The organism is Streptomyces sp. NPDC002640 (assembly GCF_053592575.1).
Window position 1 is genome coordinate 403,085 of sequence record NZ_JBSFVZ010000001.1, and the last position, 190,608, is coordinate 593,692.

Sequence of the window (190,608 nt, forward strand, 5' to 3'; positions counted from 1 at the left end):
CGGGCGAGAACGCGGCGGCGGACACGGGCGAGGACGCGGAAGCGAACCCTGGCGAGGGCACGGCGGCGCAGGCGGGTGAGGGCACGGAAGTGGACACGGCGGGTAACCCGGCGGCGGGCGCGGGCGAGGACGCCGGCTCGGAGGTGGACCCGGTGGACAGCGCGCCGACGGACACGGGCGAGGACCCGGCGGCGGACCCGGAGCAGAGCACCGCGGCGGACCCTGGCGCGGACGCGGACGCGGAAGCGGATTCCGGTGAGGCCGCGGGCGGGGACGCGGAGGCGCACTCCGGCGATGCCCCGATGGCGGACGCGGAAGCGAACTCCGGCGCCGACGCGGACGCGGACTCCGGTGAGGACACGGGGGCGGACGCGGAAGCGAACTCCGGCGCGGACGCGGAGGCGCACTCCGGTGCGGACACGGGCGCGGGCGCGGAGGCGCACTCCGGTGCGGACACGGGCGCCGACGCGGAGGCGGACCCCGGTGAGGACGCGGACGCGGACCCGGCGGCGGATGCCGGGGGTGGGGATGACGGGGCGCGGCGGTCGTCGGTGTTCGACGTGTCCATCCCGCCCCCGTCCCTCGACCCGGCCGCGGAGTTCGGCGAGGTCGACGGGGAGGACCCCCTGGACTTCCCCGGCGAGGACGCCCCGGTGGCCGACGCCGCGCAGGCCCGGCGGACGATGATCGGCCGCAGCGCCGAGGAGGTGGACCACGCCCCGCCGCGCGGACGGTACGCACCCGTGCCGGTGCCCCCCTCCGGTATGGCGGACCGCACCCTCCGCTGGGCCGGCCCCGCCGCGGCCGCGCTGGCCGTGGCCGCCGGGGCGATCGCCGTCACCCGCGCGCTGCGCCGCGGCCGGTGACCGCGCGCCGCTGCCGCCGCCCCCAGTAGGGTCGTGGGCCGTGAGCATCCATGACGACTTCACCCTGACCGCCGGCGACGCGGAAGCGACCGTGAGCCCCCGCAACGGCGGACGGATCACCGGCCTGAGGATCGGCGGCGTCGAACTGCTGCGGCAGGGGGAGCGGTACGGCTGCTTCCCCATGGCCCCTTGGTGCGGCCGGATCCGCGACGGCCGGTTCCGTGACGGCGGCACCCTGCACCAGATGCCGCTGAACGCCCCGCCGCACGCCATCCACGGCACCGCCCGCGACCACGCCTGGCGCACCGCCCGCCGGGAGCAGGACGAGGCGGTGATCACCCTGGACCTCACCGACCCCTGGCCCTACCCGTCCCGCCTCACGCAGGTGGTGGCGCTGACCGAGGAGTCGCTGACCCTCACCCTGGCGATCGAGACCTACGAGTCCTCGTTCCCGGCCCAGCTCGGCTGGCACCCGTGGTTCAACCGCACCCTGGAGGGCCCGCTCGGCGGCGGCGAGGGCGCACGGATCGAGTTCGAGCCGGCCTGGCAGGAGGAACGCGGCGAGGACCACCTCCCCACCGGCAACCGCCTGGAGAAGCCGCTGCCCGGCCCGTGGGACGACTGCTTCGGCATGCCGCGCGGCGTGGACGTGGCCGTGGTGTGGCCGGAGCGGCTGGAGCTGCGGGTGACCAGCCCGGAGAAGTGGGTGGTGGTCTACGACGAGCAGGACGCCGCCGTCTGCGTGGAACCGCAGACCGGCCCGCCGAACGGGCTCAACACCGCTCCCCGCCTGGTCACGCCGCTGGAGCCGCTGGAGGCCACGACCACCTGGCGCTGGCGCGCGCTCTGAGGCGAACTAATCTTGCCGCCATGAGCGACGTTCGCGGCGAGCTGCTGCAGCAGATCAAGGACAAGGCCGTGGTGCACGGCAAGGTGACCCTCTCCTCCGGGCTGGAGGCCGACTACTACATCGACCTCCGCCGCATCACCCTGGACGGGACGGCGGCCCCGCTGGTCGGCCAGGTGCTGCTGGACCTCACCGAGGACCTGGAGTTCGACGCGGTCGGCGGCCTGACCATGGGCGCCGACCCGGTGGCCGCCTCCATGCTGCACGCGGCCGCCGCGCGCGGGCGCTCCCTGGACGCGTTCGTGGTCCGCAAGGCGGCCAAGGCGCACGGCCTGCAGAAGCGTGTGGAGGGCCCGGACATCGCCGGCCGCCGCGTGCTGGTGGTGGAGGACACCTCCACCACCGGCGGTTCGCCGCTGACCGCCGTCGAGGCGGTGCGGGAGGCCGGCGCGGAGGTCGTCGCGGTGGTCACCATCGTCGACCGGGCCACCGGCGCCGCGGAGATCATCCAGGACAAGGCGGGCGTGCCCTACCGGTTCGCCTACTCCAAGGACGACCTCGGCCTGGACTGACGCCGGGGCCGCCGGGCCGCCACGGGACACGGGACCCTTGCCGCCGGCCCGGCCGCCGGGGCCGCCCCGTGACGCCGGGAACGGCCGGGAACCGCCGGGAACGCCCGGCTCGGGCGCCACTGTCCGGGACGCGCGTCCGGGCGGGCTCCCGCGTCTGGAAAGATGGTGCCGACGACGACGTCACCTAGGTCAGGGCTGGCAAGGACAACACCCGCAGAACCATCAAGGAGCGGACAGGATGCCCATCGCAACCCCCGAGGTCTACAACGAGATGCTCGACCGGGCGAAGGCAGGCAAGTTCGCCTACCCGGCCATCAACGTGACCTCTTCCCAGACCCTGCACGCGGCCCTCCGCGGCTTCGCCGAGGCGGAGAGCGACGGCATCATCCAGGTCTCCACCGGCGGCGCCGAGTTCGCCGGCGGTCAGTACAACAAGGACATGGTCACCGGCGCCGTCGCCCTGGCCGAGTTCGCGCACATCGTGGCGGAGAAGTACGACGTCACCGTCGCCCTGCACACCGACCACTGCCCCAAGGACAAGCTGGACGGCTACGTCCGTCCGCTGCTGGCGGTCTCCGAGGAGCGCGTGAAGGCGGGCCGCAACCCGCTCTTCCAGTCGCACATGTGGGACGGCTCGGCCGAGACCCTCTCCGACAACCTGGCCATCGCCGAGGAGCTCCTGGAGCGCGCCCGCGCCGCCAAGATCATCCTCGAGGTCGAGATCACCCCGACCGGTGGCGAGGAGGACGGCGTCACGCACGAGATCAACGACTCCCTCTACACCACGGTGGACGACGCGATCCGCACCGCCGAGGCCCTGGGCCTGGGCGAGAAGGGCCGCTACCTGCTCGCCGCCTCCTTCGGCAACGTGCACGGCGTCTACAAGCCGGGCAACGTGGTGCTCCGTCCCGAGCTGCTCAAGGAGCTCGCGGAGGGCGTCGCCGCCCGTTTCGGCAAGGAGAACCCGTTCGACTTCGTCTTCCACGGCGGCTCCGGCTCCACCGAGCAGGAGATCGCCACCGCGCTGGACAACGGCGTCGTCAAGATGAACATCGACACGGACACCCAGTACGCGTTCACCCGCCCCGTCGCGGACCACATGTTCCGCAACTACGACGGCGTGCTGAAGGTGGACGGCGAGGTCGGCAACAAGAAGACCTACGACCCGCGCACCTGGGGCAAGCTGGCCGAGACGTCCATGGCGGCCCGCGTCGCCGAGGCGTGCCGGCACCTGCGTTCGGCGGGCACCAAGCTGAAGTGACCCGCGTCTGACGCGTGACACCGTCGCCCCGCCGGCCACCGGCCGGCGGGGCGACGTGCTGTCCGGGCCCGGTGGGCCGCGCCGTGCGTGGAAAGGCCACGGCCACCGTGAGGGTGCGCCGTGGCCTCGTCGTTCACGTCCCGTCGGGCGTCAGCTGGACTTCAGCTCCTGGTAGGCCTCGTCGTCGCTGTCCCGGAGGAACTGGCGGCAGCGCTCGGCCTCCTCGGTCTCCTTGATGGCCTCGGCGGCGCGGGCGAGGGCGGCGAGGCAGCGGAGAAAGCCGCGGTTGGCGCGGTGGCTCCACGGGACGGGCCCGTGGCCCTTCCAGCCGGCGCGGCGCAGCGCGTCCAGGCCGCGGTGGTAGCCCGTGCGGGCGTAGGCGTAGGACTCCACGGTCCGGCCCGCCTCGAAGGCGTCGTCGGCGAGCATCGCCCAGGCGAGCGAGAACGTCGGGTGCGCCGCCGCGACCTCGGCGGGGGTCGCGGAGTCGGCGAGCATCCGGTACGCGTCCTCGTTCTCGGGGAGGTGCGTCGGCGCGGGGCCGCCGAGGAGGTTCTTGTGTTCCGTCATGCCCTCAGTCTGCCGGAAGCCGGACCACGGCGGTGCCGGCGGTCAGGTCGACGGTGGTGCGGTGCGGGGGAGCGCCGTCGTCCTCGTCGTCGCGGAGCACGAGGGACGACCGGCGCCCCTTCAGCTCGTGCGTCTTGCCGGGGGACAGCGCGGCGTGCAGCAGCTCGAACCCGGTGGCGGAGACCTGCCCCGCGCGGCCGGGGTTGCGCCAGGGCAGCAGGCCCGCGCGACCGGCGCGCAGCAGGGCCTGGTCGAGGAAGGCGACGGCGGTCAGCGCGATGACCAGGCCGGGGAGGGTCATGAAGACGGCGAAAGCCATGCCGTCAGTGTGCGCGCTGCGGGCTCGCGCGGGAAGGGAGGGGCCGCGTTCCGGAACCCCGGAACCCCGGATCAGCGGGGCAGCGGGTCAGCGGGTCAGGCCCGATTCCCAGGCCCAGGCCGCGATCTCCACCCGGTTCCGCAGCCCCAGCTTGGCCTGGATGTTGGTCAGGTGCGTCTTCACCGTGCCCGCGCTGATGTGCAGGGCGGCCGCGACCTCCGTGTTGGTGTGGCCGCGCGAGACGAGGACGGCGACCTCGGTCTCCCGCCCGGACAGCGGTGAGGGCCGCGCGGGGGCGGGGTCCGGCCCGGTGAACCGGCGTAGCAGCCGGACCGTGATGGACGGGCTGATCAGGGCCTCGCCGGAGGCCGCCGAACGGACCGCCTCGGCCAGCAGCCGCGGTCCCGCGTCCTTCAGCAGGAAGCCGCAGGCGCCGTCCCGCAGCGCCTGGTGGACGTACTCGTCGTCGTCGAAGGTGGTCACCATGACGACCTTCGGGGCGTGCGGCGCACCGGGCCGGCACAGGTGCCGCAGCGCCTCGATGCCGTTCAGGCGCGGCATGCGGATGTCCATGAGGACGACGTCCGGGCGGTGCGTTTCGGCCTGCTGGATCGCCTCGACGCCGTCGGCGGCCTGGGCGACGACCTCGATGCCGTCCTCGGCCGCCAGGATCATGGCCATGCCGGTGCGGACGATCGCCTGGTCGTCCGCCAGGAGGACGCGGATGGTCACCGGCGCACCTGCCTCAGGGGGAGGGGGAGCCGGAGGGAGACCTGCCATCCCCGCCCGGCGGCCGGCCCGTCGTCGGCCGGACCCGCGGCCAGTGTCCCACCGGCCGCCTCCGCCACCTCCCGCAGACCCCGCAGCCCGTAGCCACCGCGGGGGGCCGCGCCGCCGCCCTCGCCCCGGGGACCGGGGTCGTGGACGTCGCCGGTTCGGCCGCCGGCGGGGTTACGCGGGTCGTGGACGTCGCCGGTGGTGGCCCGTGGGTGCCGGCGTCCGTCGTCGGTGACGTGGGCGGTGACCCGGCGGCGCGAGACGTCCAGGGCGACCGTCACGGCGGTGCAGTCGCGGGCGTGCCTGCGGACGTTGGTGAGCGCCTCCATGACCACGCGCTCCACCAGGTGCGCGGCGTCCGGCGGCAGCCCGGCGGCCGGGCCGGACTCGGTGAACTCCACCCGCGCGCCGGGCAGCACGGCCTCGTCGACCAGGGCCCGTATCCCGTCCGTGCCGGGGGCCCGGGTGCCCGGTCCGGTGTCCTCCCGCAGGGCTCCGACCATCTCACGCATCGCGGTGAGCGCCTCGGCGCCGGTGCTCTCGATCAGTTCGAGGGCGTCCGCCACCGCCTGCGGCCTCTTCGCCGCGACGGCCCGGGCGCCCTGCGCCTGCACGACGATGCCCGAGATGTGGTGGGCGACGAAGTCGTGCAGGTCGCGGGCGAAGGCGAGCCGCTGCTCCAGCCGGATCTGTTCCTCGCGCTGCCGCCGGGAGACGACCACCAGCCGCCCGGTGAGCCCGCCGGCCAGGGCGCCGCTGGCCACCAGCGTGAGGATCAGCGCGACGACGCTGCTGCCCTCGTCCACGTCGATCACCAGCGGGCGCAGGACGACCGCCGTCATCAGCAGCGGCAGGGCGACGGCGGTGCCGACCCGGGAGCCGCGCCGCGCGGTCAGGGCCAGCAGCACGATCAGGGCGGTCGGCTCGAACAGGGCGTAGACGTCCGAGGCCTGGTCCAGCGCGGAGTCCTCGCCCGCCGCCGCGCCGAGCAGCGCGGAGCAGGCCAGCGACACCACGGCCGCGCCGCAGGCCGGCCAGGCCAGCGGCCCGCCGCGCAGCCGGAGGGCGACGGCCGGGAGGACGACGGCCCCCGCCGCCCCCGCCGACAGGTACAGCAGGAGTCCGGCGCCCTGGGAGGCGAGGGATCCGGCGCCGAGGTCGGCGAGGAGCGCCAGGCCGAGGACGCAGAGCGGCAGCGCGCCGCCGGCGAACCGGCCCACGGCCGCCGCCCGGGGTGTTCTGAGCATGTCGGTCACTCTAGGCGGGCGGGTCGGCGGTGCCCCTCTGCCGAAAGTCGTAGCCGTGCCCCGGCGAATGGGCCGTTCGGGAGATCCGCCGGACCAGGACCGGGAGCGAGGCTCGTCCTCGTCAGCGCCGCCCGTTCCGACCGAAGGACCCGCACCTCATGGACATCCGCTTCGAAGTGGCCTCGTCACTCGTTCTCGGCCCGCTGCTCCTGCTGTTCGCGCTCGTCACCGGCGTCCAGGTGTGGCGGGACGCGTGGAACGTCCGGCGGGCCCTGCTGCAGATGGCCGCGGCCGTCTACGCGGCCGCCGTCCTGTCCCTGACGATCTTCCCGCTGGCAGTGACCTGGGGGATGTACGCCAACCAGGCGCCCTGGTACGGGCAGATCAACTTCGTCCCGCTGATCGGCGCCGACGTCACCATGATCGCCAACGTCCTCCTGACGGTCCCGGCCGGTTTCCTCCTCCCGCTGCTGTCGCGGCGCGCGACCTCGGCGAAGGAGACCGCGGTGCTGACGGGGCTGGTCAGCCTCGGCATCGAGGCCGCGCAGCTGCTGTCGTACGTCGCCCTGAACAACGGCCGCTCGGTCGACGTCAACGACCTCCTCGCCAACACGCTCGGCGGGTTCCTGGGCTACCTGCTGCTGTCCGTCGTCCTGCGCTCCACGACGCTGCGCGGCCCGCTGCTCGCCGCCGCGCTGCCCCGGTCGGCGGCCCTCCAGGCGGACCGGCGGGCCGCCGCCGCTGCCGCCTCCGGCTCCGGCTCCGGCGACGGGCCGGTGCCGGTGCCGGACCTGGCGGACGGCCGTCAGCGGGGGGCGGCGGCCTGAGGCGGGGGTCCGGCCCGCCCGCGCGGGCAGGCACGACACGCACGAACGGCGGCCGGGCTCTGCGCCCGGCCGCCGTTCGTCCTCTGCGTTCCCGCGCCGGTACGCGCGGGTCCGGTCCGTGTCAGCTCTCGCGACGGTCGTCGGCGTCGTTGTCGCGGCGGTCGTCGGTGCCGTCGGTGTCGTCGCGCCGGTCGTCCTTGTCGTCCTTGTCGTCCCGGGCGTCGTCGCGGTCGTCGCGCTGGTCGTCGTCGGACCCGGCGGCGGCGGCCTTGCCGCTGCCCGCGTCCACGCGGACCTCGCGCTCCTCACCGTTCTCGCCGACGACCTCGACCTCCCAGGCCGGGGTGCCCGCGCGGTCGTCGTCCCCGTCGTGCTCGAAGTCCACCGAGACGACCGTGCCGGGGGCCTGCTTCAGGGCCGCCACGGCGGCCGCGGAGGCGTCGGTGCCGGCCTTGCGCAGGGCGGCGGCCTCGTCGCGGTCCTCGTTGTCGTCGTCGTCCTCGTCGCGGGAGCTGCCGAGCACCTTGCCGTCGGCCGGGTCGACCAGGACCTCGGTGCGGGAGCCGTCCTTGCCGACGACCTCGACCTCCCAGACGGGCCGGTCGTCGTCCTCGTCGAGCTCGGCAGACGTCACGGCGCCGCCCTTCGTCTTCGTCAGGGCCGCGGCTACGGCGGCGCGCACGTCGGTCTTCGCGGCCTTCGCGGCGGCGGCATCGTCGTCGCGCTCGTCGGCGTCCTCGGCGTCCTCGGCGTCGTCGGCACGCTCGTCGTCGCGGTCCGCGCCGTCCTCCCGGCCCGGGGCGGCGGTGGCGCTCCGGTCACGCCCGTCGTCGTCCCCGGAGGCCGCGACGGCCACGGCGGTGCCTCCGCCCACCAGGACGGCGACGAGCAGGGCGGCGAGGGCGGCGCGGCGGCGGGACGGGGTGCGGTCGTCGGAGCTCATGGGGTCCTCCCGTGGAGTCGGAGTCGGTGTCGGTGTCGGTGTCGGTGTCGGTGCGACGGTCTCGGCGGTGTTCTCGACAGGCATCACTGTGGACGGGCGACGCTGAAGCGGGGCTGAAGGAAGCTGAAGGGTCCTTCAGGAAGGCTCTGCGACCCTTGACCGCATGCGCCTGCTGATCGTGGAGGACGAGAGACGCCTGGCCACCGCCCTGGCGAGGGGACTGGCGGCCGAGGGGTTCGCGGTGGACGTCGTGCACGACGGGGCGGAGGGCCTGCACCAGGCGCGGGAGCACTCCTACGACCTGATCGTCCTCGACATCATGCTGCCCGGCATGAACGGCTACCGGGTCTGCTCCGCCCTGCGCGCGTCCGGCGACGAGACGCCGATCCTGATGCTCACCGCCAAGGACGGCGAGTACGACGAGGCCGAGGGGCTGGACACCGGCGCCGACGACTACCTGACCAAGCCGTTCTCCTACGTGGTCCTCCTCGCCCGGATCCGCGCCCTGCTGCGCCGCCGCACCCGCGGGGGCACGCCGGTCCTGCGGTTCGGCGACCTCGACGTCGACCCGGGGGCGCAGCGGGTGAGGCGCGGCGGACAGGAGATCGCGCTCACCACGCGGGAGTTCGCCGTCCTGGAGCAACTGGCCCTGCGGGCCGGGGAGGTGGTCTCCAAGACCGAGATCCTCGAGCACGTGTGGGACTTCGCCTACGACGGCGACCCCAACATCGTGGAGGTGTACGTCAGCGCGCTGCGCCGCAAGATCGACGCCCCCTTCGGGGTCCGCTCGATCACCACGGTGCGCGGGGCGGGCTACCGGCTGGAGCGGGACGGGGGTGCGCCGTGACCGGGGGGTGGTTCTCCTCGGTGCGCGCCCGCACCACGCTGGGCGCCACCGCCGTCGTCGCCGTCGCCCTGGTCGTGGCGGGGCTGGCGGTGATCGCGACCCTCCGCGGGGGGCTGACCGACAACACCCGTCTGGTGGCGGAGTCCCGGGCGCGGGAGGTCGCCGTCCAGGTCGCGGTGGAGCGGTCCCCGCAGGACGTGGCCGGCCTGGACACCGACGACCCGGTGCAGGTCGTCGACGCCGACGGCAGGGTCCTCGCCTCCAGCGACGCCCTCGCCGGCGCCCCGCCCATGAGCGGCGTCGACCGTCCCGCACCCACCCGGTCCGACGGCCGGGGCGGGCAGGCCTCCGACGCCGCCCGCGACGACGCCGGCAACGCCGACCGACCGGACGACGACGATGACGACGACCGCGACGACGACCGGAGCGGGGACGACGCCGCCGACGCCGCGGACGATGCCGCCGACGCCGCGGACGATGCCGCCGACACCGCCGCCGACGCTGCGGACGACGCCGCGGACGACGACCCCTCCGCCGCCGGCCGGGTGGCCGGGGAAGCCGCCTTCGACCGCGTCTCGCTGCCGGTGGACGACGAGGGCGAGGCGACCTCCGACCCGGGCGACGCCGAGGGGCGCGCCGACTTCACCGTCGCCGCCGTGCGCGCCGAGGCCGCCGACGGGACGGCCGTGACCGTCTACGCCGGGTCGTCGCTGGCGGTGCCGGAACTGGCGGTGACCGGCACCGTCCGGGCGATGCTGATCGGCCTGCCCGCGCTGCTGGTCGTGGTGGGGGCGGTGACCTGGCTGGTCACCCGCCGCGCGCTGCGCCCGGTGGAGGGCATACGGGCCGAACTGGCGGAGATCACCGGCAGCCGCGACCTGTCCCGCAGGGTGCCGGTGCCGTCCTCGCGCGACGAGGTGGCCCGCCTGGCGGCCACCACCAACGGCACCCTGCAGGCGCTGCAGGAGTCGGTCGAGCGGCAGCGCCGCTTCGTCGCCGACGCCTCGCACGAGCTGCGCAGCCCGATCGCCTCGCTGCGCACCCAGGTGGAGGTCGCCGTGGCGCATCCGGCGCTGCTGGAGGTCGGCGAGCTGCTGGAGGACGTGGTGCGGCTCCAGCACCTGGCCGCCGACCTGCTGCTGCTGGCCCGCCTCGACGCGGGGGAGGGGCCGCGCGCCGCGCGCGTGGACCTGGCGGCCCTGGTGCGGGAGGAGACGGCGCGCCGTCCGGAGCCCGTGCGGGCCGGAGAGCTGGAGGAGGCGGTCGTGCCGGGCAGCCGGGGCCGGCTGGAGCGGGTGCTCGGCAACCTGCTGGACAACGCGCAGCGGCATGCCCGGGAACGGGTCGTGGTGCGGGTGCGCACCGAGCCCGCGGACCGGGGCGACCGGGCGGGGGCGGGACCCGGCTGGGCGGTGCTGTCGGTGGCGGACGACGGGCCGGGCGTCCCGGAGGACGAGCGGGAGCGGGTCTTCGAACGGTTCGTCCGGCTGGACGACGCCCGGGCGCGGGACGACGGCGGCGCGGGCCTCGGGCTGGCGATCGTCCGGGAGATCGTGACCCTGCACGGCGGGACCATCTCGCTCGGCCAGGTACCCGGAGGCGGCGCCCTCTTCACGGTCCGCCTCCCCCTGGCCGGCCCCGCTACCCCCGAGGCGCCCCCGGCCCCCGACGGCGACGCCTCGCGGCCCCCCGCCACCCGCCACTGAACCGGCGGCCCGCCCCGTTCCCGGGCCCGGGAACGGCGACGCCCCGGTGGCCATGGTCTGGCCACCGGGGCGTTCCCGCGTGCGCGCTCCTACAGGAACGAGTTGATCTCGATGGTCTCGTCGCGGCCGGGGCCGACGCCGATCGCGGAGATCGGGGCGCCGGACATCTCCTCCAGCGCCTTCACGTACGCCTGCGCGTTCTTCGGCAGGTCGGAGAAGGACTTCGCCGAGGAGATGTCCTCGCTCCAGCCCGGCAGGTACTCGTAGATCGGCTTCGCGTGGTGGAAGTCGCTCTGGGAGTACGGGAGTTCCTCGACCCGCTTGCCGTCGATCTCGTAGGCGACGCAGACCGGGATCTGCTCCCAGCCGGTGAGGACGTCCAGCTTGGTGAGGAAGAAGTCCGTCAGGCCGTTCACCCGCGTGGCGTACCGCGCGATGACCGCGTCGAACCAGCCGCAGCGGCGGTCACGGCCGGTGGTGACACCGCGCTCGCCGCCGATGCGCCGCAGCGCCTCGCCGTCCTCGTCGAACAGCTCGGTCGGGAACGGACCCGAGCCGACGCGCGTGGTGTACGCCTTGAGGATGCCGATGACACGGCTTATCCGCGTCGGGCCCACGCCCGCGCCGGTGCAGGCGCCGCCGGCCGTCGGGTTGCTGGAGGTGACGAACGGGTAGGTGCCGTGGTCGATGTCCAGCAGCGTGCCCTGGCCGCCCTCGAAGAGGACGACCTTGTCGTCGTCCAGCGCCTGGTTGAGCACCAGCACCGTGTCGGCGACGTACGGCTTCAGCTGCTCCGCGTAGCCCAGCAGCTCCTCGACCACCTGGTCCGTGGCGATCGCGCGGCGGTTGTAGAGCTTGGTCAGCATCTGGTTCTTGACCTCGAGCGCGGCCTCCACCTTCTGCTGGAGGATCGACTCGTCGTACAGGTCCTGGACGCGGATGCCGGTGCGGTTGATCTTGTCGGCGTAGGTGGGGCCGATGCCGCGACCGGTGGTGCCGATCTTGCGCTTGCCCAGGAACCGCTCGCTCACCTTGTCCGACGTGACGTTGTACGAGGTGATGATGTGCGCGTTGCCGCTGATCAGCAGCTTGGACGTGTCGACGCCCCGCTCGTTGAGACCGCTCAGCTCGGAGAGCAGCACCGAGGGGTCGACCACGACGCCGTTGCCGATGACGGGGACGCAGTTGGGGGACAGGATGCCGGACGGCAGCAGGTGGAGCGCGTACTTCTGGTCGCCCACCACGACCGTGTGGCCGGCGTTGTTGCCGCCCTGGTAGCGCACCACGTAGTCGACGGAGCCGCCGAGCAGGTCGGTGGCCTTTCCCTTGCCCTCGTCACCCCACTGAGCACCGAGCAGCACAAGTGCGGGCACAGGCGTACACCCCTTCCGGGCGGGGCATGTCCTGGGTCGGGGCGTGCGGCACGACCATGCCGTGCCCCGTGCGCCCGGCGGCCCTCGTCGGCCGCGGTTCCCGTCGGACCGGTTGCCCCGGAATAGACGAAGCCCCTGGCACGAGGAACGCGGCGCAAGGGGCTCTTGCACAAAGATGCTACCCGAGGACCCGAGGAAGCGAGGCATGACCGAGGTGGCTTCGGACCAGCTTCTGGTGGTCGTCGACCCGTTCGCCCGCAGGACGGACGGCGAGTCCGTCCGGATCGCCAAGGACGTGCTGTGCGCCGCCGCACGGGTGAAGTGGTGCCTGCCGGACGGGCCGGAGGAGTTCGCGCGGGCGCTGGAGCGGCGGGGGTCGCGGCGGCCGGTGGTGGTCGGGGACGACCACGCGCTGCTGCGGGCGGTGGCCGTGCTGGAGCGGCACGGCGAGCTCGACGGGTGCGCGCTCGCGGTGGTGCCGGTGGGGACCCGGGCGGCGACGCTCGCCGTCGCGCGTTCGCTGGGCGTCCCGCCGGGCACGGTCGCGGCGGCCCGGGCGGTGCTGGAGGGCGCCCCCCGGCGGCTGGACCTGCTCGCGGACGACGCGGGCGGGCTGGTGCTGGGGGCGCTGCGCATCCCGGCGGCGGACCCGGCGGCGGGCCGGCGGTCCCCCGCGCGGCGGCGGTACCGGTCACTGGTGAGCGCGCTGGGCCGCCCGTCGCGGCCGCAGGCGGAGCCGCCGGGCGGCGGCCCGAACCCCTCGCGCCTCCGCGTCGAAACCGACGGCTCGACCCTGGTCGACCTCGACCAGCCGGTCCGCGCGGTCACCGTCACCCCCGGCTCCACCGGCCGCGCCGACGTCGAGGTCCGCCCCCTGTCGGTGGGCGCCGAGGCGGCGCCGCTCCAGGCCGCCGCCCACACCGTCACGGTCTCCGGCGCCGACTTCCGCTACCGCGCGGACGCCACCATCGCCGGTCCGGTCCGCACCCGCACCTGGACCGTCCGCCCGGGCGCGTGGAGCCTGACGCTTCCGGGGTGAACGACCCACCCCTCCGCCGTCCGCCCCGCCGCCCCGCTGTCACGCCCCGCCCGCGGCCCCCCGCTTCTCGCGCCACCGCCGCATCATGTCGGTCAGCTCCCCCTCGATGAATTCGAAGAACTCGAGGGTCTCCCGCAGCCGCTGTTCGGCCGGGGAGCCGGGGCTGACCGCGGTGACGCCCTCGCGGACGGCGGACTGCCAGTTGCGCAGCAGGCCCTCGCGGTTGGCGATGGCCTCGTACCACTGGTTGTTGTGGACCCGGTAGCGCTCGCGCCGGGAGCCGGGCTCGCGCTCGCGGGAGATCAGGTGGGTCTGGGAGAGGTAGCGCACCGCGCCCGAGACCGCGGCGGGGCTGACCCGCAACTGGTCGCCCAGTTCCGCCGAGGTGAGGACGCCGTCGTCGGAGGCGAGCAGCGCGGCGAAGACCCGTGCGGGCATCCGGGCCATCCCGGCGTCGGTCAACTGGCCCGCGAAGAGCTCCACGAAGCGCGACACCGCCTCCGGGTCCCGGTCGTTCGGGGACGCCCCGGCCTCCGTCATGCCTGCCCTCGCCTTCGCCGTGCACGGCCTGTGACCTACCTGAGGCCCCGAGTTTATACGTTTCCTTAACTTCACAACCTTCTGAAGGAAGCGTAGCTTCGGAAGCATGACGCAGGACTCCCTCGCGATCGAGGCAACCGGACTCCAGAAGTCGTTCGGCGCCACCCGCGCCCTCGACGGACTCGACCTGACCGTCCGCACCGGGGAGGTGCACGGCTTCCTCGGCCCCAACGGCGCCGGGAAGTCGACCACCCTCCGCGTGCTGCTCGGGCTGCTGCGCGCCGACGGCGGCGTCGCGCGGGTGCTCGGCCTCGATCCGTGGCACCGGGCGGTCGAGGCGCACCGCCGCCTCGCCTACGTGCCCGGGGACGTGGAACTGTGGCCCAACCTCAGCGGCGGCGAGGCCATCGACCTGCTGTCGCGGCTGCGCGGCGGCATCGACCGACGGCGCCGGGACGAGCTGGTCGACCGCTTCGACCTGGACCCGCGCAAGAAGGGGCGGGCCTACTCCAAGGGCAACCGGCAGAAGGTCGCCATCGTCGCCGCCCTCGCCTCCGACGCCGAGCTGCTGCTGCTCGACGAGCCCACCTCGGGCCTCGACCCGCTGATGGAGGTCGTCTTCCAGGACGTCGTGCGCGAGGCCAAGGAGGCCGGGCGGACGGTGCTGCTCTCCAGTCACATCCTGGCCCAGGTGGAGAAGCTGGCCGACCGGGTGTCGATCGTCCGCCGCGGCCGCACCGTGCAGTCCGGCACCCTCGCCGAGATGCGCCACCTCACCCGCACCACCGTCGAGGCCGAGACCGAGCGGCCGGTCACCGGGCTCCAGGCGCTGCCCGGCGTGCACGACGTGACCGTGGACGGTCCGAGGGTCCGGTTCGCCGTGGACGGCGGGCGGATCGACGCCGCCGTGCGCACCCTCGGCGAGTTCGGGATCCGCGGCCTGGTCAGCCACCCGCCCACCCTGGAGGAGCTGATGCTCCGCCACTACGGCGACGAACTCGCCGCGGGCGGCCGTCGCGGGGACGACGCGGTGGCCACCGAGGGCGGCGACCGGCGATGACCACCGTGACGACCCGCCCCGCCGGAGGCGCCACGACGGCCGGCCCCGCCCGGCGCGCCCCGTTCGCCTTCACCGGCCTCACCACCCTGCTGCGGTTCGCCCTGCGCCGCGACCGGGTCCGCCTGCCCGTCTGGCTCGCGGCCCTGCTGCTGACCACCGTCGCCACCGCCAACAGCTACACCGCGCTCTACGACAGCCCCGAGGACCGGGCCACCGCCGCGCGGACCATGGCGACCCCGGCCGCGCTGGCCATGACCGGCCCGAGGCGCTTTCTGGAGGACTACACCTACGGCGCCATGCTCGGCCACGAGATGATCGGCTTCATGGGCGTGCTGGCCGGCCTGATGAGCGTCCTGATCGTCACCCGGCACACCCGCGACGAGGAGGAGACCGGCCGCGCCGAGCTGGTCCGCTCCACCGCCGTCGGATGCCACGCCCAGCTCGGCGCCGCGCTCTGCCTCGCCGTCCTGGCGAACCTGGCGCTCGCCCTGCTGCTCGCGGGAGGCCTGGCCGCCCTCGGCATCGAGTCGGTCGACGCCGCCGGCGCCCTGGCCTACGGCTTCGCGCACGCCGGGGCGGGCCTGGTCTTCGCCGGCGTCGCCGCGGTCACCGCCCAGATCACCTCCTCCACCCGCGGCGCCTCCGGGCTCGCCCTCGCGGTGATCGGCGCCGCGTACGTCCTGCGGGCGGCCGGCGACAGCGGCGGCCACGACGCGCTCTCCTGGGCGTCGCCGATCGGCTGGGCGCAGCGCTCCTACCCCTTCGTGGACGACCGCTGGTGGCCGCTGCTGCTGTGCCTGGCCGCGGCCGCGGCCTGCGCGGCGGCCGGGTTCCTGCTCTCCGCCCGCCGCGACGTCGGCGCCGGACTGCGCCCCACCCGCCCGGGCCGCGCCACTGCCACCCGGGCCCTCACCACGCCGTTCGGCATGGCGCTGCGCCTGCAGCGCGGGCTGCTCGCCGGCTTCGGCGCGGGCCTCTTCGTGATGGGCGCCATGTACGGGTCGATCATCGGGGACATCGAGGACATGCTCGGCGGCGTGGAGCAGATCCAGCAGGCCCTCGCCGAGATCGGCGGCGCCACCCTGGCCGAGTCCTTCGCCTCGATGGTGATGGTGGTCATCGCGGTGGTCTCCATGATCTACGTGGTGATGGCCACCCTCCGCGCCCGCGCCGAGGAGAACGGCGGGCGGGCCGAGTCCCTGCTGACCACCGGGCTCTCCCGGAGCGCCTGGCTCGGCGGTCACCTGGCCGTCGCCCTGCTCGGCGCCGTCGTCACCCAGCTGCTGGCCGGGCTCGGCTTCGGGCTCGCGGCCGCCGCCGCCACCGGCGACACCGCGATGACCGGCGACCTGATCGCCGCCGCCCTGGTCCACGTCCCCGCCCTGTGGGTGGCCGCCGGCGTCGCCCTGGTCCTCTTCGGCTGGCTGCCCCGGGCGACCGCGCTGGCCTGGACGGTGCCGCTGTACGCCTTCGCCGTCGGCTACCTCGGGGAGATCCTCCGCTTCCCCGAGTGGACGAACGACGTGTCGCCGCTCGGACACGTGCCCGAGCTGCCGGCCGCGCCGATGGCGTGGACGCCGCCGCTGGTGCTCACCCTGCTCGCCGGCGTGCTCTGTCTCACCGGTTTCGCGGGTTTCCGGCGGAGGGATCTGGAGACGAAGTAGGGGCCCGGGCGGCCCCCGGGCCGCGCCGCGACGCATCCGTGACACCGGAAATCCCGAGGCTCCTTTAGCCTGGGGGTTTCCGGTGCCGTCGTCGGCGGCGCCCTGGGAACGGCGATCAGAACGAGGAACCGAACGGCCCATGCTGCGCAACCAAGCCGTGGGACCGGACCCTGACACGGAGTCCGCGCGGATCGCGGCGGTGCGCCGCTACGAGATCCTCGACACCCCACCGGACGCCTCCTTCGACCGCGTCGCCCGGCTCGCGGCCCGTCTCTTCCAGGTGCCGATCGCCGCGGTGACCTTCGTCGACAGCGACCGCATCTGGTTCAAGGCCCGGCACGGCCTGGACGACATGACCGAGATCAGCCGCGCCGACGGACTGTGCGGCCTGGCCCTCCTGGAGGACGGGCCCCTGGTCATCCCCGACACCCGGCTCCACCCCCTGTCCGCCTCCAACCCCATGGTCACCGGGGGCATCGGCATCCGCTTCTACGCCGCCGCGCCGATCGTCACCGCGGACGGGCACAAGCTGGGCACGGTCACGATCTTCGACACCCGCCCCCGGGAGCTCGGCCCCGAGGACGTCGCCGCCCTGAAGGACCTCGCGGCGATCGTCCTGGACGAGATGGAGCTCCGGCTGACCGCGCTGCGCGCCCTGCGCCGGGAGCAGGAGCGGCGCCAGGCGGTGGTCCGCCAGGTGGAGGACGAGCGGGCCGCGCGGCTGCGGGCCGAGAAGGACCGCCGGGTCCTCGAGTCGCTGACCAGCACCCTCCAGCGCACGCTGCTCCCGCCGGCCCTCCCCGCCGTGCCCGGCCTGGAGCTGGCCTGCCACTACCACGCGGCCTCGGTCCACGACCTGGGCGGCGACTTCTACGACGTCTTCCCGCTGGACGGCGAACGCTGGGCGTTCCTGCTCGGCGACGTGTGCGGCAAGGGCCCGGACGCGGCCACCGTCACCGCGCTCGCCCGGCACACCCTGCGCGCCGCCGCCCACCACGCGCCCGACCCGGTGGCCGTGCTGGACACCCTCAACCAGGCCCTCCTCGAGGACGCCCTGACCAGCAAGTTCTGCACCGCGGTCTTCGGCGTCCTCACCCCGCGCGAGGAGGGCGGCTTCACGGTCGAGCTGGGCACCGGCGGCCACCCCCCGGCGTACCACGTGGGCCGCGAGCCCGGCGGCGAGCCCCGGGTGCGCGCGGTCGGGCTGGAAGGAGGCATGCTGATAGGGGCGCTTCCCGAGGCCCGCTTCCGGTCGCGTACGGTCGTCCTGTCCCCCGGAGAGGTGCTGCTCCTGTACACCGACGGGCTCATCGAGGCCCGGGCCGGCGAGGACAGACGGATGATCGGTGACGAGGGCCTGGCCGCCTTCCTCGCCCGCCGCCGCGGTACGGGCGGTGCCACCGGTCTGGTGGAGGACATCGTGGATCTGCTGGACTCCCTGCCCGAAGGGGCGGAGGATGACGTTGCGCTCCTGGCGCTCTCGGTGCCCACCGCCGAGGACGCCGAGCGGCAGATGCCGGGCGTGACGTCCACCGCGCACACCACGACATTGCCCACGGACGTTACGGACGAGGAGCACTGAAGACGTGTCCGAGCAAGAGCTGCTCCTGACCGTGGAGGAGATCCACGGTCCGCTGGCCGTGGCCGCGGTCGGCGGCGAGATCGACTTCCACACCGCGCCGATACTCCGCTCACGGGCCCTCGACCTGATCGAGCAGGGCCGCACCCGTCTCGTCCTGGACCTGTCGGGGGTCGGATTCTGCGACTCGGCGGGACTCAACGCGTTGATCAACATCTGGCACGCGGCCCAGGCCGTCGGCGGCGCCATGGCGCTGGCCGCCGTCCCGGCGCGGCTGGACCGGATGCTCAAGCTGACCGGCCTGGACACCGTCCTGGCCATCCACCCCACGGCCGCCGACGCGATCGTGGCGGTGGGACCGCGACCGGGCGGCGAACAGACCGTCGGCTGACCGTCGGCTGACCGCCGCCGACCGCTGCCGACCGCCGCCGACCGCTGCCGGCCGGCACCGGGCGGCTTCGGACGCCCCGGCCCCCTTGGGCGGGCGGCCGAGGTCAGGCGATCTCCACCCGCAGTTCCCGCAGGCCCCGCATCACCAGGTTGGGCAGCCGCACCGGCTCGGCGGCGAGCCGCATCCCCGGTGCGCGCTCCAGCAGCGCGGTCATCGAGGCGGCCAGCTCCATCCGGGCCAGCGGCGCGCCGATGCAGTAGTGGATTCCCGCGCTGAACGAGATGTGCGGATTCCGCCGCCGGCCGAGGTCCAGCCGGTCCGGCTCCGCGAAGACCGCGGGGTCGCGGTTGGCGGACCCGAACAGCAGCGCCAGTTCGGCGCCCCGCGGGACCACCGTCCCGTCGATCTCCACGTCCTCCAGCACCCAGCGCTCGAACAGCTGCAGCGGGGTGTCGAAGCGCAGCAGCTCCTCCACCGCGGACGGCACCAGGGCGCGGTCCGCGCGCAGCGCCGCCAGCTGCCCGGGGTGCTCGAACAGCGTCGCCCAGGCGTTGCCGGTGCCGTTGACGGTGGCCTCGTGGCCCGCGTTGAGCAGCAGCACGCAGGTGGAGATCATCTCCTGCTCGGTGAGCCGGTCGCCCTCGTCGTGGGCGGCGATCAGGGCCGAGACCAGGTCGTCGCCGGGCCGCCGGCGGCGCTCGGCGATCAGCCCCCGCAGGTAGTCGGTGAACTCCAGCGACGCCCGGACCGCCCGCCGGGCCGTCTCCTCGGACGGGTTGAGCTCGTACATCCCGCAGATCGCCGCCGACCACGGCCGCAGCGGCGCCCGGTCCGCCTCCGGGACGCCCAGCATCTCGGCGATCACCGCCACCGGCAGCGGCTCGGCCACCTCCGCCAGCAGGTCGCCGCCGCCCGCCTCCACCAGCCGGCCGACCAGCTCCCCGGCCAGGGCGTGGACGTACGGCGCGAGCCGCTCCACGGTGCGCGGGGTGAACGCCTGGGAGACCAGCCGCCGGATCCTGGTGTGGTCCGGCGGCTCCAGGTCCAGCATCCCGTGGTCGTTGAGGGTGTGGAACGGCTCCTGCTCCGGCGGGGGAGGGGTCCGGCCGAACTCCTCGTGCGTATAGCGGTGCCGGTAGGTCCGCCCGAGCCGGCGGTCCCGCAGCAGCGCCGACACGTCGGCGTGGTGCGGGACCAGCCACTGGCCGGTCTCCTCGCACCACAGCACCCGGCCGCGGGCGCGCAGCTCGGCGTAGGCCGGGTAGGGATCGGCGACGAAGTGCGGGTCGGAGGGCGCGAACGGCAGGGCGTCCCCGGAGGTCACGGCGGAGGTCACGCGGTCACCATGCCAGCTCGGCGATCTCCTCGGCCACCACCGCACAGGCGCCGGCGGCCGGGTCGATCAGCGGGAAGTGGCCGACGCCCGGCAGCAGGGTCACGCCCACCACCTCGCCCGCCCGGGCCGCCGCCTCGGCGTACGCCTCCGAGACCGCCGGCGGCACGTCCACGTCCTCCCGGCCGTGGACCACGGTGGTGGCGACGCCGCTGGGTACCAGCAGCGCCGGGTCGGCGTGCGGGCGGCGCTCCTCGAAAAGGTCCGGGCCGCCGAGGAACTGCAGCGAGGCGTGCCCGCAGACCTCCAGCTTCTCGGCGACCTCGAGGTCGGCGATGGGCGCCAGCGCCACCACGCCGCGGAGCGGGACCGGGGCGGCGGTGCGCCAGGGACTGCCCTCGGGGAGCAGGTGGCGGGCGGCCGCCCACAGCACCAGGTGGCCGCCGGCCGAGTGACCGGTGAGCACCGTGCGGCGGACGTCGGCCCGCCCGCCCAGCGCCTCCGCGGCCAGCCGCGGCAGCGCGTCCAGCGCCGCGGCGACGTCGTCCGGCGTCTCGGGCCAGCGCCCCGCCTCGCCCTCCGCGGCCCCGCCGCGCCGGTACTCGGGCACCGCCACGGCGAACCCGCGCCGGGCCAGGAACCGGGCGAACGGGGTGACGTGCGCGCGGTCGTACGGGGCCCGCCAGGCACCGCCGTGCACCACCACGACCAGCGGGGCGGGCGCGCTCCCGGAGAGCGGGGCGTAGAAGTCGATCACCTGGTCCGGGTGGTCCCCGTAGGCGCGGGTGGCGTCCGGGGCGACCAGCCCGTGCGAGAAGAGGGACCTCTCCTCGGCGGCCGACCGCTCCTCGGCGGACGGCCTCTCACCGGCGGCCGACCGCTCCTCGGCGGAGGGCCGTTCCTCGGCGGACGGCCTCTCCTCGGCCCCGGCCGCCCTCTGCGCGTCCGTCATGCGTTCCAACCTCTCTCGGCCTCGTCGAAGGGTGTCCCGGAAGGGTCTCACCGGGCGGGTGTTGCCGGACCGGGGGATCATTGCGGAGGATTGCCGCGGGGACCGGGGCCCCCGTGCCGGTATCGGCAGGGGCGGACCGCTACCCGGAGTACAGCAGGAGACAGCGATGTCCCGACAGGCTCAGCAGACCTTCGAGCCGGAGACCCCGCATCTCGAGTTCGACGGCTCGACGCCCTACGAGGACTACGTCCGGGCGGATGTACTGACCCACCTCCAGCAGCTCCGCTCGGACGACCCGGGCGAGATGGTCTTCCTGGTGACCACCCAGGTCATGGAGCTGTGGTTCACGGTGATCGTCCACGAGTGGGAGACCGCCGCGCAAGCCCTCCGCCGAGACGACGTCCCGACCGCGACCGACGCGCTCAAGCGCTCGGTGCGCGAGCTGGAGGCCCTGAACGCCTCCTGGATCCCGCTGGGGCAGCTCACCCCCGCCCAGTTCAACTCCTACCGCGGCGCCCTCGGCGAGGGCTCCGGCTTCCAGTCCGCGATGTACCGCCGCCTGGAGTTCCTCCTCGGCGACAAGTCCCGCTCGATGCTGGTCCCGCACCGCGGCACGCCGCGCGCCCACGCGGAGCTGGAGAAGGCCCTCCACGAGCCGTCGCTCTACGACGAGGTGCTGCGCTTCCTGGCCCGCGCCGGCCATGCCGTGCCGGAGGCCGTGCTGCGGCGCGACGTCTCCGACAAGTACGAGCCGTCGCCCGAGGTCGAGCGGGTGTGGACCGACGTCTACACCCGGGACCAGAACGACCCGCTGGTCCGCCTCGGCGAGGCGCTGACGGACGTCGCCGAGCTGGTCTGGCGCTGGCGCAACGACCACCTGGTCGCCACCCGCCGCGCGATGGGCGCCAAGACCGGCACGGGCGGCTCCGCCGGCGTCGCCTGGCTGGAGAAGCGCGCCCGCAACACCGTGTTCCCCGAGCTGTGGACGGCGCGCTCCTATGTCTGAACTCCTGTCGAAGGCCACCGAACTCGACGCCCGCGACCCGCTCGCCGGCCTGCGGTCCCGCTTCGTCCTCGACGACGCCGTCTACCTGGACGGCAACTCCCTGGGCGCGCTGCCCGCGGGCGTCGCCGAGCGGATGCAGGACGTGGTGCGGCGGCAGTGGGGCGAGCTGCGGATCCGTTCCTGGGAGGAGAGCGGCTGGTGGACCGCGCCCGAACGGGTCGGCGACCGGATCGCCCCGCTGATCGGCGCGGCGCCCGGGCAGGTCGTGGTGGGCGACTCCACCTCGGTCAACGTCTTCAAGGCGCTGGTCGCCGCCGTCCGCCTCGCCCGTGAGGGCGACGGGCCGGTCGAACGGGACGAGATCCTGGTCGACGCCACCACCTTCCCCACGGACGGCTACGTCGCCGGGTCCGCGGCCCGGATGACCGGCTGCTCGCTGCGGCCGGTGCGGCCCGAGGAGGTGCCGGCCGCGCTCGGCCCGCGGACCGCGGCGGTGCTGCTCAACCACGTCGACTACCGCGCCGGCCGGCTGCACGACCTGCCCGGGCTCACCGCCGCGGTCCACGCGGCGGGCGCGGTGGCCGTCTGGGACCTCTGCCACAGCGCGGGCGCGCTGCCGGTGGGACTGGACGAGCACGGCGTCGGCCTGGCGGTCGGCTGCACGTACAAGTACCTCAACGGCGGGCCCGGCGCGCCGGCGTACCTGTACGTCCGGAGCGACCTCCAGGAACGGTTCGACACGCCGCTGCCGGGGTGGAACTCGCACGCCGAGCCGTTCGGGATGCGTCCCGACTACGCGCCGGCCGCGGGCGCGGCGCGGGGGCGGGTCGGCACGCCGGAGATCCTCTCCCTGCTCGCGCTCGACGCGGCGCTGGACGTCTGGGAGGGCGTGGACATCGCGGCGGTGCGGCGGAAGTCGTTGGCGCTCACGGACTTCTTCCTCGAGTGCGTCGAGGCGTACGTGCCCGACGGCGTCGTCGAGTGCGTGACGCCGCTCCCGCACGGGGAGCGGGGCAGCCAGGTCTCGCTGCGGACCGCGCGCGCCGAGGAGGTCATGTCCGCGCTGATCGCCCGCGGCGTCGTCGGCGACCACCGCCGTCCCGACGTCCTCCGCTTCGGCTTCACCCCGCTCTACGTCGGCTACACCGACACCGAACGGGCCGCCCGCACCCTCGCGGAACTCCTCCCCGCCTGACCCTCCCCGGCCCGCCCCCCTCGACCGGCTCCGGGGGCGGGCCGGGGCGTCAGCTGAAGACGATCATGGAGCCCTGGGCGAGGCTCCGGACCGCCGCCGCGTGCAGCCCGAGCCACACGTGCCGCTCCCGGGCGAACGGACTCGGGTCGTACGGCGCCGGATCCGCCGGCTGCTCCAGCTCCGTCGGCGCCGACGGCGGCGCGGGCGCGGCGGGCGGCGCGGCCGGGTCGATCCCCAGCGCCGGGGCGACGAACTGCAGGTCCCGCAGCAGCCCGTGCGAGGACCCCAACGGGCCGCCATTGTCGAGGAGTTCGTCGTTGACCAGGGGGTAGGGGAAGTCGACCGGCAGGTACGACCCCGCGTGGTCGTAGTGCCAGACCAGGTGCGACTGCTGCGCCGTGGACTCGAACATCTCCAGCAACTGCTCGTAGTCGCCGCCGAGTTCGTCCACCGGCGTCACCGGCAGCCCGCAGGCCTGGAGCAGGTAGGCCCGTCGCAGGAAGTGCAGTGCCTCGTAGTCGAAGCCGGCGACCGGGGCGACCTCGCCCGACGTGCCCGGCATGTACTGGTGGATCGGCACCGGCTGCGCGCCGGTCGCCATCAACGCCCGGTCGTAGAGCGCGAGTTCCTCGGCGAAGGGGTTGTCCGGGGTGTGGCACAACACGTCGACGAGCGGGACCAGCCACAGGTCACAGGCCAAAGGACGACTCCTCGGGTCGGAGGTGGAAGGGGAAGCGTAGTGGGTGGGGGCTGTGCGGCCCCCGCGGAACCCGTGCAGAAGTGGTCCCCCGGGAAGGGGAGGTCTACCCGTCCCCGGCGGTGAGCCGCTCGACGAGTTCCAGCGAGAACGTGTTGCTCTCGGCCACCAGCCGCTGCGACTCCCCGGTGTCGCCCCGCCCCAGCGCGTCCACCAGGGCGGTATGGCCGGCCCACATGTGGGCCCGCAGGTCGGCGAGCCGCCGCAGGTGCTGCACCGTGCACACCCACGCCTGCACGCGCAGCCGGTGCAGGAAGTCCGTCAGGTACGGGTTGCCGAAGAGGCCGCTCAACTCCCGCCAGTAGCGCAGGTCGTAGCCGATCAGCACGGACAGCTCGCCGGAGTGCGCGGCCCGCTGGCACTCCTCGCCGCGCCGCCGCACCGCCGCCAGCGCCGTGGTCTCCGTCGTGTCGGGGAAGGACGTGCCGGCGACCGCGGCCCGGTCCGCGAGCCGCAGGAACATGCCGTCGGAGATCAGTGCCCGGGCCTGCACGATGTGCCGGAAGTCCTCGACCGTGAAGGCGCGCACCCGGAACCCGCGGTGCTGCACCGCCTCCAGCAGCTCCTGCGCCGCGAGGTCGACCAGTGCCTCGCGGACGGGGGTGGCGGAGACGCCGTACTGATCGGCGATCTCCTTCACGGTGAACTCCTGCCCGGGGTGCAGCCGTCCGGCCAGCACCTCGTCCCGCAGGGCCTCGGCGATCTGTTGCCGCAGGGTGCTGCGGGTCACCGGGCCCGGGGCGCCGGTCGCTCCCATCGGCGTTCTTCCTTCCCGGTTCGTCACCGTCGCGCCTCGGCCAAGCCGTCCGTGTACGTGTGTGTACGCGGTCACCTTAACCAGCGGGCGGGAAGCCGGCCCGTGGCCCTCCTCCCCGGGGGGAGACCGCCGTTACGCTTCCGACCGGAGCTGTCGGGACCGCGGGGGGCGCGGTGTCCGGTGCGGGGGAGGGACGACGGCGATGGAGATGCTGGGCTCGGGGGATCCCGGGCGGATCGGGGCGTACCGCCTGCTGGCGCGGCTGGGCGCGGGCGGCATGGGCCGGGTGTACCTGGCCCGCTCGGACCGGGGCCGCACGGTCGCGGTGAAGCTGGTGCGGGCGGAACTCGCCGAGCAGGAGGAGTTCCGCGCCCGGTTCCGCCGGGAGGTGCAGGCGGCCCGCCGGGTCGGCGGCGACTGGACGGCGCCGGTGCTGGACGCGGACACCGAGGCGGCGGTGCCCTGGGTGGCCACCGGGTACGTGGCGGGCCCCTCGCTGGAGCGGGTCGTCGGCCGGGACCACGGGGCGCTGCCGGAGCGGACGGTGCGGATCCTGGCGGCGGGGCTGGCGCAGGCCCTGCGCGACATCCACGCGGCGGGGCTGGTGCACCGGGACCTCAAGCCGTCCAACGTGCTCCTCACCATCGACGGGCCGCGGGTGATCGACTTCGGTATCGCCCGGGCGCTGGAGGCCCCGGACGACAGCGGGCTCACGCGGGCCGGTGCGGTCGTCGGCTCGCCCGGCTTCATGGCGCCGGAGCAGGTGCGGGGCGAGCGGATCACCGCGGCGGTGGACGTGTTCAGCCTCGGCTCCGTGCTGGCCTACGCGGCCACCGGGCGGCTGCCGTTCGGCGACGCGGCGGGCGGGGCGCACAGCCTGATGTACCGCATCGCCCGGGACGAGCCGGACCTCACGGGCGTGCCCGAGGGGCTCTCCGGCCTGATCGGGCAGTGCCTGCGCAAGGACCCCGCGGCGCGCCCCTCGCTGGCGGACGTGCTGGCGCGGGTGGCCGCGGAGCACGCCACCCTCGCGGGCGGCCGGACCCGGGACCCGTGGCTCCCGGCGGCCCTGGTCGCCCAGCTCGGCCGGCACGCGGCGGAACTGCTGGACGCCGAGGACCCCGGACCGCGCCCGGACGAGACCCCCACGGTGGTCGCGGGCCCGGGCCCCGCCTCGGGACAGGCGGCGCCGCCCGCGCTGCCATCGGGGCAGGGGCAGGGGCAGGGGCAGGGCCCGGTTCAGGGTCAGGGCCCCGCCTCACCGCCGCCGCCACTGCCGGCGGGGCCTCCGGCGGCGTACGGGTACCCGCCGCAGCCGTTCCCGCCGGCCTCCCACCCCTACGGGAGCGCGCCGGGCGGCACGTACCCGTACGGCAGCCCGCCGGGCGGCACGACGCCGGTCCCGGTGCTGCCGTCGGGCCACGGCGGCGGCGGCGGTGGCGGGCGGACCGGGTGGATCGTCGCGGCGGCCACGCTGGCGGTGGCGCTGATCGCCGGCGGCACGGTGTACACCGTCATGCGCGACGGCGACGGCGACCGCGGCCGCCAGGAGCTCCGCGGCACCGAGTCCTCCGCCTCCCCCTCCCCGGCCGTGACGGAGGACGGCGGCGGCGACGACGGACCCACGTCCTCGCCCACGTCCGCCGCGCCGACCGGCGACCCCCAGGACGCCGGGACGGTGCCCGCGGAGTTCCTGGGGGAGTGGTCCGCCGTCATCGAGAACGCGGCGGGGTCCAACGAGCGCCACCTCACCGTCGTCCAGGGCGACGTGGGCGACCCGGTGCTGACGCTGGTGGCGTCCGGGCCGCTGGAGGGCACGGCCTCCTCCTACAGCTGCGTCTTCGAGGCCGACCTCGCCCGGGCGCCCGGCGGGGACGGCGCGCTCCGCGTGGGCCCCTCCCGGGTGGTGGACGGCGAACCCCTGTCCTCCTGTAGCCCCGGCGATGCCTCGGTCCTCACCGTCTCCCCGGACGGCACCCTCACCCGCCGCATGACCGACGGCGACGCCCTCACCTACACCGCCGGCTGACCGCCGGAGGCCCGTGCGTCACCGCGCCTCCGGCGGCCGCTGGCGCGGCATGTTGGGGCGGGGCGCGGCGAGCGAGATCCGGCCGTGCGCGCCGACGGGGACGGGCGGGTCGCTGCGGGAGGGGTCGAGGGACGCGCGGGCCACGGAGGGGAGTTCCCCCCGGCGGAACTCCCCCATCCAGTCCGCCGTCTCGGCCCGCACCAGCTCCGTGACGTCCTCGGAGAACCTCCGCAGCACCCCCAGGCACCGCTCCGCGGCCTCCCCGGCCGTGCCCTCCGTCGGCCCCAGGACCTCCCGCACGTTCTCCGACGCCCAGTCGAACTGCAGCGCCTGCAGCCGCCGCTGGACCGCCTGGGCGGTGGCCATGTCCCGCATCCACCCGGAGGTCACCCCGAAGAACCGGTCCGCGCCCGCGCAGCCGAGGGCCAGCAGCAGCGCCAGGTAGCCCCACGGGGCCGCTCCGTCGACGACCTCGGCGAGGTCCAGCAGCGGCAGGCCGGCCGCGAGGACCGCCCCCGCCGCCGCGCCGCCCCGCAGCGCCAGGGCGGTGCGGCGCTTGCGGACCCGGTCTGCGAGGTACCACGCGCAGGTCTCCAGCGCGCACCGCTCGACCCAGCGGTACAGCTCGTCCAGCCGCCGCGCCGGGACGTCCCAGTCGCCCTGGGGGAAGGGCCGCCCCGTCAGGTCCCCGGGGAGCCCCGGCCCGGAGCCCCCGGGCCGTCGCCCGGTGCCCGCGCGCCCCCCGGTCCCCGCCGCCCCGCCGGCCCGGCCACCGCTCACCGGCCGCGCGTCCGCGGCGGACGTCCCCTCGGACCGTCCGCCCTCACGCGGCGGCGACGGCGGCTCCTCGGACCCGCTCCCCGGCATCTCCGGCTGACTCACCCGGCTACTCCCCACAACCTGTTGACGATCCCTGCCGACCCGTCGGCCGGCACCCTCCCGCACCCGCCCCCCGCAACGCGACCTCAGCCCCGTCCGTCACTGTGCGTGGCGGCATGGTCACGTGGCGTGCTCCGGTGTCGGCGTCCTTCCTACCCCCCAACGAGTGGCACAGGCGGCGGTTTGAAACAGGGATCGGCGCGAAGTGCCCCGTGATCAGGCGCAGGACCGCCGACACGCTCACCCGAAAGTGTGACGGGGCGCGTGCCGGGTCGACCGCGTAGGCTCGTTCACGAGGGGTGAATCTTTCCGCCCTCACAGGACAGACGTGTGTAGTTCCGCGCGACCGCAGCGTCGTGCGACCGTACGAGCCCAGGAGCTGAATCGTGTTTCCCGGTGGTGGCCAGCCCAACATGCAGCAGCTGCTCCAGCAGGCCCAGAAGATGCAGCAGGACCTGGCCCGCGCCCAGGAGGAGCTGGCGAACACGGAGGTCGAGGGTCAGGCCGGCGGCGGCCTGGTCCGCGCCACCGTGACCGGCTCCGGCGAGCTGCGCGCCCTGGTGATCGACCCGAAGGCGGTGGACCCGGAGGACACCGAGACCCTCGCCGACCTGGTGGTCGCCGCGGTGAAGGCCGCCAACGACAACGCCCAGCAGCTCCAGTCGCAGAAGCTGGGCCCGCTGGCCGAGGGCCTCGGCGGCGGCAGCGGTATTCCCGGTCTGCCTTTCTGACCGGGGCGGCGGCCACTACCGTACGTAGGGAAAGGCTGCTCCGCCGGGAGCACCGAGGAAGGCAGGCAGGGCGTTGTACGAGGGCGTGGTCCAGGACCTGATCGACGAGCTGGGAAGACTTCCCGGCGTCGGTCCCAAGAGCGCGCAGCGCATCGCCTTCCACGTCCTGCAGGCCGAGCCGACGGACGTCCGCCGGCTCGCCCAGGCGCTGATGGAGGTCAAGGCCAAGGTCCGCTTCTGCGTCACCTGCGGCAACGTCGCCCAGGAGGAGCAGTGCGCGGTCTGCCGTGACCCCCGCCGCGATCCTTCCGTCATCTGCGTGGTGGAGGAGCCCAAGGACGTCGTGGCGATCGAGCGGACCCGCGAGTTCCGCGGCCGCTACCACGTGCTGGGCGGCGCCATCAGCCCCATCGAGGGCGTCGGTCCCGACGACCTGCGGATCCGCGAGCTGCTGGCGCGGCTGGCGGACGGCAGCGTCACGGAGCTGATCCTCGCCACCGACCCCAACCTGGAGGGCGAGGCCACGGCGACGTACCTCGCCCGCATGATCAAGCCCATGGGCCTCAGGGTCACCCGCCTGGCCAGCGGCCTCCCGGTGGGCGGCGACCTGGAATACGCGGACGAGGTCACCCTCGGCCGCGCCTTCGAGGGGAGACGACTCCTAGATGTCTGACGCGACGCTGCACTCCACGGCACAGGACCCCGGCGACTTCGCCGTCCAGATCGCCGACCAGGTCGAGAGCTTCCTGGTGGCGGTCACCGAGGTGGCCCGGGGGGACGAACCGGACTCCGCGGTCCCCTTCCTCCTGCTGGAGGTCTCCCAGCTGCTGCTGGCCGGCGGCCGCCTCGGCGCGCACGAGGACATCGTGCCGGACGAGCGGTACGAGCCGGACATGGGCCCGGAGCCCGACGTGGACGAGCTGCGGGAGCGACTCGCCGCGATGCTCGACCCGGTCGACGTCTACTCGGAGGTGTTCGACCCGTACCAGCCGCGCCGCGCGCCGGTCCCGGCCCGCATCTCCGACGACCTGGCCGGCGTCATCACCGACCTGCGGCACGGCATGGCGCACTACCGCGCGGGCCGGGTGACCGAGGCGCTGTGGTGGTGGCAGTTCTCCTACCTCTCCAACTGGGGCGCGATGGCCTCGGGCGCGCTGCGGGCGCTGCAGTCCGTGGTGTCGCACGTCCGGCTCAACCAGCCCCTGGAGGCGCTGGACGGCCTGGACACCGACGAGCACCTCGAGGAGGAGGCGCTGGCGGAGGCCGCGGGCGAGGTCATGTTCCAGGAGATCGCCGGTCCGCTCGGCCTGCGCCGCGTCAAGTAGCGCCTCCCGTCGCTCCTCGTTCCGGCTGCTCAGGGGTTTACCGCCACCCGTTCGGGGGAGGTGCGCCTCGGCCGGGGTGGTGCGGGAGCCGCCCCGGCCGCCTGTGGGCGGCACCGCACAGCGTCGTGCAGAAAACGGACATCTCATCATCCGGTTGACCGGATGGGATTTTCGGCCGCTCGTTAGACTGAATCGACCGCCGCACACTTGTGCGCGCGGAGAGAAACGAAGCGAGCGAGGAGCGCACGTGGGCCTTGTCGTGCAGAAGTACGGAGGCTCCTCCGTAGCCGATGCCGAGGGCATCAAGCGCGTCGCCAAGCGGATCGTGGAGACCAAGAAGAGCGGCAACCAGGTGGTTGTCGTGGTCTCCGCGATGGGCGACACGACGGACGAGCTGATCGATCTCGCCGAGCAGGTGTCACCGATCCCTGCCGGGCGCGAGCTCGACATGCTGCTGACCTCCGGAGAGCGGATCTCCATGGCGCTGCTGGCCATGGCGATCAAAAGCCTGGGCCAGGAGGCCCAGAGCTTCACCGGCAGCCAGGCCGGTGTCATCACCGACTCGGTCCACAACAAGGCGCGCATCATCGATGTCACGCCGGGGCGCATCCAGGCCTCCGTGGACGAGGGCAACGTCGCGATCGTCGCCGGGTTCCAGGGCGTCAGCCAGGACACCAAGGACATCACCACCCTCGGCCGCGGCGGCTCCGACACCACCGCCGTCGCCCTCGCCGCCGCGCTGGACGCGGACGTCTGCGAGATCTACACCGACGTGGACGGCGTGTTCACCGCCGACCCGCGCGTGGTGAAGAAGGCCCGGAAGATCGACCGGATCTCCTTCGGCGACATGCTGGAGCTGGCCTCCTCCGGGTCCAAGGTGCTGCTCCACCGGTGCGTGGAGTACGCCCGCCGTTACAACATCCCGATCCACGTGCGGTCGTCCTTCAGCGGGCTGCCGGGCACCTGGGTCAGCAACGAGCCGAAGCAAGGGGAGCAGCAGGTGGAGCAGGCGCTCATCTCCGGTGTCGCCCATGACACCTCCGAGGCCAAGGTCACGGTCGTCGGCGTGCCCGACAAGCCGGGCGAGGCCGCCGCGATCTTCCGTGCGATCTCCGACGCGGAGATCAACATCGACATGATCGTGCAGAACGTCTCCGCGGCCTCCACGGGCCTGACGGACATCTCGTTCACGCTGCCGAAGTCCGACGGTCCCAAGGCCATCGAGGCGCTGGAGAAGGCCCGCACCGCGATCGCCTTCGACTCGCTGCGCTACGACGACCAGATCGCCAAGATCTCCCTCGTCGGCGCCGGCATGAAGACCAACCCGGGCGTCACCGCGGACTTCTTCGACGCGCTCAGCCGGGCCGGCGTCAACATCGAGCTGATCTCCACCTCGGAGATCCGCATCTCGGTGGTCACCCGCGCCGATGTCGTCAACGACGCGGTCCGCGCCGTGCACACCGCCTTCGGGCTCGACTCGGACAGCGACGAGGCCGTCGTCTACGGCGGCACCGGACGCTGATCCACTCCGTTCGGCCACGGCCGGTCGACGCCCGTTCCGGGTGACCGACCGGCCGGTGGAACCGGGGCCCGCCTTTCCTCGTCTTCCCGCGAGGAGAGGGGGCCTCTTCCGCTTTCCGGCGGGCGGCAAATCCCCTGGCCAGTGCCTGAATCGTTTATATGATCGACATCCGGTGGCCCGGGCAGGCCGCCGCGAAGGCACTTGCCTCGGCACCGGTTCTCGTTCGAGGATTCTCCTTTCCTCTCCGCTCCGGCGGAACGGGAAGGCCGGTGCGGTCCGGGGGGACGCCGCACCTCCCGCCGTGAGGGTGGTCGGGGGGCGGTCGAGGACATGAGGGGAAGAGCGGGGCGATGAAGGAATTCGCGACGGATTCGACGAGGGCGTACAACCCTCAGGGGGGCCGGGCCGTCCAACGGGCGTGGCAGAGGTTCTCGACTTCCCCGTGGCGGCGCGCAACACCGGCCTGCGCCCCCGCCGGTCCCCCCGACCCGGCGGTCCGCCGGGCGGCATGCCGGTGATCGCGCCGATGCCGTCGGCGCGCCGTGCCCGTGTACCCGCTCCCCGGAAGGGCGACGGCGTCGCCGCGCCGTCCCAGGCCGTCGCGGGCGCCGGGACGACGGCCGAGGCCGGTACCACGGTCGACCAGCTGACCGCGACCTACCGGGAGCACTACCGCTCGCTGCTGCGCCTCGCCGCGCTGCTGCTGGACGACACCGCCTCCTGCGAGGACGTCGTCCAGGAGGCGTTCATCCGCGTCCACTCGGCGCGCCGCCGGGTCCGCGACCCGGAGAAGACCCTCGCCTACCTGCGGCAGACCGTCGTGAACCTCTCCCGCTCCGCGCTGCGCCGCCGCATCCTCGGCCTGAAGCTCCTGTCGAAGCCGATGCCCGACATGGCCAGCGCCGAGGAGGGCGCCTACGACCAGCTGGAGCGCGACTCCCTGATCAAGGCGATGAAGGGGCTGCAGCGCCGCCAGCGCGAGGTGCTGGTGCTGCGGTACTTCTCCGACATGACCGAGGCCCAGGTCGCCGAGACGCTGGGCATATCCGTGGGCTCGGTGAAGGCCTACGGCTCGCGCGGCATCGCCGCCCTGCGCGTCGCGATGGGAGCGACCGCATGACCGAGCCCGAGGGCAAGGGGCGGCAGGACGGTTCCGGCCGGTCCCGGCCGTCCCGCGCACGCCGCACCCGCCACTCCTGGCATCCTTTGCTCCCGTCGGACACCGCTCCGGCGCCTGAGCCGAGCCGTACCGGCCCGCACCTACGAGAACCGCATGGTGGGAACGAACCTGTGAACGAACGCCCCGACGAACAGAGCCTCGGGTCCGGGCTCGGTCCGGACGAGGCGGAGCTTCGACGGCTCCTGCACCAGGCCGTCGACGGCCTCGAGCCCCAGGACGACACCCTCGACTACCTCCGGCGGGCCGTGCCCGCCCGGCGGGCCCGCAAACGCCAGGCCCTCGTGGGCGTGGCCGCCGCGGCCCTGTTCGCCGGCACCGCGGTGCCGACGGCGCTGCACGTGTCCTCGGCGGGCTCCGCGGAGGACGTGCGGGCCGGCGGCGTGGCGGGCAGCCCGGAGGTGCAGGGCGGCCAGGGCGACGACCTGAACGCGGGCGCCGGCGGCGCCGGACACGAACTCCCCGGCCTGCCCGGCGTGACCGAGGACGTCGAGTCCCCGGGCGCCGACTCCAGGAGCCGCGAGGACGGCGGCACCGAGACCGCCCCCGCGGCGGTCCCCGCCTGCACGGCGGGCCAGCTGTCGGTCGCCGCCCCCGAACTGGGCGCGGTCGCCGCGGACGGCAGCGTGCCGGGCGTGTTCCGGGTCTACAACTCCTCCATCGCGGGCTGTGCGGTCACCGATCCCGGCACGGTCTCGGTCACCGCCCAGGGCGACGCCGACCCGATGCGGATCAGCGTCGCCCGGCAGGTCGGCGAGGGCGAGGTGGAGCGGCTGCTGCTCAGCCCCGGCCAGTCCTACCTGGTCCGCGTCTCCTGGGTGCCCTCCGCGTCCTGTCCCTCCACCGACCCGGTGGACCCGCCCCCGACCACCGGCTCGGACGGCGGCACCTCCGGCGGCACCGACGGCGGCACCACCGCGCCTCCCACGGTCGGCGGCAGCACCGACGGCCGGGTGGGCACGACGGGCAGCGACAGCACCGCGGACGGGGTGACCACGCAGCTCGGCACCACCCGGACGAACTCCGGCGGCGGCAGCGTCCTCGTCACCTACCAGCCGCAGGGCTCGGACGGCGCGGGCACGCCGGCCGCCCTCACGGTCCCGGGCGCCTGCGCGGGCACCGTCTACCGGACCGGCATCGTCGCGGGCGGCTGACGACGCGACACCGCGGGCGCGCGGCGCCCGCGGTAAGAAGCCTCAGCGAGCGGCGGGAGCGGACTCCCGCCGCTCGCGGCCGTCCGGGGCCGCGGTGCCGTCGGAGCCCTGAACGGCCTCCTGAGCGGCGTCGTGGCCGGCGACCTGAGCGGCGTCCTGCACGGCGTCCTCGGGGAGGATGCCCAGTTCGGCGTCGCGGGCGAACTCCACCTCGCGGCGCAGCAGGCGGAACCACATGAAGATCACGAAGCCCGCGAAGACGAACCACTCGCCGGTGTAGCCCAGGTTCTGGAAGGCCTTCAGGTCGAGGCCGCTGTCCGGCGCGGCGGCGGGCGGCACCGTCTTCATCCCCGCGTCGCCCTCGTTGAGGGTGACCCACGCGTCGTACACGTCGTACGGCACCAGGTTCACCAGCGAGGCGGCGCTGATCGCGCCGGTCTGCCCCTCGGGCAGGCCCCCGGCGGCGGGCACGCCGTCCTGGCCGGGCGTCTCGGACACCTGGAGCGCGCCGGTGACCGTGACCTCGCCCCGCGGCGGCGCGGGCGCGGCGGCCGGGTCGGGCTCGCCGGGCAGCCAGCCGCGGACCACCGGGAGCGCCGTGCCGCCGTCGGTGCGCAGCAGGGTCAGCACGTAGTAGCCGCGCCGCTCGTCCAGCGCGCGGTCCGGCACCAGGAGCTGCTCCCCGTACCGGCCGGTGGCGGTGGCCTGGTCGCCGACGGTCTGCTTGTCCACGGGCAGCAGTTCGTCCACCGGGCGGGCGGTGCGGGGGTCGGCCTCCCGGTCGGCGGCGGCCCGCGCCGTCGCGTCGCGGTGGCCCTCGACGCGGGACTCGAACCGGTCGAGCTGCCATGTCCCCATGAACACGCAGAACGGCACGGCGAGCAGCAGGAAGACGTTGATCGCCCACCAGCGGGGCGTCAGCAGGAACCGGTACACACGGCCAACGGTACCGGTGCCCTTCCCCCCGCCCCCCTCGGGGCGGGCCCGGCAGGCAGTATGGGGGCATGACTGACAGCAGCGGGCCGGCCGAGGCGCCGGAGACCATGCCGGACTGGGAGAAGCGGTTCAGGGCCCCCCGGGTGTCCCTCCCCGACTGGGCGGAGGACGCCCCCGACCGCTCCCTGTTCGTCTCCAACGCGACAGGGACCTACGAGCTCTACGCCTGGGACCGGGCCACCGGCGCGCAGCGCCAGGTCACCGACCGTCCCAACGGCACCACCGACGGCGTGCTCACCCCGGACGGCGCCTGGATCTGGTGGTTCGACGACACCGACGGCGACGAGTTCGGCGTCTGGCGCCGCCAGCCCTTCCACGGCGGACCCGACGAGGAGGCGGTGCCCGGCCTGGAGCCGTCGTACCCCGCGGGTCTCGCGCTCGGACGGGACGGCCGCACCGCCGTCGTCGGCCGCTCCGCCGACGAGGAGGGCACCTCCATCCACCTGGCCCGCGAGGGCGAGGACCCGGTGGAGATCTACCGCCACCCGGAGTCGGCCGGCGTCGGCGACCTCTCGCACGACGGCACGCTGATCGCCATCGAGCACACCGAGCACGGCGACGCCATGCACTCCGCGCTGCGCGTGCTGCGCCCCGACGGCGCCACCGTCGCCGAGCTGGACGACACCAAGGGCGGCACGGTCGAGCTGGGCCTGGAGGTCCTCGGCTTCGCCCCCGTCGAGGGCGACACCCGCCTCCTCGTCGGACACCAGCGCCGCGGCCGCTGGGAGCCCATGGTCTGGGACGTCGCCACCGGCGAGGAGACCGACCTGGCCCTGGAGCTTCCCGGCGACGTGAGCGCCGAGTGGTACCCGGACGGCTCGGCGCTGCTGATCGCGCACAGCTTCGAGGCCCGCAGCGAGCTGTTCCGCCACGACCTGGCGACCCGCTCCCTGGAGGAGATCACCACCCCGCCCGGCACGGTCTCCGGCGCGACCGCCCGGCCCGACGGCAGCGTCGAGTACCTGTGGTCCTCCGCCGCCGAGCCGTCGGTGGTGCGTTCCACCGCCGGCCGCGTGGTGCTGGACCCGCCCGGGGCGAAGGCGCCCGCCTCGGTGCCGGTGGAGGACGTCTGGGTCGAGGGCCCCGGCGGCCGCATCCACGCGCTGGTGCAGAAGCCGGCCGGGGCGAGCGGCCCGCTGCCCACCGTCTTCGACATCCACGGCGGCCCCACCTGGCACGACAGCGACTCCTTCGCCGCCGGCCCGGCCGCCTGGGTCGACCACGGCTACGCGGTGGTCCGGGTGAACTACCGCGGCTCCACCGGGTACGGCCGGGAGTGGACGGACGCCCTCAAGCACCGCGTCGGCCTGATCGAGCTGGAGGACATCGCCGCCGTCCGGGAGTGGGCGGTCTCCTCCGGTCTCGCCGACCCGCGCCGCCTGGTCCTCACCGGCGGCTCCTGGGGCGGCTACCTCACCCTCCTCGGCCTGGGCACCCTGCCCGACGCGTGGGCGGTCGGCATCGCCGCCGTCCCGGTCGCCGACTACGTGACGGCGTACCACGACGAGATGGAGGCGCTGAAGGCGATGGACCGCACCCTCCTGGGCGGCACCCCGGAGGAGGTCCCGGAGCGCTTCGAGGCGTCCTCCCCGCTCACCTACGTCGACCAGGTCACGGCCCCGGTCTACATCTCGGCGGGCGTGAACGACCCGCGCTGCCCGATCCGGCAGGTCGACAACTACGTCAAGCGCCTGGAGGCACGCGGCGCGGTCCACGAGGTCTACCGCTACGACGCCGGCCACGGGTCCCTGGTGGTCGACGAGCGGATCAAGCAGGTCCGCCTGGAGCTGGACTTCGCCGCGCGGCACCTCCCCGGCGCGGAGGACTGACACGAACTGTCCGTAGCCGCCGGGGGCGCGCGGTATACGCAACGTCACAATTCGTTCACCGTGCGATGCGTCAACGCCCTCCGCGCGGGATACGGATAGGCCGTGCTCACAGATACGACCGGTTCCGACGACAACCCCCGGCGGCGCGCGTCCGAGCGGCGCGCGCCGGCGGCCGGGGGACCCGGACACCCGGAACCCCTGGTGTTCGCCGCCCAGTTCAGGTCATCGCCGCGAGGCGCCCGGCAGGCCCGGCACTGCGCGGTGCGGCGGCTGGCCGAGTGGGGGCACCCCCCGGGCTCCGACCTGTCCTGCGCGGTCGCCCTGCTGGTGGGTGAGCTCGCCGCCAACGCGGTCCGCCACGGCCGCGTGCCGGGGCGGGACTTCGCCCTCCGCCTCACGGTCGACGAGCCGTCCGGCATCGCCCGCGTCGAGGTCGTCGACGCCTCGGAGACCCCGCCGCCCACGACGGCCGCCGCCCAGGCCCCGGGGGACGCGGAGTCCGGCCGTGGCCTGTTCCTGGTCGACACCCTCGCCACCCGCTGGGGCACCCACCCGCGCGAACCCATCGGCAAGATCGTCTGGGCGGAACTGAAGCTCAACTGACGGCACGGCCACGGGCAGTACGTCACGGTGCGCCGGGCGGCGCCCCTGGCCCGGCGGCCGCCTCACGCGGCGCCCGGCTCGGTGGCGGGCCCGGGCGGCGGTGACGGCGGTGCGTGGGGGCACCGCCCCGCGCCGGCCGTGTCACAGCTCGCCGTCCGCCACCCACCGCGCGAGTTCCTCCGCCGTGCGCGGCAACGGCGCCGCACGCCCCCCGCGCGCGTCCCGCAGCGCCGCGCCGACCGCCACCCCCCACGGCAGCCGCAGTCCCGCCTCGCGCAGCACCTCGGCCCGCGCCAGCAGTTCCCCGGCCGCCCCCGCCCGCGGCCCGGACGGCCTCAGCAGGGCCACGTCGTCCGCCCAGCGCAGCGCCAGGTCCACGTCGTGGGTGGCCATCAGCACCGTGGTCCCCGCGTCCCGCAGCCGCTCCAGCGTGCCCAGCAGCCGTTCCTGCCCCTCGGGGTCGAGCCCCGCCGTCGGCTCGTCGAGGACGAGGACCCGCGGCCGCATGGCGACCGCCCCGGCGATCGCCGCCCGCTTGCGCTGCCCGTAGGAGAGGAGATGGGTGGGCCGGTCGGCCAGCGCCGTGATGTCGAGCGCCGCCAGCGCCTCCTCGACCCGCCCCCGGACCTCCTCCTCCGGCAGCCCCAGGTTCAGCGGCCCGAACGACACGTCCTGCGCGACCGAGGCCGCGAACAACTGGTCGTCCGGGTCCTGCATCACCAACTGCACGGTGGTCCGCAGCCGCGTCAGTCCCGCCCGGTCGTACGACACGGGCCGGCCCTCCAGCTCCACCCGCCCGGACAGCGGCCGCAGCCCGCCGCCCAGCAGCCGCATCAGGGTGGTCTTGCCGCTGCCGTTGCGTCCGAGCAGCGCCAGCGCACGCCCCTCGCGGACCTCCAGATCGAGGCCGTCGAGGACCGGCGGCCCGTCCTCGTACCGGAAGGAGACACCCCGCAGGGCGACCGGCGGCGGCGAGGAGGGGGGTGGCGACGAGGGGGGTGGCGGCGGCGACGGCGGACGGCTCATCCGAGGGGTCCTTCCAGTACGGCGCTGAGGACGGCGATCCCCGCCAGCAGCGCGAGACTCGCGAGGGTGAACGCCGCGGAGACCCGGGTGGACGGCACCAGCACCCGCAGGGTCCCGTCGTAGCCCCGCCCCGCGAGCCCGTCCTGCAGCCGCCCCGCCCGGTCGAAGGCCCGGACGAACGCGGTGGCCCCGAGCCCGCCCAGCGACCGCCAGGTCGCCGCCCGGGTGGTGTGCCCGAGCCGCGCGGCCTGCGCCTGCCGTACCCGCCGCACCGACTCCAGCAGCAGGAACGTCATCCGGTAGGTGACCAGCGCGACGTCCACCACCGCCGGCGGGACCCCGGCCCGCACCAGGCGGGGGAGCAGGTCCGACATCGGCGTGGTGAAGGCGAAGAGCAGGACCCCCAGCGAGGCCGCCGAACTCCGCAGGAGCAGTTCCCCGGCGCGCACCGGCCCGTCGGGGGCGAGCCCCACCAGCGGGCCGTTCGGACCGCCGACCCTCACCAGCAGCGTCGCCGCGCCCGTGAGGCAGAACCCCAGCGGCACCCGGTACGCCCGCCACAGGCGCCCGGCCGGCACCCGCGCCGGCCCCAGCAGCAGCGCCAGCGCGGCCGCCAGGACCAGCGCCGCGCCCGGCCAGGGCGGCAGCGAGACGGCCAGCACGGTCAGCCCGAACCCGAGCACCGCCTTGTCCACGGGATGACGGCGGCGCCAGCGACTGCCGTGCGCCGCCGTGTCGATCGACAGCACCGGCGTCAGACCCGTCCGGAGCCCGGCGCGTCCCCGCGCCCCTCGCCCGCGGCCCCGTCCGCACCCTCGGCCCCCGACCCGGCGGCCGAACCGGCAGTCGAACCGGTCACCGACCCGGTGGCGGACCAGGCCCCCGACCCGGCAGCCGAACCGGCGGCGGACCAGGCCCCCGACCCCGCAGCCGACCCGGTCACCGAACCGGCAGCCGACCCGGCGGCCGAACCGGCGGACCCGGTCACCGACCCGGCGGCGGACCCGGTCACCGACCCGGTGGCGGATCCGGCGGCCGACCCGACAGCCGACCCGGCGGCCGTCCCCAGGGCCGCCACCGCCCTGGCCTCGCCCTGGCGCCGTCCCCGCCACAGCCCCAGGCAGTAGGCGACCACTCCCGCGCCCACCGCCGCCTGCAGGGCGAACAGACCCGACTCGATCTCGCCCGACGGCGGCTCGTAGACCGGGGAGAACCACGGCCGGTAGTCCGGGTCGATCTCCTGGATCGCCACCTCCGCCTCGGCGTCCGCGCCGGCGAACGGCTCCTCCTTGTGGTCCCCCAGTCCGAACGCCACCGGCAGCACGGCCAGCAGGACGACGCCCAGCACCAGCAGCAGGTTGATCCGCGCGTTCCGGCTCATCGGGCCACCGCCTCGGCGTCGGCCTTGCCGCGGGTGCCCGGACGCAGCCCCAGCCGCGCCAGTTGCCCGCCGTTGGACTGCGCCAGCAGCCGGACGACCAGCACCGTGAGCAGCCCCTCGCCGACCGCGAGCGGGATCTGCGTCACCGCGAAGATCGAGCCGAACTTGCCCAGCGCGCCCGCGAATCCGCTCGCCGGGTCCGGGAACGCCAGCGCCAACTGCACGCTGGTCACACAGTAGGTGCTCAGGTCGGCGACGAACGCGGCGCAGAACACCGCGACTTCGAGCCCCGCCCCGCACCGCCGGGCGAGCAGGTACGCCCCGTACCCGGCCCAGGGGCCGACCACGGCCATGGAGAAGACGTTGGCCCCGAGCGTGGTCAGCCCGCCGTGCGCGAGCAGCAGGGCCTGGAACAGCAGGGTGACGGTGCCCAGCACCGCCACCACCGGGGGCCGGAACAGCACCGCCCCCAGCCCGCTCCCGGTGGGGTGCGAGCAACTACCGGTCACAGAAGGCAACTTGAGCGCCGACAGAGCGAACATGAAGGCACCCGAGGCTCCCAGCAGGAGCGTGCTCTCGGGATGCTCCCTCACCTCACGGGTGAGTCGGCGTACTCCGTGGACGACGAACGGCGCGGACGCGGCGCCCCAGGCGACCGCGTGCACCGGAGGAAGGAACCCCTCGGCTATGTGCATGGCTCAGCAGACCCTCTCCAGCACCTCGTGGATGGACGACGCGCCTTGGCCGGTCTCCTGGCTGACGGGTACCACACGCCCGTGCTCCGCCTTCCCGGGTCCGTGAGGACCCAGTGGCTGCCCGCGAGGGCCGGAGCCGGACTTCCCGATCACAGTGGCGAGGGCCGCACCGGCATCACACCGGATTTCCCGTTCACCAAGGCGTTGTGACAGTAATGGGGCAGCCGCTTACTGACAAGCGAGCCTCCCGCCGCTCCGCCGGGTCAGGGACGGTCCAGACCCCAGGTCTGCAGGACGTACGGCCGCCCCTTCTCCTCCCCGGTGATCAGCGGCACGTCCAGCAGCCGGAACCCCGCCCTGGTGGCGACGGCGACGCTGGCCGCGTTCTCCGCCTCCAGTTCGAGGATCACCTGCCGCGCCCCCAGCTCCTCGAAGGCGTACGAGGCCATCACCCGCACCGCGCGGGCCGCGAGCCCCCGGCCCCGGTGCGCGGGCCCCACCGCGTACCCGATCTCCGTCCCCTCCGGCGCACGCCGCAGCATCACCTCGCCGAGCGGGGCCCCGCCGTCCTCCGTGACGGCGAGCAGCACGGCCTTCCCCTCGGCCCGCAACTGCCGGGTGCGCACCAGCCGTTGCTCGGCCGCCTTCTCGTCGAAAGGGGAGACGATGGGCGTCCAGTAGGCGATGTCGGGGTGGTCGAACAGGGCCGGCATCGCCGCCACGTCGTCCTCCGTCCAGTCACGGAGGACGAGGCCCTCCCCGCGCAGCTCCATCCGCTCCGGGAACGCGGGCTGGTCGAGCTGCTCGGGCGGTGCATCGGTCATGGCAGGGCCTCCGGGCGACGGGCGACGGGCACGAACGCGCATCCTGTCCCCCGCCACCCGCCCCTGTCAGCCGCTTTTCCGCCCCGCTGCCACGGCCGCCGCCCCGGCGGCACCGGCTCACCGCCCGCCCGCACGGGCGCCACACTCCTTCGCACCCTCCGACGCCAGACGCATCCGCCGCGCCCCCACCCCCGGAAGTGCGCCGTCCGCCCCGCCCGTGTCCCCCGGCGGTGGCCTCCGCCGGTTCCGCAGGGGCCCGTCAGGGTCTCCTCAGGGGCCCTCAAGCTCTCTCAGGGCTCGAAGCGGTAGCCCATGCCCGGCTCGGTGATCAGATGGCGGGGGTGCGAGGGGTCCGCCTCCAGCTTGCGGCGCAGCTGGGCCATGTAGACGCGCAGGTAGTTGGTCTTGTTGCTCTGGTAGGCGCCCCACACCTCGTGCAGCAGCTGCTTCTGGCTGACCAGCCGGCCGGGGTGGGTGAGCAGGATCTCCAGCAGGTGCCACTCGGTGGGCGTCAGGCGCACCTCCCGGCCCTCGCGGGTCGCTCTCTTCGCCACCAGGTCGACGGTGAACGAGCCGGTCTCCACCAGGCTGCTCTCCGGCTCCGACGACACCGCCCGGGTGCGCCGCACCGCGGCCCGCAGCCGCGCCAGCAGCTCGTTCATGCTGAACGGCTTGGTCACGTAGTCGTCCGCCCCGGCGTCCAGCGCGGCGACCTTCTCGTCGGAGCCCTGACGCGCGGACAGCACCAGGATCGGCACCCGGGTCCAGCCGCGCAGACCCTCGGTGACCTCGACGCCGTCCATGTCGGGCAGCCCCAGGTCGAGCAGCACGACGTCCGGCCGGCGCGCGGCGGCCAACCGCAGGGCGGTGAACCCGTCGGGCGCCGCGTCCACGCGGTACCCCCGCGCCCGCAGGTTCAGCACCAGCGCGCGGGCGATCTGCGGATCGTCCTCCACCACCAGCACCCGCGTCGCCGCGGGGTCCCTGTCCCCGCCACCGCGGTCGGCCGTCACCGGTGCGTCGACGGTCAGGGAAGACATGGCGGCTCCTGCACGAGGGTCGGAAGAACCTGACCTCACCAGGAAACGCGCAGTTCAGCGGGACATCGTACTTTTTGACGCCTTCCATACGACCCCACCGCCGAACTTTGACGCCCCCCTGACACCGCCGCAGATGCTCGGACTCAGCAGGCGGTGTCGGCGGTGTGCGCGGTGAACGCAGCCCAGGCGGTGGGGGACAGGAGCAGGGGCTGGATCCGGGTGTCCTTGGAGTCGCGCACGTGCACAGCCTGCTGGGTCAGGGCCACCTCGACGCAGTTGCCACCGCCGCCGCCGCTGTAGCTGCTCTTGAACCAGACGAGTTCGGTGGTGCTCATAGCGCTCCTCGCATTTGCTCCAGCAGGCTTGCGGTGGCCGTGCGGCTGAGAGCCTGCGAGCGCATCTTTCCATAGCGGCGGAGCATCGCACTGACGAGTCTCGGGTCGGTCACGAGAGCGCTGGTGTCGTGCGCTTCGACGTACCCCACCCACTTGTTGTCCTGGGTTTCCGCCAGGTACTGCGGCCCCTCGAACCCTGAGTGGTCCTCCTGGCACAGCGGCATGATCAGGATCTCCACGTTGCGGCGCTGTCCCTGTTCCAGCAGGTTGTCGACAAGCACGCGAGTGACCTCACCGCCTCCCAGCCGGCGTTGCAACAGGGCCTCTTCGATCACGAACGAGAACTCGGTGTTGGGGCGCTCAGCCAGCAGGCGCTGGCGTTCCAGGCGAGCGGCGACCTGACGCTCGAACTGTTCCTCGCAGAGGTGCGGCAACCTGCGCTCGAAGATGGCCCGGATGTACGGTTCCGGCTGCAGCAAACCCGGGATCGCGCACGCCTCGTATGCGTACAGAGACACCGCCTCCTCCTCGATCCCCGCCCACTGGCGGAACCAGGACGCCAGCCCCGCCCTCCGCGTGAGGCTCCGCGCCGCGGCGCCCAGCACCTTGGCCGCGGCGGCCCCGAGCGCCGGTTCCGCCCGTGCGGGCAGGTCGCTCGGCGGGAACCTCTTCCCCTGCTCGATCTTGGCGACGTAGGCCGTGGAGTACTGCACCCGGTGGGCGAACTCCTCCTGGGTGAGCCGGGCCTGCTCCCGCAGCGCCTTCAGAACCGCGCCGAAGGTCTTGAGGCTGTCGGACAGGTCGTGCTCCCCGTTCGAGCCACCACCCGCCCCGGTCCCGGCACCGCCTCCGCCGCCGTTGTCCGTAGCCATGCAGCCGCCCGCCTCCCTGTACCGTCGCACACCGAACCCCGCCCAGAGTTACGTAACGTGACCCACCCGGTCCACCGAGTGAACCAGTACAGGCGAATCTGTATCGGCGTCGGTCCTGTTGACGAGGCGCGGACGGCGGGACCGTGGGCCGCATGCCGATGCCACAGACGCAAGCCGACGTCACCGTGCGTACGTTCGAACAGCGGTTTCCCGCGACCCGCCGCGGTGCGCGCCTCGCCCGCGGACTCGCCGCGCACCAACTGGACGTGTGGGGCGTGCCCCACGGCATGCCGGCGTCGGACGCCACCGTGCTGATCGTCGCGGAGCTGAGTGCCAACGCCGTCCTGCACGGACGCGTACCTGGGCGTGATTTCGCGCTGCGGCTCGTCCACGGTCCGGCGGCCGGGCTCGTGCGCGTCGAGGTGTCCGACACGCATCCCGCCCAGCCGGTGGCCCTGGCCCCGGCCGCCGACGCGGACGGGGGCCGGGGCCTGCTCCTGGTCGCCGCCCTGGCCTCGCGCTGGGGCGTGGCGGAGCGCACCGGGCCGGGGAAGACCGTGTGGGCGGAGGTCGACCTGGCGGGAACGGGACCCTCCCCGATCCCCACGTGAGCGCGCGGCCGTCCGTCCTCCCCCGCCCGCGTCGTCGCCGCCGCGAGTGAAGCGGTGCGTGGCTTGCCGAACGACCACCACGTGCGGCCACCAGGTGGGTGCGCCGGAGTTCGGCGCCCCCTCGGCCCGTGAGGTCTGCCCGTGGCGCGGATCTATGCCGCGCACCGACCACGCTGCCGGCCGGCGTCCGCCGGCCGGCAGCGCCCGGACCACCGTCTCTCCCGGCCCCGTGACGTCACGGCCGAGCCGCATCACCTGGCAGATCAGTCGATGAGCGCGGTCGCTTCGACCTCGACGAGCACATCCGGTTCGAAGAGGTGCTCGACACCGATGAGGGAGGCGGGCGGCATCGGAAGCCGGAGCCCGATCTCGTCGGCGACCGCCTCCACACCGCTCATGAAGTCGCTGATCTTCTCCGGGCTCCACCGGGTCACGTAGAACGTCAGGCGCAGCACGTCCGCGAAGGATGCGCCCGCGCCCGCCAACCCGAGGGAGGTGTTGCGCAGCGCCTGGGCCACCTGCCCGGCCAGATCACCCGGCGCGACCGGAGTCCCGTCGGCCTGGCGCGCGATCTGCCCACTGACGTGGACGTGCTTCGCCCCGGTGCCCACGGCGACGTGGTGATACGGGGCCGGTTGCAGCATGCCTGCGGGCGTGAAGTGCTGAACGGTCATGCTCTTCCCTTCTCCTACTAAGTATCCTCAAGCTACTTAGTAGGAGAAGGACACTTCAACGAGACCAGGTTTCACCATGGATACCGAGGACGAACTCCGCATCGACGCCCCGCACCGCGAACTGCTCGACCAGATCCTCGACAAGTGGTCGCTCAGCGTCCTCAACGAACTCTGCGAACGCCCGTGCCGCTTCAACGAACTGCGCCGGGCCATCCCCCGGGTCACGCAGAAATCGCTCACCGCGACACTCCGGCGGCTCGAGCGCAACGGCGTGATCGAGCGCGAGCTCGTCTCCACCCGCCCCGTGGCGGTCATGTACCGGATCACGCCCCTCGGCAAGACCCTCCGGCACCCCGTGGACGTCCTGCTGGCGTGGGCCGCACAGAACATGCCCGCGATCGAACGCGCACGCGAAGACTTCGACACGAGGGAAGAAGAAGCCCACCTCTGAGCGGCGGCCCGGTTGAGCACCGCCGCCCCCTCATGCGCCGCCAGATCCCCCTCCCCGACCGCCGAGCGGCCCTGTGAAAATCGAGTCGAGGCCGCCCGCGCCTACAACCAGCAGGGCCGCCTGGCCGAGGGCTACCAGGCCCGAACTCCACCGCTTCAGCCGTCGACCGGGAGTCCCCGCGTGAGCGCAGAGCAGCCGTTCCTGTACGTCGTCGTCTGCGCCGCCGGCATCGCGGGCGACGCCCACAAGCTGATCAGCGCCGCGCAGAAGCGAGGGTGGCGCGTCGGCGTCATGGCCACGCCCCAGGGGCTCGGCTTCCTCGACGCCGAGGCGATCGAGGCCCGGACCGGCTACCCGATCCGCTCCGCCTGGCGCAGCCCCGGTGACCCGCGCCCCCTCCCGCCCGCCGACGCGATCGCCGTCGCGCCGGCCACGTTCAACACGGTCAACAAGTGGGCGGCCGGCATCGCCGACACCCTCGCCCTGGGCATCCTGTGCGAGGCGTACGGGCTGGGTACACCGACCGCTGTCCTGCCGTACGTGAACGCCGCCATGGCCGCCCACCCGGCGTACGGCCGGAGCCTGGACCAGCTGCGGGAGATGGGGGTGCTGGTCGGGACGTACGAGCCGCACCGTCCGAAGGCAGGCGGGGGAGCGGAACGCTTCCACTGGGAGGAGGCACTGGAGCTGCTGGCTCCCGCGCTGGCGGGAAGAGCGGCCGACTGAGGACTGGCGGCCGTGCGCGCGAGTACCGTGCCAGTGCCGGGTGGCCCTCCCAACGCACGTCAGGCCCGGTGCTGATCTCTCAGCACCGGGCCTGACCTGGTGTTACGGCTGTCGGGGTGGCGGGATTTGAACCCACGACCTCTTCGTCCCGAATGAGGTTCGGTTGGGGAGCCTGCCAGCCCTGATGGCGTTTCCCCAGGTCAGGCGGATGGGCTCGGTTGGTGTCGCGGGGCCTGGAAGGGGTTCGGGGAGCGGGTTGGCTCCCAGATGGCTCCCAGAGAGCCCCGCCACTCGGACGCGTGGTCACTCTGTGGCCCTATGCGTTGTCCGCGGCCCGGCTACGAAGGCTGTTGACGTAGTCCTTGTGGAGGATGGGCCGACATTGTGGACGCTTCCCTATGGACATGCTCCAGGAAGCTTGGCTGTTTAGCACAAATTCGCGCCCAAAATCGGGTGTTCCACGGAATCTGAGTGAGTGTCACCCCTGCTGCTAGCGTCTTTCAGGCAGTCACATCAGCGGACTCACGCTCCTCACCTTCGCCATGTTGGCGGTGGGCGGCAACGCCGGCAGACGAAGCCGGTACGTCTCGGAAGTGCGGTCGAGTGTGCTGATGCCGTCTCGGACACATCGGGTCTTGCCCGGGCGAGCCGAGGGGGAGAACGGGAAGCAGCGTGACCGATCTCCTTGGACGACCACGGCGTCCAGGTGCGTACCTGGATGGACACCGGGACGAAGATCGGAGAACACCTGATGGAGACATCACCTGGCGCGGGCGAGACCGTGCTGCCCCGCCCCGTCGAAGCGCTACCCCTTCCTGCGTTGGCGGCCGCAACACGGAAGCTCGCCGACAAGCTCATCGAGCACTTCACCATGGGCGAGCCTGCCGCTTTGGCCCTTGCGCAGGCCGTCGTCGACCCGTCTGCCGCCCGTCTGGCAGCAGGGTCCCCGGAGCGGCTGCGGGTACCCGGCGGGGTGATTCTGGCCATTCGGGCTGAGGTATGGGCGCGCCATGTCATCCCGGACCCGCGAAATCCCCGCATCAGTCCGTCGCGTCGGCACCCGGCCTCGAACCTGATCGGCACTGGCGAGAGCACGCGCTTCCGCCCGTTGGCTGAGCCGATCGCGGCATCAGGGGGTCGCCCGGAACTCGTGCAGAGGCTCGCGAACCAGGAACACCTCGCGTGGGCGGCGCAACTGTCTAAGGAGTATGTGCTCGACCACAACGACTGGCGCGAGTCCCTGCGCCACCAGGGAGTGATGACCGAGGTGTGGCTGGCCGCGACGGCCTTCCAGCACGAGGACAAGACACCCGGTGTAACGGTGCCGGTCACCGTCGAGGGGTCGAGCCGTGTGACGTGTGCCCATGACCTGCTCGGCCTCAGGTCCGCTGACGTTCCCTACATTCGGGATACGGCGAAACTGCGCTCCCACATCCGCAAGCTCAACGAAGCGATTGCGACTGCGGGTGACCCCGCGCAGGTTGACCCCGAAGTGGCAGTCACTGTGCGCTGTGAACGGCTTCCTGCGCTGCTGCTTGTCGGTTTCGAGCCGCACGACGGCACCACCGCTGACTTCGGCGTTGCCGTGAAGTCGTTGGTTGCGCTCCGGCATGTTGACCCGCCCAAGCCTTGGGGCGAGGCTGCGGAGAACGAGGCCCTCGCCGATGCCGTGGTGGATGAGATCGAGCGGCGGACACTGATCACTCCCAGCAAGGCCGACTGGCTACGTGGTGCCCTTACCCCTGATCAGGCGAAGGCCGCTGGATTCAACGATGACCCGTCCGTCCGGGCGGCCGCCATCGTCCGGCTCTTCACCGAACGCGATCAGTCGATTCATGCCGCTGTGCGGGTTGCCATTACCGGACAGAGTACCCGCAAAAACATCACCACGAAGCTGCTGCTCGACGTGGCTTCCTCGCTGGTCATGCGTTCGGTTTCGGAAGAGGACTCCCGTCGGCGCGAACGGATGCGGAAGTACCTGAAGTCGGCGTTCCCGGGCGAATTGGCCAAGGACTGGGAGGCCACGTTCCGCGGTACGGAGGAGCTTGCTCAAGCCGCACTTGCAGAGGTGACAAAGGGCGAACCAGGCGTGGCGACCCGGGAGCTTGCGGCCCGCAGTGCCTATCCCCTGGTGATCAACGGCCAGCTAACGGGTGATCGTGGCACGCAGAACAACGATCAACCCGACCGGCGGCATCCAGGCGAGGTCATCGACCGCATGCGCAGTAGCGCGCACGGCGTGCACCAGCTGAAGCAGACACTTCTCGACTCTGTGGCGGGCCGCAGGACCCGCAAGGTCGACGAGACGGGCCAGGTAACGCAGAACGAAGACGGTCGCGACATCCTCGTCACCGACGCTGATCTCCGTCGCACCTTCCCAGCTGCCGGCGAAGGCCCATCGCCGACACCGGCTCCCAAAAACGCGGCTGAGATTCTCGGGAACGCCCTGCACGACCTGGCCACTTCGATTCAGGCTGTTGAGGGTGCGGTCAAGGCTGTGGAGGCGGTCCGGGCCGATGACGGAACCCGTGCAATCGATTCGCTGGGTGCCGACCGGGCCGACTGTGAGGCGTGGCGGAACATCCTGCAGGACGTGCTGTTCAAGTTGCCCGTCTGGCAACAGCGAAGCGTCCAGCGGCACGGGATCATCGCCGAGGACCCGTACGACCTCGACGCAGACCGTGACGATGAGGAAGGAGAGGAACCGGACAACGAGTTCGAGGACGAACCGACTGACGAAGACGCCCCGTCTCAGGACGAGGTTGCTTGAATCTCTCGTCGCTCCCGGGTTCTTAGACAGGTATAGAACCCAGAAGCGCGCAAGGAAATGCGACGCGGACAGACGGTGAGGCCCACCCGCCCGGCCAGGGCGAGGGCGGTAACGCCGGCTTCCCGAGGTTGGTCCTCGGGAAGCCGGTACGCCTCGGGGCCGAACTGGGATCCGCTGCCGCTTGCCGTCACACCGGGAGCGACCCGGAAGACATCAAGTGGGTGCGCCGGACAATTCCCAGCTCACCCTGGCTATTCACTGTGGACCGGACATGGCCACGGGCTGGGAGCCCTCGATGGACAGCCTGCATTTTCTCGTCGGCCGCGAACAGGAGCTTGACGATCTGATCCGATCACCTCAGCACTGGGACCCAGTCCCTGTGGCATGCAGGGACGTGGACGTGAATCTCTACCATCCGGAGGACGGGGAGCGGCCCGCTGAGGACCTCTTGGCCGCATGCGTCGCCTGTGCGGACCGCTTGCAATGCCTTGCCCTCGCGTTGCGCGCAGAGGACTCGGAAACCCGTCATGGGTGGTACGGCGGGGTCGGCCCGGCAGACCGCGACCGTATCGCGGCTATGCTTCGGCTTTCCGTTGAGACCACATCCTTGCCGGACCGGGCTCTCACAGCGATTCGTCTGGTCCGAGACGGATGGCGAGTCAACGACATCGCGCACGTGCTTGGCTGCTCCAGGCGAACCGTGCAGCGTTACCTCCGTTCAGTGCGCTGACGCCAAGCTCGCAACCGAGGTTCCCTGGGTTCGCTACGTCCGACGTCCAGGAGCTTGTCTGTTCCTCGGCGCATGGCCTGCCGGACTTGGGTCCTTCGGTGCACAACTGCCCCATGACGAGATGTCTCCTAGTTGAGAGCAAGACGGAAGTCCAAGTAGGACCTGGATGGGATGCAGTCGGCGGTCAGGGTGTCGAACGCTTCGGGGCTATTGGCGTCGTCGTGGGCCCCATCTCCAGGGCGACATCGCGGCAGCAACCTTCCCTAGGTGCTCCACGCGGGGTTGTGCCCGCACGGCTTGAGGCCGGGCGGCGGGTCTGCTACTGCGGGCCCCTGCGCTATGAGTTCGGCGCGATTGGTGCGCGCCAGCTCACTTCCGCGCTGTACGGCGAGGACGCACGACTTGCGCGGTCGCAGAGGCTGGAGTGGCAACTTGCCGCCATGAGGGCGAGGGGAAGTAGCAGATGTGCAAGGACACGTAGATCAACTAAAGCTCATGCGGTAGCATCCTCGGAGCAACGCAAGCTGTCGTGAATCGGAGTGATGCGTGGACGCGAACGTGGACGGGCCGATGCCGGCCTGGGCTAGTGCTCGCTTTGGGGAGGATGTCGCCGGACTTCGCCTGGCGATCCAGATGGGGCTTCTCGACACTGAGTCGGCGATGCTCGAGTCACACGTGGCCGGTCGGTCCAAGCACAAGTTCGCCGCGGGAGCGGCTCGCATGACCAATCAGTACGACCGGATCGCCGAGCATGTGCTTGACCTCGGCATCCCGGGCACTGAGCTGATCAAGCCGGGCACCTTCTACGAACTTGTGCTGGTGCACAACACCCTCCTCTGTCCCTACCGCGTGGAGTCGGTCGACGGCTTCGAGCCGGGTGACAAGTGGCCGAAGAAGCTGTCGCGGGTGATGCGGGAGCTGTTCGCAGTCACTGACGCGCCGACGCCACGCTGGGTCGCCGATCCGTTGCTGCAGGTGGAAGGTGAGGAGCTGGTTCTACGACGATCCCTTGCTGATCTGGCTGAGCGGGACCCGCGCCCCGGTCTGGTACTCATCCCGTACGAGATGAACATGAGTGGCCTGCAACGAGCCTGGTGGGGACAGGCTAACCTCCTGGACGAGGCCGGAAACCTTCAGTGGGTGACCGAGAAGTCTCTCCTCACGACCGGAGCCGAGAGCCGCCTCTACGCCGTGCCGGATCAGCGTGCAGGGGATAACTTCGCTTCTGGTGATCTTCCCGAGGTGCCGCTTTCCACGCGCAGTGAGGCGGCCCGTGCCACGGGGACTCCGCCGCAGAGTGAGATCGAGTACGAGGCGTTCGTAAACGCTGCTGAGGGCAATGAAGATTGAGCAACCACTACTCCCGGGAACGAGCCTGGGCGGTACGTCACCGAGAGCGGTGTGGGACGGCTTCCACGCGCCCCGGCTGACACAGGCGCGACGTCTCGCCGGGCTCACGAAGCGTGAGGTCGCGGACGGCATTGGTGTGTCGGCAGCAGCTGTAGGTCAGTACGAGGCGGGCACCAGCCGCCCTCGTCCCGAACTGATCCCTCGCCTCGCTGAAGTGTTGGATGTGCCGATTCAGTTCTTCGTCGCAGGCCGGCCGATGGGCAAGGTCGATACCTCAATGGCGCACTTCCGGGCCTTGCGTTCCACCTCTGGAGCCCAGCGCGAGCGGGCCCTCGGCTTCATCGAACAGGTATGGGAACTGACTCATGCCCTCGAGAAGCGGGTACAGCTGCCACCCGTGGACCTTCCGGGCTTCACGGGTGGCGAGGTGTATCCCGGGACGGACCTACCTGGCGATCCCGTGGGCGCTGCGCGAGCGCTCCGGCGCCACTGGGGACTGGGCGACGGGCCGGTTCGCCACCTAGCACGCCGAATGGAGTCACACGGTCTTATCGTGGTGGCGCCTACGGAGGCCGACGAGGCAGCAGCCAAGGTTGACGCTTTCTCCAGCTCAGGACTGCTGCGTCCTGTCGTCGTACTCACACCCAATCGCGCTGATGATGTCTACCGATATCGCTTCAGCGCGGCCCACGAGCTTGGGCACCTGGTCCTCCACGCGGGCGCCACCGGCGACAGTCGTTTGGAGCGAGAGGCGGATGCTTTCGCCGCCGAGTTCCTCACTCCCCAGAAGTCGATCCTTCCTCTGCTGCCGCGCCGGGTCGACCTGGCACAGTTGGCTGGCCTGTCCCAGACCTGGGGCGTGTCGGTAAGTTCGCTCATCTACCGGTACAGGGAACTCGGACTTGTCTCGGACGCGACGATCAGCCGCGCCTACCAGCGACTTCGGGGCCTCAACGGCCAGCCGGGCTTTGCCCCGGAATCGGTTCGTGGATACCCCGGGGAACAGCCAGTGATGCTTCGCAAGGCGTTCGAGCTGGCGGAACAGGACACTGGACTAACGATCCCCGCGCTTGCCGCAGAGCTTGCTTGGAAGCCGGCGAGGGTGCGTGAGCTGCTTGGAATGCCGGACAGCCGTCCTGTGCTGAGACTGGTCTGACGCGTCGCTGGCGAATGGACCTGTGTCTCCCCAGCGGCTTCCGGCTGGTCTGCCAGTTCCAACGTTGCCGGGCGAGGGCCAGGTCTGTGGGCTGGCATCCTGTTGCAGGACTTGGGCTCATACGACCTGGGGAGTCGAAGGCCGGGACGCCGTGCATCGTCCCGGCCTTCAGCGCAGCCCATACGCGCATTTGTAAGGGGCTTCTGCGTCGGTGGCCCGGAGGAAGTGAGGCTCCTTCCGGAGCCTTCCGCCCCTCGTACGGCACGCGACCCCAACCGGGGCGCCGCAGTCGCGGCACTCCCAGTCAAGGGCCTCCGCCACCCCTTGCGCCTTGATCTCGTCGAGTACCGCCCTGCGCTGGTTCCACCAGGCTTCCCTCTCGGGTCCTGACGTCGGTGCCCTCGACTCTTGCAGCTGACGGAAGGCTCGCTGGCGCTCGGGATCGGCGAGTGGGCCGGACAGGGGCTTGGTGACGACGGCCGCCGCGGCTGCCTCCTCGCCTGCCTCCAGTTCCGCTTCCATGGCGTCCACTCGCTGACGCAAGTGGCGCTCGAAGTCGGCCAGTGTCGCCCCAGGATGTGTTCCGGAGAAGTTCAAGGTCTCCAGGTAGATGGCGTGCAGAACGCCGAGCCTCTGCTGTGCCTTGTAGTTGGTGAACTCGCGCATCGTGGTACCGGTGCGTCCTCTCGCGTGTTGATCGGGTGGGCTCAGAGGTAGCGGCTGAAGGCCGTCTCCAGGCGCTTGACGGCATCGTCGTGAGCACTCATATGGGGCTGCATCACCCACAGGTCCTCGCGGAAGGGTTCGAACCCCAAGGACCGCCAGGTGTGTTGGACGACTGCTTTCTCCCGAGCCATCGTCGCCCTGTCGTCCCGTTCGCTGACAGGGATGTCGATTGGGTGGGGATGTGTCGCCACGAGCGCCGCCTGGCTGGCCACCCACCGGAGCATGCGGCCTATCAATAGCCGGCCGACGCCGCCCAGGCCACGCCACGCTGGCGCGATCAGTACTCGGTCGATGATGACGACGTGCGTGCCGCTTACCAGGCCCTCCTCCAGGTCGCTGTGGAGGCCGAGATCGCCGGACGCGTCGAAGAGCGGGGAGAAGTGCTCGTAGTCGCTGCTGCGTGAGTCCAGGGACGCGTAGATGTGGCCGATGCGCCACAGGTCCAGCGTGAGGCCGGACATGGAGAGGATCGTCAACTCTTGGCGCTGGCCCTGGGACGTCTGGGCCAGCGAGACGCCCGGACCGAGGAGGCGGGCGTTGTCGGCCACGGCCTCCTCGTCGTCCGGCTCCCACAGGGGCAGGACAGCACGGCAGCCCCACTCCAGTGTCGCCGGATCGTCGTGGGCGTCCGATGCGACAAGAGACGCGGCGGAGTCGAAACGTAACTCCAGACGGTTCAGAGACGTCAGAAGCTCCACCCGCGCGGGTGCGGCAGCAGTCATAAGGTCAAACGCTAGCCACTTGTCCCGCTTCCTACCGGGCGTTTCCTGATACCGGGCGCTGCTTTGCGCAATGGCAGGAGCGTTGTCCTTTCCTGCGGTAAGGAGCACCTCGGGAAGTGGGCGAGTGCTCTGGATCAGTCCATACGTCCCGCCACCGCCCTGAGGGCCGAGTGAGGTGGTGCGCCGCGCGGTCTCTGACGGATCTTGGTGAAGGTGATCGGGCCCGCCCGATGGGATACGGACTCGGTGCCTGTTTGGCCGTAAGCGGGTGCCGGCGTGGTTGTGTGCAGGTTAGGCAAAGGCCGCGGCTCGAAAGGTGTTCCGGACGCCGGTCAAGGGCTCCCGGTCGCGGGTGAAGTAGAGCTTGTTGGTCAGGAGGATCGCCCAGCGCCGTTGCGTGGGGCTGATCCACATGCCCGTGCCGGTGAAGCCGTAGTGGACCCAGACGTCCTCGTGCAGTTCGGTGCCGGGTGCTGGGTGCCAGAAGAGGCCGCGGGCGGGGGTGAGTTCCCCGGTGCGGACACGGAGGGAGTCGGCGATCCACGATGGGCCGAAGGCGGTCTGTGCCGGGGCGAGAATGTGGCGGAGGAAGCGGCCAAGGTCGGTGAGGGTGGAGAACGCGCCGGCGATGCCGCAGGTGCCGCCGAGGAGGCGGGCGGAGAAGTCGTGCACGGTGCCCTTGAGATGGGTGCCGGCTTCCTCGTCGAGTTCGGTGGGGGCGCAGCGGGCGACCGCGTCCGTAGGGAGAGGGCCGAAGCCGGTCTCGGTCATGCCGATGGGTTCCCAGATGCGGCTTGCGGCCAGGGTGTCGAGGGGCTTCCCACCGAGGTACTCGGCCAGGTAGCCGAGGATTAGGGCGGCCCGATCCGTGTACTCGACGGCTTCGCTGGGCGCGCGGTGGAGGGCTTCGTGGAGGACGCCGTCGCGGATGTCCTGTGGGTCGGTGCCGTAGAGGTTCTTGAGGTTGGCGCGGAGAGGCAGACCGGCCGTGTGGGTCAGGAGCTCGTGGGTGGTCACCTGGGCGAGGGGGTGGCCGGTGACCTCGGGCCAGAAAGCGCCGAGCGGGGTATGGAGCTGGAGCTTGCCCTCTTCGACGAAGGTGCCGATGACGGCCCATACGGCGACGATCTTGGTGAGACTGGCGATGTCGAAGACGGTGTCGAGCCGCATCGGTTCGTCGGGGGCGGTCGGGTCGAGGAGACCGACCGCCCCGCTCGCCGTCGTACCGGAGGCGTCGCCGACGGCCCAGACGGCTCCCGGATAGACCCGGTCGCGGACGCCGTCCTCGAGGAGCTGCTCAATGTGCGGAATGTCGAGCGTCATGGTGTTCCGATCGTAGTGAGACTGCTGGCCCTGGCGGAGGTGCGCCACGGGTGGTCAGACGAGGCGTCTGCCGAGCTCGGCGAGGGCTGCGGCGGTGGCGCTCAGGGGGAAGCGGGCCGCGTTGGTGACGCCGGCCGCGCGGAGCGCCGACAGGAGGCCGGGGCTGGCGCGGAGGCGGTCGATTGCGCGCGCGACGGCGTGCGGGTCGGCGAAGTCGGTGGCGAGGCCGGTGGTGCCCAGCGCCTCGGTGAGGCCGGGAACTGGCTGGTAGAGGACGGGAAGGCCGCATGCCTGGGCTTCCAGCGCGACGAGGCCCATGGCCTCGAGCGTCGTGGAGGGCATCACCAGGACGTCGTGGTCGGCGAAGGTCCTCCAGAGTTGTGGCCGGCGGAGCCAGCCGAGGTAGTGGACGTGTACTCCGTGCCGGTGGAGACGGGGACGAAGGGCGTGGAACTCGGCTCTGGGGGCGGCGACGGACAGCTCGGCCGACTGGGTGAGGGGGAGGGCTGAGAGAAGGGTGTCGAAGCCCTTCTCGGGGGTGAGGCGGCCGGCGTACAGGATCCGCAGGTGGCTGGAGGACTGGTGCCGGCGTCGTGGGGGAGGGCTGGCGATGAGGCCGTTCGGGATGCCCCAGGGGACCTTCTCCACTTTGCGGCGGCGGGTGTCGGGGGCGAGCAGAAGCAGGCGGTCGGCCATCGCGCCGGTCGGCACCACGATCACGTCTGCCGCCCAGGCCGCCTCGCGCAGGGTGGCGAGCTGTTCCGGGTGCGCTTCCGCGAACAGCAGATCGGTGCCGTGGACGAGGGCGATCCGAGGGCGTTTCGGGAAGGCGCGGAGCAGGGCCGGTGTGGCGCCGAAGGCGAGGTGCTGCAGATGGAGTACCCCGACCTCGCCTGGGTCGACCGCCTCCACGAGGGCCCGCTGCAGTGTGGTGACGTAACGGCGGAACGCGTATCCGGTCAGGCACTTCCCTGGTGCCTGCACGAGGTCCAGACCCGCTGGCGCGGCCGGCCGCAGGCCCCTGTGCTCCGGGGCGAGCATGAAGGCCCGTGCGGGCAGGAGGGGACTGCGGCCGGTGTACAGATCGAGGAAGAGCTCGACGCTTCCGCCGGGGCTCGGGAACGGCAGGTCGAGGGCCGTGACGACGCTGGGGTTCATGCGGAGCCTCCAGGGTTTTCCTCGTAGAGGCGGGAGGTCTCGATGCCTTGGCTGGACCGGTACTTCAGGCCGTGGTGCTGGTAGCTGGCCGCAGCGCCGAGGGCCTGGAGGAAGATCAGCTTGCCGAACGTCATGCGCGGGTAGACGCGGACCGGTCGGCTGGCGCGGATCTCCAGCGTCCAGCGGATGGCGTGACCCTGGTGTCCGAGGGGAGCGGAGACGTGGACCCAGACGCCGAGCGCGCCGATGGTCCGGTCGCCGTTGAGGAACTGCGCGTACGTCTCCGAGCCGGTCCGCTCGTAGGTGGTCCCCAGGTAGAGGACGCCCGGCCGCAGTACGTAGCCCGCGTCGGGGATCGGCGCCTCCCGGAACTCGGTCGGCTTTGCCGCGTCGAGGGAGCCGTCGTGGAAGCGCAGAGTGTCGCCCAGACGCCAGTCGTAGGCGTTGGGGGAGATCCGCTTCGGCTCGTACGGCTCGATGGTGATCTCGCCGGCGGCCCTGGCGGCGGTGATGGCGGGGCCGGTGAGGATCACGAGGCCACCGCCCCGAGGGCGGCGAGGTCGCGCCAGTACGCGGAGGGCTGGGGGCCGGTGGAGGACTGGTACTTGCCCGTGTAGAGCGCCACAGGGCCGACGGACACGAAGAACATGATCTGCCCGATCCGCATGCCCGGGTAGACGCGCAGCGGACGGATCGGGGAGAGCATGAGCGTCCACTGGCCGTGGAAGCCGATGTCGCCGATGGGCGCGGTGATCTCGACGAACAGGCCGAGGCGGCCGACCGAGGAGCGTCCGAAGAGCAGCGGCACGAACGTGTCGGAGCCGACCTCCTCGATGGTGTGGCCGAGGTAGAGCTGGCCCGGCTGGAGTTCGAAACCGTCCGGCTCGATCTCGATCGGCACGGTGGCGTTCGGGAGGTGGGCGTCCAACGTGTCGGCGACGTATGTGAGCAGGGTGCCGCCGAGCCGGACGTTGTAGCTGTTCGGGTTGACCTGCGTCGGCTCGAACGGGGAGATACGGATGCGGCCGTCGGCCGCGGCCTGGGTGATCTCGGGACCGGTGAGGATCATCGGGAGTCTCCATCGATGAGCGTGTGCTGCACGGCCTGACTGAGACGGACCCCGGCTTGCCGGGTACGGCAGCCGAGGTAGGTGTCGGCGAGATAGCCGGTGGTCAGCACGGTCGGCAGATGATCGGGCAAGGGCTCGGGAGCCGACACGATCGGACCGGCTTGCTCGACGAGGTGGGTGAGGAGGGCCGTCGGGTCTGAGGAGAATTGCTCGGGTACGTGGGCGTGCACGAGCTGGTTGTCGAAGGGCTCGATGGCGAGGAGATCGCCCCGCGTGAGTTCGGTCCCCAAGCGGGGAGACCGAAGAGCGGTCTCGTTCAGCAGCACGGCTTCGGCCCCCAGACCGTTGTGGAGGCGGTCAGCGACGTCGGAGAGCAGGGCGCGACGGTTGAGAGGACCGTTCCCGTATGGATCCCGGAGCGGGCCGAGCGGAGTGCGTAGCTCCTCGTGAATGGTGTCGATGGCCTTCCCCACGAGGGCGAGTTCACGGGGGAGGACGACCCCAGACGGGAAGGAGCCCACCTGGGTGGCCCAGCCGGCATCCATGGGCTCGGCCAGCGCGTACCCGGCCGCCAGTTCACGTCCCTTCAGGACGAGCGTGTCCCCGACCGGCACCGGGTCCGGGCGTTCACTGTGGCAGTGCCCGGCGAAGACGATGTCCAGGAACGGGCAGGCTGTGGCCAGCTTGAGGTCCTCGTCGAACCCGGAGTGGCTCAGGACCACCCAGGAGTCGGCCTGGTGGTGATGGGCCAGCATCAGCTCGCGCAAGGCCCGGACCGGTTCGACGACACGGTGGCCGGCACGCTGGTCCGCCGGGATGGCGTGGAACGCCTGCGGGCCGATGACGCCCGTGACGGCGACACAGCGGGTGCCGACGCGCACCAGACGGCCCGGGCGGAAGAGCAGCTCGTCGGTCTCGTCGTCGACCGCGTTCGCGCACACCGTGATGTCGTACAGGCCGGGCTCGAAGTGATGGCCCCAGCCATGGTTGCCGGGGACGACGGCGTCGTAGAGACGGGTGAGGACGTCCTGCTCGATCCGGCCCTGACCGAGCCGGTAGTAGCCCGTGCCCTCGAAGAAGTCCCCGCAGTCGACAACGAAGCTGTCGCGCCTCATCGCGTGCAGGTGCGCGAGCATCGGCACGGCGTCGTCGAAGGACGAGTGGACGTCGGTGGTGGCGATGATCCGTTTAAAGCGTCTGACGGCGGTCATGGGGTGACCTCGCAGATGTCGGCTCCTAGGGCGAGGAGCTTTCCGGGTAGGTCGGAGTGGCCGCGGCGGATCTGGTCGACTCCGCCGAGGGTCGTGACGCCGCGGGCGGTGAGGCCGGCGACCAGCAGCGCTGAACCCGTGCGGATGTCTGTCGCCTCCACTCCGGCACCCGTCAGTCGCTGCGGGCCGGTGAACCGGCACTCGGTGGTGGACAGTTCGGTGATGTCGCCGCCCATGCGGACGAGCTGCGGGATGAGGTTGCTGTGGCGGCCGGGGTTGATCGGGTCCGAGAACAGATGCGTGCCGGGGAAGCCCAGGGCCAGGCCGAGGAGCGGCGGCTCGAAGTCGGCGTCGAGGCCGCCTGGCGCCAGCGTGGCCATGGCCCGCAGCGGGCGGCCGGTCGGCTGGGTCTCCCGTCCGTGGACGACCAGGGCCTTCGATTCGCCGGCCGTGGGAATGCCCATCCTGTGAAGGGCTGCGACGAGCGGCGCGACATCAGGGCCGTGAACACCCTCGATCCGCGCGTTGCCGCCGCTCGCGGCCACGGCGCAGGCCAGAGTCCCCGCCTCGATCTTGTCTCCCGGCACCTTCCAGACAGGTACGTCCTCTTCCGAGACGGAAGACGGCGGCGCGAGAGTGAGGACGCGCTCGCCGGCACGGCACTCGTACCCCACTGCCCTAAGGGCGTTCAGGACACCGAGAACCTCAGGGGAGAGGTTCGGCTGTCCGAGCCGAAGCGGAGTACCCGCGACCATGGCGCGCAGGACCGCGACGATCGTCGCTCCGCGCGAGCGGAAGGGCAGGACCAGCGACACCGTGCCACGGACGGCCTTGCCGGCTTCGACGACGTACCCGTGGTCGTCCACGCGGACGCGGTCGCCGAAGGCTTCGTACACCTTGAAGTGCTGCTCCATGCCGCGGTCCCCGATCCGGCATCCGCCCGGCCAGGGAAGCCGGGCCCGGCCGTACAGGGCGATCAGAGCGGGGACGAGGTAGTACGAGGCGCGGATGCCGGACGCGGCCTCGCCCAGGCCGTCGGGCGTCGGGGCCACCTCGCGGGGAAGGACGAGGACGGTCTGGTCGTCGCCGACCGGGTGGGCGGTGTTCCAGCCGGCCTGGCGCAGCAGGTCCAGCAGGGTCTGCACGTCGGAGCTGGCGGGGACGTTGTCCAGACGGACCGGGCGAAGGAGGGCTGCCGCAGCGGCTACGAGCGGGAGCGCGGCGTTCTTCGAACCGTCGACCGTCACGGTGCCGGAGAGGGGCCGGCCGGGCCGGATAGCGATGACCTGGGACGTGGCTGCGGGGGCGCGGGTACTCACGTACAACTCCTCTGCGTAGGAAGGGACAAGTCGGCAGCACCGGCCGGAGGCGAGGCAGCCGTGTCGATCTCGGCCCAGCAGCACTTGCCGGAGGCCGTCGCCGCCGCCCCAAAGCGGTCTGCGAGGACGCCGACGATGAAGAGACCGCGTCCGCCCTCGCTGTCCTCGCCTGGCAGCGCCGGTTTCGGCAGAGTGGGGCTCGCGTCGCTGACCTCCACTCGCAGGACCGCTGCGCAGAACTGGATGACGACGCTGATCGGCTGGTGATCGGCGTATCGGACCGCGTTCGTGACGAGCTCGCTGACGACCAGCTCAGCCGTCCGCACGGCTTCCGGCGCTGCTGTCACAGCCAGCCAGGCGGCTATGGCCTCCCGCGCTTGGCGTCGTGCCGTGGGAACGGCGACCGGCGTCGGCGGGAGAGTGAAGGTGAGCTGGTGCGCTTCCACGAGCGGCCTCCAGAAGTCGGATCGACCACTCCAAGGAACCGCCCCGGACGCCTCGGTCGCGACACCCTGTGCCCGCACCGCATCGTCCATGCAGAAGCTGCATGACGCTCCCGTACTGCTCGCCTACGCTCGACCGCAGGGGCATGCTCGACGTGGACGGAAGGGCATGGATGGCAGACGTGAAGACCGAAGCCGGGAGGATCGGCGAGGTGATCAAGCACGCCCGCCGGAGCACCGGGCGCTCGCAGGCGGACGTCGCCGCCGCGCTGGGCTACCACCAGTCGAAGCTCAGCCGCCTGGAGAGCGGACGAGGCACGGAAGACACCCGGGTCTTACGTGCCGTCGCCGCTGAACTCGGCATTCCTCTCCACATCCTCGGCCTGAGAGACCCGGGCCCGTCAGCAGCACCGACCGACGATCATGAGACGGAAGACATGCGCCGCCGCACCTTCCTCGCCGCGAGCATTGCCTCCCTCACGGCCCCCACCACCCCTGCCACGGCAGCTCACGACAACCTTGTCCGCGCCCTCCTCCCCAGTCCGCGGACAGTCTCCGGTCAGACAGGAGCCTCAGACACTGGTTCCGCAGACACCGGCTCCCTGGAAACCCGCCTTGCTGCCGCCCGGCGCCTGTTCTGCACCTGCGACTACGCGGAGCTGGAGGCCATCCTGCCCGGCCTTCTCGCCGACTTGCGGGAAGCCGCGGGTGACCACCGCAACGAGGCCGAGATGGCCGGACTACTGGCCACCGCGTACCAGACCTCGACCAGCCTGCTGCTCAAACAGGGGGACCACGGCAACGCCTGGCTCGCGGTGGGCCGCGCCCTGGCCGAGGCCGAGCGCTCCGGCGACCCCGTCGTCCTCGCCTCCAGCGTCCGCGTGCATGCCCACGTCCTGGCCCGCGAGAAGCACACCACCCAGGCCGTCACCCTCGTCCGTCACACGGCGGGACAACTCGCCGGTTCCTACGACCGACGCTCCCCTCGCTACCTCGCCGCAGTGGGCCTGCTTCTCCTGCGGGGCGTCACGGCCGCCAGCACCGCCGGAGACCGTGCCGCCACCCGCGAATTCCTCGACGAGGCCCAAGACGTCGCCCGCTACGTCGCACTCGACCGGCCCGACGCCTGGGCGAACTTCAGCCCCACCAACGTCGCCCTCCACGCGGTGAGCGCGGCGGTTGCGTTCGGCGACGCCGGTATCGCCCTGAACACCGCCGCCCCCCTCATGCGCCGCGACATCCCCGTCCCCGAACGCCGAGCGGCCCTTTGGATCGAGGCCGCCCGCGCCTACAACCAGCAGGGCCGCCTGGCCGAGGGCTACCAGGCACTGCGGATCGCCGAGACCTGCGCCGCCCAGGACGTACGCCGGCCCGCTGTACGAGACCTGGTCGCCGACATGGCCGCCCGCGACCGGCGCCGTACCCTGCCCGAACTCCACCGCTTCAGCCGCCGACTGGGAGTCCCCGCGTGAGCGCAGAGCAGCCGTTCCTGTACGTCGTCGTCTGCGCCGCCGGCATCGCGGGCGACGCCCACAAGCTGATCAGCGCCGCGCAGAAGCGAGGGTGGGGCGTCGGCGTCATAGCCACGCCCCAAGGGCTCGGCTTCCTCGACGCCGAGGCGATCGAGGCCCAGACCGGCTACCCGATCCGCTTTGCCTGGCGCAGCCCCGGTGACCCGCGCCCCCTTCCGCCCGCCGACGCGATTGCCGTCGCGCCGGCCACGTTCAACACGGTCAACAAGTGGGCGGCCGGCATCGCCGACACCCTCGCCCTGGGCGTCCTCTGCGAGGCGTACGGGCTGGGTACACCGACCGCTGTCCTGCCGTACGTGAACGCTGCCATGGCCGCCCACCCGGCGTACGGTCGGAGCCTGGTTCAGCTACGGGAGATGGGGGTGCTGGTCGGGACGTACGAGCCGCACCGTCCGAAGGCAGGCGGGGGAGCGGAACGCTTCCAGTGGGAGGAGGCGCTGGAACTGCTGGCTCCGGCGCTGGTGGGAAGAGCGGCTGGCTGAGGACTGGCGGGTCGTGCCGACCGCCTGACCTCGCGAGCATGCCGTCAGGGTCAACGTCCGCGGCGCTGCTGGGTGGTCGGATGGACCACCCGCGTTGTGGCCTGCAGGGTCCCCGGGGCGTTGGTGGTGTGCTGGGTCAGGTCGGCGAGACGGTGGAGGCGCCAGGTGAGGGTTTGGCTGAGGCTGGTTGCGGTGTCGAGTTCTCGCTGGGCGGTGGCTTCGGCGAGGAGGGTGCCGGGGTCGTGTCCCGCTGACCGGGCCTTGGCGAGAGTGGCTGCCAGGGCGGGCCACCCGGGCTCCGCGAGGATTTTGTCCGCCAGCTCCGGGAGCGCTTGGCGCAGGATGGTTTTCTGGCGGCGGCGAAGCGACGTGGCCAGCCGGGTTCCACGCTGCTGGAGCACGGCCAGTGGCTCCGCGGCTGCGGCCTGGTAGGCGCGGCGCAAGTGCTCGGCCGCCTGGCGGGCTGCTTCGGCCTGCTGGTCGTGAGCGCGAGTGCGGTGCCAGTGCTGGGTGGCGACGACCGCCAAGAGGAGGGCGTCAAGAAGGATCGCGAGGAGGGCTCCGTCCTTGGGAGGGGGGACTCGGAGGATTGCCTTCACTGCCCGCCGGGTGGCCTGGGCCTGCTGGTGGCGGGCGCGGACGCGGGAACGGCTGGCCCGTTCAAACGAGGCAGCCGCCTGCAGGAGCTCAGGCCGTCGGTCGGTCGGCGCGATTAGGGGCAGGGCGTCGAGGGTTTCGACCAGGACGGCGATGTGCGCCTGTCCGGCCCCATCGTCGCTGTGGGCGAGGTGGTCGGGCATCCGGCCGACAGCCTGCGTGAGTCGACGCCAGGCGTCGAACTCGGTCGGGGCCGCCGGGCCGGGGTCGCTGGCGGTGAGGCGGTCAGCGATCTTGGGGTATGAGAGGTCGGGGGCGAGGGTGGAGCTGGAGAACCAGACGGGCTCGCCGTCCTTGTTGGTGTCGCCTTCGAGAGCGACCTTGTACCCGCGGATGTCACCGGAGGGGAAGTACTGGATATCCACCAGCACACCGGTGCCGGTGAGGACCTCGAAGAACTGGCCCATGCTGGTGGCTGCGGTCAGGGCGGTGCGGACGGTGCTCCGCAGGCGCTCGCGAGCCGTGATGGAACGTCCGGTGCGGCGGGCCTTCTCCTGCTCGGCGCGGGTGGGCCGCTTGGCGGCGGTCCGATCACCGCGCGGAACCTGGCGCAGGCCGTACTCCTTCTCGACGGCGACGAGTTCGTTGTCCGCCCGCAGGAAGTCGTTCCAGTTCCGGGGTGGACGGAGGTCGCCCCGGACCTTGGTGGCGACGATGTGGATGTGGTCGTCGGCGTGGCGGACGGCGACCCAGCGGCAGGCGTCGGGGTCGCCGGCGGGGGCGATGCCGGTGGCGTTGAGGACGCGCCGGGCGATGGTGGCCCACTGATCGTCCGACAGGATCGGGTCTTCGGGAGCAGCGCGGATCGAGCAGTGCCAGACGTGGTTCTTCGGCGCCTTGTGGCCGGCCTGCTTGACTCGTAGGTCGAGGACGGTGGCGAGATGGGCGAGGGTGGCCTCGGGGTCGCGGCCGGGGTCGGGCGCGAAGCCGTCCCAGGAGGCGACGAGGTGGGGGTCGGTGTGCTCGTTGGCGCGGCCGGGCCCGTACAGGTAGTTGAGGACGCCCCTGGTTTTGTGGCCGGGCTTGACGATGTTCGCGATCAATCAGACCGCCCTGCGCTGTGTGGCTGCCACATCGGCGGTGGCGTCGGCGGCGGCGTCGATCGCGTTGGCCGCCTGCGTGACCGAGGCCAGGACGCGCCCGGCCTCGGCGAGCACGGCGGCGTCAATGGGGTGGGGATCGCCACCGGAGTTGAGGCGGTGAGCGATCTGGTTCACGTTCGTGCCGATCTTGGAGACCTGCGTGCGGAGGGCGGCCAGTTCGTCGATCAGGTCGTCGGTCGCTGTGCGTCGGTCGGGCAGGACGAGGTCGCCACTGAGGTGGGCCATGACGACGGCGCCGACGAGGTGTGCGCCGGCCAGGCCGAGCCGTCGGGCCTCGGCGAGGATCTCGGCTTTCTCGTTGACGCTGTAGCGAACGTCGACACGCTCCCTGCGCTGCACGTCCTGGTGGGCGCGGCGGCGGGCGACACGGTGCAGCGCGGCCTCGTCAGCGGCACGCACGACCCTTGTCCCCAGTGCGCCCTCGCGCCGGGGCCCTATCTCCGCCACCCCCGGGGCGGAGGCTTCCGCGTTGGACCGGCCCTTGGACGGTCCAATGCCATACCTTGCTCCGCCGGGGGCCAGGGAGGTGGTCTTCGAGCGGGTGTCGTCGACGGTTTCGTGCTGTGCCTGGTGCATGGATGCTCTCTGGGTGGGTGGTTTGGTCCGTGCCTCGCACTGCGGTCGGCGGGGTTGGCACGGGAGGAAGGGGTGGGTTGCGGGACGGTCGGGGCAGTCCCTTGCGCCGGGTCAGGCTCAGGACGGGGACCGATCCGGCTCAGGGCGGGGACCGGTCCCCGGTCCCCGTGGTTCATCACGCTCGGGGACCGTGTGTTGTCGATCCCGGTTCGGGAGCCCTGGAAATGCGGGAGACATCTGGTCCCGGTCCCCGTATCCGATAAGTCCGTTGGGGACCGGTCCCGGAATCGAAGGGGACCGGCCGCTGTCGGAGTGGGGACCGGTCCCCAGACTGGACGCCCGGTCCCCGCGTCGTTGCTGCGTCGGTCCCGGTTAGTCCCCGGTCCCCCGGTCCCCGGGCCTCGGTCTCCGATGGTGACGAGGCCGGTCCCCGTTTCCGGAAGGCTGCGCCCTCCGGATTTGGGAGTGCGGGACCGACCTCATGGAGGTCAGGCGGGGTGGTGGCGGCGTCGATCGGGGCCGGTGAGGATGACGCGGTCGGTCATTTCGGCGAGGCGAGAGGCGACGCGGTCACCAAGGGTGGCGCGGAGTTCGGCGGTGGGGAGGTTGGTAGTGATGAGGGTGGGGAGCATGTGCTCGTACCGGTGGTTGATGAGCCGGTAGGTCAGCTCCTCGGTCCATTCGCTGGTCTTGGCCGCGCCGAGGTCGTCCAGGAACAGGAGCGGGCTCCGGGCCAGGGTCCGCAGGTCGCGTTCGGTGTCGTGGCCGGCCCGGGAGCGCAGGCGGGCGTAGAGGTCGGCGGTGGTGGTGGCTTCCCAGCGCAGGCGGACGCCACGGGCGAGGAGGGTGCGGATGGCGCCGTACGCAAGGTGGGTCTTGCCGGTGCCCGTCGGGCCGGCGATCAGCAGCGACGGGCCTTCGGCGATGCCCGGCCCGCCGGGGCCAGGGCGTCCGGCGCAGGCGATCTGGTCGGCCCAAGCGGTCGTCTCGGGGCGGTCGGCCAAGGCACGGCGGTAGCGGGCGGGGATGCGGGCGTCGGCCAGTTCCAGGGCGGTGATCCGCTCGGCCGGCGATTCATCCGCGGCTGCGGTGGTGGGGTCGATGCCGCGGTCGGCAAGGATGCCGTTGAGCCGTTCGGCGAGCGGACCGACGCGGCGGGGCTCGCGGCTGAGAGTGGCGGTCAGAGGTCACCTCCGTAGGCGGCTTCGGCATCGGTGGGATTTGTCCACGCCCTGTGGGCAACCGGCGCCGTGGGGGAGCCGTTCATGGCTTCGTGCACGAGGCTCGGCAGAGTGCTGGGGTGTAGGCCCTTGGCGCGGTGCAGGTCGAGTCCGGCCCGGACGTGACCAGGCGCGATGCCTTCCTCGAGCAACTTGCGTGCCTCTCGTCCGAGATGGCCCAGGACGTCCTTGGGTGGACGGTGTGTGCAAGCGGCGGCGTACTCGGCGATGAGCTCGTTGGCTGAGACGGGGCGGGGTGTGCGGGCGCTTGCGCCCCCCGAAGGGGTATCTCCTAGATCCATGATCCTAGGTCCTAGATCCGGACCGTGAGGTGTCACCGCTCCCTCGCCGAACCCTCCCCGCTGCCTCACGGAGGGCTCACTGAAATCGCTCTGACCTGCAATTTCGTCATCGGTGACCGAATTCATCGCAGGCTCGCGTTTTCGCCCGGAGGCGTCACGGAGGGCTCCGTGACGCCCTGGTGCGGGCTCCGTGACGTCCACTCCAACAGGCGGCGCGTCGACGCGGGGCACGGTGCGAGCCTGCGTGTCGTGATGCGGACAAGCAGGAAGACGGCTCGCGCTGGGGCGGTTGATCTTCTGATGCTGTCGCCAGGTGACGATGTGCAGGTAGCGCTTGTCGTCCGGACCCTTGTAGCGGCATATCAGCCCGGCGTCGGCGAGCTGGGCGAGGTCCTTCTCGACAGCGGCGGGCGTGTGTTCCGGGCGCAGGACCCACAGTTGCCCGGCGATGATCGCGGCGTGGTCGCGGTGGCGCCCTTGGTCATCGGCCTGGGTGAGCAGTCCGAAGAAGGTCCGCTCGGCCGTCAGGGAGACAGAGGCCAGGGACTCGGAGACGAAGGCTTCCGGCTTGATGGTGCGGATTCGTGCCAAGAGGGGCGGTCCTCACTCGGTGGCCGGTGGGCTGGATGCCCACGGTTCACCGTCGGTCGGGGGCGGGGACGGGTGTGAAGGGTGGGGATGTCCGGCCGTTGGCGCGGGGCGTTGATGGCCGCTTGCGCTTTCCGGGCGTTGTCAACATAGCCACACCCGCGGCGCGCAAGTCCAGCCCTTACCGGCGCAATCTCTCACGGCAGAAACTCCGCCGGAAATCGAGACGGAGAGAGCGGTGCGAAAACAGTAGGGCACGATTGCCGGTCGACCAAATAGTTGCCCTGCATCCCGAGCCAGAAGCATCACACCGGCAAGCCGTTGACGTCTTGCGAGCGGCGAAGCTACAACACAACACCCCACGTCAGGGAGGGTCTCTACTGTGGGGGCTCAATCGGGGATCCTGCCTTACGTAGCACCCCGACCGCCTCGCTCACCGATTGAGCGCGGGGCAATATAGCCGACGATCGCCGGTTAACCAAACCGGCGAATGCGCGCTACAAGTGGAGCCATGACAACACGATCTCTGGAAGTGAGGCCCGCAGGAATGCTGACGGCTCACACCACCGAAATCATTCGCACGGAGCGCGGCCTTGAGCCATGCCCACTCGCCGCATGATGTACCGCTTTGAGCCGGCCTATGTCCAGCACGATGCTGTCCCGCATCGAATCCGCCAAGCGGCGATGGATGTCGACGGCCGGGTCGCCATCGCCGAAGCCCTGCAGGTATCACCCCTTGCCCTCCTTCAGGGCCCGCGCGCCACCTGAGCCGCCCACGCATCCCTCGCGCCCTCACGACCAGGAGTTGCCCCTTGCACCGACCCACGCCCGCGTCCGCCCCCCACAGGCCGTCCGACACCCCCGCACCCCGCCTCTACCGCCCCGAGGAGATCGCCGACACCCTCGGCTGCTCGGCCTGGTGGGTCAAGGACCGAGCGCGACGGCGTTTGATCCCGCACACCCGGGTCGGCCGCGCCTACCGCTTCACCGCCGAGCACCTTGCCGAGATGATCCGCCTGCACGAGGAGCGGCCGGCCCAGCCTGCGCAGACAGCCTTGCGGGCGACCGATCCGCTCTCCGAGCCCGGTACGCAGACCGGCTCCCCGCGACGTCGCCGCCCTGCCGTGGCACCGGCGACTCGCCTGCGGGCCCGCCCGCCGCGTCGACAGCAGCAGTACAGCGCTGTTGCTTGACTCGATCGCATCTGCCGAAGCCGAGGACGAGGAACAGGGGACAGCAGGACTTGGGTTTCGCGGAGAAGCGCGGAAGCTACTGGCGCGGCCGGTACAAGGTCGCGCCAGGCAAGCACAACACGGTCGTCGACGAGAACGGCAAGGCGATCAGGTTCGCCACCAAGGGCGAGGCCCAACGGGCAGCGGCCGAGGCCGAGAACAGGTACCGCCGCGGCGACTGGCGCGACCCGGCACTCGGTCAGGAGACCTTCGGGGAGTATGCGAACCGCTGGTACGAGGCCCAAGACCTGGCGGCTTCGACCATGCAGAACTACAAGCGCCACATCGAGGAGCACCTGCTCCCCGACTTCGAGGACAAGGCGCTCGCCGGCATCCTGCGCACGGACGTCGACCTGTGGGAGAAGAAGGAGAAGGCCCTCTATGCCGCCTCCAGCGTCAAGACCTGGCGCTCAACGCTCCACCTGATCTTCGAGGACGCGATCGACGAGGGCCTCATCACGTCCAACCCGGCCGCTCGCAGGCGCGGACGGGGTAAGCGCGCCGGTCGCTCCCGAGACCGTGGTCCGGAGAAGGTGGTGACCGACGCGCTCGGCATCCTGCTGACCGCCGAGCGCGCCGCCCTGCTCTCCGGCCGCGACGATGAGTTCGTCGCCGTGGTCCTCAAGGGGTACACCGGCATGCGCTGGGGAGAGATCGTCGGCCTGGAGACCGCGTTCGTCCGCCCTGGAGCCGTCCGGGTCGAGTGGCAGCTGTACGAGCTCGACACGGGGGAGCTGGTGCGCTGCCCGCCGAAGGACGACAGCTACCGCACCATCGACTCGATGGACTGGCTGTCCGCGCTGGTCGCCAACCACATCGCCCGCACGAAGCCCAAGCCGTGCCCCTGCCACGGCAAGACCTATGTCTTCCGAGGGCAGGGTGCAGCCCGTACTGGGGGCCACCAGGGCACGAAGCTCGTCGACGTCGCCCGTCGTGCCGGCGTCTCGACGGGCACGGTGTCCAACGTCCTCAACCACCCCGAACGCGTCGCCGAAGCCACGCGCGCGAAGGTCGAGCAGGCCATCGCGGACCTCGGGTTCGTGCGAGGCGGTGTTGTGCCGGAGCACGCTGCCCACTGGCGCAGGAATGGTTTCGCGACCTGGTTGTTCACGCCTGCGGTCTCCGGCTGGTACCCGAAGAAGGCACCACAGGAGCCACGGCCGGTGCCCCTACTGGGCGAGCCGTGGCCCGGTGTCCCGGCACGAGGGCGGGGTGCCAGCGACCGGGCCGACGCCTGCTGGCTCCCGATAGCCAAGGGACTCACGCCCCACGGCCTTCGCCACACCCACCGGACGATGATGGAGGACCTCGGAACGGAGAAGGTCCTCATGGACGAGCGCATGGGCCACATCGACGGCTCGGTCTCGGCGCGGTACGCCCACGTCACCCCAGGCATGCGCCGCCGCCTCATGGCTGGCCTGACCGAACAGTGGGAGGCGATGCTTGACGCGCGCCTGGCGATGTGTCCGACATCGCCGGTACGGGCGCTCAACGATCTTCTGCGCGCACGCCGGTAGACCAAGGGCTGCGTTTCACCCCCGAGCAGCCCTCAGCGCACTATGCGCCTATAGCCAGGAGATCGTCTGTTCCTCCTCGCAGGGCGTGCCCGACTCAGTCCATCGGTGCACGATCGTCCCCTGACGAGAGGTCCCCATATCGCAAGCGAGGAGGAAATCAACGAAAGACTTGGACGGGATGCGGTCGGCGGTCAGTTCGTCGAATACGTGCGGGTTGTGGCCCTCGCCGACAGGCTTCATCTCTAGGACGACGTTCTCGGCAGCGACGTCACCCAGATTCTCCACGCGCAGTCGCTCCCTCACACGCCGCATCTTGAGCCGACCTTTGCTGTCCTGCTTGGGTTCGGTGTCCCACTGGAAGCTTGAGCGGAGAAGCGCACCCGTCTGTGGGCCTTCTGACGTGTCACTCTTTGGGGCGCCAGCCGCATACGCGTCGTGCTCCAGGCATGTCCGCACCTTTGCCTTGAGATCATCCGCCGATGCGTAGGTGCCAGTGAGGCCGTGCTCTTGGAGCTCCTTGCGGAACGAGTTCAGAGCAGCGAGCTGCTCCGGATCGTGATCACGTGGGATTGGCGCGTCGGAGAAGAAGACGTGGACGGCCGCACCGCGATCACGGGCTCTGATGATCTCTTCGGCCGTACCGGAGACCGCGCGCTTCGTTGCCTGGCCGAGCCGGCTGTTGAACACCGCGACGACGATGTCCGCCTCGTCGGCGAACTGTGCGTTGATCACCTCCTGCGCGTCGCCCTGCCCGACCAGCGGCACTGCCCCCAGCTCCCATCGAAGAGGAAGGAGGTGGACCTTGCGCCGCATCGTGTGGTCGCTGTTCCAACTGCGGATGGAGTCCTCCACCACATCGCGATCAGGAGCGGTGTCGCCTGGGGAAGCGATGAGGACGCTCAGCGTCAGGGTCTGGATGGCCATGGCAGCCAGGCTAACCACAGCTACCGACAGTCCATCGCGGACTGCGAGTCTCCATGTTTGGGAGCCGGATCACCGAGTCGGCTCCCAAACGGCTGGGAACCAACCCGCTCCCCATCCCCCTTCGAGACCGCCCGAAACCACGACAGTCCGACGCTCTGACCATCTTGCCGCCCACAGGGTGCTTACAGATGGGGTGGCATCGCAGTCAGCCAGCGGCTCTATGGGCGTCCGGGGCTCGGCGTTGAAGACTGTCGATGTAGTAGTCCGGACTGAGGACGCGGCGGTATCGCGGGCGCCTCCCTGGGTTGATCTCCTCCGCCGGTTTGGCGAGGCGCTCGGGGGTTCTTTCCTGACCATCCTCTTGTGAGCACCCACTCGCTGTATGGCCTCACTGTCCAACCGGGCGTCGACCACACGGCCCCGCGTATACAGCTTCCGCCTCAGCGGCCAACCAGGCTTCGCGCCCGAGTCCGTGCGCGGGTTTCCGGGTGAGCAGCGCGTGATGCTGCGCAAGGCGTTCGAGCGCGAGCTGGCTGCGGAACTGGCATGGAAGCCAGCCCGCGTGCGGGAACTGCTGGGGATGCCGGACAGCCGCCCCGTGCTGAGTTTCGTCTGACGAGCCCAGCCCGGGGCCGGGATGGTGTGGTTCGCGCTGTCAGGTTGCCTTGGGCTGTGAGTCGGCCAGGTCGTTCAGGACCGCGTTGACTACAGGCCAACACATGTCCAGCGTGTCGCGGTCCGGGGTGTGCGCCTCTCGGATCTCGGCGCGCGGGTGGACGAAGTTGCGGTACTTGCGCAGCTCGTGGCAGAAGCGCTCCACATCGGCGCCGATCCAGCCCGCGTCATGACAGATCTTGATCAGCGTGTCCAGATTCACGTGGTCCGGGGACTTGTTGCCGAGCAGTGACGCGTCCCGTTCCTGAACCACATGGACGAGGACGCCTTCCAAGAGGCTGCCGAGCATGATGATGGCAGCGACGTGGGCGCCGTTGGCGTAGCAGGTGCGTGCTTCGTCCAGGCGGTGCTGGAGGAGCCCGGCCATAGTCTGGTCGCTGATCAGGTCGGCCATGGCTGCTCTGAGCTCGACCGGGCCCTGGCTGCCCGGATGAGCGAGAGAGGGGTCGCAGGCGAACAGGCGGGGCCGGCCCCCGGGGTTCTCCAGGCGGGCGCCCTCGTGGATGAGGAAGGCGTTGACGGCGGAGATGACGGCAGGGAGCTGGTCCGGTTCATCGAGGTACTCGCGCGGGTCGGCGAGCCGAAGCAGGACTTTTTCCAGCTCCGTGGGGTCCTCTCGGCGCTCGGTGAGTCGGGCAAGGGTCCACTCCCTGCGGTACTCGCCGTCGTACTCAGGCACCCGCTGCCAGCCGGCGTGCTCCAGGAAGCGGGCGATCTCGTAACCCTTGCGGTAGTAGAGGTGCTCGTCGCCGCAGATGACGCGGGCCAGTTCCTCCAGGGTGTTGGCGTCCAGGATGCCGAGTGGGGACTGCGGAGTCATGCCGGGCCTTCCGTGCTGGTGCCGTCGGTATCGTCGTCTTCGGTCATGTCGAGGGCAGCGACCGGATCAGTCGTGTCCGGGGTGTCGGGTGCGTCGGCTGAATCCTCGGCCAGCCCCTCGTCGGAGGAGAGGTCGAGCGGGGTCCACCGAGGAGTGCCAGATGCGGAGGGCGAGCGGGACTGGTCGTCGGGGCCGCCGAACGTGGCCGGATGAATCCCCAGCCGGTTCAGTTCTTCCCAAAGGCCGGACAGCGCTTCGTCGGGGTCGAATCGGAAGTCGCTCTCGCGGATGCGCCAGAACGTCCAGCCCACTCTTTGTAGTTCACGATCGCGCTGCTGGTCGCGCCGGATCTGCTCGGGTGTCGAGTGGTACCGCTCGCCGTCGCATTCCACGGCCAGGCACCCGCGTGCCCCTACGACGACAAGGTCGATGCGTTTGTTGCCCGCCGGGTACTGCGGGATGACGTGATAGCCGCGCTTCTTCAGACGTAGATAGACGTGCTGCTCGAAGAGTGATTCGAATGGTTTCTGCGGGATATCGGTCGACACCTCTCCGATGTCGGCGGAGCTGGCCAGTGCGGCGGGCGGGTTCTCCATATAAGCGAGCAGGTTGAACCGGAGGTCCTCCTTCTTCAAGCGGTCCGGGGGAACCGAGTAGAAGAGCCACATCTGGTCCTGGGCGCGGGACGCGGCGACGTTGTACGACTGCCGTTCGCTGCGCGCGCCGCCCGCGATGCGCGGCGGGTCGGTCGCGACCATCGACAGCAGGATGACGTGGCGTTCGTCGCCCTGGAACGACGCGGGGTTGCCCACACGGATCTGGTGACGCTCGCGCACCGGCGCCGGGATGCGCTCATTGATCAGCTGTTCCAGGAGCTTGACCTGGCCGACCGAACCCTGCAGAGCGATGATGCCCATGGTCTTGTCCCGGTAGGCGGGATCCTGCACGAGTCGGGCCAGGCAGTCGGCGATGGCCTCGGCTTCCTTGGGGTTGCGGAGCCGGCTGTCGCGGCCCTGGGTGACAGCCTCTTCGACGAACTGCGTCACGAGCGGATCAAGGCGCTCACCGCCGAATTGCCGCAGGGGTTGCAGTTTGTTGTTGTAGAAGGTCTGGGAGGACCAGCCGATGATCTCGGGCATGCACCGGAAGTGCTCCTCCAGCCGGATCACCTTCGGGAAGAATGTGGAGAGCAACTGGTAGAGGTTGGTGGCGGGGGTGTAGAGCTGGCGCAGCATGGGTGGCATGTCCGGCAGATGAGAGATGAGCCGGTCCTGGATCGCCTGAAGACGACCCATGCCGCTGACCGGGGGCGCGCACTGCTTGTCGTCCCCGACGACGATCACGCGGGGAGCGAGCCACAGTAGGAACAGCGCGTCCATGCCGGCCTGACTGGCCTCGTCGACGATGACGACGTCGAACGCGTCGCGCTTGGGCAGCACCATCTCGGCCACCTGCGAGATCGGCATGACCCACGCGGGTACGGCTCCTTGCGCCGTCCTCATGGCGTCGTGCGCCGCGGCACGGTACTTGCCCGCGTTGCGACCCTTGCCCTTGCCGTATGAGGCCATGTGGTTGCGGTACGCCTGGAGCGCTGACCGCTGCTCCTGTGTCATGCGCTGCAAGCAGTGCAGCCGACCCCAGGTGGCGGCGAGTTCACCGGTCAGGTCCTCCAGGTTTCTTTCGCACTGGGCCAGTTCCGCTTCAAGCTGACGCTCGCGGCCCGGGGTGCGCTGGCGGCGTACGAACGCGGAAGCCACAGCCCATGCCCACGCCTCGGCCAGCGAGTCCAGCCGCGCCTCCCAGGCAGGATCGTCGGGTGTCTGCGTCAGCTGGTCGGCGAGCAAGGGGTGTGCCCTGCGGACGCTGTCCAGGAGCACGGCGCACCGGCGGCGACGATGCTCCCGCCTATGTGCTTCCCGCAGCGCCTCCAGTTCCTTGGCGTAGCGGTCGATGTCCTGTTCTCGGATGGCCTGGGCGGCGGCCAGTGCTTCGGCGGAGGAGTGAGAACCCTCCACCGGCGTACGAAGCTGCTCCTCCCATGCGGCCAGCTGAGCCATGGCTTCATCGGCTGCCCGCCGACCGGAGAGGGCAGCCAGCGCGCTGGTGAAGTCCTGCCATGCCGCGCGGGAAGTGAGGGCGATGTGCAGGCCGTGGCCTACGAGCAGTTCGTCGATGCGCTCGCGTGCAGCGCCGAAGGCGTCGATGTGCTCTAGGCGTGCGAAAGCCTCGGCCAGAGAGGCCAGACGTAGCTCCACCGGCCCTTCCGGTAGGGAGACCCCGGCCTGCGCCCACCGCTCCGCGAGTGTGGCGACAGCGGAGTGAGCGCGCACGTGGACGAGGACGGAGTCGAGATCCTCCAGTGTCTCGGGCGGGCGACCGTTTACGGTGCACGTATCGAGCAGCTCCTGAGCGGCCTTCTGCGCCTTCGACGCACGGAAGCTGCCGCGAGCGCGCAGCTTGCCACCCGAGGCGAGATGCTCGCGCAGCGCAGAGCCGGTCGCGACCATCGCATCGGCTCGCTCGACGGAGAGCTGCTCGGGCACGATGATGCGCTTCATTCCCTGCTCGTCCAACTGCCGGGACATGACGGCGAGGTGATCGGCCAATCCGGACACTCGACGCCACAGGAGGAGGTTCTCGCGAGAGAGCCGGTCCGAGAGGGCCTTGGTGGTCCACTTGGCTGTATCCCACTGGTCGGCCGATGTCGGCAGACCGAGATGGTGCAGCGCCGTACGGCAATCACCGGCGAGCGAGGTCAGTTCACCGGTGACGGACATGTCGAGCTGGGCGAGATCGTCGCGAATGCCAGTTGCTTCCGAGGACAGGCCGTCATCGGTGATACGGCCGGCCGTGAGGGCCTGGGCCAGATCCTCGGGTGACGGCAGGCTGTCCGGATCCGGCAGAGTGCCACCCGCGCGTGGCTCAGCCGCTCCGTCATGCAGGAGGCTCAGCAGTTCCGCTGCCTGCGCGGGAGAGAGCGGGGGAACGGAGGGTGTCGGTCCTTCATCCGGAACCAGGCCGATCCAGGAGTGACGTGCGGCCTTGTCCTGGACGCGCTGCACTATTGCGGCAAGGGTGCCGGTGTATCCGGGCGCGATCTCCCGGTGACGGTAGACCTCGTTCTCCCGTAGCGCGATCACCTGCTCGGTGAGCGTGCTGATCCTTCCCCGCACCTCTTCACGGCGCGCGGTCAGTCGACGGATCTCGTCCTGAAGCTGCTCGGGATCACTGGCAGCGACCTGGTCAGTCAGGGCATTGATCGTGCGCTCCAGTTCATCCGCCCCGTCCTGCCGCGCGGAGCTGAGCAGGAGAACGCACAAGTCCCGCACAGCAGGCGGAAGTTTGTCTCGCAGAACCGTCAGAGCCTGATCGCGGGCACTGGTCACGAGAACCCGCTGTCCCTGTGCGAGCAGCGCGGAGACCAGGTTGGCGATCGTGTGTGTCTTGCCGGTCCCCGGCGGACCCTGCACCACTACACCTGTGTCGTGCTCCAGGCGCCTGAGCACACTCCGCTGCCGCTCGTTGGTCTTCCCAGGGAAGAGCGGGTCGTCCCCGAAGAGGGGTGGGATCTCGCGGTCACCCCAGTTCGCGCGCTCCTCCGGATCCAGTGTCGTCACCAGCTGAGCGAGCCCCAGGGGAGCGTGCGCCTCGAAGGCCACACTGTCCGCGATTCGGTCGTAGAAGCTCAGCAAGGCGTTTCGGTCCCGCGGACGCAACACCAGGGCTGGAGCGTAGGTCAGTCGCGCGCCTGCCTCCGGCTCGCGTGGAGGCTGCCACTCGGCGCTGAACGCGACCGGACGCTGCAGCACTCGCTCCTGCCATTGGACCAACTGCTCCAGTGCCTCCGTGCCGAGCAGGTGCAGCGACTGGGAAGCTATCTCCTCAGCGAGCGCGGCCGAGCGCTCGGGAGCCCAGCCGTCATCGGTGTCGAGAAACGCCTGATCCTCGAGTCGCACCGCGCCTTCGGCCATGAGCCGCACTGTCAGCCGGGCGGTCTTGCGCTCAACCGACGTCTCAACCCGGTGAGTGAGCAGATGACGATGGACGGCGTCGCCGCGCGGATCACTCCATGTCAACAGGCCAGTTGCCAGGACGAGTTCGAGTTGGTCGTCCTGCTGGGTCAGCTTCTGGTGCCAGTGGTAGATCTGCTCGTACAACTCCCGAAGGGATCGCTCCGCACGCTCGCGCTCTGCCCACCGGCGCCAGCGGTCGAGCCACGGACCATAGGCCCGCAACACTTCGGCTGCATCCTCTCGGCGGACGCTGTGGTCCTCCGCCTCCTCCCACCACTGACGGCCGTCCGCGGCTCGCACCAGCTCACGCCCCGGCCCTTCGAGTGCTAGCGGCGGATCACCGCCATCAGCGTCCTGGCACTGTTCCGCGGAAATCCATCCATCCAGCACCTCTGGTAGGGGCGGTGGTGCCGTCTGCGGCACGTGCTCGAGTGTGAGCAGCAAGCCGTCTACTCGAGCTGACGGGCGTCGTACGGATGCGGGCAGGTTAGCCAGCCACATGCGCTCCCGTGAGCGGCGGTCGTCGCGTAGACGGTTATGGCTGCTCTGCACGACTTCTTTGAGGAAGCCCAGCAGACCGGTGGTCTGTCCAATGACGTCAGGGTCGTTCGCGACACGTCGCGGCACGTTCACCTTGCTCCCCTCGGCTGATGGCGAACGTTTCAGGATGAGGGTGCCAGGCAGGCAGGACAACGCGTCCCGGGAGAATGGCGTGATATGTGCGGCGCATAGGCCGGATCGGCAACACGCCAAGACGGTTGTGCTGACAAGGATATGAGCACCCGTTCTACCCAGGCTGGTTCCGTATCCACGGTGGTCGTTCCACCGAAGGGATCACATCGGCCACTGGCCCACAGAGCTGCCGAGACTGCTGCTCAGGAAATGGGGAGGTTTGGGTGGCAGCACGGAAGCGGCGTCGATCCGCAGCGCGGAAGCACCGGGCGCAGCGCCTCAGGGCGGGCTTGATCGGTGCTGCGGACTGCCTCGTCCTGCTGAGCGTGTTCTGGCAGGTGATCTGGCGGTTCCTCGTCGGCGGGCTCGTTTCTCGTCGGGGGTGCCCTAGGAGGGTGGGGGCTATGGCGTACGACCCGATTGGTCAAAGGACGTGATCACCAGTGACGGCAGGCGGAGCCCTCAGGTCCGGTCACCGGTTCCTCGTCGAGGTGGACACGATGTCGGGAGGCGAGTCCGAGGACTTCGTCGCGGATCTGTGCCGACGGGACGGATGTGCTCGCCCGCTTCCCCGTGATGAGTCGGACGCTGCCCCCCGTGTGGACGAAATGGGAGCCGCCGGGAGCTGGATCCCGACCTCGGCTCCCAAGCGGCTCCCAAAACGACCCCAGGAACCACTCAGGGGCCTGATCCACCAAGTGGATCAGGCCCCTGACCTGGTACTTCTCTGTCGGGGTGGCGGGATTTGAACCCACGACCTCTTCGTCCCGAACGAAGCGCGCTGCCAAGCTGCGCTACACCCCGATCATCTCCGCGTTCCCGCGGCGACGACGTTTACTTTAGCCCACCGGTGGCCTGAGACGAAATCCGGTTTTCGGGCGGCTGCGGACGAACCCCGGGCACAGCCGGTCGACGCTGACCAGCAGGACGCCGAGCCCGTAGCAGGCGAGGGTCAGGAGGAGGGCATTGCCGACGGCGGAGAGGGTGCCGTCGCGGCCGGCGTCGAGGAAGGGGAGCGGGACGCGGCCGGGCGCGTCGGCCGGCAGCAGCGTCGTGCGGACCAGGACGAGGCCCACGTAGGTGAGGGGGTAGAGCAGCCAGGCGGTGGCGTGGCGCAGCCGCAGGGTGCGCGGGGCGGTCAGCAGGAGCCAGTCCAGCAGCGCCGCGACCGGGGTGACCACGGTGAGCAGCAGCGCGGCGACGGTCGCCCAGGGGGCGTCTGGGCCCGGGTCGGAGAAGGCGGGGCCGCCGGGGACGGCGAAGGCGTGGACCAGGGCCGCGAGCAGGACGTAGAGCAGCGCGGCCCCGGTGAGGGCGGGCCGCACCGGGCGGCCGGCGCTCCAGGCGCGCTGGGCGGAGACGGCCAGGACGACGGCGAGCAGGACGTTGGCCTGCACGGTGAAGTGGGTGAGGGCCTGGAACGGGCGGCCCAGGACCAGGCAGATGGTCACACCGCCCGCCGCCGCCAAGGCGGTGAACAGGCGGAACAGTGCCGTGAAGGGACGGCGTGAGCGGGGTATGACGGCTGTCGGGGGGACGTACGAGGGCGTCAGCTTGGCCCAGCCCGGCACCGCGGGGAGGCCCGGTATGTCCCTGGGAAGGGGAGCGGTCATGCCTTCACGCTAGGCAGAACGGGGCATACCGGGCGATTTAGCGCGGCCGAACGGGGGATTTCCGTGGCCGTGGTGGCAGGTGGGGGTGGGGGCGCCAGCTGAGCGGAGGCAGGTGGCGGCGGCGGTCGGACCTCGTTTCGCCGATCAGACCGCCGTCGATCAGACGTCCGCCGTCAGGCCGCTCCGTCCGTGCCGACCAGCGTCAGCAGCGTCGCCTCCGGCGGGCAGGCGAACCGGAACGGCGTGTACCGGTTGGCGCCGCAGCCCGCCGAGACGTGGAGGTAGGAGGTGTTGCCGTCGGCCGTGTGGGTGGACAGGCCCTTGACCCGGTCGGTGTCCAGGTCGCAGTTGGTGACCAGGGCGCCGTAGAAGGGGATGCAGAGCTGTCCGCCGTGCGTGTGCCCGGCGAGGATCAGCGGGTAGCCGTCGGCGGTGAACGCGTCCAGCGACCGCAGGTACGGGGCGTGCACGACGCCCAGGGCGATGTCACCGGCCCCGGACGGGCCGCCCGCGACCTCGTCGTACCGGTCCCGCTTGATGTGCGGGTCGTCCAGCCCGGTCAGCTCCACCGAGACGCCGTCGACCTTGAGGGTGCCCCGCGTGTTGGTGAGGTTGAGCCAGCCCGCCTCGTCGAAGGCGTCCCGCAGCCCCTCCCAGGGGTTGTGGATCGCGCCGACCGCCGGCTCGTTGCCGTTCAGCCCGTGCTTGCCCTGCACCTTCTCGACCAGGTAGCGGGCGGGGTTGCGCAGCTTCGGCCCGTAGTAGTCGTTGGAGCCGAAGACGTACGCCCCCGGGAACTCCATGAGGGGTTCCAGCGCGTCCAGCGTCTCAGGTACGCCCTCCGGGTCGGAGAGGTTGTCCCCGGTGTTGATGACGAAGTCGGGCCGCAGCCCGGCCAGCGAACGCAGCCACCGCTGCTTCTTGCGCTGCCCGCTCACCATGTGAATGTCGGAGACCTGCAGGACCCGCAGCGGGCGCATCCCGGGGGGCAGCACCGGAACGGTCACCCGCCGGAGCCGGAACGAACGGGCCTCGATCCCGGCGGAGTAGACGAGACCGGCGGCCGCGGCCGCGGTGATGCCGAGGGGGACCTTGTAGAGCGCGCGCATGCCGTCCATCGTGTCAGGGTGCCCGCTGGACCGTAAATCAAGGGGCGTTGCCTGCGACACACCTGCGACAATCAAGCCATGACCACGCTCAAGTCGAAGCTGCAGGAAGACCTCAACGCGGCGATCAAGGGGCGCGACGAGCTGCGCTCCTCGACGCTCCGGCTCACGCTCACCGCGATCACCAAGGAGGAGGTCTCGGGTACGGAGAAGCGCGAGCTCTCCGACGACGAGATCCTCAAGGTGATCACCCGTGAGGCGAAGAAGCGCCGGGAGGCGGCGGACGCGTTCGCCCAGGGCGGGCGGGCGGAGAGCGCCGAGCGGGAGAAGGCCGAGGGCGAGGTGCTCGCGGAGTACCTGCCCCAGCAGCTGGGCGACGACGAGCTGAACGAGCTGGTGGACCAGGCCGTCGAGGAGGCCCGCGCGGCCGGGGCGGAGGGCCCGAAGGCCATGGGTCAGGTCATGAAGATCGTGAACCCGAAGGTGGCCGGGCGGGCGGAGGGCGGCCGGGTGGCCGCCGCCGTGAAGCGGCGCCTGCTGGGCTGACACGGGCCCCGTCGCTCGGATGACGGCATGACGGCCCCTGGGGTGCCCAGGTGACTGCCCGGCGGCCCGGCTCCCCAACGGTCCCGGCTTCCCAACGGTCCCGGCTCCCCAACGGTCCCGTTCCGTATGGCAATCGGCCCCTTCCCGCACGCTGCGGGAAGGGGCCGATCGCCGTACGGGCGGGGAGGGCGGCCGCTAGGGGCCGTTGCCCCCGCCGTTCTCGTTGCCCTGGATCCAGCCGCCGATGGTCGGGTCGGTGGGCTGCGTCGTGCCACCCGTGAGGTCGCCACCGGTCAGACCGCCGAAGGTGAGGCCCGCGTTGGTGGCCGTGCCGCCGTTGCCGCCGCCTCCGTTGCCGTTCCCACCGCCCCCGTTGCCGTTGCCGTTCCCGCCGTTCAGGAAGCCGCCGAAGAGGCCCTCGCCGGGCCTGCCGTCGTCCTCGTCCCGGTCCGTCTCCCGGTCCAGGTCCGGGATGGCGACCTTGTTGAAGGACGGGGCGTCCTTGCCGACGAGGGCGCCGGTCATGGCGTCCTTCCAGATGGGCCCGGGGACCTGGCCGCCGTAGACCAGTTCGTGGAACCGGCCGCCGATGGTGATGTTGCGCATCTTCACCTGCTGCGTCGGGCTGCCCACCCAGACCGCGCCGGACAGGTTCGGCGTGTAACCGACGAACCAGGCGTTGCGGCGCTCGTCGGTGGTGCCGGTCTTGCCCGCGTTGTCACGGTCGCTCAGGCCCGCCTGCTTGCCGGTGCCGGAGTCGACCACGCCGCCCAGCAGCGTGTTGATGGTGTCGGCGGTCTTCTCCGACATGGCGCGCGAGCAGGTCGACTTCGGGACCTCCAGCGTCTTGGTCTCGTTGCCGATCTTCTGCGTCACCGACTCGACGGCGACCGGGGTGCAGTACATGCCGCGCGAGGCGAAGGCCGCGTAGGCGGAGGCCATGGTCAGCGGGGAGACGGACTCGGTGCCCAGGACCACCGCGGGGCTGGCCTGCGGCAGCTTCTTGCCGTCGCCCTGGACGACGTGCAGCTTGTTGGCCATGTCCAGCACCGGGCAGAGGCCGATGTCCTCGACCATCTGCACGAAGTAGGTGTTGACCGAGAGGGCCATCGCCTCCTTCAGCCGGTACGGGCCGACCTCCGACTCGCTCTCGTTCGGGACCTTCTCGCCCGTGGTGTTGACGTACCGCTCACCGCGGCAGCTCTCCACCGTCGGGTAGGGCATCTCGTACGGCGAGGAGTACTGCTGCGTCGCCGGCCGGCCCGCCTCTATCGCGGCGGCGGCGACGAACGGCTTGAACGTCGAGCCGGTCGGGAAGCCGGCGCTGTTGCCCATCTTCAGGTCGGCCGAGAAGTTGATGACCGTCTGGTTCTCCTTGGCCACCGAGCCGTACGGCCGGGACTGGCCCATGGCCACGATCTTGCCCGTGCCGGGCTCGACCAGGGTGGCCGCGGCGGCCACCTTGTCGTCCTTGTTCACGTGGTTCGCCAGCGAGGCCTGCACGGACTCCTGGGCCTTCGGGTCCAGGGTGGTCCGGATGGTCAGACCGCCCTGGTACCAGAGCTTGGCGCGGGCCTCGCGGTCCTTGCCGAACACCGGGTCGTTGAGGAAGACGCCGCGCACGTAGTCGCAGAAGAACGCGGCACCCTTGGTGGCCGTGATGCAGCCGTTGCGCGGCTGCTTGATCTTCAGACCCAGCGGCTTCTCCTTGGCCGCCGCGGCCTGCTTCTGCGATATGTCCCCGACCTGGGCCATCCGGTCGATGACGACGTTGCGCCGCTCCTCGGCCGTCTTGGGGTTGTTCACCGGGTCGTAGCGGGTCGGCGACTGGACCAGGCCGGCCAGCAGGGCGGCCTCCTGGAGCTCCAGGTCCTCCGCGGACTTCGAGAAGTAGCGCTGGGAGGCGGCCTCGACGCCGTAGGCGGACTGCCCGAAGTACGTGATGTTCAGGTAGTTCTCAAGGATCTTCTTCTTGCCGAGTTCCTCTTCGACCTGGATCGCGTACTTCAGCTCCTGGATCTTGCGCCCCAGGGTCTGCTGCGTGGCCTGCGCGACCTTGTCCGGGTCGTCGCCGGCCTCCTCGACGAAGACGTTCTTCACGTACTGCTGCGTCAGCGTGGACGCGCCCTGGGTGACCTCGCCGCTGCGCGCGTTGCTGTTGAGCGCGCGCAGCACGCCCTTCAGGTCGATCGCGCCGTGCTCGTAGAAGCGGGCGTCCTCGATCGCGACGATCGCCTTCTGCACCAGCGGCGACATCTTCTTCAGCGGCACCACGGTGCGGTCGCGGGAGTAGACGGACGCGATCTTCTCGCCCTCGGCGTCGAGGATCGTGGTGCGCTGACTGAGCGGAGGCGTCTTCAGATTGGCCGGGATCTCGTCGAAGCTCTCCACCGACCCCTTGGCCGCGAGGCCGAGCGTCCCGAAGGCGGGCAGGGCGATACCGGCCAGCACGCCTCCCGCGAGGACGCTGATCCCGAGGAACTTCGCGGCCTGCTGGACTGGCGACAGGCCTCCACCCGAGCGCTTGTTTGGCATGAGGGCAGCCTACGTTCTCGTTTGCCGGACAGAGGTAAATGCCTTGGCCTAAGCTGCTCCCGGCTGTCACGACAGCGGGTGCGAGCGAGGACCCGTATGTCGGGACGTCCGACGGCCCCGGATCGTTCCTGGACCGCCCGATCTTCTTCCCGGGGGATGCCCGAATCATCCCTCCGTGAGCAACGCCACCCTTATTGCGGTGAGTGGTCTGTCCCGATCCGCCGTGATGATCAGATTTGTCGCCAGGCCACTCCTCCGGGTGATCTGCCGCTTACCCATAGTCCGTTCGGACCATTCAAGATTGGGCCCGTCGGGGGTGTTGCACTCTGTCCACCTTCCGTAACGTCCTCAACTGGCGGCGGTGAATATGCCGCTGCCGCCGTGGGGGAGCCTCGATTCGGGAGAGGACGGCGCCGGTATGGGCTGGGTAACCGACTGGAGTGCGCAGGCGGCCTGCCGCACTACCGATCCGGATGAACTGTTCGTTCAAGGAGCAGCGCAGAACAGGGCCAAGGCGGTGTGCACCGGATGCCCGGTGCGGACGGAGTGCCTGGCCGACGCGCTCGACAACCGCGTCGAATTCGGCGTGTGGGGAGGCATGACGGAGCGGGAGCGCCGTGCGCTGCTGCGCCGCCGGCCGACCGTGACCTCGTGGCGCCGCCTGCTGGAGACGGCGCGCATGGAGTACGAGCGGGAGGCGGGAATCCTGCCGCTCGACGAGACGGACGAGAACTACGAGAACTACGCCGCGGTGAGCTGACCGCCGCGGTGCGGTGAGCCGCCGCCAGGGCGGTCGTGGAGGGCGGGAGCCGGGGTCGGTCATGACTCCGGGCCGCCGCTTCGCCGTTTCCGCCTGGCCGGGTCGGTGACGTCACCCTGTCCGGGTGCTCGCCTGGTCGGCCGCGTCCGACCGCCCGGGGGTCGTTGCCGTCTTCTGGTCCGGCTTCGCCCTGCGCTTCGGCGGCTCGGGTGACACCGGTTGTGCGGGCAGCTCGGCCTGTCCGGTCCGCGCCTCGGTCCCGCCGTCGGGGCGGCGCGCGTCGGAACGGCCGGCGCGAGGTGCGGAGTCGGTGCGAGGTGCGGAGTCGGTGCGGGGCGTGGCTTCGGTGCGAGCTGCGGCGTCGGCAAGGGGCGTGGCTTCGGTACGGGGTGCGGCCAGGTGTTCCCCGATGCCCCGGAGCCCGGCGAGGTCGTGGACGTCGCCCGCCAGCGCGGGCACCTCGGTCACGGGCACCCCGGGATGGAGCGCCGTGAAACGGTCCCGGGTGCGCTGCTCGCGGGCGATCAACCGCATGCGCTCGGCGTGCAGGCGCAGCAGACCGGCGGTGAGCCGGTCGACATCGGACGGTGCCTGCGCCTCGGGCCGGGAAGTGGCGGGGGAGCCTGGATCCGGGAGGCCTTCGGGAGCAGGGGAGTCTGAACTGCCGTGTGTATCGGGTGAGTTACCCGCAGCTTTCCCGCTCGTGTGATCAACAATGCCGCCGGTCGGAAAATTCTCCCCTTCCAGGGTTTCCGCCGCGGCGATCGCCCGTTCGGCCGACAGGTCGGCCGCTTCGCTGCCGTGCACGCGGTTGAGCACCAGGCCGGCCAGGGGCATCTTCTCGGCCGCCAGCCGCTCCACGAAGTACGCCGCCTCGCGCAGCGCGTCCCGTTCGGGGGCCGCCACCACCAGGAACGCCGTGCCGGGTGCCTGCAGCAGCCGGTAGGTGGCCTCGGCCCGGCTGCGGAAACCGCCCAGGGTGGTGTCCATGGCGGCCACGAAGGTCTGCACGTCCTTCAGCAGGGAGCCGCCGAGCAGCTTGCCCAGGGTGCCGGTCATCACCGACATGCCGACGTTGAGGAACTTCATGCCGGCCCGGCCGCCCAGCTTCGCCGGGGCGGTGAGCAGCCGGATCAGCCTGCCGTCGAGGAACGAGCCGAGCCGCTCCGGGGCGTCCAGGAAGTCCAGCGCCGAGCGGGAGGGCGGGGTGTCCACCACGATCAGGTCCCACTCGTCCCGGGCCCGCAGCTGTCCCAGCTTCTCCATCGCCATGTACTCCTGCGTGCCGGCGAAGCCCGCGGAGAGCGACTGGTAGAAGGGGTTGGCCAGGATGGCGGCGGCCCGCTGCGGGTCGGCGTGCGCCTCGACGATCTCGTCGAAGGTGCGCTTCATGTCGAGCATCATCGCGTGCAGCTCGCCGCCCGCGGCGTCGTCGATCCCCGGTACCCGGCGAGGGGTGTTGTCCAGCTCGTCGATGCCCATCGACTGGGCCAGCCGACGGGCGGGGTCGATGGTCAGGACGACCACCTTGCGGCCGCGCTCGGCGGCCCGCAGCCCCAGCGCCGCGGCGGTGGTCGTCTTGCCGACACCACCGGACCCGCAGCAGACCACGATGCGGGTCCGCCGATCGTCGAGCAGGGGGTCCAGGTCGAGTTCTCGCTCGGCGTCCAGGCTCATGACATCCCTCGGGTCCGCAGCAGTGCGGCCAGCTCGTAGAGGCCGGCCAGGTCGACTCCGTCGGTGAGCAGGGGCAGCTCGGCCGTCGGGAGGCCTGTCGCGTCCAGCGCCTGCCGCTGACGGTGCTCCAGGGTGTGGCGCTCCACGTACTCCTCCGCCTGCCTCAGCAGCGGGTCCACGAGCCGCTCCGCCGCTCCGCCCCGCCGGGCGCCGCCCAGCCCGGCGGCCGCCAGCGAGCCGGCCACCGAGGCGTGCGGCACCGAGCCGGCCAGCCGCACTCCGTCGTCGTCCAGGAGGAGCGGCCGGACCATGTTCACGATCACGCGGCCGGTGGGCAGGCCCGCCGCGTGGAGCTCGGCGACGCCGTCCGCGGTCTCCTGGACGGGCATCTCCTCCAGCAGCGTCACCAGGTGCACCTGGGTCTGCGGGGACTTCAGCACCCCCATCACGGCCTGTGCCTGATGATGTATCGGCCCGATGCGCGCCAGGCCCGCCACCTCGTCGTTCACGTTGAGGAAGCGGGTGACGCGGCCGGTCGGCGGGGCGTCCATCACCACGTGGTCGTAGACGAAGCGGCCCGCCTTGTCCTTGCGGCGCACGGCCTCGCAGGCCTTGCCGGTCAGCAGGACGTCCCGCAGGCCGGGGGCGATCGTGGTGGCGAAGTCGATGGCGCCGAGCTTCTTCAGGGCGCGGCCGGCGCCGCCGAGCTTGTAGAACATCTGGAGGTAGTCCAGCAGCGCCAGTTCGGGGTCGATGGCGAGGGCGAACACCTCGCCGCCGCCGGGCGCGACGGCGATCTTCCGCTCCTCGTAGGGCAGCGGCTCCGTCTCGAAGAGCTGCGCTATGCCCTGCCGGCCCTCCACCTCGACGAGTAGGGTGCGCTTCCCCTCGGTGGCGAGGGCGAGCGCGAGGGCGGCGGCGACCGTGGTCTTTCCGGTCCCGCCCTTGCCGCTGACTACCTGGAGCCTGCTCACGTCGTGAGCCTAACCACTCGTGGTTCCCTCACGCCGGTGCCTGTGGACAAACGCCGTGCTCCGCGCACGCCCTGTGGACAACTCGGGGGGCCGCCGGGCCAGCGGTTAAAGTCGCCCCATGAAGAAATGGGAATACGCGACCGTCCCGCTCCTCGTGCACGCCACGAAGCAGATCCTCGACACCTGGGGCGAAGACGGCTGGGAGCTCGTGCAGGTCGTGCCCGGGCCGAACCCGGAGCAGCTGGTGGCCTACCTGAAGCGGGAGAAGCAGGCGTGAGCAGCGTCGAGGCCCGCCTCGCCGAGCTGGGGGTGACGCTGCCCGAGGTGGCCGCGCCGCTCGCCGCCTACCAGCCGGCGGTGCGCTCGGGTGCGTACGTGTACACCAGTGGGCAGCTCCCGATGGTCGAGGGCAAGCTGCAGGTCACCGGCAAGGTCGGTGCCGAGGTCACGCCCGAGGAGGCCAAGGAGCTGGCCCGGATCTGCGCGCTGAACGCGCTGGCCGCGGTCAGGTCGGTGGCCGGGGACCTGGACCGGGTCGCCCGCGTCGTGAAGGTCGTCGGCTTCGTCGCCTCCGCCCCCGACTTCACGGGCCAGCCGGCCGTGATCAACGGCGCGAGCGAGCTGCTCGGCGAGGTCTTCGGCGACAAGGGTGTCCACGCCCGCAGCGCCGTGGGCGTGGCCGTCCTTCCCCTGGACGCGCCCGTCGAGGTCGAACTCCAGGTGGAACTCACCGACTGAACCCCTGGCACCCCGGCGGCCTCCACCGCCGCCGGGGCCCACGGCCCGGCCCGCCCGCACCCGCTGCGCCGCCGCCCGGCCGGCTGGACGCAGGCCCTCACGTCCGCACTAGGCGGTTCGCTCCGCCGGTCCTCGGTCCACCGGGGCCGTCCTACCCCGCGGTGCCGCCGCCAGGCCGGCGCGCACAGCGCCGCAGGCCTGCCGGGCGTGAGCGGCGAGGACCAGGCACTCCAGACGGCCCCGGGCCCTCACCTGGCACCCCTCGAAGATTCCCCCCGCTCCGGATAGCCTCCCCGCATGGCGAATGGTCAGTGGTACCCCCCGGAGTGGCCGGAACGGATACGCGCCCTCGCGGCCGGCACCCTCACCCCCGTGACCCCCCGCCGCGCGGCCACGGTCATGCTGCTGCGCGACACCGATCACGGCCCCGTCGTGCACATGCTCCGCCGCCGCGCCTCCATGGCCTTCGCCGGCGGCGCCTACGCCTACCCCGGCGGCGGCGTGGACCCCCGTGACGACGACCGTCAGGTCCGCTGGGCGGGCCCCTCCCTCGCCGCCTGGGCCGACCGCCTCGGGGTGGACGAGCCCGCCGCCCAGGCCATCGTGTGCGCCGCCGTGCGGGAGACCTTCGAGGAGGCCGGCGTCCTGCTGGCAGGCCCCACCGAGGACACCGTCGTCGGCGACACCACCGGTGAGGAGTGGGAGAAGGACCGGGCCGCCCTGGCCGGTCACGAGCTGTCGTTCGCCGAGTTCCTCGACCGCCGCGGCCTCGTCCTCCGCTCCGACCTGCTCGGCGCCTGGGCCCGCTGGATCACCCCGGAGTTCGAGACCCGCCGGTACGACACCTTCTTCTTCGTCGCCGTCCTCCCCGACGGCCAGCGCGCCCGCAACGTCTCCACCGAGGCCGACCGCACCGTGTGGACCCGCCCGGCGGACGCCGCGGCCGGCTACGACCGGGGTGAGCTGCTGATGATGCCGCCCACCATCTCCACCCTGCGCACCCTCGAGGCCCACGCCACGGCCGCGGACGCGCTCGCCGCCGCGTCGGCTCGCGACATGACGCCGGTACTGGCCGAGGCGCGCCTGGTGGACGGCGTGGTCGAACTCGTCTGGCCGGGCCACGACGAATTCACCAAGCGGGTGACCGCCGACGTCACGGAAGGACCGTCCGCATGACGAACGCCGCCGCCCTGCCGGGACAGCCCCGTGGCGGGGTCCTGTCCGGCCCCGCCACCACCCGCACCGTCAACGTGCTGGCACCGAATGCCTCCCCGATGACCCTGGACGGCACCAACACCTGGATCGTCGCCGAGCCGGACTCCCGGCTGGCCGTGGTCGTCGACCCGGGGCCGCTCGACGAGGGCCACCTGGCGAACGTCGTCGCCACCGTGGAGCGCTCCGGGCGCAGGGTCGGGCTGACCCTCCTCACCCACGGCCACGCGGACCACGCCGAGGGGGCGAAACGTTTCGCCGAACTGACCGGCACCAAGGTCCGTGCCCTGGACCCCGCCCTGCGCCTCGGCGACGAAGGGCTCGCGGCCGGGGACGTGGTGGACGTGGGCGGGCTGGAGATGAAGGTGGTGCCGACCCCGGGCCACACCTCGGACTCGCTCTCGTTCCATCTGCCGGCCGACCGGGCCGTCCTCACCGGCGACACCGTCCTGGGCCGTGGCACCACGATGGTGTCCCATCCGGACGGGCGGCTCGGCGACTACCTGGACTCGCTGCGGAGGCTGCGCTCCCTGACCGTCGACGACGGGGTGCACACCGTGCTCCCGGGCCACGGGCCGGTCCTGGACGACGCTCAGGGGGCCGTCGAGTTCTACCTGGCGCACCGCGCCAGCCGCCTGGCCCAGGTGGAGACGGCCGTGGAGAGCGGCTGCCGGACCGCCGAGGAGGTCGTGGCGCACGTGTACGCGGACGTGGACCGCAGCCTGTGGCCGGCGGCCGAGCTGTCGGTCCGCGCCCAGCTGGAATACCTGCGGGAGCACGGGCTGGTCTGACCGGCCCGTGCTCCCGTGCGGCGCCCTCGCCGGGCGTTGGCTCAGCGGCTGCGCTTCGCCAGGCGCTCGACGTCCAGCAGGATCACCGCACGCGCCTCCAGCCGCAGCCAGCCGCGGCCCGCGAAGTCGGCCAGCGCCTTGTTCACGGTCTCGCGGGAGGCGCCGACCAGCTGGGCCAGCTCCTCCTGCGTGAGGTCGTGGACGACGTGGATGCCTTCCTCGGACTGCACGCCGAAGCGGCGCGACAGGTCCAGCAGCGCGCGGGCGACACGGCCCGGCACGTCCGAGAAGACCAGGTCGGACATCTGGTCGTTGGTCTTGCGCAGGCGCCGGGCGACGGCGCGCAGCAGGGCGGCGGCCACCTCCGGTCGCGCGTTCAGCCAGGGCTGGAGGTCGCCGTGGCCGAGGCCCAGCAGCTTCACCTCGGTCAGCGCGGTGGCGGTCGCCGTGCGCGGGCCCGGGTCGAAGAGCGACAGTTCGCCGATCAGCTCACCGGGGCCCAGGACCGCCAGCATGTTCTCGCGGCCGTCCGGGGACGTGCGGTGGAGCTTCACCTTGCCCTCGGTGACCACGTACAGGCGGTCACCCGGGTCGCCCTCGTGGAACAGCGCGTCGCCGCGTGCGAGGGTCACCTCACTCATCGAAGCGCGGAGCTCCGCGGCCTGCTCGTCATCGAGCGCCGCGAAGAGCGGGGCGCGCCGCAGAACGTCGTCCACGAGATCTCTCCTATTCGACCTGCTCAGGGAATCCGGTCCCCCCGGTTACCGTCCGTACCACCGGTCGTCCAGGGGTCCCAGTTCCCCATTTTGCCGGACGGTCCAAACAGTGTGATCTGTCACAAGGATGCCGCACTGGTGTGCCAGACATCGCGCCAGGGGCCCAATTGGGCCGTGATCCCCGGGGTACGCGGCGGATGTCGGTGCGGAGCCTTAGGCTGGCCGGGTGTCCGAAACGCCGACGACTACACGGGCCACGCGGTCCGACCGGGTGATCGGACAGGGTGATTCCGCCGACGGCGAACAGACCACGAATGGAGCGACGAACGTGGCGGACGACGAGGCTCGCCGACCGGACCGAACCACCGAAGAGCGCCCCCGGCGGACGTCGAACGCCGGGACGAGCCCCGCGGTGGGCGGGGAGGGGAACGCGGCGAGCGCCCCTTCCGCGCGTGGGCCGCAGGACCCGGCGGTGAAGGCCCCCGCGAAGGCGGCTCCCGCGAAGACGACCCCCGCGGCGAAGGCGAAGAAGGTTCCCCCGCCCCCGAAGACGGCCCCCGCGAAGAAGGCGCCTGCGAAGGGCGCTCCCGCGAAGAAGGCGCCTGCGAAGGGCGCTCCCGCGAAGAAGGCGCCCGCGAAGGGCGCTCCCGCGAAGAAGGCGCCTGCGAAGGGCGCTCCCGCGAAGAAGGCGCCCGCGGTCCAGGGCTCCGCGGCACGCAAGGTGGCGGCCGGGAAGCCGGAGTCGCGGGTGGCGCTGGTGCGGCGCGCCCGGCGGATCTACCGCGAACTCGCCGAGGTGTACCCGTACGCGCACCCCGAACTGGACTTCGAGAACCCGTTCCAGCTGCTGGTCGCCACCGTGCTGTCCGCGCAGACCACCGACCTGAGGGTCAACCAGACCACGCCCGCGCTGTTCTCGGCGTACCCCACCCCCGAGGACCTCGCCGCGGCCGACCCGGAGAAGGTGGAGGAGATCCTCCGGCCCACCGGTTTCTTCCGGGCCAAGACCCGTTCCGTCATGGGCCTTTCCAAGGCCCTGGTGGAGGAGTTCGACGGGGAGGTCCCCGGCCGCCTGGAGGACCTGGTCAAGCTGCCCGGCGTGGGCCGGAAGACCGCCTTCGTGGTCCTCGGCAACGCCTTCGGCCGCCCCGGCATCACCGTGGACACCCACTTCATGCGCCTGGTGCGCCGCTGGAAGTGGACCGAGGCCACCGAGCCGGACAAGATCGAGGCCGAGATGAGCGCGCTCTTCCCCCAGCGCGACTGGACCATGCTGTCCCACTACGTGATCTTCCACGGCCGCCGGATCTGCCACGCCCGCAAGCCCGCCTGCGGCGCCTGCCCGATCGCCGAGCTCTGCCCCTCCTACGGGGAGGGCGAGACGGACCCGGAGAAGGCGCAGAAGCTGCTGAAGTACGAGAAGGGCGGCTTCCCCGGCCAGCGCCTCAAGCCGCCGCAGTCCTACCTGGACCACGGCGGCATCCCGGCCCCGCCCCTGGGCAGGGAATGAAGGAACCGGCCGGCCGGTTCCGACGTGAGGAACGATGGGTGGCCCACGGGACGTTGGAGAGGGAGCGGGGGTGGCGATGACACGGGCGAGTGATGCGGACCGCGGTGCGATGACGATGTCCGGCGGTGGGATCCGCCTCTCCGGTGAAGGGCTCCCCTCCTGGCTCGGCCCCGTGGTGCGGGCCGCCGAGACGGTGGAACCGCGACAGCTCAGCCGCTTCCTGCCGCCCGCGGACGGCGGAGGCCGCCAGTCAGCCGTGCTGGTCCTCTTCGGCGAGGGCGAGCAGGGTCCGGAGATGCTGCTCACCGAGCGGGCCGGTTCGCTGCGCTCGCACGCCGGTCAGCCGTCCTTCCCCGGCGGCTCCCTCGACCCCGAGGACGGCGACCCGCACACCGACGGCCCGCTGCGCGCCGCCCTGCGCGAGGCCGAGGAGGAGACCGGCCTCGACCCGGCCGGCGTCCAGCTCTTCGGCGCGCTCCCCAAGCTCTACATCCCGGTCAGCGGCTTCGTGGTGACGCCGGTACTGGGCTGGTGGCGAGAGCCCAGCCCGGTCGGGGTCGTCGACCCGGCCGAGACGGCCCGTGTCTTCACCGTCCCGGTCGCCGAGCTCACCGACTCCGCCAACCGGGCGGTCGCGGTGCACCCGAGCGGTTACCGCGGCCCGGCCTTCCTGGTGCGGTCGGCCCTCGTCTGGGGCTTCACCGCCGGGATCATCGACCGGTTGCTGCACTTCGCCGGCTGGGAACTCCCCTGGGACCGCAGCCGCGAGGTGTCCCTCGACCACAGGTCATGACCGGGGACCCGACGGGAAATGGATGACGGTGGGCCCCGGCGGGCAAGACGCTGCCGGAAGAGGACGAGGCGAGGCGTGACGCGTTGAACGTGCTGGACATTCTGTTGCTGATCGCCGCCGCCTGGTTCGCGGTGGTCGGATACCGCCAGGGCTTCGTGGTCGGCATCCTGTCGGTGATCGGCTTCCTGGGCGGCGGACTGATCGCCGTCTACCTGCTCCCGGTCATCTGGGACGCGCTCACCGACAACTCCGAGGTCAGCACGGTCGCGGCGGTGGTCGCGGTGATCGTGGTCATCATCTGCGCCTCCGTGGGCCAGGCGCTGACCACCCACTGGGGCGGCAAGCTCCGCCGCCGCATCACCTGGTCGCCCGCCCGGGCGCTCGACGCCACCGGCGGCGCGCTGGTCAACGTGGTGGCGATGCTGCTGGTGGCCTGGCTGATCGGGTCGGCTCTGGCCGGCACGACGCTCCCGACGGTCGGCAAGCAGGTGCGGTCCTCGCAGGTGCTGCAGGGCGTCTCGCGGACCCTGCCGGAACAGGCCGACACCTGGTTCGCGGACTTCTCCTCCGTCCTCGCCCAGAACGGCTTCCCGCAGGTCTTCAGCCCCTTCGCCAACGAGCCCATCCGTGAGGTGGCCCCTCCGGACCAGGCGCTCGCCAACAGCGAGGTGGCGGTGCGCGCCAAGCGGTCCATCGTCAAGGTGGTGGGCACCGCGACCGGCTGCAGCAAGGTGCTGGAGGGCACCGGTTTCGTCTTCGCCGGGCAGCGGGTTATGACCAACGCGCACGTGGTCGGCGGCGTCGACGAGCCGACCGTGCAGATCGGCGGCGAGGGCCGCCGCTACGACGCCACCGTGGTGCTCTACGACTGGCAGCGGGACATCGCCGTCCTCGACGTGCCCGGCCTGCCCGCCGATCCGCTGCGGTTCGCCTCCTCGGAGGCGGAGAGCGGGGACGGAGCCATCGTCGCCGGCTTCCCGGAGAACGGCGGCTACGACGTGCGCGCCGCCCGCGTGCGCGGTCAGATCCCGGCCAACGGGCCCGACATCTACCGCCGTTCCACGGTCCAGCGCGAGGTGTACTCGCTGTACGCGACGGTCCGTCAGGGCAACTCCGGCGGGCCGCTGCTGACCCCGCGCGGCGAGGTCGTCGGGGTCATCTTCGCCAAGTCGCTCGACGACCCGGACACCGGCTACGCGCTCACGGTCGACGAGATCCGGGAGGACATCGAGCGGGGCCGCACAGCGGACCAGGAGGTCGACAGCGACCAGTGCGCGCTGTGACGCCGCTGTCCTGACGCACCGCCTCGATCCCGCAGCCCTGACGCCACGGCCCTGCTCCCGTCGCCCTGACGCCACCGTCCGGGCCCCCTGGCCGCGCTGACGCCCCCGTCCTCACACCGCCGTCCTCACACCGCACGTCCTGACGCCGGCCTCACGGCGGAGCGGTACGGGACACCGGTGCATCCGGAGGGACCCCGCCGAACGGCGGAGCCGGGTGCCGGAAAAAGTGGAAAGGGACGCCGTCGGGCCCGTAGGCGGAAGTCGCCCGGCGTGCGGACGCTCCCCTTCCGGGGGCTCGCGCGCCGGGCGGCGCCGGTCGAAGGGTCAGGGGCGCTGTTGGCGCAGGCGCACGGAGACCCAGCGGGCCCGCCGGCGCAGTATGCCGCCGATGCCCACGTCGAGATCGGTCGCCGGTGGCTGCGGTGCCCCCCGGTAGCTGCCGGTCGGCCCACCGGCCGAGCGGCGGTCCCGTGCTGCGTCACTGAAGTCGTACGTCCAGCGCATACCCCGACGTGTGCCCCTGGCCCAAGGTCGATAACCACGCCGTCAGGCCCTATTTGGCCTATGCGGCAGGCATGGGCTGTTCGTAGGACAGACATCCCGGTCCGCATAACGGGCGGCGAGCTGCCCGGACCCGGACCCTGCCGGGGGCGCGCGCTCTGCGCGTGCGCGCCGGGGTGCGCCTCCGCGCCCTTGGGGGAGGGGCGGGGTACGGGAGCGAGGCGGACCTCGCCGGCCCTCAGCGGTCCGGTTCGGGGTCCTTGAGCCAGTTCACCAGCTCCGTGGAGAAGGCCACCGGGTCCTCTTCGTGCGGGAAGTGGCCCAGGCCGTCGAAGAGCCGCCACCGGTACGGCGCCTCCACGTACTCCCCGGACCCCGCGGCGGTGCGGGTGCGCATCACCGGGTCCAGCGAACCGTGCAGGTGGAGCGTCGGCACCCGGACGGGACGTCGCATGCGCCGGTTGAACTGCAGGCCGTCCGGCCGCACGAGGGAGCGCACCATCCAGCGGTACGGCTCCACGGAGCAGTGGGCCGTGGAGGGGATGCACATCGCCTGCCGGTACAGGTCGATCGCCTGCTCGTCCGGCCCGCCACCGGGTCCCGACCACTCGCGGATGAGACGGCCGACCAGCTCCCCGCCGTTCGCGGTGAGCTGCCGCTCCGGGACCCAGGGCCGCTGGAAGCCCCATATGTGCGACCCGGCGGAGGTCTGGCGGACGTCGGAGAGCATCGCCGACCGCCAGCGGCGCGGATGGGCCATGGACGAGACCGCCAGCCGCCGCACCAGCTTGGGCCGCATCGCCGCCGCCGTCCACGCCAGGTAGCCGCCCAGGTCGTGGCCGACCAGGGCGGCGTCCGGCTCGCCCAGCGACCGGACGACACCGGTGATGTCCAGCGCCAGGTTGGCGGGGTCGTAGCCACGGGGCGTGCGGTCGCTGCCGCCGACGCCCCGCAGGTCCATCGCCACCGCACGGAACCCCGCGTCGGCGAGGGCGCCCATCTGGTGGCGCCACGTCCACCAGAACTGCGGGAAACCGTGCAGCAGCAGGACCAGCGGACCGTCGCCCAGCTCGGCGATGTGGAACCGGGCGCCGTTGGCGGCGACGTCGCGGTGGATCACCTTCCTCCCGTCGGGCAGGTCGATCCGTACCGCCGAGGCGGGCTGCGCCCAAGGAGTGGCTGGGTCGGTCATGACGTCGAGCGTGCCACAGAGTCGAGCTGCTTGGCGTACGGGTCGGCGGGCGCCGTGGCCGGGCGGGGGTGCGGCTTGGCGTTCTGCAGGATCTCGGCCGTCCGCTTCATCTCGGCGCTCACCTCCTGCGGAGCGCGGCTCTTCTTCGCCTTCTTGAAGGAGGCCGTGCCGATCAGCGCCAGCACGCCCGCCACGAGCAGGGAGGCCGCGAAGGAGAGGAGGAAGCAGATCGCCAGGTTCCAGTCCGACCAGGTGTGGATGCCGTAGGCGAGCGCGAAGCTGAGCATCGGCAGGGAGAAGACCAGCAGGGCGAGGGCCGCCATGAAGGCCCCCGAGCCGATCGCCCCGCGCTTGGCGTCCTGCTTGAGCAGCGCCCTCGCGTACGCGATCTGGTCCTGGACCAGAGCGGACATCTCGGTCGACGCCGTGGCGAACAGCTGTCCCATGCTGCGTTCGGTGCCGACCGGGTTGCCGTCGGGTGCGCTCATCGCGGACTCCCTTTCCTGCCGAGTTCTGTACTGTCCAGTCAGATCATGCCGGACCCGCACGAACCTTGCGCGCACCGGCCGGTACTAGAGGTACCCCCGATCGCTCCGGCCGTACGTGGGCTGTTGGAGAAGACCTGAAGGAGAGTTACGCAGGGCCCGCGGCGGCGACGGCGCAGGCCTTTCCGTGGGCCGCCCGTGCAAGTGGTGCGGACGGGCGGCCGGGGCGTCCTACTCGGACCGCGCGAGTTGCGGCCGGGGCCTCCTACTCGGACCGGCCGGACATGATCGTCTCCGCCGTGCGCCGGTGCTCCGCCGCCTTCGCCTCGAGCATCTCCGCCATCCGCAGGTGGTACTCCGGGTCGTCCTGCGTGTAGACGTCCGGGATGCCGTCCCGGTCCTCGTCCCGCTCCTCGGCCTCCGTCATCCGCCGGTACTTGGCGTTGCGGAACTTCAGCAGGACGGCGGCCAGCAGCGTCGCCAGCAGCGAGCCGACCAGGACGGCGGCCTTGACGTGTTCGGTGAGGAGGTCCTCGCCCTCGAAGGCCAGCTCGCCGATCAGCAGGGAGACGGTGAAGCCGATGCCCGCCAGTGTGGCCAGGGCGAAGACGTCCGCCCACTCCAGGTCGTCGCTGAGGGACGCGCGGGTGAACCGGGCGGCCAGCCAGGTGCCGCCGAAGATGCCGAGCGTCTTGCCCAGCACCAGCCCCAGGGTCACGCCCAGGGTCTCCGGCTTGGTGAACACGGCCGCCAGGTCGCCAGCGGCCACCGGCACGCCTGCCGCGAACAGCGCGAAGAGCGGCACGGCGAGGCCCGCGGACAGCGGCCGTACCTGGTGCTCGATGCGCTCACCGGGGGAGAGCTCCTCGTCCTCCCGGCGGGTGCAGCGCAGCATCAGGCCCATGGCGACGCCGGCGATGGTGGCGTGGATGCCGCTGTTGTACATCAGCGCCCAGATCACCAGGCCGAGCGGCACGTACACCCACCAGCCGCGCACGCCCTTGCGCAGCAGCAGCCAGAAGACGACCAGACCCGCGACCGCGCCGCCCAGCGCGGCGAAGTTCAGCTGGTGCGTGAAGAAGATGGCGATGATCACGATCGCCAGCAGGTCGTCGACGACCGCGAGGGTCAGCAGGAAGGCCCGCAACGCCGAGGGCAGCGAGGTGCCGATCACCGCGAGGACGGCCAGCGCGAAGGCGATGTCGGTGGCCGTCGGGACCGCCCAGCCGGCCATCGAGCCGCCGCCGATGCCGTTGACCGCCACGTAGACCAGAGCGGGCGCCACCATGCCGCAGACGGCGGCGATCACCGGGAGCGCGGCGGCCTTCGGGTCCTTGAGGTCGCCCGCCACCAGCTCACGCTTGAGCTCGATGCCCGCCACGAAGAAGAAGATCGCCAGCAGACCCTCCGAGGCCCAGTGCTCGATCGACAGGTCGAGGCCGAGGGCGGAGGGGCCGAGGTGGAAGTCGCTGAACGACTCGTAGCTTTCCTTGATGCCGGGCGTGTTCGCCCAGACCAGCGCCGTGACCGCTGCCAGCAGGAGAAGGACGCCGCCGACCGTCTCGGTGCGCAGGGCGTCCGCGAGGAAGCCGCGCTCGCGGAGGGACACCCGGCGGAAGGCCTGGCGGGGTGCGGCGTCGTCGCCCGGCAGGGGCGGGCTGTCAGGGGTGTGCTCGGGCCGGGCCATGAAGGAGCCTCCAGGGTGGTCGGGGCATGGGCGTACACATGCCGACCAGACTTCCCGGCGCACCTATGGTCTTCCGGTCACCACGCGGGGAGCGCGACGACGGAGGACACGATCATTAGCTTAGCTAATGTGATCCGCGAACGGCAGAGCGGGCCGGACTCCCCGGTGCTGCCGGATCCGGTGCGGATCCGGTTTACGGGGGAGTTCGGCCCGCTCAGGCCGCTCAGCCGGCCTCGGGCGGATCATCCGGCCTCCAGGGCCGTTCGGCGGGTCAGTCGGCGTCGCTCTGCGCGGACGGCAGCTTGGCCTGGATGAGGTCCATCACCCCGGCGTCGGTCAGCGTGGTGACGTCGCCCAGGGCGCGGTTCTCGGCCACGTCGCGCAGCAGGCGCCGCATGATCTTGCCGGAGCGGGTCTTGGGGAGCTCCGCGACCGGCAGGATCCGCTTGGGCTTGGCGATCGGCCCGAGCGTGGCGCCCACGTGGTTGCGCAGTTCGTCGACAAGGCCCTCGTCCTCCGAGGCGCTGCCGCGCAGGATGACGAAGGCCACGATGGCCTGGCCGGTGGTCTCGTCGGCGGCGCCCACCACGGCCGCCTCCGCCACCTTCGGGTGCGAGACCAGCGCCGACTCGACCTCGGTGGTGGAGATGTTGTGGCCGGAGACCAGCATGACGTCGTCGACCCGGCCGAGCAGCCAGATGTCGCCGTCGTCGTCCTTCTTGGCGCCGTCGCCGGCGAAGTACTTGCCCGGGAAGCGCGACCAGTAGGTGTCGATGAACCGCTGGTCGTCGCCCCAGATGGTGCGCAGCATGGACGGCCACGGCTCGGTGAGCACCAGGTAACCGCCGCCGCCGTTCGGTACCTCCTTGGCCTCGTCGTCCACTACGGTGGCGGCGATGCCGGGCAGCGGGGTCTGCGCGGATCCCGGCTTGGTCTCCGTCACGCCGGGGAGCGGCGAGATCATGATGGCGCCGGTCTCGGTCTGCCACCAGGTGTCCACGATCGGCTTCGCGCCGGCGCCGATGCGCTCCCGGTACCAGATCCAGGCCTCGGGGTTGATGGGCTCGCCGACCGATCCGAGGACGCGCAGCGTGCTCAGGTCGAACTTGGCCGGGATGTCGTCGCCCCACTTCATGAACATGCGGATCACGGTGGGCGCCGTGTAGAGGATGGTCACGCCGTACTTCTGGACGATCTCCCAGAAGCGGCCCTGGTGCGGGGTGTCCGGGGTGCCCTCGTACATGACCTGGGTGGCGCCGTTGGCCAGCGGGCCGTAGACGATGTACGAGTGGCCGGTGACCCAGCCGACGTCGGCCGTGCACCAGTAGACGTCGGTCTCCGGCTTGAGGTCGAAGACGGCGTGGTGGGTGTAGGCGACCTGGGTGAGGTAGCCGCCGGAGGTGTGCAGGATGCCCTTGGGCTTACCGGTGGTGCCCGAGGTGTAGAGGATGAACAGCGGCTGCTCGGCCTCGAACGCCTCCGGGGTGTGCTCCGGGGACTGGCGCTCGGTGATCTCGTGCCACCAGACGTCGCGGCCCTCGGTCCAGGCGACCTCCTGGGCCGTCCGGCGGACCACGAGCACGTGCTCCACGCCGTCGACCTTGGCGAGCGCCTCGTCGACCGCGGGCTTGAGCGCGGACGGCTTGCCGCGGCGCCAGCCGCCGTCGGCGGTGATGACCACCTTGGCGTCGGCGTCCTTGATGCGGGTGGCCAGCGCGTCGGCGGAGAAGCCGCCGAAGACCACCGAGTGGGCGGCGCCGATCCGGGCGCAGGCCAGCATGGCGACGGCCGTCTCCGGGATCATCGGCATGTAGACGGCCACCCGGTCGCCCTGGCGGACGCCCAGCTCCAGCAGCGCGTTGGCGGCGCGGGAGACCTCGTCCTTGAGTTCGGCGTAGGTGATGGCGCGGGTGTCACCGGGCTCACCCTCGAAGTGGATGGCCACCCGGTCGCCGTTGCCGGCCTCGACGTGACGGTCCACGCAGTTGTAGGCGACGTTGAGCTTGCCGTCCTGGAACCACTTGGCGAACGGGGGGTTCGACCAGTCGAGCGTCTCCGTCGGCTCGGTGGCCCAGGTCAGTCGGCGGGCCTGCTCGGCCCAGAAGCCGAGCCTGTCAGCCTTGGCCTGCTCATACGCCTCCGCGGTGACGTTGGCCGCGGCGGCCAGGTCGGCGGGGGGTGCGAACCTGCGCTCTTCTTTGAGCAGGTTGGCCAGGCTTTCGTTGCTCACGACATCTCCCTTTCCAAGGGTGTCCGCTGTGTCCCAGGCCACAGCTCATCAGACCGGAGGGACCACTGACAAGGGTCGTCCGGAAATTGGTGTAGACCTGTGTCTGATTCGGCTGTGGCTGCGACCTCGGGATTCGCGGATGGCTTGCGCGGATCGGTCACCCGTTGTCACGTACGGCCGCGCGGAGGAGTTCAGCGGTGTCGCGCCGAGGAGGCGACGGCGTGCACGACCCGCGCGGCGTACGTCGGCCGGTGGACCTGCGTCCACCTGGGTCGTGCAGTGCACTACCCCTCGGTCGGCGGGTCTATCCATGGGCCCGTGCGTGGCGGATGGGGCTCGGCAGCGGGTGGGAGCGGAGTAGGAGCGGAGTGGTGGACGAGCGGGATTGGAGCGGGAGCCGACCGGGGGGCGGGGGCTCCGGTGCGCGGTCCCCGGCGGGGGCGGGCGTACCGGAGCCCGGAGAAGAGGCTGTGACCAGGCCCCGCTGCCGGGCCCGGCCCCTCGGTGAGGCCGCCGGCCCCGGCTCGCCCGCGCCCGGGTCCCGCGCCCAGGCCGGAGCGGCGCAGGAGGCCGGTCGGCCCGCTGTCAGTTTCCGGCGCCGGTCAGATCGGCCTCCGTCTCCCTGATGTCCTCGAAGACGGGCGTGTCCGCGGAGCCACCGAGGAGGTAGGCCTGGGCCTCGCCGACGTGGAAGTACATGCCGTGCAACTCCAGCCGGCCTTCGCGCATCGCCCGGGCGACCGCCTCGTGGGCCTCGAGGTGCTCGAGCTGCTGCGCCACATTGGTGAGGCAGAGCAGCTCGACCGCGTCCGCGGGCTCCCGTCCGGCCAGCCGGACCGGACGGCCGCGGCCGGATCCGGAGGCCATCCGGCGCAGGCTCGGCAGACCGTGGCGGAGCCAGCGCTGGAGCGGAGTCCCGTCGTTGTCGGGCTCGGAGTCGATGAGCGCCTGCATGGCGCCACAGCCGGAGTGGCCGCAGACGGTGATGGAGCGGACCCGCAGGACGTCCACCGCGTACTCGATGGCGGCGGCCACCGAGTCGTCCCCCGACTCCTCGCCGGGCGCGGGCACCAGATTGCCCACGTTGCGGACGACGAACAGGTCGCCGGGGCCGCTGCTGGTGATCATCGACGTCACCAACCGCGAGTCGGCGCACGTCAGGAAGAGCTGTGCCGGCCGCTGACCTTCCCGGGCCAGCCGGGCGAGTTCGCTGCGGACCAGAGGGGCCGTCTCCCGCTGGAAGGCGCTGATGCCGCGGACGAGCTCGTGCCCGCTGGGTCGGGGGCCGGCGGGCTCGTCGGCGGCCGCGGGCGCTGTGGGTGCCGTGGGCTCCTCGTGGGGCTCGGCGGGGCGTCCGCTGCCGGATCCGGCGGCGTCGGCGGACGGCACGGCGGCACCGGCCGGATCGGCGGAGGTGTCGGCCCGCTCGGCGGAGCTGCTGGCCGGCTCGGCGGAGATGTCGGCCGGCGGAGTGGGAGTGTCGAACGGCGGGGCAGAGGCGTCGTCGGTCGGCGGGTTGGTGGCGGCCTCGGCCGGGGAGGCGGCACCCGCCGCGGTGAGCCCCCTGCGCAGCCCGGTGAGGCGGACCGAGCCGCCGTGCGCCCGGTGGCTGTTGCGCCAGTCCTCCAGCGACTCGTACGCGGCGTGGTCCACGAAGGAGCCGTGAAGCTCCACCACCGCGTCGGCGCCTTCCGGAATCAGGTGCAGCACCCGGCTGAGCCGGGGAACCACCAGGAACGTGAGCTGGCCCCGGACGTGGACGTGGTGCACGCCGTCGCGCACCTCGTGGACGATCCGGGTGCGGGTCAGCCGGTGCAGGGCGACCGCGACCGCGGCGAGCACTCCGACGCCCACGCCCTCCAGGACGCCGAGGAAGGTGACCGCGACGGCGGTGACCGCGTACACCAGCGCCTCACGGTGACGGTTCACCGTGCGGATGTGAATGATCGAGACCATCTGGACGCCGATCACCATCACCAGCGCCGCGAGGGCCGCCAGCGGGATCAGCTCCAGGAGCGGCACCAGCACCAGGGCCGCCGCGGCGATCCACAGGCTGTGGAGCATGGCCGCGTTGTGACTGACAGCGCCGGAGCGGGCGTTGGCCGAACTGCGGACCGCCACGCCGGTGACCGGCAGGCCGCCCAGGGCGCCGGAGGCCATGTTGGCGAAGCCTTGGCCGCGCAGCTCGCGGTCCAGGTCGGCGCGCGGGACCGGCGGCCCGCCACGGGTCGCGGCGATCTTGTCCACGGCCACCGCGGAGAGCAGGGTCTCCACGCCGCCGACCAGGGTGATGGTGAGGACCGCCGCGGCCAGGGGCAGGACGGGGCCCTCGGGGAACCCGGCCAGCGCGTGGTTGGACCAGGAGGGCAGGTCGACCCGGGGCAGCCGCATCCCCGCGGCCAGGGCGGCGGCGGTGGCGATCAGCATCGCGGCGAGCGCGGCGGGCACGAGGCGCATGAGCCGGCCGACCCGGCCGGGCATCCGGGACCAGCCCAGCAGCACCACCAGCGTGAGCGCGCTGACGGCCAGGGCGCCCGGATGGAGTTCCGCGAGCTGGGCGGGGAGCGCGCGCAGGTTGTCGAGGACTGAGCTCTGGGGGGTGCCGCCCAGAACGATGTGCAGCTGGGCCACCGCGATGGTGACGCCGATGCCGGCCAGCATTCCGTGGACGATGGCGGGGCTCACGGCCAGGGCGGTCCGGGCCACCCGGAGCCAGCCGAGGGCCACCTGGGTCACGCCGGCGAGGATGGTGACGGCGCAGGTGGTGCGCCATCCGTACTGCTGGATCAGGTCGGCCGTGACGACGGTGAGTCCGGCCGTGGGCCCGCTGACGGTGAGCGGTGCGCCGCCCAGCCGTCCGGCCACCAGGCTGCCCACGGCGGCGGCGACCAAGCCGGCCTGGAGGGGCGCGCCGGTGGCCAGGGCGATGCCCAGGGACAGAGGCAGCGAGATCAGGAAGACCGTGACCGAGGCCGAGAGGTCGGCCGGAGCGATCCGGAACCGGCGGGGCCCCCGGGGCGGCGGACTGTGCGGTCGGTGGATGCGTCCGGCCTCGTGGGCCTCGGCGTGATCGGGGATGCAGGAAGACATGTTCCCGTTTCTCCTCAAGGACGGCGCGGTCGCGCGAAGGCCTTCGGCGACCACGGGGAACGGCACCGCGGACGATGCGGCGAGTGCCAACACTCAGTAAATGAACAGTAATTCCGGGTAAAGGCTTCGTTCGGAGAAAACGGGCAAATGGCCGGATACCTCATTCAAAAGAGTGAAGCGGTGTTTTCTTCGGCTTGTCATATAAATGCCTGCGCGGTGACGTGCGAACGTGGCCGCCCGCCGGGTCCTCGGCGGTCCACCGGGGAGCGCCCGTGGGGGCGCTCGGCCTGAGCGAAGGAAGAAGGTGGGGCGGGTCATGACCGTCAACCGGAGAATCACCGCCGCCGTCGTGGCGGCGGCCGCCTGTGCCGTGTCGCTGGCCGGATGCGGGGCGGGGAGCGACGGCGCGGCCGGCGCCCAGGGCCAGGCCGGTGCGAGGAAGGCGGAGCCGAAGAGAGCCCCCCAGGCGGTCCGGCTCATCGGGGACGGTTCCACCGCCTACACCGGGGCGCAGCCCAACCTGGCCAAGCCGGAACGGCTCGCCCCCGGGCAGCGTCCGCCGCAGTTCGTCGTCTTCTCCTGGGACGGCGCCGGGGAGGACGGGCAGCGGCTGTTCTCGCACTTCCGCAAGGTGGCCAAGGAGAACAACGCCACCATGACGTACTTCCTCAGCGGCGTGTACATGCTGCCCGAGGAGAAACGTTCCCTCTATCAGCCGCCGGGCCGTGCCGCCGGAGCCTCCGACATCGGCTTCAACGACGTCGAGGGGGTGACCGCCACCGTCGAGCAACTGCGCCAGGCATGGCTGGAGGGCAATGAGATCGGCACCCACTTCAACGGCCACTTCTGCGGCAGCGGTGGCGTGGGGGACTGGTCGGTCGAGCAGTGGAAGAGCGAGATCGCGCAGGCCAAGAGCTTCGTGCAGACCTGGAAGACCAACACCGGCCTGCAGAACGCGCAGCCGCTGCCGTTCGACTACGAGAAGGAGCTGATCGGCGGCCGGACCCCCTGTCTGGAGGGCCGGCAGAACTTCCGCGTGGCCGCCCGGGAGCTGGGCTTCCGCTACGACACCAGCGGGGTCCGCGAACAGGTCTGGCCGGAACACAAGGACGGGCTGTGGGACCTGTCGATGCACATGGTCCCGGTGCCCGGCCGCAGCTTCGAGACCATCTCCATGGACTACAACTTCATGGTCAACCAGTCCGGGACCAGCACCCGCGGCAACCCGGCCATGCGGGAACTGTGGGGCGACCAGATGCGGGACGGCCTCCTGGCGGGCTTCCGCCGTTCCTACGAGGGCAACCGGGCGCCGGTCATCATCGGCAACCACTTCGAGTCCTGGAACGGTGGCGTCTACATGCGGGCCGTCGAGGAGGTCGTCAAGGAGGTGTGCACCAAGCCCGAGGTGCGCTGTGTGTCCTTCCGGCAGCTGACCGACTGGCTGGACGCGCAGGACCCGCAGGTGCTCACCAAGCTGCGGACCCTCGGCATCGGGCAGGCACCGAGGGAGGGCTGGCAGCGCTTCACGGCGTCCCCCGCGGCCGCGCCGGCGGCACCGGCCGGCCGGTGACCCGACCGTCCTGACGTCCTCCCGGTCCGAGCCACCCGCCGGACCAGGCCGGTCCGGCGTATCGGGCCGGTCCGGCGTATCGGGCCGGTTCGGCGGGGGTGCGGCCGGAGGACCGCGGCCGCACCCCCGCGACGCTCACGCCGGCTCGGCCACCCGCTCCCCGAGCACGAAACCGGGATCCACCTGCCGCGCCAGGTCGGTCCCGGTCCTCGCATTGCCCCAGGACTCGGCGTTCCGCAGGTGGAAGTGGACCATCTGGCGCGTGTAGCCCTCCCAGTCCCGGGCGTCGTAGCGGGCGTCGGCGGCGCCGCGCAGCGTCTCCAGGGCTGCCCTGTTCTCCGCCTCCAGCCGGTCGAACCGGGGCGGCCTGCCCTTCTCCATGGCACGCACCCAGTCCGAGTGGCCGACCGTCACCAGGAGGTCGTCGCCGACCTGCTCCCTCAGGAAGTCCAGGTCGTCCGGGCCCTGCACCTTGTTGCCGACGACCTTGAGCGAGACCCCGAAGTCCCGGGCGTACTCCTTGTACTGGCGGTAGACGGAGACCCCCTTGCGGGTGGGCTCGGCGACCAGGAAGGTCATGTCGAAGCGGGTGAACATCCCGGAGGCGAACGAGTCCGAGCCCGCCGTCATGTCCACCACCACATACTCGTCCCGCCCGTCGACCAGGTGGTTCAGGCACATCTCGACCGCGCCGGTCTTGGAGTGATAGCAGGCGACCCCGAGGTCCGCCTCGGTGAACGGGCCGGTGACCATGAGCCGGACCGTGCCCCCGTCGAGCTCGACCGGGCGGGCGCAGGCCGCGTAGACCGGGTTGTCCTCCCGCACCCGCAGCAGTCGGGAGCCCTCGCCGGGCGGAGTCGTCTTGATCATCGCCTCGGCCGAGGTGATCCGGGGGTTGGTGCCGCGCAGGTAGTCCTTGATGAGCGGCAGGTGCTGACCCATCGCGGGCAGCGCGGCGGCCTCCGTCTCGTCCAGGCCGAGGGCGGCGCCGAGGTGCTGGTTGATGTCGGCGTCCACGGCGATGACCGGCGCCTGCGAAGCGGCGAGGTGACGGACGAACAAGGAGGACAGGGTCGTCTTGCCGCTGCCACCCTTGCCGACGAAAGCAATTTTCATGTTCACCTAGCGTAGTGCGCGCACTCCGCCGCGTGGCATTTCCGTGACGATCCGTCGTGACGAACCACTCCATCGTGGGGTTTCCTGCGGAACCCGCCCCGAAGCGCCGGGTTAAGCCCGTCCGTCTCCGTCGCTTGCCCCGGTGGACCCCGGGCCGGGCAGGGTGGGGCGGCGTGAGGGCGCGTAATGTCGTACTCATGAGTACGACTGGCGCGTCCGCCGACCCGCTCGCGGCCCTGGGTTCGCTTCCCGGCGTGGCCGACTCCGTGGAGTCCGTCCGCACGTACGTCGACCGGGTCTACGGTCACCGCATCATGCGCCGCCGCAGCAACGAGATCACCTCCGAGGCGGCTCTGCGTGGATCGCGCGGATCCGCCGCGCTCGCCGGGGCCGACTGGGCTCTGGAGGAGGTCAGGCGCAGGACCGACTTCAGCGGTGACGACGACGCCCGGGTGGTGGGCGCAGCCCTGCGGCTCACCGCCGAGGCGGGACAACTGCTCTCGATCTGGCGGCAGTCGCCGCTGCGGGTCCTGGCCCGCCTGCACCTGGTGGCCGCCGCCGGGCAGGGCGACGACGTCGGGCGCCCCCGGCTGGCCGGGGAGACGGTCGACGAGCCGTTGATCGAACTGCCGTTGCCCGACGCCGACGAGATGGCCGGACGGCTCGACGGGCTCTCGCGGCTCATCATCGACGGCGGCTCCGCACCCGCCCTGGTGAAGGCGGCCGTGGTGCACGGCGAGATCCTCGCGCTCCGCCCCTTCCGCTCGCACAACGGGCTGGTGGCCCGTGCGGCGGAACGGGTCGTGCTGGTGGGCAGCGGGCTGGACCCGAAGTCGATCTGCCCCGCCGAGGTGGGGCACGCCGAGCTCGGACGGGCGGCCTACCGGGCGGCGCTGGACGGCTACGTGTCCGGCTCCCCCGAGGGGATGGCTGCCTGGATCGGCCACTGCGGCAAGGCGGTCGAACTGGGGGCGCGTGAGTCCACCGCGGTCTGTGAGGCGCTGCAGCGCGGCGCCGCCTGACCGGGCGGAAGGAACTGGGGACGCCCGGCACAGGGTTGCGGCGGCACGAGTTCTCGTGCCGCCGCTCGCATGTCCGGCCGGGTTACCAAGCGTCCTCGTAAGCTGCCCATCAGGCCGGGAACTTTGTCCCGTGGCCTGGTGCGGCTGGCCCGTAATCGACGGGTCGACGTCGCGTGGGTGCCCGGTGTTCATGCTCCGGTCCGTGGGGCCGTTGCGTTGCGAAGGCCATCCCGTCGGATGTCCTTGGTCTCGCGGGCCGTTAAGTCCTTTGTACTCCTGTTCCGTCACCTATGTGAACTCTTGGACGGAAGTGCTTGGTTCCCCGTCCGTGTGGGTGGCGTGACGGCCGTGCGCGGGCCCCGCTGACCAGCGGTGATCAGGTCGCGAGGGCTCCGGGGTTCCCGCTCGGCGCGGGTCAGACCGTGGCCGACCGCCGGCGGCTGGCGTACCAGACCAGGGCCGCGGCCGCGGCCGCACCCACCGTCGCCGCCGCGACCAGCACCGGCCGGGAGGGTGTGGTGAACGTGGGCAGCCGCTGCTTCAGCCGCACCGGGCGGTGGAAGTCGAGGATCGGCCAGCCCCGGGCCACGGCCTCCCGGCGCAGCGTCCGGTCCGGGTTGACGGCGTGCGGATGCCCCACCGTCTCGAGCATGGGCAGGTCGGTGGCGGAGTCGCTGTACGCGAAGCAGCGGCTGAGGTCGTACCCCTCGGACTCCGCCAGCTCCCGGATCGCCTGGGCCTTGGTGGGGCCGTACGCGTAGTACTCGACCTCGCCGGTGAAGCGGCCGTCCTCGCCGACCACCATCCGGGTGGCGACCACCCGGTCCGCCCCCAGCATCTCCCCGATCGGCTCCACCATCACCGATCCGGACGTGGAGACGATCACCACGTCACGCCCGGCCATGTGGTGCTCCTCGATCAGGGAGGCGGCCTCGTCGTAGATGATCGGGTCGATGAGGTCGTGGAGGGTCTCGGCGATGATGTCCCGGACCTGCTGGACGTCCCATCCACGGCACATGGCGGAGAGGTACCTCCGCATGCGCTCCATCTGTTCGTGGTCGGCGCCGCCGGCGAGGAAGACGAACTGGGTGTACGCCGTGCGCAGAGCGGCACGGCGGTTGATCAGTCCACCTTGGTAGAAGGACCTGCCGAAGGTGAGCGTGCTCGACTTCGCAATGACCGTCTTGTCCAGGTCGAAGAAGGCCGCTGTGCGGGGCAAGGAGTGGTTTTCCACAAGGGCGAGCATAGGGGGCAGCCATTCGGCGTAAGGTGTGGCGCGTGGGTTTGCCTGAGAAGCCTCTCGGGTACACCATGGAAGTCACGGATCGTTCGCGACCGTGCTAACCCGGTCCGGCTCCTCCCCCCCCGAGCCGGATCGTGGATGACGACCCCCGCTCTCCCCCCCGGCGGGGGTCGTCGCATGTCCGGACGGGTTTTTCGCCCTCCGGACGAGGCGGCCGGGCTCTCCTCCGCGAGAGCCCGGCCGCGTTTTGTCTTCCCCTTGTCTTCCCCACCGACGTGACGGTCCGTGACCGAAGCGGTGCTCTGGGGATTCTCCGCACGCCCTTGCGGGAGGGCGGGGAGCCGGTGCCCGTCGCGTTCGCCCGTGGGGGTGAAGGCGATATTCACAATCGCCGGGTTGTCCCCCGATTTAAGGCAAGATCCACTTCTTTTTCGGGACTGCCGCACGGTGATTCCGACGCGTCCGGATCACGGCACCCGCTGCCCTCGCATCGGCGCCTGACCGCCGCCGCGTCGCTCACTTCCGACACGGCACGGCCCGGTGGGACACGACCTCCCGGGCGGGCAGGAGGCAGCAGTCATGACCGGATCCACTTCCGGGGCCCCGGCTCCCGGCGCCCACCGCGGGGCGGGCGCACCGCTCATCCTCACCGAGGACCCGTTGCTCCTCGACGATCTCCTGCGGCTGTGCGCCGCGGCCGGGGCGACCCCGGAGGTACATCCCGGGCCACCCGGCAGACGGTCCGTCTGGGAAGCGGCACCGCTCGTCCTGATCGGTGACGACGCGGCCCGACGGGTGCGCGGGGCACCCCGCCGAACCGGAGTGGTCCTGGTCGGACGGGACCAGGACGACCCTCAGGTGTGGCGGCGTGCCGTCGAGATCGGGGCGGACCACGTGCTGGTCCTGCCCGACGGCGAGCAGTGGCTCACCGACCGGATCGCCGACGTCGTGGAGGGCGTCGGCCGGCCCGCGCTGACGGTCGGCGTCATCGGCGGGCGGGGCGGTGCCGGAGCGTCCACGCTGGCCTGCGCGCTGGCCGTCACCTCGGCCCGCGGTGGGGTTCGCACCCTGCTGGTCGACGCCGATCCGCTGGGCGGCGGGTTGGACGTGCTGCTCGGCGGTGAGGCGGCCGAGGGCCTGCGCTGGCCCGCCTTCGCCTCCTCCCGGGGCCGGCTGGGCGGTGGGGCGCTGGAGGAATCGCTGCCGAGCCTGCACTCGCTGAGGGTGCTGAGCTGGGACCGCGGTGACTGCGTGACCGTTCCGCCGGACGCCGTCCGCGCCGTGCTGGCGGCGGCCCGCAGGGGCGGCGGGGCGGTCGTCGTGGACCTGCCGCGACGGGTCGACGAGGGGGTGGCCGAGATCCTCGCCCAGCTCGATCTGGGTGTCCTGGTGGTGCCCGCGGAGATCCGGGCGGTGGCCGCGGCCGGACGGGTTGCGTCGATGGCGGGCATGGTGCTGAGGGACCTCCGGGTCGCCGTCCGCGGCCCCCACGCCCCCGGCCTCGACGGGGCGGAGGTGGCCCGCCTGCTCGGACTGCCCCTGCTCGGCGAGGTGCCGGCCGATCCGGCGCTGCGGCCACCCGCATCGGGGTCGCTGCCTCCCGGCGCGGCCCCCCGCGCTCCACTGTCCCGGTTCTGCCGGCAGTTCTGGGACCGCGCGGCGGCATCGGCGGGTGGACGATGAGCGCCGGGCGGACGAACGCCGGGACGGTGAACACCGTCACGAACGAGGCCGCCGCGCCCGCGGTGGAGCTCCTCGACGGGGTGCGCCGCTGGCTGGCCGAGAGCGGCGCGGAGCCCACCCCGGCGCGGGTGGCCCAGGCTTTGCGGGAACGGGGCGGACGGGTTCTCGGGGACGCCGAGGTGCTGGGAGCGGCGGTGCGGCTGCGGTCCGAACTGGTAGGCAGCGGCCCGCTGGAACCGCTGCTCGCGGACCCGGCGGTGACGGACGTTCTGGTCTCCGCGCCGGACCGGGTGTGGGTCGACCGGGGAGCGGGGCTGGAACTAACCGGTGTGGCCTTCCCGGACGCCGCCGCGGTACGGCGCCTGGCGCAACGCCTGGCCTCCGTCACCGGACGCCGCCTCGACGACGCCCGCCCCTGGGTGGACGCGCGGCTGCCGGACGGCACACGACTGCACGCCGTCCTCCCGCCGGTCGCGGTCGGCTGCGCCTGCCTCTCGTTGCGGGTCGTCCGGCCGAGGGCCTTCACCCTCGACGAACTGACCCGGGCGGGCATGCTTCCGCCCAGCGGCGCGGGAGTGCTGCGGGCCCTGGTCGACGCCCGGCTGTCGTTCCTCGTCAGCGGGGGTACGGGTACGGGCAAGACCACGCTGCTCAGCGCCCTGCTGGGCCTCACCGGTCCCGCCGAACGCATCGTGCTGGCCGAGGACTCGGCGGAACTGCGGCCGGACCACCCTCATGTCGTGCGGCTGGAGAGCAGACCGGCCAACCAGGAGGGCGCGGGTCTGGTCACGCTCGAGGACCTGGTGCGGCAGGCCCTGCGCATGCGCCCCGACCGGCTGGTGGTGGGGGAGGTGCGCGGGGCGGAGGTCGTGCACCTGCTGGCCGCGCTGAACACCGGCCACAGTGGCTGCGGCACGGTCCACGCCAACGCCGCGGCGGACGTCCCGGCCCGGCTGGAGGCCCTGGGCACGGCGGCCGGGCTGGACCGGGCCGCGCTGCACAGTCAGCTGGCCGCCGCCCTGTCGGTGGTGATCCATCTCGTGCGGGAGCGTGGTGGGCGGCGGCGCGTTGCCGAGGTGCGGGTGCTCGAACGTGACGCCGACGGGCTGGTGCGGACGGTTCCCGCCCTGCGCTGGAGCGAGCAGGCCTTCGTTCCGGAGCGCGGATGGGCGCGGCTCGTGGAGCTGCTGGACGGCGGCGACCAGGGCGGGGCCGAGGCCGCCCGCACGACGGATGGGGTCGAGGCGGGGGTGGCGTGGTGAGCCCTGTTGCCGGATCGGCCCTCGCGGGGGGCGGGTGGGCCGTCACCGCCGCCGTCTGCGCGGCGGGAGCCTGGTGGCTGTCGCGCCCCCGGTCCGTGGCACAACGGGCCCGGGTGGTGGCCGGCAGGGGTGGCGGTGCCGCGGAGCCCCGCTCTGTGGGTGGGGCGGCGCGGCTCAGGGCGTTGGCGCTTGGTGAGGGAGCCCGCAGGCTCCTGGCCGGGCAGAGGCGGCCCGGAGCCGAGTGGTGGGTCCTGGTCGCCGGGGCGGCCGTGGCGGTGCTCGGAGTGTCACCGCTGCCCATCGCCGCGGCCCTGGCCGCCGTGCCGTTGGTGCGGCGTGCCCGGCGGGCCGCGTGCAGGAGGCGGGAGCGGGCTGTGCGGGCGGATGCGGTGATCGCGCTGTGCGGCGCGCTGGCCGGCGAGGTGCGGGCGGGACGGCAACCGGGTGAGGCGCTTCCCGTGGCGGTCCACGCGGACGGGACCGGGGTGCTCGCCGGGGCGCTCGCCCCGGCGGTGGCGGCGGCGCGGTTCGGCGGAGACGTCGCGGCGGCGCTCGGCGGAGCCTCCCGCTCGCCCGGGGCGGAAGGGCTGGGTGGACTGGCGGCGTGCTGGCGGGTGGCGGTGGACCGGGGCGCGGGCCTGGCCGACGGGCTGGAGCGGCTCGACGCGGCGCTCCGCGCGGAACGGGACCGGCGCGCCGACCTGCGGTCCCAACTGGCCGGGGCCCGGGCCACCACCGTGATGCTCGCCGGACTTCCGGCGCTGGGACTGCTCCTGGGGACGGCGCTGGGGGCCGACCCGCTGAGGATCCTGCTGCACACGGGCCCTGGGCTGGCATGCCTGGCCGTGGGCGGGCTGCTGGAGACAGCGGGCGTCCGGTGGGCGCTGTGGATCGTGCGCGGCGCGGAGGAGGGGCCATGACCTGGCCGGGCGCCGTGACGGTGCTGGGAGCGACCGCGGGGCTGTGCTGGGCGGCCGGGCACGGTGTGGAGTACCACCGGGCCCGGAGGACGCGCCGGAGGGCGTCGTCACTGCTGAAGCGACCCGTGTCCCCGCGGGCGGCGGTGCGGTCGTGGCCGTGGGCCGGGGAGACGGCGCGGCGCCGGGCCGCGGTCCTGGGCGCGGTCGCGGTGGGCTGGCTGCTCGTCGGAGGGCTACCGGGCCTGGCGGTGGGCGTGGTGACCGGGTTCTGCCTGCGGCAGCGCCTCGGACGGTGGGCGGCCCGCGAGGCCGCCACGGACCGGACGACCCACCAGGCCGCCGCGCAGCTTCCGCTCGCCGCCGACCTGCTGGCGGCCTGCGTGGAGGCCGGCGCCGACCCCGTGGTCGCGGCACGGGCGGTCGGGGAGGCGCTCGGAGGGCCGCTGGGCCGGCGGTTGGAGCAGGGCGCTGCGGAGGTCCGGCTCGGAGGCGAACCGGCGGCCGCCTGGCAGCGACTGGCGGCGGTACCGGGCGCGGCACCGCTCGCCCGGCTCATCGAACGGGCGGGGGAGTCCGGCCTCCCGGCGGCCGCTCCCGCCGGGCGGCTGGCCGCCGAGGCCAGGGCGGCCGGTGACCGGGCCGCCACGGGGCGGGCCCGTAGGGCGGGCGTGCTGATCACCGGGCCGGTCGGCCTGTGCTTCCTCCCCGCCTTCATCACCGTCGGGGTGCTCCCGGTGGTGATCGGCCTGGCCGACGGCGCCCTCGGCGCAGGCCCGTGAACGACTCCGCCGCGACGGTGCGGCGGTCAGCGAGGAACCGACAAACGACACGACATCTGGAGGACGACATGCGGAACATGACACGACGAGCGCGCCGGCTGCGGAACCGGCTCCTGTACCTGGTCTGCCGGGTCGAGACGGGCCGCCGGGACGCGGGGATGGTCACCTCGGAGTACGCGATGGGCATCGTCGCGGCGGTTGCCTTCGCCGCGGTGCTCTACAAGGTGGTGACCAGCGGCCAGGTCAACACGGAACTCCAGCAACTGGTGAAGAAGGCGCTTGATGGAGGGCCCTGAGACGGCGCGGCGGCCGGTGCGGGACCGGCAGAGCGGGATGGTGACCGCGGAGACCGCGGTGACCCTGCCGGTGCTGGTCCTCTTCGGGATGGCGCTGGTGTGGGCCCTGCTGGCGACCGCCGCGCAGATCCAGTGTGTGGACGCGGCCCGGGCGGGCGCCCGGGCCGCGTCCCGGCAGGACCCCGAGGAGGTGGTGATGGCCGTCGTCCGGCGAGCCGCTCCGGACGGCGCGCGGGTGACGGTCGCTCGGAGCGGTGACCTGGTGCGGGTGCGGGTGGTGGCCCGCCCGCCGGGCGCCGGGGCCCTGCCGTTCGAGGTGCGGCACGAGGCGGTCGCCCTCTCCGAGGAGACCGTCGGAGCGGGGCCATGAGGTGCCGGGACGACCGGGGGTCGGCCACGGTCTGGGCGGGCGGGGCGATCTGCGCGCTGTGCGTGGTCTTCGCGGCGGTCCTCGCGATGAGCGAGGCGGTGCTGGTGCGGCACCGTGCCGCCGCGGGGGCCGACCTGGCGGCGCTGGCCGCAGCACGGCACTGGCCGGACGGTCCGGCGGCCGCGTGTCTCCAGGCCGGCCGGGTGGCCGAGGCCCAGCGGGCTCGGCTGGTCCGGTGCGGGATCACGGGCGAGGTGGCCGACGTGGTCGTGGCCACCGGTCACGGCCCCTTCGCAGCCACCTCCCGCGCCAGAGCGGGCCCACCGGCCCCGTCGCCTCCACCGCTGCCCCCGGGCACCCCGTCCTTGCCTCCGCCGGCTTCCTCGGACACGCCGCCGGCCCCCTCGGGCCCACCGAGCTCCTCGGGGCCACCTGTATCTACGGCTGCGCCTGTCCCGGGACCCTCGGTCTCGGGCGCGACGCAATCGTCGAGGCGGCGGGACCCGGGCTCGTCGAGCCCGTCGGCTGAGGCGCTGCCGTGAGGGCGCTGTTTCCGCCGGGCCACCATGCGGGCCGGGGAGACCTTCGGCCCCGGGGCGGTGTCCGGGCCGGTCCCGCAGAGCGGGGCTCGGCCGCCGCTGCCGCTGCCGCTGCCGCTGCCGCCGCCGCCGCTGCGGCGAGGCGAGGGGCGTACGGCACAGTGCCGGGCGGCGCTACTCCGCCGCGCCGCCGGGCGCTCCCTCCGGCGCCTCCTCCGCTGCCTTCTCCGGCGCCTCCTCCGTTGCCTTCTCCGGCGCTTTCTCCGGCGCCTGTTCCGGAGCGCCCCGCAGCAACTCGGTCAGCAGTCGCACCGCCCCTCGTTTGTGCAGCGGCTCGTTGCCGTTGCCGCACTTCGGGGACTGGATGCACGACGGGCACCCCGCCTCGCACTCGCAGGACGCGATCGCCTCCCGGGTCGCTCGCAGCCACTCCCGCGCGGTGTGGAACGCCCGTTCCGCGAACCCCGCGCCACCCGGATGGCCGTCGTACACGAAGACCGTGGGAAGCAACGTGTCCGGATGCAGAGGAACGGAGACCCCGCCGATGTCCCAGCGGTCGCAGGTGGCGAAGAGCGGCAGCATGCCGATGGAGGCGTGCTCGGCGGCGTGCAGGGCGCCGCCCAGGATCTCCGGGGAGATGCGTGCCGCGTCGAGCTGGTCCTCGGTGACGGTCCACCAGACCGCACGGGTGCGCAGCGTCCGCGGCGGCAGGTCCAGCTTGGTCTCGCCCAGCACCTCCCCGGTGATGAGCCGCCGTCGCAGGTAGGACACCACCTGGTTGGTCACCTCGACCGACCCGAAGCAGAGCCTCCCCTCGCCCCAGGGGACCTCCGTGTCGGTGGTTAGGACGGCGATGGCGGTGGTGTCCCGGGCGACGGTCGTGTACGGCGGGTCGGCCCGCTCGACGAGGGCGACGGACGTCTCCAGGTCGAGCTCACGGACCAGGTAGGTGAGCCCTTGGTGCAGGTGCACCGCGCCTTCGTGGACCGAGGTGTGGGCCGCTCCGGCGTCGACGGTGCCGAGCAGCCGCCCCGTGCCGGTTTCGACGACCTGGACCGGCCGGCCGCCCTCGCCGCGGATGTCGGCCAGGTCGGCCGCCCGCTCCCTGCGGGTCCAGTGCCAGGCCCGGGCGCGGCGGCGCAGCAGCCTGGCCGCCTCCAGCTGTGGCATAAGGTCCGCGGTCGCCGGGCCGAAGAGCTCGAGGTCCTCGTCGGTCAGCGGGAGCTCGGCAGCGGCGGCGCACAGGTGGGGCGCCAGCACGTACGGGTTGTCCGGGTCCAGCACGGTCGACTCCACCGGACGGTCGAACAGCGCCTCCGGGTGGTGCACCAGAAACGTGTCCAGGGGGTCGTCGCGAGCCACCAGCACCGCCAGCGCGCCCTGGCCGGTGCGTCCGGCACGCCCCGCCTGCTGCCAGAGGGAGGCGCGGGTGCCGGGGTAGCCGCAGATCACGACGGCGTCCAGGCCGGAGACGTCCACCCCGAGTTCCAGGGCGGTGGTCGCGGCGAGCCCCAGCAGCTCCCCGGAGTGGAGCGCGCGTTCCAGCGCGCGCCGTTCCTCGGGCAGATAGCCACCCCGGTACGCCGCGACACGCCCGGCCAGTGAACGATCTTTTTCGGCCAGTCGCTCCTGGGTGATGACCGAGATCAGCTCCGCCCCGCGCCTCGATCGGACGAACGCCACGGTCCGCACGCCCTGCTGGGTGAGCGAGGTGAGGAGATCGGCCGTCTCCGCGGTGGCCGTGCGGCGGACCGGCGCGCCCTTCTCGCCCTGGAGTTCGGTCAGCGGGGGTTCCCAGAGCGCGAACAGCAGCTCGCCGCGGGGGGACGCGTCGTCGGCCACCTCGATCACCGGCAGGCCGGTGAGCCTCCGGGCGGCCTGGGCGGGCTCCGCGGCCGTGGCGGAGGCCAGCAGGAACACCGGGGAGGAGCCGTAGCGGGCACAGAGCCGGCGCAGGCGGCGCAGCACCTGCGCGACGTGCGACCCGAAGACGCCCCGGTAGGTGTGGCACTCGTCGATCACCACGTACCGCAGCGCCCGGAGGAAGGAGGACCAGCGGGGATGGGACGGCAGGATCCCGCGGTGCAGCATGTCCGGGTTGGTCAGCACGTAGTTGGCGTACTGCCGGACCCACTCCCGCTCCTCGACCGGTGTGTCGCCGTCGTAGACGGCCGGGCGCACCTTGGTGCCGAGCGGTCCGGCCAGCTCCCGCACGGCGCGGTGCTGGTCGGCGGCGAGTGCCTTGGTGGGCGCCAGGTAGAGGGCTGTCGCTCCACGGCCGTTGGGCGCCTCGGCGCCGTCCAGCAGGGCGGAGAGGACGGGCACCAGGTACGCCAGCGACTTGCCGGACGCGGTACCGGTGGCGACCACGACCGACTCGCCGTCCAGGGCGTGCTCGGCGACTCGTGCCTGGTGGGCCCAGGGGTGCTCGATGCCGTGTTCGCGGACCGCTGAAAGAACTTCTTCCCGGATCTCGTGGGGCCAGACGGCATGCCGACCCGCACGAGGGGGCAGGTGCTCCGTATGAGTGATGCGCGCAGCGCGATCCGGCCCCCCGGCGAGCCGGTCCAGAATCGTGCCCGGCGAGGGGCGGGAAGCAGTGTCCGTCCGGGTTCGACCGGATCGGTGATTCTCAGCCATCGGCACCGAGTGTGTCACCGGCTGGAAGGACAATGGACTCAAGGCGTCGTGCGCGCCTGCCGGTAAGTGATTGAATGCCATCGCGGCTGGCGAACAGTCCCGGGGATTCCGCCAGGTGTCCCGAGGGACGACCGCTCGATAGCAAGGTGCTGGAGGATCCGTGGACCTGTCCCTGTCGACCCGTACCGTCGGCGATCGTACGGTCGTCGAGGTCGGTGGCGAAATCGACGTATATACCGCGCCCAAGCTGCGCGAGCAGCTGGTCGAGCTGGTGAACGACGGGAGCTTCCACCTCGTCGTCGACATGGAGGGCGTGGACTTCCTCGACTCCACCGGGCTCGGCGTGCTGGTCGGCGGCCTGAAGCGGGTGCGTGCCCATGAGGGCTCGCTCCGCCTGGTGTGCAACCAGGAGCGCATTCTGAAGATTTTCCGGATCACCGGCCTGACCAAGGTCTTCCCGATCCACACGTCGGTCGAGGAAGCGGTAGCGGCCACCGACTGACACGTGCCGCCCCGGGCCTCGGCCCGGGGCGGACGACCATCGGGAGGGGGGGGCCGGTTCTTCGGCATGCCCTCCGGGGAGCAGGACCGTAGTTCCGAGGGGGATGCATGGCCACCGTTGAACTCCTCATCAGCCCGCTGCCGGCGCATGTCCGGACGGCCCGGCTGGTGGCGGCCGCGGTGGCGCGCCGAGCCGGTGTGGACGAGGCGGTTCTCGACGAGGTCCGCCTGGCCGTCGGCGAGGCGTGCTCCCGTGCCGTGGGTCTGCATCGTGGCAGCGGGCTCGGCACGCCGGTGCGGATCGCGCTGACCGACGAGGAGAAGCTGTTCTCCATCGAGGTGGCCGACGACGCTCCCCGTTCGACCTCCGTAGACGCCGTCTCCGGCGATTCGCCGGCGGTGCTCGACGCGGCGGAGACCGAGGAGGACCAGATGGGCCTCGCGGTGATCTCCGGCCTGGTCGACGATCTGAAGGTCAGCGCCGGGTCCGAGGGCGGCCTGATCAGGATGACCTGGCCCACCGCCCGCGCCTGATCACCTTTCTCCTCTTCTTCCGCTCGGCTTGCCTCTCATTCTCTCCAGGCGTCCCCTCCGGTCGTCCGATTCGCCCTTGATGTGCGCCTCCGTCGCGTTCGTGTGACGCTGCTCTGAAGAGCGGAGGAGGACGCATGGCGGGGCTTTCCCTCGTTTCCGCGGCCGAGGTGCACGTCGGCCAGGTCGAACTCGCCGCGGTGCTGACCGACGGCAACCGGGCGATCGTCGCGGTGATCGCCGTGGTGGCCCTGCTGGCCCTGGCGGTGGCCGGGGTGCTGGTGCGCCAGGTGCTGGTGGCCGGCGAGGGAACCGAGAACATGAGGCGGATCGCCGCGGCCGTGCAGGAGGGCGCCAAGGCGTATCTGACCCGGCAGTTGCGCACCCTCGCTGTCTTTGCCGTCGCCGTCTTCCTCCTGCTCCTCCTGCTGCCCGCGGACGACTGGGGGCAGCGCGTCGGCCGGTCGGCGTTCTTCCTGATCGGTGCGGCCTTCTCGGCGGCCACCGGGTACATCGGCATGTGGCTGGCCGTCCGCACCAACGTGCGGGTCGCGGCCGCCGCCCGGGACGCCGTGGACGAGGAGAGCACGGCCAGGGCGACCCGCACGGCCATGCGTATCGCCTTCCGCACCGGTGGCGTGGTGGGCATGTTCACCGTGGGGCTGGGTCTGCTGGGCGCCGCATGCGTGGTGCTGGTGTACGCGGCGGACGCCCCGAAGGTGCTGGAGGGCTTCGGTCTGGGCGCGGCGCTGATCGCCATGTTCATGCGCGTCGGCGGCGGCATCTTCACCAAGGCCGCCGACGTCGGCGCCGACCTGGTGGGCAAGGTGGAGCAGGGCATCCCCGAGGACGACCCGCGGAACGCGGCGACCATCGCCGACAACGTCGGGGACAACGTGGGCGACTGCGCCGGCATGGCGGCCGACCTCTTCGAGTCGTACGCGGTGACCCTGGTGGCCGCGCTGATCCTGGGCAAGGCGGCGTTCGGCGACGCCGGACTCGCCTTCCCGCTGATGGTTCCGGCGATCGGTGTACTGACCGCGATGATCGGCATCTTCGCGGTGGCCCCCCGGCGCACCGACCGCAGTGGCATGAGCGCCATCAACCGGGGCTTCTTCGTCTCGGCGGTGGTGTCGCTGGTCCTGGTCGCCATCGCCGTCTTCGTCTACCTGCCCTCCTCCTACGCCGAACTGGACGGGGTGACCGACCAGGCCGTCAGCGGCAGGTCCGGCGACCCCAGGGTGCTGGCCCTGGTGGCGGTGGCCATCGGCATCGTGCTGGCCGCGCTGATCCAACAGCTCACCGGCTACTTCACCGAGACCGGCCGCCGTCCCGTGCGTGACATCGGCCGGACCTCCCTGACCGGACCGGCCACCGTGATCCTGGCCGGGGTGGCGATCGGCCTGGAGTCCGCCGTCTACACCGCCCTGCTGATCGCCCTCGGCGTGTACGGGGCCTTCCTGCTGGGCGGCGCCTCGGTGATGCTCGCCCTGTTCGCGGTCGCCCTCGCCGGCACCGGCCTGCTCACCACGGTCGGCGTGATCGTCGCCATGGACACCTTCGGCCCGGTCTCCGACAACGCGCAGGGCATCGCGGAGATGTCCGGTGACGTGGAGGGCCCCGGCGCCCAGGTGCTGACCGATCTCGACGCGGTGGGCAACACGACCAAGGCGATCACCAAGGGCATCGCCATCGCCACCGCGGTGCTGGCGGCGGCGGCTCTCTTCGGGTCCTACCGCGACGCGGTGGTCACCGGCGCGCGCGAGGTCGGCGAGAAGCTGAGCGGGCCCGATGCCCCCCTGACGCTGATCACGGACATCACCCAGCCCAACAACCTGGTCGGTCTGATCGTGGGCGCCGCGGTCGTCTTCCTCTTCTCCGGCCTCGCCGTCAACGCGGTCTCCCGGTCGGCCGGCGCGGTGGTCCACGAGGTGCGGCGGCAGTTCAGAGAACGGCCCGGGATCATGGACCGCACCGAGAAACCGGAGTACGGACGGGTCGTCGACATCTGCACCCGGGACGCCCTGCGCGAACTCACCACGCCGGGACTGCTGGCCGTGACCGCCCCCGTCGCTGTCGGGTTCACGCTCGGGGTCGGCGCCCTCGCGGCGTTCCTGGCCGGGGCGATCGGTGCGGGCACCCTGATGGCGGTGTTCCTGGCCAACTCCGGTGGCGCCTGGGACAACGCCAAGAAGCTGGTCGAGGACGGCAACTTCGGGGGCAAGGGAAGCCAGGCCCACGAGGCCACCGTCATCGGCGACACGGTGGGGGACCCCTTCAAGGACACCGCCGGCCCGGCCATCAACCCGCTGCTCAAGGTGATGAACCTGGTCGCTCTGCTGATCGCTCCGGCGGTGATCCAGCTCGGCTACGGCTCCGGCGCCAACACCGGGCTGCGGGCGGCGATCGCGGTGCTGGCACTGGCAGTGGTCGTGGCCGCCGTGTGGGTGTCCCGGCGGCGCGGCATCGCCATGGGCGACACGCAGGACGCGGGTGTGGGTCCCGTGCTCTGACGACCCGTCGCTCTCCATCTCAACGTGCACTTGTGCCCGTCCTGTGCAGGAGCTTGCCCAATCGTGGTCGTGAATCTTCTCTCGCTGATGCAAAGGGATGCAATATGCCATAAATCGGATGGTCGCACTCCGTCCGGCCGGGGCTCGGCGTGTATGTTCCGGGGCCGAGAGCGACGGAAGGGACCGACCCGGTGAAGAAGAAGCTCGCGACCGTCCTGGCCGGCGGTGCGGCACTGATGCTGACGCTGTCCGGTTGCGGTGACGACAACAGCGAAGAACTCGACGCCTGGGCCAAGAAGGTCTGTGACGGTGTGCAGCCTCAGGCCAAGAAGATCCAGGCGGCCAACGCCTCCATCCAGGAGGAGAGTTCCGACAAGGCGCCGCCCAAGGACGTCAAGGAGACCGACTCCAAGGCCTTCCAGGACATGTCCGACGCCTACCGGCAGATCGGCCGCGTGATCGACCGGGCCGGGCCGCCCGCGGTGGAGAACGGCGAGAAGAAGCAGAAGGACGCGGTGAAGGAGCTCAACTCCATCGCCGACTCCTACGCCGACCTGAAGAACCAGGTCGACAAGCTGAAGACCGACGACCAGGCCGAGTTCGCCGACGGACTCAAGGAGATCGGCACCGAACTCCAGAAGCTCAGCGGCAGCGGAAGCGACGCGCTGAAGCGCCTGGAGGAGGGCGAGGTCGGCGAGGCCATGCGCGGCCAGGCGAGCTGCAAGGCCGACGGAGGCACCGGCGCGAGCCCCGACGCCTGACGCCCGGACCCGACGCCTGAAGCCCGGCCCTGGGGCCTGCACCCGGACCGCCCTGTGGACCGGGAAGTTCGGCGTCGGGCAGGCCGGGGCCGGGGTCTGGCGCAGGAGTTCACCCAGGAGGCTGACGCTCCGTCGGGCCTGCGCGGGGCCGTCCACAGACCGGGCCCGGTCTCGTCCACCGCCGTCCACAGGCGGCGTGCCGGTTCGGTATGAGCGGTGACAATGGGACGGTGAGCAACGTCAGCCAGTCACCCCAGCCTTCGGACACCCAGCCTTCGGACACCCAGCCCTCGGACGACGCCCAGTCCTCGGACAGCCGGCGTGCGGACACCAGGCCCATGGACACCAGGCCTTCGGCCCTGTCCGCCCTGCCGGCCGCCGACCGTCCGGACGCCGCGGCCCGCCTGCGCGAAGCCCTGCTCGCGGCGGCCTTCACCGCCGACGGACTGCTCGACCTGCTCGGCGCCCCGGCCTACGCGGCGCTGGCTCGGGCCGAGATCGTCCCCGCGCTGCGCGCCACGCGCGGCGACACGGAGCTGGAGATACTGGTCCGCCTGTTCCTCCTCCAGCAGCCGGTGCCCCGTGAGCGGGTCGCCGAGGTGCTGCCGGTGGAGGACTGCCTGGACGCAGGATGGCTGAGGGCGACCGCCGGGGACGAGATCGCCGCCACCGTCGACATCCGGCCCTACGGAGGGCCCGACGGCGAGGACTGGTTCATCGTCTCGGACCTGGGGTGCGCGGTCGGCGGCGCCGGCGGCATCGGCAGCAAGGACGAGGGCGTGGTGCTCGGTGTCGGCGGCGCCTCCACCACCCTGGCGGGCATCACGGTCCGCACCCCGGTCGCCTCCGCCCTGGACCTCGGCACCGGCTCCGGCATCCAGGCGCTGCACGCGACGGGGCACGCCACCCGAGTGACGGCCACCGACCTGAACCCCCGCGCCCTCCACGTGACCGCGCTGACCCTGGCGCTCTCCGGCGCCCCGGCCGCCGACCTGCGGGAGGGCTCGCTGTTCGAGCCGCTCCCGGAGGACGACACGTACGACCTGATCGTCTCCAACCCGCCCTTCGTGATCTCCCCGGGAGCCCGGCTCACCTACCGGGACGGCGGGATGAGCGGCGACGACCTCTGCCGCACGCTGGTCCAGCAGTCCGGGGCCCGGCTGAAGGAGGGCGGCTTCGCCCAGTTCCTCGCCAACTGGGAGCACATCGACGGCGAGGACTGGCAGACCCGGCTGGCCTCCTGGGTGCCGTGGGGCTGCGACGCCTGGATCGTCCAGCGCGAGGTCCAGGACATCACCCAGTACGCCGAGCTCTGGCTGCGCGACGCCGGGGACCACCAGGGCGACCCGGCCGAGTACCAGTCCCGGTACGACGCCTGGCTGGACGAGTTCGAGGCGCGGGACGTCCGGTCGGTCGGATTCGGCTGGATCACGCTCCGCCGGAGCGCGGCGGCCGAGAGCGAGCCGTCGATCACCATCGAGGAATGGCCGCACCCCGTCGAGCAGCCGCTCGGCGACACGGTCCGCGCCCACTTCGAGCGGGTGGACTACCTTCGTGCCAACGACGACGCCGCCCTGCTCGGGGCCCACTTCAGGCTGGCCGGTGAGGTGGTCCAGGAACAGGTCGGACTGCCGGGCGCCGAGGACCCGGAACACGTCGTGCTCCGGCAGAACCGGGGCATGCGCCGGGCCACCAGGGTGGACACCGTCGGAGCGGGGTTCGCGGGGGTGTGTGACGGATCGCTCAGCGCGGGCCGGATCCTGGGCGCCATCGCCCAGCTCATGGGTGAGGATCCGGTGACGCTGCGGGACCGCACCCCGGCGCAGATCAGGCTGCTGATCGAGCAAGGCTTCCTGGAACCGGCGTGAACGGGCCGAGCCCGCGTGAACAGGCTCAGCCCGCCTGAACAGGCCGAGCCCGCCCGAACGTCCCTGATCCGGCGTCCCGCCGGGCCGGGGAGGGCGCGCGGTTTGAAAGCGTGACCGGACGGGGACGCCGGATGGCGACGTCGCCCCAGGCCGGGAGGCCGGACGGGGCCGCGCGCCCGGCGGCTCCCCGGTCGGCTCGGGAGTCCGGGCGGCAGGAATGGCGGTAGTCGGGTTACCGTTCGAGTGGCCGTTGTGGGCTTTTCCCGTTTGACACGGGGACGGCATGTACCGTCACACTCCGCAGCGTCACCAGACCCGAACCCTGGGTGCCGGAGCATCCAGGGGAAGACCCCGCGTCGACCGGAGAGAAGAGCAGAAGTTGTCCCCGACCAGCGAGACCGCACAGGGCGGCCGCCGACTCGTCATCGTCGAGTCGCCTGCCAAGGCGAAGACGATCAAGGGCTACCTCGGCCCTGGCTACATCGTCGAGGCGAGCGTCGGGCACATCCGCGACCTTCCCAACGGCGCCGCGGAGGTGCCCGAGAAGTACACCGGTGAGGTACGGCGTCTCGGCGTGGACGTCGAGCACGACTTCCAGCCCGTGTACGTGGTGAACGCCGACAAGAAGGCGCAGGTCAAGAAGCTGAAGGACCTCCTGCGGGAGTCCGACGAGCTCTTCCTCGCGACCGATGAGGACCGCGAGGGCGAGGCCATCGCCTGGCACCTGCAGGAAGTCCTCAAGCCCAAGGTCCCCGTCAAGCGGATGGTCTTCCACGAGATCACCAAGGACGCGATCCAGCAGGCCGTGCGCAACCCGCGCGAGCTGAACAAGAAGCTGGTCGACGCCCAGGAGACCCGGCGCATCCTGGACCGTCTCTACGGCTACGAGGTCTCCCCCGTGCTGTGGAAGAAGGTCATGCCGCGCCTGTCGGCCGGCCGTGTCCAGTCCGTGGCGACGCGGCTGGTGGTCGAGCGGGAGCGTGAGCGCATCGCGTTCCGTTCCGCCGAGTACTGGGACCTCACCGGCACCTTCACCTCCGCCACCGGCGCCGCCGGATCCGGCGACCCGTCCGACCCGTCCTCCCTGACGGCCCGTCTCGCCTCGGTCGACGGCGTGCGGGTCGCGCAGGGCCGTGACTTCGACTCCCTGGGCCAGGCACGGACGGCCAACGTCCTCCACCTCGACGAGGCCGGCGCCCGCGCCCTGGCGGCCGCGTTGGAGAATGCGCGGTTCGAGGTCCGCTCGGTCGAGTCCAAGCCCTACCGCCGCTCCCCGTACGCGCCCTTCCGGACGACGACGCTGCAGCAGGAGGCCAGCCGCAAGCTGGGCTTCGGTGCCAAGGCGACCATGCAGGTCGCCCAGAAGCTGTACGAGAACGGCTTCATCACCTACATGCGTACGGACTCCACGACCCTGTCGGAGACCGCGGTCGCCGCAGCCCGCGCCCAGGTGACGCAGCTGTACGGCGCCCAGTACCTGCCGGACAAGCCGCGGACCTACGCCGGCAAGGTCAAGAACGCCCAGGAGGCGCACGAGGCGATCCGCCCCTCCGGCGACCGCTTCCGCACCCCCGCCGAGACGGGCCTCACGGGCGACCAGTTCCGGCTCTACGAGCTGATCTGGAAGCGCACGGTCGCCTCCCAGATGAAGGACGCGACCGGCAACTCGGTCACGGTCCGGATCGGCGGCACCGCCGCGGACGGCCGGGACGCCGAGTTCAGCGCGTCCGGCAAGACGATCACCTTCCACGGCTTCATGAAGGCCTACGTGGAGGGCGCCGACGACCCGAACGCCGAGCTCGACGACCGTGAGCGCCGGCTGCCGCAGGTCTCCGAGGGCGACCCGCTGACCGCCGAGGAGATCACCGCCGACGGCCACTCCACCAAGCCGCCCGCCCGCTACACCGAGGCGTCGCTGGTCAAGGAGCTGGAAGAGCGCGAGATCGGCCGCCCGTCGACCTACGCCTCGATCATCGGGACCATCCTCGACCGTGGCTACGTCTTCAAGAAGGGCACGGCCCTGGTGCCGTCCTTCCTCTCCTTCGCCGTGGTCAACCTGCTGGAGAAGCACTTCGGCCGCCTGGTCGACTACGACTTCACCGCACGCATGGAGGACGACCTCGACCGCATCGCCCGTGGCGAGGCGGAGTCGGTTCCGTGGCTGCGGCGCTTCTACTTCGGCGAGGCCGGCGGTGAGACGGCCGGAAGCGGCGCCGCCGACGCCGGCAACGGCGACGGCGACCACCTCGGCGGTCTGAAGGAGCTGGTCACCGACCTGGGCGCCATCGACGCCCGTGAGGTGTCCTCCTTCCCGGTCGGCAACGACATCGTGCTCCGGGTCGGTCGCTACGGCCCCTACGTGGAGCGCGGGGAGAAGGACGCCGAGAACCACCAGCGGGCCGACGTCCCCGAGGACCTGGCGCCGGACGAGCTGAGCGTCGAGCTCGCCGAGGAACTGCTCGCCCAGCCGAGCGGTGACCGCGAGCTGGGCCAGGACCCGGAGACCGGCCGCCCCATCGTCGCCAAGGCCGGCCGCTACGGCCCCTACGTGACCGAGGTGCTGCCCGAGGGCACGCCGAAGACCGGCAAGAACGCGGTCAAGCCGCGGACGGCCTCGCTGTTCAAGACGATGTCCCTCGACACGGTCACCCTCGACGACGCCCTCCGGCTGATGTCCCTGCCCCGCGTGGTCGGCACGGACGCCGAGGGCGTGGAGATCACCGCGCAGAACGGCCGCTACGGCCCGTACCTGAAGAAGGGCACGGACTCGCGGTCCCTTCAGTCGGAGGACCAGCTCTTCACCATCACCCTGGACGAGGCGCTGGCCATCTACGCCCAGCCCAAGCAGCGAGGGCGGGCCGCGGCCAAGCCCCCGCTGAAGGAGCTCGGCGACGACCCGGTCAGCGGCAAGCCCGCGGTGATCAAGGACGGCCGCTTCGGCCCCTACGTCACCGACGGCGAGACCAACGCGACCCTGCGCTCCGGCGACAGCGTCGAGACGATCACGCCCGAGCGCGGCTTCGAGCTGCTCGCGGAGAAGCGGGCCAAGGGCCCGGCCAAGAAGACGGCGAAGAAGACCGCCAAGAAGACCACGGCGAAGAAGACGGCCACCAAGACAGCCACCAAGGCGGCGGCCACCAAGTCGACCGCCGCGAAGAAGACGGCGGCCAAGAAGACCACCACTTCCGCGGCGAAGAAGACGGCGGCGAAGAAGACCACGGCCACGAGGACCACCGCTTCCGCCGCGGCCAGGAAGACGGCGGCCGAACCGCCCGCCGAGGACTGACCGGCGCGGTACCGGGAATCGAGGGAACTGGGCGGAGGGCGCAGACCCGTTCGCCCGTCACCGTGAACGAACCCGCCACCGACCGACCATGCCGGCCCGGGGCCCGGCCTCCGAACGTCTGCGCAGCTCCGCGCACGTTCGGAGGCCGGGCCCGTGGCGTCGGCGCGTCCCGATAGGCTGAACGCATGACGCGAGCCGAGCAGACAACGGCCCACTCCCCGGTCCCCGACGACGCCCTGGTCGCAGATTCCCGCGAGCGGGCCGTGCGGTCCCTCCTGGGCCGACCGCAGCTGAAGCGGTTGTGGAGCGCCCACCTCGTCTCCGGGACCGGTGACCTGCTGGCCCTGCTGGTTCTGGTGATGCTGGCCCTCCAGGCCGCCGTCGCCGAGAGCGCCTTCGGCGGCGGTTCCCGCGGAGCCGCCCTCACCGTCGCCTGCGTGCTGGGCGCCCGGGTGCTCTCGACCCTGCTCTTCGGCGCCGTCCTGCTGGGACCGCTCACCTCGCTCACCGCGGCCGAGGGTCCGCTGGACCGCCGCTGGACCATGGTGGGCGCCGACGGGTTCCGTCTGGTGCTGCTGATCCTGGCGCCGCTGTGGATCGTGTGGACCCCGGGTACCGCGGTCGCCATGCTGCTGGTCACGGCCTTCCTGGCCGGTGTGGCCGAGCGGCTGTGGACGATTTGCCGGGCCTCCGCCGCGCCCGCGCTGCTGCCGCCCCCGCCGCCGGAGGGCGCCAGCATCCGGCCGCTCCCGGACCACTCCGACGCCCTGCGCCGGCTCTCGCTGCGCACCAGCGTCGCGGCGCTCCCGCTGGCCGCCACCGTCCTGGTGACCACCACCCTGATCAGCAACCTGCTCGGGGCCGGCATCGACTGGTTCACGGAGCACCAGGTCGGCCTCGCCGCGTTCGTCGCCGCCGGACTGTTCGCGGCGTCGATCTCCGTGCTGGTGCAGCTCCGGCTGCCCGCGACCCGCACCCCGCGCGCCCGCTCGCCGCTGGAGGGCCTGCGCCGCCCGCGCACCGGCTCCGGCCCCGACAAGGGCCGCACCGGCGCCATCCCGCTGCTGGTCATCGCCTGCTCCTCGGTCGCCGCCGCGATCGCCGCCTCGGTCGCCGTCGCCGTGCTGCACGCGATAGACCTCGGCGGTGGCCCGGTCGCCTACGGCCTGCTGGTGCTCGCCCTGACCGGCGGCACCGTGGCCGGGGTGCGTCTCGCTCCCAAGGTGCTGCCCGCGCTCTCCCGCCGCCGCCTGCTGGCCCTCGCCCTCACCTTCACCGGCGTGGCCCTGCTCGCCACCGGCCTGGTGCCCGACATGGCGACCATGCTGCTGACCGCCGCGCTTGCGGGCGCCGGCGCGGGCGTCGCCGCCAACACCGGGCACACCCTCCTCGACCAGGAGGCCGAGGAGTACCGCCGTCCGCGGCTCACCGACCACCTGCACGCCGTGGTCCGCGCCGTGATCGGACTGGCCGCCGTCGCCGCCCCGCTGCTGGCCGCGGCGATCGGTCCGCACCGCATGGAGAGCGGCAAGTTCGTCTTCGCGCACGGCTGCGCCGCCTTCGTCCTGATGCTGGTCGGCGCGCTGCTGCTGCCGGTGGCCGCGCTGGTGCTGGCCAAGACCGACGACCGCTCCGGGGTGCCGCTGCGGCACGACCTCCGGGACGCCTTCCAGGGTGACGAGCCCGCCGCCGCTCCCGCGTCGAACGGTTTCTTCATCGCCCTCGAGGGCGGCGACGGCGCGGGCAAGTCCACCCAGGCCGAGGCGCTCGCCGAGTGGATCCGCGCCAAGGGCCATGAGGTGGTGCTGACCCGCGAGCCCGGGGCGACCCCGGTCGGCAAGCGGCTGCGCTCCATCCTGCTGGACGTCTCCAGCGCCGGCCTCTCGCACCGCGCCGAGGCCCTGCTGTACGCCGCCGACCGTGCCGAGCACGTCGACACCGTGGTCCGTCCCGCACTGGAGCGCGGCGCCGTCGTGATCTCCGACCGCTACATCGATTCCTCCGTCGCCTACCAGGGCGCCGGCCGCGACCTGTCGCCCACCGAGGTCGCCCGCATCTCCCGCTGGGCCACCAACGGGCTGGTCCCGCACCTGACCGTGCTGCTGGACGTCGCCCCGGAGACCGCCCGCGAGCGGTTCACCGAGGCCCCGGACCGCCTGGAGTCCGAGCCCGCCGAGTTCCACGCCCGGGTCCGGTCCGGCTTCCTCACGCTGGCCGCGAGCGACCCGGGCCGCTACCTGGTCGTCGACGCGGGCCAGGAGGCCGAGGGCGTGACCACGGTGATCCGTCACCGCCTCGACCAGATGCTGCCGCTCTCCGAGGCCGAGATCCAGGCCCGCGAGGAGGCACGCCGCAAGGCCGAGGAGGAGGCGCGCCGCAAGGCCGAGGAAGAGGCCGCCCGCAAGGCCGAGGAGGAGCGGCTGGAGCGCGAGCGCCAGGAGGAGCTCGCCCGGCTGCGCGCCGAGGAGGAGGAGCGTCAGCGGCGCGAGCTCGAGGAGGCGCAGCGGCGCGAGGCCGAGCGGCAGGCCGAGGAGGCCCGCCGCCGGGAGGCCGAGGCGCGGCGCAAGGCCGAGGAGGAGCGGGCCAGGCTGCTCGCCGAGGAGGAGGCCCGCAAGGCCGAGGAGGCCCGCCGCCGCGAGGAGGAGGTCGAGCGCCGCAACCGCGAGGCCGAGCAGGCCCGGCAGCGCGCCGAGGCCGAGGCGCGGAGGCTGGAGAAGCAGCGGCAGGCCGAGGAGGCGCTGGTGCGTGCCGAGGAGGCCCGCCGCCTGGCCGAGGCCGCCGCGACCGCCGCCGAGGCCGCGAAGACCTCGCAGACGGTGCGCCTCACCAAGTCCCCCGAGCCGGAGCGGGACGCCCGCCCGCGGCCGGACGCCGAGCCGGGCGCCCGTGCGCAGGACCGCGTGGACCTGTCCAAGCCGGAGGAGGACGAGGCGCTGACCGTGCCCACCCCGGTGGTCTCCCCGCAGGACGAGACGGCGGTGATCCCGCGCGTCCCCGAGAACGACGCCACGATGGAGATCCCGCAGGTGTCCCAGCCCGCCGACGACACGGCCGTGCTGCCGCGGATCGACGAGTCCGACGCCACCCGGGAGCTTCCGCAGGTGGGCGCCGAGGGCGATCCCCGCGATCGGCAGCGGTCGGACTGGGCGGCGCAGACGCCGATGGACAGCCTCCCGAGCCTGGCGGACGAACTGCTCGGCCCCTACGACGACGGCGACGACGGCAAGGGCCGCCGCGGCCGGCGCCGCTGACGGGGCGCCGTTTCGGCGCGGCTCCCGGGTCGTCCCCGGGAGCCGGCCCGTGCGGGCGGATGCCTGCTCCCTGGAGCAGGCCCGCGCAGGCGGAACCTGCCCGCCTCTGTTGCTCCGTGCCCCTGGCCGCCCGCGCCCCGGGGGCGTGACCCCGCTCCGCGGAGTCCGGTGTCCGAGCCGGCCCGCACAATGGAGGGCGGCGGTTCGACATGACGAAAGGCGGTTCCCATGGCCGTGTGGGACGACCTGGTGGGCCAGGAACGGGTGATCGCCGATCTCGAGGCGGCGGCCCGTGACGCCGACGCCCTCGTCACCGCCGCCGAGGAGGGCGCCCCGCCGCCCGCCTCCTCCCGGATGACCCACGCCTGGCTGTTCACCGGGCCGCCCGGCGCCGGGCGCGAGTACGCGGCCCGCGCCTTCGCCGCCGCGCTCCAGTGCGTCAGCCCGGACCGCGCCCTCGGAGGCGTCCCGGGCTGCGGTTTCTGCGACGGCTGTCACACGGCGCTGATCGGTACCCACGCCGACGTCTCCACGGTGGTGGCGACCGGCGCCGAGATCCTGGTCCGCGACATGCGCGACACCGTCCGCAAGTCGTACACCGCACCGGCGGGCGGCCGCTGGCAGGTGATCATGGTCGAGGACGCCGAGCGGCTGAACGAAAAGTCGGCCAACGCCGTGCTCAAGGCGGTGGAGGAGCCCGCCCCGCGCACGGTCTGGCTGCTCTGCGCGCCCTCGGTCGACGACGTGCTGCCCACCATCCGCTCCCGGTGCCGCCTGCTGACCCTGCGCACGCCGCCGGTCGAGGCCGTCGCCGACCTGCTGATCCGCAGGGACGGCATCGAGCCGGAGGCGGCCCACGCTGCCGCCCGGGCGACCCAGGGACACGTGGAGCGCGCCCGCAGGCTCGCCACCGATCCGGCGGCCCGCGAGCGCAGGGCCACCGTGCTCAAGCTGCCGTTGCGGGTCGGTGACGTGGGCGGGGCCCTGCGCGCGGCGCAGGAACTGGTGGACGCGGCGGCGGCGGACGCCAAGGAACTCTCCGAGGAGCTCGACGCCAAGGAGACCGAGGAACTGAAGGCGGCGCTGGGCGCGGCCCAGGGCGGGCGGCTTCCGCGGGGCACGGCCGGTGTGATGAAGGACCTGGAGGACAACCAGAAGCGCCGCCGCACCCGCACCCAGCGGGACAGCCTCGACCTGGCGCTCACCGACCTCACCAATTTCTACCGCGACGTCCTCGCGCTCCAGCTCGGAACCCGGATCGCGCTCGCCAACGCGGACGCCGAGGACGCCCTGCAGCGGCTGGCCCGCGCCGGCACCCCCGAGTCGACCCTGCGCCGCATCGAGGCGGTCGCCGCCTGCGGCGAGGCGCTGGACCGCAACGTGCCCCCGCTGCTCGCCGTCGAGGCCATGACCATGGCGCTGCGCGAGGGTTAGCCCGTCCGGGGCACTTCCGCGGCAGAGAGCGTGAGGGCTGCTGCGGACAGTTACGGTGGCCGGGTGGAGATCAGCCGCAGCCCCCGTTCCGCCTTCCGTCCGAGGCGGGCCGCTCGCCTCGTCGGCGCCGCCCTGTCGGCCTGTGCGCTCCTGCTGACGGCCTGTGCCGCGGGGCAGGGTGCCACCGGGGACCAGGGCTCCCGGCCGGCCCTGGCTCCGCTCCCGGGCACGGTGAATCCGGAGCTGACGCGCTTCTACGAGCAGAAGCCGTCCTGGCGGGCGTGCGGCGCCCCCGGCTTCCAGTGCGCGACCGTCAAGGCGCCGCTGGACTACGCGCGGCCCGACGCCGGAGAGGTGCGCCTGGCGGTGGCCCGCACCAAGGCCACCGGGCCCGGCAGCCGGCTGGGATCGCTGCTGGTCAACCCGGGCGGCCCGGGCGGCTCCGCCGTGGACTACCTCCAGGGGTACGCGGCACTGGGCTACCCCGCCGAGGTGCGGGCCCGGTACGACATGGTCGCCGTCGACCCGCGCGGAGTGGCCCGCAGCGAGCCGGTGACCTGCCTGGACGGGCCGGGCATGGACCGCTACACGGGCACCGACTTCACGCCGGACGACACCGCGGAGACGGACTCCCTCGTGGGGGCGTTCAAGACCTTCGCGGAAGGCTGCGGCGGCCGCTCGGCGAAGCTGCTGCGGCACGTCTCCACGGTGGAGGCGGCCCGCGACATGGACGTGGTGCGGGCGGTGCTCGGCGACGAGAAGCTGCACTACGTCGGCGCCTCGTACGGCACCTTCCTGGGCGCGACCTACGCCGGGCTCTTCCCGTCCCGGGTCGGCCGGCTGGTGCTGGACGGCGCCATGGACCCGTCGCTGCCCGCGCGGCGGCTGAACCTCGACCAGACGGCCGGCTTCGAGACCGCGTTCACGGCCTTCGCCCGTGACTGCGTGAGCCGGTCCGACTGCCCGCTCGGCGGCCGGGGGTCCACGCCCGACGAGGTGGGGCGCGCGCTCAAGGAGTTCTTCGACAAGCTGGACGGCGCCCCGCTGCCGGCCGACGACCCCGACGGACGCAAGCTCACCGAGTCGCTGGCCACCATGGGCGTGATCGCCGCCATGTACGACGAGGGGGCCTGGCCGCAGCTCGGCGACGCCCTTGCCTCCGCGCTGCGGCGGAAGGACGGCACCCGGCTGCTGGCGCTCTCCGACAGCTACTACGAGCGCGGTCCCGCGGGCCGGTACAGCAACCTGATGTTCGCCAACGCGGCGGTGAACTGCCTGGACCTGCCCGCCGCCTTCTCCTCGCCCGACGAGGTCCGCGAGGCGCTCCCGGAGTTCGAGAAGGCCTCGCCCGTCTTCGGAGAGACGATGGCCTGGGCCGCGCTGAACTGCGCTTACTGGCCCGTCGCGCCGACGGGCGAGGCGCGGCGTATCGAGGCCAAGGGCGCCGCCCCGATCCTGGTGATCGGCACCACCCGCGACCCGGCCACGCCGTACGCCTGGGCCGAAGCGCTGGCCGGCCAGCTGTCCTCCGGGCGGCTCCTCACCTACGACGGCGACGGCCACACCGCCTACGGCCGGGGTAGCACCTGCGTGGACGGCGCGGTCGACGCCTACCTGCTGGAAGGGACCGTGCCGGAGAAGGGCAAGCGCTGCGTCTGACCGGCGGGAACGTCCCGTTGATCGCCGGTTCGGAGCACCACCGGAAACTGTGTAGACTTACCGTCGTCGCGGGTCGCACCATGGTGCGGTCAGCACGCGCCGCTTTAGCTCAGATGGCCAGAGCAACGCACTCGTAATGCGTAGGTCTCGGGTTCGAATCCCGAAAGCGGCTCCGATCAAGGCCAGGTCACGTACCGCGTGACCTGGCCTTTTGCGTTGCGTTGTCTCAGGCATGCTGACCGCCATGCTCGGGGGAGCGGCGGTCCCGGTGCCCCGCGCCCGCGGTCACTTGGCGTCCGCGTAGCACTCCACCACCGCCGTGGTGAAAGGGAAGCGGACCGGGGTGTCGCCGAAGGTGAGGCGGGCGGCCTCGGCGGAGCTCTCGCGGATGGCGGCCGCCACGCGTTCCGTCTCCTCGGCCGGGCAGTGCACGATCACCTCGTCGTGCTGGAAGAAGACCAGCTCCGCCGACATGCCGGTGAGGCGGCGGCGCAGGGCGGCGAGCAGCAGGAAGGTCCAGTCGGCGGCGCTGCCCTGAACCACGAAGTTGCGGGCGAACCTGCCCCGGGCGCGGGCCGTCGAGGTGGAGCGGCCGGGGCCGGCATCGTCGTCGTCCTCCGTGGAGAGCGGGATGCCGGCCTCCTCGGCCTCCTCCTGGCCGCCCACCGGCGGACAGGTCCGCCCGAGCCAGGTGCGGACCAGGCGTCCCTCCTCGCCGGCCCGGGCCGCCTCGTCCACATGGGCCACCGCCCGGGGGAAACGGCGTCGGAGCGCCGCCAGGTTCTTCAGGCCGTCGCCGGAGGTCTGGCCGTAGATGGCGCCCAGGACCGCGATCTTGGCCAGGTCACGGTCGCCGGCGAAGGCCCGCTCGGAGACCGCCTGGTAGAGGTCGCTCTCGCGGCCCGCGACCGTCATGAAGGCCGGATCCCGGGAGATCGCGGCCAGCACCCGCGGCTCCATCTGGTCGGCGTCGGCGACCACCAGCCGCCAGCCGGGGTCGGCGACCACCGCCCGCCGGATCACCTTGGGGATCTGCAGGGCCCCTCCGCCGTGGGTGACCCAGCGGCCGGTGACCGTGCCGGCGGGCAGGAACTCGGGCCGGAACCTGCCGTCGCGCACCCAGTCCTGGAGCCACGACCAGCCGTGGGCCACCCAGATGCGGTACAGCCGCTTGTACTCCAGCAACGCCGGGACGGCGGGATGGTCGATCCCGGCCAGCTCCCCCCGCCGGGTGGAACGCACCCGGATGCCCGCCTGGGCGAACGCCTTGACCACGTCGGCGGGCAGGTCGGGGCGTACCCGGCGACCGAAGGCGGCAGACACCTCGTCGGCCAGCTCGGCCAGCCGGCGCGGTTCGCCGGAGCCCGGATAGCGCTCGCCCAGCAGGTCCCGCAGCACGGCCCGGTGCACGTCGGCACGCCAGGGCAGACCCGTGCGGTTCATCTCGGCGGCGACCAGGGTGCCGGCGGACTCGGCGGCCAGCAGCAGCGCCATCCGCTCCGGATGCGTGGTGGCCGCGAGCCTGCGCTGCTGCTCCGCGTAGACGGCGATCAGGTCGGCGAGCGGCACGTCGACCGGGCCCGCCTCGAACAAGGGGGCCTGTGCCTGTGGGTCCGCGTTCCGCGGCGGTGGGTCCGGCGGAACCGGACCGCCCCGCAGCCGGGCCAGCGCTGCCGCGGCGCTGCGGGGCTCGCCGCTTCGGCCCTCATGGCCCAGCAGGAGAGTCTCGGCGTCCTCCACGTCGTAGCACCGGTCCACCCGCATGCCCGCGGCCAGCAGGCGGGGGTAGACCTCGGCGGTGGAACGCCACACCCAGCGCGCGACGTCCGGTCGCGACCGGACGGCCTCGACGGGGCCGGGCTCACGAACCGCCTCCCCGACGGGCAGGCCGTCGGGCCCGAGGGGGGCGACGTCGACGCCGCCGCCCTCGGCGGGTGCGAGAGCCCACCGGCCGGTCATGCGGTCGAGTCTGCCAGGCGGGTACGACAGCGCCACTCTTTGTCCACAGCCTGTGGACAACTTTCCGGAGGATCTGTTCCCCGTGTCAGGATCGGGGGGTGAGCACCACTGACCCCGGCACCGTCGAGCGTGCCTTCGCGGCCGCCCTGTACGCCGACACCGACACGGCCCTCGACACGGGCGCGTCCCTTCTCGCGGCCGACCCCGGCGCGGACGCCGAACTGCTGCGCCGTGGCCGGGAGCTGACCGCCGCCCTCTGGAGGCGGGGCTGGCAGCCCGCCGACGTCGTGCGGATCGTCCGGCGTGACCTCGAGGAGGACCACCTCCACCTGGTCTCCGACCTGATTCTCGCCGAGGCCGAGGCCGAGGCAGGGACCGAGGCGGAGGCGCAGGCGCAGGCCGAGGCGGGCACCGCGGCCGGGTCCCGGTCCGGGCCGTGGGCCAGGGGGCCGCGGTGGGCGGCCCAGTTGGCGGAGCTGTCGCCCGCGCCACCCGCCCGGGTGGACCGTTTCACCCGGGCGACGGTTGTCCTGGAGCTCTACCGACTTCTGCTCCGGCTGCCCGCGCTGGAGCCGCTGGACGATCCGGGCCCCCGGCCGGCCGCCGGTGGATCCGCCCGGGCCGAACCCGCGTCGCGCATGCTCGGACGGATCCGGGCGCTGCTCGCCAAGGCGGAGGCGACCGGCTACCCCGAGGAGGCCGAGGCGCTGACCGCCAAGGCGCAGGAACTGATGGCACGGCACAGCATCGACGAGGCGCTGCTCGCCACCGCCGGGCGCGCCGGTGGCGGACGCGGCGCCTCCGCGGGTGGGCCGGGGGCCTGCCGGATCGGGGTGGAGCCGCCGTACGAGCAGGCCAAGGCGGTGCTGCTGGACGCGGTGGCGCGGGCCAACAACTGCCAGGCGGTGTGGAACGAGCCCTTCTGCTTCAGCACGGTGGTCGGGTACGAGCCGGACCTGGAGGCCGTCGAGCTCCTCTACACCTCGCTGCTGGTGCAGGCGAACGGGGCGATGACCAAGGCCGAGGCCGCGATACGCAAGGGCGGCGGGAAGGGCGGAGGACGGCGCCGCACCAAGACCTTCCGGCAGTCCTTCCTGGCCGCCTACGCCCACCGGACGGGCGCACGGCTGGCGGAGGCGGCCGGTCAGCAGGTTGCGGAGGCGAAGGCGCAGGCCGGGCAGGAACTGCTGCCGGTGCTCGCCTCCCGGGAGGCTGCGGTGCGGGAGGAGACGGACCGCCTGTTCCCGCGGACCACCACAACCCGTCTGCGCGGGGTCACCGACGAGGAGGGATGGAACCAGGGCAAGGAGGCCGCCGACAGGGCGCGGCTGGGCCGTGCCCCCGGGCTGCCGGGCCGCTAGAACCCGGGCGGGCCGGCGGAACCGCCGCCGGGTGCGGACAGTCCTGTGCATGGAGGGAGAGTTGCCGGGCAGACGAACAGAAAACAGGGAGAGACGGGAGGTTTCCGGCTCCGCCGCCCGTCGGGCTGTAACCAGAGGAACACCGCGCGTGCACGTGCATCTGCACGGTGCATTTGCCAGTGCATCCACACCTGCGTATGCACATGAACATGACTATGATCCAAAGCAGTTGACCACGCACCGCGACCCCATGGCCGGTGCATCACCGGGGAGCTACCTGTGGATCACGACGTGTACGACGGGTACGACCTTGACGAGTCCTCAGGTCCTTCGGCACGTCCGGCGGTGCCGGGGCCGACCCGGGTGCACAACGGCATGGCGGCCACCCTGCTGGAGGGCGTCGCGTGGCAGAAGAGCCGGCACAGCAACTCCCAGGGCTCCTGTGTGGAGTTCGCCCGGCTGCCGGGTGGAGAGGTGGCGGTCCGCAACTCGCGGTTCCCGGACGGTCCGGCGCTGGTCTACACGCGTGCCGAGATCGAGGCGATGCTGCTGGGGATCAAGGACGGCGAGTTCGATCACCTGATCGTGGGCTGACCCGCACCAGTGGGAGTCGGCCCCCGTACCGGCAGGCAGTGCGGGAACCGGGAAACCACCCCTGCCCGGACCCGCCGTGGCGGCCGGCGGCCTCAGCCCTTCGCGGGCAGGCGGAAGAGCGCCCAGACGACCTTGCCGTCCAGCGCCCCGGTGACGGGGTGCCATCCCCACCCGTCGCTGAAGGACTCCACAAGGAAGAGCCCCCGTCCGGACTCCGCGTCGCAGTCGTCGGAGTTCTCGGGGTCCCGGGGGGCGGGGGAGTGGTGACTGGGGTCCCGTACCGCGCACACCAGTCTCTCGGACCAGCGCATCAGGTGCAGCCGTACCGGGGGGTCCTGCTCGGGACGGCGTGCCGGGTCGGCCGGCAGGGCGTGGCGCAGGGCGTTGGTGACGAGTTCGGACACCACCAGGCAGACGTCGTCGAAGCGGTCCCCTATGTCCCACTGGCCCAGAGTGCCGCGGGTGAATTTGCGGGCCTCGCGGACGGCGTCGTACCGGGCGGGGAGGGCGCAGGTCGCCGCGTTGGAGACGGCCGAGGGGTCGATCGGGGGAAGGCCCTGCCGTAGCGGCTCGAGCATGGTCGATCCATTCGTCCCCATGCGAGGCACTCCCCGGATTCGCGGTCGCGGCGATATGGCGGTGGTGCGCAGCCCATGTTTTCGGATGCGACCAGCAGATGCAAGGGCAGATGCACGTGCACGCGTCTGAAATACGCTGCGCCGTACCGTTTCTTGGTCATTTTTTCTGCCATCCGCACGTTGGCTTCCAGCCGCCGGAAGGCTCCCGGAGGGTTCAGTTTCGGCCGCCCACGAGGCATCATCCGGCCTCGGGGGGTCGCGGACCGGCCATCGAGTTTCCCTTTCCGTAACCGAACGAGTACAGCTCGGAGTGATTTGGTGGCAGACTTTCGCAGGGGACCGGCCGGGGAGGGTGGCTGACATGAGCGCGGGAGAGTCGGGATCGGTGGTGCGGAGGATGCTGCTCGGCTCGCATCTGAGGCGGCTTCGGGAGGCGCGGGGGGTCACGCGGGAGGCGGCGGGCTACTCGATCCGGGCGTCCGAGTCGAAGATCAGCCGCATGGAGTTGGGGCGGGTGAGCTTCAAGGCGCGTGACGTGGAGGACCTGCTGACGCTCTACGGCGTCGAGGACGAGGCGGAGCGCGGCGCGTTGCTCTCGCTGGTCAAGGAGGCCAACACGGCCGGATGGTGGCACAGCTACACCGACGTCCTGCCGCACTGGTTCCCCACCTACGTCGGTCTGGAGGGCGCCGCCTCCATGATCCGCGGCTACGAGGTCCAGTTCGTGCACGGTCTGCTCCAGACCGAGGACTACGCCCACGCCGTCGTCTCGCGGGGCCTGGCCCACTCCCCGGCCGAGGTGGACCGCCGGGTGGCGCTGCGGCTGGAGCGCCAGAAGTACCTCGTCTCCGAGCACGCCCCGGAGTTCCGGATAGTCCTCGACGAGGCGGCCCTGCGGCGCCCGTACGGCGGCCGGGAGGTGATGCGCGGACAGCTGCAGCACCTGATCGAGATCTCCGAGTGGCCCAACGTGCGCCTCCAGGTGATGCCCTTCGGCTTCGGCGGCCACGCCGGCGAGAGCGGGGCCTTCACCATCCTCAGCTTCCCCGAGTCCGACCTCTCGGACGTCGTCTACCTGGAGCAGCTCACCAGCGCCCTCTACCTGGACAAGCGCGAGGACGTGGTCCAGTACGAGCGGGCCATCGACGAGCTGTTCCGCGACAGCCCGGGCCCGGAGGAGAGCCGGGACATCCTGCGAGGTCTGCTGCAGCTGTCCTGAGGAGTGGCCGCCCGAGCACGGTCACCGCGGCGGGTGGAGGCGCAGGGCCGGGCGGATGAGCCCGACCCTGGTGCGCCACGGTGGAACCCGGGGTCGTGACACGGCGTTGGTAGCTTTGTGCGGTAGTCCGAAAACCGCGCCGTCATTCCCCCTCACCACTCTGGAGCCCGGAACCGTGACGACTCTTGCCCTGGGACCGAGTTGGCTGGACCCCGACTACTTGCTGAACTCGTTCGGCTTCGCGGGTCTGCTGCTCATCGTCTTCGCCGAGTCCGGGCTCTTCTTCGGGTTCTTCCTCCCGGGCGACTCGCTCCTCTTCACCGCGGGCATGCTGATCAGCTCCGGCACGCTCGACGTCCCGCTGTGGGGTGCCATCGCGCTGATCTGCCTGGCGGCGATCGTCGGTGACCAGGTGGGCTACATGTTCGGCAAGAAGGTCGGCCCCGCGCTCTTCAGCCGCCCGGACTCCCGCTTCTTCAAGCAGGAGAACGTCACGAAGGCCCACGAGTTCTTCGAGAAGTACGGTCCGAAGTCGCTGGTGCTGGCCCGCTTCGTGCCGATCGTGCGCACGTTCACGCCGATCATCGCCGGCGTCAGCGGCATGCGGTACCGGTCCTTCCTGACCTACAACATCGTCGGCGGCATCCTGTGGGGCGCTGGTGTGACGCTGCTGGGCTCCTGGCTGGGCCGGATCGACTTCGTCAAGGAGAACATCGAGGCGATCCTGATCCTGATCGTCCTGATCTCCGTGCTGCCGATCGTCTTCGAGCTCCTCAAGGCACGGCGCAACAAGGGCAAGAGCGGCCGGGACGGCGAGGGTGAAGGCCCGCACGGCGGCGCCGCTCCGCAGGACGCCGGGTACCCGGTGATGGACGACGCGACGCGCCCGCTGCGGCTGCGTCCGGAGGCGGCCGGGCACCCCCAGCACCAGCAGCACCACCAGCCCCAGCATCAGCAGCACCACCAGCCCCAGCAGCCTCAGCACCAGCAGCACCAGCAGCAGCCGTACGGGGGCGGGCAGTACGGGCAGCCGCACCAGCAGCCGCAGGCCCAGCCGCAGTACCCGCAGCAGGGCTACGACTCCTACGGCCACCAGCAGCCGTACGGGGGCACGCCCGAGCAGCAGCCCTACGGCGGCGGGTACGGCGGCGGCCACTACGGCCAGCAGCCGCAGCAGCACCAGCCTCAACCGCACCAGCACCAGCAGCCCCAGCCGCAGCACCAGCAGCAGCCCTACGGCGGGCCCCAGCCGCCGCAGGGCCAGGGCTACCCCCAGCACCCCCAGGGCTGACCGCACCGGGCACCCGGCCCCGCCCGTGCCGCCGCAGCGGCCCGCGCGGGGCCGTGCCGCGTGCCGCACCCCCGCGGCGGCTCAGGCAGCGGGGCGGACGGTGGCGCGGAAGGCGGGGCGGAAGGCGGCTCAGAAGCCGCGGGTCCGCTTCGCGGCCTTGCGGCGCTCGGCCGCCTCGCCCGGGAGGCGGAGGAACAGCCGGGAGATCTCCGACCCCAGGTTCACCCCGATGGCGATCGCGATGGCCAGCGCCGCCGCCTGGCTCAGTGAGGCGGCGCCGCGGTCGATGTTGTTCTGTGCGAACCCCAGCAGACCGAAGTACGTCGACGAACCCGGCAGCAGCGGCCCGATCGCCGCCGTGGTGTACGGCAGCGCCGAGGCGAACCGATAACGCGAGAGCAACTGCCCGAAGAGGCCCACCAGCCCCGCCGCGACCGCCGTCGAGGCGACCGGGGAGAGCCCGCCCGCGTAGTGCATCGCGCCGTACACCACCCAGGCGACGCCGCCGTTGAGGGTCACCAGCAGCACCGTCGACCGCTCCTGCTGCAGCAGCACCGCGAAGGTCAGCGACAGCAGCATCGAGGCGAAGATCTGCGTCACCGGACGTTCGGTGACCGCGAGCGACGCGTCCGGGTTGAGCTGGGCGCCGAGCTGAACACCGAAGTACAGGATGATCAGCACACCGGTCACGATGCCCACGAAGAAGTACATGACCTCCAGCAGGCGGGCCGAGGCGGTGATGTAGAAGCCCGTCAGCCCGTCCTGGACGCCCGCCACCAGGGCGCGCCCGGGCAGCAGCGCGAACAGTCCACCGGTGATCACCGCGGAGGCCCGGACGTCGGCGTGGGCGAGGGTCAGGGCGACGCCCATCGCGGCCGGTGGCATCGCGGCGACCACGAACTGGTAGAACTCCGGCAGCCCGCGCGCGGCGCACAGCCAGGCCAGCCGGTCGCCGAGCATCGCGCCGACGGCGGCCGCCAGGAACACCAGCGGGCCACCGCCGACCAGCACGGAGGCCGCGCCGGCCAGCAGCCCGGCGGAGACCGTGAGCACCCAGGTGGGGTACGGGTGCCGGTTCCGCCGGATCTCGCTGAGGCGGTGGTAGGCCTCCTCCAGCGTGACGGGGCTGTCCTCGTCGGCGTCGCTCAGGTCGTCGACCAGCGCGAACACGGCGGCCAGCCGGGTGTAGTCGGTGCCGCGGCGGCGCACCGTCCGCGAGGCGCTGACCGGCGGCTCCACCAGCGAGGGCTGGTAGGAGATGGAGACCAGGGTGAAGGTGACGTTGGGCTCGACGCGGTCCAGGCCGTAGGCGCGGCAGACCGCGAACATGGCGCCCTCGACGTCCTCCGAGCCCTCGCCGCCCGCCAGCAGCAGCTCGCCGATGCGGAGCGCGAGGTCCATGACGCGCGGCACGGCCGGGCGGGTCTCGTCCTCCTCGCGGTGCACGTTCTCCGGCGCCGGACGGTCCATGACCGGCATCCGCAGCATGGTGCGCATCCGGTCCTGCCAGGGCACGTCCCGGGTCAGCCGGACCGCGGGGATGCCCGCGGCCGGGGTGAAGGCGGGCGGCAGCGGATGCTGGCCGGTGGTGCCGGACGGCGGCCGGAACGCGGAACCCTCGGTCCGCTCCGAGGGCGGCGGTTCCGGTGGGAGCAGACCCTGCGGGACGGCGAATTCCGAGGTCGTCGACGACTCGTTGTCCACCGGCGGCGGCATCGCGACGACTCCCGGCGGAGGTGCGAAAGCGCTCCTCGCCTCGTCGCTCTGGGGTTTGCGGTCCTCCGCGTCGGTCACCCTCGCTCCCGGCAGATCATGATCGGTGTGCCGCGTACCCAGGGTAGGCGGCCGTGAACACAGCAGGGCCGCGCCACCCCTGGGGGTTGACGCGGCCCCGTGGTCCGCCCGGGCGCCGGGCGGAACGGCGGTCAGTGACCGCCCTGCTCCTTGAAGCGCGTGTAGGAGCGCTCGATCTCGGCCTCGGCCTCGGCGCGGCCGACCCAGTCGGCGCCCTCGACGGACTTGCCGGGCTCGAGGTCCTTGTAGACCTCGAAGAAGTGCTGGATCTCCAGGCGGTCGAACTCCGACACGTTCTGGATGTCGCGCAGGTGCTCCACGCGCGGGTCGGACGCGGGGACGCACAGCAGCTTGTCGTCGCCGCCGGCCTCGTCCGTCATCCGGAACATGCCGATCGCGCGGCAGCGGATCAGGCAGCCGGGAAAGGTCGGCTCCTCCAGGATGACGAGGGCGTCCAGCGGGTCGCCGTCCTCGCCGAGGGTGTTCTCGACGAACCCGTAGTCGGCCGGGTACATCGTCGAGGTGAAGAGTCGCCGGTCCAGGCGAATACGACCGGTCTCGTGGTCCACCTCGTACTTGTTGCGCGAACCCTTCGGAATCTCGATCGTGACGTCGAACTCCACCGGTGGCTCCTCCATGATCAGCACATAGTTCTGGTGGTTAAGTGTCCCCTACGCAGGTGGGTGCTGGCGAAAGGGGTGGTCGTTGTGGCGGAGCCGGGGGAACAGCGGCGCGTGGGGCCGGTGTTCGCACGAGGTGCCCGAACGTTGGCGCGCTGGTCCGACCCGGTCGGGCGGTACACGGTGTGCGCCGCCGTCTCCGGGGCCCTGCTGGCCGCCGGGGTGGTGACGGCCGCCGGTCCCTGGGACTCCAGCGGTCAGCGTACGGCCGAACGGGTCCGCGCGGTGGCACTGGGGGGTGAACAGCCCGCCGCGGGCGCCGCGGGCGCCGGCGCGAAGGGGGACGCGCGGGCGGCCGGCGAGGCCGAGCCGGCGGTCGGTGCGGCGACGGTGCTCGCCGGGCTGGGCGAGGCTCCGGACGGCAGGGCGGCGGGCGAGGCGGGCGCCGCGTCCGGCACGCTGCCCACCGGTGCCGCCCTGGAACGCGTCCTCGGCCCGCTGCTCGACGACCCCGCGCTGGGCTCCCGCCGGTCCGCGGCGGTGGTGGACGTGGCCACCGGACGGACGCTCTTCGAGCGCGGCGCGGGCACCGCGCTGCTCCCCGCCTCGACCACCAAGATCGCCACCGGTGTCGCCGCCCTCTCCGCCATGGGACCCGACCACCGGTTCACCACCCGCGCCGTGCTGCGTTCTGCCACCGGGAAGGGCGACGGCGGGAAGGGCGACGCGAAGACCGAGGGCGACGCGAAGAACGAGGGCGACGGGAAGAACAAGGGCGTTCCGGAGCTGGTGCTGGTCGGCGGGGGCGATCCGACCCTGACGGCCCGTGAGAAGCCCGGCGGCTGGGCGAGCATGCGGGAGCTGGCCTCGCTGACCGCCGCCGCGCTGGAGCGCGAGGGGATCGAGGAGGTCGCCCTCCGGTACGACGCCTCCCTCTTCAAGGGCAGCCGGATTCACCCCATCGGGGTCAACCCGAATATTTCTCCGGTCACCGCCCTGATGGTCGACGAAGGCCGCGCCGACGACTCCGACCACGGCCCGGCCCCCCGCGTCGCGGACCCCGCCGCGCACGCCGCCGGGGTCTTCGCCGACCTGCTGGAGGAGAAGGGGATCCGCGCCGGCGCCCCCACCCCGGGGAAGGCCGCGAAGAAGGCCGACACGGTGGCCCAGGTCCGCTCCGCGCCGCTGGCCGCACAGGTCGAGCGCATGATGACCAACAGCGACAACGACATCGCCGAGGCGCTGGCCCGTCACACCGCCCTGTCGTCCGGGCGGGAGAGCAGCTTCGCCGGCGGCGGGGCCGCCATCCACGCCGAACTGAAGCGGCTCGGCGTTCCGCTGGACGGCGTGCGGTTCGCCGACGGCAGCGGGCTGGGACGCGGGGACCGGCTCAGCGCCCGCGCCCTCACCCGGCTGCTCACGCTGGCCGCCGACCCCGAACGGCCGGGCCTGCGCCCGGTCCTGACCGGCCTGCCGGTCGCCGGGTTCACCGGCACCCTGACCGAGCGCGCCGCCGACGACCTGGCGGCCGGGCTGGTGCGCGCCAAGACCGGCACCCTCACCGGCGTCAACACCCTCGCCGGGACGGCCGTCGACGCCGAGGGCAGGCTGCTCGCCTTCGCCTTCCTGGCGGAAGGCACCCCGGCGAAGGAACCGGCCGAGTCGGCCCTCGACCGCCTGGCCGCCACGGTCGCCGCCTGCGGCTGCCGCGGCTGAGCACCCGGCGCCAGGGAGCGGCGGCGTCAGGGAACCGGCCGTCGGCACCCTACGCACGGGCGTGCGCTCCCGTACCGTTGACGGCATGACGAGCTTCCGTGGTACGGAGATGGTCGACTGGGATCTCGCGGTGGCGACCGCAGCGCGGCTGGCACGGCCGGGCCCGGAGGTCGGCCGCGAGGAGGCGAGGGCCGTCGTGGCCGAGCTGCGCCGGCACGCGAAGGCCTCGGAGCAACACGTCCGGGCCTTCACCCGGATGGGCGGGGACGCGGTGCACGACACCCCCGTGCTGGTCGTCGACCGGCCCGGGTGGGCCAAGGCCAACGTGGCGGGCTTCCGGGAGATCCTCCGTCCGCTGCTCGGGAAGATGGAGGACCGCAGGGCCGGCAAGCCCGGAGCCGCCGTGATGGGTGCGCTGGGCGGCAAGGTCACCGGGGTGGAACTCGGCGTGCTGCTCTCCTTCCTGGCCTCCCGGGTGCTCGGCCAGTACGAGACCTTCGCGCCCGCCACCAGCGAGCTGCCCGGCGGCGACAACGGCGGCGGCCGGCTCCTCCTGGTCGCGCCGAACATCGTCCAGGTGGAGCGCGAACTGCAGGTCGACCCCTCGGACTTCCGGCTCTGGGTCTGTCTGCACGAGGAGACCCACCGCACCCAGTTCTCCGCCGTTCCGTGGCTGCGGGACCACCTGCGGGGCGAGATCCAGACCTTCCTCGCCGCGACCGACGTCGACCCCGGCCAGCTGCTGGAGCGGATCCGCGACGCGGCCCAGGCCATGGTCACCGGCCGCGGCGAGGCGGAACGGGAGGGCGGCGAGGAGCGGTCGCTGGTCGAACTGGTGCAGACCCCCGCCCAGCGCGAGATCCTCGGCCGGATCACCGCCGTCATGTCGCTGCTGGAGGGGCACGCGGACTACGTCATGGACGGCGTCGGGCCCGAGGTGGTCGGCTCCGTCGCGGAGATCCGCGAGAAGTTCCAGCAGCGCCGCGCCAAGGGGGCGTCGCGGCTGGACCTGATGCTGCGCAAGCTGCTCGGCCTGGACGCCAAGCTGCGCCAGTACCGGGACGGGGAGCGCTTCGTGCGGGCGGTCGTCGAGCAGGTCGGCATGGACGGGTTCAACCGCGCCTGGACCTCGCCCAACACCCTGCCGACCCCGGCCGAGATCCACGCCCCGGCCGACTGGGTGGCCCGGGTGCACGGCTCGCAGCGCGACGGGGGCTGACGCAGGCGCGGCTGGTGACCGAATATGGAACAACGGCGTCCGGTTGGCGGCAGGGCTACGCCCGATCAATCACCCTTCCGAGGGACCGTGTTCCCCAGGCAGGCGTGCGATGCTCGGATACCGACCTGTTTCTGTCACCATCAACACACTCTGTGTGACCGTCCTCCGGGTCGGCTTCCCCGAACAACTTCATGAAGGGAACCGGACAATGGGTCCCCATCCTGCGGTCGCGGCGATACGCCTGGCGGTCCGCCGCGTCCTCAACGACATCCTCTCCGAGCACGGCTCGACGTTGGCCCCCGCCCGTGCCGTCGGCGCCGCTGGGTCCCACGACGCCGCCCCCGCCCCCCGCACGGTGCCCGCGCCGGCCGCCGCCCCCGGAGGGGGCCCCGGCCCCCTGGTGCTGGTCGCCTGTTCCGGCGGCGCCGACTCCATGGCGCTCGCCTCGGCGCTCGCCTTCGAGGCACCCAAACTGGGAGTCCGGGCGGGCGGCGTGACCGTCGACCACGGCCTGCAGTCCGGTTCCGGCGAGCGCGCCGCCGAGGTGGTGCAGCGCCTGCGCGAGCTCGGCCTCGACCCCTGCGAGTCGGTCGCGGTGACGGTCGGCCGCGAGGGCGGTCCCGAGGCCGCTGCCCGGGACGCCCGGTACGCCGCGCTGGACGCCGCCGCCGAACGGCTCGGCGCCGCCGCCGTCCTCCTCGGCCACACCCGCGACGACCAGGCCGAGACGGTGCTGCTCGGCCTCGCCCGCGGCTCCGGCATCCGCTCGCTCTCCGGGATGGCCGCGATCTCGGGGGCCGGCGGCCGCTACCGGCGCCCCTTCCTCGCCCTCGACCGGCAGACCGCGCGCAAGGCCTGCATGGCCCAGTCGATCCCCGTCTGGGACGACCCGCACAACACCGACCCCTCGTACACCCGCTCCCGGCTGCGCCACGAGGGCCTGCCCGCGCTGGAGAAGGCGCTGGGCAAGGGCGTCGTCGAGGCGCTCGCCCGCACGGCCCAGCTCTCGCGTGACGACGCCGACGCCCTGGACGCCTGGGCCGGCCAGGCCGAGTCCGCCGTCCGCGACGACTCCGGCTACCTCGAGTGCGCCAAGCTGCACACCCTGCCGCCCGCGGTGCGCCGCCGCGTCCTGCGCCGCGCGGCCATCGAGGCGGGGGCCCCGGCGGGTTCCCTCTTCGCCCGGCACATCGAGGAGATCGACCGGCTGATCACCGGTTGGAGGGGCCAGGGAGCCATCAACCTGCCCGGTCGCGTCGTCGCCCGACGGCAGGGTGGCAGACTGGTGATCCGGCAGGGCTGACCACCGGACCTCGCCCGGCGCCCCTCGGGGACCGGGCCGGGCCGCACGGCCTGTGCGCGAGCCGCGCCGCGCGGCTGGCGCGGCCATTCCAGCGGGACGACCGAAAGTGATGCGGGTGGACGCGAAAGACATGGGCGCCGATCTCCAGCAGGTGCTCATCACCAAGGAAGAGATCGACGCCAAGCTGGCCGAGCTGGCAGCGAAGATCGACGAGGAGTACGCGGGCAAGGACCTGCTGATCGTCGGTGTCCTCAAGGGCGCCGTGATGGTCATGGCGGACCTCGCCCGGGCGTTGTCCACCCCCGTCACCATGGACTGGATGGCGGTGTCGTCCTACGGCGCCGGCACCAAGTCCTCGGGCGTCGTGCGGATCCTCAAGGACCTCGACACGGACATCAAGGGCCGCCACGTCCTGATCGTCGAGGACATCATCGACTCCGGGCTCACGCTCTCCTGGCTGATCTCGAACCTGGGCGGCCGCGAGCCGGCCTCCCTCAAGGTGTGCACGCTGCTGCGCAAGCCGGAGGCGGCCAAGGTCGCCATCGACGTCGAGTGGGTCGGTTTCGACATCCCCAACGAGTTCGTCGTCGGCTACGGCCTGGACTACGCGGAGAAGTACCGCAACCTGCCGTTCGTCGGGACGCTCGCGCCCCACGTCTACGGCGGCTGACCCCCGCGGAGCGCCGGGTCCGGCCGCGGCGGCCACCCGGAGCAACCGCCGGGCCCGGTCGTGGCGGCCGGGAACCACCGGCGCTCGCGGGCCGTTGGAGTATCCGTAGGCGGATCGTCGGCCGTCCCAGACCGCTTCGGTGGGCAAAGCTGGGGTACCGTCCGAAGAACAGCCTTTCAATCAAATCTCACGATGGCAGGAGGGACGGGGCGGCATCGCTCCGTATGGATGGACGTGAAGCGATACTTCCGTGGGCCGGTCATGTGGATCGTGCTGGCCGTCCTTGCCGTGGTCGTGTTGATGACGGTCGTCGGCCGCTCCGGCGGTTACGAGACGGTGGACACCGGCAAGGTCGTTCAGGCGATCAACGACGACCGGGTGCAGTCGGCCCAGCTCACCACCGGTGACGAGCAGACGATCAAGGTCGAACTCAAGAAGGGTCAGGAGGTCGAGAAGGCCTCCAAGATCCAGGCCAGCTACATCGGCAACCAGGGCGTCGCCCTGGCCGAGACGCTGCAGGCGAAGTTCGAAGAGAAGAAGATCCCCGACGGCTACACGGTGTCGCCGTCGAAGACCAACCCGTTCCTCGGCTTCCTGCTGTCCCTGCTGCCGTTCCTCCTGCTGGTCCTGGTCTTCCTCTTCCTGATGAACCAGATGCAGGGCGGCGGCTCCCGGGTCATGAACTTCGGGAAGTCCAAGGCCAAGCTGATCACCAAGGACACCCCCAAGACGACCTTCGCGGACGTCGCCGGCTCCGAGGAGGCGGTGGAGGAACTCCACGAGATCAAGGAGTTCCTGCAGGAGCCCGCGAAGTTCCAGGCGGTCGGCGCCAAGATCCCCAAGGGCGTGCTGCTCTACGGCCCGCCCGGCACCGGCAAGACCCTGCTGGCCCGCGCCGTCGCGGGCGAGGCGGGCGTGCCGTTCTACTCGATCTCGGGTTCCGACTTCGTCGAGATGTTCGTCGGTGTCGGCGCCTCCCGTGTCCGTGACCTGTTCGAGCAGGCCAAGGCGAACGCGCCGGCCATCGTCTTCGTCGACGAGATCGACGCGGTCGGCCGCCACCGCGGCGCCGGCCTCGGCGGCGGGCACGACGAGCGCGAGCAGACGCTGAACCAGCTGCTCGTCGAGATGGACGGCTTCGACGTCAAGGGCGGCGTCATCCTGATCGCCGCCACCAACCGCCCGGACATCCTCGACCCGGCGCTGCTGCGTCCGGGCCGCTTCGACCGGCAGATCGCCGTCGACCGCCCCGACATGCAGGGCCGTCTGGAGATCCTCAAGGTCCACCAGAAGGGCAAGCCGGTCGCGCCCGACGTCGACCTGACCGCTGTCGCCCGCCGCACGCCCGGCATGACCGGTGCCGACCTGGCGAACGTCCTGAACGAGGCCGCCCTGCTGACGGCCCGCAGCGACAAGAAGCTGATCGACAACCACATGCTGGACGAGGCGATCGACCGCGTGGTCGCGGGCCCGCAGAAGCGGACCCGGATCATGTCGGACAAGGAGAAGAAGATCACCGCGTACCACGAGGGCGGCCACGCCCTGGTCGCGGCGGCCTCGCCGAACTCCGACCCGGTGCACAAGATCACGATCCTGAGCCGCGGCCGGGCCCTGGGTTACACCATGGTCCTGCCCGACGAGGACAAGTACTCCACCACCCGCAACGAGATGCTCGACCAGCTCGCCTACATGCTGGGCGGCCGGGCGGCCGAGGAACTGGTCTTCCACGACCCGACCACGGGCGCCGCCAACGACATCGAGAAGGCCACCGGTGTGGCCCGCGCGATGGTCACCCAGTACGGCATGACCGAGCGCCTCGGCGCGATCAAGTTCGGCGGCGACAACACCGAGCCGTTCCTCGGCCGGGAGATGGCGCACCAGCGCGACTACTCCGAGGAGATCGCCGCGCTCGTCGACGAAGAGGTCAAGAAGCTCATCGAGAACGCGCACAACGAGGCCTGGGAGATCCTGGTCGAGAACCGCGACGTGCTCGACAACCTGGTGCTGGCCCTGCTGGAGAAGGAGACGCTGAACAAGGAGGAGATCGCCGAGATCTTCGCCCCCATCGTGAAGCGTCCGCCGCGGCCGGCCTGGACGGGTTCGTCCCGTCGCACGCCGTCCACCCGGCCTCCGGTGCTCTCCCCGCGGGAGCTGGCGCTGACCAACGGCGCCAACGGCGGTTCCACCGGCAAGACCCTCACGGGTGGCGCCACGGCCGCCGAGCCGGCCCCGGAGCCGCGTCCCGAGGGCGGCCAGGACCGGCCTGAGAGCTGAGTCACGACGCCGCACCACCCGGAATGACGGTCGCGCCCCCCAGGTTCTAGCCTGGGGGGCGCGCCGTTGCGCGCGGTCGGCAGGCGGCAGCCGGCAATCAGGACTCAGCCGTCCGCCCCGACAGCGACAGCTACAGCAACAGCGACAGCACTTTGCACAGTCAGGCCGAGGAACGAGGCACTTCACATGACCGACCCCGTGACGCTGGACGGCGAGAGCACGATCGGCACCTTCGACGAGAAGCGGGCCGAGAACGCCGTCCGGGAACTGCTCATCGCGGTCGGCGAGAACCCTGACCGCGAAGGTCTGAGGGAGACGCCCGCGCGGGTGGCGCGGGCCTACAAGGAGATCTTCGCCGGCCTCTGGCAGGAGCCGGAGGACGTGCTGACCACCACGTTCGACCTCGGCCACGACGAGATGGTGCTGGTCAAGGACATCGAGGTCTACTCGACCTGCGAGCACCACCTGGTGCCGTTCCGCGGCGTGGCGCACGTGGGGTACATCCCGTCCAGCTCCGGCAAGATCACCGGGCTGTCCAAGCTGGCGCGGCTGGTCGACGTCTACGCGCGCAGGCCGCAGGTGCAGGAGCGGATGACCACGCAGATCGCGGACTCGCTGATGGACATCCTCGAGCCGCGCGGCGTCATCGTGGTCGTGGAGTGCGAGCACATGTGCATGTCCATGCGCGGGATCCGCAAGCCGGGGGCGAAGACGATAACGTCCGCGGTCCGCGGGCAGCTGCGGGACTCCGCCACCCGCGCGGAGGCGATGAGCCTGATCATGGCCCACTGAGACGGCGGGCCTGCCGGCACGTCACGTGGACGGGGGCGCGGGTGTTCCCCGCCCCCCGTACGCGTGACGCCCTTCCGCCGCCGGGGCGGCCGGGGTCAGGCCTCGTTCTCGTCCTCGGGGAGCCGGCAGACGTGCTGGAGGTAGAGCCCCGCGGCGATCACCGCGATGCCGGCGAGCGCCGCGAAGCCCGCGGTGAGCGCCTGGTCCCGGCGCGCGGGGATCTCCAGGAACTCCAGCAGGAACGCGCCCACGCCCGCGTAGAGTCCCGCCACCGGCGCCGCGACCAGGGCCGCGGACTGGGCGAACACCACCGCGCGGGTGGCCAGCAGAGGGTCCACGCCCTTGGCGTCCGGACGCCGCTCCCGCTGGGCCTTGAGCCGCGCCCGCAGCACCAGCGCTCCGCCCAGGAGCACGACGGCGATCAGCGCGAGCACGTAGGGAGCCGCGGCCGGCACACCCGGCAGCGACCCGAACGCCTGCCACAGGCGGGCGCCCGCCCAGGCGAGCACTCCGACGGCGACGAACGCCAGGGCGAGGGTCCTGATCCGCAGCTCTCTCACGGTGCCTCTCAACGTCATTCGGGCAGCCGGAGTTCCAGGTCCTCCCGGCGCACCACACCTTCTCGGGTGACCACGGTCAGCAGGTCGGCGACCGGTCCGTGCCCGGGCACCTCCGCGGAGCCGTCCACGTCCAGCCACGGCGCCAGCACGAAGGCGCGCTCGTGGGCGCGCGGGTGCGGCAGGGTGAGCAGGGGGTCGTCGGACACGCGGCCCTCGTAGGTGACGATGTCCACGTCGAGCGTCCGGGCCGCCCAGCGGTCGGTGCGCGTCCGGTGGAACGCCTCCTCGACCGCCTGCGCCCGCTCCAGCAGGGCGGACGGCGGCAGGGTGGTCTTCAGGACGACGACCGCGTTCAGGTAGTTCGGCTGGCTGCCCGGCTCGACGCCCCAGGGGGCCGTCTCGTAGACGGGGGAGACCGCCTTGATGCGGATGCCCGGGGTGTCCTCGAGCGCGTCCACGGCGCCCTGCAGGTTCTCCATCCGGTTCCCGAGGTTGGATCCGACCGACAGGACGGCCCACCGGGGGTTGGAGAGCGTGGAGTCCGCGGCGTCCACCGTCTCGACGACGGACACCGGTACCGGCTGGACCGTGGGGTCGGGCGCCCCGGGGAAACGCGAGGGGGTCATGCACGGCTCCGGTTGATGGTGACGGTCACGTCGTCGAACGGCACGGTCACGGGCGCGCCCGGCTTGTGGACGCACACCTCGACCTCCTGGACCAGGTCGTTGGCGAGGCAGGTGCCGGCGATGCGCTCGGCGAGCGTCTCGATCAGGTCGACCGGCTCGCCCTCGACGACCGCGACGACCTCCTCGGCGAGGATGCCGTAGTGGACCGTCTTGGTCAGGTCGTCGTCGGCGGCGGCGGGACGGGTGTCGAGCCCGAGTACGACGTCCACGACGAAGGTCTGGCCCGTCTCGCGCTCCTCGGGGAACACGCCGTGGTGGCCGAAGCCCTTGAGGCCGCGAAGCGCGACACGATCCACAACGATCACTCCTGCAGTCATGGGGGGAAAGGCTGGTTCCGCGCCGGGTGCGCGAGGGCGCCCACTTCACCGAATCTACCCGTGGGCGGCGACGTTCCTCCTCGTCGGGGGGCCAAGGACCAGCCGGAGACGGCCTCTACCCCGTGCCGTGCGACCTCAACCGCAGGTGGCGGAGTCACACCGGAATGTCGGGTTCCTCCGGCTCCTCGTCGTCGTCGGACTCGGTGAGGACCGGGGAGGCGTGGTGGGACCACAGCTTCCAGCCGGCGGGGGTGCGGCGGAACACGTTGGTCGCCACCACCAGCTGCCCGACCAGCGGGCCCGGGTCGTCGCCCGTCTCCGGGGGCGGGCCGCCGCTGAGGATGTTCTCGGTGCAGGTGACCACCGCCGTGTCGCCGGTGACCGACACGTGCACGTCGGTCAGGAAGAACTGGATGTAGTCCGTGTTCGCCATGATCAGGGCGTACGACCGCAGCACCTCGCCGCGGCCGGTGAGGGCCGGCCAGCCGGGGTGGACGCAGGAGATCACCCCGGTCTCCGCCGGGTCGTGGTACGTCTCGTCGACGCCGAGGTCGGCGGGGGAGAGCCAGAGGGCGGAGACCTCGTCGAAGTCGCCCCGCTCGATCGCCTCGTAGAAGGCGGTGTTGGCGAGCTCGACCTGCTCCACGTCGGTGTGCGCGGTGCTCATACGATCAACCGGCCCTCTCGACGGCGGCGGCGACGCGCACCGCGTCGGCCGAGGCCCGCACCTCGTGGACGCGCACGGCCCAGGCCCCGTGCCGGGCGGCGAGCATCGAGACGGCGGCGGTGGCGGCGTCGCGCTCCCGGGCGGGCGGCGGGGTCCCGTCGGCGCCCGCCAGCACCTGACCCAGGAAACGCTTGCGGGAGGCGGCGACCAGGACGGGCCGGCCCAGTCCGAAGAGCCGGTCCAGGTGGGCGAGCAGGGCGAGGTCGTCGTCGGCTCCCTTGGAGAAGCCGAGTCCGGGGTCGACCACGATCCGCTCGGGGTCGATGCCGCCCGCCACGGCGGCGTCCACCCGGGCGCCGATCTCGTCGACGACCTCACGGACCACGTCGGTGTAGCGGCCGGGGATGTTGGCGCCCTCCAGCAGGCCGCGCCAGTGCATCACCACGAAGGGCGCGCCCGCGGCGGCGACCGTGGGGATCATCGCCGGGTCGGCGAGGCCGGCGCTGACGTCGTTGACCATGAGCGCGCCCGCGGCCAGCGCCCGCTCCGCGACCGAGGCGCGCATCGTGTCGACCGAGACGACGACCCCTTCCGAGGCCAGACCCTGGACGACCGGGACCACCCGGCGCAGTTCCTCGTCCTCGTCGACGCGGGTGGCTCCCGGGCGGGTGGACTCGCCGCCGACGTCGACCAGGTCGGCGCCCTGCGAGGCCAGGTCCAGGCCGCGCTTGATCGCCGCGGTGGTGTCGAACCACCGGCCGCCGTCGGAGAAGGAGTCCGGGGTCACGTTGACCACGCCCATGACCGCGCAGCGGTCCCACGCCGGAAGGCCCGCCACGTGGCCGCGTACGCACTTCTCGCTCATGCGACCAGCCTAGGCGTCCGGGGAGGACCCCGCCGACCCCGGGCAAGCGTCCCCGGGCCGGGCCCCCGGAGGCGCAAATGGGGATGGGCGGCGGGCTCTCCACCGAATTGATCAAGAAACGGGAATGTCCGGACGGAAAGCGGGCGCCGATTTTGCCTTCCCGAGCTTCTTCGACCGCCTACGCGCGGTAAGTTTCTGGCCATGCCACGAGGACGTCATCGCCATTCCCCGCCTCTGCACAGGCTCCTGCCTCCGTCGGCGTTCGCTGCTGTCTCCGTGGTCTGTGCCGTGGTCCCGTGGTTCGTCGTCGAACCGCTGCTGCTGAGGCTGACGACCGCGGTCGCCGCGGGGGTCGGCGTGGCCGCGGCGGTGACCCTCCGTCGCTGGGACGCGGCCGCCGGTCTGAACGTCGCCGAGCTGAAGCGGGCGAAGGCCGGCGCCGAGTGGCAGCACGAGGAGCGCGTGGCCGAGCTGGAGGCGGACCTCGAGGAGGGCCGGGAGCTCCGGCTCAAGCTGGAGCAGCGGCTGCGGTCCAAGCGGGCCGAACTCGCGGCACTGCGCAACGAGCACGCGGCGCTGCTGCGGCGGTACGCCACGGCGGAGACGGAGCGGGCCAGCGCGCTCGAGGGCAGGCGCCGGCTGGAGATCGAGGCGGCGGCCCCGGTGCGGGAGCTGCCCCCGGTGCGGGAGGCCCCGGCGCTCGGTCCCGCCCCGGCACCGGAGCCGGTGCGGCCCTTCTCGGCGGAGGGCGGGACGCTGTTCCGCCAGGCGCAGCGGGCGCTGGAGGCGGTGGAACGGCGCGCGGCCGAGGGCGTGGTCCTGGCCGAGGACGCCGCCTTGGCCGAGGACGCCGCTGTGGCTGCGGAGGACGCCGCCGTGGCCGAGGACGCCGTCCTGGAGGAGGCCGAGCGGGCGGAGGACCTGGAGTTCGTCGGGGCCGGGGCCGGGGCCGCGGCGGACGGTGCCGGTGCCGGTGTCGGTGTCGGCGTCGGGGGTGCGATCGGCGCCGAGGGCGAGGTCGCGGAGGACGTTGCGGCCGGCCCGGGTGCCGTGGAGCTCGGCCTGGACGGTGCGGAGGAGCTCGGCGGCGCCCGGGCGGCTGCCGACGGTGAGCCCGCGGGGGCCTCGGGGCCCCTGGAAGCCGTGGGTTCCGGCGCCGGGGACGTCACGGGTGGTACGGACGGGGGCTGGGAGGGCGAGCAGGCCCTCGGGACGGGCCCGGTGCACGTCGGGACGCCCGCCGACCCGTACGCGGGTGTGGGTGCCGCCGCTGTCGCGGACGCCCCGGAGGTCGGACACCCCGCGGACGCCGAGGGCGGTGCGGACGCCGGGGACCACGGCCGGCAGGCGCCGGGTGAGCCGGGCGACGCCCAGGCCACCGGCGCGGCGCCGGCCACGTCGGCCCGTCCCGCGGGCGGGCACTTCACCGTGCCCACCGCCGTCGCCGTCGTCCCCGCGACCCCCGCCGCGCGCCGTCCGGCGACCGAGGGGGGCTTCGACTTCTTCGGCACCCAGCGGACGGACCGTGCGGAGGACCACCTCCCGCAGGACCTCACCCCCGCCCCCGCCCCCTCGCCGGCGCCTCTTCCCCGGCCCGCGGTCCCGCAGCCTCCGCTCGCGCGGCCGTACATGGAGCAGGCGCCGCCGCCCGCCCCCGCGCAGCCGGTGATCGCGTCCTCGCAGCGGGCCGACGTCGGCCGGGTGATCGACGTCGACGCGCAGGACGACGACCTGCACGCGGCCTCCTGACCCGCCGGGCGCGCGGTGCCGGAGAGGACCGGACGGCGGGCGCGCGGTGGCCGCCTGGTGGCCGCCCGCCCCGGGGCCGTCCGGGCCCGCCCGCTGCCGGCCCGGCCGCCCCGTTGCCGCCCTGCCCCGTCGCCGTGCCCTCGCGGTAGGCCAGACTGAAGCCATGACGTCCACGACGCAGACCACGGTCGGCATCGGCGCCGCCGCCGAGACCACCGACATGGTGCTCAACATCGGCCCCCAGCACCCCTCCACGCACGGGGTACTGCGCCTGCGCCTGGTGCTGGACGGGGAGCGGATCACCGGTGCCGAGCCGGTGATCGGGTACATGCACCGCGGCGCGGAGAAGCTCTTCGAGGCCCGCGACTACCGGCAGATCATCATGCTGGCGAACCGTCACGACTGGCTCTCGGCGTTCTCCAACGAGCTGGGTGTGGTGATCGCGGTCGAGCGGATGCTCGGCATGGAGGTCCCGGACCGGGCGGTGTGGATCCGCACCCTGCTCGCCGAGCTCAACCGGGTGCTGAACCACCTGATGTTCCTCGGCTCCTATCCGCTGGAACTCGGCGGCATCACCCCGATGTTCTACGCCTTCCGCGAGCGCGAGGACCTCCAGCGCGTCATGGAGGAGGTCTCCGGCGGGCGCATCCACTACATGTTCAACCGGGTCGGCGGCCTCAAGGAGGACCTGCCCCTCGGCTGGACGGACCGGGTCCGCTCCGTGATCGCTGCCGCGCGGTCCCGGATGGACGTCTTCGACGACCTGGTGCTGGGCAACGAGATCTTCCGCGGCCGAACCCGCGGGGTGGGGGTGCTGAGCGCGGAGGCGGTGCACGCCTACGGGGTGAGCGGGCCGATCGCCCGCGCCTCCGGGGTCGACTTCGACCTGCGCCGCGACGAGCCGTACCTGGCGTACGGGGAGCTCGGCGACGTGCTGAAGGTGGTCACCCGTCAGGAGGGGGACTGCCTGGCCCGCTTCGAGTGCCTGCTGGAGCAGACCCACAACTCGCTCGCCCTGGCCGACGCCTGCCTGGACCGGCTGGCCGAGCTGCCGCCGGGGCCGGTCAACCAGCGGCTGCCGAAGGTGCTGAAGGCGCCGGAGGGCCACACCTACGCCTGGACCGAGAACCCGCTCGGCCTCAACGGCTACTACCTGGTCTCGCGCGGGGAGAAGACGCCGTACCGGCTGAAGCTGCGGTCGGCGTCGTACAACAACATCCAGGCGCTCGCCGAGCTGCTGCCGGGCACGCTGGTGGCCGACATGGTGGCGATCCTCGGCTCGCTCTTCTTCGTGGTCGGGGACATCGACAAGTAGTCGACGAGTAATCGACACGTAGTCGACGAGTAGCGGCACCGGTCCCGCGGGCCGGGCCGCTGCGCCCGCGTCAGCAGGCCGAGGGGTCCAGGAGACCGGCCCGCCGCTCCAGGAGACCGACCGGCTGGAGCAGCCAGGTGAAGTCCCCCAGCCCGCCGCTGGCGGTGAGTTCCGCGGCCTCGGACGCCGAGGCCAGCGCGCGGAGGTATCCGGCCGGGTCGGTGGAAGCCGTCGCCAGCGCCGGCCGGGCCCCGGTGACGCCCAGGGCCCGCAGCGCCTCCCGCTGGGAGAGCAGACGGCCGCCGGGCAGCAGGCAGGAGTCCAGGGCCACGTGGGCGGTGAGGTCGCGGCTGCCGTCCGGGACGGGCGCGACCTCGCGGCCCTCGAGGAAGCCGGTGAGCGTGCCGAACGGAGGGCGGGCGCCGACCGTGTGGGCGTAGTCCACGGCCACCGCGAGGCCTTGGTCCAGGGAGGCGACCGCGTCCGCCCACGCCCGGTCGCGGGGCAGGCCGATCTCGGCGCGCAGCCCCTCCTCGGGCGCCAGGGGCCACCAGTGCTCCAGCCAGGCGGCGTCCTCGCCGGCGACCGGCTCCCCGAGGACCTCGGTGCCGTCCGGGCGCACCAGGACCCGGCGCGGCACGCCGTCCTCGTCGGTCGCCGCCACGTCGACCGGCACGTTGTCCAGCCACTCGTTGGCGAACAGCAGCCCGCGCACGCCCCGCGGCGGGACGTCCAGCCACTCGATCCCCTCCCGGAGATCCGCGGGGCGGTCCGCCACCTCCACGGCGTACACCCGGGTCCGGGCGGCCACCTCGGGCGGCAGCGCGGCCAACACCCCGGCGGCCAGCTCGCCCCGGCCGGCGGCCATGTCCACGAAGGCCAGGCCGTCGGGGCGGCCCAGTGCCTCGTCCACCCGGCACAGCAGCCGGGCGACGGCGGCGGCGAAGAGCGGGGAGGCGTGCACCGAGGTGCGGAAGTGGCCCGCGGGGCCCTCGGATCGCCGGTAGAAGCCGCCGGGGCCGTACAGCGCCTGCTGGGCGGCCTCCCGCCATCCGCGCGCGTCGTCCGTCCGCCGTTCCGCCTCGTCCACGCCGCAAGGCTAGGGGGCGGAGGGCTTCCCGGCCGAGCGGGTCCCCCTGCGGGCGTACGTCCGGCCTGCGGGGATCGGCCGCCCGGCTGACTCCCGCAGCCCTCTGACATCCCTACCCTGTATGGGTGCAGCGCCTCTACGCATTCTTCCGCTCCCACCAGCCCTGGGTGGACGGCTTCTGGGCGGTCCTGCTCGTCCTGGTGTCGGTGACCATGGCGGCCGTCGGTCCCGAGGGCGCGCCCTGGGACCGGTCGGCGACGGTGCCGCTGACGCTGGCCATGGGTGTGGCGATGGCCCTGCGCCGCCGGATGCCGGAGCGGATGCTGATGCTCGCCACCGCGGCCGGTGGCGTCCAGCTGCTGGTCGGCGTGCCCGTGTTCCCGGCCGACTTCGCCCTGCTGCTGGTGATCTACTCCGTCGCCGTGTCCGGGAGCGTCCGGGCCTCCCGGGTGGCCCTGGCCGTGGCCCTTCTGGTGGCGCCGCTGGTGCAGCTGCGTTGGCCGGAGGAGCGGTCCACCCTGCTGGGCAACCTGGTGATCATGGTCTTCCAGACCGTGCCCCTGGCCTTCGCCTGGCTGCTCGGCGACGCGCGGCGCACCCGCAGCGCCTACTTCGCGCAACTGGAGGAGCGGGCCGCCCGGCTGGAGCGCGAGCGGGAGAGCCAGGCCAAGATCGCGGTCGCCGCCGAGCGCGCCCGGATAGCCCGCGAACTGCACGACGTGGTGGCGCACAACGTGTCGGTGATGGTGGTCCAGGCCGACGGCGCCGCCTACGTGATGGACACCGCCCCCGACCAGGCGAAGAAGGCCCTGGAGACCATCTCGGTCACCGGCCGGCAGGCGCTGGCGGAGATGCGGCGCCTGCTGGGCGTGCTGCGCACCGGCGAGCAGCCGGAGAGCGGCGAGTACGTGCCGCAGCCGGACGTGGCGCAGATAGAGGAACTGGTCGAGCAGTGCCGGGGCGCGGGCCTGACCGTCGACTTCAAGGTCGAGGGCAGCCCCCGCCCGCTGCCCAGCGGCGTGGAGCTCACCGCCTACCGGATCGTGCAGGAGGCGCTGACCAACGTCCGCAAGCACGCGGGCCCGGACGCCGGTGCCGGGGTGCGGCTGGTCTACTTCGATGACGGGCTCGGCCTGCTGGTCGAGGACGACGGCCGGGGCGCGCCGCCCGAACTGTGCGCCGCGGGCGGCGCGGACGGCCACGGTCAGGGGCTGATCGGCATGCGGGAGCGCGTCGGCATGGTCGGCGGAACCCTCGACGCCGGACCGCTGCCCGGCGGCGGCTTCCGCATCAGCGCGCTGCTGCCCCTCAGACCCGCGCTCTGACCCCCGCCCGCCGCCCGGCGACAGCACCGCGCCCGGCGACCCTTTGCCTGCCGGCACGGCGCCTGACAGCACAGCGCACCCGCACCCGCCCCCGACACGGCCCCCGCCCCTGACACCGCACCCGCCCCCGACACCGAACCCGAGGAACCGATGACGATCCGCGTGATGCTCGTCGACGACCAGGCACTGCTGCGCACCGGTTTCCGGATGGTGCTGGACGCCCAGCCCGACATGGAGGTCGTCGCCGAGGCCGGTGACGGCGAGGAGGCGCTCCGGACGCTGGCCACGGCACGGCCGGACGTGGTGCTGATGGACGTGCGGATGCCGCGCATGGACGGCGTGGAGGCCACCCGGCGGGTCTGCGCGGAACCCGGCGCGCCCAAGGTCCTGATCCTGACGACCTTCGACCTCGACGAGTACGCGTTCTCCGCGCTGCGCGCCGGGGCCAGCGGCTTCATGCTGAAGGACGTCCCGCCCGGCGACCTGCTGGCCGCCATCCGCGCCGTGCACAGCGGAGACGCGGTGGTCGCCCCGTCCACCACGCGGCGGCTGCTGGACCGGTTCGCGCCCATGCTGCCGGGCGCCCCGGACGAACGGTCGCGGGCCCGCGACGAGGAACTGGCCCGGCTCACCGCGCGGGAGCGGGAGGTGATGGTGCTGGTCGCCCAGGGGCTGTCCAACGGCGAGATCGCCGCCCGGCTGGTGCTGTCGGAGGCCACCGTGAAGACGCACGTGGGGCGCATCCTCACCAAACTCGGGCTGCGCGACCGGGTCCAGGTGGTGGTCCTCGCCTACGAGACGGGCCTGGTCCGGGCCGGCGGACTCGGCTGACGCGGGACCGCCGACGACCCCGCGGCGGGGCCCCCGCCCGGACCCGGGGCCCGCGGATTGCCCCGACCGGGCCCGCGCGGGCCGTGCGGCCACTAGATTCTGCGCATGCTCCTGTGGATCAACGGCCCCTTCGGGGGCGGCAAGACACAGACCGCGCACGAGATACACCGACGGCTGCCCGGGAGCGTGATCTGCGACCCGGAGCACCTCGGCTTCGGCCTGCGCCGGATGATGCCGCCCGATCTGCGCGGCGACTTCCAGGACCTGGCCTCGTGGCGGCAGGGCGTGGTGGAGGTGCTCGACCTCGCACTGACCCGCCACGAGGGCGTGGTGATCGCCCCGATGACGGTGACGGATCCCGAGTACTTCGCCCAGACCGTCGGACGGCTCGGCGAACTCGGACACGACGTACGGCACTTCACCCTCCTCGCACAACGGGAGACCGTGCTGCGGCGACTGCGCGAACGCGGCCTCGGACGACTGCTGGGGCACATTGCGGGACGGCGCAAGCTGCGCCGCTCCGAGAGCTGGGCCGTCGAGCGGCTCGACGCGACGCTGGAGCGGCTCAAGGAGCCCGAGTTCGCCGAGCACCTGTGGACGGACGACTTCACCGTCCCGAAGACCGCGGACCGGATCGCCGTGCTGGCCGGGCTCACGCTGCGCCCCAACCGGGGCGGAGCGCTCGTCGACCGCTACCGGCGGGCCCGGGTCGGCCTGCGGCACATCCGCTTCGACTGACCGGTCGCCCGACCGCCCCGCGGCGCCCGCCCCCTCGGCGCCAGACCCCCGTGGCCCATCCGCCCCGGCGTCCGGCGCCCGGCGAGGCGGCTCGCGGCCGAGCGGTCTCCCGGTCCGCGGGCCCACCGGCCAGCCGGTCAGTCAGTCGGTCGGCCGGTCAGCCGGTCGCCCGGTCAGGCGCCCCGCGCGAGCAGCCGCGCCGCGAAGTCCCGGGCCGCCTCCCGTATCTCCTCGGCGGGCCACTCCAGCCCCGCGGAGTCGACCGTCGTCTCGTGGTAGCTGATGCCGGGACCCTGGGCCGTCCAGTCGGCCACGAACAGCAGCGCACCCGTCTCCTCGGCCTGGGCGATCGCCGTCTCCTCCAGCACCTCGGGCGAGTACGGCAGCCACACCCGGAACTGGTGGGTGTGCGGCGGCTCGGGACTCACCCGCGCCCACGGCAGCCCGCCCTCGGCCAGCCCTTCGGACAGCGCCGCGGCCACCACCTTGGCGTGCGCCACGTACTCCGGCAGGCGCGGCAGCTCCCGCTCCAGCCCGAGCAGCGCCGACAGCGCCGCCGGGAACTGCTGGAAGACCTGCCCGCCGTACCGGTGCCGCCAGACCCGGGCCTCCTCGATTAGTGAGGCCGGACCGGCCAGCACGGCGCCCGAGAGGCCGTTCAGCGACTTGTAGAACGAGACGTACACCGAGTCCGCCAGGCCCGCGATCTCGTCCAGCGACCGGCCGAGGTGCACCGTCGACTCCCACAGGCGGGCGCCGTCGAGGTGCACGACCGCGTCCAGCTCGCGGGCCGCCCGCACGGTGGCCGTCAGCTCCTCCCAGGTGGGCAGCACGAAACCGGCGTCCCGCAGCGGCAGCTCCAGCATCAGCGCGCCGAACGGCTCACCGAGCCCGTGTATCTCCTCCGGCGTCGGCAGCCGGGGCTCGTCCGTCAGCCGCAGCGACCGCAGGCCGCTGACCTCGGCGAACGCGTTCCGCTCGTGCAGTTCGGGATGGGCCAGCGGATGCAGCGCCACCGCGCGGTTCCCCGTCCGCCCGGCCCAGCAGCGCAGCGCGACCTGCTGCGCCATGGTCCCCGAGGGGAAGAAGGCCGCCGCCTCCTTGCCCAGCAGACCGGCCACCCGGTGTTCGAGGGTCCCCACCACGCCGCTGCCGTAGATGTCCGAGGGCTCGTCCAGGTCGTGGACCGCAGCCGCCTCCTTCACCAGGTCCTCCAGCCGCTCGCGCAGCGTCGACCGGAAGCCGGGCCGGGTCAGCGTCCGCACGGGTCTCCGGAGCAGCTCCAGCCGCCGGGCGTGCCGCGTCGGAAGGTCGTTCGCACTGTCGTTCATGGGAGGGATCATGCCTCCGATCCACGTTCGGTGCGGGAGCCTGTGGAAAACCTCCGCGCGTCCGGCTGCGAGTCCACCGCAGGGCTCACCGCAGAACTCACCGTCGGGCACCGGCGGGCGGAAGGCGGATACAGCCTGTGGACAACCGGTCGCCGCCGAAGGGATCGCGTTAACATGACGAGAAATCGTCCGGTACCCGGAGCGGACTGGAACGGGAAGGCCCTCGTCGCGTGACCCAGCATTCGCAGCACCCCCAGTACTCCCCTCCCCCCGACCCCAGGGACCGCCCCGCGCGGCTCGCCGTCGGCGTCGTGGGCGCCGGCCGTGTGGGCCCGGCGCTGGCGGCCTCGCTGCAGCTCGCCGGGCACCGCCCGGTGGCCGTCTCCGGGGTCTCCGACGCGTCCCGGCGCCGCGCCGCCGAGCTGCTTCCCGGCGTCCCGGTGGTCACGCCCGCAGAGGTGCTGGCCCGCTCCGAGCTCGTCCTGCTCACCGTCCCCGACGACGTTCTGCCCGGCCTCGTCCAGGGGCTCGCCGACACCGGCGCCATCCGGCCCGGGCGGCTGGTGGCGCACACCTCGGGCCGGTACGGCGTCGGGGTCCTGGAACCCGCCCTGCGGGCCGGCGCCCTGCCGCTCGCCCTGCACCCGGCGATGACCTTCACCGGCACCGCGGTGGACGTGCAGCGCCTGGCCGGCTGCTCCTTCGGCGTCACCGCACCCGAGGAGCTCCGGCTGGCCGCCGAGGCGCTGGTGGTGGAGATGGGCGGCGAACCCGAGTGGATCGAGGAGCGCCACCGGCCGCTGTACCACGCGGCCCTGGCCCTGGGCTCCAACCACCTGGTCACCCTGGTCGCCCAGGCGATGGAGCTGCTGGGCGCGGCCGGGGTGGGCGCCCCCGACCGGATGCTCGGCCCCCTGCTGGGCGCCGCCCTGGACAACGCGCTGCGCTCCGGCGACGCGGCCCTCACCGGCCCGGTCTCCCGCGGCGACGCGGGCACGGTAGCCGCGCACATCGACCAGCTGCGCCGGCACGCCCCGCGGATGCTGCCCGGCTACCTGGCGATGGCCCGGGCCACCGCCGACCGCGCCCTGGCCGGGGGACTGCTCAGGCCGGAACTCGCCGAGGACCTCCTCGGGGTACTCGGCGAGGACGGCACGGACCGCACCGACGGCCCGCGGGGAACCGACGGGACCACCGGCGACGACGGGGAGGACACCCGATGAACCAGGCCGGCAAGCCCGAGCTGCTGCACACCGCCGCCGAGCTGGCGACCCGCCCCCGCACCGGCCGCCGTGCCGTCGTGATGACCATGGGCGCCCTCCACGAGGGTCACGCCACCCTGATCCGCACGGCCCGCCGCGCGGCCGGGCCGCAGGGCGAGGTGGTGGTCACCGTCTTCGTCAACCCGCTGCAGTTCGGAGCGGGCGAGGACCTGGACCGCTACCCGCGCACCCTCGACTCCGACCTGCGGATCGCGGCGGCCGCCGGCGCCGACGTGGTGTTCGCCCCGTCGGCCGACGAGGTCTACCCGGGCGGCGAACCGCAGGTCAGGATCACCGCCGGGCCCATGGGCGCCCGCCTGGAGGGGGCGTCCCGCCCCGGTCACTTCGACGGCATGCTCACCGTCGTCGGCAAGCTGCTCCACCTCACCCGCCCCGACGTCGCGTTCTACGGACAGAAGGACGCCCAGCAGCTCGCCCTGATCCGCCGGATGGTGCGCGACCTGAACTTCGGCGTGGAGATCGTCGCCGTCCCCACCGTCCGCGAGGACGACGGGCTGGCCCTCTCCAGCCGCAACCGCTACCTCTCCGCCGACGAGAGGCGCACCGCGCTGGCCCTGTCCGGCGCCCTGTTCGCGGGCCGGGACCGTCTCGCCGCGCTGGAGGCCCTGCGGGCCCGCGCCCAGGAGGTTCCCTCCACCGAGGCGCGCGCCGCCGCGCTGGAACGGCTCGGCGAGTCCCGTGAGGCCGCCGACGCTCACGCGCTGGCCGCCGCCGGGGGCCGGACGTCCGGCCCCGCCGCCGTCCGGGAGGCCGCCCGCCTGGTGCTCGACGAGGCAGCCAAGGCGGAGCCGCCGCTGGTCCTGGACTACCTGGCGCTGGTCGACCCGGCGGACTTCACCGAGGTTCCCGACGCGTACACCGGCGAGGCCGTCCTGGCCGTGGCCGCCAGGGTCGGCTCCACCCGGCTGATCGACAACCTGCCGCTCGCCTTCGCCGCCGGCGAGGCCCCCGAGTCCGGCCCGGAAGACGGAGACGACCTGTGACCCGCACCGGCATACGCCTGCCCGCCCCCGCCCCGGGCTGGTCCATCGACGCCGACGTGGTCGTCGTCGGCTCCGGCGTGGCCGGACTGACCGCCGCCCTGCGCTGCGAGGCGGCCGGGCTGCGCACCGTCGTCGTCACCAAGGCGCGCCTGGACGCCGGGTCCACCCGCTGGGCCCAGGGCGGCATAGCCGCGGCCCTCGGTGAGGGCGACACCCCCGGACAGCACCTCGACGACACCCTCGTCGCGGGCGCGGGCCTCTGCGACGAGGAGGCCGTGCGCCTGCTGGTCACCGAGGGCCCCGCTGCGGTGCGCCGGCTGATCTCCACCGGAGCCCGCTTCGACACCGACGAGGCCGGGGAGATCGAGCTGACCCGCGAGGGCGGCCACCACCGCCGCCGGATCGCCCACGCGGGCGGTGACGCCACCGGGGCCGAGATATCCCGCGCCCTGGTCGAGGCGGTCCAGGCGCGCGGGCTGCGCACCATCGAGCACGCCCTGGTCCTCGACCTGCTCACCGACGCCGAGGGCCGCACCGCCGGGGTCACCCTGCACGTGATGGGCGAGGGCGCGCACGACGGTGTCGGCGCCGTCCACGCCCCCGCCGTGGTCCTCGCCACCGGCGGCATGGGCCAGGTGTTCTCCGCGACCACCAACCCGTCGGTCTCCACCGGCGACGGCGTGGCCCTCGCCCTGCGGGCCGGGGCCGAGGTGAGCGACCTGGAGTTCGTCCAGTTCCACCCGACGGTCCTCTTCCTCGGCGCCGACGCCGAGGGCCAGCAGCCGTTGGTCTCCGAGGCGGTCCGCGGCGAGGGAGCCCACCTGGTCGACGCGGACGGCGTGCGGTTCATGGTCGGGCAGCACGAGCTCGCGGAGCTCGCGCCGCGGGACATCGTGGCCAAGGGCATCATGCGCCGGATGCGCGAGCAGGGCGCCCAGCACATGTACCTGGACGCCCGCCACTTCGGCGCGGAGATGTGGGAGCACCGGTTCCCCACCATCCTCGCCGCCTGCCGGGCGCACGGCATCGACCCGGTCAACGAGCCGATCCCGGTCGCCCCGGCCGCCCACTACGCCTCCGGCGGAGTACGCACCGACGCGTCGGGCCGCACCACCGTCCCCGGCCTCTACGCCTGCGGCGAGGTCGCCTGCACCGGCGTCCACGGCGCCAACCGGCTCGCGTCCAACTCGCTGCTGGAGGGACTGGTCTACGCCGAACGGATCGCCGCCGACATCGCCGCCAGCGCCCGCAGCGCCGACGGGGCCGACGTTCCCGACGTCGACGACGCCCACGACCCCGACGACCCCGCCGACCGGTCCCACCACGGCGAGCCCCGCTCCGGCGCCCCGGCCGGCGCCCGCGCCCCGGCCCCCGTGGCCGAGGACGCTCCCACCCAGCCCCTGCCCGCCTCCGAGGACCGCTCCGCGATCCAGCGCGTGATGACGGAGGGCGCCGGCGTCCTGCGCTCCGCCGACTCCCTGCGGAGGGCGGCCGAGGACCTGGCCGAGCTGCACGCCGCCGCGGCCGAGGGCCGCGGCAAGACGCCGGTGCCGGGCACCGAGACCTGGGAGACGGCCAACCTCCTCCTGGTCGCCCGGGTCCTCGTCGAGGCGGCCCGCCGCCGGGAGGAGACCCGCGGCTGCCACTGGCGCGAGGACCGGCCGGACCGGGACGACGAACGGTGGCGCCGCCACCTGGTCGTCCGCCTCGGCGAGGGCCGTACGCTCGCCGTGCACACCACCGAAGGACCGGGCTTCGCACCGGTCACCACCCCCTCCACAGGAGCAGTGAAGAAGTGAGTTCCTCCGACCTCCCCCTCGCCGACGGCGGCGGCTGCGGCGACGGCTGCGCCTGCGGTGCCGGCGACGACCACGAGTTCGACGCCTACGAGTGCGGACTCGACCCCGCCCTCGCCGAGCTGCTGACCGAGGCCGGTCTGGACCCGGCCGAGGTCGAGGACATCGCCACCATGGCGGTCGCCGAGGACCTCGACGGCGGCGTGGACGTCACCACCTGGGCCACCATCCCCGAGGAGGCCGTCGCCACCGCCGACTTCACCGCCCGCGAGGCCGGTGTGGTGGCCGGACTGCGGATCGCCGAGGCGGTCATCTCGGTGGTCGCCTCCGACGAGTTCGAGGTCGAGCGGCACGCCGAGGACGGCGACCGGGTGGAGGCCGGGCAGAAGCTGCTCTCGGTCACCACGCGCACGCGCGACCTGCTGACGGCGGAGCGCAGCGCGCTCAACCTCCTGTGCCGCCTGTCCGGCATCGCCACCGCCACCCGCGCCTGGGCCGACGTCCTCGAGGGCACCGGAGCGACCGTCCGCGACACCCGCAAGACCACGCCCGGCCTGCGCTCCCTGGAGAAGTACGCGGTGCGCTGCGGCGGCGGCGCCAACCACCGGATGTCGCTCTCCGACGCCGCGCTGGTGAAGGACAACCACGTGGTCGCCGCCGGTGGTGTGGCCGCGGCGTTCCGCGCGGTCCGCGAGCGGTTCCCCGAGCTGCCCGTCGAGGTCGAGGTCGACACCGTGGACCAGCTCCGCGAGGTGCTGGACGCGGGCGCCGACCTGATCCTGCTGGACAACTTCACCCCCGCCGAGTGCGCGGAGGCGGTCGCGCTCACCGCGGGACGGGCCAAGCTGGAGGCCTCCGGCCGGCTCACCCTGGAGAACGCCAAGGTGTACGCCGACGCCGGCGTGGACCACCTGGCGGTGGGCGCGCTGACGCACTCCTCGCCGATCCTGGACATCGGCCTGGACCTGCGGGACGCCACCGGCGCCGCGCAGAACGAGACGGAGTAGGGGCGCGGGCCATGCTGCTGACGATCGACGTGGGCAACACGCACACCGTGCTGGGGCTGTTCGACGGTTCCGAGATCATCGAGCACTGGCGCATCTCCACCGACCCGCGCCGCACCGCCGACGAGCTGGCCGTGCTGATGCAGGGCCTGATGGGGGCGCATCCGCTGCTCGGCGGTGAGCTCGGCGAGGGCATCGACGGCATCGCGATCTGCGCGACCGTCCCGTCCGTGCTGCACGAACTGCGCGAGGTGACCCGCCGCTACTACGGCGACGTGCCCGCGGTGATCGTCGAGCCGGGCGTGAAGACGGGCGTGCCGATCCTCACGGACAACCCCAAGGAGGTCGGCGCGGACCGCATCATCAACGCGGTCGCCGCCGCCGAGCTCTACGGCGGGCCGGCCATCGTCGTCGACTTCGGCACCGCCACCACCTTCGACGCGGTCAGCGAGAAGGGCCAGTACATCGGCGGGGTGATCGCGCCGGGCATCGAGATCTCCGTGGAGGCGCTGGGCGTCAAGGGCGCGCAGCTCCGCAAGATCGAGGTGGCCCGCCCCAGGAGCGTGATCGGGCGGAACACCGTCGAGGCGATGCAGTCCGGCATCGTCTACGGCTTCGCCGGGCAGGTCGACGGCGTCGTCGAACGCATGGCGCGCGAGCTGGCCGAGGACCCCGACGACGTGACGGTGATCGCCACGGGCGGACTGGCGCCGATGGTGCTGGGGGAGTCCACGGTGATCGACGAGCACGAGCCCTGGCTCACGCTGATAGGGCTGCGCCTGGTCTACGAACGCAACGTCGGCCGCACCTGACCCCGGCACCCGCCGGGCCACCGGCCGCACCCGCCGACCCGTAGGCCGCACCCCCCGGCCCGCAGGCGGCACCCCCGGGCCCGCAGATCGCGCCCCGCCGGCCCGCAGGCGGCATCCGTAGGCCCGCACCCGCGGGCTCGCACCCGCGGGCCGGCCCCCACCCGCGCCCCGGTTCCGTCCCACGGAGCCGGGGCGCCGGCGTGTCCGCGAACTCCAGGGCCCCCGCTCCCGCCCCCGCCCGCGACCGCGCCGGTCGGTCCGGTCACGGGCCCACCCCCCGGTCGGACGCGTCCCGACGGCACGCCGATGGAAATATGTCCATGATTGTCTGATTGGCGCGTATGGTCGCGCCATGCCCACGCCCTACGGATCCCGCGGCATGGCGTTCGGCCCGCAAGAGCTGCGCGTGCTCCGCCGTGCCCTCGCCCTCGCCCTTCACCCCCGCCCCGCCTCCCCCCGGGAGGTCCAGGACTGCCTGCGGCTCGCCGACGCGGTCGACGAGGTGACGCGGGAGGCGGCCCGGCAGCGCGCCTTCCTCCTGGCCGACCTGGTCCGCTACCGCGCCGCGCTGCCGGGCAGCGTCACCGGGTACCTCGGTCTCCTGCGGGAGGCCCTGGACGCCGGCCACCACCCGGAACAGGCCGACCTGGCCGCCCTCCGGGCCCTGCGCGGCAATCTCGTCGCCGCCGCGCTGCTGCGGCGCTGCGAGGCGCTCGCCGGGCGGACCGCTCCCGTCGCCGTGCCGGGGCCCGTCCTGCCCGCGCAGGGTTCGCAACCGGCGACCGCCGCCCGCCCGGAACTGGTCCCGGTGCCGGCCACCGCGACCGTTCCCCCCGTGCGGCGCCCGTTCCCGCAGGACCTCGAGCCCTGCGGGCCGGCCGGGCGGGCGGTGCCCGCCGCCCGCATGCGCCTGCTGGCCCTGCCGGGCGGCCTGAGCGCGGAGGGCGACCAGGAGGACCCGGCGGAACGCCCGGAACCGTCCCCCTCCGGGCCCCGGCAGCCCGACCGCCCCGCCCCGGAGCGCCCGATCCCCACCCCCGGTGAGGTCTTCCCGCGCCGGAAGCCGGCCGCCTCGCCGCCCTCACCGCCGGACGAGCCCTCGCAGGGGCGGCTGGCCGCGGGATGAGAGAGGGGGGTGGCTACCCTGGAGCCATGGACTACGTCTCCGCGCTTCTGCCTCCGTTCGTGATGGCCGCCCTCTTCATCGGGGTCATCAGGGTGATCATCAAGACCCAGGGCGGGGTCAACAAGGCCAAGGAGGACGCCGCGGTCGACGCGGCCCTGGCCAAGGCCCAGGCCACCCCCCGGACCGAAGGGTCCTGACGCCCCGCACTTCCCGCGCCTGTTACCGGGCGTACCGGGGCTAACGTTCCTCCCATGCCGAAACCCTTGGGAGAACTCGAAGACGCGGTCATGAGCCGGATCTGGAAGTGGAACCGGCCCGTGACCGTTCGGGAAGTCCTGGAAGATCTGCAGAACGACCGGTCCATCGCCTACACCACGGTGATGACCGTTCTCGACAATCTCCAGCGCAAGGGCTGGGTACGCCGCCACGCCGAAGGCCGGGCGTATCGATATGAGGCCGTATCCAGCCGCGCCGCCTACTCCGCCGCGCTGATGAACGACGCCTGGTCCCGGAGCGACAATCCGACCGCCGCTCTGGTGGCGTTCTTCGGGATGATGAACGAGGCCCAGCGCGGCATGGTCCGTGACGCACTTCGCATCGCGCACGGCCCCGACGCCGCCCCGGACGCGGAGAACACCCCCGAGTCGGCGGACGACGCCTCCGGGGGATAACGTCCGGACATGTCAGTGGAGCCTTCCGAAGCCAGCACCAAAGCTTTCACCGTCCGCAGGGCCAGGACCGGCGACGTTCCGGCTCTTCGCCGACTCCTCGACTCGTACACCCGTGACGGCAGGCTGCTCGACAAAGCGACCGTCACGCTTTACGAGGACATCCAGGAGTTCTGGGTCGCGGAACGCGACGACAACGCGGAGGTCGTCGGGTGCGGCGCGCTCCACGTGATGTGGGAGGACCTCGCCGAAGTGCGGACCCTCGCGGTGAACCCGGTGCTGAAGGGCGCCGGCGTCGGCCACCAGTTGCTGCAGAAGCTGCTCCAGACCGCCCGCTGGCTCGGTGTGCGCCGCGTTTTCTGTCTCACCTTCGAAGTCGAGTTCTTCGGCAGGCACGGCTTCGTGGAGATCGGTGAGACCCCGGTGGACACCGATGTCTACGCGGAGCTGCTGCGTTCCTATGACGAGGGCGTCGCGGAGTTCCTCGGACTCGAACGGGTGAAACCGAACACCTTGGGCAACAGCCGGATGCTTCTGCATCTGTGATCTTCTCCGGTTGCCTCCGCCGGTCTTCTCCACGCCTTCACGGTGTGAGGTATTCCGGGTCCTCCCCACTTCATCGGTTCCCTATGTCCGGATCGGGCGGGTTTTCGGTCGCGTTCGCGAGCGGGGCCTCTCCCGGGGGTTTGTGTTTTTCGGGCAAAAGCGGTTTGCTTTCCGGCGTACTGCAGTACTGCATATAACAAGGGACGGCGAAACGGCTCCGCCCGGAGCCGCCCCAGGGTTATCGATGAAAGGAATAGCGGTGGCACAGAAGGTTCAGGTCCTTCTTGTCGACGACCTCGACGGCGGCGAGGCGGACGAGACGGTGACGTTCGCGCTGGACGGCAAGACGTACGAGATCGACCTCACGACCGCCAACGCGGACAAGCTGCGCGACCTGCTCGAGCCCTACGTGAAGAGCGGGCGCCGCACCGGCGGTCGCGCCTCCGGCGGCCGGACGAAGACGCGCGCGGCGGCCGGCAGCAGCCAGGAGACGGCACAGATCCGCGCCTGGGCCAAGGAGCAGGGTCTCGACGTCAACGACCGCGGCCGGGTTCCGGCGAAGATCCGCGAGGCGTACGAGAAGGCCAACGGCTGACACACCTGTTGACGGCCGGGCGTCGGCCGGATGCCGGAGAGCCGCCCCGTGCGGCTCTCTGCCGTTCCGCGTGGCTCTCCGCCGTTCCGGTGCGCGTCCCTTCCCGGTCCCTTCCCGGTCTCCTCCCGTCTCTTCCCGACCCCTTCCGGTCCCTCTCGTGCGGCCCCCGCCCTTCCTCACGGATTGTTCACACCGGGCGCGTTTCGAACGCGCTGGGTAACCGGAACGGGGGCGCGCGAGTCGGCGGAGCGGCGCAAGGTTGTTCGCCCGTAGCGGAGGCGACCGGGCCGCGCCGCATGGACCGCCGGTCGATGCGGGTAAGACATCCCTAGTGGGAGGGGGCGACACGCAGGATCAGGCGGCCTTCCGTTCGCCATCGGCGTACTGGTGGAGGACGTAAGTGCCTGGCCTGCGGGAACATCGTCTCGCACCATCGGGTTGGAGCAGATGTCGGCGTTCCGGGTCAGGAGGCCAAGGACGGTGTCGGCAGTTGGAATGAGCGGTCCCCGCTTGCGGGACTAAGCTGCGGAAGGACAGGAAGGGGACAGCCCCCTTACTGCCTGACCGCTCTGAGGAGCGATTAACGATGTTCGAGAGGTTCACCGACCGCGCGCGGCGGGTTGTCGTCCTGGCTCAGGAAGAAGCCCGGATGCTCAACCACAACTACATCGGCACCGAGCACATCCTCCTGGGCCTGATCCACGAGGGTGAGGGTGTCGCCGCTAAGGCCCTGGAGAGCCTCGGGATTTCGCTCGAGGCGGTCCGCCAGCAGGTGGAGGAGATCATCGGCCAGGGCCAGCAGGCCCCGTCCGGCCACATCCCCTTCACCCCCCGTGCCAAGAAGGTCCTGGAGCTGTCGCTCCGCGAGGCCCTTCAGCTGGGCCACAACTACATCGGCACGGAGCACATCCTGCTCGGCCTGATCCGCGAGGGCGAGGGCGTCGCCGCCCAGGTCCTGGTCAAGCTGGGCGCAGACCTCAACCGTGTCCGCCAGCAGGTCATCCAGCTGCTGTCGGGCTACTCGGGGAGCAAGGAGGCCGCCACCGCCGGCGGTCCCGCCGAGGGCACCCCCTCGACCTCCCTGGTCCTCGACCAGTTCGGCCGAAACCTCACCCAGGCCGCTCGTGAGTCCAAGCTCGACCCGGTCATCGGGCGCGAGAAGGAGATCGAGCGGGTCATGCAGGTGCTGTCCCGCCGGACCAAGAACAACCCGGTGCTGATCGGTGAGCCCGGCGTCGGCAAGACCGCCGTCGTCGAGGGCCTCGCCCAGGCCATCGTCAAGGGCGAGGTGCCCGAGACCCTCAAGGACAAGCACCTCTACACCCTGGACCTCGGCGCCCTGGTCGCCGGCTCCCGCTACCGCGGTGACTTCGAGGAGCGCCTGAAGAAGGTGCTCAAGGAGATCCGTACCCGCGGCGACATCATCCTGTTCATCGACGAGCTGCACACGCTCGTGGGTGCGGGCGCCGCCGAGGGCGCGATCGACGCTGCCAGCATCCTCAAGCCGATGCTGGCCCGCGGTGAGCTCCAGACGATCGGCGCCACCACGCTCGACGAGTACCGCAAGCACCTGGAGAAGGACGCCGCCCTCGAGCGCCGCTTCCAGCCCATCCAGGTCGCGGAGCCGTCGCTGCCGCACACCATCGAGATCCTCAAGGGTCTGCGCGACCGGTACGAGGCGCACCACCGTGTGTCCATCACCGACGAGGCGCTGGTCCAGGCCGCCACCCTGGCCGACCGGTACATCTCGGACCGCTTCCTGCCGGACAAGGCGATCGACCTGATCGACGAGGCCGGTTCCCGGATGCGCATCCGCCGGATGACCGCGCCGCCGGACCTCCGCGAATTCGACGAGAAGATCGCCGGCGTCCGTCGCGACAAGGAGTCCGCGATCGACTCGCAGGACTTCGAGAAGGCCGCCTCCCTGCGCGACAAGGAGAAGCAGCTCCTCGCCGCGAAGGCCAAGCGCGAGAAGGAGTGGAAGGCCGGCGACATGGACGTCGTCGCCGAGGTCGACGGCGACCTGATCGCCGAGGTCCTCGCCACGGCGACGGGCATCCCGGTCTTCAAGCTGACCGAGGAGGAGTCCAGCCGCCTGCTCCGCATGGAGGACGAGCTCCACAAGCGGGTCATCGGCCAGAACGACGCCGTCAAGGCGCTCTCGAAGGCGATCCGCCGTACCCGTGCCGGTCTGAAGGACCCGAAGCGTCCCGGTGGCTCGTTCATCTTCGCCGGTCCGTCCGGTGTCGGTAAGACCGAGCTGTCCAAGGCACTCGCCGAGTTCCTCTTCGGAGACGAGGACGCGCTGATCTCCCTCGACATGTCGGAGTTCAGCGAGAAGCACACGGTCTCGCGTCTCTTCGGTTCGCCCCCCGGCTACGTGGGCTACGAGGAGGGCGGCCAGCTGACCGAGAAGGTCCGCCGCAAGCCGTTCTCCGTGGTCCTCTTCGACGAGGTCGAGAAGGCGCACCCGGACATCTTCAACTCGCTGCTGCAGATCCTGGAGGACGGTCGCCTGACCGACTCCCAGGGCCGGGTCGTGGACTTCAAGAACACGGTCATCATCATGACGACCAACCTCGGCACCCGGGACATCTCCAAGGGCTTCAACCTGGGCTTCGCCGCCCAGGGCGACACGAAGACCAACTACGAGCGCATGAAGAACAAGGTCTCGGACGAGCTCAAGCAGCACTTCCGCCCCGAGTTCCTCAACCGCGTCGACGACGTGGTGGTCTTCCCGCAGCTCACGCAGGCGGACATCCTGCGGATCGTCGACCTGATGATCAGCAAGGTGGACGAGCGCCTGAAGGACCGGGACATGGGCCTGGAGCTCTCCCAGTCCGCCAAGGAGCTGCTGTCCAAGAAGGGCTACGACCCCGTCCTGGGCGCCCGGCCGCTGCGCCGGACCATCCAGCGCGAGGTCGAGGACACGCTCTCGGAGAAGATCCTCTTCGGCGAGCTGCGTCCGGGCCACATCGTGGTCGTCGACACGGAGGGCGAGGGCGAGGACCAGACCTTCACCTTCCGGGGCGAGGAGAAGGCCGCGCTGCCGGACGTCCCGCCGGTCGAGCAGGCCGCGGGCGGCGGTCCCAACCTGAGCAAGGACGCGTAACACCCGAGTGACCCGAAGGGGCCGGAGCGGAGAAATCCGCTCCGGCCCCTTCGGCGTGTCCGCGGAACGGGAAACGGGGCACGGGACAGCACGGGGCACGGGGCACTGGGCACGGGGCACGGGGGCATGGGGCCCGGCCCGGTACCCGCCGCGACCGCCTCCCAACTGCTGTGCCCGGGGCCACACTTAGCGGGCCGCGGCGGGGCTCCCCCGGTGAGGTGGCGCACGCGACCCAGGTCACCTACGAAGCCCGGTAGGAGGCCGGGTGCGGCTCTCGGGCCCAGATCGGCGCGACTGGACGGCTTTCCCACCAGCGCAGAGTCCGGTTAGTACGAAAAGCGAACTTTGAGGGCTTTTGTCATTCTGTGCACGGTGTACTACCAGGCGTCGTAGATCACACCTTTGTCAGGGATGCCCTGGGCGGGTTACCAAGGAGTGGCCGCAGGGCGAGACCGGTTCCCGCTCAGGCAGGAGACCAGAACTCCCGCGGCGATCCCGTCCCCGAACAAAGGGTTCTCCATGTTCAAGCACGTCACGCTCCGCACCGCCGGCACGACCACCTTCCGCACCCGCGCCGCGGTCGTCACCGCCGGCCTCGGGGCCTCGGTCGTCCTCGGTACCGGAGTCGCGACTGCTGCCGGCGCCACCGCCGGCGCCCCGGCGGCCGGTACCGTCACCGCCGCCACGCAGGCGAGCACCAAGGCCCCCAAGGGCAACGCCTGGGTCGACCCGGTGCAGAAGTACAAGCTGAGCGCCAGCTACGCCCAGAACGGCGGCATGTGGGCGTCGAAGCACTCCGGCCAGGACTTCGCCGTCCCGACCGGCACCAAGGTCTTCGCGGTCCACGAGGGCACCGTGGTCAAGGCCGGCGGCTGGGGCGCCGGTGACGGCCCGGCCTACGGCAACGCCGTCGTCGTCAAGCACGACAACGGCACCTACTCGCAGTACGCGCACCTCTCCAAGGTGCAGGTCTCGGTCGGCGAGAAGGTGAAGACGGGCGAGCAGATCGCCCTGTCCGGCAACACCGGCAACTCCAGCGGTCCTCACCTGCACTTCGAGATCCGCACCACCGCCAACTACGGCTCGGCCGTCGACCCGGCCAAGTTCCTCGCCTCCAAGGGCGTCAAGATCTGACGACCCCGGTGACGCGCGGCGGCGCGACGGACCGAACCATGCGGAAGGCCCCCGGCAGCACGGCTGCCGGGGGCCCTTCGCGTTCTCCGGGGCGCCGTCGCGCCGACCGTCGGCGTGGCTCGGCGCGACGACCGTCAGCCCGGCAGGCGGTACAGGCCCTCGTCCAGCGGCTCCACCAGACCGTCCGCGACCAGGCCGTCCAGGGCGCGGGCCCGCTGCACCGGCTCGTCCCACACCGCGTCCAGCGCCGCCTGCGGGACCGGCCCCTCAGCCGCACGCAGCACCGCGAGGAGCTTGCCGCGCACCTGCCGGTCCGTGCCCGCGTAGGTCTGGCCGCGCCGCGGCGGGCCGTCGTGCTCCGGCTTGCCGGCCTGCCGCCAGGCGCAGCGGGACGCGACCGGGCAGTGGTGACAGCTCTCGTTCCGCGCGGTGCAGACCAGTGCGCCCAGTTCCATGGAGGCGGCCGCCCACCGGGCGGCCGTGCCCTCGTCGGAGGGGAGCAGCGAGACGGCCAGCCGGCGCTCCGCCGCCGTGGTGGCGGTCGGCGGGTACTGGACGCCGGTCACCGCGCGGGCCAGAACCCGGCGGACGTTGGTGTCCAGCACCGCGTGACGCCGCCCGAAGGCGAACGAGGCGACGGCGGCGGCCGTGTACTCACCGACTCCGGGCAGCGCCAGCAGTTGGTCGTGGTCGTCGGGGACCTCGCCGCCGTGCCGCTCGGTGATGGCGACGGCAGCGCCGTGCAGGCGCAGGGCGCGGCGCGGGTAGCCGAGGCGGCCCCAGGCCCGCACCGCCTCCCCCGGCGCCTCGGCGGCCAGGTCTGCGGGGCGGGGCCAGCGGGCCAGCCACTGCTCGTACACCGGCAGCACCCGGGCGACCGGGGTCTGCTGGAGCATGAACTCGCTGACCATCACGCCCCAGGCACCGGCCTCGGGGCGGCGCCAGGGAAGGTCGCGGGCGTTCGCCTCGAACCAGGCGATGACGGGGGTGTGCAGGGGGGCGGCGTCGGTGCTCGGGGCGGCCTGCGGCGCGGTGTCGCGCGCGGCGGCCGGCCCGGTGTTCATGGGTGCGGTCATGGCGTCATCGATCCTGCCACGACCGGGACGTCACCCGATGTGCGCAACCGGTCACCCGTAGGTTGCAGTCCAGGGTGCGGAACCGGGATGCCGGGATGATGATCCGGAAAAGTTGTCGTCCGCACGGCGGGTGCCGCCTTGGGTGACGGCGATCTCTCGTACAGTTTGCGCCGTGGGATCACTGCGCAATCCGGTCGGGCCGCTTCCCTCCTCCATCTACTGGCGACGGAGGGCCGTCTTCTTTGTCGTGCTGCTCGCGCTGGCGGGGCTGATCGGCTGGCTGGTCGCGGGTGGCGGAGGCGGTTCCCAGGACCCGTCCGACGGGTCGGACGGCAAGAACCCGGCGCCCTCGATCACCCCGGGCCCCTCCGGTTCCGGTCCGGCGATCGACGACACGCCCGGCGGCGGTTCCGGGTCCGGCACGGGCGGCGACTCCTCCGGTGGCGCGTCCTCCGGTGGCGCGTCGGACGGCTCGGACGGTTCGGGCGGTGACGCGGAGGCGGGCGGCGACGGGGAAGCCGCCGGCGGCGCGGGCGGGGGCTCCGGTTCGGGTTCCGGTTCCGGGTCCGGCAGCGCGGGGGAGAACTGGACCAGCTCGGTGAACCGGCTGCCCGGCGGCTCCACGCTCGCCACGTGCGACCGGGGTGACGTCCGGCTGACGCTGCGGAGCGTCCGGAACACGTACGAGGACGGCGAGAAGCCGGTGCTGCGGCTGACGGTGACCAACACGTCGGGCGGCGACTGCAAGGTCGACCTCGGGCCGCGGGCCACCGTCCTGAAGATCACCAAGGCCAACGCTGAGGACGACGAGACCTACTGGTCCTCGGCGGACTGCCCGGAGGACGGGGCGCTGCTGTTCCGCGTACCGAAGGGCGGGTCCGTCACGTACGACCTCGAGTGGGACCGCCGGCCGAGTGACGCGGACCGGTGCGAGGCGGCGCCGAAGGGGCGGGCCGGGGCGGGTACGTACCTGGTCGTCGCCAAGACTCCCGCGACCTCGAGCCCCCTCCAGGCCACCTTCACCCTGAAGGCGGACTGACCCTTCCGACCCGGACGGTACGCCGCCCAGCGCCCGCCCTCCCTCACCGTGAGACCCGTGAGGGGGGCGGGGCCGACAAGGGTCCGGCCGCTCCGCACGCGGCGGTTGACGCGGCGGTTGACGCGTCGCACGGGCGGCGGAGCGGGCCGGTTGCTCCCAGGTGGCCGTGGGGCGAGACGGCCAGGGGGCGGGGTCAGACGTAGCGTTCGAGGATGGAGGATTCCGCGAGCCGGGACAGCCCCTCGCGGACACTGCGCGCCCGCGCCTCCCCGACCCCGTCGACCGTCTGCAGGTCGTCGACGCTCGCCGCCAGCAGCTTCTGCAGCCCCCCGAAGTGCTCGACCAGCCGGTCGATGATCGCCCCGGGCAGCCGCGGAACCTTGGCCAGCAGCCGGAAGCCCCGCGGCGAGACCGCGGAGTCCAGCGCCTCCGGCGACCCCGTGTACCCCAGCGCCCGCGCCACCGTGGCGATGTCCAGCAGCTCCGTGTGCCCGAGGGCGTCCAGCTCCGCCAGCGCCTCGTCCACCGTGCGCGACCGCTTCGGCGTCGGCTCCGGCACGTAGTCGCGGACGATCAGCTCCCGCTCCGGCTCGACGCCGGCGATCAGCTCGTCCAGCTGCAGCGCCAGCAGCCGCCCGTCGGTGCCCAGCTCCACCACGTACTCGGCGATCTCCGTGGCGATCCGGCGCACCATCTCCAGCCGCTGCGCGACCGCGGAGACGTCCCGCACCGTCACCAGGTCCTCGATCTCCAGCGCGGAGAGCGTGCCGGCGACCTCGTCGAGGCGGAGCTTGTACCGCTCCAGCGTGGCGAGCGCCTGGTTCGCGCGGGACAGGATGGCGGCCGAGTCCTCCAGGACCCGCCGCTGCCCGTCGACGTACAGCGCGATCAGCCGCATCGACTGGGAGACGGAGACGACGGGGAAGCCGACCTGCTTGCTGACCCGGTCCGCCGTGCGGTGCCGGGTGCCCGTCTCCTCGGTGGGGATCGTCGGGTCGGGCACGAGCTGCACGCCCGCCCGGAGGATCTTCGAGAGGTCGGCGGAGAGGACGATGCCGCCGTCCAGCTTGCACAGCTCCCGCAGCCGGGTCGCGCTGAACTCGACGTCCAGGACGAAACCGCCGGTGCACATCGCCTCGACGGTCTTGTCGGACCCGAGCACGATCAGGCCGCCGGTGTTGCCGCGCAGCACCCGCTCCAGGCCGTCGCGCAGGGCCGTGCCGGGCGCCACGGCGCTCAGCGAGGCACGCATCAGCCCGTCGGCGCCGGAGCTCCCACCGGACTTTCCGGGAGCTGAGGCCCGGTCGTTGGCTGCCACTGCTCTCCTCCGGTCGCAGACTTCTTAGGCGCTCCCGCGACGTACACACTTCGTACGGACGGGCGAGACCGGGGCAAAGTCTACCGGCGGTCCTCGCCCTCCTGCCGGGCCTCTCGGCGACGAGAGCGCGGCAGGACCCTCAGCGCATCCGATATGTCGGCCACCTCGAGCACCTTCATTCCCTCAGGAACCTTCCCCGGATCGGCCGGGACCAGTGCATGTGTGAATCCGAGGCGGTGCGCTTCGGCCAATCGCCGCTGGACGCCGGTGACCCTCCTCACCTCGCCGGCCAGGCCGACCTCGCCGATCGCCACCAGGTTCTTCGGCAGCGGGGTGTCGCTGGCCGAGGAGGCCAGCGCCAGCGCGACGGCCAGGTCGGCGGCGGGCTCGGAGAGCCGCACCCCGCCCACCGTGGCCGAGTAGATGTCCTGCTTGCCCAGCGCCTTGATCCGGCCGCGCTGCTCCAGCACGGCCAGCATCATCGACACCCGGGAGGTCTCCAGGCCGGAGGTCGTGCGCCGCGGGGTGGGGATCTGGGTGTCCACGGTGAGCGCCTGCACCTCGGCGACCAGCGGGCGGCGGCCCTCCAGCGTGACCGTCAGGCAGGTGCCCGGCACGGGGTCGTCCCGGCGGGTGAGGAAGAGGCCGGACGGGTCGGCGAGGCCGGTGATCCCCTCGTCGTGCAGCTCGAAGCAGCCGACCTCGTCGGTGGTGCCGTACCTGTTCTTCACGCCGCGCACGAGGCGGAGCCTGGCGTGCCGGTCGCCCTCGAAGTTGAGGACGACGTCCACCAGGTGTTCCAGCAGGCGCGGGCCGGCGATGTTGCCGTCCTTGGTGACGTGGCCGACGAGCAGCGTGGACATGCCGCCTTCCTTGGAGGCGCGAATCAGCGCGCCGGCCACCTCGCGGACCTGCGCCATGCCGCCGGGGGCGCCGTCGATCTCGGGGGAGGCGACGGTCTGCACCGAGTCGAGGATCAGCAGCGACGGCTGCACGGCCTCGATGTGGCCGAGCACCGTGGACAGGTCCGTCTCCGCGGCGAGGTAGAGGTGGTCGTGGATCGCGTGGATGCGGTCGGCGCGCAGCCGCACCTGGCTCGCGGACTCCTCGCCGGTCACGTAGAGGGTGCGGTGCTCGGAGCTCGCCGACTTGGCCGCGACGTCCAGCAGCAGCGTGGACTTGCCGACGCCGGGCTCGCCCGCGACCAGCACCACGGCGCCGGGGACCAGGCCGCCGCCGAGCACCCGGTCCAGCTCGGGGACGCCGGTGGAGCGGGCGGTGGCCTGCCTGCCGTCCACCTGCCCGATGGGCACGGCGGAGGTGGTGACCCGGCCGGGAGCGGTCGTGCGGACGGCGGGCGCGCTGCCGTACTCCTCGACCGTGCCCCAGGCGTGGCATTCGGGGCAGCGGCCGAGCCATTTGGCCGTCTGCCAGCCGCACTCGGTGCAGCGGTAGGACGGACGGTCCTTGGTCGACTTGGTACGGGCAGCCATGGCGTCACCGTAACCGGCCGCACCGACAGCCCCATCAGCACCGTGCGCAGCACGCTCAGGAACGGGCAGGAACGGTCGCACACCGTCCGCAGAAACGTAAACTCACCTCCCCTTTCGGGGGATCGTTTCACCCGAATGGATTAAATGTGCTCAAGGCTGCAGGAACGGTCGTCCAGCGGCCCCTACGGTCGCACGGGTGATGAGCAGCAGGCCGGAGACCCCCACCCGCACCACCGGCGCACACCGGGCGCACGGCGGGGAGCGCGCACGGTCCAGCACCACCGCGGCGGCAGGCGCGAGCGCTCCGTCCCGCACCCTGGCGCGGCGCGCGGACGCCTCGCTTCCCGAGGTGTGCGAGCCGTACCTCGACGGGCTGTACACGTACAGCCTGTCCGTCCTCTGCGACCAGGACGCGGCGGCCTCGGCCGTCGGCGCGGTCCTCGCCGTCGTCGAGCGGCGCGGCGGCCGCGCGCCCGAGGAGGACGGTCACCGGGCCTGGCTCTACGCCCTGGCCCGCTGGGCCTGCCTGCGGGAACTGGCCGAGAACCGCCGTCGCCGTCACCACTCCCGGGGCTCCCGCGGCGCGGGCCACCGCCGCCGTCCGGTCCCGGTCCCGCCGGCCGGCGACACGCCGGTGGAGGCGCTGTCGCCCGAGGAGCGCGACCGGCGCCGCGCCGAGCTGGCCCGGCTGGCCTGGCCCGAGGCGGCCGGCACCACGCCCGAGCAGCGTGAGGCGCTGGAGCTGTCGGTGCGGCACGGACTGTCCGCCGGGGAGGTGGCCACGGTGCTGGGCCTGGGCCCCGCGGCCGCGCAGGACCTGCTCGCCTCGGCGGCGTGCGAGGTCGAGCGCACCCGGGCGGCCCTGGACGCCGCCGAGTCCGGCCGGTGCGCGGGCCTGGCCCGGCTGACCGGTCAGGACGACGGCTGGGTGCTGAGCGAGGCGCTGCGCACGGAGCTGGTCCGCCACGTCGACGACTGTCCGCGCTGCCGGCGCACGGCCGAGCGGGCGGTGCCGGGACGCTGGCCGGGCACCACGGTGACCCCGGAGCGGCTGCCGGTGCTGGAGGCGCCGCGGCCGGCCGTGACCGCGGCGGCGCGCGCGGCGCGGGGGCGGCGGGGCGCGGCGGCCCCCCGGTTCGACCGGCATGGGTACCCGGTCGCGCCGCGAGACCGCGAGGAACGCCGGAGCCGGCGGCGCGGGCGAGTGATGACCACCACGGTGGTCGCCACGGTGATGGCGGCGCCGGTGCTGGCCATGTGGGTGGCGGGACGATCCGCCCCCACGGGAGTGGAGGAAGGTTTCAGCAGTCCTGACGACCAGGCCGCCACGGCCTCGGACAGCGGTCCCGGGGGGCCGGGAGCCGGCGGCGACCGCGGGTACGCCAACACGGCGAACGCGGTGCCGGGGGGCGGCGCGGCCACGCCCGGCGAGGGGCCCGACGTCTCGGTCGAGGTGATCGGCGCGGAGGCCCCGGACGACGGCGGGGGCGCGGCGACGGCCCGGGCGCTGCGGGTCTCCGCGGCCGGTGCGGGCGACACGACGTACGTCACGCTGACGGCACCGGCGGGGGAGGGGGCGCGGTCCGTGCGATGGGGGCTCTCCACGGGGGTGTCGTGGCTGTACCTGAGCCGGTCCTCGGGGGTACTGCGGCCGGGGGAGTCGGTGACGGTCCGGGTGCACGTGGATCCCTTGCGGGAGCCGGAGGGGGCGTGGCGGGCGGGGGTCTCGGTCCGGCCCGGCGGCACGGTCGTCGTCATCCGCGGCGCGGGATTCAGGCCCGCGCCGTCCGACCCCGGCCCCGGGCGCCCTCCGAGCGACCCCCCGCCGACCGATCCCGCCCCGACTCCACCACCCCCGTCCCCCTCCGACCCCGCCCCCTCACCCCCGGACCCGACGCCTCCGCCCCCGTCCCCCACGGACCCGTCCCCAGGGGACCCGTCTCCTTCCGACCCGTCCCCGTCCGACCCCCCGCCCCCCACGGAGCAGCCCCCCACGGAGCAGCACCCCACGCCCTGACCACCCCACACGGCGCCCCCGCCGCGAGGGCGCCGTGCAGGCCGCCGTGCGGGCCGGTCAGACCCGCGGGTCCGCCGGGTGGGGGGCGAAGACGGGGCCCGCGAGCCGTTCCTCGCACAGCTCGACCAGCCGGTCGTACCCCGCCTTCCCCATCAGCTCCGTGAGCTCCGGCCGGTACGACACGTACACCGGATCCCCCGCCCCGTGCGCGGAGGCCGCCGACGTGCACCACCAGTGCAGGTCGTGCCCGCCCGGCCCCCAGCCCCGCCGGTCGTACTCGCCGATCGACACCTGCAGCACCCGCGTGTCGTCGGGCCGGTCGATCCACTCGAAGGTCCGCCGCACCGGCAGCTGCCAGCACACGTCCGGCTTGGTCTCGAGCGGCTCGCGGCCTTCCCGCAGCGCCAGGATGTGCAGCGAGCAGCCGGCCCCGCCCTCGAAGCCGGGGCGGTTCTGGAAGATGCAGGACCCCTTGTAGGGCCGCGTCTGCCGCGAGCCCTCGTCGTCCTCGGAGACCCAGCCGTCGCGGGTGCCCTCCGCGTGGTGCTGCCAGATGTCCGGGGTGAGCCGCTCGACGAAGCCGGCGACCCGCTGCTCGTCCTCCTCGTCGGAGAAGTGGGCGCCCAGCGAGCAGCAGCCGTCCGCGGCCCGGCCGGCCTGGATGCCGTGGCAGCCGCTGCCGAAGACGCAGTTCCAGCGGGAGGTCAGCCAGGTCAGGTCGCAGCGGAAGACCTGCTCGTCGTCGGCGGGGTCGGGGAACTCCACCCAGGCACGGGGGAAGTCGAGCCCCTTCTCGTCGTCGTCCGCCACGGGGACGCCGATCAGCGGCAGGGCCTTCCGCCGCGCGGCCTCGGCCGTGGCCCTCTTGTGGTCCTTCGCCTTTTTCGTCTTGGGCACGCGTCCAGGGTAAGTGGAGCCGCGGCGCCCGGACGGGCTGCCCGGTACCGGAAACGTCGGGTTCTTCACAGCCGTCTTCCCTCCCGTTCGGACGATTGGGTTCCCGGCCGCCGGTTAGGTTTCTGGGTATGCGACTTGGTGTGCTCGACGTGGGCTCCAACACCGTCCACCTGCTGGTGGTGGACGCCCACCCCGGCGCGTGCCCGCTCCCCGCCCACTCGGTGAAGGAGGAGCTCCGGCTCGCGCAGCTGCTCGACGACGACGGTGCGATCGGCCCCGGCGGCGTCGACCGGCTGATCCGGGTGGTCCGCGAGGCCGCCCGCGCGGCCGAGGACAAGGGCGTCGAGGCGCTGCTGCCGTTCGCGACCTCCGCCGTGCGCGGGGCCCGCAACGCCGACGAGGTGCTGGCCCGGGTCCAGGAGGAGACCGGCATCGGCCTGCGCGTGCTGTCCGGCGAGGACGAGGCGAAGCTGACCTTCCTGGCCGCCCGCCGGTGGTTCGGCTGGTCGGCCGGACGCCTGCTGGTGCTGGACATCGGCGGGGGCTCGCTGGAGATCGCCTACGGCATCGACGAGGAGCCCGACGCCGCCGTCTCGCTGCCGCTGGGCGCGGGCCGGCTGACCGGGGCCTGGCTGCGCGGCGACCCGCCGGACCCGGAGGAGGTGCGCGCGCTGCGGCGCCACGTGCGCACGGAGATCGCCCGCACGGTGGGCGAGTTCACCCGGCTCGGCACGCCCGACCACGTCGTCGCCACCTCGAAGACCTTCCGCCAGCTGGCCCGGCTGGCCGGTGCCGCGCGGTCCGCCGAGGGGCCGTACGTGCAGCGGGAGCTGACCCGCGAGGCGCTGGAGACGTGGGTGCCCAAGCTGGCGGTGATGACCGAGCGGGAGCGCACGGAGCTGCCGGGCGTCTCCGAGGGGCGGGCCGGCCAGCTCGTCGCCGGGGCGCTGGTCGCCGAGGCGGCCCTGGACCTGTTCGGCGTGGACCGGGTGGAGATATGCCCCTGGGCCCTGCGCGAGGGCGTCATCCTCCGCCGCCTCGACCACATGCCCTGACCCCGCCCCCACCCCCACCGCGGACGCCACGCCCCGGCGGACGCCCCGCACGAGGACCGCCCCGGCCGCGCCGCCCCCGCACGAGGCCCCCCCGCCTCGCCGTACCGGGACCGCCCCGGCCCGCCGCCCCCGCACGGGACCGCCCCCGCCCGGCCCCGTCGCGCCGAACCCCGCCGCCCCGCCCCGCGCGGAGGACCACATGGGCCGCGCCGACCGCGCCGCCCCGCACGAGGACCGCCCCTGCCGCGCCGCACCGGGACGCCACCGCCGCGGACGCCCTCACCAGGACCGCCCAGGGCCGCCGCCTCGCGCCGGGTCCGCCCCCGCCTCGCCGCACCGGGACCGCCCCGGCCCGCCGCCCCCGCACGGGACCGCCCCCGCCCCGCCCGTCGCGCCGAACCCCACCGCGGACGCCCCGCACGAGGACCGCCCCGACCGCCCCGCCGCCCCGCGCCGGGACCGCCCGTCGCGCCGAACCCCGCCCCGCGCCGGGACCGACGCCCCCCACCGAGAGGAACGTCACCCCGCCCCGCGGGACCAGGCCCCACCTGCGCAGGGGCGCCCACGCGGCCGGTAACCGCCCCTACGCCCCCGCCGCTTCCGCGCACCTCCCGTACTCTTGCTGCCGTGGCAGAACCAGTCGTCCGCATTCCCGACGCGAAGGTCGCGCTGTCCACCGCCTCCGTCTATCCGGAGTCCACCGCGACGGCCTTCGAGATCGCCGCGCGCCTCGGTTACGACGGTGTCGAGGTCATGGTGTGGAACGATCCGATCAGCCAGGACATCGAGGCGCTGCGCCGCCTCAGCGACCACCACGAGATCCCGATCCTCGCCGTGCACGCCCCGTGCCTGCTGATCACCCAGCGCGTCTGGTCCAGCGACCCCTGGGTCCGGCTCCAGCGCGCCCGCGCCGCCGCCGAGCGGCTCGGCGCCTCCACGGTCGTGGTCCACCCCCCGTTCCGCTGGCAGCGCGGGTACGCGCGTGACTTCGTCTCCGGCATCTGGCGGATGGCCGACGAGACGGACATCCGGTTCGCCGTGGAGAACATGTACCCCTGGCGCTACCGCGACCGGGAGATGCTCGCCTACGCCCCCGGCTGGGACCCCACCGACGAGGACTACCGGCACTTCACGATCGACCTCAGCCACACCGCCACCGCCCGCACCGACACCATGGCGATGATCGGCCGGATGGGCGACCGCCTGGGCCACGTCCACCTCGCCGACGGCCGGGGCTCCGCCAAGGACGAGCACCTGGTGCCCGGCCGCGGCGACCAGCCCTGCGCCGAACTCCTCGAAGGCCTGGCCGGCTCCGGCTTCGACGGCCACGTCGTCATCGAGGTCAACACCCGCCGCGCCATGTCCAACGCGGAGCGCGAGGCCGACCTGGCCGAGGCGCTGGCCTTCACCCGCCTCCACCTCGCCTCCCCGCTGCAGGTCCCCGGCCAGTGACCGCCCCGTGACCGCCCGGCCGACCGCCCCGTGACCGCCCAGCCGTCCGCGCCCCGCCGGGGCCGCGGCCGACCGCCCCGCGCCGCCGCCTCCGCCGACGCCCCCGCCACCCGGGACCGCATCCTGGCCGCCGCCCGCGAGGTGTTCGCCGAACGCGGCTACGAGAAGGCCAGCGTGCGCGGCATCGCCAGGTCCGCCGACGTGGACCCGGCGCTGGTGCACCACTACTTCGGCACCAAGGAACAGGTCTTCGCGGCGGCGGTGGAGGGCGCCTTCGCCCCCGTGCTGCGCACCGCGCCCCTCACCGAGCTGCGGCTCGACCGCGCCGGGGAACAGTTCGCCCGGATGTTCCTGGGCGTGTGGGAGAACCCCGCCACCCGCGCCCCGCTGCTCGCCATCGTCCGCTCGGCGGTCAGCAACGAGGCCGCCGCCGCGATCTTCCGCCGCATGGTCGCCCAGCTGGTGCTCAGCAGGGTCGCCAAGGAGCTCGACGCCCCCGACGCGGAGCTGCGCGCCGAGCTCGCCGCCGCCCAGGTGGTCGGCGTCGTGCTGCTGCGCTACGTCATCAAGGTCGAGCCGATCGCCTCCGCGGACCCGGAGGAACTGGTCGCCCGCCTCGCCCCCGTCCTCCAGCACCACCTCACCGGCAGGTAGCCGAGTGCGCCCGGTGTCCCGCATTCCGGACAACCCCGTCCGTCCAGTGGATGCCGGGCGTACCCTCGGCACTGCCAGAACTATCCGAAGGAGCGAGCGACGATGCCCGAGCTGAGGTCCCGCACAGTCACCCACGGCCGCAACATGGCGGGCGCCCGCGCCCTTATGCGGGCCTCCGGTGTACCGGGCGCGGACATCGGCCGCAAGCCGATCATCGCCATCGCCAACTCCTTCACGGAGTTCGTGCCGGGCCACACCCACCTCCAGCCCGTCGGCCGCATCATCAGCGAGGCCGTCAAGGAGGCCGGGGGCATCCCGCGCGAGTTCAACACCATCGCCGTCGACGACGGCATCGCGATGGGCCACGGCGGCATGCTGTACTCCCTGCCCTCCCGCGACCTGATCGCGGACAGCGTGGAGTACATGGTCGAGGCGCACTGCGCCGACGCCATCATCTGCGTCTCGAACTGCGACAAGATCACCCCCGGCATGCTGATGGCGGCCCTCCGCCTGAACATCCCCACGGTCTTCGTCTCCGGCGGCCCGATGGAGTCCGGCCGCGCCACCCTGGTCGACGGCACGGTCCGCACGCTGGACCTGATCGACGCCATCTCCGAGGCCGCCAACGAGAAGGTCTCCGACGAGGACATCCGGCTCATCGAGGAAGCCGCCTGCCCGACCTGCGGCAGCTGCTCCGGCATGTTCACCGCCAACTCGATGAACTGCCTGACCGAGGCCATCGGCCTCTCCCTGCCGGGCAACGGCTCCGTCCTCGCCACCCACACCGCCCGCCGCGCCCTGTACGAGCGGGCCGCCACCACGGTGATGGACCTGGTCGACCGCTACTACGGCCAGGACGACGCGTCGGCCCTGCCCCGCAACATCGCCACCTTCTCCGCCTTCGAGAACGCGATGGCGCTGGACATCGCCATGGGCGGCTCCACCAACACGATCCTCCACCTGCTGGCCGCCGCCCAGGAGGCCGAGGTCCCCTTCGGCCTCGAGCAGATCGACGCCGTCTCCCGCCGCGTCCCGTGCCTCGCGAAGGTCGCGCCGAACGTGGCGAAGGACCGCACCTACTACATGGAGGACGTCCACCGGGCCGGCGGCATCCCCGCCCTCCTCGGCGAACTCCACCGCGCGGGCCTGCTCAACGAGGACGTCCACTCGGTGCACAGCCCGTCCCTGGACGACTGGCTGAAGACCTGGGACGTCCGCGGCGGCTCCCCCTCGCCCGAGGCCGTCGAGCTCTGGCACGCCGCCCCCGGCTGCGTCCGCTCCGCCGAGGCCTTCTCCCAGTCCGAGCGCTGGGAGGCCCTGGACCTCGACGCCGAGAACGGCTGCATCCGCTCGGCCGAGCACGCCTACTCCGCCGACGGCGGCCTCGCCGTCCTCCGCGGCAACCTCGCCGTCGACGGGTGCGTGGTGAAGACCGCCGGCGTCGACGAGTCCATCTGGACCTTCGAGGGCCCCGCGGTGGTCTGCGAGTCGCAGGAGGAGGCCGTCGAGAAGATCCTCAACAAGCAGGTCACCGAGGGCGACGTGGTCGTCATCCGCTACGAGGGCCCCAAGGGCGGCCCCGGCATGCAGGAGATGCTCTACCCGACCTCCTTCCTCAAGGGCCGCGGCCTCGGCAAGGCCTGCGCGCTGATCACCGACGGCCGCTTCTCCGGCGGCACGTCGGGCCTGTCCATCGGGCACGCCTCCCCGGAGGCTGCGTCGGGCGGCACGATCGCGCTGGTCGAGGACGGTGACCGGATCCGCATCGACATCCCGAACCGGTCCGTCGAGCTCCTCGTCCCCGACGCGGAACTCGACCGACGCCGGGAGGCGCTGGACGGCCGTTTCGCGCCGCGTTCCCGTGACCGCAAGGTCTCCGCGGCGCTGCGGGCGTACGCGGCGATGGCCACCAGCGCCGACAAGGGCGCCGTCCGCGACATCACGCGCCTGCCCTGACCCCGGAGGAGGAGGGCCGGCAGTGAACCGGCCCTCCCCCCACCCCGGGCCATCGCGCCACCGGCCCGAGCGGTGAACCAGCCCCGCCGTCCCGCGCGCAGCCACGCTGCCGGCCTCACACGCTGCGGCTCGCTCAACCGGGCCCCAGTCCCCCTGGGGAGGGGGCGGGTCGGGGGAGAAACAGCAGCGCTGTCCGCCCAGGCTGTGCCTGCGCCCCACGGTGCCGTCCTCGCGGCACAACGACCCACGCGGACCCCGCCTCCCCCGGAATAAGGAATTCCCGCGCAGGAATTGCGAGACTTCCGCCCCGCCCGCACCAACCCCCGTGAAACCCCCACCCGCGCCAACTCCCCGCCCCCACCATGGCCCTATGACCTCGCCCACCGAGTCCTTGGTCTCGGCCCATGCCGAACGGGCCCGTTCCTTCAACAGCGCCGCAGCCGTGTACGCCGCCGCCCGCCCGTCCTACCCGCCCGCGCTCCTCGACGCGGTGGAGGACCTGGCCGGCCGCCCCCTCGCCGGCGCCCGCGCGGTCGACGTCGGCGCCGGCACCGGCATCGCCACCGCCCTCCTGAGGAACCGCGGCGCCTCCGTCCTCGCCGTGGAACCCGGCGACGGCATGGCCGCACAGTTCCGGCGCACCCTCCCCGACACCCCCCTGGTCAGGGGCGACGGCAACCACCTCCCCCTCGCCTCCGCCACCGCCGACCTGATCACCTACGCCCAGTCCTGGCACTGGACCGACCCCGCCCTCGCCTACCCGGAGGCCCTGCGGGTCCTGCGCCCCGGCGGCGCCCTCGCCCTGTGGTGGAACACCGACGCCCAGGACGTCCCGTGGATCGCCGAGCAGGCGGACCGCATCCGCCGCCACTTCGGCGACGCCCGCGCCAACAAGGCCGGCGGCGGGACCCTCACCCTCGACACCGACGAACACTTCACCGGACTGCCCCTCCCGCCCTCCCCCGAGCGGACCGCCCGCCGTGTCGTCCGGTGGAGCCGCCGCGTCCCGCTCGACACCCACCTGGCCAACATCGCCAGCCACTCCCTCTTCATCGTGCACGGCGAGGAATCCACCCGCGCCTTCCTCGACCAGGAGCGCGCCCAGCTCACCACCGTCTTCCCCGACGGAGTGGTCGAGGAGATCTACGACGTCCTCCTCCTCGTGGTCACCGCCCCCTGAGCCCTGCCCCCTCGTCACGGTCCCGCGCTCCCGCGGGGCTCGGCCACCGCCCCGCACACCCGAGGCCGCCGCGCGAATCCGCGCGGCGGCCTTGACGCGTCCGGACCGCCGGGAGAACTATTCATCACATGATGAATAAAGAGCCCGGTCCGGCGATTCGGGCCACCGGCCTCACCGTGGTCCGAGGCCCCCGCACCGTGCTGCGCGACCTGGACTTCACCGTGCCCGCGGGCCGCATCACCGGCCTGCTCGGCCCCTCCGGCTGCGGCAAGTCCACGCTGATCCGCGCCGTGATGGGCACCCAGGCCAAGGTCACCGGCGACCTCCATGTCCTCGGCCGCCCCGCCGGCCACCCCGCGCTGCGCTCCCGCATCGGCTACGTCACCCAGGCCCCCGCCGTCTTCGACGACCTGACGGTCCGGCAGAACCTGGAGTACTTCGCCGCCGTCCTCGACCCCGGCCGCCGCGCCGCCGCCCGCCGCGAGGAGAGCGTCACCCGCGCCATCGCCGACGTCGACCTCACCAGCCACGCCGGCGCCCTCGCCGCCAACCTCTCCGGAGGCCAGCGCAGCCGCGTCTCCCTCGCCGTCGCCCTGCTCGGCACCCCCGAACTCCTGGTCCTCGACGAACCCACCGTCGGCCTGGACCCGGTGCTCCGCCGCGACCTGTGGGACCTCTTCCACTCCCTCGCCGCCGACCGCGGCGCGAGCATCCTCGTCTCCTCCCACGTCATGGACGAGGCCGAACGCTGCCACGGCCTGCTGCTGATGCGGGAGGGCGAGATCCTCGCGCAGGACACCCCCGACGCCCTCAAGACCCGCACCGGCACGGACACCGTCGAGGCCGCCTTCCTCAGCCTCATCGACCAGGCCGCCCGAGCCGCCGCCGCGGCCCCCCGGTCCGACCGCCAGGAGACCTCCCGATGACCACCGCGCCCCTCAGCCCCGCCAGGACCGTCTCCACCGCCGCCCGGGTCCTGCGGCAGCTGCGCAACGACCCCCGCACCATCGCCCTGCTGCTCCTGGTGCCCTGCCTCCTGCTGCTCCTGCTCCGCTACGTCTTCGACGGCAGCCCGCAGACCTTCGACGACATCGGCGCCTCGCTGCTCGGCATCTTCCCGCTGATCACGATGTTCCTGGTCACCAGCATCGCCACCCTGCGCGAACGCACCTCCGGCACCCTGGAACGCCTCCTCGCCATGCCGCTCGGCAAGGCCGACTTCATCGCCGGCTACGCCCTCGCCTTCGGCACCCTGGCCGTCGTCCAGTCCCTGCTCACCACCGGCCTCGCCGTCTGGGGCCTCGGCCTCGACGTCACCGGCTCCCCCTGGCTGCTGCTCCTCGTCGCCCTGCTCGACGCCGTCCTCGGCACCGCCCTCGGCCTGTTCGTCTCCGCCTTCGCCGCCTCGGAGTTCCAGGCCGTCCAGTTCATGCCGGCCGTGATCTTCCCGCAGCTCCTGCTCTGCGGCCTGTTCACGCCGCGCGACCAGATGCAGCCCGTCCTGGAGGCCGTCTCCAACGTCCTGCCCATGTCCTACGCGGTCGACGGCATGAACGAGGTACGGCAGAACGCCGGCGTCACGGGTGACTTCGTCCGCGACGTGCTGGTCATGGTCGGCTGCGCGCTCCTGGTCCTCGCGGTCGGAGCGGCCACCCTCCGCCGCCGCACGGCCTGACCCGCCCGGGGGCAGGCCGCGCACTCCACCGCCGTTCCGTCTGGCGGACAGTCCGCGGCCTCGCCCCGGCCCCGGTGCGAGGATGGCCACGGACGACGCGCAACTCCCCGGAGGGCACCACCACATGAGCCAGAAAGTCGCAGTCCTCGGCACCGGCAAGATCGGCGAAGCCCTGCTCAGCGGGATGATCCGGGGCGGCTGGAGCCCGTCCGACCTGATGGTCACGGCCCGCCGCGCCGAGCGGGCCGAGGAGCTCCGCACCCGCTACGGCGTCGCCGCGGTCGGCAACGCCGAGGCCGCCAAGACCGCGGACACCCTGATCCTCACCGTCAAGCCGCAGGACATGAACGCCCTGGTCGAGGAACTGGCCCCGCACGTGCCCGCCGACCGCCTGGTCATCAGCGGCGCCGCCGGCATCACCACCGCCTCCCTCGAGGAGCGCCTCCCGGCCGGAGTCCCGGTGGTCCGCGTGATGCCCAACACCCCCGCCCTGGTCGACGAGGCGATGTCGGTGATCAGCGCGGGCACCCACGCCACCGGGGCCCACATCGAGACCGCCGAGCAGATCTTCGGCTCCGTGGGCAAGACCCTGCGCGTCCCCGAGTCGCAGCAGGACGCCTGCACGGCCCTCTCCGGCTCGGGTCCCGCGTACTTCTACTACCTGGTCGAAGCCATGACCGACGCCGGCATCCTCCTCGGCCTGCCCCGCGACAAGGCGCACGACCTGATCGTCCAGTCCGCGATCGGAGCCGCCGTGATGCTCCGCGACAGCGGCGAGCACCCGGTCAAGCTCCGCGAGAACGTCACCTCCCCCGCCGGCACCACCATCAGTGCCATCCGGGAACTGGAGAACCACGGAGTCCGTGCGGCCCTGATCGCCGCCCTCGAAGCCGCCCGCGACCGCAGCCGCGAACTCGCCTCCGGCAACGGCGGCTGACGGCCGCGCGGCCCGGGGACGGGAACCGGCGATCTCTGCATCCCCGGGCTCCGTCCCCGGCACCTGCCGCCGGTCCTTCAGGCCGGCGGCAGCAGCCCGATCGCCCGGTACGCCGCGTCCACCACGGGCCGCGCCATCCCCCGGGCCCGCTCGGCCCCCGCCCGCAGCACCCCGTCCACGTACGCGGGGTCGGCGGAGAGCTCGGCATGCCGCTCCCGCACCGGCCGCAGCACCTCCACGACCGCCTCGGCGACGTCCTTCTTCAGCGGCCCGTACCCCGGGTAGCCGGCGGCCAGCTTCTCCGGCGCCTCCCCGGTGCACGCGGCGAGGATGTCCAGCAGGTTCGCGGGCCCCGGCCGCCGCACCCGGTCGTAGACCACGTCCTGCCCGCTGTCGGTGACCGCGCGCATCACCTTCTTGCGCACCTCCTCCGGCTCGTCCAGGAGCCGCACCACTCCCAGTCCGGAGAGATCGCTCTTGCCCATCTTCGAGGTGGGCTCCTGCAGGTTCATCACCCGCGCCCCCACCGCGGGCAGCGTCGCGCGCGGGACGACGAAGGTGTGGCCGTAGCGCTGGTTGAACCGCTCCGCGATGTCCCGTGCCAGCTCCACGTGCTGCCTCTGGTCCTCACCCACCGGCACCTCCTCGGTGGAGTACGCCAGGATGTCCGCCGCCATCAGCACCGGATACGTCAGCAACGACAGCCGGACCCCGGCTCCCCTCTCCTGCTGGCGGACGGCCTTCTCCTTGTACTGCACCATCCGCCGCATCTCCCCGTCGGTCGCCACGCACTCCAGCACGTACGACAGCCGGGTGTGCTCGCCGACGTGGCTCTGCACGAAGAGCGTGCAGACCTCGGGATCGAGCCCGCAGGCCAGCAGCAGGGTCGCCGTCTGCCGGCTCAGCCGCCGCAACCGCGCCGGGTCGTGCTCCACGGTGAGGGCGTGCAGGTCGACGACGCAGAACAGGGCGTCCGCCCGGTGCTGGTCGACGTCCGCCCACCGGCGTACCGCCCCGAGGTAGTTGCCCAGGGTCAGGTGCCCCGACGGCTGGACCCCGCTGAACACTCGCTTCATCGCTCGACCTCCCGGTCGTCCGGGCCGCGACCCCGGCGGCCGTACCCGGGAGGGAGATACGAGAACGGCCGCCGGGATCCGGCGGCCGCTGCTGATCGCATGCGTGAGGACGGGCCGCCGTCAGGCGGCCCACCAGCTCTGAGTGCACGCATGCGCTGTGGTCACGAGGCCAGACTAGGCCGCGGAGCGCCTCCTGCGCAGGACATTTGACACGTCCCCGCGTGATCCGTAAGGTTCTCCGAGTTGTCCGACGTGAGCACCGACCCCGGTCGGCCCCGGACAGCCAATCCACACCAGCACCACCCAACCGCACGGCATATTCCTGTCGTGTGCGCCGGCGCGTGTTCGGTGGATTTGCAGGATTCCTCGCTTGCGAGAGCGAGAACCCCCGATTCGCTTCGGGGGAGGGGAATCCGCTAAGGTCTCACAGGTCGGAAGGGCCCAACAGCCCGGAAGGCAACTCCCGCTGACTGGGAATCAGACGCCGAAAGGGTCTGATAGAGTCGGAACCGCCGGAAAGGAAAAGCGCCGCGAAAGTGGTGCTGGAACTGGAAAGCACCGAGGAAATCGGAACGGAAA

General features: G+C 72.5%; 167 protein-coding genes, 2 tRNA genes, 1 pseudogene and 1 riboswitch. Of the genes and pseudogenes, 101 read left to right on the forward strand and 69 right to left on the reverse strand.

What is annotated here, in order from left to right; genetic code table 11:
* From ACWD3O_RS01830 to fbaA, 4 genes are all read left to right on the forward strand, one after another.
* Positions 1 to 866: hypothetical protein (locus tag ACWD3O_RS01830; protein WP_451414537.1), on the forward strand; the 866-nt coding region annotated here is incomplete at its 5' end.
* A 40-nt stretch (positions 867 to 906) separates the two neighbouring features.
* Positions 907 to 1,716: an aldose epimerase family protein gene (locus tag ACWD3O_RS01835; RefSeq protein ID WP_451414538.1), complete on the forward strand. Its 810-nt coding sequence runs from the start codon at positions 907 to 909 to the stop codon at positions 1,714 to 1,716.
* 20 nt (positions 1,717 to 1,736) lie between these two features.
* Positions 1,737 to 2,285 (forward strand): orotate phosphoribosyltransferase, encoded by a 549-nt coding sequence (gene pyrE, locus ACWD3O_RS01840; RefSeq protein ID WP_356136717.1) that lies wholly within the window; start codon positions 1,737 to 1,739, stop codon positions 2,283 to 2,285.
* Between the two features lie 238 nt (positions 2,286 to 2,523).
* Positions 2,524 to 3,546 (forward strand): class II fructose-bisphosphate aldolase, encoded by a 1,023-nt coding sequence (gene fbaA / locus ACWD3O_RS01845; protein ID WP_451409646.1) that lies wholly within the window; start codon positions 2,524 to 2,526, stop codon positions 3,544 to 3,546.
* Positions 3,547 to 3,696: 150 nt separating this feature from the next.
* Here the strand turns inward: fbaA and ACWD3O_RS01850 are convergent, their stop codons facing one another.
* The 4 genes from ACWD3O_RS01850 to ACWD3O_RS01865 all read right to left on the reverse strand — a co-directional run bounded on the left by ACWD3O_RS01850 (position 3,697) and on the right by ACWD3O_RS01865 (position 6,459).
* Positions 3,697 to 4,116, reverse strand: coding sequence for a DUF3151 domain-containing protein (locus tag ACWD3O_RS01850; RefSeq protein WP_451409647.1), 420 nt, complete (start codon positions 4,114 to 4,116; stop codon positions 3,697 to 3,699).
* Positions 4,117 to 4,120: 4 nt separating this feature from the next.
* Positions 4,121 to 4,435, reverse strand: a complete 315-nt coding sequence (locus ACWD3O_RS01855) for a DUF6191 domain-containing protein (protein WP_451414539.1) — start codon at positions 4,433 to 4,435, stop codon at positions 4,121 to 4,123.
* 87 nt (positions 4,436 to 4,522) lie between these two features.
* A complete protein-coding gene (locus ACWD3O_RS01860; RefSeq protein WP_451414540.1) occupies positions 4,523 to 5,167 on the reverse strand; it encodes a response regulator in 645 nt (214 codons plus the stop codon).
* Positions 5,164 to 6,459, reverse strand: coding sequence for a sensor histidine kinase (locus tag ACWD3O_RS01865; RefSeq protein ID WP_451414541.1), 1,296 nt, complete (start codon positions 6,457 to 6,459; stop codon positions 5,164 to 5,166). The genes ACWD3O_RS01860 and ACWD3O_RS01865 overlap by 4 nt, the downstream gene beginning before the upstream one ends.
* 158 nt (positions 6,460 to 6,617) lie before the next feature.
* Here ACWD3O_RS01865 and ACWD3O_RS01870 point away from each other — a divergent pair, with 158 nt between their 5' ends.
* Positions 6,618 to 7,286, forward strand: coding sequence for a VanZ family protein (locus ACWD3O_RS01870; RefSeq protein ID WP_451414542.1), 669 nt, complete (start codon positions 6,618 to 6,620; stop codon positions 7,284 to 7,286).
* A 121-nt stretch (positions 7,287 to 7,407) separates the two neighbouring features.
* Here ACWD3O_RS01870 and ACWD3O_RS01875 read toward each other — a convergent pair whose 3' ends face one another.
* On the reverse strand, positions 7,408 to 8,229 hold the full coding sequence (locus ACWD3O_RS01875) for a PepSY domain-containing protein (protein ID WP_451414543.1): 822 nt from the start codon (positions 8,227 to 8,229) through the stop codon (positions 7,408 to 7,410).
* Positions 8,230 to 8,392: 163 nt separating this feature from the next.
* On the opposite strand from ACWD3O_RS01875, the gene ACWD3O_RS01880 reads away from it, so the two are divergent.
* Together ACWD3O_RS01880 and ACWD3O_RS01885 are read left to right on the forward strand one after the other, a co-directional pair.
* Positions 8,393 to 9,076 (forward strand): response regulator transcription factor, encoded by a 684-nt coding sequence (locus tag ACWD3O_RS01880; protein ID WP_451409653.1) that lies wholly within the window; start codon positions 8,393 to 8,395, stop codon positions 9,074 to 9,076.
* Positions 9,077 to 9,621: 545 nt separating this feature from the next.
* Positions 9,622 to 10,782: a sensor histidine kinase gene (locus ACWD3O_RS01885; protein WP_451414643.1), complete on the forward strand. Its 1,161-nt coding sequence runs from the start codon at positions 9,622 to 9,624 to the stop codon at positions 10,780 to 10,782.
* 89 nt (positions 10,783 to 10,871) lie between these two features.
* Here ACWD3O_RS01885 and ACWD3O_RS01890 read toward each other — a convergent pair whose 3' ends face one another.
* Positions 10,872 to 12,155: an adenylosuccinate synthase gene (locus ACWD3O_RS01890; protein WP_451409654.1), complete on the reverse strand. Its 1,284-nt coding sequence runs from the start codon at positions 12,153 to 12,155 to the stop codon at positions 10,872 to 10,874.
* Between the two features lie 205 nt (positions 12,156 to 12,360).
* On the opposite strand from ACWD3O_RS01890, the gene ACWD3O_RS01895 reads away from it, so the two are divergent.
* Positions 12,361 to 13,194 carry a diacylglycerol kinase gene (locus ACWD3O_RS01895; RefSeq protein ID WP_451414544.1) on the forward strand — a complete coding sequence of 278 codons (834 nt, stop codon included), beginning with the start codon at positions 12,361 to 12,363 and terminating at the stop codon, positions 13,192 to 13,194.
* Between the two features lie 39 nt (positions 13,195 to 13,233).
* Here the strand turns inward: ACWD3O_RS01895 and ACWD3O_RS01900 are convergent, their stop codons facing one another.
* Positions 13,234 to 13,734 carry a GbsR/MarR family transcriptional regulator gene (locus ACWD3O_RS01900; RefSeq protein WP_451414545.1) on the reverse strand — a complete coding sequence of 167 codons (501 nt, stop codon included), beginning with the start codon at positions 13,732 to 13,734 and terminating at the stop codon, positions 13,234 to 13,236.
* 106 nt (positions 13,735 to 13,840) lie between these two features.
* Between ACWD3O_RS01900 and ACWD3O_RS01905 the strand changes: the two genes are divergently transcribed.
* The 4 genes from ACWD3O_RS01905 to ACWD3O_RS01920 all read left to right on the forward strand — a co-directional run bounded on the left by ACWD3O_RS01905 (position 13,841) and on the right by ACWD3O_RS01920 (position 18,428).
* Positions 13,841 to 14,794, forward strand: a complete 954-nt coding sequence (locus ACWD3O_RS01905; protein ID WP_451414546.1) for an ABC transporter ATP-binding protein — start codon at positions 13,841 to 13,843, stop codon at positions 14,792 to 14,794.
* Positions 14,791 to 16,458, forward strand: a complete 1,668-nt coding sequence (locus tag ACWD3O_RS01910; protein WP_451414547.1) for an ABC transporter permease — start codon at positions 14,791 to 14,793, stop codon at positions 16,456 to 16,458. Before ACWD3O_RS01905 ends, ACWD3O_RS01910 begins: the two co-directional genes overlap by 4 nt.
* Before the next feature lie 139 nt (positions 16,459 to 16,597).
* On the forward strand, positions 16,598 to 18,040 hold the full coding sequence (locus ACWD3O_RS01915; protein ID WP_451414548.1) for a PP2C family protein-serine/threonine phosphatase: 1,443 nt from the start codon (positions 16,598 to 16,600) through the stop codon (positions 18,038 to 18,040).
* Positions 18,041 to 18,044: 4 nt separating this feature from the next.
* Complete coding sequence (locus ACWD3O_RS01920) at positions 18,045 to 18,428, forward strand: STAS domain-containing protein (protein WP_451409660.1); 384 nt, start codon at positions 18,045 to 18,047, stop codon at positions 18,426 to 18,428.
* Between the two features lie 103 nt (positions 18,429 to 18,531).
* Here the strand turns inward: ACWD3O_RS01920 and ACWD3O_RS01925 are convergent, their stop codons facing one another.
* Entirely contained in the window at positions 18,532 to 19,764 is a 1,233-nt protein-coding gene (locus ACWD3O_RS01925; RefSeq protein ID WP_451414549.1) for a cytochrome P450, read from the reverse strand.
* 4 nt (positions 19,765 to 19,768) lie between these two features.
* Positions 19,769 to 20,713, reverse strand: coding sequence for an alpha/beta hydrolase family protein (locus ACWD3O_RS01930; protein ID WP_451409662.1), 945 nt, complete (start codon positions 20,711 to 20,713; stop codon positions 19,769 to 19,771).
* A 166-nt stretch (positions 20,714 to 20,879) separates the two neighbouring features.
* On the opposite strand from ACWD3O_RS01930, the gene ACWD3O_RS01935 reads away from it, so the two are divergent.
* Positions 20,880 to 21,719 carry a tryptophan 2,3-dioxygenase family protein gene (locus ACWD3O_RS01935; RefSeq protein ID WP_451409663.1) on the forward strand — a complete coding sequence of 280 codons (840 nt, stop codon included), beginning with the start codon at positions 20,880 to 20,882 and terminating at the stop codon, positions 21,717 to 21,719.
* Positions 21,712 to 22,914, forward strand: a complete 1,203-nt coding sequence (gene kynU / locus ACWD3O_RS01940) for a kynureninase (RefSeq protein WP_451414550.1) — start codon at positions 21,712 to 21,714, stop codon at positions 22,912 to 22,914. The genes ACWD3O_RS01935 and kynU overlap by 8 nt, the downstream gene beginning before the upstream one ends.
* A gap of 49 nt (positions 22,915 to 22,963) precedes the next feature.
* On the opposite strand, the gene ACWD3O_RS01945 is transcribed toward kynU, so the two are convergent.
* Positions 22,964 to 23,614, reverse strand: a complete 651-nt coding sequence (locus ACWD3O_RS01945) for a hypothetical protein (RefSeq protein ID WP_451409665.1) — start codon at positions 23,612 to 23,614, stop codon at positions 22,964 to 22,966.
* Between the two features lie 103 nt (positions 23,615 to 23,717).
* Positions 23,718 to 24,428, reverse strand: coding sequence for a GntR family transcriptional regulator (locus ACWD3O_RS01950; protein WP_451414551.1), 711 nt, complete (start codon positions 24,426 to 24,428; stop codon positions 23,718 to 23,720).
* Positions 24,429 to 24,630: 202 nt separating this feature from the next.
* Between ACWD3O_RS01950 and ACWD3O_RS01955 the strand changes: the two genes are divergently transcribed.
* On the forward strand, positions 24,631 to 26,457 hold the full coding sequence (locus ACWD3O_RS01955; RefSeq protein ID WP_451414552.1) for a serine/threonine-protein kinase: 1,827 nt from the start codon (positions 24,631 to 24,633) through the stop codon (positions 26,455 to 26,457).
* An 18-nt stretch (positions 26,458 to 26,475) separates the two neighbouring features.
* Here ACWD3O_RS01955 and ACWD3O_RS01960 read toward each other — a convergent pair whose 3' ends face one another.
* Positions 26,476 to 27,339: an SLATT domain-containing protein gene (locus ACWD3O_RS01960; RefSeq protein WP_451414553.1), complete on the reverse strand. Its 864-nt coding sequence runs from the start codon at positions 27,337 to 27,339 to the stop codon at positions 26,476 to 26,478.
* 383 nt (positions 27,340 to 27,722) lie between these two features.
* On the opposite strand from ACWD3O_RS01960, the gene ACWD3O_RS01965 reads away from it, so the two are divergent.
* From ACWD3O_RS01965 to ACWD3O_RS01990, 6 genes are all read left to right on the forward strand, one after another.
* Positions 27,723 to 28,067 carry a YbaB/EbfC family nucleoid-associated protein gene (locus ACWD3O_RS01965; protein ID WP_451409669.1) on the forward strand — a complete coding sequence of 115 codons (345 nt, stop codon included), beginning with the start codon at positions 27,723 to 27,725 and terminating at the stop codon, positions 28,065 to 28,067.
* Positions 28,068 to 28,140: 73 nt separating this feature from the next.
* Positions 28,141 to 28,740 (forward strand): recombination mediator RecR, encoded by a 600-nt coding sequence (gene recR, locus ACWD3O_RS01970; RefSeq protein ID WP_451409670.1) that lies wholly within the window; start codon positions 28,141 to 28,143, stop codon positions 28,738 to 28,740.
* Positions 28,733 to 29,392: a DUF5063 domain-containing protein gene (locus ACWD3O_RS01975; protein WP_356136765.1), complete on the forward strand. Its 660-nt coding sequence runs from the start codon at positions 28,733 to 28,735 to the stop codon at positions 29,390 to 29,392. Before recR ends, ACWD3O_RS01975 begins: the two co-directional genes overlap by 8 nt.
* A 247-nt stretch (positions 29,393 to 29,639) precedes the next feature.
* On the forward strand, positions 29,640 to 30,914 hold the full coding sequence (locus ACWD3O_RS01980; RefSeq protein ID WP_451409671.1) for an aspartate kinase: 1,275 nt from the start codon (positions 29,640 to 29,642) through the stop codon (positions 30,912 to 30,914).
* Between the two features lie 418 nt (positions 30,915 to 31,332).
* Positions 31,333 to 32,034 carry a SigE family RNA polymerase sigma factor gene (locus ACWD3O_RS01985; RefSeq protein ID WP_451414554.1) on the forward strand — a complete coding sequence of 234 codons (702 nt, stop codon included), beginning with the start codon at positions 31,333 to 31,335 and terminating at the stop codon, positions 32,032 to 32,034.
* A 170-nt stretch (positions 32,035 to 32,204) separates the two neighbouring features.
* Positions 32,205 to 33,245: a hypothetical protein gene (locus ACWD3O_RS01990; protein ID WP_451414555.1), complete on the forward strand. Its 1,041-nt coding sequence runs from the start codon at positions 32,205 to 32,207 to the stop codon at positions 33,243 to 33,245.
* Between the two features lie 42 nt (positions 33,246 to 33,287).
* Here the strand turns inward: ACWD3O_RS01990 and ACWD3O_RS01995 are convergent, their stop codons facing one another.
* Positions 33,288 to 34,181 (reverse strand): SURF1 family protein, encoded by an 894-nt coding sequence (locus ACWD3O_RS01995; RefSeq protein WP_451414556.1) that lies wholly within the window; start codon positions 34,179 to 34,181, stop codon positions 33,288 to 33,290.
* 68 nt (positions 34,182 to 34,249) lie between these two features.
* Between ACWD3O_RS01995 and ACWD3O_RS02000 the strand changes: the two genes are divergently transcribed.
* Both ACWD3O_RS02000 and ACWD3O_RS02005 read left to right on the forward strand, forming a co-directional pair.
* Positions 34,250 to 36,070, forward strand: a complete 1,821-nt coding sequence (locus ACWD3O_RS02000; RefSeq protein WP_451414557.1) for a prolyl oligopeptidase family serine peptidase — start codon at positions 34,250 to 34,252, stop codon at positions 36,068 to 36,070.
* Between the two features lie 102 nt (positions 36,071 to 36,172).
* Positions 36,173 to 36,673 carry an ATP-binding protein gene (locus ACWD3O_RS02005; protein ID WP_451409676.1) on the forward strand — a complete coding sequence of 167 codons (501 nt, stop codon included), beginning with the start codon at positions 36,173 to 36,175 and terminating at the stop codon, positions 36,671 to 36,673.
* A gap of 141 nt (positions 36,674 to 36,814) precedes the next feature.
* Here the strand turns inward: ACWD3O_RS02005 and ACWD3O_RS02010 are convergent, their stop codons facing one another.
* The 8 genes from ACWD3O_RS02010 to ACWD3O_RS02045 all read right to left on the reverse strand — a co-directional run bounded on the left by ACWD3O_RS02010 (position 36,815) and on the right by ACWD3O_RS02045 (position 42,846).
* Positions 36,815 to 37,699, reverse strand: a complete 885-nt coding sequence (locus ACWD3O_RS02010) for an energy-coupling factor ABC transporter ATP-binding protein (RefSeq protein WP_451414558.1) — start codon at positions 37,697 to 37,699, stop codon at positions 36,815 to 36,817.
* The gene (gene cbiQ, locus ACWD3O_RS02015; protein ID WP_451414559.1) at positions 37,696 to 38,448 is read right to left on the reverse strand and encodes a cobalt ECF transporter T component CbiQ; all 753 of its coding nucleotides are present in this window, start codon (positions 38,446 to 38,448) and stop codon (positions 37,696 to 37,698) included. Before cbiQ ends, ACWD3O_RS02010 begins: the two co-directional genes overlap by 4 nt.
* Positions 38,449 to 38,453: 5 nt before the next feature.
* Positions 38,454 to 39,080 (reverse strand): energy-coupling factor ABC transporter substrate-binding protein, encoded by a 627-nt coding sequence (locus tag ACWD3O_RS02020; protein ID WP_451414560.1) that lies wholly within the window; start codon positions 39,078 to 39,080, stop codon positions 38,454 to 38,456.
* Entirely contained in the window at positions 39,077 to 39,775 is a 699-nt protein-coding gene (locus tag ACWD3O_RS02025) for an energy-coupling factor ABC transporter permease (protein ID WP_361142557.1), read from the reverse strand. Before ACWD3O_RS02025 ends, ACWD3O_RS02020 begins: the two co-directional genes overlap by 4 nt.
* Positions 39,776 to 39,805: 30 nt before the next feature.
* A riboswitch (cobalamin riboswitch) is annotated at positions 39,806 to 39,991 on the reverse strand.
* 47 nt (positions 39,992 to 40,038) lie between these two features.
* Entirely contained in the window at positions 40,039 to 40,599 is a 561-nt protein-coding gene (locus ACWD3O_RS02030; RefSeq protein ID WP_451414561.1) for a GNAT family N-acetyltransferase, read from the reverse strand.
* 290 nt (positions 40,600 to 40,889) lie between these two features.
* Entirely contained in the window at positions 40,890 to 41,639 is a 750-nt protein-coding gene (locus ACWD3O_RS02035) for a response regulator (protein WP_451414562.1), read from the reverse strand.
* Positions 41,640 to 41,782: 143 nt separating this feature from the next.
* The gene (locus ACWD3O_RS02040) at positions 41,783 to 41,974 is read right to left on the reverse strand and encodes a DUF397 domain-containing protein (RefSeq protein ID WP_451414563.1); all 192 of its coding nucleotides are present in this window, start codon (positions 41,972 to 41,974) and stop codon (positions 41,783 to 41,785) included.
* Positions 41,971 to 42,846, reverse strand: coding sequence for a helix-turn-helix domain-containing protein (locus ACWD3O_RS02045; protein ID WP_451409685.1), 876 nt, complete (start codon positions 42,844 to 42,846; stop codon positions 41,971 to 41,973). The genes ACWD3O_RS02040 and ACWD3O_RS02045 overlap by 4 nt, the downstream gene beginning before the upstream one ends.
* A gap of 152 nt (positions 42,847 to 42,998) precedes the next feature.
* On the opposite strand from ACWD3O_RS02045, the gene ACWD3O_RS02050 reads away from it, so the two are divergent.
* On the forward strand, positions 42,999 to 43,457 hold the full coding sequence (locus ACWD3O_RS02050) for an ATP-binding protein (protein WP_451414564.1): 459 nt from the start codon (positions 42,999 to 43,001) through the stop codon (positions 43,455 to 43,457).
* A 263-nt stretch (positions 43,458 to 43,720) separates the two neighbouring features.
* Here ACWD3O_RS02050 and ACWD3O_RS02055 read toward each other — a convergent pair whose 3' ends face one another.
* Positions 43,721 to 44,131 carry a RidA family protein gene (locus ACWD3O_RS02055; protein ID WP_451409687.1) on the reverse strand — a complete coding sequence of 137 codons (411 nt, stop codon included), beginning with the start codon at positions 44,129 to 44,131 and terminating at the stop codon, positions 43,721 to 43,723.
* 76 nt (positions 44,132 to 44,207) lie between these two features.
* Between ACWD3O_RS02055 and ACWD3O_RS02060 the strand changes: the two genes are divergently transcribed.
* From ACWD3O_RS02060 to ACWD3O_RS02085, 6 genes are all read left to right on the forward strand, one after another.
* Positions 44,208 to 44,582 carry a winged helix-turn-helix transcriptional regulator gene (locus ACWD3O_RS02060; RefSeq protein WP_451409688.1) on the forward strand — a complete coding sequence of 125 codons (375 nt, stop codon included), beginning with the start codon at positions 44,208 to 44,210 and terminating at the stop codon, positions 44,580 to 44,582.
* Positions 44,583 to 44,762: 180 nt separating this feature from the next.
* Entirely contained in the window at positions 44,763 to 45,308 is a 546-nt protein-coding gene (locus tag ACWD3O_RS02065) for a flavoprotein (protein WP_451414565.1), read from the forward strand.
* Between the two features lie 718 nt (positions 45,309 to 46,026).
* Positions 46,027 to 48,078, forward strand: a complete 2,052-nt coding sequence (locus tag ACWD3O_RS02070) for a hypothetical protein (RefSeq protein ID WP_451414566.1) — start codon at positions 46,027 to 46,029, stop codon at positions 48,076 to 48,078.
* 295 nt (positions 48,079 to 48,373) lie between these two features.
* On the forward strand, positions 48,374 to 48,808 hold the full coding sequence (locus ACWD3O_RS02075; RefSeq protein ID WP_451414567.1) for a helix-turn-helix domain-containing protein: 435 nt from the start codon (positions 48,374 to 48,376) through the stop codon (positions 48,806 to 48,808).
* 546 nt (positions 48,809 to 49,354) lie between these two features.
* Positions 49,355 to 50,158 (forward strand): hypothetical protein, encoded by an 804-nt coding sequence (locus tag ACWD3O_RS02080; RefSeq protein ID WP_451414568.1) that lies wholly within the window; start codon positions 49,355 to 49,357, stop codon positions 50,156 to 50,158.
* Complete coding sequence (locus ACWD3O_RS02085; RefSeq protein WP_365827126.1) at positions 50,148 to 51,314, forward strand: helix-turn-helix domain-containing protein; 1,167 nt, start codon at positions 50,148 to 50,150, stop codon at positions 51,312 to 51,314. Before ACWD3O_RS02080 ends, ACWD3O_RS02085 begins: the two co-directional genes overlap by 11 nt.
* Positions 51,315 to 51,482: 168 nt before the next feature.
* Here the strand turns inward: ACWD3O_RS02085 and ACWD3O_RS02090 are convergent, their stop codons facing one another.
* The 9 genes from ACWD3O_RS02090 to ACWD3O_RS02130 form a co-directional block, all read right to left on the reverse strand.
* Positions 51,483 to 51,980 (reverse strand): zinc finger domain-containing protein, encoded by a 498-nt coding sequence (locus tag ACWD3O_RS02090; RefSeq protein WP_451414569.1) that lies wholly within the window; start codon positions 51,978 to 51,980, stop codon positions 51,483 to 51,485.
* Between the two features lie 41 nt (positions 51,981 to 52,021).
* Complete coding sequence (locus ACWD3O_RS02095; RefSeq protein ID WP_451414570.1) at positions 52,022 to 52,762, reverse strand: hypothetical protein; 741 nt, start codon at positions 52,760 to 52,762, stop codon at positions 52,022 to 52,024.
* A gap of 291 nt (positions 52,763 to 53,053) precedes the next feature.
* Positions 53,054 to 54,085, reverse strand: a complete 1,032-nt coding sequence (locus ACWD3O_RS02100) for a serine hydrolase domain-containing protein (RefSeq protein WP_451414571.1) — start codon at positions 54,083 to 54,085, stop codon at positions 53,054 to 53,056.
* Between the two features lie 54 nt (positions 54,086 to 54,139).
* Positions 54,140 to 55,243: a glycosyltransferase family 4 protein gene (locus ACWD3O_RS02105; protein WP_451414572.1), complete on the reverse strand. Its 1,104-nt coding sequence runs from the start codon at positions 55,241 to 55,243 to the stop codon at positions 54,140 to 54,142.
* Complete coding sequence (locus ACWD3O_RS02110; RefSeq protein WP_451414573.1) at positions 55,240 to 55,776, reverse strand: dCTP deaminase; 537 nt, start codon at positions 55,774 to 55,776, stop codon at positions 55,240 to 55,242. The genes ACWD3O_RS02105 and ACWD3O_RS02110 overlap by 4 nt, the downstream gene beginning before the upstream one ends.
* Positions 55,773 to 56,312 (reverse strand): dCTP deaminase, encoded by a 540-nt coding sequence (dcd, locus tag ACWD3O_RS02115; protein ID WP_451414574.1) that lies wholly within the window; start codon positions 56,310 to 56,312, stop codon positions 55,773 to 55,775. Before dcd ends, ACWD3O_RS02110 begins: the two co-directional genes overlap by 4 nt.
* Positions 56,309 to 57,523, reverse strand: coding sequence for a metallophosphoesterase (locus ACWD3O_RS02120; protein ID WP_451414575.1), 1,215 nt, complete (start codon positions 57,521 to 57,523; stop codon positions 56,309 to 56,311). The genes dcd and ACWD3O_RS02120 overlap by 4 nt, the downstream gene beginning before the upstream one ends.
* Positions 57,520 to 58,842, reverse strand: a complete 1,323-nt coding sequence (locus ACWD3O_RS02125; RefSeq protein WP_451414576.1) for a UDP-N-acetylglucosamine 1-carboxyvinyltransferase — start codon at positions 58,840 to 58,842, stop codon at positions 57,520 to 57,522. Before ACWD3O_RS02125 ends, ACWD3O_RS02120 begins: the two co-directional genes overlap by 4 nt.
* A complete protein-coding gene (locus ACWD3O_RS02130; protein ID WP_451414577.1) occupies positions 58,839 to 59,378 on the reverse strand; it encodes an ATP-binding protein in 540 nt (179 codons plus the stop codon). Before ACWD3O_RS02130 ends, ACWD3O_RS02125 begins: the two co-directional genes overlap by 4 nt.
* An 80-nt stretch (positions 59,379 to 59,458) precedes the next feature.
* On the opposite strand from ACWD3O_RS02130, the gene ACWD3O_RS02135 reads away from it, so the two are divergent.
* Together ACWD3O_RS02135 and ACWD3O_RS02140 are read left to right on the forward strand one after the other, a co-directional pair.
* Entirely contained in the window at positions 59,459 to 60,757 is a 1,299-nt protein-coding gene (locus ACWD3O_RS02135; RefSeq protein ID WP_451414578.1) for a helix-turn-helix domain-containing protein, read from the forward strand.
* Positions 60,754 to 61,299, forward strand: a complete 546-nt coding sequence (locus tag ACWD3O_RS02140; RefSeq protein WP_451414579.1) for a flavoprotein — start codon at positions 60,754 to 60,756, stop codon at positions 61,297 to 61,299. Before ACWD3O_RS02135 ends, ACWD3O_RS02140 begins: the two co-directional genes overlap by 4 nt.
* Before the next feature lie 50 nt (positions 61,300 to 61,349).
* Here the strand turns inward: ACWD3O_RS02140 and ACWD3O_RS02145 are convergent, their stop codons facing one another.
* From ACWD3O_RS02145 to ACWD3O_RS02160, 4 genes are all read right to left on the reverse strand, one after another.
* Positions 61,350 to 62,999, reverse strand: a complete 1,650-nt coding sequence (locus ACWD3O_RS02145) for a relaxase/mobilization nuclease domain-containing protein (RefSeq protein WP_451414580.1) — start codon at positions 62,997 to 62,999, stop codon at positions 61,350 to 61,352.
* The gene (locus tag ACWD3O_RS02150) at positions 63,000 to 63,635 is read right to left on the reverse strand and encodes a MobC family plasmid mobilization relaxosome protein (RefSeq protein ID WP_451414581.1); all 636 of its coding nucleotides are present in this window, start codon (positions 63,633 to 63,635) and stop codon (positions 63,000 to 63,002) included. It lies immediately after the preceding gene.
* A 488-nt stretch (positions 63,636 to 64,123) separates the two neighbouring features.
* On the reverse strand, positions 64,124 to 64,819 hold the full coding sequence (locus ACWD3O_RS02155; protein WP_451414644.1) for an ATP-binding protein: 696 nt from the start codon (positions 64,817 to 64,819) through the stop codon (positions 64,124 to 64,126).
* The gene (locus tag ACWD3O_RS02160; protein ID WP_451414582.1) at positions 64,816 to 65,748 is read right to left on the reverse strand and encodes a hypothetical protein; all 933 of its coding nucleotides are present in this window, start codon (positions 65,746 to 65,748) and stop codon (positions 64,816 to 64,818) included. The genes ACWD3O_RS02155 and ACWD3O_RS02160 overlap by 4 nt, the downstream gene beginning before the upstream one ends.
* A 597-nt stretch (positions 65,749 to 66,345) precedes the next feature.
* Between ACWD3O_RS02160 and ACWD3O_RS02165 the strand changes: the two genes are divergently transcribed.
* From ACWD3O_RS02165 to ACWD3O_RS02175, 3 genes are read left to right on the forward strand one after another with little or no spacing between them, the layout of a single operon-like run.
* A complete protein-coding gene (locus ACWD3O_RS02165; protein ID WP_451414583.1) occupies positions 66,346 to 66,513 on the forward strand; it encodes a hypothetical protein in 168 nt (55 codons plus the stop codon).
* 44 nt (positions 66,514 to 66,557) lie between these two features.
* Entirely contained in the window at positions 66,558 to 66,938 is a 381-nt protein-coding gene (locus tag ACWD3O_RS02170; RefSeq protein ID WP_365827156.1) for a helix-turn-helix domain-containing protein, read from the forward strand.
* Positions 66,939 to 66,988: 50 nt separating this feature from the next.
* Positions 66,989 to 68,494, forward strand: a complete 1,506-nt coding sequence (locus ACWD3O_RS02175) for a LacI family DNA-binding transcriptional regulator (protein WP_451414584.1) — start codon at positions 66,989 to 66,991, stop codon at positions 68,492 to 68,494.
* 48 nt (positions 68,495 to 68,542) lie between these two features.
* Here the strand turns inward: ACWD3O_RS02175 and ACWD3O_RS02180 are convergent, their stop codons facing one another.
* Positions 68,543 to 69,418 (reverse strand): hypothetical protein, encoded by an 876-nt coding sequence (locus ACWD3O_RS02180; RefSeq protein ID WP_451414585.1) that lies wholly within the window; start codon positions 69,416 to 69,418, stop codon positions 68,543 to 68,545.
* A gap of 382 nt (positions 69,419 to 69,800) precedes the next feature.
* On the opposite strand from ACWD3O_RS02180, the gene ACWD3O_RS02185 reads away from it, so the two are divergent.
* Positions 69,801 to 70,034, forward strand: coding sequence for a hypothetical protein (locus tag ACWD3O_RS02185; protein WP_451414586.1), 234 nt, complete (start codon positions 69,801 to 69,803; stop codon positions 70,032 to 70,034).
* 39 nt (positions 70,035 to 70,073) lie between these two features.
* Here the strand turns inward: ACWD3O_RS02185 and ACWD3O_RS02190 are convergent, their stop codons facing one another.
* From ACWD3O_RS02190 to ACWD3O_RS02210, 5 genes are all read right to left on the reverse strand, one after another.
* Positions 70,074 to 70,913: a hypothetical protein gene (locus ACWD3O_RS02190; protein WP_451414587.1), complete on the reverse strand. Its 840-nt coding sequence runs from the start codon at positions 70,911 to 70,913 to the stop codon at positions 70,074 to 70,076.
* Positions 70,910 to 75,559, reverse strand: a complete 4,650-nt coding sequence (locus tag ACWD3O_RS02195; RefSeq protein ID WP_451414588.1) for an AAA domain-containing protein — start codon at positions 75,557 to 75,559, stop codon at positions 70,910 to 70,912. Before ACWD3O_RS02195 ends, ACWD3O_RS02190 begins: the two co-directional genes overlap by 4 nt.
* Before the next feature lie 769 nt (positions 75,560 to 76,328).
* A tRNA-Pro gene (locus ACWD3O_RS02200) sits at positions 76,329 to 76,402 on the reverse strand.
* A 35-nt stretch (positions 76,403 to 76,437) separates the two neighbouring features.
* Positions 76,438 to 77,211, reverse strand: coding sequence for a Pr6Pr family membrane protein (locus ACWD3O_RS02205; RefSeq protein ID WP_451414589.1), 774 nt, complete (start codon positions 77,209 to 77,211; stop codon positions 76,438 to 76,440).
* Positions 77,212 to 77,384: 173 nt separating this feature from the next.
* Positions 77,385 to 78,320 carry a metallophosphoesterase gene (locus ACWD3O_RS02210; protein WP_451414645.1) on the reverse strand — a complete coding sequence of 312 codons (936 nt, stop codon included), beginning with the start codon at positions 78,318 to 78,320 and terminating at the stop codon, positions 77,385 to 77,387.
* A 78-nt stretch (positions 78,321 to 78,398) separates the two neighbouring features.
* Between ACWD3O_RS02210 and ACWD3O_RS02215 the strand changes: the two genes are divergently transcribed.
* A complete protein-coding gene (locus tag ACWD3O_RS02215) occupies positions 78,399 to 78,863 on the forward strand; it encodes a GatB/YqeY domain-containing protein (protein WP_451409694.1) in 465 nt (154 codons plus the stop codon).
* A gap of 195 nt (positions 78,864 to 79,058) precedes the next feature.
* Here the strand turns inward: ACWD3O_RS02215 and ACWD3O_RS02220 are convergent, their stop codons facing one another.
* Positions 79,059 to 81,398 carry a transglycosylase domain-containing protein gene (locus ACWD3O_RS02220; protein WP_451414590.1) on the reverse strand — a complete coding sequence of 780 codons (2,340 nt, stop codon included), beginning with the start codon at positions 81,396 to 81,398 and terminating at the stop codon, positions 79,059 to 79,061.
* Positions 81,399 to 81,816: 418 nt separating this feature from the next.
* Here ACWD3O_RS02220 and ACWD3O_RS02225 point away from each other — a divergent pair, with 418 nt between their 5' ends.
* Positions 81,817 to 82,158: a WhiB family transcriptional regulator gene (locus ACWD3O_RS02225; protein WP_451409786.1), complete on the forward strand. Its 342-nt coding sequence runs from the start codon at positions 81,817 to 81,819 to the stop codon at positions 82,156 to 82,158.
* Positions 82,159 to 82,536: 378 nt separating this feature from the next.
* Here the strand turns inward: ACWD3O_RS02225 and ACWD3O_RS02230 are convergent.
* Positions 82,537 to 83,835 (reverse strand): annotated as a pseudogene (locus tag ACWD3O_RS02230) (ArsA family ATPase); the annotation flags it as partial.
* On the reverse strand, positions 83,832 to 84,809 hold the full coding sequence (locus ACWD3O_RS02235) for an ArsA family ATPase (RefSeq protein WP_451414591.1): 978 nt from the start codon (positions 84,807 to 84,809) through the stop codon (positions 83,832 to 83,834). The gene ACWD3O_RS02235 and the pseudogene ACWD3O_RS02230, both read right to left, overlap by 4 nt.
* Positions 84,810 to 84,927: 118 nt before the next feature.
* On the opposite strand from ACWD3O_RS02235, the gene ACWD3O_RS02240 reads away from it, so the two are divergent.
* The 4 genes from ACWD3O_RS02240 to ACWD3O_RS02255 all read left to right on the forward strand — a co-directional run bounded on the left by ACWD3O_RS02240 (position 84,928) and on the right by ACWD3O_RS02255 (position 87,550).
* Complete coding sequence (locus ACWD3O_RS02240) at positions 84,928 to 85,086, forward strand: DUF4177 domain-containing protein (protein ID WP_107473408.1); 159 nt, start codon at positions 84,928 to 84,930, stop codon at positions 85,084 to 85,086.
* Complete coding sequence (locus ACWD3O_RS02245) at positions 85,083 to 85,547, forward strand: RidA family protein (protein ID WP_451414592.1); 465 nt, start codon at positions 85,083 to 85,085, stop codon at positions 85,545 to 85,547. The genes ACWD3O_RS02240 and ACWD3O_RS02245 overlap by 4 nt, the downstream gene beginning before the upstream one ends.
* A gap of 297 nt (positions 85,548 to 85,844) precedes the next feature.
* Positions 85,845 to 86,723: an NUDIX hydrolase gene (locus tag ACWD3O_RS02250; RefSeq protein ID WP_451409698.1), complete on the forward strand. Its 879-nt coding sequence runs from the start codon at positions 85,845 to 85,847 to the stop codon at positions 86,721 to 86,723.
* The gene (locus ACWD3O_RS02255) at positions 86,720 to 87,550 is read left to right on the forward strand and encodes an MBL fold metallo-hydrolase (RefSeq protein WP_451414593.1); all 831 of its coding nucleotides are present in this window, start codon (positions 86,720 to 86,722) and stop codon (positions 87,548 to 87,550) included. Before ACWD3O_RS02250 ends, ACWD3O_RS02255 begins: the two co-directional genes overlap by 4 nt.
* Before the next feature lie 41 nt (positions 87,551 to 87,591).
* Here the strand turns inward: ACWD3O_RS02255 and ACWD3O_RS02260 are convergent, their stop codons facing one another.
* Positions 87,592 to 88,266, reverse strand: coding sequence for a Crp/Fnr family transcriptional regulator (locus tag ACWD3O_RS02260; RefSeq protein ID WP_006382668.1), 675 nt, complete (start codon positions 88,264 to 88,266; stop codon positions 87,592 to 87,594).
* Positions 88,267 to 88,738: 472 nt separating this feature from the next.
* Between ACWD3O_RS02260 and nth the strand changes: the two genes are divergently transcribed.
* The 3 genes from nth to ACWD3O_RS02275 all read left to right on the forward strand — a co-directional run bounded on the left by nth (position 88,739) and on the right by ACWD3O_RS02275 (position 91,852).
* A complete protein-coding gene (gene nth, locus ACWD3O_RS02265; protein ID WP_451414594.1) occupies positions 88,739 to 89,776 on the forward strand; it encodes an endonuclease III in 1,038 nt (345 codons plus the stop codon).
* Positions 89,777 to 89,852: 76 nt separating this feature from the next.
* Positions 89,853 to 90,569 carry an NUDIX hydrolase gene (locus ACWD3O_RS02270; protein WP_451414595.1) on the forward strand — a complete coding sequence of 239 codons (717 nt, stop codon included), beginning with the start codon at positions 89,853 to 89,855 and terminating at the stop codon, positions 90,567 to 90,569.
* Positions 90,570 to 90,652: 83 nt separating this feature from the next.
* Positions 90,653 to 91,852 carry a MarP family serine protease gene (locus tag ACWD3O_RS02275; RefSeq protein ID WP_451409702.1) on the forward strand — a complete coding sequence of 400 codons (1,200 nt, stop codon included), beginning with the start codon at positions 90,653 to 90,655 and terminating at the stop codon, positions 91,850 to 91,852.
* A 739-nt stretch (positions 91,853 to 92,591) separates the two neighbouring features.
* On the opposite strand, the gene ACWD3O_RS02280 is transcribed toward ACWD3O_RS02275, so the two are convergent.
* From ACWD3O_RS02280 to ACWD3O_RS02300, 5 genes are all read right to left on the reverse strand, one after another.
* Entirely contained in the window at positions 92,592 to 93,545 is a 954-nt protein-coding gene (locus tag ACWD3O_RS02280; protein ID WP_451414596.1) for an alpha/beta fold hydrolase, read from the reverse strand.
* Complete coding sequence (locus ACWD3O_RS02285; RefSeq protein ID WP_451409705.1) at positions 93,542 to 94,033, reverse strand: phage holin family protein; 492 nt, start codon at positions 94,031 to 94,033, stop codon at positions 93,542 to 93,544. Before ACWD3O_RS02285 ends, ACWD3O_RS02280 begins: the two co-directional genes overlap by 4 nt.
* Before the next feature lie 262 nt (positions 94,034 to 94,295).
* Positions 94,296 to 95,717 carry a Na+/H+ antiporter NhaA gene (nhaA, locus tag ACWD3O_RS02290; RefSeq protein ID WP_451414597.1) on the reverse strand — a complete coding sequence of 474 codons (1,422 nt, stop codon included), beginning with the start codon at positions 95,715 to 95,717 and terminating at the stop codon, positions 94,296 to 94,298.
* Positions 95,718 to 95,988: 271 nt separating this feature from the next.
* Positions 95,989 to 97,947 carry an acetate--CoA ligase gene (gene acs, locus ACWD3O_RS02295; protein ID WP_451414598.1) on the reverse strand — a complete coding sequence of 653 codons (1,959 nt, stop codon included), beginning with the start codon at positions 97,945 to 97,947 and terminating at the stop codon, positions 95,989 to 95,991.
* A 585-nt stretch (positions 97,948 to 98,532) separates the two neighbouring features.
* Positions 98,533 to 101,037 (reverse strand): SulP family inorganic anion transporter, encoded by a 2,505-nt coding sequence (locus ACWD3O_RS02300; RefSeq protein ID WP_451414599.1) that lies wholly within the window; start codon positions 101,035 to 101,037, stop codon positions 98,533 to 98,535.
* A gap of 316 nt (positions 101,038 to 101,353) precedes the next feature.
* On the opposite strand from ACWD3O_RS02300, the gene ACWD3O_RS02305 reads away from it, so the two are divergent.
* Positions 101,354 to 102,607 (forward strand): hypothetical protein, encoded by a 1,254-nt coding sequence (locus ACWD3O_RS02305; RefSeq protein WP_451414600.1) that lies wholly within the window; start codon positions 101,354 to 101,356, stop codon positions 102,605 to 102,607.
* Positions 102,608 to 102,742: 135 nt separating this feature from the next.
* Here the strand turns inward: ACWD3O_RS02305 and ACWD3O_RS02310 are convergent, their stop codons facing one another.
* Positions 102,743 to 103,723 carry an ATP-binding protein gene (locus ACWD3O_RS02310; RefSeq protein ID WP_451409710.1) on the reverse strand — a complete coding sequence of 327 codons (981 nt, stop codon included), beginning with the start codon at positions 103,721 to 103,723 and terminating at the stop codon, positions 102,743 to 102,745.
* A gap of 197 nt (positions 103,724 to 103,920) precedes the next feature.
* Between ACWD3O_RS02310 and ACWD3O_RS02315 the strand changes: the two genes are divergently transcribed.
* Positions 103,921 to 104,745, forward strand: coding sequence for an oxidoreductase (locus ACWD3O_RS02315; RefSeq protein ID WP_451409711.1), 825 nt, complete (start codon positions 103,921 to 103,923; stop codon positions 104,743 to 104,745).
* 415 nt (positions 104,746 to 105,160) lie between these two features.
* On the opposite strand, the gene ACWD3O_RS02320 is transcribed toward ACWD3O_RS02315, so the two are convergent.
* Positions 105,161 to 105,991 (reverse strand): HAD family hydrolase, encoded by an 831-nt coding sequence (locus tag ACWD3O_RS02320; RefSeq protein ID WP_451409712.1) that lies wholly within the window; start codon positions 105,989 to 105,991, stop codon positions 105,161 to 105,163.
* 576 nt (positions 105,992 to 106,567) lie between these two features.
* Between ACWD3O_RS02320 and ssd the strand changes: the two genes are divergently transcribed.
* The 7 genes from ssd to ACWD3O_RS02355 all read left to right on the forward strand — a co-directional run bounded on the left by ssd (position 106,568) and on the right by ACWD3O_RS02355 (position 111,840).
* Positions 106,568 to 107,671: a septum site-determining protein Ssd gene (ssd, locus tag ACWD3O_RS02325; RefSeq protein ID WP_451409713.1), complete on the forward strand. Its 1,104-nt coding sequence runs from the start codon at positions 106,568 to 106,570 to the stop codon at positions 107,669 to 107,671.
* The gene (locus ACWD3O_RS02330; RefSeq protein ID WP_451414601.1) at positions 107,668 to 108,933 is read left to right on the forward strand and encodes a TadA family conjugal transfer-associated ATPase; all 1,266 of its coding nucleotides are present in this window, start codon (positions 107,668 to 107,670) and stop codon (positions 108,931 to 108,933) included. The genes ssd and ACWD3O_RS02330 overlap by 4 nt, the downstream gene beginning before the upstream one ends.
* Positions 108,930 to 109,853: a type II secretion system F family protein gene (locus ACWD3O_RS02335; RefSeq protein WP_451409715.1), complete on the forward strand. Its 924-nt coding sequence runs from the start codon at positions 108,930 to 108,932 to the stop codon at positions 109,851 to 109,853. The genes ACWD3O_RS02330 and ACWD3O_RS02335 overlap by 4 nt, the downstream gene beginning before the upstream one ends.
* Entirely contained in the window at positions 109,850 to 110,632 is a 783-nt protein-coding gene (locus ACWD3O_RS02340) for a type II secretion system F family protein (RefSeq protein WP_451409716.1), read from the forward strand. Before ACWD3O_RS02335 ends, ACWD3O_RS02340 begins: the two co-directional genes overlap by 4 nt.
* A 77-nt stretch (positions 110,633 to 110,709) precedes the next feature.
* A complete protein-coding gene (locus tag ACWD3O_RS02345; RefSeq protein WP_451409717.1) occupies positions 110,710 to 110,928 on the forward strand; it encodes a DUF4244 domain-containing protein in 219 nt (72 codons plus the stop codon).
* Entirely contained in the window at positions 110,915 to 111,298 is a 384-nt protein-coding gene (locus tag ACWD3O_RS02350; RefSeq protein ID WP_451414602.1) for a TadE family type IV pilus minor pilin, read from the forward strand. Before ACWD3O_RS02345 ends, ACWD3O_RS02350 begins: the two co-directional genes overlap by 14 nt.
* On the forward strand, positions 111,295 to 111,840 hold the full coding sequence (locus ACWD3O_RS02355) for an Rv3654c family TadE-like protein (RefSeq protein ID WP_451414603.1): 546 nt from the start codon (positions 111,295 to 111,297) through the stop codon (positions 111,838 to 111,840). The genes ACWD3O_RS02350 and ACWD3O_RS02355 overlap by 4 nt, the downstream gene beginning before the upstream one ends.
* Positions 111,841 to 112,011: 171 nt before the next feature.
* Here ACWD3O_RS02355 and ACWD3O_RS02360 read toward each other — a convergent pair whose 3' ends face one another.
* Complete coding sequence (locus ACWD3O_RS02360) at positions 112,012 to 114,558, reverse strand: DEAD/DEAH box helicase (protein ID WP_451414604.1); 2,547 nt, start codon at positions 114,556 to 114,558, stop codon at positions 112,012 to 112,014.
* 79 nt (positions 114,559 to 114,637) lie between these two features.
* On the opposite strand from ACWD3O_RS02360, the gene bldG reads away from it, so the two are divergent.
* From bldG to ACWD3O_RS02410, 10 genes are all read left to right on the forward strand, one after another.
* On the forward strand, positions 114,638 to 114,979 hold the full coding sequence (gene bldG / locus ACWD3O_RS02365; protein WP_003975386.1) for an anti-sigma factor antagonist BldG: 342 nt from the start codon (positions 114,638 to 114,640) through the stop codon (positions 114,977 to 114,979).
* Between the two features lie 107 nt (positions 114,980 to 115,086).
* The gene (locus tag ACWD3O_RS02370; protein WP_451414605.1) at positions 115,087 to 115,512 is read left to right on the forward strand and encodes an ATP-binding protein; all 426 of its coding nucleotides are present in this window, start codon (positions 115,087 to 115,089) and stop codon (positions 115,510 to 115,512) included.
* 134 nt (positions 115,513 to 115,646) lie between these two features.
* Entirely contained in the window at positions 115,647 to 118,022 is a 2,376-nt protein-coding gene (locus tag ACWD3O_RS02375) for a sodium-translocating pyrophosphatase (RefSeq protein ID WP_451409722.1), read from the forward strand.
* A 191-nt stretch (positions 118,023 to 118,213) separates the two neighbouring features.
* Positions 118,214 to 118,783 (forward strand): small secreted protein, encoded by a 570-nt coding sequence (locus ACWD3O_RS02380; RefSeq protein WP_451409723.1) that lies wholly within the window; start codon positions 118,214 to 118,216, stop codon positions 118,781 to 118,783.
* 338 nt (positions 118,784 to 119,121) lie between these two features.
* On the forward strand, positions 119,122 to 120,651 hold the full coding sequence (locus ACWD3O_RS02385) for a DUF7059 domain-containing protein (protein WP_451414646.1): 1,530 nt from the start codon (positions 119,122 to 119,124) through the stop codon (positions 120,649 to 120,651).
* A 379-nt stretch (positions 120,652 to 121,030) separates the two neighbouring features.
* Positions 121,031 to 123,937, forward strand: a complete 2,907-nt coding sequence (topA, locus tag ACWD3O_RS02390; protein ID WP_451414606.1) for a type I DNA topoisomerase — start codon at positions 121,031 to 121,033, stop codon at positions 123,935 to 123,937.
* Between the two features lie 185 nt (positions 123,938 to 124,122).
* The gene (gene tmk, locus ACWD3O_RS02395; RefSeq protein ID WP_451414607.1) at positions 124,123 to 127,188 is read left to right on the forward strand and encodes a dTMP kinase; all 3,066 of its coding nucleotides are present in this window, start codon (positions 124,123 to 124,125) and stop codon (positions 127,186 to 127,188) included.
* A 228-nt stretch (positions 127,189 to 127,416) separates the two neighbouring features.
* Positions 127,417 to 128,622: a DNA polymerase III subunit delta' gene (locus ACWD3O_RS02400; protein WP_451409726.1), complete on the forward strand. Its 1,206-nt coding sequence runs from the start codon at positions 127,417 to 127,419 to the stop codon at positions 128,620 to 128,622.
* 63 nt (positions 128,623 to 128,685) lie between these two features.
* The gene (locus ACWD3O_RS02405) at positions 128,686 to 130,281 is read left to right on the forward strand and encodes an alpha/beta hydrolase (protein WP_451414608.1); all 1,596 of its coding nucleotides are present in this window, start codon (positions 128,686 to 128,688) and stop codon (positions 130,279 to 130,281) included.
* Positions 130,282 to 130,379: 98 nt separating this feature from the next.
* A tRNA-Thr gene (locus ACWD3O_RS02410) sits at positions 130,380 to 130,453 on the forward strand.
* 113 nt (positions 130,454 to 130,566) lie between these two features.
* Here ACWD3O_RS02410 and ACWD3O_RS02415 read toward each other — a convergent pair.
* Positions 130,567 to 132,240, reverse strand: coding sequence for a bifunctional 3'-5' exonuclease/DNA polymerase (locus ACWD3O_RS02415; protein ID WP_451414609.1), 1,674 nt, complete (start codon positions 132,238 to 132,240; stop codon positions 130,567 to 130,569).
* A gap of 98 nt (positions 132,241 to 132,338) precedes the next feature.
* On the opposite strand from ACWD3O_RS02415, the gene ACWD3O_RS02420 reads away from it, so the two are divergent.
* Positions 132,339 to 133,601 (forward strand): DUF2786 domain-containing protein, encoded by a 1,263-nt coding sequence (locus tag ACWD3O_RS02420; protein WP_451409729.1) that lies wholly within the window; start codon positions 132,339 to 132,341, stop codon positions 133,599 to 133,601.
* A gap of 279 nt (positions 133,602 to 133,880) precedes the next feature.
* Positions 133,881 to 134,195, forward strand: a complete 315-nt coding sequence (locus ACWD3O_RS02425; RefSeq protein ID WP_451409730.1) for a DUF397 domain-containing protein — start codon at positions 133,881 to 133,883, stop codon at positions 134,193 to 134,195.
* A 92-nt stretch (positions 134,196 to 134,287) separates the two neighbouring features.
* Here ACWD3O_RS02425 and ACWD3O_RS02430 read toward each other — a convergent pair whose 3' ends face one another.
* Positions 134,288 to 134,794 carry an ATP-binding protein gene (locus ACWD3O_RS02430; protein ID WP_451409731.1) on the reverse strand — a complete coding sequence of 169 codons (507 nt, stop codon included), beginning with the start codon at positions 134,792 to 134,794 and terminating at the stop codon, positions 134,288 to 134,290.
* A 340-nt stretch (positions 134,795 to 135,134) separates the two neighbouring features.
* On the opposite strand from ACWD3O_RS02430, the gene ACWD3O_RS02435 reads away from it, so the two are divergent.
* Both ACWD3O_RS02435 and ACWD3O_RS02440 read left to right on the forward strand, forming a co-directional pair.
* Positions 135,135 to 135,992, forward strand: a complete 858-nt coding sequence (locus tag ACWD3O_RS02435) for a helix-turn-helix domain-containing protein (RefSeq protein ID WP_451409732.1) — start codon at positions 135,135 to 135,137, stop codon at positions 135,990 to 135,992.
* A 175-nt stretch (positions 135,993 to 136,167) separates the two neighbouring features.
* Entirely contained in the window at positions 136,168 to 137,283 is a 1,116-nt protein-coding gene (locus ACWD3O_RS02440) for a DedA family protein (RefSeq protein WP_451409733.1), read from the forward strand.
* Positions 137,284 to 137,412: 129 nt separating this feature from the next.
* Here ACWD3O_RS02440 and ACWD3O_RS02445 read toward each other — a convergent pair whose 3' ends face one another.
* The gene (locus ACWD3O_RS02445) at positions 137,413 to 139,077 is read right to left on the reverse strand and encodes a threonine/serine ThrE exporter family protein (RefSeq protein ID WP_451409734.1); all 1,665 of its coding nucleotides are present in this window, start codon (positions 139,075 to 139,077) and stop codon (positions 137,413 to 137,415) included.
* A gap of 131 nt (positions 139,078 to 139,208) precedes the next feature.
* Positions 139,209 to 139,700, reverse strand: coding sequence for an inorganic diphosphatase (locus ACWD3O_RS02450; protein WP_166025094.1), 492 nt, complete (start codon positions 139,698 to 139,700; stop codon positions 139,209 to 139,211).
* Positions 139,701 to 139,811: 111 nt separating this feature from the next.
* Between ACWD3O_RS02450 and dacB the strand changes: the two genes are divergently transcribed.
* The 6 genes from dacB (at position 139,812) to folE (ending at position 147,671) form a co-directional block, all read left to right on the forward strand.
* Positions 139,812 to 141,413: a D-alanyl-D-alanine carboxypeptidase/D-alanyl-D-alanine endopeptidase gene (gene dacB / locus ACWD3O_RS02455; RefSeq protein ID WP_451414647.1), complete on the forward strand. Its 1,602-nt coding sequence runs from the start codon at positions 139,812 to 139,814 to the stop codon at positions 141,411 to 141,413.
* An 85-nt stretch (positions 141,414 to 141,498) separates the two neighbouring features.
* Positions 141,499 to 142,632 carry a zinc-dependent metalloprotease gene (locus tag ACWD3O_RS02460; protein ID WP_451414610.1) on the forward strand — a complete coding sequence of 378 codons (1,134 nt, stop codon included), beginning with the start codon at positions 141,499 to 141,501 and terminating at the stop codon, positions 142,630 to 142,632.
* Positions 142,633 to 142,840: 208 nt separating this feature from the next.
* Positions 142,841 to 143,935 (forward strand): tRNA lysidine(34) synthetase TilS, encoded by a 1,095-nt coding sequence (gene tilS / locus ACWD3O_RS02465; protein ID WP_451409737.1) that lies wholly within the window; start codon positions 142,841 to 142,843, stop codon positions 143,933 to 143,935.
* Between the two features lie 109 nt (positions 143,936 to 144,044).
* Entirely contained in the window at positions 144,045 to 144,605 is a 561-nt protein-coding gene (gene hpt, locus ACWD3O_RS02470; protein ID WP_166022099.1) for a hypoxanthine phosphoribosyltransferase, read from the forward strand.
* 228 nt (positions 144,606 to 144,833) lie between these two features.
* Positions 144,834 to 146,879 (forward strand): ATP-dependent zinc metalloprotease FtsH, encoded by a 2,046-nt coding sequence (ftsH, locus tag ACWD3O_RS02475; protein ID WP_451414611.1) that lies wholly within the window; start codon positions 144,834 to 144,836, stop codon positions 146,877 to 146,879.
* A gap of 186 nt (positions 146,880 to 147,065) precedes the next feature.
* A complete protein-coding gene (folE, locus tag ACWD3O_RS02480; RefSeq protein WP_451409739.1) occupies positions 147,066 to 147,671 on the forward strand; it encodes a GTP cyclohydrolase I FolE in 606 nt (201 codons plus the stop codon).
* Positions 147,672 to 147,766: 95 nt separating this feature from the next.
* Here folE and ACWD3O_RS02485 read toward each other — a convergent pair whose 3' ends face one another.
* The 5 genes from ACWD3O_RS02485 to folP all read right to left on the reverse strand — a co-directional run bounded on the left by ACWD3O_RS02485 (position 147,767) and on the right by folP (position 150,766).
* Complete coding sequence (locus ACWD3O_RS02485) at positions 147,767 to 148,231, reverse strand: DUF3180 domain-containing protein (protein WP_451409740.1); 465 nt, start codon at positions 148,229 to 148,231, stop codon at positions 147,767 to 147,769.
* A gap of 14 nt (positions 148,232 to 148,245) precedes the next feature.
* Positions 148,246 to 148,857 (reverse strand): 2-amino-4-hydroxy-6-hydroxymethyldihydropteridine diphosphokinase, encoded by a 612-nt coding sequence (folK, locus tag ACWD3O_RS02490; RefSeq protein ID WP_451414612.1) that lies wholly within the window; start codon positions 148,855 to 148,857, stop codon positions 148,246 to 148,248.
* Complete coding sequence (gene folB, locus ACWD3O_RS02495) at positions 148,854 to 149,213, reverse strand: dihydroneopterin aldolase (protein ID WP_451409742.1); 360 nt, start codon at positions 149,211 to 149,213, stop codon at positions 148,854 to 148,856. The genes folK and folB overlap by 4 nt, the downstream gene beginning before the upstream one ends.
* A 175-nt stretch (positions 149,214 to 149,388) precedes the next feature.
* Positions 149,389 to 149,901 carry a nuclear transport factor 2 family protein gene (locus ACWD3O_RS02500; protein ID WP_451409743.1) on the reverse strand — a complete coding sequence of 171 codons (513 nt, stop codon included), beginning with the start codon at positions 149,899 to 149,901 and terminating at the stop codon, positions 149,389 to 149,391.
* 4 nt (positions 149,902 to 149,905) lie between these two features.
* Positions 149,906 to 150,766, reverse strand: a complete 861-nt coding sequence (folP, locus tag ACWD3O_RS02505; RefSeq protein ID WP_451414613.1) for a dihydropteroate synthase — start codon at positions 150,764 to 150,766, stop codon at positions 149,906 to 149,908.
* Positions 150,767 to 151,042: 276 nt separating this feature from the next.
* Between folP and ACWD3O_RS02510 the strand changes: the two genes are divergently transcribed.
* Together ACWD3O_RS02510 and ACWD3O_RS02515 are read left to right on the forward strand one after the other, a co-directional pair.
* Complete coding sequence (locus ACWD3O_RS02510) at positions 151,043 to 152,515, forward strand: hypothetical protein (protein ID WP_451414614.1); 1,473 nt, start codon at positions 151,043 to 151,045, stop codon at positions 152,513 to 152,515.
* Positions 152,516 to 152,678: 163 nt separating this feature from the next.
* Entirely contained in the window at positions 152,679 to 153,830 is a 1,152-nt protein-coding gene (locus ACWD3O_RS02515) for an NADH-quinone oxidoreductase subunit D (RefSeq protein ID WP_451409746.1), read from the forward strand.
* Between the two features lie 70 nt (positions 153,831 to 153,900).
* Here the strand turns inward: ACWD3O_RS02515 and ACWD3O_RS02520 are convergent, their stop codons facing one another.
* The gene (locus tag ACWD3O_RS02520; protein WP_451414615.1) at positions 153,901 to 154,920 is read right to left on the reverse strand and encodes an SAM-dependent methyltransferase; all 1,020 of its coding nucleotides are present in this window, start codon (positions 154,918 to 154,920) and stop codon (positions 153,901 to 153,903) included.
* Between the two features lie 125 nt (positions 154,921 to 155,045).
* Between ACWD3O_RS02520 and ACWD3O_RS02525 the strand changes: the two genes are divergently transcribed.
* The 3 genes from ACWD3O_RS02525 to ACWD3O_RS02535 all read left to right on the forward strand — a co-directional run bounded on the left by ACWD3O_RS02525 (position 155,046) and on the right by ACWD3O_RS02535 (position 157,814).
* A complete protein-coding gene (locus ACWD3O_RS02525) occupies positions 155,046 to 156,245 on the forward strand; it encodes a DUF7134 domain-containing protein (protein WP_451414616.1) in 1,200 nt (399 codons plus the stop codon).
* Between the two features lie 150 nt (positions 156,246 to 156,395).
* Positions 156,396 to 157,076: a response regulator gene (locus ACWD3O_RS02530; protein WP_451409749.1), complete on the forward strand. Its 681-nt coding sequence runs from the start codon at positions 156,396 to 156,398 to the stop codon at positions 157,074 to 157,076.
* Positions 157,077 to 157,181: 105 nt separating this feature from the next.
* Positions 157,182 to 157,814, forward strand: a complete 633-nt coding sequence (locus tag ACWD3O_RS02535) for an AAA family ATPase (RefSeq protein WP_451414617.1) — start codon at positions 157,182 to 157,184, stop codon at positions 157,812 to 157,814.
* A gap of 173 nt (positions 157,815 to 157,987) precedes the next feature.
* On the opposite strand, the gene ACWD3O_RS02540 is transcribed toward ACWD3O_RS02535, so the two are convergent.
* Positions 157,988 to 159,145, reverse strand: coding sequence for a threonine aldolase family protein (locus tag ACWD3O_RS02540; protein ID WP_451414618.1), 1,158 nt, complete (start codon positions 159,143 to 159,145; stop codon positions 157,988 to 157,990).
* A gap of 230 nt (positions 159,146 to 159,375) precedes the next feature.
* On the opposite strand from ACWD3O_RS02540, the gene ACWD3O_RS02545 reads away from it, so the two are divergent.
* The 12 genes from ACWD3O_RS02545 (at position 159,376) to ACWD3O_RS02600 (ending at position 172,204) form a co-directional block, all read left to right on the forward strand.
* Complete coding sequence (locus ACWD3O_RS02545; protein WP_451409752.1) at positions 159,376 to 160,368, forward strand: Rossmann-like and DUF2520 domain-containing protein; 993 nt, start codon at positions 159,376 to 159,378, stop codon at positions 160,366 to 160,368.
* Positions 160,365 to 161,411, forward strand: coding sequence for a pantoate--beta-alanine ligase (panC, locus tag ACWD3O_RS02550; protein WP_451414619.1), 1,047 nt, complete (start codon positions 160,365 to 160,367; stop codon positions 161,409 to 161,411). The genes ACWD3O_RS02545 and panC overlap by 4 nt, the downstream gene beginning before the upstream one ends.
* A complete protein-coding gene (locus ACWD3O_RS02555) occupies positions 161,408 to 163,210 on the forward strand; it encodes an L-aspartate oxidase (RefSeq protein ID WP_451414620.1) in 1,803 nt (600 codons plus the stop codon). The genes panC and ACWD3O_RS02555 overlap by 4 nt, the downstream gene beginning before the upstream one ends.
* Entirely contained in the window at positions 163,207 to 164,214 is a 1,008-nt protein-coding gene (gene nadC / locus ACWD3O_RS02560) for a carboxylating nicotinate-nucleotide diphosphorylase (RefSeq protein WP_451409755.1), read from the forward strand. The genes ACWD3O_RS02555 and nadC overlap by 4 nt, the downstream gene beginning before the upstream one ends.
* An 11-nt stretch (positions 164,215 to 164,225) precedes the next feature.
* Positions 164,226 to 165,023: a type III pantothenate kinase gene (locus tag ACWD3O_RS02565; RefSeq protein ID WP_451409756.1), complete on the forward strand. Its 798-nt coding sequence runs from the start codon at positions 164,226 to 164,228 to the stop codon at positions 165,021 to 165,023.
* 352 nt (positions 165,024 to 165,375) lie between these two features.
* Positions 165,376 to 166,149, forward strand: coding sequence for a hypothetical protein (locus tag ACWD3O_RS02570; RefSeq protein ID WP_451409757.1), 774 nt, complete (start codon positions 165,376 to 165,378; stop codon positions 166,147 to 166,149).
* 26 nt (positions 166,150 to 166,175) lie between these two features.
* Positions 166,176 to 166,346: a hypothetical protein gene (locus tag ACWD3O_RS02575; protein ID WP_451409758.1), complete on the forward strand. Its 171-nt coding sequence runs from the start codon at positions 166,176 to 166,178 to the stop codon at positions 166,344 to 166,346.
* 54 nt (positions 166,347 to 166,400) lie between these two features.
* Positions 166,401 to 166,820, forward strand: coding sequence for a BlaI/MecI/CopY family transcriptional regulator (locus tag ACWD3O_RS02580; protein ID WP_451409759.1), 420 nt, complete (start codon positions 166,401 to 166,403; stop codon positions 166,818 to 166,820).
* A gap of 9 nt (positions 166,821 to 166,829) precedes the next feature.
* Positions 166,830 to 167,363, forward strand: coding sequence for an amino-acid N-acetyltransferase (locus tag ACWD3O_RS02585; protein ID WP_451414621.1), 534 nt, complete (start codon positions 166,830 to 166,832; stop codon positions 167,361 to 167,363).
* A 259-nt stretch (positions 167,364 to 167,622) separates the two neighbouring features.
* Positions 167,623 to 167,958, forward strand: coding sequence for a histone-like nucleoid-structuring protein Lsr2 (locus ACWD3O_RS02590; RefSeq protein WP_451409761.1), 336 nt, complete (start codon positions 167,623 to 167,625; stop codon positions 167,956 to 167,958).
* Between the two features lie 586 nt (positions 167,959 to 168,544).
* Entirely contained in the window at positions 168,545 to 171,070 is a 2,526-nt protein-coding gene (locus ACWD3O_RS02595; protein ID WP_451409762.1) for an ATP-dependent Clp protease ATP-binding subunit, read from the forward strand.
* Positions 171,071 to 171,589: 519 nt separating this feature from the next.
* Positions 171,590 to 172,204, forward strand: a complete 615-nt coding sequence (locus ACWD3O_RS02600; protein WP_451409763.1) for a M23 family metallopeptidase — start codon at positions 171,590 to 171,592, stop codon at positions 172,202 to 172,204.
* Between the two features lie 134 nt (positions 172,205 to 172,338).
* Here the strand turns inward: ACWD3O_RS02600 and ACWD3O_RS02605 are convergent, their stop codons facing one another.
* A complete protein-coding gene (locus tag ACWD3O_RS02605) occupies positions 172,339 to 173,280 on the reverse strand; it encodes an A/G-specific adenine glycosylase (RefSeq protein WP_451414622.1) in 942 nt (313 codons plus the stop codon).
* Positions 173,281 to 173,452: 172 nt separating this feature from the next.
* On the opposite strand from ACWD3O_RS02605, the gene ACWD3O_RS02610 reads away from it, so the two are divergent.
* Positions 173,453 to 174,319: a hypothetical protein gene (locus ACWD3O_RS02610; RefSeq protein ID WP_451414623.1), complete on the forward strand. Its 867-nt coding sequence runs from the start codon at positions 173,453 to 173,455 to the stop codon at positions 174,317 to 174,319.
* Positions 174,320 to 174,512: 193 nt separating this feature from the next.
* Here the strand turns inward: ACWD3O_RS02610 and disA are convergent, their stop codons facing one another.
* Together disA and radA are read right to left on the reverse strand one after the other, a co-directional pair.
* Positions 174,513 to 175,637 carry a DNA integrity scanning diadenylate cyclase DisA gene (gene disA, locus ACWD3O_RS02615; protein ID WP_451409766.1) on the reverse strand — a complete coding sequence of 375 codons (1,125 nt, stop codon included), beginning with the start codon at positions 175,635 to 175,637 and terminating at the stop codon, positions 174,513 to 174,515.
* 80 nt (positions 175,638 to 175,717) lie between these two features.
* The gene (gene radA / locus ACWD3O_RS02620; protein WP_451414624.1) at positions 175,718 to 177,130 is read right to left on the reverse strand and encodes a DNA repair protein RadA; all 1,413 of its coding nucleotides are present in this window, start codon (positions 177,128 to 177,130) and stop codon (positions 175,718 to 175,720) included.
* 199 nt (positions 177,131 to 177,329) lie between these two features.
* Here radA and ACWD3O_RS02625 point away from each other — a divergent pair, with 199 nt between their 5' ends.
* Entirely contained in the window at positions 177,330 to 179,147 is a 1,818-nt protein-coding gene (locus ACWD3O_RS02625; RefSeq protein WP_451414625.1) for an ECF-type sigma factor, read from the forward strand.
* A gap of 57 nt (positions 179,148 to 179,204) precedes the next feature.
* On the opposite strand, the gene ACWD3O_RS02630 is transcribed toward ACWD3O_RS02625, so the two are convergent.
* The gene (locus ACWD3O_RS02630) at positions 179,205 to 180,044 is read right to left on the reverse strand and encodes a hypothetical protein (RefSeq protein ID WP_451414626.1); all 840 of its coding nucleotides are present in this window, start codon (positions 180,042 to 180,044) and stop codon (positions 179,205 to 179,207) included.
* A gap of 128 nt (positions 180,045 to 180,172) precedes the next feature.
* On the opposite strand from ACWD3O_RS02630, the gene ACWD3O_RS02635 reads away from it, so the two are divergent.
* The 8 genes from ACWD3O_RS02635 to proC all read left to right on the forward strand — a co-directional run bounded on the left by ACWD3O_RS02635 (position 180,173) and on the right by proC (position 188,953).
* Positions 180,173 to 181,099, forward strand: a complete 927-nt coding sequence (locus ACWD3O_RS02635; protein ID WP_451414627.1) for a Ppx/GppA phosphatase family protein — start codon at positions 180,173 to 180,175, stop codon at positions 181,097 to 181,099.
* A gap of 627 nt (positions 181,100 to 181,726) precedes the next feature.
* Entirely contained in the window at positions 181,727 to 182,551 is an 825-nt protein-coding gene (locus tag ACWD3O_RS02640; protein WP_451409771.1) for a sugar phosphate isomerase/epimerase family protein, read from the forward strand.
* A 30-nt stretch (positions 182,552 to 182,581) separates the two neighbouring features.
* Positions 182,582 to 183,205: a TetR/AcrR family transcriptional regulator gene (locus ACWD3O_RS02645; RefSeq protein ID WP_451414628.1), complete on the forward strand. Its 624-nt coding sequence runs from the start codon at positions 182,582 to 182,584 to the stop codon at positions 183,203 to 183,205.
* Positions 183,206 to 183,307: 102 nt separating this feature from the next.
* The gene (ilvD, locus tag ACWD3O_RS02650) at positions 183,308 to 185,161 is read left to right on the forward strand and encodes a dihydroxy-acid dehydratase (protein WP_356137469.1); all 1,854 of its coding nucleotides are present in this window, start codon (positions 183,308 to 183,310) and stop codon (positions 185,159 to 185,161) included.
* A gap of 370 nt (positions 185,162 to 185,531) precedes the next feature.
* Positions 185,532 to 186,341, forward strand: coding sequence for a class I SAM-dependent methyltransferase (locus ACWD3O_RS02655; RefSeq protein WP_451414629.1), 810 nt, complete (start codon positions 185,532 to 185,534; stop codon positions 186,339 to 186,341).
* 128 nt (positions 186,342 to 186,469) lie between these two features.
* Positions 186,470 to 187,267, forward strand: a complete 798-nt coding sequence (locus tag ACWD3O_RS02660; protein ID WP_451414630.1) for an ABC transporter ATP-binding protein — start codon at positions 186,470 to 186,472, stop codon at positions 187,265 to 187,267.
* A complete protein-coding gene (locus ACWD3O_RS02665; RefSeq protein ID WP_451409776.1) occupies positions 187,264 to 188,016 on the forward strand; it encodes an ABC transporter permease in 753 nt (250 codons plus the stop codon). Before ACWD3O_RS02660 ends, ACWD3O_RS02665 begins: the two co-directional genes overlap by 4 nt.
* A 124-nt stretch (positions 188,017 to 188,140) precedes the next feature.
* Positions 188,141 to 188,953 carry a pyrroline-5-carboxylate reductase gene (gene proC, locus ACWD3O_RS02670; RefSeq protein ID WP_356137463.1) on the forward strand — a complete coding sequence of 271 codons (813 nt, stop codon included), beginning with the start codon at positions 188,141 to 188,143 and terminating at the stop codon, positions 188,951 to 188,953.
* Positions 188,954 to 189,030: 77 nt separating this feature from the next.
* Here proC and trpS read toward each other — a convergent pair whose 3' ends face one another.
* A complete protein-coding gene (trpS, locus tag ACWD3O_RS02675; RefSeq protein ID WP_451414631.1) occupies positions 189,031 to 190,029 on the reverse strand; it encodes a tryptophan--tRNA ligase in 999 nt (332 codons plus the stop codon).
* Positions 190,030 to 190,608: the final 579 nt, after the last annotated feature.

Bases quoted from the DNA above. Each gene is read 5' to 3' on its own strand.
- pyrE (WP_356136717.1), top strand. From the start codon at position 1,737: ATGAGCGACGTTCGCGGCGAGCTGCTGCAGCAGATCAAGGACAAGGCC.
- fbaA (WP_451409646.1), top strand. From the start codon at position 2,524: ATGCCCATCGCAACCCCCGAGGTCTACAACGAGATGCTCGACCGGGCG.
- ACWD3O_RS01850 (WP_451409647.1), bottom strand. From the start codon at position 4,116: ATGACGGAACACAAGAACCTCCTCGGCGGCCCCGCGCCGACGCACCTC.
- ACWD3O_RS01855 (WP_451414539.1), bottom strand. From the start codon at position 4,435: ATGGCTTTCGCCGTCTTCATGACCCTCCCCGGCCTGGTCATCGCGCTG.
- ACWD3O_RS01865 (WP_451414541.1), bottom strand. From the start codon at position 6,459: ATGCTCAGAACACCCCGGGCGGCGGCCGTGGGCCGGTTCGCCGGCGGC.
- ACWD3O_RS01870 (WP_451414542.1), top strand. From the start codon at position 6,618: ATGGACATCCGCTTCGAAGTGGCCTCGTCACTCGTTCTCGGCCCGCTG.
- ACWD3O_RS01875 (WP_451414543.1), bottom strand. From the start codon at position 8,229: ATGAGCTCCGACGACCGCACCCCGTCCCGCCGCCGCGCCGCCCTCGCC.
- ACWD3O_RS01880 (WP_451409653.1), top strand. From the start codon at position 8,393: ATGCGCCTGCTGATCGTGGAGGACGAGAGACGCCTGGCCACCGCCCTG.
- ACWD3O_RS01895 (WP_451414544.1), top strand. From the start codon at position 12,361: ATGACCGAGGTGGCTTCGGACCAGCTTCTGGTGGTCGTCGACCCGTTC.
- ACWD3O_RS01900 (WP_451414545.1), bottom strand. From the start codon at position 13,734: ATGACGGAGGCCGGGGCGTCCCCGAACGACCGGGACCCGGAGGCGGTG.
- ACWD3O_RS01905 (WP_451414546.1), top strand. From the start codon at position 13,841: ATGACGCAGGACTCCCTCGCGATCGAGGCAACCGGACTCCAGAAGTCG.
- ACWD3O_RS01910 (WP_451414547.1), top strand. From the start codon at position 14,791: ATGACCACCGTGACGACCCGCCCCGCCGGAGGCGCCACGACGGCCGGC.
- ACWD3O_RS01915 (WP_451414548.1), top strand. From the start codon at position 16,598: ATGCTGCGCAACCAAGCCGTGGGACCGGACCCTGACACGGAGTCCGCG.
- ACWD3O_RS01930 (WP_451409662.1), bottom strand. From the start codon at position 20,713: ATGACGGACGCGCAGAGGGCGGCCGGGGCCGAGGAGAGGCCGTCCGCC.
- ACWD3O_RS01935 (WP_451409663.1), top strand. From the start codon at position 20,880: ATGTCCCGACAGGCTCAGCAGACCTTCGAGCCGGAGACCCCGCATCTC.
- kynU (WP_451414550.1), top strand. From the start codon at position 21,712: ATGTCTGAACTCCTGTCGAAGGCCACCGAACTCGACGCCCGCGACCCG.
- ACWD3O_RS01950 (WP_451414551.1), bottom strand. From the start codon at position 24,428: ATGGGAGCGACCGGCGCCCCGGGCCCGGTGACCCGCAGCACCCTGCGG.
- ACWD3O_RS01955 (WP_451414552.1), top strand. From the start codon at position 24,631: ATGGAGATGCTGGGCTCGGGGGATCCCGGGCGGATCGGGGCGTACCGC.
- ACWD3O_RS01975 (WP_356136765.1), top strand. From the start codon at position 28,733: ATGTCTGACGCGACGCTGCACTCCACGGCACAGGACCCCGGCGACTTC.
- ACWD3O_RS02000 (WP_451414557.1), top strand. From the start codon at position 34,250: ATGACTGACAGCAGCGGGCCGGCCGAGGCGCCGGAGACCATGCCGGAC.
- ACWD3O_RS02010 (WP_451414558.1), bottom strand. From the start codon at position 37,699: ATGAGCCGTCCGCCGTCGCCGCCGCCACCCCCCTCGTCGCCACCCCCC.
- ACWD3O_RS02020 (WP_451414560.1), bottom strand. From the start codon at position 39,080: ATGAGCCGGAACGCGCGGATCAACCTGCTGCTGGTGCTGGGCGTCGTC.
- ACWD3O_RS02025 (WP_361142557.1), bottom strand. From the start codon at position 39,775: ATGCACATAGCCGAGGGGTTCCTTCCTCCGGTGCACGCGGTCGCCTGG.
- ACWD3O_RS02030 (WP_451414561.1), bottom strand. From the start codon at position 40,599: ATGACCGATGCACCGCCCGAGCAGCTCGACCAGCCCGCGTTCCCGGAG.
- ACWD3O_RS02035 (WP_451414562.1), bottom strand. From the start codon at position 41,639: ATGTCTTCCCTGACCGTCGACGCACCGGTGACGGCCGACCGCGGTGGC.
- ACWD3O_RS02040 (WP_451414563.1), bottom strand. From the start codon at position 41,974: ATGAGCACCACCGAACTCGTCTGGTTCAAGAGCAGCTACAGCGGCGGC.
- ACWD3O_RS02045 (WP_451409685.1), bottom strand. From the start codon at position 42,846: ATGGCTACGGACAACGGCGGCGGAGGCGGTGCCGGGACCGGGGCGGGT.
- ACWD3O_RS02050 (WP_451414564.1), top strand. From the start codon at position 42,999: ATGCCGATGCCACAGACGCAAGCCGACGTCACCGTGCGTACGTTCGAA.
- ACWD3O_RS02055 (WP_451409687.1), bottom strand. From the start codon at position 44,131: ATGACCGTTCAGCACTTCACGCCCGCAGGCATGCTGCAACCGGCCCCG.
- ACWD3O_RS02060 (WP_451409688.1), top strand. From the start codon at position 44,208: ATGGATACCGAGGACGAACTCCGCATCGACGCCCCGCACCGCGAACTG.
- ACWD3O_RS02070 (WP_451414566.1), top strand. From the start codon at position 46,027: ATGGACACCGGGACGAAGATCGGAGAACACCTGATGGAGACATCACCT.
- ACWD3O_RS02075 (WP_451414567.1), top strand. From the start codon at position 48,374: ATGGACAGCCTGCATTTTCTCGTCGGCCGCGAACAGGAGCTTGACGAT.
- ACWD3O_RS02085 (WP_365827126.1), top strand. From the start codon at position 50,148: ATGAAGATTGAGCAACCACTACTCCCGGGAACGAGCCTGGGCGGTACG.
- ACWD3O_RS02090 (WP_451414569.1), bottom strand. From the start codon at position 51,980: ATGCGCGAGTTCACCAACTACAAGGCACAGCAGAGGCTCGGCGTTCTG.
- ACWD3O_RS02095 (WP_451414570.1), bottom strand. From the start codon at position 52,762: ATGACTGCTGCCGCACCCGCGCGGGTGGAGCTTCTGACGTCTCTGAAC.
- ACWD3O_RS02100 (WP_451414571.1), bottom strand. From the start codon at position 54,085: ATGACGCTCGACATTCCGCACATTGAGCAGCTCCTCGAGGACGGCGTC.
- ACWD3O_RS02105 (WP_451414572.1), bottom strand. From the start codon at position 55,243: ATGAACCCCAGCGTCGTCACGGCCCTCGACCTGCCGTTCCCGAGCCCC.
- dcd (WP_451414574.1), bottom strand. From the start codon at position 56,312: ATGATCCTCACCGGTCCCGAGATCACCCAGGCCGCGGCCGACGGCCGC.
- ACWD3O_RS02120 (WP_451414575.1), bottom strand. From the start codon at position 57,523: ATGACCGCCGTCAGACGCTTTAAACGGATCATCGCCACCACCGACGTC.
- ACWD3O_RS02130 (WP_451414577.1), bottom strand. From the start codon at position 59,378: ATGGACGATGCGGTGCGGGCACAGGGTGTCGCGACCGAGGCGTCCGGG.
- ACWD3O_RS02135 (WP_451414578.1), top strand. From the start codon at position 59,459: ATGGCAGACGTGAAGACCGAAGCCGGGAGGATCGGCGAGGTGATCAAG.
- ACWD3O_RS02150 (WP_451414581.1), bottom strand. From the start codon at position 63,635: ATGCACCAGGCACAGCACGAAACCGTCGACGACACCCGCTCGAAGACC.
- ACWD3O_RS02165 (WP_451414583.1), top strand. From the start codon at position 66,346: ATGCCCACTCGCCGCATGATGTACCGCTTTGAGCCGGCCTATGTCCAG.
- ACWD3O_RS02180 (WP_451414585.1), bottom strand. From the start codon at position 69,418: ATGGCCATCCAGACCCTGACGCTGAGCGTCCTCATCGCTTCCCCAGGC.
- ACWD3O_RS02185 (WP_451414586.1), top strand. From the start codon at position 69,801: ATGGCCTCACTGTCCAACCGGGCGTCGACCACACGGCCCCGCGTATAC.
- ACWD3O_RS02190 (WP_451414587.1), bottom strand. From the start codon at position 70,913: ATGACTCCGCAGTCCCCACTCGGCATCCTGGACGCCAACACCCTGGAG.
- ACWD3O_RS02205 (WP_451414589.1), bottom strand. From the start codon at position 77,211: ATGACCGCTCCCCTTCCCAGGGACATACCGGGCCTCCCCGCGGTGCCG.
- ACWD3O_RS02210 (WP_451414645.1), bottom strand. From the start codon at position 78,320: ATGCGCGCGCTCTACAAGGTCCCCCTCGGCATCACCGCGGCCGCGGCC.
- ACWD3O_RS02215 (WP_451409694.1), top strand. From the start codon at position 78,399: ATGACCACGCTCAAGTCGAAGCTGCAGGAAGACCTCAACGCGGCGATC.
- ACWD3O_RS02220 (WP_451414590.1), bottom strand. From the start codon at position 81,398: ATGCCAAACAAGCGCTCGGGTGGAGGCCTGTCGCCAGTCCAGCAGGCC.
- ACWD3O_RS02225 (WP_451409786.1), top strand. From the start codon at position 81,817: ATGGGCTGGGTAACCGACTGGAGTGCGCAGGCGGCCTGCCGCACTACC.
- ACWD3O_RS02240 (WP_107473408.1), top strand. From the start codon at position 84,928: ATGAAGAAATGGGAATACGCGACCGTCCCGCTCCTCGTGCACGCCACG.
- ACWD3O_RS02250 (WP_451409698.1), top strand. From the start codon at position 85,845: ATGGCGAATGGTCAGTGGTACCCCCCGGAGTGGCCGGAACGGATACGC.
- ACWD3O_RS02255 (WP_451414593.1), top strand. From the start codon at position 86,720: ATGACGAACGCCGCCGCCCTGCCGGGACAGCCCCGTGGCGGGGTCCTG.
- ACWD3O_RS02270 (WP_451414595.1), top strand. From the start codon at position 89,853: ATGACACGGGCGAGTGATGCGGACCGCGGTGCGATGACGATGTCCGGC.
- ACWD3O_RS02280 (WP_451414596.1), bottom strand. From the start codon at position 93,545: ATGACCGACCCAGCCACTCCTTGGGCGCAGCCCGCCTCGGCGGTACGG.
- ACWD3O_RS02285 (WP_451409705.1), bottom strand. From the start codon at position 94,033: ATGAGCGCACCCGACGGCAACCCGGTCGGCACCGAACGCAGCATGGGA.
- nhaA (WP_451414597.1), bottom strand. From the start codon at position 95,717: ATGGCCCGGCCCGAGCACACCCCTGACAGCCCGCCCCTGCCGGGCGAC.
- ACWD3O_RS02300 (WP_451414599.1), bottom strand. From the start codon at position 101,037: ATGTCTTCCTGCATCCCCGATCACGCCGAGGCCCACGAGGCCGGACGC.
- ACWD3O_RS02305 (WP_451414600.1), top strand. From the start codon at position 101,354: ATGACCGTCAACCGGAGAATCACCGCCGCCGTCGTGGCGGCGGCCGCC.
- ACWD3O_RS02310 (WP_451409710.1), bottom strand. From the start codon at position 103,723: ATGAAAATTGCTTTCGTCGGCAAGGGTGGCAGCGGCAAGACGACCCTG.
- ACWD3O_RS02315 (WP_451409711.1), top strand. From the start codon at position 103,921: ATGAGTACGACTGGCGCGTCCGCCGACCCGCTCGCGGCCCTGGGTTCG.
- ACWD3O_RS02320 (WP_451409712.1), bottom strand. From the start codon at position 105,991: ATGCTCGCCCTTGTGGAAAACCACTCCTTGCCCCGCACAGCGGCCTTC.
- ssd (WP_451409713.1), top strand. From the start codon at position 106,568: ATGACCGGATCCACTTCCGGGGCCCCGGCTCCCGGCGCCCACCGCGGG.
- ACWD3O_RS02330 (WP_451414601.1), top strand. From the start codon at position 107,668: ATGAGCGCCGGGCGGACGAACGCCGGGACGGTGAACACCGTCACGAAC.
- ACWD3O_RS02340 (WP_451409716.1), top strand. From the start codon at position 109,850: ATGACCTGGCCGGGCGCCGTGACGGTGCTGGGAGCGACCGCGGGGCTG.
- ACWD3O_RS02345 (WP_451409717.1), top strand. From the start codon at position 110,710: ATGACACGACGAGCGCGCCGGCTGCGGAACCGGCTCCTGTACCTGGTC.
- ACWD3O_RS02350 (WP_451414602.1), top strand. From the start codon at position 110,915: ATGGAGGGCCCTGAGACGGCGCGGCGGCCGGTGCGGGACCGGCAGAGC.
- ACWD3O_RS02355 (WP_451414603.1), top strand. From the start codon at position 111,295: ATGAGGTGCCGGGACGACCGGGGGTCGGCCACGGTCTGGGCGGGCGGG.
- ACWD3O_RS02360 (WP_451414604.1), bottom strand. From the start codon at position 114,558: ATGGCATTCAATCACTTACCGGCAGGCGCGCACGACGCCTTGAGTCCA.
- ACWD3O_RS02370 (WP_451414605.1), top strand. From the start codon at position 115,087: ATGGCCACCGTTGAACTCCTCATCAGCCCGCTGCCGGCGCATGTCCGG.
- ACWD3O_RS02375 (WP_451409722.1), top strand. From the start codon at position 115,647: ATGGCGGGGCTTTCCCTCGTTTCCGCGGCCGAGGTGCACGTCGGCCAG.
- ACWD3O_RS02385 (WP_451414646.1), top strand. From the start codon at position 119,122: ATGGACACCAGGCCTTCGGCCCTGTCCGCCCTGCCGGCCGCCGACCGT.
- tmk (WP_451414607.1), top strand. From the start codon at position 124,123: ATGACGCGAGCCGAGCAGACAACGGCCCACTCCCCGGTCCCCGACGAC.
- ACWD3O_RS02400 (WP_451409726.1), top strand. From the start codon at position 127,417: ATGGCCGTGTGGGACGACCTGGTGGGCCAGGAACGGGTGATCGCCGAT.
- ACWD3O_RS02415 (WP_451414609.1), bottom strand. From the start codon at position 132,240: ATGACCGGCCGGTGGGCTCTCGCACCCGCCGAGGGCGGCGGCGTCGAC.
- ACWD3O_RS02430 (WP_451409731.1), bottom strand. From the start codon at position 134,794: ATGGGGACGAATGGATCGACCATGCTCGAGCCGCTACGGCAGGGCCTT.
- ACWD3O_RS02435 (WP_451409732.1), top strand. From the start codon at position 135,135: ATGAGCGCGGGAGAGTCGGGATCGGTGGTGCGGAGGATGCTGCTCGGC.
- ACWD3O_RS02460 (WP_451414610.1), top strand. From the start codon at position 141,499: ATGACGAGCTTCCGTGGTACGGAGATGGTCGACTGGGATCTCGCGGTG.
- tilS (WP_451409737.1), top strand. From the start codon at position 142,841: ATGGGTCCCCATCCTGCGGTCGCGGCGATACGCCTGGCGGTCCGCCGC.
- hpt (WP_166022099.1), top strand. From the start codon at position 144,045: ATGCGGGTGGACGCGAAAGACATGGGCGCCGATCTCCAGCAGGTGCTC.
- ftsH (WP_451414611.1), top strand. From the start codon at position 144,834: ATGGACGTGAAGCGATACTTCCGTGGGCCGGTCATGTGGATCGTGCTG.
- folE (WP_451409739.1), top strand. From the start codon at position 147,066: ATGACCGACCCCGTGACGCTGGACGGCGAGAGCACGATCGGCACCTTC.
- folK (WP_451414612.1), bottom strand. From the start codon at position 148,857: ATGACCCCCTCGCGTTTCCCCGGGGCGCCCGACCCCACGGTCCAGCCG.
- ACWD3O_RS02500 (WP_451409743.1), bottom strand. From the start codon at position 149,901: ATGAGCACCGCGCACACCGACGTGGAGCAGGTCGAGCTCGCCAACACC.
- folP (WP_451414613.1), bottom strand. From the start codon at position 150,766: ATGAGCGAGAAGTGCGTACGCGGCCACGTGGCGGGCCTTCCGGCGTGG.
- ACWD3O_RS02515 (WP_451409746.1), top strand. From the start codon at position 152,679: ATGACGTCCACGACGCAGACCACGGTCGGCATCGGCGCCGCCGCCGAG.
- ACWD3O_RS02530 (WP_451409749.1), top strand. From the start codon at position 156,396: ATGACGATCCGCGTGATGCTCGTCGACGACCAGGCACTGCTGCGCACC.
- ACWD3O_RS02535 (WP_451414617.1), top strand. From the start codon at position 157,182: ATGCTCCTGTGGATCAACGGCCCCTTCGGGGGCGGCAAGACACAGACC.
- ACWD3O_RS02540 (WP_451414618.1), bottom strand. From the start codon at position 159,145: ATGAACGACAGTGCGAACGACCTTCCGACGCGGCACGCCCGGCGGCTG.
- panC (WP_451414619.1), top strand. From the start codon at position 160,365: ATGAACCAGGCCGGCAAGCCCGAGCTGCTGCACACCGCCGCCGAGCTG.
- ACWD3O_RS02565 (WP_451409756.1), top strand. From the start codon at position 164,226: ATGCTGCTGACGATCGACGTGGGCAACACGCACACCGTGCTGGGGCTG.
- ACWD3O_RS02570 (WP_451409757.1), top strand. From the start codon at position 165,376: ATGCCCACGCCCTACGGATCCCGCGGCATGGCGTTCGGCCCGCAAGAG.
- ACWD3O_RS02575 (WP_451409758.1), top strand. From the start codon at position 166,176: ATGGACTACGTCTCCGCGCTTCTGCCTCCGTTCGTGATGGCCGCCCTC.
- ACWD3O_RS02580 (WP_451409759.1), top strand. From the start codon at position 166,401: ATGCCGAAACCCTTGGGAGAACTCGAAGACGCGGTCATGAGCCGGATC.
- ACWD3O_RS02585 (WP_451414621.1), top strand. From the start codon at position 166,830: ATGTCAGTGGAGCCTTCCGAAGCCAGCACCAAAGCTTTCACCGTCCGC.
- ACWD3O_RS02595 (WP_451409762.1), top strand. From the start codon at position 168,545: ATGTTCGAGAGGTTCACCGACCGCGCGCGGCGGGTTGTCGTCCTGGCT.
- ACWD3O_RS02600 (WP_451409763.1), top strand. From the start codon at position 171,590: ATGTTCAAGCACGTCACGCTCCGCACCGCCGGCACGACCACCTTCCGC.
- ACWD3O_RS02605 (WP_451414622.1), bottom strand. From the start codon at position 173,280: ATGACCGCACCCATGAACACCGGGCCGGCCGCCGCGCGCGACACCGCG.
- radA (WP_451414624.1), bottom strand. From the start codon at position 177,130: ATGGCTGCCCGTACCAAGTCGACCAAGGACCGTCCGTCCTACCGCTGC.
- ACWD3O_RS02625 (WP_451414625.1), top strand. From the start codon at position 177,330: ATGAGCAGCAGGCCGGAGACCCCCACCCGCACCACCGGCGCACACCGG.
- ACWD3O_RS02635 (WP_451414627.1), top strand. From the start codon at position 180,173: ATGCGACTTGGTGTGCTCGACGTGGGCTCCAACACCGTCCACCTGCTG.
- ilvD (WP_356137469.1), top strand. From the start codon at position 183,308: ATGCCCGAGCTGAGGTCCCGCACAGTCACCCACGGCCGCAACATGGCG.
- ACWD3O_RS02655 (WP_451414629.1), top strand. From the start codon at position 185,532: ATGACCTCGCCCACCGAGTCCTTGGTCTCGGCCCATGCCGAACGGGCC.
- ACWD3O_RS02660 (WP_451414630.1), top strand. From the start codon at position 186,470: ATGATGAATAAAGAGCCCGGTCCGGCGATTCGGGCCACCGGCCTCACC.
- ACWD3O_RS02665 (WP_451409776.1), top strand. From the start codon at position 187,264: ATGACCACCGCGCCCCTCAGCCCCGCCAGGACCGTCTCCACCGCCGCC.
- proC (WP_356137463.1), top strand. From the start codon at position 188,141: ATGAGCCAGAAAGTCGCAGTCCTCGGCACCGGCAAGATCGGCGAAGCC.
- trpS (WP_451414631.1), bottom strand. From the start codon at position 190,029: ATGAAGCGAGTGTTCAGCGGGGTCCAGCCGTCGGGGCACCTGACCCTG.